Here is a 223,870-nt window from a genome sequence, read left to right on the forward strand (position 1 = left end):
CTCTGCAACAACCTTTTGGGGTACAGAGGTGAACATGACGATCCGATTGAAGGTGCTGCTGGCATAGTTTAGGAACTCCATCAGGCCGGGTCGGGGTATTTGACTGACGGCATTGGAGATAAGTGTTCCCTCAAGGTCCAGTGCAAGAATGATTGGACGCATCTATCAAGTCTCGTGATTCTTGGTTCAGCTGAGCCAGGGAAGTGGGTAATCGAGGGCCTCTGTTTTGACTAGATTTCGCCCAAGGATGGAGCTGCAAGCCAGTAGTCATCGCCTATCTTCAGTATGCTTTCCAGCGCTACATCGATCATCAGTGGTCGTCGCCAACCTGTGTCAGGAAGGAAGCAATAGTCGGTTCTTCGAAGTTCACCCGCGGCCGCCTTTACTACCAGCCAGCGCGTCCTCCTTCGCATCTCTCGGGAAAGCACTTCTAGTGCGGCGTCCTCGTTGCCACCGCTACTAAGGAACTGGCTCGCTGCTCCCCTTACAGATGACCAGAGCACGTATCGTTTCCGCCCCAGGCTCAGACGAGTCCACTCCTCATCCTGACTTCTCAGGATTTCATCTACGCGGTGCACTCCGATACGGTGACGGCGCAGCAATGATGTGAGATAGGCGCTTGCCTCTCGATCCGCTAGCTGGCGCCAGATCCAAAGTCTTGCGTGTTTATCAAGCGTCGGGCGCCAAGCATCAAGCATCCCCTTGAGCGCTGCATCAAGGTCATCAGGAAGAATCAGGTCATCGACGTAGGACCAACTGACCGGTTCGTAGAGAGAGCGCTTAACGGCTCCGTTGCCTGAACTGGAACCGGTCACAACACCTGCGCTTTTTAGGAATTGCAGGAGTTGCTGGGCGACAGCAGGGTCTGAGGAAACGGGCGCGCTAACGGAAGTGGAGCGTTCAAGCGCACACCAGGCGCAGGTGTAGAAAGGACCAAGCGATACGACAAGTGAGTCGAGCTCGGGCCACGAAGGAAGGAGGGTCTGTTGGCTACGGCCATAGATCACTCGATCCCCGGCAAATTAACCAGTCCGGATGCTACCAAGGCGGCACGATGTCGTCTACATGATTTTCATGTATGCCGTGCCCCGGTCATAGATTTCCATCCGCTCCTTGAGGCGGACCGGATGGCTACGAAGACGATCTATCAGAACCCGTACCTCCGTTTGGTCGGAAAGCTTCGGGAGCATCGGGAGATCTTGGGCATCAGTCAGACTCAGCTTGCTGCCCATCTGGGGTGGCCCCAACAGCGCATTTCTTCAATAGAGTCTGGATCACGTCGTCTAGACGTTCTCGAATTCTGCCAAATGGCATCTGCGCTGGGTGTCTCTCCAGCTGAGGTGTCTGATCTGATCTGCAAGGCTCTAAAGGCAGTGCGAGTCTCGAGGATCAATTGACAAGGCTCACATAAGTCGAAAGTCTTATTTCAAGCATAAGTAATTGATTTATATGCTTTAAATAAGTTTTCCGTTGTTATTTAGTCCTTCAGCAGCAAATAAGCCTGGGTAGTGCCGGCCGCTGGCCGGCAACCCCATGAACCGGAGGCGGCATCATGCCGCCCCCGGTGCCCTGCCTCAGTACGCGACCCAGGCATCGCGCCAGGCGAAACCGGTGCCCGGGCGATAGGCATCGGCATTGATGTTGCACCACGCGCCTTCCGGGAACGGGCGGCAGGCGTACAGCTTGCCGTCGGTGCTCTTCACCACGGTTTCGCCCGGCGTGTAGCTGCCGAGGCCAGCGGGGTACACGAAGTCGTAGTCGTCACCAGGCGGCGGATCGACCGGATCGACCGGACCCGGCACGCGGGTATCGAGCTGGAACAGGTTGCCCGGCTTCAGATAGACGCGGTTCTCGGTGGCCGAGGCGACGGGCGTGATCACGCCGTTCTTCATCACCCCCACGCGTGCCTGCTGCGCACTGCCATTGACCTTGCGGGCCAGTGCCAGCGGCCACTGGTTCGCAGCGGTCTGGCCGGCGGCAAGGGTGATCTGCGGGCTTTCCAGATCGTTGCCCTGGGCGTTGAACACGCGCAGGGTCACGGTGGTGCCCACGTCCAGCGCACCGCGGGCGGTGACCGGACCCGCGTCCTGCCACTGCGGCGGCGGGGTCACACCACCGCCCCCCTCGAAGCGCACGTCTGCACAGCTGTAGAACGCTTCACCCGAATCCGAGCGCTGCCAGGTGTTGTAGATGATGTGCTGGCCCGTGCGCTTGGGCAGTGGGCAGTCCAGCTTGTAGACCTTGCCTTCCGAAATCGGCACGTTGCCCAGCGTGCAGAACTCCTGCAGGTCGGTCCAGCGCAGCGGGCTGCCCGGTTGCCAGCCATCGCGGGTGACGTAGAACTTCCACTCGCGGGTGGCGTGCGGCGCCGGTGCCAGGAACTCGAAGATGTAACGGCCGCGGGAATCGGCGCGGATCGGAGAGGTCGGCCAGTCGCTGCGGTTCAGGTCGAGGCCGCGGAACTTGCTGTTGCCGCCGCTGCACAACTGGCCATCCGGGACGACCGCCTGGTGATTGCCATGTGCTGCGGCCTGGTTGACGCCATTCCAGTCGTAGAACGGCTGTGCGCCGCCGATCGCCTTGGCTGCGGCGCAGGCGGGGTTGGTCGGGTTCTCGGGATTGCCCTCGTGGCACTGCTTCACGCGACTGAGCGGCTTGGACATGGTGCCGTGGGCGAAAGCGCTGCCGGACAGAGCTAGGCCAGCGATGGCGGACAGTGCGAGGACGGTCCGGTGGGACAGATGCATGTAGGAACTCCTTTGGGAGGGAAGACGTCCCGTGGAGTTTTGAGTGATGTCTGCGCGACCACCATCGGATGTGTACGAAAGCCGCGGTTGTGGCACCGCATCTGCAACCGAGCGCTCAGATCGCGGCGGCTGGTGGAGGCGGTGCCGCAGCACCGCCTCCACCCTGGAACTCAGTACGGTACCCACGCATCGCGCCAGGCGGCACCCACACCCGGCCGGTACGCCTCGGCATTGACGTTGCACCACGCACCTTCCGGGAACGGGCGGCAGGCATACAACTTGCCGTCGCTGCCCTTCACCACGGTCTGGCCCGGCACATAGCTGCCGATGCCCGCCGGGTACACGTGGTCGAAATCACCGCCCGGCGACGGCGTGCCCGGGTCGGGCACCTGGGTGTCGAGCTGGAAGCGGTTGCCGTCCTTCAGGTATACGCGGTTGTCGGTGGCCGACGCCGACGGCGTGATCACGCCATTGGCAAGCACGCCCACGCGTGCGTGCTGGGCACTGGCATTGACCTTGCGGGCGAGCACCAACGGCCACTGCGCGGGCGCGGTCTGGCCGCTGGCCAGGGTGGCTTCCACGCGTTCGACGTCATTGCCGCTGGCGTTGAACACGCGCAGTGCCAGCGTCGTGCCCACCGGCAGCTCACCGCGTGCGGTGACCGGGCCGGCATCCTGCCATTGCGCTGCCGGTGCCGTCCCGCCGCTGCCCTGGAAGCGCACATCCATGCAGGTATAGAACGCCTCGGTCGAATCCGAGCGCTGCCAGGTGTTGTAGATCACATGCTGGCCGGTGCGCTGCGGCAACGTGCACTGCAGCTTGTAGGTGCCATCGGCCGACAGCGGTGTATTGCCCAGCGTGCAGAACTCCTGCAGGTCGGCCCAGCGCAGTGGGCTGCCCGGCTGCCAGCCTTCGCGGGTGACGAAGAAGCGCCAGTCGCGCGTGGCATGCGGTGCGGTCGCCTTGAACACGAAGGTGAACCTGCCATTGGCATCAGCCTGGATCGGCGTGGTCTGCCAGTCACTGCGGTTCACATCCAGCCCGCGGAACGTCGGGTTGTTGCTGCTGCACAGCTTGCCGTCGGGCACCACGGCCTGATGGTTGCCGTTGGCGTTGGCCTGGTTGATGCCGTTCCAGTCGTAGAACGCCTGCGAACCGCCAATCGCTTTTGCAGCGGCACAGGCCGGGTTGGTCGGGTTCTCGGGATTGCCCTGGAAGCAGGCATAGACGCGGCTGACCGGCGCGGTCATGGTGCCGTGGGCGAACGCGCTGCCGGCCAGGCACAGGCCCGCAGCGGCGAATGAGGTAGCCAGCAACAGCGGTGTGGATCGGAATGACATGGCGCATCCTTGTGGTCGTCGAAAGGGGACGGTGACCGCAGGAGCTGCGCTGCGCGGCGGACTTTCGGCGGCACCACGGCGAGTATCGAGTCGCGCTGCAGGCGACGGAACCCTCGCAGTACCGATCCGTGACTGCGCATGTGAAGCCCTTCCCGCAGGCTTCACGCAGGGCTGAACGGATGCGCTGGACGTCACGTGACCGGCGTGGCATCGATCACGTCATGGAGATCACGCTACGCAGTCTCGGCACCCACCCGATCCGCCTGGCACGAGAAACAGCCATGCGCCGCGTTGTGCAGCTGGACGAACGCCACCGACGGGTCGGCGAACAGTGCATCCAGGTGGTTCGCCACCTCGGTGCCCGCACAGACCTGGGCACCGCACATCAGCGCGGCGTGGTCATAGGCACGCACCGAAATCATCCGACGCTGCACATACGGGGGCACTTCGCCCGGCGGCAGGACGCAACGGGTCACGCCGCGCTGCACGAAGATCGGGCCGGCGGCGCGGTACGGCGAGTGCAGTGGCAGGTGGACGTGGGACAGCAGGAGCAGTTCACTGCCAGGTGCGGGATCGCTCAGGCTGATCCGGCAGGGATGGCCGCCATGGGCGCTGGCCCAGCGACGCTGGATGCCGAGCGCGGCCAGCGCGGTGTCGCTCTTCTCGAACAGGTGCAGGAACGGGCGGTGGTCGATGCCGCCGAGGTACCACGCATGCATGGGCGTCTCCTTGGTTTTCCGCGGATTGTGCGCATGCGCCGGTCGCCATGCTCGCCGTTTTCAGACCCCACACCGGCATCGGGCAGGAGAACGCCACGGGGATCGCGCAACAAGGCGCTAAGATGCGCGCGCCGCCCCGGCAGACGAGCGCCGCATGTCCCTGGATTTCCCCACCATCACCGTGCTTGGCTTCCTGCTCTGCATCGGCATTGCCGTGGGGTTCTCGCTGTTGCTGGTCGTACTGCGCGGGCAACCGGTGCTGCGGCAGTGGACCATCAGCCTGTGGCTGCTGACCCTGGGGGTGACCCTGCTGGCGCTGCGGCCCTACCTGCCACTGGTCCCGGCGGTGCTGGCCGGCAACGCAGCGATGGCCGGCTGCGGGCTGATGATGCTGCGCGGCGTGGCCCTGCATCTGGAGCAGCCGTTGCCGCTGTGGCGGCCGTTGCTGGTGGCGGCCGCGTTCATGGCCTGCATCTTCGCGTTCCTGGTGCTGTGGCCGAACCTGGCCCTGCGCCTGCAGGTGTTCAGCGTGTTCGCACTGATTGTCGATGGCTGGATCGCCGGGTTGCTGCTGCGGCATGCGCCGCCCCAGCAGCGCACCAGCTGCCGCCTGGCCGCCACCGTGTTCCTGGCAGAGGCCGCTCTCTATGGGGTGCGCCTGTTCCTGCCGGTGGCACCGGACGCCGGGGAGGACATCATGCGCACCGGCTCGCCGATGTTCGCCACGTACATCGCCGGGGTGATGCTGGAGCTGGCCCGTTGCTTTGCGATGGTGCTGTTGCTGGTCGAGCGCATGCTGGTTGACCTGCGCCATGCCGCCCGTACCGATGGCCTGACCGGCCTGCTCAACCGCAGTGCGGTGCTGGCCGACGGCCAGGCGCAACTGCAGAAGCTGCGCCGGCAGCGCCGCCCGCTGGTGCTGCTGCTGATCGACGTGGACCACTTCAAGAAGATCAATGATCGGTGGGGCCACCTGGCGGGCGACCAGGTGCTGCGCCATTTTTCGGCGACGCTGCAGCACTGCGTGCAGGGCCACGAGCACCTGCTGGGCCGTTACGGCGGCGAAGAATTCGTGCTGGTGCTGGCCGGAAGCACGCGCGACGACGCGGTGGAGCGGGCCGCCGCGATCCGCGCACGCCTGCAACAGCGGCCGGCACTGCTGGCCGAGGGACGGGTGCCGGTCACCGCCAGCGTCGGTCTTGCGATGGATGCAGGGCAGGGCGATCTGTCGACCTTGCTGGCCGCCGCCGATGCCGCTCTGTACCGGGCCAAGGCCGAGGGGCGGGACCGCCTGGTCTGTGCGCCGTCGGCGGCGGATTCGTCATTGCCCATCGCCGTTGGCGCGCTGCCCGTGTAAGTTGGGTCACATCTTCCGCGGCAGCCCGTCGTGGTCGACAGGAACGTCCTCCAGGGGAAACGAGCACGATGCAAAGACACCACCTCGCGTTGGCCGGGATGCTGGCCAGCCTGATGATTGCCGGGTGCAGCCAGCCGCCGCCGGCTGACGCCGGAAGTACCAGTGATGCACCCAGCCGTCGTTTCGGCACGATCGACTTCCAGCCCTGCACGCTGTCCACCGAAGGCGCCAGCGCCAACGTGGAGGCGCAGTGCGCCACCCTGCAGGTACCGGAGGACCGGGCCCAGCCCGATGGCCGCCGGATCGGCCTGCGCATTGCCTGGCTGGAATCGGGCAGCAGTGGTGCCAGCCAGCCCGACCCGGTGTTCTTCCTGGCCGGCGGTCCCGGCCAGGCGGCCAGCGAGGTGGCGGTCATCGTCGATACCGCGCTGCGCCAGGTGCGCAAGCAGCGCGATGTGTTCCTGATCGACCAGCGCGGCACCGGCGGTTCCAACCCGCTCAGCTGCCTGGGCACGGACGGCAAGCCACTGCAGATGGACGAGGATGCCGCGCCTTCCGAGGCATCGCTGCGCGACTACGCCCAGCGCTGCGCGGCGTCGCTGCAGGGGCGTGCCGACGCGCGCTTCTACACCACCACCGAGGCGATCGCCGATCTGGACGCGGTGCGTGGCGCGCTCGGCGTGGATCAGGTCAACCTGGTCGGTGGTTCCTACGGCACCCGTGTGGCCCAGCGCTATGCCGGCGCCTATCCGCAGCACACCCGCAGCATCGTCATCGATGGCGTCGTGCCGAACGAGCTGGTGGTCGGTGGTGACTTCGCGACGACCTTCGAGGATGCGATCGCCCTGCAGTCGGCGCAGTGCCGCAAGGACGCCGCGTGCAGCAAGCGGTTCCCGGCCGATACCCGCGCGCAGCTGCGCAGCGTGGTCGATACCCTGCGCCGTGCACCGGTCTCGGTCGAGTATCGCGATCCGGGTACCAACGCACCGCGGCAGGATGTCCTGACGCCGGACAGCGTGGTCGGCCTGGCCTTCGCCTTCTCCTACGTGCCGCAGTATTCCTCGCTGCTGCCACTGGTGCTGGATGAGGCCGCACACGGTCGCTACGCACCGCTGGCATCGCTGGCGCGCGGCGCGAACCGCAGCATGGATTTCCAGATCAACCGCGGCATGCAGTGGTCGGTGATCTGCAGCGAGGATGCGCCGCGCTACCACGCGCCGGCCGAGGACCCCGAGCGGCTGTTCGGCAACGAAGTCGCCAGTGCCTTCTTTGCCGCTTGCCCGGTGTGGCCGCATCGTCCGGCGCCGGCAACCGATGCCGTGCCGCTGCGCAGCGACGTGCCGGCACTGCTGCTGTCCGGTGAGCTGGACCCGGTGACGCCGCCGCGCTACGCCGCACAGGTGCTCAAGGGCCTGCCCAATGGCCGTGCGCTGGTCGCCCGTGGCCAGGGCCATGGCACGTTGACCGCCGGCTGCATGCCGCGCCTGCTCGGCCAGTTCATCGACAAGACCGATGCCAAGGCACTGGATGCCGGCTGCCTGGACACGCTGAGCTACGTGCCGGCGTTCACCTCGTTCAACGGATGGGAACCATGATCGTCGCCGACAACCTGCACAAGGCCTTCGATACCCGCACGGGCCGCATCCAGGCGGTCGCCAACGTCGGCTTCCGTGCCGGGGATGGGCGGATCACCGGCCTGCTCGGCCCCAACGGTGCCGGCAAGACCACCACCATGCGCATGCTCTACACGCTGATGACGCCCGATCAGGGCAGCATCACTGTCGACGGCATCGATGCGGCACGCAATCCGGTGGAGGTGCGTCGCCACCTCGGCGTGCTGCCTGATGCGCGTGGCGTCTACAAGCGCCTGACCGCGCGCGAGAACATCGCCTATTTCGGCGAGCTGCATGGCCTGTCGGCCGAGCGCATCCGCGAACGCATCGAGGTGCTGTCGCACGCGCTGGACATGGGCGACATCCTCGACCGGCAGACCGATGGCTTCTCGCAGGGCCAGCGCACCAAGACCGCGATTGCCCGCGCGCTGGTGCACGACCCGCGCAACGTCATCCTCGATGAACCGACCAACGGCCTGGATGTGATGACCACGCGCGCGCTGCGCCGCTTCCTGCTGGGCCTGCGCGAAGAGGGTCGCTGCGTGATCCTGTCCAGCCACATCATGCAGGAGGTGGGCGCGTTGTGTGACCACATCGTGATCATCGCCAAGGGCACGGTGATGGCCGCCGGCAGTGCCGACGAGCTGCGTGCACAGGCCGGTGAAGCCAATCTTGAGGACGCGTTCGTGAAACTGATCGGCAGCGAAGAGGGCCTGCACGCATGAGCATGATGTCGACCCTGATGACGGTGATGCGCAAGGAACTGCGCGACCTGTCGCGTGACCGCCGCACGCTGCTGCTGACCCTGCTGTTCGGGCCGCTGCTGTACCCGGTGCTGCTGCTGGGCATGGGCAAGCTGGCCGAGAGCCGGGTGCGGACTCAGATCGAAGAGCCGTTGCAGATCCCGACCATCGGCGCGGAGAACGCACCGAACCTGGTGCGCTTCCTCGCCGCACAGGGCCTCAATGCCGCACCGGCACCGAAGGACCTGGCCGAGGCCATCCGCACCCAGGACATCGATGTGGCGCTACGCATCAGCGATGACTTCGGCAAGGACTGGGCCGATGGCAAGCCGGCACTGGTGGAGGTGATCAAGGACAGCACGCGGCGCGCTGCCGAAGTACCTGGCGCACGCCTGGAAGCGGCACTGGCCACCTACAACGGCCAGGTCGGTGCATTGCGCCTGATGGCGCGCGGCATCGACGCACAGGTGGCACGTCCGCTGGACGTGGCGCGCCAGGACCTGGCCAGTGCCGAAGCCAAGCGCGGCATGATCCTGTCGATGCTGCTGCCGGTACTGCTGACGCTGACCTCGTTCATCGGTGGTGCCTACCTGGTGATGGACGCCACCGCCGGCGAGCGTGAGCGACAGTCGCTGGAACCACTGCTGGCCACGCCGGGCTCGCGCAGCGCGATCGTCAGCGGCAAGATCGCCGCCGCCTGCGTGGTCGGTTTCGTATCGCTGCTGCTGACCCTGGTCGCGTTCAAGGTGAGCGCGCAGATCGCGCCCGGCAACATCGGCCGCCAGTTCAACATGAACGTCGGATCGATGCTGCAGATGCTGCTGGTGATGCTGCCGATGCTGCTGATCGGCACCTCGCTGCTGACCTTCCTGTCGGCTGCGGCCAAGAGCATGAAGGAAGCGCAGAGCCACATGACCTGGCTGATGCTGTTGCCGATGCTGCCCGGCTACGCACTGGTGGCCTATCCGCTGAAGAGCGAGATGTGGCAGTACGCCGTGCCGTTCCTGTCGCAGAACCAGATGCTGCTCAAGGTGATCCGCCACGAGACGATCACGCCGGCGGTCTGGGCGATCTACCTGGGCGCCAGCCTCGGCCTGGCCGCGGTGCTGTGGTTCGCCGCCGTGCGCCGTTACCACAACGAACGTCTGGCAATCTCCGGCTGACCAAAAAAGGGACGGAGGGGATTAAGTCGTTTCTGCCTCTCCCGTCCCCTGCTTGCGCGGGCGCCCTCGTCTGCGCATCACCACGGGGCGTCCCAGCGTCTGTTCCACCATCCGCAGGAATGCAGCGTCCCCCATTGGGCGTTGCCTGGCACTGTGGTTGCGGATCGCAGGTACGTCGGCGGATGCATTCACGTCGCGCAGGAAATCGGCATACAACGTCGCCCTTTTCCAAGCGGTCGCTGCCAGCGCTTTGAACGCAGGATGCGGTGTCAGCATCGGATCATCGCGTCGTTGAAGGTTGCCGTGCACGCTGGACCACGGATGATCTTCGGCGCTGACCGCAATCCCGGCACGAACGGGATTGCGCTCGATGTAGCGGTATACACTGAGAAGATAAGCATCGCTGTCGATCATCGAGGAATGGAAGCGGCCCTGCCACAGCGGCCCACTGCGTCCGTGCCGCTGGTTGAAGGCCTGCACGTAGTTGTTGCCCTGCATGCGCATTGCGCCCGCCAGTCCGTGCTGTGTGGAAGGCGTGGCCAGCAGGTGGATGTGGTTGCCCATCAGTACATAGGCATGCAGTGCGACGTGGTGCTTGAGAAATGCGCTGTGCAGCAGATGCAGGAACAGTTGGCGATCGATGTCGTCGATGAAGATCGCGCCTTTGTTCACACCGCGCTGGATCACGTGATAGGCCTGGCCTGCCAGCATCAGGCGTGCTTGTCGGGGCATGGGATTCGAAGGCTGAAAGGGGCCTCAGCCTGTCATCGCGGCCGCGGAGCAGGGCATCAGGCAATGCCGCGAAGCAGTGTCGGATGAGTCAAGAACGACTTAATCCCCTCCGTCCCCTTTTGCGTACCGCGCGGGCGTCATTCCCATCTCGCGCTTGAACACGGTAATGAAGGCACTGGGCGTGTCGTAGCCCATCGACAGCGCGACGCTGATCACCGGCTCTCCCGCCAGCAGGCGGGGCAGCGACAGCAGCACGCGCAGGCGCTGCCGCCACTGGCTCAGCGTCATGTGGGTTTCGGCCTGCCAACGACGGGCGAGGCTGCGGCTGGACAGGCCGCAGGTGGCTGCCCACGCCTCGACACTGCGAAGGTCATCCGGCGAACGTGCCAGCACCGTCGCGATCCGCCGCAGGCGGCGATCCTGCGGTTGTGGCAGTGCAAGCGGCAGGGGCGTGCTGGCGGTGATCTCATCGGCGATCACGCCGGCCAGGCGTACCTGCGCGGGATCCAGTGCCTGGTGTGGCCAACCCAGTGCGCGCGTCATCGCGGCCCGCAACAGCGCGTTGGGCTGGAAAATGCGCGGCACGGCGGGCAGGTCCAGGCAGGCCTCGGCGCTGAAGTACAGACTCCAGCCGTCGAACTCTTCCGCCCCCACCAGTGCGTGGGGCAGCAAGGGCGGAATCCAGGCAACGTGCCCCGCCGGCAGCAGCCACTGCAGATCGCCGGCCTCGATCCGCAGCACGCCCTGGTGCGCGCCCAGCAGCTGGCCGCGGACGTGCTGGTGACGGGCCGTGCGTCGCGGGCGATGCAGTCGCAGCTGGGCCGCCAGCAGCACTGGCCCGTCTCTGGCGTTGGCCAGTGCCGGGTCGATCAATGCAGTGGATGTCTGATCTGCCATATCAGTTGGCAGTTATACGGCAGAATCGCTATTGCGAGGCGTCCACACTGGAGCTCCCCTCCAATCAAGTACCTCGCCATGCAGCCACAGGACATTCTTCCCGACCACCAGAACGACGTACAGGTAAACGGCCTCACCGTGCGCAAGGGCAGCGTCGGTGCCTTCCTCGCCAGCGTCCGTGACTGGCAGGACCCCGCCAGCGATGACGCCACCCGCGCCTCCGCCGAAGCCGACCTGCGTGCGCTGTTGCCGGGCCTGCATGCGCTGGGCCTGTTCCAGGTGCTGGCCGCACGCGATCCGGCACTGCAGCGCCTGATCGACAGCCTCTCCTGAAACGACACGGCCCGGACATGCCGGGCCGTGTCGTCATTGCGGGGCGGAAACGACTTGATCCCCTCCGTCCCCTTTTTCGTGGTCAGCCGCCGCCCGGGGCGAATACCAGGGTGCGGCGGGTGGTGACCGGTGCGCTGACCGGCTCGAAGCGCCAGCGCTTGACCGCGTTCATGGCTTCACGATCGAAGACGCGCGACGGGGTTGCGCGCAGCACGCGGGCGTTGATCACCGAACCGTCGGTGCCGACGGTGATTTCCACCAGCACTTCGCCGGAGGTGCCTGCACGCAGTGCCTCGGACGGATAGCGCGGTGCCGGGGTGCTGACCGGCCGCAGGTTCGGCGCCGCAGCGGGCGCCGGGGCTGCAGCCTGGCGTGCCGCGCTGGCCTGCTGGGCGGCGGCCTGCTGCTGCTTCTGCTCGGCTTCGCGGCGGGCAGCGGCCTGGCGCTCGGCTTCCTGGCGCTCGTTGTCGCGGCGGGCGGCATCCTGCTGGGCGGCGATCTGCTTGGCCGCGTCGGCTTCCTTGGCGCGCTGTTCGGCCAGGCGCTGCTGTTCGGTCTGCTGCTTGCTGCGGTCCTCGGCGTCCTTCTTCGCCTTCTCGGCTTCCGCTTCGGTGCGCTTGGCAGCGTTCTGCACGCCCTTGGCCAGGCCGTCCTTCAGGCGCGGCAGCGCCGGCGCGGAGGCATCCACCTTTTCGATCAGCGCCACCAGGCGCTGCGCTTCGGTGTAGTCCTCGCGGCCCAGGTGCTGCTCGGCGGCGATCAGGGTGTAGGGCAGCAGGTCGGTCAGCGCGCTCTTCACCGAGGCGTCGTCCGGGGTCTTGTCGCGCAGGGCGAGGTAGTACTCGATGGCGTTGTCGCCGGCCGGCGCGTACATGCGGTTCTCGCGCAGGGCCTGGCTGGCCGACTCACGCAGCTGCTCGGTACCCATCGACTGCACCTTGGCGGCGACCACCGGTGCGGCCGGTGCAGCGGCGGTGGGTGCGGCGGCCGGGGCCGGTGCTGCGGATTCTTCCTTGCCCGAGCAGGCGGCCAGCGCCAGTGCCAAAGCAACCGGCAGCCACCGGCGCGCGGCGGTGATCGTTGAGACGTGCGACATCCTGCTCCCCTCTAGAAGACGACGTGACGTAAATCATTGATATGCAAGGCCGGGACCTGCGGTCCGGGCGCGGCAGGGTGACGTTTCCCGACGCCACCGCCGGCAACGGCGAGGGTGCAATCTAGCATCCCGGCCACCGCCACGTACAAGGGCGGTGGCAGGGAAGGGCAACGGCGACCAGGCCGTTGCCGGCGCCGACCTCAGTGGTCGTGCGCCTTGTCGTGCGACTTGCTGTGGCTGTTGGACATCAGCTTGTCGGTCCAGGCGATGCCGATCGCCGACAGGATGAACACGCAGTGGATGATGGTCTGCCACAGCACGCCTTCCTGGGTCATGGTCGTGCAGGTATCGACGCCAGCGCTGTAGAAACTGGTCGAAGCCGACGACACCGCTGCTGCCCATTGTTCCGGTTTGCACAGCGGCAATCCCTTCAGCGCGCTGGTGGCGATGAAGGTCTTCAGCAGGTGGATCGAGGAGATGCCGATGATCGCCATCGCCAGCTTCACCTTCAGCACGCTGGCGTTGACGTGGCTCAGCCATTCCGGCTGGTCCGGATGGCCTTCCAGGCGCAGGCGCGAGACGAAGGTCTCGTAGCCGCCGACGATCACCATCACCAGCAGGTTGGAGATCATCACCACGTCGATCAGGCCCAGCACGATCAGCATGATCTGCTGTTCACCCATCGAGACCGAATGGGACAGCAGGTGCCAGAGCTCTTTGCCGAACAGGAATACGTAGACGCACTGGGCAAGGATCAGGCCCAGGTACAGCGGCAGCTGCAGCCAGCGCGAGGCGAAGATCAACGAGGACAACGGGGACAGGGGGCGAGGGCTGTGACTCATGCGGGACAGTGCGTTTCGGGGGAGAAGCGAGGTTACCGGCCCGCCATGACGGTGCCAACCCAACTCACGCACTAGACTTCAGGTTCCTTTCCGCACCCCGAGCCGACGCCATGATCGACCTGTATTACTGGCCCACCCCGAACGGCCACAAAGTGACCCTGCTGCTGGAAGAAGCCGGCCTGGAATACCGCATCCACCCGGTCAACATCGGCTCGGGCGACCAGTTCAAGCCGGAATTCCTCGCCATTTCGCCCAACAACAAGATGCCGGCCATCGTCGACCAGGCCCCGGCCGATGGCGGTGCCCCGCAGAGCGTGTTCGAGTCCGGCGCGATCCTGCTGTACCTGGCCGAGAAGACCGGCCAGTTCCTGCCCCGCGACCCGCGCGGCCGCGTGACCACCCTGGAGTGGCTGTTCTGGCAGATGGCTGGCCTGGGCCCGATGAGCGGCCAGATGGGGCATTTCAATGTGTATGCGCCGGAAAAGATCCCGTATGCGATCGAGCGCTATGACAACGAAGTGCGCCGCCTGCATGGGGTGATGGACAAGCGCCTGGCCCAGCACGCCTTCCTGGCCGGCGACGAGTACACCATCGCCGACATGGCCAGCTACCCGTGGATCGGCGCCTACGACAAGCTGCCGGTGGATTTCGCCGCATTCCCGAACCTCAAGCGCTGGCACGAAGCCATCGCCGCACGCCCGGCCACCCAACGTGCCTATGCCTTGCGCCAGAAGGTGAACCCCAACGCCGGCAAGCCGCTCAGCGACGAAGAGCGCAAGCACCTGTTCGGCCAGCGCTGACCCAGGACGGCGTCATCCACGCATGGCGTGGATCTACTGGTGGTGGGTGCCGACCGTTGGTCGGCACTCCTTGCCGCACTCCTTATGGGCAGAAGGTCATGCTGCCTTCCTGCACGGGCTTGGTTAGGATGGGGGACAACCGCCCGGCGCCCGCCGCAGGGCGGACCTGCCGTTTGCCGGGATCCTCCATGCGCCACCTGTTCGCTTCGCTCGCCCTCATGCTCGCCACCAGTACCGCCGCCCACGCCGAAAAGCTGACCCTGGAAGCCATCACCGGCCCGCTGCCGCTGTCCGGCCCGACCCTGATGAAGCCGAAGGTGGCGCCGGACGGTTCGCAGGTCAGTTTCCTGCGCGGCAAGGACAGCGACCGCAACCAGCTGGACCTGTGGACCTACGACATCGGCAGCGGCCAGACCCGCCTGCTGGTCGATTCCAAGGTGGTGCTGCCCGGCACCGAGACCCTCAGCGATGAGGAAAAGGCCCGCCGCGAGCGCCAGCGCATCGCCGCGATGACCGGCATCGTCGATTACCAGTGGTCGCCGGACGCGCAGCGCCTGCTGTTCCCGTTGGGCGGCGAACTCTACCTGTACGACCTCAAGCAGCAGGGGGCGGCGGCCGTGCGCCAGCTGACCCACGGTGAAGGCTTTGCCACCGACGCCAAGCTGTCGCCCAAGGGCGGCTTCGTCAGCTTCATCCGCGGCCGCAACCTGTGGGTGATCGACCTGGCCAGTGGCAAGCAGCTGCAGCTGACCCGCGACGGCAGCACCACCATCGGCAACGGCGTGGCCGAGTTCGTCGCCGATGAGGAGATGGACCGCCACACCGGCTACTGGTGGGCGCCGGACGACTCGGCCATCGCCTTCGCGCGCATCGACGAGGCACCGGTGCCGGTGCAGAAGCGCTACGAGGTCTATGCCGACCGCACCGATGTGATCGAACAGCGTTATCCGGCCGCCGGCGACGCCAACGTGCGTGTGCAGCTGGGCGTGATCGCACCGGCTGCCGAGGCGCAGCCGCGCTGGGTCGATCTGGGCAAGGAACAGGACATCTACCTGGCCCGCGTCGATTGGCGCGATGCGCAGCACCTGAGCTTCCAGCGCCAGTCGCGCGACCAGAAGCAGCTGGACCTGGTGGAAGTGGCGCTCGATTCCAACCGCCAGCGCGTGCTCGCCCACGAGACCAGCCCGACCTGGGTGCCGCTGCACAACAGCCTGCGCTTCCTCGACGACGGCAGCGTGCTGTGGTCGTCCGAGCGCACCGGCTTCCAGCACCTGTACCGCATCGACAGCAAGGGCAAGACCACCGCGCTGACCCACGGCAACTGGCCGGTGGACGAGCTGCTGGCGGTCGATGAAAAGGCCGGCAAGGCCTACTTCCGTGCCGGCATCGAGACCTCGCGCGAAAGCCAGATCTACGCGGTGTCGCTGCAGGGCGGTGAGCCGCAGCGCCTGTCCAAGGCCCCGGGCATGCACAGCGCCAGCTTCGCCCGCAACGCCAGCGTCTATGTGGACAGCTGGTCCAACAGCACCACGCCGCCGCAGATCGAACTGTTCCGCGCCAATGGCGAGAAGATCGCTACGCTGGTGGAGAACGACCTGGCCGATCCCAAGCATCCGTACGCGCGTTACCGCGATGCGCAGCGCCCGGTCGAGTTCGGCACGTTGATGGCTGCCGACGGCAAGACCCCGCTGAACTACAGCCTGATCAAGCCGGCCGGCTTCGATCCGTCCAAGCGCTACCCGGTGGCCGTGTACGTCTACGGTGGCCCGGCCAGCCAGACCGTCACCGACAGCTGGCCCGGCCGTGGTGATCACCTGTTCAACCAGTACTTGGCCCAGCAGGGCTACGTGGTGTTCTCGCTGGACAACCGCGGCACCCCGCGACGTGGCCGTGACTTCGGTGGCGCGTTGTATGGCAGGCAGGGCACGGTGGAAGTGACCGACCAGCTGCGCGGCGTGACCTGGCTGAAGCAGCAGCCGTGGGTGGACCCGGCGCGCATCGGCGTGCAGGGCTGGTCCAACGGCGGCTACATGACCCTGATGCTGCTGGCCAAGGCATCGAACCAGTACGCCTGTGGCGTGGCCGGTGCACCGGTCACCGACTGGGGCCTGTATGACAGCCACTACACCGAACGCTACATGGACCTGCCGGCGCGCAACGAAGCGGGTTACCGCGAAGCGCGCGTGCTGACCCATATCGACGGCCTGCGTTCGCCGTTGCTGCTGATCCATGGCATGGCCGATGACAACGTGCTGTTCACCAACTCGACCAGCCTGATGAGCGCGCTGCAGAAGCGTGCGCAGCCGTTCGAACTGATGACCTATCCGGGTGCCAAGCATGGCCTGTCCGGTGCCGATGCCCTGCATCGCTACCGCGTGGCCGAAGCCTTCCTGGGGCGCTGCCTGAAGCCCTGATACGCAGACGGGAAGGAGCCCGCCGATGACCCTGCCACCGCCGATTCCCACCCATGGCCCGAAGCCCGCCGGCTGGTGGTGCCGTCACTGGCGCTGGGCGATGCCGCTGACCGTGCTGCTGGTGCTGGCCGGGGCCGGCGGCGTGGTGGCCTGGAGCGTGCTGCGCTGGAGCGAGGCGGCACGCGAGAGCCCGCCGATGCGTGAAGCGATGCGTCGCGCGGGGTGCAGCATCGAACTGGTGGAAGCCTTCGGCGAGCCGCTGCGCACCGAATCGATGCCGCTGGGCAGCATGCAGACTGCGCTCAACGGCCAGCGCGATGTCGGCCTGACCGTGGCCCTGGAGGGCCCCCGTGCAAACGGCCGGCTGTTCGTGAAGGGCACCCGCAGTGACGACGTGTGGGACTACCCGGTGATGTACGTGCTGGGCGAGAACAAGCAGACCTTCGACCTGACCGCACTGGATGACGATGAAGCCGCGCAGGAATGCGAACTGCAGGCCTGCCGCGAACGCGGCGAATGCCCGCTGACCGCGGCGTTGTGACCTCCGGCCGATTGTCGCCATCGCGCTGAGCGCGTAGGGTGCGGGCAACCCTTTGCTGGAGTGTCCCATGAAGCCGATTGCATTGGCCGTTGCCCTGGCCCTGACCGCCGCCCCGTTGCTGTCCGCACCGCCGGCGCTGGCTGCACCCGCCGCCAAGGCCGCCACCCCGGCCAGCCCGGCCTGGGTCGCCCGCAGCAATGCACTGGCGCAGATCCTGCTGGATGCGCAGGGGCCGTTCCAGCCGGAAGAAACCGGCTTCTTCGGCGTGCCCGGCTACGACGACAAGGTGGCCGACCTCGGCCCGGACAACGGCAAGCGCTACCGCGCCGCGATGGCCAAGGCCCGCGACGAACTGAAGGCGAAGCTGGCCACCGAGAAGGATCCCAATGTCCGCCAGGACCTGGAGATCATGATCCACGCCGCCAACCAGAACATCGAAGGCAGCGAGCTCAACGAGACGTACCTGCTGCCGTGGAGTGACGCGCCGCAGACGGTGTTCAGCGGCCTCAACCTGCTGCTGTCCGACCAGGTGCCGGCCGAGCGCCGGGCCAAGGCGATCGACCGCCTCAAGGCCTATGCCGGCCTGCAGCCGGGCGGCACCGCGTTCACCACGCTGGCCCGCCAGCGCTACGAAGAGCGACTGAAGGACAGCAGCCTGCTGCAGCCGACGAAGATCGAAGTGCAGCAGTCGCTGGACAACGTCGAGACCTACATCAGCGGCATCGAGTCGCTGCTGAAGAAGTACCAGATCGCCGGTGCCGATGAAGCGATGAAGGCCCTGGCCGGGCAGATGAAGGACTACGCCAGCTGGACGCGCTCGACCGTGCTGCCGAAGGCGCGCAGCGACGCACGGCTGCCGGCGCCGTTGTACGCCTACCAGCTCAAGCAGGTCGGCATCGACATCGACCCGAAGCTGCTGATGCAGCGCGCGCAGCTGGAGTTCATGGAAACCCGCTCGGCGATGCAGCAGCTGGCGCCGCTGGTGGTGAAGGACAAGGGCCTGAAGGTGGCCGACCCGAGCGACCCGGTGGCGGTGATCCGCGCGCTGAAGGCCGACAAGATCGCCGACGACCATCTGGAAGGCCACTACCGCAAGGTGATCGATGCGATCGATCCGTTGATCCGCGAGCACGCCATCGTCGATGTGCCCAAGCGCGCGATGCAGATGCGCCTGGGCTCGGCTGCAGAGAGCGCGGCCAGCCCGGCACCGCATTTCCTGCCGGCGCCGCTGGTCAACAACACCGGGCAGCAGGGCACCTTCGTGCTGCCGCTGGGCAACCCGGCCGCGGGCCCGGGTGCGCAGTACGACGACTTCAACTTCGGTGCGGCGGCGTGGACGCTGAGCGCGCATGAAGGCCGCCCTGGCCACGAGCTGCAGTTCACCGCCATGGTCGAGCGCGGCGTGTCGCTGGCACGCACCATGTTCGCGTTCAATTCGGTGAACGTGGAAGGCTGGGCGCTGTATGCCGAAGCCGAGATGGTGCCGTACGAGCCGCTGGACGGGCAGATGATCGCCCTGCAGTTCCGCCTGCTGCGCGCCGCACGCGCGATGCTCGACCCGATGCTCAACCTTGGCATGACCGACCGTGCCAACGGCGAGCGCGTGCTGATGGAGCAGGTCGGCCTGTCCAAGGCGATGGCCACCCAGGAACTGGACCGCTACATGGTGCGCATGCCCGGCCAGGCCGGCAGCTACTTCTACGGCTACACCCGCATCCTGGAACTGCGCATGCAGACCGAGCTGGCACTGGGTGCGAAGTTTGATCGCCTGGCGTTCAACAACTTCCTGCTCGACCAGGGCCTGCTGCCGCCGGACCAGCTGGCCGATGCGGTGAACAAGGTGTTCGTGCCGAAGTACAAGTAACCGAAGCGCTGGGGTCGGATCCCTTTCCGTAGGGAAGGGCTCTGACCCCGTGCGTCACCGGGGATGCCCATCCACGCATGGCGTGGATCTACCGCATCACCGTCAGCGCTGCGGCTGCGGTGTGATCACCTGCGTCGGCAGCCGTGCCGGGGGGGCCGGGTTCGGTACCCAGATCGCGACGCCGGCGGCGCGTTTCTGCGTGGTCGGAATGCCGATGCCGACGCCACCGCCGACGTGCGAGCCGAACGTGCCGGCGCCGACCGACATGCCCACCGGCGAACCGCTGCTGCCCACGCCCATCAGTACCACGCCATTGGCACCCAGCGCTGCGGCCTCGCGCTTCAGGCGCGCCACCGCTGCATCGGTCTGGCCCTGCGTGCCGAAGCCCACGGCAGATGCCGATTCCAGCTGGGCGATTTCCTGGGAGCCGGCCGGCGGCGTCGAATAGATCTGCACCAGTGCCGGATCGATCGGCGCGCGGGCGCGCCCCAGCATGACCTTGGAAGTGCTGGCACAGCCGGCGGCGACCAGCAGGATGGCCGCCAACGCGGCCCAACGGATGTTCATGGCACGCCCCCTGTAGGACTGGTTGCGATCATCGGCGGGCCACTCTGAATCGGCGCCAACACCCGGGCCAGGGCACGCACGGCAGCACGCTAGCACGGTGCCGGTGACAGCCCCGCCAACGGCAGTAGGCGGCGACCGCGGGAACGACTATGGTGGACAGACAGGAACCAACTGCGGGAGAGCGGAATGGGTGTGATCAGTCTGTTGTGGGGCGTACTGGCGCTGTTGTGGATGATCCTCGCGCTGATTCCGCTGCTGGGCTGGGGCAACTGGTTCCTGATCCCATTCGCCGCCGTGGGCGCGGTGATCGCCGCGCTGGGCATCCTGTTCACGCACCCGACCAAGCGGGGCCGGGCCTGGGCCGGGCTGGTGCTGAACGGCATCGTGGTGGTGGTCGGCATCCTGCGCCTGGGCCTGGGTGGCGGCGTGATCTGAGCGTCGCCGCCGGGTGCGACAGGGCGTCGCAGGTACACGGCCGCGGGCCGGGCAGGGGCGTACAATGAACGGCTGCGCGAGCCCCCCGCGTGCCTGTGAATCCGCGCCCGGCGCGGCTGCCCCATGATCATCCGACCCCGTCCCCACGGCTGGCAACTGCTGTACATCCTGCGCGGCTCGATCGTCAAAGCGATCGCGCCGAAGGTGCTGGCCATCCTGATCCTGTCCATCGCGGTGGCCGCGGTGGTGGAACTGGCGCCGCCGACCGGCATCGAACGCGTTTCCGTCACGCCGTTCACCCTGCTCGGCCTGGTCCTGTCGATCTTCCTCAGCTTCCGCAACAGCGCCTGCTATGACCGCTGGTGGGAAGGCCGCAAGCTGTGGGGCCAGCTGGTCTACGAATCGCGCTCGCTGGCCCGCCAGGTGAACCTGCTGCTGGCCGATGACGCCGGCCGCCGTCGCCGCATCGCCTACCTCACCACCGCCTTTGCCCATGCGCTGGCCGCGCGCCTGCGGGGCCGCATCGTGGCCCTGGCGGCGTTGCCGTGGCTGGACAAGCCGCAGCGCGAGCAGCTGGGCCAGCGCGAGAACGTGCCGGACGCATTGCTGTCGATGATCGCCGCCGAGCTGGCCCAGGCCCTGCGCGCCGGTGAACTCGACCCGATCCTCTACACCCAGCTGGAAGAGCGCCTGCACGCGATGTCGTCGATCCAGGCCGGCTGCGAGCGCATCCTCACCACGCCGCTGCCGTTCGCCTACACCCTGCTGCTGCACCGCTGTGCGTGGATGTTCTGCGTGCTGCTGCCGTTCGGCCTGGCCAGTTCGCTGGGCTGGGGCACGCCGGTGCTGTCGGCGGTGCTCGCCTATGCTTTCTTCGGCCTGGACCAGCTGGGCGAAGAAATGGAAGACCCGTTCGGCCTGGAGCCGAACGACCTGCCGCTGGACGCGCTGGTGCGCACGATCGAGATCGACCAGCTCGACGCGCTCGGCGAACGCCCGTTGCCCGAACCCCTGCTGCCGCAGGGCTACCTGTTGCAATAGCCACTCCTCGGAGCCTGCCATGTCCCACCCGCTTTATCGCCCGCGCCGCATGCGCCACGACGAGTTCTCGCGCCGCCTGATGCGTGAGAACACGCTGACCACCGACGACCTGATCTACCCGGTGTTCGTGCACGAACGGGCCGGCCGCACCGCGGTGCCGTCGATGCCGGGCGTGGAGCGGCTGTCGATCGAAGAGCTGCTGAAGGTGGCCGAGGAAGCGCTGGAGCTGGGCATTCCGGTGATCGACCTGTTCCCGGTGATCGACCCGTCGTTGAAGTCGCTGGATGCGTCGGCGGCGTGGGCCGAGGACGGCCTGGCGCAGCGTGCGATCCGCGCGCTGAAGTCGCGCTTCCCCGAACTGGGGGTGATGACCGACGTGGCGCTGGACCCGTACACCACCCACGGCCAGGACGGCATCATCGACGACAAGGGTTACGTGCTCAATGACATCACCGTCGAAGCACTGGTCAAGCAGTCGGTATCGCACGCTGAAGCGGGCGTGGACATCGTCTCGCCGTCTGACATGATGGACGGCCGCATCGGCGCGATCCGCCGTGCGCTGGATGCCGGCAACCACATCAACGTGCGCATCATGGCCTACTCGGCCAAGTACGCCTCGGCGTTCTACGGCCCGTTCCGTGATGCAGTGGGCAGCGCCGCCAGCCTCGGCAAGGCCGACAAGAAGACCTACCAGATGGACCCGGCCAACGGCGACGAGGCCCTGCGCGAGATCGCGCTGGACCTGGAAGAAGGCGCCGACATGGTGATGGTCAAGCCGGGCATGCCCTACCTGGACCTGGTGCGCCGGGTGAAGGAAAAATTCGGCGTGCCGACCTTTGCCTACCAGGTCAGTGGCGAGTACGCGATGATGAAGGCCGCCTTCGCCAACGGCTGGCTGGACGAACGCGCCTGCGTGATGGAGTCGCTGCTGGGCTTCAAGCGGGCCGGCGCCGATGGTGTGCTGACCTATTTCGCGCCGCAGGTGGCGCGATGGCTGCGCGAGCGCTGACAATAGCGCCACGATAGACGGAGGAATACGCGATGGGACCCGAACTGGGATGGGTGCAATGGTTGATCTGGGGCATCGGTACGCTGGTGTTCGGCGCCATCATCGTCGGTGTGTTCATCGCGGCCTGGCGGGCCGGCAAGCGCCCGCCGGAACAGCTCTCCGCCGCCCGTCACGTGGCCCGTGAGCAGGCGCTGCCGGACAGCGTGCAGGCCGAGCTGGCCGCGCTGAACCAGCGCAAGGACAACGGCCAGCTGAGCGAGATGGAGTACGAGCAGCAGCGTGCCAAGGTGCTTTCGCGCTGACGGGGCAATGCCCGGGGTCGGATCCCTTTCCGCAGGAAAGGGCTCTGACCCCTTCGCGGGCACCATCCACGCATGGCGTGGATCTACCGCACGCACCCCGGCACCGCCGCCACCTTCGGCACGGCCAACCGGTACACATCCACGCCACCGGCACGCGGCGCCTTCGCTGCACTGCTGGCAACCATCATCTCGCCCGGCTTGGCGTTGTCGATCACCGGCGCGCCGGTCCAGCCGCCGGCCCGGTTGAACGACAGCCCCAGCGGCTGCAGCGCCACGCCGCTCCACGCACAGCCGCTGATCCAGACCTGCGCGGTACTGCCGCTGCCGCGGCTGAATACCACGGCGCCGTCATGGCCCAGCCAGTCACCGTCGGTCTCGTCGTCGGCGCTGTTCAACGCGCTCAGTGCGCTGGCCGGGCCGCGCAGGCCCTGCGCATCCAGCGTCGCCACGAACAGGTCCCAGCCGGCGCCGCGGCCCTGCTGCCGGGCAAACAACAGCCGCTGGCCATCCGCGCTCAGGGCCGGCCCGCGCTCTTCCCGGCGACCTCCGTCACCGGCCAGCGGCTGCGCTGGGCCCAGCTGGCCGTCGGCGGCCAACGCAGCGCGGTACAGCGCCAGTGCGCCCTCGCGACCGGCCGCGAACAGCAGCCAGCGGCCGTCCCGGCTGAAGTAGGGATCGCGGGCTTCACCGGCCACGCCTACCGGCAGTGCCTGTGCCTGCTGCCAGCGACCGTCCACCACGCGTGCCTCCCACAGGCCCCAGCCGGCCTCGCCGCGGCGGGCGAAGACGATGCGCTGGCCATCGGCGCTGATCGTGGCGCGGCCCTCGTCGGCGCGGGTCGAGACCACGCCCATGCCTTCGATGCCGTACTCGTTCAACGCCATCGCCACGGGGGCAGAGAGTAGACTGGCGGCGAGCACCAGCAGGGGCGGGGTGATGCGCATCATCCGGTTCCGTGCACGAAAGAGCATCAGTCTAGCCAGCTTGAGGATTCCATGACCGACCGTTACGCCGTCTTCGGACACCCCGTTGCCCACTCGAAGTCGCCGCAGATCCACGCGACGTTCGGTCGCCAGGAAGGCATCGCCATCGACTACCGCGCGATCGACCTGGCCCCGGATGCGTTCCTGGCCGGCCTGGAGGCCTTCGCCGCCGAGGGCGGTGTCGGTGCCAACGTCACCCTGCCGCACAAGGAAGCCGCGTTCTCGGTGTGCACCACGCTGACCGCACGCGCGCGCCGCGCCGGCTCGGTCAACACGCTGCTGCGCAAGGGCGACCGCTGGCACGGCGACACCACCGATGGCATCGGCCTGGTGCGTGACCTGACCGACCGCCACGGCCTGGACCTGCGCGGCCGCCGCGTGCTGATGATCGGCGCCGGTGGCTCGGCGCGCAGCGTCGCCCCGGCGCTGCTCGATGCCGGCATCACCGAACTGGTGGTGGTCAACCGCACGCCGGAGCGCGCCGATGAACTGATCGACGCGATGGGCGAGCCGGGCCGTGCGATCAGCCGCTACTGGGAGGACCTGCGCGACCTCGGCGACTTCGAACTGATCGTCAACGCCACCTCGGCTGGCCGCGACCGCGACGTCGAGTTCAAGCTGCCGCTGTCGCTGGTCAATTCGATGACCACCGCCGTCGACCTGAACTACGGCGAGGCGGCCATTGCCTTCCTGGCATGGGCCCGTGCGGCGCAGTGCCGCAATACCGTCGACGGCCTGGGCATGCTGGTCGAGCAGGCCGCCGAGAGCTTCCTGCAGTGGCACGGCGTGCGCCCGCAGACCGGCGAGGTCTACCAGGCGCTGCGCCAGGGCTCGGCCGTGCTGGCCGGCGAGGACTGACCGATGGACAGCACAACCCTGATGGTGACAGTGCTGAGCATGGTCGGCGTGCGCCTGCCGGTGCTGATCGCGCTGTGCGTCGGCCTGGTCTGGGTGGTCGGTGCGCCGCGCGATGCCACCCGTACCGGCGCGCTGGTCGGCCTGCTGTTGCTGCTGCTGTCCAGCCTGGGTGGCCTGGCGGCGGGCATGCTGCCGATGTGGCTGGTCAGCAGTGGCAACTTCAGCGCCATCTCGGGCATGAGCGCGATCTTCGGCGTGGTGCACTTCGCGCTGGCGATGGTCGAGGCCATCGGCGTGGTGCTGCTGGTGTGGGCACTGGTGCGCCTGCTGCGGCTGCGCGGCAACGCGGTGCAGTGACACCCGGGTGACGGCCCCGGGCCGTCGCCAGCAGCGTCCGGCGTGTTCATCCAGCCGCCGGGCGTCGTCGCTACCCCGTTCAGGCAGCCAGCGGCGGCGGACATGGCCGGCCATGCGACAATGACCGGCCTGATCCAGCTACGGTAGTTCCCGGCGTGACCGAAACCGTCGCCGCTCCGCGCACGCTCGATGACACCTTGAAGGACGCGATCCGCAAGGCGTACACGACGCTGCAGGCCAATACCCCCGGCTTCTCCACCCGTCGCTCGCAGAGCCAGATGATCGGCGTGGTGTCGCGCGCGCTGTCGAAAAGCGGTGGCGTCGGCGTGGTCGAGGCGCCGACCGGCGTCGGCAAGAGCCTGGGCTACCTCACCGCGGGCGTACCGATCGCACTGGCCAGCAAGAAGAAGCTGGTGATCAGCACCGGCACCGTGGCGCTGCAGTCGCAGCTGGTCGAGCGCGACATCCCGAATTTCCTCAAGGCCACCGGCCTGGAAGCGACCGTGGCGCTGGCCAAGGGCCGTACCCGCTACCTGTGCACGCGCAATGCTGCCGAGGCACAGGGCGAGGGTTCGCAGGGTGGCATGTTCGAGGATGACGCACCCTTGTTCGACCGGCCGCTGGCGCCGATCGAGATGGACATCGCCAAGCGCCTGACCGACGCCTTCACTGGCGGCAGCTGGGACGGCGACATCGACAACGCGCCGGAGACCATCAGCCCCGGCCTGCGCAGCCGCATCACCACGCCGGCTTCGGGCTGCGCCGGGCGCCGCTGTGCCTATTCGGCGCAGTGCGCGGTGCTGCGTTCGCGCAATACGGTGCGCGACGCACAGATCGTGGTCACCAACCACGCGCTGCTGCTGTCGGCGCTGTCGATCGGTGACAGCGACAATGGCCAGCCGTTGATCGCGCCGCCCTCGGACATGCTGCTGGTGCTGGACGAAGGCCATCACATCGGCAACGTGGCGATCGACCAGGGTGCGGCCAGCCTCGCGCTGGACGAGATGGCCAAGCGCACCGGCCGCCTGCAGATCCTGATCGCCGGTGCCTACCGCGCGGTCGACAAGGACCGCCTTGGCAACCTGTTGCCGAACGAAGCGATCGAGGTGGCCAGCAACGTGGCCAAACAGCTGCGTGCGTTCCGCGACCACATCGAACGGGTGTGGATGCCGGCGCCGGCCGACGAGGAACCGATGTGGCGCGCGGCCAATGGTCGCCTGCCCGAGGCCTGGCGCGAGCCGATCGAAGCGCTGGCCGACGATACCCGCAGCCTCTACAACTGGGCGCATGCCGCCACCGCGCAGGTGGCCAAGGGCAAGCCGGACGATGCCGCGCGCGAGCGCCTGCAGCGCAACCTGGGCATGGCGCTGGAGATGATCGAGCAGCAGTACAACCTGTGGCAGGCGTGGCGCCGCGAGGACAAGGACGGCGCGCCGCCGATGGCACGTTGGGTCACCGCTACCCGCGATGGCGACCTGGTGCTGCACGGCTCGCCGGTGTCGGCCGCGCACGTGCTGCGCAAGCTGCTGTGGGATGAAGTGGACTCGGTGGTGATGACCTCGGCGACGTTGACCGGCGGTGGCGACTTCCAGTCGCTGGCGATCGACAACGGCATTCCGGAAGAGGCCGAGATGGTCTCGCTGTCGTCGCCCTTCGACCTGCCCAACCAGGCCGAGCTGATCGTGCCGAAGTTCCCGGTCACGCCGGACGACCGCGAAGGCCATCCGCGCGAAGTGGCGCGTTACCTCGACACCGAACTGGACTGGGCCAAGGGCTCGATGGTGCTGTTCACCTCGCGCTGGAAGATGGAGAAGGTGGCCGGGCTGATGTCGGCCGCGCGCCGCAAGCAGGTGCTGGTGCAGGGCGAGATGTCCAAGACCCGGCTGATCGACGAGCACCTGCGCCGCGTGGCGGCAGGCGAAGGCTCGGTGCTGTTCGGGCTGAATTCGTTCGGCGAAGGCCTCGACCTGCCCGGCGAGGCCTGCACCACCGTGGTGATCACCCAGGTGCCGTTCGCGGTGCCGACCGACCCGCAGACCGCTACCCTCAGCGAATGGTTCGAGGGGCGCGGGCTCAATGCCTTCAACCTGATCGCCATTCCGCATGCGCTGCGCACGTTGACCCAGTTCGCCGGCCGCCTGATCCGCACCTCCACCGACACCGGCCGCGTGGTCATTCTCGATTCGCGGCTGCTGACCCGCCGCTACGGCAAGCGCATCATCGATGCGCTGCCGCCGTTCAAGCGCGTGATCGGCTGACCGGGGGCCGTACTACGGTTCCGGGCACGATCCGGACGCCAGCGCGTAGGGCTGGTACATGCAGCGGATGAGGGCATCGACGATCTTCAACCGTGGCGGCCATGGCGCCCTCTGCGCGCCATCCACGGCCTGCATCAGCGCCGACCCATCGTTGAGCCCGCTGCCCGCCGGCGGTGGCAGTGCAGCCAGTCGCGCGCGAATGCGGCGCAGTGCCGGCAGGTCGTCATCGAGAAACGCAATGGTGGCGTCGACGTACAGGTTCCATCCCTCCGGATCAGCGTTGCGGGGCCTGTAGGTCAGCCGCATCAAGGCGCTGGCGGGATCGCGCTGCCCTGCGTCGGCGCGTAGCTGCGCCTCATGCCAGGTCAGCTCGGTATGCCCGGCCGCCTTGGACTGTCGGCGGTAGGCGGCGAACAGGTCAGCGATCTCCAGCTGGCAGCCCGAGCGCTCGATCAGTGCGTCCCAGCCATCGCCAGGCCCGCGGTTGAACGCCTCGGGCGTCATCGCCTGCAGTCCGGCGTGATCGTCGAACCGGCAGTCGTCGGCCAGCGCCGGGGCGGAGGCGCCGGCCAGTGCCAGCAGCAGGACCACGCGGGAGAATTTCATGGGGGCTTCCTGTAGACCGCGCACACTCTAGCGCCGCAGCGGCAGCCATTGCCCTTCGCTGGCGCTGCGCCACAGCCATTCGACCGGCCCGAAGCGATGGCCACGCAGCCACCACGCGCTCGCCCACAGTTGCAGCGGGAACACCACCGCCGCCACCAGGAGCACTGGCCACAGCCCGTACTGCGGGCCGATACCCAGCCCGAAGCCGGCAAACAGCGGCACGCAGATCGCGCTTTGCAGCAGGTAGTTGCTCAGTGCCATGCGCCCGGCCGGCACGAACACGCGCAGCATGCGCTCGGCCCACGGGCGCAGATAGAGCAGGGTGAAGATCGCCGCCGCAGCAATGCCCAGCGCCAGTGGCGCAACGCGATAGGACACGCGCAGCAGGTAGCCGGGCACGCCCGCACGCAGCGCCGGCCATGCCTGTTTGAGCGCATCGGCCTGGGCATCGATCCACAGGAACACCGCCGTCAGCAGCAGGCTGCCGACGGCGATCGAGCGCAGCAGCGGCAGATGCGCCTGCGGCTGCTGCAGCAGTCCGCGGCGGCCGGCCCAGTAGCCCAGCAGGAAGCGGCCGAGCACGAAGAACAGCAGCGCCCAGTTGCTCAGCTTCAGCCATGCCGCCAGCTGCAGGTTGTGCCACCACGCCTGCGCCAGCGTGCCGTGCGCCAGAGCATCGAGCGCCATGGCGTTCATCTGCGCGCGCGGTGTGAGCAGGGCGACCCATTCGCGGATCCACGGCGACAGCAGCGGTGGCAGCAACAGGGCAATGAACACCCCGCTGGACAGCAGTGCGCGATCACCCAGGTGACGGAACAGCGGCAGCAGCAGGCCCACCAGCGCATACACCAGCAGGATGTCACCCCACCACAGCAGCACCGAATGCAGCAGGCCGATCACCAGCAGTACCGCCATCCGCCGCAGGTGCGCGGCCATGCTGCCCGGCGTATTGCTGTCCATCTGCATCGCCACGCCCATGCCGAACAGCAGCGAGAACAGGGTGATCGCCTTCATGTCCACCAGCCATTCCATGCCGGTACGGATGGCGTGGTCGAGCGCCGCGCTGGGCAGTGCCTGCTGGGCGGCCTCGGTCATCAACGCATCGAGCGAGAAGAAGCGCAGGTTGACCAGGAACACGCCGAGCAGCGCGAACCCACGCAGGGCATCGATGAGGGGTTGGCGCGGCGGGCGATGGGTCATGCCGCGCAGCGTACCGGATCGGTAGTGCCGGCCGCTGGCCGGCAACCTCATTGATGTGCAGACGCATTGTGCAGATGCCGGCCAGCGGCCGGCACTACCGCACGGGGATCAATCGCCGAGCAGCGCGGTGTTGCGTACCGCACCCTTGTCGGCACTGGTGGCCAGCAGCGCGTAAGCCTTCAGCGCACTGGTGACCTTGCGCGGGCGCGGTGCGCGCGGTTTCCAGCCGCGCGCATCGGCGTCGGCGCGGCGCTGGGCAAGGGTGGCCTCGTCCAGCAGCAGATCGATGCGGCGGGCGGGGATGTCGATGCGGATGCGGTCGCCGTTTTCCACCAGGCCGATGACACCGCCGCTGGCAGCTTCCGGTGAGACGTGGCCGATCGACAGGCCCGAGGTGCCGCCGGAAAAGCGGCCATCGGTGAGCAGCGCGCATTGCTTGCCCAGCCCCTTCGATTTCAGGTAGCTGGTCGGGTACAGCATTTCCTGCATGCCGGGGCCGCCCTTCGGGCCCTCGTAGCGGATCACCACCACGTCACCCGGCTGCACTTCGTCGGCGAGGATGCCGGCGACGGCGGCGTCCTGGCTTTCATAGACGCGCGCGGGGCCTTCGAACACATGGATCGACTCGTCCACGCCGGCGGTCTTCACCACGCAGCCATCCACGGCCAGGTTGCCGCGCAGCACGGCGAGGCCGCCTTCCAGCGAATATGCGTGCTGCAGCGAGCGGATGCAGCCTTCGGCGCGGTCCACGTCCAGGCTCGGCCAGCGCGTGGCCTGGCTGAAGGCCTCCTGGGTGGGGATGCCGGCCGGGCCGGCCTTGAAGAAGGCATGCAGGGTGTCGTTGTCACTGCGCACCACGTCCCAGCGTTCCAGCGCGTCGGCCAGGCTGGTGCTGTGCACGGTCGGCACCGTGGTATCGAGCAGGCCGGCGCGGTCCAGCTCACCCAGGATGCCGAACACGCCGCCGGCGCGGTGCACGTCTTCGATGTGGTACTTCGGCGTGTTCGGTGCCACCTTGCACAGCTGCGGGACGCGCCGCGACAGCGCATCGATGTGGGTCAGGTCGAAGTCGACCTCGGCTTCCTGCGCGGCAGCCAGCAGGTGCAGGATGGTGTTGGTGGAACCGCCCATGGCGATGTCCAGGGTCATCGCATTGGCGAAGGCGGCCTGGGTGGCGATGCCGCGCGGCAGCGCGCTCGCGTCTTCGCCGCCATACCAGCGGTGGCAGAGCTCGACGATCAGGCGGCCGGCACGACGGAACAGCGCTTCGCGGTCGGCGTGGGTGGCCAGCGTGGTGCCGTTGCCGGGCAGCGACAGGCCCAGTGCTTCGGTCAGGCAGTTCATCGAGTTGGCGGTGAACATGCCCGAGCAGGAACCGCAGGTGGGGCAGGCGCTGCGCTCGAACGCGGCGACCTTCTCGTCGGAGGCGCTGTCATCGGCGGCCACCACCATCGCGTCGACCAGGTCCAGCTTGTGCTCGGACAGCTTGGTCTTGCCTGCTTCCATCGGCCCGCCGGAGACGAACACCACCGGGATGTTGAGGCGCAGCGCGGCCATCAGCATGCCGGGGGTGATCTTGTCGCAGTTGCTGATGCACACCAGCGCGTCGGCGCAGTGCGCGTTGACCATGTACTCCACGGCATCGGCGATGATCTCGCGGCTGGGCAGCGAATACAGCATGCCGTCGTGGCCCATCGCGATGCCGTCGTCCACGGCGATGGTGTTGAATTCCTTGGCGACGCCGCCGACCTGCTCGATCTCGCGCGCGACCAGCTGGCCGAGGTCCTTCAGGTGCACGTGGCCGGGCACGAACTGGGTGAAGGAGTTGGCGATGGCGATGATCGGTTTGTGGAAGTCGCCGTCCTTCATGCCGGTGGCACGCCACAGGGCGCGGGCGCCGGCCATGTTGCGACCGGCGGTGGAGGTGCGGGAGCGGTATTCGGGCATGGCTGGCGGAACGGGCGGGCCGTACGACGTGGGAGTCGCCTGATCATGGCCAATTTTTTCGGTTGCTGCTGCAACCACCGGAGGTGGTCCGACCGGGCTGTGCCCGGCACCCGCGGTAGTGCCGGCCGCTGGCCGGCAACCTCAACAGCAACAGCTGGGCTATCCGTGGGACGGCGGGGTGGGTCCGGTGGCAGGGGACGCCGTGAACCCGTCCATGGGGGCTTGGTCGCGGCATCCATGCCGCTCACACCCCTGCCACCGGACCCACCCCGCCTTCGACAGTTGGCCGCGATCCGACCCCGATTCCTGATTGGAACGACGAAAATGAAAGTCCGTTCATCTTTCCCACTTTGCCGATTCCGGTTACTGGTCCGGATTTGGCATCATTGGGGCATTGATCCGTCGACAGGGCATGAGGCCATGAAACGTTCCCGCACCACCGCGCTGCTGCTGATGAGCGCCGCGCCGCTGCTGTTCACCGCCTGCCAGAAGGAGCCGGAGGTGAAGGTGCAGGAAGGCCTGTATACCTCGGTGGAGGCCTGCACTGAGGCCACCGGCGATCCGTCGTCGTGCCGCAATGCCTTCGCCGAAGCGCAGAAGCAGGCCGCCGATGCGGCGCCGAAGTACGCCAGCAAGGAAGCCTGCGAGAAGGACTACAAGCCGGAACAGTGCGTGCAGCAGCACACCTCGGCCGGTACTTCGTTCATCGGCCCGATGATGATGGGCTTCTTCATGTCGCAGATGCTGAGCAACCGCGGCGGCCTCGCCCCGCAGGCGCCGGCCGCTTCGCCGGCCTACCAGGACAAGAGCGCCGGTTGGGCGCGTCCGGCTCCGGGCGGCAGCGGCGGCCTGAACACCGCCAGCGGCATCGGCGCGGGCAAGGCTGGCCTGGCCCCGGTCACCAGCGAGCCGAACCGTGCGGTCACCGCCAGCCGTGGTGGTTTCGGCAACACCAGCGCACGCCGCAGCACCAGCGGCAGCTACGGCGGCTGATCGACCCATGCAGCGCATCCGGATTGCCGAGCGTGCCAAGTGGCGGGCACGCGCGGAAGAAGCGGGTTTCCGCTTCCACACCATCGACGGCCAGCCGTACTGGGATGAAAGCGCGTACTACGCCTTCACCCTGCGCCAGATCGAGCAGGACATCGAAGACCCCAGCGCCGAGCTGCACCAGATGGCGATGGACCTGGTCGGTGATGTCATCGGCAGCGAACGGTTGATGGACCAGCTGGCGATTCCGTCGCATTACCGCGACTGGATCGCCGACAGCTGGCGCCAGCGCCAGCCGCACCTCTATGGACGCCTGGATCTGGCCTACGACGGCACCGGCCCGGCCAAGCTGTACGAACTGAACTACGACACGCCGACCTCGCTGTTCGAGGCCAGCTTCTTCCAGTGGCAGTGGCTGGAAGACCAGCGCAACGCCGGTCGCCTGCCGCAGCATGCCGACCAGTTCAACGCGATCCACGAAGCGCTGGTCGAACGCTTCGGCGAACTGGCCACGCAGCTGCCGCCGCCGCTGTATTTCAGCGCCGTGGGCAGTTCGGAAGAGGACCGTGGCACCGTCGAGTACCTGCGCGACTGTGCGTCGCAGGCCGGCCTGCATGGCCAGGCCATCGCCATCGAGGATATCGGTCTGTCCGAGGACGGCCGCTTCACCGCGCTGGATGATTCGGTGATCGGCACGCTGTTCAAGCTGTATCCGCTGGAAGACCTGATGGCCGAGGAATTCGGTCGCGCGCTGCCCGGCTCGGGCGTGCAGCTGCTGGAGCCGGCGTGGAAAGCGGTGCTGAGCAACAAGGGCATCCTGCCGTTGCTGTGGCAGCGCAACGTGGGCCATCCGAACCTGCTGGAGGCGCATTTCGATGACGGCAGCACGCTGGCGTCGGGTTGGGTGCGCAAGCCGCTGTTCTCGCGCGAAGGCGCCAACATCGAGATGCACCTGGCCGATGGCAGCACCCAAAGCAGCGACGGGCCCTACGACGGCCCGGCGATCATCCAGCGCGCGCATCCGCTGACCCGCTTCGAGGGCGGCTACCCGCTGATCGGCAGCTGGGTGGTAGGCGATCACGCCTGCGGCATCGGCATCCGCGAGGACGACAGCGCGATCACCCGCGACAGTGCGCGCTTCGTGCCGCACGCGATCGTCGATGAGGCGCCGACGCGGATCTACGTCTGATGGCGGTGCGGCGCCCCCAAGGTCGACGAGGACGAATGACGCCGGTCGTAGAACGACACGGGTAGTGCCGGCCGCTGGCCGGCGCCGTTGATTCCGCGCCAACCAAGGTTGGCACCCACCAAAGCGATGCGTCGGTTGCTGCAGGGGTAGTGCCGGCCGCTGGCCGGCAACCGCCGTGGGTAGATGCCGACCTTGATCAGCGCTACGGGTTCGTGCCAACCAAGGTTGGGACTCACCAAAGCGATGCGTCGGTTGTTGCAGGGGTAGTGCCGGCCGCTGGCCGGCAACCGTTGTTGGTAGATGCCGACCTCGGTCGGCGCTGTGGGTTTTGTGCCAACCAAGGTTGGCACCTACCAGAGCAATGCGCCGGTTGTTGCAGGGGTAGTGCCGACCGCTGGCCGGCAACCGTTGTTGGCACCCACCAGGGCGATTGTTGGTATCAGAGCAGCCCTTCGCGCTTCACTGCCAGATAGCGCTCCACCAGCGCGCCGGGCAGGGCATCGGCGGTGACGTCCAGCACCATCACCTTCTCGCTGCGCAGCGCCTCATGCGCCTTCGCGCGCTGCTGCAGGTACAGCGCCGCGGCACCGGCCTGGGTGGCGTCTTCCAGCGTCTGCACCTCACCCTCCAGTGCGCCGTCCAGCTCGCGCTCGCGCAGGCTGGCCACGCACACCAGGTGGCGCCGCTGCAGCAGGCGCACCGCCGCCAGCAGGTCTTCGATGTCCTCATCGCGTACGTTGCTGACCAGCATCACCAGCGCACGCCGGCGCTGGCGCAGCGACACTTCGGTGGCCGCAGCCAGGTAGTCGGTGGCCACCGCGCGCGGCTGCAGGTCGTAGCTGGCGCGCAGCAGGTGCTCGACGGTGCCCATGCCGCGCTGCGGTGCCACCCAGCGGCGCTCGCCACCGGTGGCAAACAGGCCGGCGGCGTCGCCCTGGCGCAGCGCCAGGTAGGCCACCACCAGCGAGGCATTCAGGGCATGGTCGAAGTGCGAGAGCCCGCCTTCGCTGGCCAGCATGCGCCGGCCGCTGTCGAGCATCAACAGCAGCTGCTGGTTCTTCTCGTCCTGGTACTCGCGCGAGATCAGCTTGCGCGCGCGTGCGGTGGCCTTCCAGTCGAGCTGGCGCAGGCTGTCGCCGATGCGGTACTCGCGCATCTGGTGGAAGTCGGTGCCTTCACCGCGGCGGCGCTTCACGTGTGCGCCGACCAGCCGCGAGGCCTGGTCGGCACTGAACAGGGCGAAGCGGGTGAGCGGCACGAAGTTCGGATAGACCCGCACGTCCAGCGCCGGTGGCAGCGTGCGTTGCTGCCACCACAGGCGCCACGGCGAGCGCATGCGCAGGTGCACGCCTTCAAAGCGGAAGTGCCCACGCTGCAGCGGCTGCAGGTGGTAGTGCAACGTGGAGGCACTGCCGGCCTGCAGGCGCACGCGCTGCGGCAGCGCTTCCAGCGGCCAGCCGCCGGGGACCAGATCGAACACCTGCACCGTCATCGATTGCTCGGCCTGCAGCCGCAGCGCGGCCTCGCGGCGCACGCCCAGCGCAAGTGCTTCGGGCAGCTCGCGTTGTACATGCGGCGACGGACGCCGCGACTGGCGCCACAGATCCATCAGCGCCGGCACGGCAATCGCCAGCGCCGCCAGCGCCCAGCTCCAGCGCGGCAGCAACCCGCCCAGCACCAGGCCACCCAAGGCAGCCCAGGCCAGCAGCAGCACCAGCAGCAGCGGGGCCGGCCTCATCGGCGCGGCGCTTCCACCTTGGCCAGCAACGCGCCCAGCACATCGTCGGCGTCCTGGCCTTCGATCTGCAGTTCCGGGGCCAGTGCAATGCGGTGGCGCAGCGCGGGGCGTGCGATGTCGCGCACGTCGTCCGGAGTGACGAAGTCACGGCCGGCCAGCACCGCTTGCGCGCGCGAGGCACGCACCAGCGCGATGCTGCCGCGCGGGCCAGCGCCGACCGCGATGCCCGGCCACTGCCTCGTGGCCGCCACAATCCGCACCGCGTAGTCGATCACTTCGTCATCAACCGTGATCGCCGCGGTCGCGCGCTGCAGTTCCAGCAGCTCGCCAGCCCCCAATACACGCGGTACCTGGCTCAGGTCGAAATCGCTGGCGGCACGGCCACTGGTGATCGCGGTCACCATGCGCTTCTCGTCCTCCAGCTGCGGGTAGTCGATCAGCACCTTCAGCAGGAAACGATCCAGCTGTGCTTCCGGCAACGGGTAGGTGCCTTCCTGTTCCAGCGGGTTCTGCGTGGCCAGCGCCATGAACGGCGGCGCCAGGGTGAAGGCCTTGCCTTCGATGGTCACCTGGCCTTCCTGCATTACTTCCAGCAGCGCGGACTGGGTCTTGGCCGGTGCACGGTTGATCTCGTCGGCCAGCAGCAGGTTGGTGAACACCGGGCCGCGGCGGATCTTGAAGCTCTCGCTCTTCGGGTCGTACACCGCATGGCCACTGACGTCGCTGGGCATCAGGTCGGGCGTGAACTGCACGCGGCCGTAATCCAGCTCCAGGGCCTGTGCCAGCGCACGCACCAGCAGGGTCTTGCCCAGACCGGGGACGCCCTCGATCAGCACGTGGCCACCGGCCAGCAGTGCCACCAGGATCTGGTCCAGTACATCGGCCTGGCCAATGAAGGCGTGGCCGACGGCATCGCGGATGGCATCGACGCGTTCGATCAGGCGGGCGTTGGCGGCCGCCGGCAGCTCGGGGACTTCGGTCATAGCAGGGATCTCATCTGGAGCAGCAAGCGGATGCGCTCGCGCAGGGCGGAGGAATCGTGCGGCGGAGGGGGCGTGAGCGCGCTGGTGACGCGGCCCTGCGGCCACTTCAGCAGTTCGGCGATGGCCTGATCGCGCGGTGCGCCCTCCAGTGCGGCGGCCACCGGTGCGCGCAGGCGCAGGCGATGCAGGAACAGGGCGAGCACGGCGTCATACAGGCGCGCGCCGTGGCCGAAACGCAGCAGCAGTTCGCCGCTGGCACGCACGTGTTCCAGCAGCGAGCGACGCTCCAGCACCGGCGACGGCAGGCGGCTGCCGAAGCGTTGCGAACGGCCCCACAGCCAGCCCAGCAGGGCCAGCAGCAGCGGCGCCCACACCGGCCAGCCCAGGTAGAACACGCGCGCCCACAGCGACGGCGGGCGGCTGGCGTAGACCAGCCAGAAAGCGCCCTTGCCGTAGTTCGGATCGAGCAGGTAACGGGTCAGGTCGCGGTGCGAGAGATCGTGCAGGCCGTCGCTGGCCTTGCCCGCGGCCGACGCCAGGCGCGCCGCCGGCGAGTCCACCTCGCCGCGCATGAACTCCATGTCGGCCAGCACGCTCACCTTGCCCTGGCCATGGCGCAGTCGCGCGAACACCAGGTTGCGCTCGTTGCCCCAGCGTCGTTCGGCCTGTGCACGGGCGGCAAAGCCCAGCGTGAAGCGACGGCCGCCGCAGAATTCCACATGGCTGGGATCGTCGATGACGTGGAACGGCTGGCAGTCGCTCTGCTGGTACAGGCTGTCCACGCCCAGCTGGTCCAGCAGCGGGCCCTGCGTGCTGCTGGCGTCGTCCTCGGCCGGTGGCGGCGTACGCACCAGCAGATGGCCACCACCATCGACCCAGGCCAGCAGGGCCCTCGCCGCCGGCGCCGGCAGCTCGCTGCTGTCCTGCAGCAGCACCACCGTATCGTGCGGGCCCAGCGCCATCTGCTGCAGGTCCAGCCGCGGCCGCGCGTGCACGTCGATGCCGTCAGCGCGCAGAGCCTGGCCGAGCACGTACAGCGGGTTGTAGCCCGCTTCGCCCTGCGGCGGCAGCTGCACGGTCTCGGTCACGCGCTCGTGCGTTCGCAGGTAAAGGATCGTCAGCGGTACGCCGAACAGCACCAGCGCGCCCAGCAGCAGCGACCAGAACAGGCGTGGGCTCATGCCAGCCACCTGTACTGCTGGCGCAGGGTATCGGCCAATGCATCGAAATCGGCGCGGCTGGGCAGGCGGCCACCGTAGGCGGCGTACTGCCACATGCGCACGATGCGCGCGAACAGGTCACGGTCGGTGGCATCGGGCATGCGCCGCGACGCGCGCAGGCATTGCGCTTCGGTGGCACCGGGCGGAAGCGCGATGCCGCTGCGCTCGCCCACCGTGCGCACGCTGGCGCGGTACAGCAGGGCCAGCGCCTGCCGAGGCCGCCCCTGGTCCCACAGCAGGCCGGCCTGGGTGGCCACGTCCGGCGGCAGTACGACCGGCAGCTCCACCTGTTCTTCCACCACCTGCGGTGCAGCGTCGGCCTTGCGCCGGCCACTGCCGCGCAGCCACGGCAGCCACAGCCGCGCGGTCAGCAGCAGCACCAGCAGCAGGATGCCGAGCAGGCCCCACAGGCCCCACTCGGCCAGGCGCGCCAGCCAGGCGATGCCGGCCTTGCGGTTGCTGCGCTCGCCCTTGTTGCTGCTGTCGCCCTGTGGCGACGTATCTTCCTTCTTCTTTTCCTCGGCCTGTTCGATAGGCTTCCAGCGCGTGACCTGGCGGGTAGGGCGCTGCAGCGGATCTTCATAGGCGCGGTTCACCGCCTGGCGGAAGCCGGCGGTGTCCACTGGCGCCGCACCGAAGATCATGGCCGGTGCATTGGCCGGATCGTTCGCCGCGGTGGCTGGTTCCTCCGCGCTGTCTTCGTCCTCGTCGGCATCGTCTGCCTGCTCCGCGACCGTCTGCGCGTCCTGCGCATGCACCGGCATGGACACCAGCGGCAGGGCCAGGCACAGCAGCAGGGCCAGCGTCGACGCCGCCGGCAGCAGCCGCTCGCGCAGGCGGCGCAGGGCGATCTCCACGTCCCAGGCTTCCATCTGCGTGCGCCGGTTCAAGTACAGGCCGAAGCCGGCGCCGACGTAGAACGGCCCGATCAGCACCGACGCCAGCCAGCACGCCAGGTTGAAGCCCAGCCGCGCCCATGCAGGCGTGTCCTGGCCGATCATGTCCCATGCGGCCCGCCACGATTCGGACATCAGTTCCAGTGGCATGAACATGAACACCGCGCCGATTGCGCCGGACACCAGCACCGCTTCAAAGGCCATGCAGGCCATGGTCAGCACGACAGCGGCGCCCGCGGCACCGGCGACCACGGCGCGGCGGCGTGCGCCGCGCTGGGCCGGCGCATTGCCTTCCAGCAGGTTCACCGGCAGGCACAGGCTGCGCAGCACGCTGAAACGGCGCCAGCCCAGGTAGCCCCAGAATCCGCTGTTGCCCCAGTGACGTTGCGCGCGCAGCGCCGCCAGCGTACCGACCGGCTCGCCGAAGATGCCGCGCGACAGCACGTACAGCGGCGCTCGTTCGAACAACGGCTTGCACCACCACATCGCCAGCCAGGCCCAGCCGAACGCATCCAGCCACCAGCCCAGTGCGTTGAAGACCACGAACAACGGCGCGCTGGCCAGCAGCCAGCTGCCCCAGACCGCGTGTGCGTGGCGGCGTGACAGGGCACTGCCCAGCTCCATCGCTTCCCAGCCGCTGCGCGCGCGCAGCACCACGTCCAGGTGGTCAATGCGCATTGCCGCCTCCGCGTCCGCCGCGCCACAGCCACAGCAGCACGCCGGCCCACAGCACGCCGGCCACGCTGAACTTGCCCCACGCCGGTACTTCGGCAATCGACGACCAGAAGGCCTCGATGAAGGCGGCGACCAGCAGCATGAACGCCACGCCCAGGCACAGGCGCGCACCGATGCGGCCACCCTCGACCAGCGCATCCAGGCGGCTGCGCCGGCCGGGTGCCAGCAGTTTCATGCCCAGCTGCAGGCCGGCACCGCCGGCGATCACGATCGCGGTCAGCTCGAAGGCACCATGGCCTGCGACGAAGCGCCAGAAGGGATCACCATGGCCGATGTGCTGCAGGTGGCCGGCCACTGAACCGATGATCACGCCGTTGAACAGCAGCACCAGCAGCGTGCCCAGGCCGGCCAGCAGGCCGCTGGCGAAGGTACGCAGGGCGATGCTGATGTTGTTCAGGATGTAGTGGCCGAACATCATCCAGTCGGTGCCGCTGTCGCGCCCCAGGCGCTCGGCGGCAGGATCGTACATGCGCTCCATCTCGGCGATCTGGCGGTTGTCCATCACCATGTGGATCAGGTCCGGATAGACCTGCACCAGCACGAAGCAGGCCAGCGCCGGCAGCGCGAACATCGCCAGCGCCACCCACATGCTGCGCGCCTGGCTGCGCACCAGCAGCGGGAAGTCGGCCACCAGGAATTCCAGTGCACCGCGCCAGCGCGTCGGCGGCGTGCGGTACAGCACGCTGTGGCCCTGCTGCATCAGCTGCTGCAGGCGCTGCACCAGCTGCGGGCTGTAGCCGCGCTCGCGGGCCAGCGCCAGTTGCTGGCACAGGCGCCGGTAGCGCTGCGGGAAGGCGGTATCGTCCAGCGCCAGCGCGCTGGCCTTGCGCCGCGTGCGGCGCGAAGCACCGGCGCGCAGCAGCAGCCAGTGTTCCAGGTCCTGCCATTCCTGCTGGTAGCGGGCGACGAACTGTTCCTGCTTCATCGCCGCCCCAGCAGCCAGTTGGCCATGGCATACAGGCGCAGCACGCCGACCTGGCCGTGGGTGCCGGTCAGGGGCTCGGCAATGCCAGCCAGCTCCTGCTGGCGTGCCGCCGACAAGCGCGGCGCGCGCTCGGCGAAGGCCATCAGTGCCGCCTGTTCCTCCGGCCGCAGCGGCTGCGGCGGGGCCAGCACGCTGTCGATGGTGGGCGGAGGCGGCAGGTACAGCACCGGCGCATGCACCACCACGGTGCCGGCCACCAGGTCGCCGAGGCGGCGGCCGTGGGGATCGAACAGGCTGCTGACCAGGCCCAGTGCATAGCCGAACGGCAGCATGTCCACGGTGCGCAGCAGGTTGCGGGTGATGGCGGCCATCCAGCCCACCGGTGCACCATCGCGCGACAGCACGCGCAGGCCCAGTGCGCGCTTGCCCAGGGTACGGCCCCACAGTGCCTCGCAGACGATCGGGTAGGTCCAGTAGACCAGGAACATCAGCACCAGGTAGAGGCCGGAGCCGAACGAATCCAGCAGTACCAGGGGAATCGACATCATCACCAGGACCGCGATGCGCACGCCCAGATCCACCAGCCAGGCCATTGCCCGTGGTACCGGGCCGGCCGTCGGCAACTGCAGCGGCACACCCTCCGGCGTCACCACCTCGCGGTAGGTATCGAGCATCGGTGCGGCCATCAGTGCGATGGCCTTCGTTGTGGGCGGCGGAGTCCTCTCCGGCAGGCAGCCACAGGCATGGGGGTCTCGACAGGTCCTGGTCGGGCCCAGACTTTAGCAGAGCCGCATGGCGGCGTTGGCCGCTCAGCCCAGGTATTCGTCCTTCAGCCGCACGTAGTGGTCGGCCGAGTAGTGCAGCGACTCGATCTCCTTGTCGCTCAGCGTGCGCGCCGGGCGGGCAGGATTGCCGACCCAGAGCTCGCCTTCGCCCACCACCTTGCCCGGGCCGACCACCGCACCGGCACCGACGAAAGCGTGCCGTTCCACACGGGCGCCATCGAGGATGCAGGCGCCCATGCCGATCAGGCTGTAATCACCGATGGTGCAGGCGTGGATGATGCAGCCATGGCCGACGGTCACGCCTTCGCCGATCAGGGTCGGGTAGCCGGCCTTGTTGTACGGGCTGTGGTGGCTGACGTGGATGATCGTGCCGTCCTGCACATTGGTGCGCGCACCGATGCGCACGTAGTTGACGTCGCCGCGGATGATCGTACCCGGCCACACCGACACGTCCTCGGCCAGTTCCACGTCACCGATGACGGTGCAGGCCGGATCGATGTACACGCGCTCGCCGAGGACGGGCATCTTGTCGCGGAAGGGGCGCAGCGGGTTCATCGGTGTCTCCGGAAATCAGGGCGTTCACCGCGATGATACCCGCGTGGTCGTGCCGGCCGCTGGCCGGCAAGCTCATGGGCATGTCTGGAGTTCTGAGGTTGCCGGCCAGCGGCCGGCACTACCGGAAGCAGCTGCGGCGCTTCATGCCGGCGCGTGCTCGGCCAGCATCCGCCGGAACAGCTCATCCAGCCACGCCGCATCACCGTGTCCAGCGGGCAGCTGAGGCGCCTGCGCAGTCCGGATGGCCAGTTCACGATCGATGAAATCGCTGATCGCCGCGATGCGTGGTCCGGCACTGATCTCGGCACTGGCGCGTTTAACCGCCAGCAGGGCATCAATGGCTTCACGCACCGGGCCGTGCGTCAGCAATCGGTTCAGCAGATCCTCGAAGGCCATCGGCGGGGGGGTCTGTTCGTGCTCGATCCACTGGCAGGCCAGCAGTGGGCGCAGCACGTACAGGTACTTCTTCGTGCGTACCGTTTCGCCACGCAGGTAACCGCGATGGTTCGAGCGCGCCATGCTGAAGTAGTGCCACCACGTGCCCAGTGGTGAATAGAACGACTCAGCTGCCTTCCAAAGCTGCGACACGGCGGTGTGATCCTGCTGGTAGATGAGCGGCGAGCGCAGCCATTCAATCAGTGTCGGATTGGATTTTGAAACCAGGCGCAATGCCTTGCGCAGGTCCCAGCCGCTGACATCGAGCTCATCGTCGATCGGCAGCTCGATCACGTCCCGCTGCGCATCGCCCGGCCCGGTGTTCTCGTTGACGGTGAGATACCACGGCTGGCGATGCACGTAGATGAAGCGTGCATCGTAATCGCTGTCCGGCGAAGAGAAGCCCCAGCCACGGCTGCCGGACTCGCAGGCCAGCAGAACGCGCACGTCGTGGCGCCGTTCGATGTCGGCGAGGCTGGAAAGAATGGCGGCGCGCTTGTCCGGCGCGATCGGGTGGATGTCGTCCATGCAGTCGTGATTCGTTGATGTCGAGCGTGCTCGACTGTAACGCAGGTGCGCACCGGTAGTGCCGGCTAGGGTTCGTAGCTGTAGCCCATCCCGTATACCGAACGGATCGGCTCGCCTTCCATGCCGGCGTCAGCCAGCTTGCGGCGCAGGTTGCGCACGTGGCTGTCGACGGTACGGTCGACCACCACGCGGTGGTCCAGATAGAGGCGGTCGAGCAGTTCATCGCGTGCCCAGATCCGGCCCGGCGTGGCCAGCAGGGTGCGCAGCAGGCGGTACTCCACCGGCGTCAGGTCCAGGCCCTTGCCGTTCCAGGTGGCGCGTGCCGCCGGCTCGTCGATGTGCAGGCCGCTGTTGGCGCGTGCGGCGGGGTCCGGGCGATAGCGGCGCAGCACCGCCACCACTCGCGCGACCACCTCGCGCGGACTGAACGGCTTGCAGATGTAGTCGTCGGCACCGATGTCCAGGCCCAGCAGGCGGTCGATCTCTTCCACCCGCGCGGTGACCATGATCACCGGTACGTCGCTGGCTGCGCGCAGTTCGCGACACAGGTCCACGCCATCGCGCTGCGGCAGCATCAGGTCCAGCAGCACCAGGTCGGGCTGGTAGCGCGCGAACGCGTCGATCACCTGGCCGCCATCGTCCACCCATTCGCTGGTCATGCCGGCGGCCGCCAGGTAGTCACGCAGTACCGAGGCCAGGCGTGGCTCATCCTCGACGATCAGGATCTTCGCGGACGCAGCGGGGGACGTGCTCATGCAGACTCCGGCAGGGTGATGACCACGCGCAGCCCGCCCAGTGGCGAGGGCTCGGCGTGGATGTGGCCGTGGTGGGCGAGGATGATGTTGTGGCTGATGGCCAGGCCAAGCCCGCTGCCGCCGCTGGCACGGTTGCGCGAACTCTCCACCCGGTAGAAGCGCTCGAACAGCAGCGCGCATTTGTCGGCGGGTACGCCCGGCGCGGTGTCTTCCACGATCAGCTGCACGCCGGCAGGTACGCGCGCTGCCTGCACACGTACGCGGCCGCCGGTATGGGTATAGCGCAGCGCATTTTCCAGCAGGTTGGCCAGGACCTGCTGCAGGCGTCGCTCGTCGCCGGACACCTGTAGCGGCGTGGCGGGCAGCGCTTCTTCCAGGGCCAGCCCCGCCGTGGTGAAGCGCACGCGCATGCCATTGAGCTCGCTGCGCAGCAGTGCCACCAGGTCCAGCGGGGCGAAGCGGTAGGCCAGGCCTCCGGACTGGGTCATCGACAGGTCGTGCAGGTCGTCGATCAGTTTGCCCAGCTGGCGGATCTCGCCCTGCAGGGCACCGAGGTTGGCGCGGTCCAGCGGGCGGATGCCATCTTCGATCGCCTCCAGTTCGGCGCGCACCACCGCCAGCGGCGTGCGCAGTTCGTGCGAGATGTCGGCGATGAAGGCGCGGCGGTTGCGCTCGGTGTCGTCCAGCGCCTGTGCCATCCGGTTGAAGTCGTTGACCAGTGCATCGAGCTCGTCATCGCTGGTGCGCTCGATGCGGGTGGCGTAGTCGCCAGCGGCGAGCCTGTGGGTGGCGGCGGCCAGCTTGGCCAGGCGCTGGCGCAGCGCGCGCGACACCAGCCAGGCCAGCAATACCGTCACCAGCAGCAGCGAGATGCCGATCACCCACCATGCGCGCATCTGGGTGTTGTAGAAATTCAGGTCATTGGTGGCGATGACGGTCTGGAACGGCACCATGCCCAGCCAGCCGACGGTGTGCCCATCCAGCTGCACCGGATGCGGATCATCATCACTGGTGGCATCGGGGTTGCCGGCCACGAACCGATGCTGCGCATCGAACAGGCCCAGCCGCGAGGGAACGCCGGTCTGGTCGGACAGCGGCGGCACCGGGCCTTCGTGCCCATGGGCCAGGTCCGGGCGCAGCAGTCGCGCCCAGCGGTCACTGTCACCGCGCAGATGCTCCCAGCCGCCGTGCGCGCTGTACTCGCGCTGCAGGTGCGGCATCAGGCGCTGCATGCGCAGGTCGCCCTGGTCGTTGAGGTAGTCCAGGAAGCCGGTCTGGAACGCCACGCGGCTGGCAATGCCGTTCACTGCCAGCACCAGCAGGCAGGCGGTGAAGATCGCGAGGAAGGTCTTCGCGGTCAGGCCGAATTTGAGTCGAATCTTCGCCATCGCGGGGGCCATTAGCGGCGCATGCGGCGCCGAAAGCAAGCGCCAGCTGAGCCGGTCGCACAATCTCCATATTCTCTGCACAGTTTCACGGCAGCGTGCGAGGGTCAACGAAAGGCCCCCACGCCCCCCATGTCACTCCTGCGTCCGCTGTCCCGCTCCCCCCGTCCGCTGTTGTTGCCCCTGCTGCTGGCCCTGGCGGCCTGCTCGGCGGGCCGGACCGAGGCCCCGGCCACCCCCGAAGTGGGCGTCATCACCGCCAGCGCGCAGCCGCTGGCACTGCAGCAGACCCTGCCCGGCCGGGCGGTGCCGTTCGAGGTATCCGAGGTGCGGCCGCAGATCGGTGGGCTGATCCGCCAGCGGTTGTTCACCGAAGGCCAGCAGGTCAAGGCCGGCCAGCTGCTGTACCAGGTCGATCCGGCGCCGTACCAGGCCGCCTTCGATACCGCGCGTGGCCAGCTGGCGCAGGCCGAGGCCACCGTGCTGTCGGCGCAGCCGAAGGCCGAGCGCACCCGCACGCTGCTGGGCATGGATGCGGCCAGCAAGCAGGACGCCGACGATGCCACCTCGGCACTGAAGCAGGCACAGGCCAATGTGATCGCCGCGCGCGCCGCATTGCAGGCCGCCCGCATCAACCTCGACTACACCCGGGTGACCGCACCGATCGAGGGCCGCATCGGTACCTCCAGCGTCACCGCCGGCGCGCTGGTCGCCGCCGGCCAGGACGCGGCGCTGGCGACCATCCAGCGGTTGGACCCGGTCTATCTGGACGTCACCCAGTCCAGCACGCAGATGCTGGCGCTGCGCAAGCAGCTCGATGCCGGCCTGGTGAAGGCCATCGATGGCAAGGCGCAGGTGAAGGTGCTGCTGGAGGACGGCAGCACCTATGCCCATGAAGGCACGCTGGAGTTCGTAGGCAGCGCGGTCGATCCGGGCACCGGCAACGTGGTGCTGCGTGCGGTCATTCCGAACCCGGACGGCCTGCTGCTGCCGGGCATGTACCTGAAGGCGGTGCTGCCGATGGCCACCGATGCGCGCGCGCTGCTGGTGCCGCAGAAGGCGGTGGTGCGCAATGAACGTGGCGAGCCGCTGCTGCGCCTGCTCGACGCAAAGGATCGCGTGGTCGAGCGGCGGGTCAGCACCGGCCAGGTGGTGGGCAACCAGTGGCAGATCACGCAGGGCCTGAAGGCCGGCGAGCGGGTGATCGTCAGCAACGGCAGTGCGGTTTCGCTCGGCCAGCAGGTGAAGGCGGTGGCGGCCACCACCGCGCAGCTGGCAGCAATGCCCGCGATCGACCCGAACGGCAACACCGACGAAAAGTCGCACTGAGGCCTGCCGCGCATGGTTCGTTTCTTCATCGACCGGCCGATCTTTGCCTGGGTGATCGCCATCGCGGTCAGCCTGCTCGGCCTGCTCGCGATCCTGATCCTGCCGGTGGACCGCTACCCGCAGATCGCCCCGCCCACCATCACCATCCGCGCCACCTATACCGGTGCCTCGTCGCAGACCGTGGAAAACGCGGTCACCCAGGTCATCGAGCAGTCCCAGCAGAGCCTGGACCACCTGATGTACATGACCTCCACCAGTGCCTCCGACGGCTCGGCGCAGGTCAACCTGGTGTTCGCCACCGGCACCAACCCGGACACTGCACAGGTGCAGGTACAGAACCAGCTGCAGGCGGCCATGGCGACGCTGCCGCAGGCGGTGCAGCAGAACGGCCTGACCATCACCAAGTCCAGTGGTTCGATCTTCGAGGTGCTGTCGTTCACCAGCGAAGACGGCAGCATGGACAACTTCGATGTCGCCAACTTCATGGAAGCGCGCATCGACGACCAGATCAGCCGTGTCAGCGGCGTCGGCAACATCCAGCCGATCGGCCAGGAATACGCCATGCGTATCTGGCTGGACCCGGAAAAGATGCGCCAGTACGCACTGATGCCGTCGGACATCGAGACCGCACTGCAGGCGCAGAACACCGACGTGTCGGCCGGTGAACTCGGTGGCCAGCCGGCGCTGAAGGGCCAGCAGCTGGACGCGACCGTGACCGCGCGCAGCCGCCTGCACACCCCCGAGCAGTTCGCGCAGGTGGTGCTCAAGGCCGATGCCAATGGCAGCGTGGTGCACCTGGGCGACGTGGCGACGATCGGCCTGGGGCCGGAGAGCTACGACAGCATCAGCACCTTCAACGGCAAGCCGTCGGCCTCGCTGGGCATCGAGCTCAATGCCGGTGCGAACGCCATCGCCGTGTCCAAGGCCATCGATGCACGGCTTCAGCAGCTGCAGAAGTACTGGCCGCATGGCTACACCGCCCACGTGGCATTCACCACCACGCCGTTCGTGACCATCTCGCTGAAGGAAGTGGTGATCACCCTGATCGAGGCGATCGCGCTGGTCGTGCTGGTGATGTACCTGTTCCTGCAGAACTGGCGGGCCACGCTGATCCCGACCATCGCGGTGCCGGTGGTGCTGCTGGGCACGTTCGGCGTGCTGGCGGCCTTCGGCTATTCGATCAACACGCTGACCATGTTCGCGCTGGTGCTGGCCATCGGCCTGCTGGTGGACGATGCCATCGTGGTGGTGGAAAACGTGGAGCGGGTGATGACCTTCGAAGGGCTGGCACCGAAGCCGGCCACGCTGAAGGCGATGGGCCAGATCACCGGTGCGCTGGTCGGCATCGTGCTGGTGCTGACCGCAGTGTTCCTGCCGATGGCGTTCTTCAGCGGTGTCACCGGCGTGATCTATCGCCAGTTCTCGGTCACGATTGCCGCGGCGATGATCCTGTCGGTGCTGGTGGCGATGACCATCACTCCGGCGCTGTGCGGCAGCATCCTGCACCAGATTCCCAAGGGTGGCCATCCGCATGGTGACCACGGCGGCGAGCCGAGCCTGCTGGGCAAGTTCTTCATCTGGTTCAACCACCGCTTCGAGCGCACGTCCAACGGCCTGCGCCATCTCGTGGATGGTTTCCTTGGCCGGCGCACGCTGGGTGTACTGTTCTACCTGGTGCTGAGCGTGGCCACCGGCCTGCTGCTGTGGCACCTGCCGGGTGCATTCCTGCCCGATGAGGACCAGGGCATGCTCAACGCGCTGGTGAAGCTGCCAGCCGGGTCCACCCTGGAGCAGACCCGTGCAGTGATGGATCGCCTCAGTGCCGCCGCGGTGAAGGACGACAGCGTACTGTCGATCCAGGCCACCGCCGGTTTCAGTGTCACCGGCAGTGGCCAGAACGTCGGCCAGGCCTTCATCCGGCTCAAGGACTGGGATGACCGCAAGGACGATGCCGATACCATCGCCGCGCGCTTGACCGCTGCCATGGCCAGCGTGCCCGATGCGCAGGTGTTCATCACTTCGCCACCGGCCATCCTTGGCCTGGGCGATGCGGGCGGTTTCACCCTGGAACTGCAGGACGAAGGCGGTGCCGGCCATGCCGCCGCCGTGGCCGCGCGCAACACGCTGCTGAAGGAGGCCGCCAAGGATCCGAAGCTGGTCAACGTGCGTTATGCCAGCCTGGAAGACGCGCCGGTGTACGCGGTGAAGGTGGACGACGCGAAGGCACAGGCCATGGGCGTGAATCCGCAGGACATCAATGACACCTTGAACGCAGCGCTGGGCGGCGACTTCGTCAACAACTTCATCTACAAGGGCCGCATCAAGAAGGTGTTCATCCAGGGCACGGCCGAAGCACGCATGCAGCCGCAGGACATCGAGCGCTGGAGCGTGCGCAACCAGGCCGGCCAGATGGTGCCGCTGTCGTCGCTGGTCAGCGCCCACTGGACCAGTGCGCCGGCCGCATTGCAGCGCTACAACGGCGTGTCGGCGATGGAAATCACCGGCCAGCCAGCGCCGGGCGTCAGCTCCGGTGAGGCGATGGCCGAGATCGCGCGCCTGGCCGACACACTGCCGGAAGGCTTCAGCCACGCATGGTCGGACATGGCCTACCAGGAGCAGCTGTCAGGCAACCAGGCGCCCATGTTGTACGCCATCTCGCTGCTGTTCGTGTTCCTGTGCCTGGCCGCGCTGTATGAAAGCTGGGCGGTGCCGTTCGCGGTGATGCTGGCGGTGCCGGTGGGCGTGTTCGGTGCCGTGCTGATGATGAACCTGCGTGGCCTCAACAACGACGTGTACTTCCAGGTCGGCCTGCTGACCACGATTGGTCTGGCCGCGAAGAACGGCATCCTGATCGTCGAGTTCGCGCGCATCCTCGAGCAGCAGGGCAAGCGCACCCGCGAAGCGATCCTGCAGGCGGTCTATCTGCGGCTACGGCCGATCGTGATGACCTCGCTGGCGTTCCTGATGGGCGTGCTGCCGCTGGTGTTCGCCACCGGCGCCGGTTCGGCCGCGCGCCGTTCGTTGGGTACCGGCGTGGCCGGTGGTACGGTCGCCTCGATGGTGCTGGGCATGTTCTTCGTGCCGTTGTTCTACCTGCTGGTGCGCCGCATGTTCCCGGGCCGCGCACCGGCCGAAGCCACTGCCGCGGAGGCAAGCCCATGAAGCCGATGCTGCTGCGCGCCCTGGCGGCCGCAACGATGACCACGGTGCTGGGTGGCTGCGTGAGCATGGCACCGCACTACCAGCGCCCCGAGGCGCCGGTGCCGGCGCAGTTCGGCAATGCCGCCACCGGCGAGGCCGGGCCGGCACTGGCGATGCCGGCCTGGCGCGAGGTGTTCCTGGAACCGCGCCTGCAGCAGGTGATCGCGCTGGCGCTGCAGAACAACCGCGACCTGCGCGTGGCGGTGCTGCAGGTGGAGAAGGAACGCGTGCAGTACCGCATCCAGCGCGCGGCGCTGCTGCCGTCGGTGGATGCCAGCGGCAGTGTCACCCGCGCGCGGGTGAGTGATGCCAACAGCGAGATCGGCGTCAGCCAGGTAACCGAATCCGATGCCGTGCAGGTGGGCATCAGCAGCTGGGAGCTGGACCTGTTCGGGCGCATCCGCAGCCTGAAGAACGAGGCCCTGCAGAACTGGCTGGCCAGCGCCGAGAACCAGCGCGCCGCGCGCACCAGCCTGGTGGCCGAAGTGGCTACGGCGTGGCTGGCGCTGGCGGCGGACGAGCAGTCGCTGGCGTTCACCCGGCAGACCCTGGACAGCCAGCAGCAGACCCTGCAGCGCACCGAGGCCCGCCACGCACAGGGGTTGGCCTCGGGCCTGGACCTGTCGCAGGTGCAGACCAGCGTGGAAGCCGCGCGCGCTGCGCTGGCCAGGCTGCAGACCCAGCAGGCGCAGGATCGTGATGCGCTGCAGTTGCTGGTGGGTACGCCGCTGGACGCGGCATTGCTGCCCAGCGCGCAGGCACTGGACGGCACCGTGGCGTTGGCGCCGTTGCCGGCCAACCTGCCGTCAAGCGTGCTGCTGCAGCGCCCGGACGTGCTGTCTGCCGAACACGCGCTGCAGGCGGCCAATGCCGATATCGGTGCCGCGCGCGCCGCGTTCTTCCCGACGCTGACGCTGACTGCCAACTACGGCCACAGCTCCACCGCGTTGTCGACGCTGTTCTCGGCCGGCACCCGCGGCTGGTCGTTCGCGCCCAGCATCACGGCGCCGATCTTCCACGCCGGTGCGCTGAAGGCCTCGCTGGATGCCTCGAAGATCGGCAAGGACATCGGCATCGCCCAGTACGAGAAGGCGATCCAGCAGGCCTTCAGTGAAGTGGCCGACGCGCTCGCCACGCGCGATCACCTGGCCACGCAGATGGACGCCCAGCGTGCACTGGTCGCCGCCAGCCAGCGCAGCTACACGCTGGCCGATGCGCGTTACCGCACCGGGCTGGATGGCTATCTGCAGGCGCTGGATGCGCAGCGCAGCCTGTTTGCCGCGCAGCAGGACCTGATCGCCCTGCAGCAGCAGGAGGCGGGCAACCGGGTGACCTTGTTCAAGGTGCTGGGCGGTGGCGCCGACGCACGGTAACGCGTTCGTTCCGGTAGATGCCGACCTTGACCGGCGCTGTGTTGTTCATCCACGCATGGCGTGGATCTACTGCATTGCTGCACGCGATCCGCTCTGGTAGGTGCCGACCTTGGTCGGCACGAATGCATGCAGCATCGCGATATGAAAATGCGTGCCGACCAAGGTCGGCACCCACCAGAAGCAGGTTCGACCGCGTTACGCCACGCGGCCGCGGCGTGCACGCTCCAGGTGCACCAGCAGCAGCGAGATCGCTGCCGGGGTCATGCCCGGGATGCGCTGCGCCTGGCCGATGGTCTGCGGGCGCACGCGCTCCAGCTTCTGCAGCGCTTCGGCCGACAGCCCGCGCACCGTCGCGTAATCGAAGGCTTCAGCGATCGGCGTGGCTTCATGCCGCTGCTGGCGCTCGATCTCCTCGCGCTGGCGGTCCAGGTAGCCGGCGTACTTCACGCCGATCTCCACCTGCTCGGCCACCTTGCCGTCGGCCACGGCCGGGCCCAGCGACGGCACCTGCATCAGCTGCGCGTAATCCAGCTCGGGGCGTTTGATCAGGTCCAGCACGTTGGTTTCGCGGCTGACCGCCACGCCCAGCGTGTCCTGCACTTCGCGGCCCAGCGCGTTGGCTGGGGTTGCCCACAGTGCGCCCAGGCGCGCGCGCTCGGCGGCGACGGCGGCCTGCTTGGTCTCGAACGCGTTCCAGCGGCGGTCATCCACCAGGCCCATCTCGCGGCCGGCGGGGGTCAGGCGCTGGTCGGCATTGTCCTCGCGCAGCTGCAGGCGGTACTCGGCGCGGCTGGTGAACATGCGGTATGGCTCGTTGGTGCCGTGGGTGATCAGGTCATCCACCAGCACGCCCAGGTAGGCCTCGTCGCGACGCGGGCACCAGCCGTCCAGCCCACGCACCTGGCGTGCGGCGTTGAGGCCGGCCAGCAGGCCCTGCGCGGCGGCTTCTTCATAGCCGGTGGTGCCGTTGATCTGGCCGGCGAAGAACAGGCCGTTGACCAGCTTGGTTTCCAGCGAGGCCTTCAACCCGCGCGGATCGAAGAAGTCGTACTCGATCGCGTAGCCGGGGCGGGTGATGTGCGCGTTCTCGAAGCCGCGGATGCTGCGCACCATCTCCAGCTGCACGTCGAACGGCAGCGAGGTGGAGATGCCGTTGGGGTAGATCTCGACGATGCCCAGGCCTTCGGGTTCGACGAAGATCTGATGGCTGGCCTTCTCGGCAAACCGCACCACCTTGTCCTCGATGGACGGGCAGTAGCGCGGGCCGATGCCTTCGATCTGGCCGCTGTACAGCGGCGAGCGGTGCAGCGCGTCGCGGATGATCTGGTGGGTCTGTTCGGTGGTGTGGGTGATCCAGCAGCTGACCTGCTGCGGATGCTCGTCCACGGAGCCGAGGAAGGACATCACCGGGCGCGGCGAATCGCCGGGCTGCTCGTCCATCACGCTGTAGTCCAGCGAGCGACCGTCGATGCGCGGCGGCGTGCCGGTCTTCAGGCGGTCCACCTGGAACGGGCGCTCACGCAGGCGCGCGGCCAGCGTGGTGGCCGGCGGGTCGCCCATGCGGCCGGCGGCGTACTGGGTCGGGCCGACATGGATCTTGCCGGCCAGGAAGGTGCCGGCGGTCAGCACCACGGCCTCGGCGTCGAAGCGCAGGCCGGTCTGGGTGATCACCCCGCGCACGGCGTCGCCTTCGATGACCAGGTCGTCCACGGCAGCCTGGAATACGGTCAGGTTGGCCTGGCCTTCGACGATGGCGCGGATCGCCATGCGGTACAGGTTGCGGTCGGCCTGGCAGCGGGTGGCGCGCACGGCCGGGCCTTTGGAGGCGTTGAGCGTGCGCCACTGGATACCGGCGCGGTCGGCGGCATGCGCCATTGCACCGCCGAGGGCGTCGATTTCCTTGACCAGGTGGCCCTTGCCGATGCCGCCGATGGCCGGGTTGCAGCTCATCGCGCCCACCGTCTCGATGTTGTGGGTCAGCAGCAGGGTGCGCACGCCGGTGCGGGCCGCGGCCAGCGCGGCTTCGGTGCCGGCGTGGCCACCGCCGATGACGATGACGTCGTAACGATGGAAGGACGGGTTCATGGGGGCTGTTCAGCTGGGGGCGGGCGCGGACCGGGGGTGGCGCCGGGGTGGCGATTTTAGCGCCATTCGGGGCCGGGACGTCGGTGCCGGCCGGCCGGCGTCGAAATCAGCCCTAAAGTTGGCAGGATTTTTGCAGATAACCCAATAGCACCCACCGTGGCTGGCGCCGTAGGCGCCCGTGACCGGAATTGGAACAGGGGCCGGTACAGGCGCACGGTGGGGGAGCAGAGGGCCGGCAGTCGGGGGACTGTCCGGCCCTGTTTTTTTGGGCTGTCGGGAAGGCCCCATCCACGCATGGCGTGGATCTACTGACGCTGGGGCTCTCGCCGAAAACAAACGGCCCCGCATTGCGGGGCCGTCTGCCTTCAGAGGTGCCGACATCCGACAGGGCCGGAACAGGGGGGATCCAGATGTTCCTGTCGGATATCGACGTAGAGCTATTTGCGGCGGCCCGTGTCGTTTTTGTCACTTTGTGACGCGGGCCGTCACTGGTCCCGTAGAGTGCGGCTTGGACCGTGTGAAATGCAAGACGGTTCAGCGCTCAACTGTGCGCTGCGTCCCACGATCCATGTTGCGCCAGGGGGAACCGTTCATCCTTGGCGCACTGGGCGCCGGGGCCGGACGGGCCTGCGGCGGAGGCGCCGACGGCTGGATGTTCGACTGCGGCGGGCGACGCATCGAGTCCATGTTCCGCCACGGCGAACCGCCGTTGTACGACGGCCGCGACGGCGGCGGCGGACGGTTCTCGCCACCATTGCCGGGCGGGCGCGGCGGCGGGCGGTGGTTGTGCGGCGGGCGGTAGACCGGGCGCGAGTAGTACGGATTGCCATAGCCGCCGTAGTAGCCGCCATAGCCGCCGTAGTACGGGTAGCCGTAGTTGTAGGGATAGCCGGCCGGGTAGCGGTACTCCACCGACGGCGCACCGTGGTAGTAGCTGCCGCTGCGGCCACCGCCGACGTAGTCGTAGGTGGTGCAGCCGGTCAGGGCCAGCAACAGGCCACCGGCAAGCATCAGGCGCGTTTTCATGGTGGGTCCCCCCAGAGGACGGGTTGTGCAGTCAGCTTCGTGCGCAGGCGTTGAATCGGCCCTTAACTTCACTGGCCAGGATGAATGGAGGTGAAGGCCCTCATGCTGGCATGACCTGTGCCGGGGTCGCCAGCGTGGAGCCATACGTTAATCTTGCGTCATGAGCGATTCACTGTTGCCCCGTGCCGACGATGTCCTGGCTGCCGCTGCGCGGATCGCGCCGCACGCCAGCGTGACCCCGGTGCTGCGCTCGCGCACGCTTGATGCGCTGGCCGGCGCGCAGCTGGCGTTCAAGGCCGAACACCTGCAGCGCGGCGGCGCATTCAAGTTCCGTGGTGCCTGCAACGCGGTGTGGTCGCTGGATGCCGATCGCGCCCGTGCCGGCGTGGTCACCCATTCCTCCGGCAACCACGGCGCTGCCCTGGCCCTGGCCGCGCGCACCCGTGGCATCCCCTGTCACGTGGTGGTGCCCGAAGGTGCGGTGGCGGCCAAGCTGGCCAACATCGCCCGTCACGGTGCCACCCTCTGGCGCTGCCCGCCGACCATCGCCGACCGTGAGGCCACCTGCGCCAAGGTGCAGGCCGATACCGGCGCGACCCTGGTTCATCCGTATGCGGACCCGGCGGTGATGGCCGGACAGGGCACCGCGGCGCTGGAACTGCTGCACAGCGACGGCCCGTTCGATGTGCTGGTGGTGCCGGTGGGCGGCGGTGGCCTGGCCAGCGGTACCGCGCTGGCCCTGCAGCTCGCCAGCCCGCAGACCCGGCTGGTGCTGGCCGAACCGGCCGGTGCCGATGACACCGCACGCTCGCTGGCCGCAGGCGAGCGCCAGGGGGCGTTCACCCCGGACACGATCTGCGATGGCCTGCGTACCCTGATCGGCGCCCCCAACTTCGCGCTGCTGCGCGCGGCCGGCGCCGAGGTGATCGTGGTCGACGACGACGCCACCACGGCTGCGATGCGCCTGCTGTGGGAGGTGCTCAAGCAGGTGGTCGAGCCGTCCTCGGCCACCGTGCTGGCCGCGGTGCTGGCACAGCCGCAGCGGTTCGCCGGCCTGCGCGTGGGCCTGGTGCTGTCCGGTGGCAATGTCGACCTGCCCGCCCTGCGCTGGGGGGCGCCTTGAGCCGCGACCGGCACCGGCATCGCACCGGCCTGCTGGGCTGGCTGTGGCGGCTGTTCGTGCTGCTGGTGATCTGGCTGCTGGGGGTGACCGCCTGGATCGTCTGGGTGGGTGAGCGCGACCAGGCGGCCAAGGCCGACGCCATCATCGTGCTCGGCGCGGCGGCCTATGACGCCAAGCCGTCGCCGGTGTTCGAAGAACGCATCCGCCATGGCCTGGATCTCTATGAGGCCCAGTACGCGCCATTGCTGATCTTCACCGGCGGCTATGGCGGCACCGGCGCGCGCTTTTCCGAATCGCAGGTGGCGCGGCGTTATGCGCTCAAGCATGGCGTGCCGGACGATGCGATCCTGATCGAGTCCGCCTCGCGCAACACCGTGCAGAACCTGGTCGAAGCCAAGCGGCTGATGGACCAGCGCGACCTGCACCGGGTGATCATCGTCAGCGACCCGTTGCACATGGCGCGCGCGCTGCGCCTGAGCAAGGCGCTGGGCATCGATGCGCTGGCCTCGTCCACGCCCAGCACGCGCTTCCGCAGCTTTCACACCAGTTGGCGCTTCCTGGTGCAGGAAATCTATTTCTTCCACCGCGACCTGGTGCGCCCGCCGCTGAGTTCGCCGGCCAATACCTGATTGGTTGCAGTCGGTAGTGCCGGCCGCTGGCCGGCAACCTCATGATTCCATGGTGGACATCTGCCGGCCAGCGGCCGGCACTACCGGATGATCGGTAGAGGCCAACCAAGGTTGGCACCTACCAGAAGCAGGTGCGCGGTCGCGTGATCAGGTCTGCTTGCGCCGGATCGGAATCGCCGACACCGGCACCGAGGCCACGTCGTGCCCGCCTTCGCGGATCGGTGCGCCCGGGTCCGGTGCCCAGGCGTGGGCATAGATCACTTCCCAGCTGCTGGGCAGCTTGCCGTCGGCACGGCGCATCGGTTCATACGCCGCTGCCGCAGCGGCGAAACGACCACGCCCGGTCAGCGTGTGGCGTCGGTCCACCCGCGCGTTGGTCGCGCCCATCGCGCGCAGCTCGCGCATCAGCGAGGGCAGGTCGTCGTAGGTCAGGGTGAACAGATCGCGGTCCAGCACCGGGTCGCGGAAGCCGGCCATCATCAGCGCATCGCCGAACTGGGCGATCTGCGCGAAGCGGCTCACGTGCGGGCGGTCATCGGCGGCCGCGAAGGCTTCGTTGAGTTCGACCAGCGTGTCCGGGCCGAAAGTAGAGCACAGCAGCAGGCCACCGGGCTTGAGCACGCGGCGAAACCCGGCAAATACCGCCGGCAGGTCGTCCACCCACTGCAGGCACAAGTTGCTGAAGATCACGTCCACGCTGTTGTCGGCCAGCGGCAGCGCGGCGGCGTCGCCGCACAGGCGCTGGAACGGCTTCCACCAGCCCGCCTGGCGCTTGGCCTGGTCCAGCATCGGCAGCGCCACGTCCAGCGCGATCACCTGCGCCTTCGGCCAGCGCTTCTTCATCAGCGCGCTGGCGTGGCCGGTGCCGGCACCGATGTCCAGCACCACTTCGGGCTTGCGTGCCTCCAGGTAGTCCAGCGATTCGATCAGCCGCGCCTGCACCTCGCGCTGCAGGGCGGCGGCGGCGTCATAGCTGTTGGCGGCGCGGGCGAACGCGCGGCGGACATGGCGGGCATCGAAGTGGGACGGCATTGCGAAAGTCTCTTAGAACGTACCGGGGTAGGCGCCGCCGTCGATCAGCAGGTTCTGCCCGGTGAGGTAACCGGCCTGTGCGCTGCACAGGAAGGCGCAGGCGGCGCCGAATTCATCCGGCGTGCCGAAGCGGCCGGCGGGAATCTGCTGGCGGCGGCGCTCGGCCACTTCCGCAGCATCGCCGTCCTTGCCCGCAGAGTGGGCGAAGTTGGCGCGCAGGCGGTCGGTGTCGAACTGGCCGGGCAGCAGGTTGTTGATGGTGACGTTGTGCGCCACGGTGCGGCGCGACAGCCCGGCGACGAAGCCGGTCAGGCCACTGCGCGCGCCGTTGGACAGCGCCAGGATGTCGATCGGGGCTTTCACTGCCGAGGACGTGATGTTGACGATGCGGCCGAAGCCGCACGCGATCATCGCGTCCACGGTGGCGCGGATCAGCGCGATCGGCGCCAGCATGTTGGCGTCCAGTGCGGCGATCCAGTCGTCGCGCTCGAAGCTGCGGAAATCACCCGGCGGCGGGCCACCGGCGTTGGTGACCAGGATGTCCACCTGCGGGCACGCGGCCAGCGCTACGGAGCGACCGGCCTCGGTGGTGACATCGGCGGCGACCATGCGGACTTTGGCGGCGCCGGGCAGGGCACGCAGCTCTTCAGCGGCGGCCTGCAGGGCGGCTTCGCCCCGGGCCACGATCACCACGTTGACACCCTCGCGCACCAGTGCCCGCGCGCAACCCAGGCCCAACCCCTTGCTTGCGCCGCAGACCAGTGCCCAGCGGCCGTTGATACCCAGATCCATGCGTCAATCCCGCGGAATGAGGAAGGCGCTCATTGTCCGCCATCGGCCGGTGACAGGCCGGCAACGAAGTGTTGCAGGGCCGCGGCGACCTCGTCGGCATGGCCGAGGAAGGGCGCATGGCCGCCGTGGGCGATGGTCAGCGCCTGCCCGCCCGGGGCCAGTGCCGCAGCGGCCTGCATCGCCGTCGGCGACACCAGCCGGTCACGCTGGCCGGCGATCCACAGGCTGGGTTTGCCCAGTGTCGGCAGTGCGCCGCGCAGGTCGGTGCCTTCCAGCAGGCGCAGGCCTTCCAGCAGGGCGCGTTCGGTGGGTGCACCGCGCTCGACCAGGCGCTGGCGCAGCGTGCGCAGCTCCTCGCGGGCGTGTGCCGAGCCCATCACGTCCAGCGCCAGGAAGCGTTCCAGCGTGCCGCCGAAATCGCTGGCCAGCTCGCGCCCGAACTGTTCGAACACCGCCGGTTCCACCGCATGCGGCCAGTCTTCGCCACGCACGAAGCGCGGCGTGGCCGCGATCATTGCCAGCCCGCGCACCTTCGGCAGCGTTGCAGCGGCGTGCAGCGCAAACAGGCCGCCCAGCGACCAGCCGCACCACACCGCCGGCGGCGTGGCCGCGGCGATGGCGTTGACCACGAACGGCAGGCGCAGCGGCGTGCTGTCCTCGCGGCTGTGGCCATGGCCCGGCAGATCAACCAGATGCAGGGTGAAGCGATCGGCCAGGCGTTGCACCAACGGCGCGAACACACCGCCCTGCAGGGCCCAGCCATGGATCAGTACCAGGTCCGGCCCCTGGCCGGTGACGTCGATATGCATGGGAAAACGGCAACAGGCTCAGGCAAAGACAGGCAGCGGCGGTGGCGCGGCCTCACGCGCGGCGAGGTCGACGCGATCGCGCGCGCTGGCAATGGCCTCGACCAGGCCTCGCACCTGCTCGGGGGTGTGCAACGCGGACAGGGTGACGCGCAGGCGCGCCTTGCCTTCGGGAACCGTGGGCGGGCGGATCGCGCCGACCAGCCAACCGGCCTGTTCCAATGCCTTGGACATCGCCACGGCGCGGTGGTCGTCGCCACACAGCAGCGGCTGGATCGGTGTTTCCGAGGCCATCAGGTCCAGGCCATGGCGGCGGGCTTCGCCGCGGAACAGCGCGATCAGGTCGGTCAGTTTCGAACGCCGCCAGTTGTCACGGCGTGCCAGGCGCACCGCTTCCAGTGCTGCGGCGGCCAGCGGCGGCGGCATCGCGGTGGTGTAGATGTAGGGGCGCGCGGTTTCGGCCAGGTGCTCGACCAGGTCGTCGCGGCCCAGCACCAGCGCGCCGGAACCGCCCAGTGCCTTGCCCAGCGTGACCAGCTGCAGCGGCACATCGTCCACGCCCAGTCCGGCAGCCGCGACCGCGCCACGGCCATCGCCCACCACGCCCACGCCATGCGCATCGTCCACATAGAACAGCGCCTGCTGCAGGCGTGCCACAAGCGACAATGCACGCAGCGGTGCGATGTCGCCATCCATGCTGAAGACACCATCGGTGGCCAGCATCGCCGCGCCATCGGGCGCGTGCTTGAGCTGGCGCATCGCACCTTCGGCATCAAGGTGCGGATAACGGCGCAGGCGCGCACCGGCCAGCCGCGTCGCATCGAGCAGGCTGGCGTGGTTGAGCTTGTCCTGCACGCACACATCGTTCTCTTCGCTCAGCAGCGCCTGCTGCACGGCCAGGTTGGCGGCGAAGCCACTGCCGAACAGCAGCGCGCGCGGGTAGCCCAGCCACTCGGCCACTTCGCGCTCCAGCGCCTCATGCAGGGCGTGGTGGCCGCAGACCAGATGCGAGGCACCCGCGCCGGTGCCTTCGCGCGCGGCCGCATCCTGCAGTGCGTTGACCACGCTGAACTGCTGGGCCAGGCCCAGGTAATCGTTGCTGCAGAAGCCGGTCAGCCACTGGCCGTCCACTTCCAGGCGGACGCCGTCACGACGGGTGACCGTGCGCCGCGTGCGGCGACGGCCTTGGGCATCGCGCAGGGCGCGTTGGGCGTGGAGGCGGGCGGTCAGGTCGGGGCGGGCCATGGCGGCTGAATGCGGCGACGGGGCGGCTAGGGTAGCGCGTTGCCGCGGCGCCTGCTTGCGGCCCGTCTCAGGCTGCGTGAGCGCAGCCACAGGCCGGCGCATCGGCGCTGATATCGGCGTGCACGGTACCGCCGTGGTCGTGGCCCTCGGCATCCACCTGCACCGCCAACGGCTGCAGCCCCAGCCGAGCGAACAGGGCCAGGTCGCGCTCGCTCTCCGGGTTGCCGGTGGTCAGCAGCTTGTCGCCGTAGAAGATCGAGTTGGCACCGGCCAGGAAGCACAGCGCCTGCAGTTCGTCGCTCATCGCCTCGCGCCCGGCCGACAGCCGCACCATCGAGCGTGGCATGGCGATGCGTGCCACCGCGATCATGCGCACGAACTCGAACGGGTCCAGCTCGGCGCTGCCGTGCAGCGGCGTACCCGCCACCTGCACCAGCTTGTTGATCGGCACCGAATCGGGATGTGCCGGCAGTGTGGCCAGCGCCAGCAGCAGGCCGACGCGCTGCGCGCGCGTCTCGCCCATGCCGACGATGCCGCCGCAGCAGGTCTTCAGGCCGGCATCGCGCACGTGCTCCAGCGTGTCCAGGCGGTCCTGGTACTGGCGCGTGTGGATGATCGAATCGTAGTAGTCCGGCGCGGTGTCGAGGTTGTGGTTGTAGTAGTCCAGCCCGGCGTCCTTCAGCGCACGCGCCTGCTCGCCGCTGAGCATGCCCAGCGTGGCGCAGGTCTCCAGGCCAAGCGCCTTCACCCCGGCGATCATCGCCGCCACCTTCGGGATGTCGCGGTCCTTCGGCGAACGCCACGCGGCACCCATGCAGAAGCGCGAGGCACCGGCGGCCTTGGCCTGGCGTGCCTTGGCCAGCACTGCATCGGTCTCCATCAGCTTCTGCGCGTTCACCCCGGTGTTGTAGCGCTGCGCCTGCGGGCAGTACGCGCAGTCTTCCGGGCAGCCGCCGGTCTTCACCGACAGCAGCGTGGAGACCTGCACCTGCGATGGGTCGAAATGCTCGCGATGGACCGCTGCGGCGCGGAACAGCAGCTCGGGGAACGGCAGATCGAACAGCGCCTGCAGTTCGTCGTGTTGCCAGTCGTGGCGGATGGCAGCAGCCATGGCGGGACCTTGGGTACGAGTGGAGCGAGGGCGGCAGTGTGGGTGGGCTGGCGAGGCCTGTCAACTTAAATATTCTGGTGTAGTTTACAGAAATCGACCGCCAGAAATGCGCGCTACGGTGTAAGTTCATTGCTGCATACGGACTCGCGAGCATGAGCCATGGACAGCTACCAGCCCTACCCGATCCGCCGCGATGCGGTGCTGTGCAGCCTGGCCGAACTGCCTGACGGCGGCCTGCGCGTCGTGATGGATGATCTGCGCCAGACGGGTGAACCCGGGCACTGGCAGAACCGCATCTTCGTGACCTTCAAGGACTACGCGGCGGGGCAGCTCGATCCGTCGACGCTGCCGGACGAGGAGTTGCAGGCGTTCGGCCTGTACGTGCTGGTTCGCCTGCTGGCCATCAATGGCTGCCTGCGCGACACCGAGGAGGAGCCCGACAGCGATGCCCACCTGACCGAGCAGCAGCGACAGAACATCGCCGCGCTGACCGATAAGGACATCGCCTGGATCGATGCGCAACTGCTTTCCCACTGCGATGGGCAGTTCCGAAAAATCGCGTACATCGTGGGGAATGCGATGTCGTTGGACCCGCAACGACGCCCCGGCATTGCCGATGTCTTCTACGCCCAGCGCGTGCGCGAACTGGTCGCGCGCGGTGTACTGGAAGCGCAGGGCGACCTGACGCGCATGCGCTATTGCGAAGTGCGCATCCCGCACCAGCCCTGACCGCTGATGCGACCGATGATGGAGTAGCTGCGGCAGCAGTCCAGCATGCGCGGGGTGGGAAAGCGCCGGTGGCGGGAGCGCCTGCGCGTCCAGCGGTGTGCGCATGGGGCAGGCTGTCGGGACGGCCCGTTTCCGGGCATTTCACCGCATCCTGCAAGGCCTTCAGCCACAGTGGCCGCTGTCCACCTGCTCCCGCTGCGTCCACACTGCCCTGCATGACCGATCTCCATCGCCTCCGCGGCCGCATCACCGCGCTGGTTCTCAGCGAGGCCTGGCGTCGCCGTGCCGCGCTCTGGGGCGGCGCCGTGGCCGTGGCGCTGGTGGCCATCCTGTTCGCCAAGGCCAGTGACGCGGCCTTCCATCTGTTCCAGCGCATCACCGCGCACTCGCCGTGGTGGGCCCTGCTGCTCACGCCTGGCATCTTTGCGCTGCTGGCGTGGCTCACTTCCGGCGTGCTGAAGCCCACGCGGGGCAGCGGCATTCCGCAGGTCATCGCTGCGTTGGACAAGCCCGATGAGCCATTCCGGAAGGCCAATCTTTCGCCTGCGGTCTCAGCCGGCAAGCTGCTGCTGACGTCGTTGTCGCTGCTCGGTGGCGCGTCGGTCGGGCGCGAGGGTCCCACCGTGCATGTGGGCGCCAGTCTGATGTACCTGTTTGGCCGCTGGTTCGGTTTCAAGGATCCACGCGAGCTCTCGCATTTCCTGCTGGCCGGGGGTGCCGCCGGCATTGCCGCGGCCTTCAACACGCCGTTGGCCGGTATCGTCTTCGCCATCGAGGAGCTCAGCGGCCGTTTCGAGCATCGGTTCTCCGGCACCCTGCTGACCGCGGTGATTGTCGGCGGCGTGGTGTCGCTCGGCCTGCTCGGCAACTACACCTACTTCGGTCATGTGAGTGCGCGGCTGCCGCTGGGACAGGGCTGGCTGGCGATCCTGCTGTGCGGCGCAGTGGCCGGATTGCTGGGTGGATTGTTCGCGCGCGCGGTGCTGGCCAGTGCGGCGGGCCGCCCACGTTGGCTCGGGCAACTGCGGCAGCGGCATCCGGTTCTGTTGGCCGCAGGCTGCGGTCTGGTGGTGGTACTGCTCGCCCTGGTCTTCGGTGAAGGTGCATTCGGCACCGGCTACGAACAGGCGCGCAGCCTGGTGCAGGGACAGGCGATGGTCGGCCACGAGTTCGGGTTGATGAAGCTGCTGGCCAACCTCGCATCGTACGTGGCCGGCATTCCCGGCGGCCTGTTCTCGCCGGCGCTGGCGGTCGGCGCGGGACTGGGCCACAACCTGGCGGTGCTCATGCCGGGCGTGGACCCACGTGCGTTCGTGCTGCTGGGCATGTGTGCTTACCTGACCGGCGTTACCCAGGCCCCGCTGACGTCGGCGGTGATCTCGCTGGAGCTGACCGACAGTGGTGATCTGCTGCTGCCGATCCTGGCCACGGTGCTGATCGCGCGTGGCGTGTCCGGGCTGGTCTGCCGGGTGCCGATCTATCGTGGTCTGGCGGAGCTGCTGATGGCACCGAAGGTCGTCGACGATGCCGGTGGCTCGGAGTCTGCTGCCCGACAGTGATGCGGGCGCTGCACGCCCGGCTTTTGTTAGCCGGTTCTGCAATGGAAAGGAAGTGCCTGAAGCTCATCAGCTCAGGTGCCATTCCAAACCAGGGTGGTGGCGGTGAAGATCAAGGCGACAGTGTTCGTCCACGCTTCCCCTACCTGGAAACCTGCAGATGAGAAAGATGCTGCTGTTGTCCCTCTTTGCGTTTGCAGCCACAGGCCAGGCAGTGGCCGGCGAGTCTGCAAAGGAACAGGTTGCACGCGCACAGCTTGCCCATCAGGTCGGCGACTATCGTGCGAGCGCCGACCTCTATCACCGGGTTGCAGGTGCTCTGGACGACAACGCCGGCATCTTTGAACAAGAGGTGCTCTACGCTGGTGCCAGCGCTGCGGCGATGGCGGGAGACCGGGAGCAGGCCCTGGATTTCCTGGGGCGCGCGGTCAAGGCGGGTGTCATGCAGGCCGATCGCATCCGCCACGATCCCAGCCTCGCGTCGCTGCAGGGTGACCCGCGTCTGGACGCACTGCTGGCCGACATCGCTGCACAGCAGAAGCGCAGCGACAGGATCTGGAACAGTCCGGGCTTCGCCGCAGCCTACAGCGATTCCCTCAGTGAAGACCAACGCGTTGCCGGACTGTCGCGGCTGTGGTCCGAAGCAAAGTTCAGCTTCGCCAATTTCGATCGGGTGCCAGACCTGGATTGGGATGCGTTGTATCTGGAGACGTTGCCGCGGGTACGCGCTGCACCTGACACCTATGCCTACTATCGGGAACTGCAGGCATTCCTCGCGCGGCTGCAGGACGGGCACAGCACGCTGGTGCTGAGGTCGGCCTCCATCCGGGATCGTTTCCAGGCACGTCCCGGGCTGAGCACCGCCTATGTGGAAGGGCGGGTGTTCGTCCGCGATGTCTTCGATCCGGCGCTGCGTGCCGCAGGTATCAGCCGCGGATGGGAGCTGCTGACGATCGATGGTGAACCTGTGTCCGTCTACGCGGAGCGCGAACTCCGGCCGTATACGTCTGCATCCACCCCGCAGGATCTGCATTCCCAGATGTATGAGCGCTCCCTGTTGCAGGGACCTCTCGACCGGCCCTTGAGCATTGGTTTCAGCGACCCCCGCGGGAAAGCGCATGTCGTGAAGGTCGGGCGCATGCCGGCCAAGGAGTACAAGGCGGCCAGGCAGGAACCGCCGGCCTTCGAGTGGAAGCTGCTGCCCGGCAACGTGGCCCTGGTGACGTTGCGCTCGTTCTCCGACAACACCGCAGCCGACCAGTTCGAAGCGGCCTTCGCCCGGATTTCGCGCGCGGAGGCGATCGTCTTCGACCTGCGCGACAACGGCGGCGGCAACAGCAACGTAGGCTATCGCATCCTGTCGCTGCTTACCGATCGACCGTTCCAGACGTCCGCGTGGCGAACGCCTGATTACCGGCCGGCGCTGCGTGCCTGGAGCATCAGCACGCCTGATTTCAACGCCGGGGCGGGCGAGTGGCCCCACGATGGCAAGCGTCATTACGCCAAGCCTGTGCTGGTACTGACCAGTGCACGCACCTATTCGGCTGCAGAAGACTTTGTCGTCGCCTTCGATGCGATGCGCAGGGGGCGAATCGTAGGAGAGCTGACGGGCGGCAGCACGGGGTCCCCGATGATGTTCGATCTGCCGGGCGGCATGGTTGCTCTCATCTGCACCAAGCGCGACACCTATCCTGATGGAAAGGCATTCGTCGGGGTGGGAATCGCGCCGCAGGCGGAGGTGCATCCGACCGTCGCTGACTATCGCAATGGCCGCGATACCGTGCTTGATGCCGCGGTGCGCCTGGCCAGAGCGGATGCGCAATGACCGTTCCGCGCCGGCAGGCACTGCCCTGACCACAAGCTGCCCCTCTGGTCCGGATGGGGCAGGGCGATGCGCGGACGCCGATCTGCGTGGCAACCCTGCGTTCTGGGGATGTCGATAGACGGCAGGCATTAGCGCGATCAATGAGATCAATCAGTGCTCCATCTTCACTGCCGAAGTGAAGCTGATTTCCGCCTGCGCCGTCTACCCGACGCCGGGCGTGCCGCTGAAGATGCGTCGACACCGGGGCTGCACCCGGACCCGCATCGAGAGCAACATGATCAACTGCCGTATCCGCAGCCTGGCGGCTGCCGTCCTGGCCCTGGCCAGTTCTCCCGCGCTGGCGATAGCCGGTACGCCGCTGCTGCCCAGCGAGCGCAGCATCGGCGTCATCGAGCCGGTGGCGCGTTTCGATGGCGCCATGCCCACCAGCGTGGCGGTGTCCGAGACCGGGCGGATCTTCGTCAACTTCCCACGCTGGGGCGATGAGCTGGCCTACAGCGTGGCCGAGTGGCGCGATGGCCATGCCGTGCCCTATCCGGACGTACGCATCAACCGCAAGGACGGCGCTGACCCGTCGGCCCACTTCATCAGCGTGCAGAGCGTGGTGGCCGATGGCCAGGGCCGGCTGTGGGTGCTGGACACCGCAGCCCCCGGATTCTCCGCGCCGCAGGCTGGTGGCGCCAAGCTGGTGGCGATCGATCTGGCCACCAATACCGTGGCCAGGACGCTGGTGTTTCCGGCCAACGTCATCGACGCGCGTACCTATGTCAACGATGTGCGCTTCGACTTCCGGGTCGGCCGCGAGGGCGTCGCCTACGTGACCGACTCGTCGCTGAGCGGCATCGGCGGCATCATCGTGATCGATCTCGCTACCGGTAGCGCCTCCAAGCGCCTGATCGGGCATGTGTCCACGTCGGCCGATCCGACCTTCGTACCGATCGTGGAAGGACAGCAGATGCGGCTGCGCAATGCGGATGGTTCGACACAGCCATTCACCGTGGCTGCCGATGGCATTGCGTTGTCGCCCGATGGCAGCACGCTGTTCTACACCCCGCTGTCCAGCCGTCATCTGTACAGCGTGCCGACCGCCTTGCTGCGCGACCCCAAGGTGAGTGAAGCGGCACTGGCGGCAGCCGTGGTCGACCTCGGCGACAAGGGCGCCTCCGATGGCATGGAAATGGACGCCAACGGCCGGCTGTACGCCAGCGACTACGAGCACAACGCCATCCATGCCCGCGATGCGGAGGGACGCTGGACGACCGTGGTGCATGACCCTCGCATCCTGTGGCCGGATACGTTGTCGATGGGGCCGGACGGCTATCTGTACTTCACCGCCAACCAGCTGCACCGGCAGGCCGGATTCAATGGCGGCGTTGATCGCCGGCAGGCGCCCTACATGGTGTATCGCACCCGGGTGGATGCCGCGCCGGCCCCGACGCGGTGATGTGATCCGGCAGGGCGATGGATGTCCCTACGGGTCACTGCGAATACCGCCGATGGCATCACGCCATCGGGGTGCTCACGCTGCAACGCATGCCTGCCTTCCCGCGCGCCGCCCACACCCTGCAGGCCATGCTTCGCCTGCTGCTGCCACTGCGTTGCCTGGTCTGTGGCGACCCGGGCCATGACGGCCTTGACCTGTGCCGTGCCTGCCTGGCCGGATTGCCCTGGTCCGGACGCGCCTGCCTGCGCTGTGCACTGCCGTTGCCGGATGCGGCCCTGATCGTCTGCGGCAGCTGCCGCGAGGAAGCACCACCGCAGACGGCTACCCATGCCAGCCTGCTGTACCTGCCGCCGGTCGACCAGCTGCTGGTGCGCTACAAGTTCCATCAGGACCTGGCGGCCGGTCGCCTGCTGGCGCAGCTGATGCAGCGGGCACCACCGCCCTGGCCCTGCCCGCTGCTGGTGCCGGTGCCGCTGCATCGCCGCCGCCTGCGCCAGCGCGGCTACAACCAGGCTGCCGAGCTGTGCCGGCTGCTGCCGTTGCCGGTCTGGCACGGGCTGTACCGGCGCCGGCATACCGCACCGCAGTCCGAACGCACGGCCGAGCAGCGCAGGGAGAACCTGTTCGATGCGTTCGATGTCGATGGGCCGGTGCCCACGCGTCTGACCGTGGTCGACGACGTGATGACCACCGGCAGCACGGTGGTGGAAATCGCCGAAACACTGCGCTGCGCAGGTGCAGAAGAAGTGCGCGTGTGGGTCTGTGCGCGCGTGCCGTGATCGCTCTCTTCATCACCGGGAGCTAGGATGAGGCCGGTACTGGACTGAAGGAGTGGCCATGAATTCCCCCTTGTCTCCCCTGTTGTCGGCAGTTGGCCGTAGTTGGTGGATTCTTCTGCTGTATGGCCTGGTCGCTCTCGGCTTCGGCATCATCGCCATCGGCTGGCCCTTGTCGGCGGCCATGGCATTGGCCTGGACGCTGGGCGTGATGGCCATTGTTGAAGGTGTCATCAGCCTGTTCGCACTGGTCAGCGGGGGCAGTGGTGCCTCGCGCGGCTGGCTGGCGCTGTATGCCATCGCTTCGTTGGGCTTCGGCATCCTGGCGGTGATCAATCCGCTGGCCACCGCCAGCGTGCTGGTGTTGTTCCTGGCGGCGTGGCTGCTGGTGGCCGGCATCTATCGCATCGTGTTCGCGATCCGCGTGCGCAAGCAGATCCAGGGCGAGTGGCTGCTGATCCTCAGTGGCGTGCTGGCGGTGGTGCTGGGCCTGCTGTTCGCGGCCAACCCATATGCGGGCGTGGCGGTGACCACGCTGTGGATCGGCATCGGCAGCCTGCTGTATGGGCTGCTGCAGGTGCTGGTGGCGTTCAAGCTGCGGAAGCTGAAGTGAAGGGCGCGCTTCCGCTCCTGCTGGGTGCAGCGCTGGTGCTGGCCGGATGCATGCCGGGTGCCGCGCCCGGTGTGCTGGCAGGCAAGGAGCATGCGCCGCGCGCTGGCGTGGATGTGCGCCTGAGCGCGGTCGATGCGGACGGCAAGGGCACATCGGTGCAGTGGCAGGGCGAAACGCTGGCCCTGCGCGAGCCGCCGATTGCCGGCAGTGCGGACATTGCCGATGTGCGCTATGTACTGGACGAGGCCAAGCAGCCCGGCCTGCAGATCCGCTATCGGCCGGAAGCGCACCAGCGCATCCACGATGGCACGGCAGCGCTGGTCGGCCAGCGTGCGGCGATCAGCGTGGATGGCCGCGTGCTGATGGTGGCGACGGTGCAGGGACCGTTCGGCGAATCGATGATGCTGAGCGGGCTGTCCAGCGTTGCCGAGGCGCAGGCATTGGCGAAGCACATCACTGGCGAATGACGGGCGCGCCATGAACCCGCGCTACGCGCGGAGGTCGACCGAGGTCGACCGCTACCGGGCGAACCGGGCTTCGATCTCTTCCAGCGACTTGCCCTTGGTCTCCGGCAGCCAGAATGCGGCCACCAGGAAGAACACGAACGTGCACGCCGCCCAGAACACGAACATGCTGGCGTAGCCGTAGTGGCCCACCGTGGGCAGGAAGATCGCGGCGATGGTGGTCGACACGAACTGGTTGATCAGCAGCGCGATGCTCATGCCGTTGGAGCGGATGCGGTTCGGCATCAGTTCCGATAGTGCCAGCCACACGCACACACCGGGGCCGACCGCGAAGAACGCGACGAACACCAGGATGCAGGCGGCCACGGCCCAGCCGTGTGCCGGTGGCGGCACCGGCCCGATGCGGGCCTGTTCGATGCGCAATGGCGCCTGGCCGGCACTGGCCGGGTCGGCGAACGGGTTCAGATGAAGTTTGCGGAAGAACGCACCAATCACGCTGTCGGGCTGCACGGTGCCAGCGCGCTCGATGCGCAGTTCGCGATCAATCAGGTTGTCGCTGCGCAGGGCGCGCACATTGGTGAAGTCACCGTAGGCATACGACACGGTCAGCTGCATCGGCCGGCCTTCGCTGTCGATGCCACCGCCCAGGCGCTGCCACTGCGCGTCGTCTAGTGCCAACTGCAGGCTGTCGCCGCTTACTGCGGCCTGCAGCTGCGGCTGCACGTCGGCGCGGCCACGCTCGGCCTGGAAGAACAGCGTGGCGGCGGCCAGCAGGGCCACGCAGATGCCGCCGCTGCCGAGCATCAGCAGGAACTTGCGACCCTTGCGGTCGACCAGCAGCAGCGCGACCACGGTCATCACCGCATTGAGCAGCTTGATCGCCACGTCAGCGCCATTGGCCACCGCGCCGGACAGGCCCGCCTGGTTGAGGATGTTCACTGCGTAGGCCAGCACCGAGTTGATGCCAGTGGCCTGGGTGCAGGCCAGCACCACGCAGGCGAGCAGGAACGGCACCACGTAGCGGCGGCTGAGCAGCGGGTCGCGCTTGCCGCTGCTGCTGCGCGATTCCGGTGCCTGGATCTGTGCAAGCGTGGGTTCCACCTCCGCAGCCGGCAGCACGCGCTGCAGGCTGCGGCGCGCGTCATCGATGCGGCCGCGCCGCACCAGCCAGCGCGGTGACTCGGACAGCCAGAAGATGCCGGCGCAGAACAGCAGGCCCGGCGCCAGGCACGTCCAGAAGATGGTGCGCCAGGCGTGGTCCTTCACCGCAAACAGCTCCTGCGCCTGCTGCGCGACCGGCAGTGAGCGCACGGCTTCGGCGGCGGCATCCACTGCATGGGCCTGGTACAGGCCGATCAGCGCCGCCAGCACCAGGCCGACGGTCAGCAGCAGCTGGAACATCGCTGCGCCGCGCCCGCGTCGCTCCGGGCTGAGCACTTCGGCCAGGTACAGCGGAATCACCACGCCGATCAGGCCGCCACTGATGCCCTGCAGCAGCCGGCCGAGCAGCAGCGGCGTGTAGCCCGAGGCCAGCGCCATGATCGGAATCGACGCGGTGAACAGCAGGCCGGCCAGCAGCATCGCGCCGCGGCGGCCGATCAGGTCGGCGACCATGCCGGCGAACAGCGAGGACAACACACTGCCCAGCAGCACTGCCGCGACGACGAAGCCGAGCTGCTGGCTGCTGAGCTGCCAGGCGTGGCTGGCCGTTGCCTCCAGGTAGGGCAGGGCGCCGGCGATGATGCCGATGTCGATGCCGTACAGCAGGCCACCGAGGCCGCCGATGAAGAGCAGGTAGCGTACGGGCCAGCGCGGGGCGGTGGAAGCGGGTACGGCAGGTGCGGCGGCTGCGGTCATCGGCGTATTCCTGGAATAACGGGGATGGTGCGTGGCTGAGGCATTGCGCTTGCGTGCTTCCTGTAGAGCCGAGCCATGCTCGGCTTGCCGTGCGAAGCGCGGCACGGACGTCATTGATGTCGGTACGAGGAGCAGCCGAGCATGGCTATGCCGATCGTCCTGATCGGCACCCTCCGGGCCGTCGCAAGCGACGTTGGCAATGGCTCCTGCCATTGCCTTCGGCTCTACGGAAATGCGTGGCTCAGTTCAGATCGACTACCCGCCCGCCGACCACCACCTGCTGCAGGCGCAGTTCGGCGTCCAGCACCACCAGGTCGGCGCGGGCGTCGGGCGCGATGCGACCGCGATCGCCCAGGCCCAGGTAGTCGGCCGGGAAAGTGGAAACGCGCTGCGAGGCGTCGGCCAGCTCCAGGCCGACGCGCACCAGGTTGCGCAGCGCCTGGTCCATGGTCAGTGCGCTGCCGGCCAGCGAACCCGTGGCCAGTCGCACGCAGCCGCCGCACTTGTGCACGCGCTGCTCGCCCAGCGCGTACTCGCCGTCGGGCATGCCGGTGGCGGCGGTGGCATCGGTTACTGCGTACAGGCGCGGAATCGCACGCGCGGCCAGGCGGATCACGCCGGGATGGATGTGCTGCAGGTCGGGAATGATCTCGGCGTACTGCGCATGCGCCAGTGCTGCCGCCGCGATGCCCGGGCGATAGTGATCGACGCCGGTCATGCCATTGAACAGATGGGTGAAGCCAGATGCACCCGCCTGCAGCGCGGCCACGCCTTCCTCGTAGGTGCCAGCGCTGTGGCCAAGCTGCACGCGGATGCCCATCGCCGAAAGCGCAGGTATCAGCGCGGTGTGCTCGCCGATTTCCGGGGCCAGCGTCATCACCCGGATCGGTGCCAGCGCATGCAGCTGTTGCACCAGCGCCAGCGTCGCCTCGATGGTGCGGTTGGGCTGCGCGCCCAGGCGCTGCGGGCTGATGAACGGGCCTTCCAGATGCACGCCGGCAATGCAGGCGGCGTCGGCATCGGGCGCCGCCATGGTGGCGGCCACACCCTGCAGCGCGTGCTCGATCTCGTCCAGCCCGGCGGTCATGGTGGTCGCCAGCAGCGTGGTGGTACCGAAGCGCAGATGGGTGCGGGCGATGGTGCGTGCCACGTCGCCGCCCTGCATCAGGTCCACGCCGGCCGCGCCGTGCACATGCAGGTCGATGAAGCCGGGCAGGATCACCGGCAGCTGCAGGTCGTCAGCGCCGCTGTGGTCATCCACCTGCAGCTGGCGCACCTGCGAATCGAAGTGGACGTGACCACGCCGCCAACCCAGCGGGGTGAGGATGCGGCCATGCAGGGTGCGGGTGTCGGTCATGCGGTGGGCTCGGCGATGATCACTTCGATGCCCAGCCGCTGCAGCCCTTCGCGGGTTGCATCGTCGATGCCGGCGTCGGTGATGATGGCGTGGATCTGATCCAGCAGGGCGATGCGGTGCAGGCTGACGCGGCCGAACTTGGAGGCATCGGTCAGCACCACGATGCGGCGCGCGCGCTCGACCATGCGGTGGTTGAGGCGGGCTTCGGCCTCGTCGTGGGTGGTCAGGCCGAACTGCAGGTCCAGGCCGTCCACGCCCAGGAACAGGGTGTCGAAGCTGTACGAATTGAGGCTGGCCTCGGCCTGGCTGCCCTGCAGCGACAGCGACTGCTGGCGCAGCAGGCCACCGGTCAGCAGCACGGTGATGCCCGCGGCATTGGCCAGTTCCCAGGCGATGTTCAGGCCGTTGGTCATCACCGTCACGTCGCGATGCGCGCGCAGGTGGCGGGCCAGGGTCATCGTGGTCGAGCCGGAGTCGATGATGATGTTGTCGCCGGGCTGCACCAGGCGCGCGGCGCGCGCACCGATCGATTCCTTCAGCGGCAGGTTCAGCGCGTCCTTTTCGTGGATGTCCTGTTCCTGCGGCGGCGTACGAACGAGCGTGGCACCACCGTGGGTACGGGTGGCCAGGCCCTGCGACTCGAAGTGGGTCAGATCGGCACGGATGGTCACCGCCGACACGCCGAAGCGCTCGACCAGATCGGCCACCTGCACCGAGCCGTGCTCGATCAGCAGCTGCAGGATCTGTTGCCGGCGGGAGCGGGTGTTGCGCATGGCCATTCTCGGTTTCGCGGGAAAAGGTAGAGATTAGCCGTTCACAGCAACGCCGGCAGCCGAACCTGCGCTCTGCACGCGGGCTCCGGCCTGGTTGGCGCTGCAGGCGCGGGCGTACTCGCCCAGGCACAGGCCGATGCGGTGCTGCACCAGTGCGGTGGGGGTGTTGGCCAGGCGGCCTTCGCGCACGGCGCGGTACTGCTCCGGCAGGTATTGGCTGAGCAGTACCAGCGGCGGCGCGTGCTGCTCCAGGTTGTCGAACAGGGTCTGCACCGCCTGCACCAGCGCCGGCTCGCCCCAGTAGTAGCGGCAGCGGTCGCTGAAGGAATAACTGCGCAGCAGGCGCAGCGCGGCCTCATCGCCCTGGTAGTAGGGCTGCCAGTACTTCGGCTGCGCCACCATCACCTCGTCCAGCACCTGCGGCAGGCGCGAGCACTGCGCGGCTGGCAGCAGCTCGGACTCGATCGCGGCCAGCGCGAACAGCGCCTCGCGATAGGCGAAGGTGGCGGCCGGGCCGACCTTCAGGATGGCGAAGTGGTCGCGTACCAGCGCGTGCAGGCCACTTTCGCGCTGGTAGTCGGTGGAATGCGCTTCGAACACGATGCGCGGCTGCTGTTCGAGGAAGCCGGCCAGCGTGCTGGCGGCGGCCGGGTCGTATTCGTGCACGCTGCTGTGGTCGAAGTCCACGCCCGGCTGCACCACCATCGCGATCACGCGCTGCCACGCATCGCGCAGCTGCGGCGTGTCGAACGCCTGCTGGTGGATGGCCAGAGTCTGCGCGGCGGCGACCGGCGTGGTCACCTGCAGGCCTTCGGCCAGCGAGGCTTCGCCACCGGGAATCGGCACTTCGGTACCGATCACGTAGACCGGCGGCGGCAGGCCGTGTTCGGCGGCGGTGCGCTCGGCAATCTCGGCCAGCTCGGCCGAACGCGCGGCGACGATGGCGTCGGGCAGCGGCACCGGGTCATCGGCGCAGGACATGCTGCAATCCAGGTGGATCTTGTGGAAACCGGCGGCGACGTAGGCTTCGATAAGCACGCGCGCGTGGGTCATCGCTTCGGCCGCCGGGCGCTTCTGCCAGGCATTCGGGCCGAGGTGGTCGCCACCCAGGATCAGCCGTTCGCGCGGGAAGCCTTCTTCGTCGGCCAGGGTGCCGACGTAGTCGCGGTACTGCGGCGGGGTCATGCCGGTGTAGCCGCCGAACTGGTCGACCTGGTTGGAGGTGGCCTCGACCAGCAGCACGGTGCCATGCGCCAGCGCCACGTGCATGGCCGCGCGCAGCACCTGCTCGTTGCTGCAGCAGACGCTGTACAGGCCGACGTTGGCACCAGCGCGGTGGGAGGCAAGCAGGGTCTGCAACGGGGACATGGTCAGGCTCCGGACATCAGGAAAACGAGGGTTGGCAGGCGAGCAGGGCAGCACCACGTGCGCCGCCGGCATCGCCGAAGCGTGGCGGCACGATCGGTGGCACCTGCACGCCCTTGAACAGATGGGCGGCGATGGCGGCGGGCAGGTGCTCGTACAGCGGTGCGTACTGCGAAAGACCGCCGCCGAGCACGATCACGTGCGGGTCCAGCGCCAGCACCAGCGCGGCCAGGCTGTGGCCGAGCAGGTCGCGATGGATGTCCAGCGCCTTGCGCGCGCGCGCATCACCGGCTTCGACCAGGGCGATCACCGCGCTGGCGTCGGCGGCGCTGCCACCGAGGTGGCGTTCGATCATCGCCACGCCACTGCCGGACACATAGCGCTCCACGCAGCCCTGCAGGCCGCAGGCGCAGTCGATCAGCGGCAGGCCGTGGCGTTGCAGCAGGTGGCCGGGCACGCTCCAGTGGCCCCATTCGCCGGCCAGGCCGTTGAAGCCGGACAGCAGGCGGCCGTGCAGGCAGAAGCCACCACCCGCACCCGTGCCGAGGATGGCGCCGAACATGCTGGGGTAGCCATCGGCGGCGCCGCCGTGCGCTTCGGAAAGGGCAAAGCACTGCAGGTCGTTGCCGAAATGCAGTGGGCGCTGCAGGCGCGCCTGCAGGTCGGCCGCCACGCTGTGGCCGGTCAACGCCGGCACATTCGCGCTCAGCTGGCGGCCACTGCGGCGGTCGCGCACACCGGGCAGGGCGATGCCGATGGCCGCATCACTGCGGCCAAGTGCAGCGTCTGCCTCGGCCACCAGCGCTACCACCGCCTGCAGGAAACCGTCGTAGTCGCCCTGCGGCGTGGCCACCCGGCGGCGCCAGGTGACCTGCATCGCCGCATCGCACGCCACCAGCTCGATCTTGGTGCCGCCGATGTCGATGCCGTAGCAGGCGTGGGCGATCAGCTCAGCCATGGTGGATGGTGACGCCCTTGACGACGCGGTTGACGGTGCCGTCCGGGAACGGGTTGTCCGGGGTCAGGCCGAGCGCGGCCGAGCGCTGCAGCGCGAACAGCTGCGCAAAGCCCAGCCACACCGGTGCCAGCCACGGATCGTCCAGTGCCGGCACGATGAGGGTGTATTCGTCGTCGGCACCGATGTCCGAATGCGGGCCGATCGCCAGCACCTGGCCGGCCACGCCGTCGCGGCGCAGTTCTTCCAGCAGGTCCTGTTCGTAGCGGCGCGCCAGCGGCTGCACGCTGCGCAGCACCACCACCAGGGTGTTGCCGTCCAGCGTCGATTTCGGGCCATGGCGGAAGCCCAGCGGGGTGTTGGCCAGCGCCAGCACGCGGCCGGCGGTCAGCTCCAGCACCTTCAGCGCGCACTCGCGTGCCAGCGCTTCCAGCGGGCCGCTGCCGAGGTAGATCACGCGATTGAACGGGCGTTGCGCCAGCGCCGCCACCGGTGCATCCCACTGCGCCTGGCCTTCGCGGGCCAGCGCGGCGATCTGCTTCAGGCGCGCCACGCGCGCATCCCACGGCGAACGATCGAACACGGTCAGCGCGGCCAGCAGCATGCAGGTCAGGCTGCTGGTCATGGCGAAGGCGCGGTCGCAGCTGGCCGACGGCATCAGCAGGGTGCAGGTATCGGCACGGCCTGCGCCACGACGGGCCAGTTCGCCATCGGCATTGCAGGTGATGTCGAGGAAGCGCGCGTCATCCACGTCGCTGCGCACGCGGTCGACTGCCGCCACGCTCTCCGGGCTGGAGCCGCTGCGGCCAAACGAGACCAGCAGGGTCGGGCGGTCGCGCTGCAGGTACAGCGCCGGGTGGGTCAGCAGGCTGGTGGTGTGCACCACGCGTACATCAGCTGGCCACTGCGCGTTGATCGCGTCGGCCACCATTTCGGCGATGAAGCCGGAGCTGCCGGCGCCGGTGAACAGCACGCGCTGGTTGGGATCATTGAGGCTGTCGCCGAGGAAGGCCTGCAGGCGGTCGCGGGCACGCGACAGGTCCTGTGCGAGGGCTTCCCACAGCGCAGGCTGCTGGGCGATTTCGGTAGCGGTATCGGCTCCGCCAAGGCGCTGCCAGGCGGACACATCGGAAAGCAGGGTGACGTCCATTCGGAGGTTCCAGTTGGGCCAGCGCACCATCAGTGTTTTCTTTCGAAATGTCAAACATCGAAAGTAAAAAGAAAGAAAATGGGTGAGTGACTTTCCGCGTCGCGGGGTGCCCGGGAAAACGAAAGGACCGACGAAATGCCGTATCGCACAACGCTTAACAGGCACCTGCAAGCGCTTACACAAAGTATTGCGGCGCAACAACTTTCGTTTCAATGGAATATATCTTCCTTTTTCCTTTCAATTTGTTGACATCTTTCGAATCGCTGCCCTAGAGTCGGCCCAACCGCTTTCGAAACGCCCGGTGAACGGGTTGGGAGTCCGCGTGGAAAACTGCGTTCGTCGCTCGCCGCTGATGCTGGCCCTGTTGCCGGCGTTGATGCTGGCGTCCATGCCGGCCCGGGCCGAGCCGGTCGGCAATCTGCGTTCGGTGGCCGCCAGCGACAGCCGCGACGGCGTGCAGGGTTGGGACCTGCAGACCGATAAGGGCGCGCGCATCCGCATTGAGCTGCCGGCCACCGACATCATCCGCGTGCAGGCCGGCCGCAACGGCAAGTTGACCGGTTCCGGCGACAAGGCTGCACCGATCGTGCTGCCGCAGCCCAAGGCGAACGTGCACGCGCAGCTGGAAGAAGACGCGCAGGAGATCCGCGTGCGCACCGATGCACTGGTGCTGCATGTACAACGGCAGCCGCTGCGCCTGCGCCTGGATCGGCTGGACAACGGCCAGCCCACCGCCCTCTGGCAGGAGCTGCAACCACTGGACCTGGATGCCACGCAGAGCGTGCAGGTGCTGTCCTCGCAGGCCGACGAAGGCTATTACGGCGGTGGCCAGCAGAACGGCCGCTACCAGTTCAAGGGCCGCGAGCTGGAAGTGTCCTACTCCGGCGGCTGGGAAGAGGGCGACCGCCCCAGCCCGGCACCGATGCTGCTGAGCAGCCGCGGCTGGGGCATGTTGCGCAATACCTGGAGCGATGGCAGCTACGATCTGCGCGAGGCCGACCAGGCCACGCTGCTGCATCGCGAAGACCGCTTCGATGCCTATTACTTCGTAGGCGCCGATCTGCCGAAGCTGATCGAACGCTACACCCAGCTGACCGGTCGCCCCAACATGGTGGCGCGCTGGGCGCTGTCCTACGGCGATGCCGATTGCTACAACGACGGCGACAACCGCAAGAAGCCCGGCACCGTGCCTGAAGGCTGGAGCGACGGCCCGACCGGCACCACGCCGGATGTGATCGACAGCGTAGCCAAGCAGTACCGCGCCCACGACATGCCCGGTGGCTGGATCCTGCCCAACGATGGGTACGGCTGCGGTTACAAGCAGTTGCCGGAAACGGTGAAGGGCCTGGCCTCGTACGGCTTCCGCACCGGTCTGTGGACCGAGAACGGCGTCGACAAGATCGCCTGGGAAGTGGGCAAGGCAGGCAGCCGCGTGCAGAAGCTGGACGTGGCCTGGACCGGCAAGGGCTACCAGTTCGCGATGGATGCCAACCGCCAGGCGTTCAACGGCATCCTCGACAATTCCGATTCGCGCCCGTTCCTGTGGACGGTGATGGGCTGGGCCGGCATCCAGCGTTACGCGGTGGCATGGACCGGCGACCAGAGCAGCAGCTGGGACTACATCCGCTGGCACGTACCGACCCTGGTCGGTTCGGGTCTGTCCGGCATGGCCTACGCCAGCGGCGACGTCGATGCGATCTTCGGCGGCAGCGCCGAGACCTTCACCCGCGATCTGCAGTGGAAGGCATTCACCCCGGTGCTGATGGGCATGAGCGGCTGGTCGTCGAATGCGCGCAAGCACCCTTGGTGGTACGACGAGCCCTACCGCAGCATCAACCGCGATTACCTGAAGTTGAAGATGCGCCTGACCCCGTACATGTACGGGCTGGTGCACGAGGCCGCGCAGACCGGTGCACCGCCGGTGCGTGGCCTGATGTGGGACAACCCGCGCGACCCGCACGCGCAGGATGAAACCTACAAGTACCAGTTCCTGCTCGGCCGCGACCTGCTGGTGGCGCCGGTGTACCGCAGCCAGGCGGCCAGCCGTGGCTGGCGCCGCGACATCCACCTGCCGGCCGGCGGCTGGATCGACTACTGGGACGGCCGCCGCGTGCAGGCCACCGCCGATGGCCGCCAGCTCGACCGCCAGGTGGACCTGGCCACGCTGCCGGTGTTCGTGCGTGCCGGCGCGATCCTGCCGATGTACCCGTCGATGCTGTTCGATGGCGAAAAGCCACTCGATGAGGTGACGTTCGACCTGTACCCGCAGGGCGATTCGCAGTACACGCTGTACGAAGACGACGGCAACACCCGCCGCTACCAGCAGGGCGAATCGAGCACGCAGCAGATCCGCGTGCAGGCGCCGGCGCAGGGCAGTGGTCCGGTGCAGGTGCAGATCGACGCCGTGCAAGGCCAGTACAACGGCCAGCTGGCGCAGCGCCGCTACGGCCTGCGCGTGCTCAGCCGCCAGGCGCCGCGCGCGGTGCAGTCCGGTGGTCGCGCGCTGCCTGCGCTGGCCGATGCCGCCGCCTTCAACAGCGCCAACGAAGGCTGGTACTTCGACGCGCAGGAGCGCCGCGGCACGCTGCATGTGCGCACGGCCACACAGGACATCCGCCAGCCGCTGCAGCTGCAGCTGGACTTCGCAGTCGCTGCCGCAGCCGCCGATGACGCCTATCCGGCGGCGCCGGTGCTGGGCCGCGAACTGCCGGCCGACAGCCTGCTGGTGGTCAACCGCCCGGCCGAAGAGCCCGGCCATGCGCTGGAAAATGCCTTCGATGATGATCCGGGCACCTGGTTCCGCAGCGTGCGCAACCAGGCCGTGCGCACCGGCGCGCATGAGTGGGTGATCGGCTTCGGCGAGCGGAAGATGATCGATGGCATCGACATCGCGCCGCGCAACGACAAGAACTGGAAGCACGGCCAGGTCCGCGACTACGAGGTGTACCTGGGTGACAGCAATGGCGAGTGGGGCGAGCCGATCGCCCGCGGCCGCCTGCAGCTGAAGGAAGGCGTGCAGCGCATCGACTTCCCGGCCCACGCCGGTCGCCTGCTGCGCTTCCGCGTGCTGAGCGTGCAGAACCCCGAAGGCGACGGCGCCAGCAGCACCGACCCGATGGTGACCGCCGCACAGGGCAGCGCCCGCGCGTTCGATGCATTGCAGCCGCGCGATGTCGGCCCGATCGCACTGTCCACCTTCCACATTCTTGAACACCAGGAACCGGAGCGACCGGCCCGGCAGCGCTATCTCTCCGAGCTGCCGGTGCCGGCCGCGCTGGCCAGCCAGGTGCGCACCGACCAGTCCTTCCGTGGCGACGCCGGCATGCGCATGAACGGGCTGCAGTTCCGCCGTGGCCTGGGCGTCGGCGCCAACAGCCGCATCGACCTGCGCCTGCAGGGCGGCTGGCACCTGCTGCGCGCCGACCTCGGCATCGACGACGCCTGCCGCAACGCCGGTGGCCTGCAGTTCCAGGTCTGGGGTGACAACCGCCTGCTGTACGACAGCGGCCTGGTGAAGGCGCCCGGCGTGGTCAAGCCGGAGCTGGACATCCGAGGCCTTTCCACCCTGAGCCTGCGCACGCTGGGTGCGCAGGGCAGCCAACCCGCCCAGGTCTGCGCCAACTGGGCCAACGCCGTACTGATCGGCCAGGAGGGCGACTCCGCCAGCATCGTCGCCCCATGACTCCCTCGTAACACCGCTCCTCCCCCGCCCATTCCGACTACGGCCCTCAAGGCCGTGGCCCGGGAGCGTTTTGCCCGCCGAACGCCCACGCGCTCACTTTTGCGCCGCACCCCTGCCAGGAGAGAACCCCGATGTTGCCCGCCCGCCACCACCGCCCCCCCTGTCGCTCGATCGCTCCGCTGACGCTGGCCATTGCCGGCGCGCTGTTCTCGCTTGCTGCTCCTGCCTTTGCCCAGGAGAGCAAGGACAAGGCCACCGACCTGGCCCGCATCGAGGTCACCGGCTCCAACATCCGCCGCACCGACGTTGAAACCGCATCGCCGGTGCAGGTGATCAGCAAGCAGGACATCCAGAACATGGGTGCGCGCACGCTGCTGCAGGTGCTGGACAACCTGCCGGCCGCACGCCCGGCGCAGCAGGACGCGCGTTCGCTGTTCACCGGCTCCGATGGTGCCTCGCAGGCCAACCTGCGTGGCCTCGGCGCACAGGGCACGCTGGTGCTGCTGAACGGTCGTCGCCTGTCGTACTACGGTGCGCCGGCCGGCTTCCAGACCCAGTTCGTCAACATCGATGCGATCCCGGCCGCGGCCATCGAGCGCATGGAAGTGCTGACCGACGGCGCCTCGGCGGTGTACGGCACCGATGCGGTGGCCGGTGTGATCAACGTGATCACCAAGCGCAACTTCCAGGGTGCCGAGGTCAGCTTCACCAACGACACCTCGTCGCGCATCGATTCCTACGGCGAGCGCCAGGCCAGCATCACCGCCGGTTTCGGTGACCTGACCGAGAACCGCTTCAACATCTACGGCGCGGTCAACATGTACCGCCGCGACGCGATTCCGCTCAGCGATTTCTACGACAAGCGGCCCGACCAGTACTACGTCAACAACCCGAACTACCTCAACAACCTGCGCCTGGGCGTAGGCAGCAAGCCGGGCGAGTTCAACCCGGGCAGCTACTTCGCCTTCGATCCGGTCACCGGCCGCCGCGTGCAGGAAGCCGCGCCGGGCTGCAAGAACGTGCTGACCAGTGAAGCGGCCGGCCCGCGTTGCGTCTGGGAAACCTGGATGAACAACGAGATCGATGCCGGCGCCAAGTCCGAGCGCAACACCGCCTACCTCAACGGCACCTTCCTGGTCGGTGACAGCACCGAGATCTTCGCCGAGGCGACCTACACCGATATCGACCTGCGCGCCAATGGCGGCACGCCGCGCACCTACGGCACCACCACCGGCAACCCGACCAGCTGGTTCTCGCGCAACACCGGCAACAACGTCAACCAGTTCCTGTACCCGTTCCTGGGCCCGAACAACGAGTACAACCACGCCAGCCCGCAGATGAAGGCGATGATGGGCGGCGTGGTCGGCCTGAACTACCTGCTGCAGGATGCCGGCCCGAACTACTTCGGCCAGCGCAACACCGACAAGAGCTACCGCGTGCTGGCCGGCGCGCGTGGCGACGTGGGTGACTGGAACTGGGAGACCGCGTTCGCCAGCGCCGGTACGCACTCCACCACCTACCAGACGATCAACGTCAACATCAAGGGCTTCGAGAAGGCCTTCGGCCCGTACTCGATCGATCCGACCACGGGCCGCGTGATCATCTCCGACCACCCGGCGTACAAGTTCGGCGAGATCAGCGAAGCCAACGCTGCGCTGATCCGGGAAGCGTTCCCGACCTTCGACATCCAGTCGTGGACGCGCCTGCACACCCTGGACGGCAAGATCGAAGGCCCGCTGTTCCAGCTGCCGGCCGGTGAGATGCGCGCCGCGTTCGGCTTCAACGCCAGCCGCGAAACCTTCTACACCCCGGGCAACGCCGATGCAGCCAATGGCCTGATTTCCCAGCAGGGCGGCTCGTGGTTCGACGGCAAGCGCAACACTTACGCGCTGTTCGCCGAGACCGTGGCACCGATCACCGACAAGCTGGAACTGGATGCCGCGGTGCGCGTGGACAAGTACCCGAACTTCAGCGCCAACATCGCGCCGAAGATCGGCTTCAAGTACCAGGCATTCGACCAGCTGATGCTGCGCGGTACGTACTCCACTGGATTCCGTGCACCGAGCCTGGCCGAGTCCGGCAATGGCGGCGTGTTCGCTCAGCTCGGCGGCTTCCGCGACGAGCTGCGCTGCAACGAGACCAATGCCATCGCCAACCTGCTGCTGAAATCGCAGCGGCCGGGCGATGTCGATCTCGGCAAGACCCTGCTGAACGTCGACTGCAGCCGCACCGTGGCGCGCATGACCCAGCCGAACAAGGACCTGAAGCCGGAGAAGGCGAAGATCGCCACCCTCGGCTTCGTCTACGAGCCGGCGAGCTGGCTGTCGGTGTCGGCCGATTACTGGTTCATCTACCGCAACAATGAAATCGTCGCGCCGGACTATCGCCGCATGGAAGACATCATCTCGATGTCGCGCTCGCCGATCACCGACAGCGACCGTGCCAACCTGGCCCAGCTGGCGGCGATGTGCGCCGACCCGGCCAGCGGCGTGAGCTGCCCGGCGAACCTGCCGGGGTACTCCGCCGGCAACGTGGCCAGCGTGGTGGGCCAGTACAAGAACCGCGGCAAGACCCTGATCGACGGCTTCGACATCGATGCGCGCAGCCGCTTCTCGCTGGGCGACTGGGGCAACCTGAACATCGGCCTGGCCGCCACCATCGCCAACCGCAACCGCTTCTACATGGACGCCGAGAACGGCTGGTACTACGGCGACGTGGTGGGCTACTACAACAACCCGCGCCTGCGTGCCACGCTCAATGCCGACTGGACCTACAAGCAGGTGACCACCAGCATGTTCGTCAACTACGTGGGCGGCACCAAGTGGGCCACCGACCAGGTCGATGAAGTGAGCAACAACAAGGAAACCTGCACCGGTGGCTACCTGGCCCTGCAGAAGAGCAAGTGTGACGGTGCACCGTCGTGGTGGACCGCCAACATGAGCGTCACCTGGCGCCCGGATGATGCGTGGAACCTGAGCTTCACCGTCAAGAACCTGTTCAACCGCCTGCCGTTCTACGACCCGAACAGCTTCCTGGGTGACTCCAGTGACTACGCAACCATCTTCGGCCGTGGTTACAGTGTGACCATCGGCTACCGGTTCAAGTAATTCCGTTTGCGTGACCTGGCGTGCCGGCTGCGGCCGGCACGCTGCCAAGAGGAGAGATGTTTGCCATGAAGCGTAGGGAATTCATCGCGGCCAGTGCCGCTGTCGCCGCCAGCAGCCTGCTGCCGCAGACCCCGGCCTGGGCACGCGGGCGCAAGGTGCGCCTGGCCATGATCGGCACCGGCATGCGCGGCCTGGTGCTGCTGAAGGAGCTGGTGCGGCGCGACGATGTTGAGGTGGTCGCCCTGTGCGACATCGAGCCGATCATGCTTGGCCGTGCCGTGGACATGGTGGCCAAGGCCGGCAAGTCGGCGCCGAAGACCTACGGCCAGGACCGCGACACCAATGCCTGGAAGCGCCTGCTGGAGCAGAAGGGCATCGATGGCGTGATCATCGCCACGCCGTGGGAATACCACGCACCGATGGCGATTGCCGCGATGCAGGCCGGCGTGGCCGTGGGCTGCGAAGTGGTGGCCGGCATCACCCTGCAGGACCACTGGGAGGTGCTGAAGACCCAGCTGAGTACCGGCACCCCGTACATGCTGCTGGAGAACGTCTGCTACCGCCGCGACGTGATGGCCGCGTTGCAGATGGTGCGCCAGGGCCTGTTTGGCGAGCTGGTGCACCTGCAGGCCGGCTACCAGCACGACCTGCGCGGCGTGAAGTTCAATTCCGGCGACCCGAACCAGCCCTACGACAGCGGCGTGGAATTCGGTCCCAAGGGCTGGAGCGAAGCACGCTGGCGCACCGAGCATTCGGTGGAGCGCAACGGCGAGCTGTATCCCAGCCACGGCATCGGCCCCTGCGCGATGTACACCGGCATCAACCGCGGCAACCGCTTCACCCACATCAACGCCTTCGCGACCAAGGCGCGCGGCCTGCACGAATACACCGTGGCCAAGAGTGGCGGCACCACCCATCCCAGCACCAAGGTGAAGTTCAAGCTGGGCGACATCGTCACCACCACGCTGGCCTGCGAGAACGGCGAGACCATCCTGCTGCAGCACGATACCTCGCTGCCGCGCCCATATTCGATGGGCTTCCGCGTGCAGGGCACCAAGGGCCTGTGGATGGACGTGAACCATTCGATCCACATCGAAGGCCGCAGCCCGCCGCACCAGTGGGAAGAGTTCAAGAAGTACCAGGACGAGTACGAGCACCCGCTGTGGAAGCAGAATGCCGACACCGCCGCCAGCGCCGGCCACGGCGGCATGGACTGGTTCGTCATCCATGCCTTCGTTGAAGCACTGAAGGCCAAGGCACCGATGCCGATCGACATCTACGACGCGGTGACCTGGAGTGCGATCACCCCGCTGAGCGAGCAGTCGATCGCCAACAGTTTCCAGACGCTGGAGTTCCCGGACTTCACCGCAGGTGCGTGGAAGCAGCGCAAGCCGATCTTCGCGTTCGACGGGAAGTACTGACCTGCTCTGTGTAGAGTCGAGCCATGCTCGACTGCTTTGAATGCAACGCCGGGCCGTGCCCGGCGTTGCTGTTTGTGGCACCACCCTGCCAAGCCCATGCTAGGCTCGGATACGTACCTGGCAGATGACGCCAATCGGTGGAGAGGAGCTTCCGGATGCGCGTGCTGACCTTCACCTGTCCACTTTGCGGCGCTGCTGGGCAGCGATTTCCGCTGCTTTCCGCATCGAGACGGCAGGCGAAGACGGTATGCAGGGGATGTGGCGTGGTGCTGCGCTCGGATCCCCGTTTGGGCCTGCATACGCTCTACCTGCTGTATACGCAGATCGTCGTGCTGCTGGCTGCATTGCCCATGATCTGGGCGTATGCCTCGGGCCGATGGTTCTGGTTGGCTGCGATCTGGGCCGCGGTGTCGGTGTTGTCCTGGTTCCCCGGCGTGATCAGACACGCACGAAGTCCGGTCGTGCGCGCCTCCCGGGATCCCGATTACAGCTACGCGCGCAGACCGGGCGGACCATCCACCGGCAGCACCGCAGAACCGGCGCGGCGCAGCCGCATTCCATGATGGCTATCGATGGATGGCCTACTGTGTTCGCATCGGTCCCGGCTCAATCGGCAGGCCAACGCTCATTCACCCGATCCCCCAGCACCAGCTCGGTATCCACCTGCCGGCCATCGCGCAGATAACGGATGCCCACGCGCGTCCCAACCGGACGCTCACGCAACAGCGCACGCCAGTCCGCCAGCTTCCGCGTGGCAATCGGCTCGCCTGAAATCATGACGATGCGATCATCCCTTCGCAGCCCCGCGCGCGCACCAGCGCTGGTCGGCGCCACATCGGCCACACGCAGTGCAGCGTCCTCGGCCTGAAGCCACAACCCGCTGCGATCGAAGGCATCGGGCTGCGTGCTTTCGGCGTTGGGCACCAGGTACAGACGCTTGGCATCGTAGTCGATGCCCATGGAGAACCGCCGCAACACCCCGCCACCGAGAATCGCGCCATAGTCGGCCAGCGCCAGCGCACCCTTGTCGATGCTGGACAGATCACCGACCAGGCCGGTGACCTCGATGCTGCCCATGCGCAGCACACCGAGCCGGGCCGGTCGCGCGCGGCCCGGGCCACCGAGGCCCCATCCAAGCACCGCCTCCTCACTGGCGTGGTATTTCTCCAACAGACCATGGGTACGCACGAACGGGCTGCTCAGGCTCAGCGAGTTGCGTGAGCCGGTGTCCAGCCACAACCGCAGCGGGATGCCGTCCAGTTCGCCATTCAGTACCGGTGCGCGGTCGTCCTGTTCGAACGGCAGCACCACCGCGCTGGCGGGCGGCTGGTAGTGGCCCGGTCGGGTGAAGCTGAGCACGCGCGCGCCATAGTCGAAGGTGGTGACGAAGCGCAGGAAGGTCTCGTAGCCGATGAAGCCATCGTGTGGCACGCCCATCGAGTTGATCTGCTGGCCGAGGTCGATGATGTGGAACACCGGGTTTGCAAGGTGCGCGCCACCGATGCGCAGGTGGCGGGCCTGCGCCAGGCCCAGGTCGCTGGCGTTGTCGCCGGCACCATGCACGCTCAGGCGGCCCGCTGTGGTCAGCCCCAGGCGCTTGGCGGCGATCGGTGTCAGCAGGTTGATGGCGCCGGTATCCACCAGGAAGCGCGCTGGTTGGCCGTCCACTTCGGCCTCGATGTAGACATGGTTGTTGATCAGGTCGAACGGGACGCGGGTGGTGCCGCTGGCATCCTCGATGTAGCTGTCGTCGGCCATCGCTGGTGGTGCATACAGCCCATCCGGCACAGGGAGATCCACCCGGTAGCGCTGCACCTGCACGTCGCTGCGCAGCCGCGGATCGGCACGGCCCTGGGCATCGAGGGTGTCGGTGATGATGCGATGGGGCAGCAGCAGGCCATCGACCGCCCGGTAGTCTTCCAGCGTGGTGGCGGTGGGTGTGCGCGCGGATGCAATGACCACGCGGCCAAGCAGGCCACTGCGGGTGTCGAACCAGAGTTCGATCGGGTCCGCGCCCTCCGGCGTCGTCGCCAGCACGTCATAGCGCTTCCCGTCGTGGCCCTCGGTGCGTGGGCCCGCAAAGCGCGAGGCCGGATAGGCGCTGGACCAGTAGGCGCGGGTGGCCAGCCACGCCTGCGTGCGCGCGGTGCGGCGTGGCACGCTACCGTCCAGCAGGCCGACCTCGCCGCCGTAGTCACGCCGCCAGGACAGCTGGCCGTCGAACCCCTGGGCGACGGCGAAGGCTCCCAGCTGCGCCTGTTCGGCATAGCGACCGGCGCGCAGGTCCTGGTTGAGCTGCCAGCGCCCGTGCAAGCCGCCGAGCGACTGCTCTCCCTCAGCCTGCAGGCGCTGCACCGACAGCCACGGCTCGCCGCCACTGGCTGCACGGGCCCGGGCCAGCACACTCGCCGCATCCCCCACCGCAGCCTGCACGGGAACCGCCAGCATCCACAGCAGGCCGAACATCATCCGTTGCCATCGCATCGCATCACCTTGTTCATCGGGTCGAGCGCTGATGGCAACGCAGCGGCGGGCGCCGTTCGACCGGGCGTGAAGGATTGGACGTTCAGCCGGAGGTGGCGCGGCTGCGGCGGAACTCGCTCGGTGTCTGCCCGGTGGCGCGCTTGAACGCGCTGTTGAAGGTGGACTTGCTGCCGAAGCCGGCGGCCAGGCCGATGTCCAGCACGCTGCGTGGGTCGGCGGGGTCGGAGAGGAAGGACTTCGCGGCCGTGATGCGGAAACCGGTCACGAACTCGGAGAAGCTCTGGCCCAAACCCTGGTTGAGCGCCTGCGAGACCTGGTTGGGTGACCAGCCGCTGCGCTGGCTGAGGGACTGAAGATCCAGCCCGGGCGCTTCATACAGGCGTTCGTCCTGCATCAATGCGGTCAGCGCGCTGGCGATGGCCGCGCACTGCGCGGCGTCGATGCCCGAGCGCTCGTAGCGTGCGACGGCGACGTCCTCGATGGGCGCGGGGATGAGATTCCCCACGCCCGGTGCGGCGGCACTCACAGGCGCGCGCAGCTGCTGCCGCACCACGCGGCAGGCCAGCAGATACATGCCCACGGTGGTCAGCAGGCTGAGCCCGATGCTGGCCAGCAGCGGAGCAGCGTCCGGCGGCCACCGGTTCATCGCGCTGGCAAGCCAGCAGCCGGCCATCACGATCGCCAGCCCGCGCAGCCCGCTGCGTTGGATGGGGGTTCCGCGCGGGGCCGAAGACGTGCGCAGCGACAGCCACAGCGTGGCCAGCAGGTAGGGCGCACCCTGCAGCAGCCAGCCATGGAAGCTGAGCTGGAACAGCGCCTTGCCCAGCGGCGAGACGTCGAAAGGCGCAACAGCGTTCAACAGGGAAACGACGAACGCGAGCATGGCCGGCAGCAGATGCGCGAGCGGCAGCAACGAAGTGTGGCCCGGTGCGGGCAACAGCAGCGCACGCGCATGGCCATACAGCAGCGGACCGAGCAGATAGACCAGCGGCACTTCGATGACCCGCAGCCAGCGCACCGCGTCGGCCGAGAGCCAGGCCTGGCCACCCAACAGCACCAGTCCGAACAGATTGGCGGCGGCGAAACAGGCGAAGAAGATGGTGAGCAGATGACTGCCACGCCGAGCGCGGCCGAAGCTCACTCCGGTGGACAAGGCGGCCAGGCCCAGAATCGCAGCGCCTGCCGCCAGCTGCAGCAGATCCGGTGGCGTCATGCGCGCAGTGTTGATGAAGCGCGCGGCAACGTCCAGCGCGGGCTGGCGGCATGCAGGCAACACTGGGGGAGATGGCGCGCCCGGAGGGATTCGAACCCCCGACCAATGGCTTCGGAAGCCACTACTCTATCCGGCTGAGCTACGGGCGCGTTGTAGAACCGCCGCGCCGTCGGCCAGTGCCGGGGCGGGCATCGCAGCGCCATGAAGCGGTGCGGGACCGGCATTCTATCCAGTTTCGCCGAACAAATCTCCCCCCACGGGCAAAGCCCTGCCGGAGGGGCAGGAGTATCCTATCGCCATGGCTGATACCCCCCTTACTTCGCCGCAGTCGCCGGCGACGCCGCGTTGGCGGCATTACTGGAGCCTGATGCGCGCTGATCGCCCGATCGGCACGTTGCTGCTGCTGTGGCCCACCTGGTGGGCGTTGTGGCTGGCTGCTGGCGGCCTGCCGCCGCTGTGGACGCTGTTCGTGTTCACCGCCGGCGTGTGGCTGACCCGCTCGGCCGGTTGCGTCATCAACGACTACGCCGACCGCTGGCTCGACCCGCATGTGGAACGCACCAAGGCGCGTCCGCTGGCCACCGGCGCAATCAGCGGCCGCGCCGCGCTGGCGCTGTTCGCCGTGCTGATGCTGGTGGCATTCGGCCTGGTGCTGACCCTGAACGGGCTGACCATCGGCCTGAGCTTCATCGGCGTGTTCCTGGCCGCCAGCTATCCGTACCTGAAGCGCTACACCCATCTGCCGCAGGTCTACCTGGGCATGTCGTTCGGCTGGGGCATCCCGATGGCGTTCGCCGCCGTGCAGGGCGAAGTGCCGATGCTGGGCTGGCTGCTGTATGCCGGCAACATCCTGTGGTCCACCGCCTACGACACCTGGTACGCCATGGTCGACCGCGAGGACGACCTGAAGATGGGCTCGCATTCCACCGCGATCCTGTTCGGTGATCTCGACCTGGTCATCCAGGGCGTGCTGTACGCGCTGTTCCTGGCCACGATGGCGCTGGTCGGCGTGCGTGGCGGGCTGGGCGGGTACTACCTGGCCGGCGTGGCCGTGGCCACCGCGCTGGTGGTCTACGAATTCTGGATCTGCCGCAACCGCGAGCGCGGCCCGTGCTTCAAGGCGTTCCTGCACAACAACTGGGTGGGTGCCGCGCTGTTCGCCGGCATCGCCGTGGACCTGGCGCTGCGTTGAGCCCAGGGTCTGGTAGAGCCGGCCGCTGGCCGGCTGCACATGTGTGCAGTCCCGAGGTTGCCGGCCAGCGGCCGGCACTACCATTCTCCCACCTACGACCAATAGGTGGCTGACAGCCCGCACCCCACCGCCCAGAATCGGTCCATCGAACCTGGGAGGGTAGGCGATGGCCTCGACGGCAGCAGTACAGGACGGCTGGATGGCGCGCGCAGCATTGCGCTCGGCCGCCTGGGCGGAAAAGTGGTTCCCCGACGCGTACGTGTTCGCGGTGCTGGGCGTGGTCATCGTCGCGTTGGCGGCGATGGGCTTCGGCTCGACTCCGCAGGCCACCGCCAGCGCCTTCGGTGACGGCTTCTGGAGCCTGATCCCCTTCACCATGCAGATGGCCTTCGTGGTCATCGGTGGCTACGCCGTGGCGACCGCGCCGGTGGTCGCACGCTTCATCGACTTCCTGGCCCGGGTGCCGCGCACCGGTCGTGGCGCGGTGGTGTACGTGGGTCTGGTCAGCATGTTGGCCTCGCTGCTCAGCTGGGGTTTCTCGCTGGTGTTCGGCGGCCTGCTGGTGCGCGCGCTGGCCCGCCGTACCGAACTGCGCATGGACTACCGCGCGGCCGGTGCGTCGGCGTATCTCGGCCTGGGTGCGGTGTGGGCGATGGGGCTGAGTTCGTCGGCCGCACAGCTGCAGGCCAACCCGGCCAGCATGCCGCCGGGGCTGGTGGAGATCACCGGCGTATTGCCGTTCACCGAAACCATCTTCCTGTGGCAGTCGATCGCGCTGACCTCGGTACTGATCCTGGTCTCGCTGCTGATCGCCTGGCTGACCGCACCCGCCGCCGGCAGCGCCCGCACCGCCGAGGAGTTCCCTGGCGCTGCGCAGGCCGAGCCGGAGCCGCTGCAGCGACGCACGCGCCCGGGCGAGTGGCTGGAATACAGCCCGCTGCTGACCGTGCTGCTCTCGCTGCTGGCGTTCGGCTGGCTGTTCAACGAGTTCGCCAACAAGCCGGTGATCACGGCGATCGCCAACCTCAATACCTACAACTTCCTGTTCATTTCGCTGGGCCTGCTGTTGCACTGGCGCCCGCGCAGCTTCCTCAACGCGGTGGCCAAGGCGGTGCCGAGCACCACCGGCGTACTGATCCAGTTCCCGCTGTACGGCGGCATCGCGATGATCCTCACCCACGCCGCTGGCGGTGACGGTCAGACCCTGGCGCACCGGCTGTCGAGCCTGTTCGTGCACGTGGCCAGCACCGATTCGTTCGCGCTGGTGATGGGCGTCTACTCGGCGGTGCTGGGCTTCTTCGTTCCGTCCGGTGGCGGCAAGTGGATCATCGAGGCGCCGTACGTGATGCAGGCCGCCAACGAACTGAAGGCGCACCTGGGCTGGGCGGTGCAGGTCTACAACGCGGCCGAAGCGCTGCCGAACCTGATCAACCCGTTCTGGATGCTGCCGCTGCTGGGCGTGCTGGGCCTGAAGGCGCGCGACATCGTGGGGTTCACCTTCATCCAGCTGCTGGTGCATATCCCGCTGGTGCTGGGCCTGCTGTGGCTGCTGGGCATGACCCTGGCGTATGTGCCGCCGGTGATGCCCTGAATGCAGGGCTGGCGTCCGTGCTCGACCAGGACGCCAGCCTCGTTCAGCGCGTGTTTCCGGCGGAGCACGCCATGAATGGGCATTGCGCCAAGGCCGGCATGAGCACATGCCGAACCCGCATGAATCCTTCATCTGCCTGTGCCGCAAGGGGCTCTGCGCGTTCATTCACGCGCGTACACACGAATGTAGCCGGCCCCCCACGCGTGATTAACCAATCGCTGCAGACGATGGCCACGTCCACCGCATTCCGCGCGTGGCTTTCGGAGAACGGACATGGCACAGCAGAACCATAACCCGAACCAGAAGCAACCGGGTCAGCAGAATCAGCAGGATCAGCAGAATCAGCAGGATCAGCAGCAGGGACGCCGTGACCAGCAGCAGCAACAGCAGCAGGATCAGCAGCGCAAAGAGCGCAGCCAGCAGCAGGGCGGCCACGACGAAGAAGAATGACCGCGCCGCGCATGCGCAGTGACCGGTGAAGCCCCGCCTTGCGCGGGGCTTCGCTTATTGCAGCACGCCGATGCGCTGCAGCGCCGGTGCTGCCGACATGTCGTTGGGATTGGTGCCGGGCTGGTCCTGTGGCACCTCCATGCCCATGCCGCGGTAGAGATCGACCCAGTGCTGTGCGATCTGCCCGGTCTGCGGGTTGCGGAAGTTCATCGGCTGCAGTGCGAACACGTGGTGCGCACGGAACGCGCGTTCGATGAAGTCCGAGCAGTAGTAGCTGTCTTCATTCAACACATACGACGTGTTGTAGGGCTTGCCGAGCATCGTGCGCGCGGTGGCGACCGCATCCTTGATCGCCGCCTGCTGCGGTGCGCGCAGGCGATAGACCACGATCTGCCGCTGCTTGGCCCGCGCATCCTGGCGGAACTCCACCAGCGATTGCCGGCGCGATCCCTTCTCGTCGGCGTGCAGCACGTCATAGCCCTTCGGCGCCGCGGCGACCAGGGCCACATGATCGAAGCTGGGTGCGCCCTGCTTGCCGGTGGCATCGTCGATGGCGGCGCTGAGCCCGCTGCGGCCGGCGGTTACGAACAGCAGATCGCCCTCGTGGACATCGACGGCCATCGCCACCGCTGGCCACAGGGCGGGCAGCAGCAGGCCGATCAGGAGCAGGAGGCGACGCATGGGGTGTCTCGGACAGGCGGAATGCCGGAATTGTAGGGCGCGCGGTAGCATGGGGCGACCGAACCGGATTCAGGATGAGCCCATGCGTCGAAACCGTTCCGCTGCCGTGCTGATGCTTGCCTGTGGCGTGGCGCTGGTTGCCTGCACGCCCGAACCGCAGGCGACGCCCACGGAAGCCGCACCCGCGCATCCCGCGCCGTCGTCCACGGCGGCAGCGGTCCAGCCTGCATCGGCGCCTGCCGGCAGTGAATGCCCCTACCCACAGTTCGATGCGTTCCTGAAGCACTTCGGCAACGAGATCACGCTGCAGGAAAAGGCCACTGCCGATCCGCTGCTGGACAGCTACATCGATGCCGAGGCCGAGCCGGAACCGCGCAAGGTGGAAAGCCGCCTGGCGCTGGCCGATGTCGAGTGGCCGGTGATGCCCGATCCCGCCGCGTTGGCCGGGCAGGGCCGTGAGATGCAGGTCAGCACGCTGGCCGATGGGCAACGACAGGTCCAGATCCGCACGCCGGACAGCAGCGACCAGCAGACCTACACCTTCGCGCAGTCGCCCTGCTGGACGCTGGTCAAGCGCGAGGATGAGTCGATCTGATGCCTGTTCCGGCACAGGCGCGGCCGGGCGGCGGCTGCTAGGCTCGGAGCCTGATCCAGGCAGGGAGATGCCGATGCAGGCTCGCAGGATGTGCACCATCACCGCCACCATGACCGTCATGCTGGCGATGGCACCCTTCACCGGCGTCCAGGCGCAGTCGCTGCGGGCCGACGATCGCGCCTACTTCGCCAGTGCGGCAGCCGAACAGGCTGCGCGTGACGAACTGGGCAAGCGTGTCGAGGCCCTGCAGCAGGCGTCCGCGCTTGCACCTGCGCAACGCTTCCAGCAGGCCGAGGCACTGCAGGCGCAGTGTCTGCGCCATCACAGCTATCTGCATCTGCAGGCCGCCCGCAACGCGCGTGATCTTCGCCCGGCACAGGCGCTGGATCAGGTGATGGGGCTGTGCAGCCGCATCGCCCGCACTGGTCGCGCTGCGCTGCGCGAGACGCCTGCCGACGCGGCGTGGGCAGCACCGTATGCCTTCCTGCGCGCGCGTGCGCTGAAGGAAGCTGCAGCCCCGGCCAATACCGCGCTGGATGAGGCCGTGGAGGCGCTGGCCGATCCGGCGCTGGACAGTTTCGCGCGGCTGCGTGGGCAGATTCTGCGCAGTGCCGAGTACCCGCAGATCGAGCGTGATGGTCGGCACTGGGACACCGGGCACGACAAGCAGGCACTGGCCCAGCAGCAGGACCGCGCGTTGCGGGAAGCGGGCTGGAAGGGTTACTGGCAGGGCCTGCACTCGCGCCGTGAGCCGATGGCCTCGGTGCTGCTGGGCCTGGTGCAGGTGAACGATGCCGCCGCGCGCCTGCAGGGCGATGGCTCCGCACCGGCGCGGGGCTACCAGCGGATGGGCCTGGATGCATCGGCGGTGGATGCGACGCTGCAGGCAATCGAACGTCATGCAGGGGACCGTCGTGACTACCAGGACATGCTGCTGCACCACGCCGCGCGCTCCGGCATCGATGCGCCGCAGCTTTGGGATACCACGTTGCCCGATGCCGGCTACATGCCGCCGGTACTGACGCTGGCGCAGCTGCGCGACAATGCCGCCGACGCCATGCAGCACCTGGGACCGGCATACGTCAGTGAGTTGCGCGCGCTGCTCGATCCGGTCAACCAGCGCATGGACCTGGCCACCGGGCAAGGCAATCGCAGCCAGGATGCGTTCGCAGTGAATGCTCCTGGCGCGCCGGCGATGCTGTACGTCGGGGTGCGCAGGGGGGATCTGGAAAGCGATGTTGAAATCGCCCACGAAGCCGGTCATGCCATGCACGGTGAGTGGATGCAGCGCGGCCATGCGTCGCCGCTGCAGCGCAATGGCAGCCAGTGGCTGACCGAGGCGTTCGCGATCTACAACGAGCTGCGCTTCCGCGACCAGCTGTACCAGCAGGCACAGGATCCGCGCGCCAAGGCCTACTACCTGAAATCGTTGCTGGACGACATGGTGCTGCAGCTGTTCACCTCCTCCGAGGAAGCGCAGCTGGAGCAGTCGATCTATCGGGGCGTGGCCGCGGGCACCCTGGGTACCGCCGATGATCTGGATGCGCTGACCGGCCACGTGCTGGCGCGCTTCGGCCAGCAGCCGGAGCGCTATCCGCAGCTGCGCAACAGCTGGATCGGCAAGCGCCTGATGTATGACGACCCCAACTATCTGGTGAACTACCTGTACGCGGGATTGCTGGCCGTCCAGCTGTACGTGCAGGACCAGCGCGACCCCGAAGGGTTCCGTGAGCGCTATCTTGCCGTGCTGGGCGAAGGCTTCGACCGCGCGCCGACCGAGCAGGTGGCGCAGCTGTTGGGGCACGCACCCGACTGGCCGGCACTGGTCGATGCCGATCTGCAGGTGTTCAACCAGACGGCGGCGCGGCTGCAGGCGCTGCATGCGCAGGTTGAAGCGGGGCACGGTGTGCGCACGCAGTAGCGCGCATCAGGTCTGGAACGGCAGGTCAGGTCGAGAAAACCCGCCAGCCCCAGGGCATCGTCGCGGAGTTCGCCGGTGCCGGCGACGTCACCCACCTGCAGCAACAGCCCCCGCGCATTGGGCAGATCCTTCTGCTCGGGGAACCAGCGGCGATCGGCGGCGACCACGATCAGCAGGCCTTCGTCGTCGCCCATCGGCGCGAACTGCGGCGAAGCCGGGCTGATCGGTTGCAGGCCGAAACGTTGGTTGGACTGCGCGCGCACGGCATCGACATCGTGGCTGGGCAGGCCGACTTCGCTCAGGCAGGTCAGCTCGCTGTCGTGGAACGCGCCTTCGCGTGCGCTGGCCGGCAAACGGCGGCGGCCGATCAGTTCCAGGATCAGGCCATCCGGGCCGGTGAAGTACACCGACTGCGAGTGCCAGCTGCTCTCCAGCGCGAAGTAGTCCAGCCCCGCCGGATTGCGCTGCAGCGGCGTGCGCTCACGCAGCCAGGTCATCTCCTCGCTGAAGCGGTTGTCCGGTACGTTGAAGGCCAGGTGCACGCCGCCGACCGGGTGGTCACCCGCCGGCTGCAGTTCGATCGTGCTCCAGCCGATGTGCACATGGTTGCCGACCACGCGCTGCTGCAGCACATCGTGGAAATACGTCGCGACGGTGGCGACGTCGGACACCGGCAGGGTGAGGTGAAGCAGGCGCATGACCGAACCTCCATGGACGCGCCCACTGTAGCGCCGGGGCCTGCCCGGCGGCCACTATCGCAATGCGTCGGCGAAGAATCGCACCGCGGCATCCGCTGCCTGCTGGTGGGTGTTCGTCCTGGGAACAGACGCGGTGCACAGCTCGGGAAGCCTCTGCGCGCCGGCCGCCGTACAGGTCGCCAGGAAGTCGTAGTGGCCCACATCCGGCAGACGCTGCAGCGCAGCGCCCGGAATCAGTGCCTGAGCAGCCTCGCCATTGCTCTGCGGTGGCGCAACCGTGTCAGCCTCGCCCAGTACGATCGACACCGGCTGCCTCAGCGAGGACAGCTGTTTCGGCGCAAATGCCTGCACGATTGCTGGCGCCAGCAGGAATACCGCGCGCACGCCGGGGATCGCGCGCGATTCATTGGCGTGGGAGATCCATGGCGACAGTTCCGGCGAGCTTGCAGCGGCAATACGGGCCTCCATCGTGTGCGTGACGGCTTCCTGCTGGGGCCGGCAGACGCCGTCATCCGGATGCGCTTGGCAGAAGGCGAGCCGCCGCTGCAGGTCGGGGCGTGCACCGGCGGCCAGCAGCGTGGTGTAGCCACCCGCGGAGAACCCGGCCACACCCAGCCGTTCGTGATCGACATGCGGACCCAGCAGCGGATCGGCCTGCACCGCCGCCAGCGCGGCGCGCAGATCATCCGCACGCAGCCAGCTCAGCATGCTGCCAGGCAGGGTCATCTCGTCCACGCCGTTGTTGCCGGGATGATCGACTGCGATCACCAGGTACCCGGCGCGTGCCAACGCCGTACCCAGCCAACCCATCATGCGCGCGCTGCCGCCGTTGCCGTGGGAGAGCAACAGGGTTGGCAGGCGTGCACCCGCAACCGGCGCATCCAGTGCCACGCGGCCGACGTCGAACAGCGGTGCATCGGGGGGACCGATGGTCAGGGCGGTTTCCCTGCTGCCAGCGGGCGCCGGATACCAGACCGTGTAGCGCAGGGCGTCGCGGTGTTGCGCATCGCGCACCGCGGCGCTGGCCACCGTGGTGGTGCCGTGGCGTTCGCCTGCCATCCCGGTCCCGCCGGCGTTGGCGGCCCCCGCGAACGCCATCAGCATCATTCCCATCACAGTGGCTGTCATGCGCATCCTCAACTCCTTGTCAGCGTGGGCGTTCGTCCACCGGCAACCAGATCTCCACGCCGCCGTTGCCGGTGTGCTCGTCGAAGCGCGTGTCGTAGCGTTCCAGGTCCGGTGCATCGGCCAGGCTGAGGCCGGAGCCGGGCAGGTAGTGGTCCAGCAGCCAGAACCAGGTCGAGCGGATGGTCGAGATATGCCCGCCGTGCCAGGCCACCAGATAGCGACGCGCCGGTACGTCGATCCGCTGCCAATGCGCGGGCACGGTGGACAGCGCGCTGGCGGGCAGCGCAGCGACGTAGTCGAAGCCACCATCGTCATCGCTGTTGCAGCACACGCCGAAACTGATCGGTGCCGGCGTCGGCCATTCGCGGTTGAGCTGCGCCCACTGGCCGGGAATCGCCCCACTACTGTCGCGGGTATGCCGCATGCCGATGCCCACCACCTGGAAAGCGGGGGTGTCGAGCAGTCGCGGCGCCTCACCGCAGGCAGCCGGCGCATCCTCCACGCGGATCGCCTGTACCAGCGCCAGTCCATCGGTGCCCTGTTCGCGTACACGCTCCGGCGTCTGCCCGAACTGTTCGCTGAAGGCGCGGGTGAATGCCGCATGGGTGGTATAGCCGGCCTCCAGCGCGACCTGCAGGATGTCGCCGGCCCCGTTGGCCAACCGCTGCGCGGCAGCGGTCAGGCGCCGTCCCCGCAGGTAGCGCACCACCGAGGTGCCGGTGCGGGCCTGGAACAGGCGTGACAGATGGAACGGCGACAGCCCTGCTGCGGCGGCGATATCGGCCAGCGCCAATGGCTGGTCCGCATGGGTTTCGATGTACCACAACGCCTTGCCTGCCGCGCTCATCCTGCCGTTCCCCGATTCCGATGCCGGGCACAGTAGCGGATCCTCAGGCAGGGCGTTTAGCAGTTCTTGCGCTGCCGGGGCCTTGCGTCTGCCGGCGTACCGGCAACAATGCGCGCTTCATGGACGTTATGGGGGGCAGGGAGATGCGATCGACGACGTGGGATGCCAGGCCGGTGAAGCCGATCCGATGATGGACATGGTGGTTACCCAGTGGCTGTTGCCCTGGTTGTTGACCCTCGCATTGCTGCTGCTGATGTGGCGCTGCGCGCCGTACTGGAAGGGCAATGCCTGGGTGTACCGCGCCGGCTTCGCGCTCGTGGCCGGGCTGCTGACACCGACGTTGCTGCTGGCCGGTCACGGCGTTCTGCCGGTTCCGACCGTCGGGGGAGTGGTTACGGTGTTGTGGCGGTTGGAGTGGATCGGCGATCTGGACTTCAACATCCTGGCGATCGGCACCGACAACATCTGGTTCCTGTTCACACCGTTCCAGATGGTGTCCATTGGCATGCTGTTCTTTCCACTGCGCACGGCACGGCCGGCCCGTCTTGGCTTCGGCGGTAGGAACACGGACTAGCCCCACACCGCGAGGCGCCAATGCTCATCCAGGCATGGCGTGGATCTACCAAGCCGACGTGGGCCGGCACAGGGGGGCCTGCCAGTAGATCCACGCCATGCGTGGATGCCTTTCGCACTGATGCGCGACCCTGCATCAAGCTGTCGCACTGACGTCATGGCTCCTTCACAGATCGCGCCGAGACTGCGCGCCTTGTCCAGCCCTGTTGTTTCCGAACAGGTACTGGCCCTGTCGCGTCCTCCCGGAGCCTTGCCGTGCATCGTTCGAAGCTTTCGCGTTCCATCCTCCTTGCCCTTTCCATGGCCAGCGCAGGAGGCGCGACTGCAGCGGAGGCCGATGCGGTCGATGCTACGGCGGGCAGCCGTGCGGCACCCACCCAGCTTGACGCGATGCTGGTCACCGGCACCCGCGCGTCCAACCGCACCCAGTTCGAAACGCTGGCGCCGGTGGACGTGTTCACCAAGGAGGACATCAAGTCGGTGGAATCCACCGACCTGAAGGACGTGCTGGCGCAGCTGGTGCCGTCGTTCGTGGTGCAGCGCCTGCCGATGGCGGACGGCCAGGTATTCGTGCGCCCGGCCACGCTGCGCGGCCTGTCGCCGGACCAGACCCTGGTGCTGGTCAACGGTCGTCGCTTCCATCGCAGCGCGCTGCTCGGCAACCGCGGGGCGCAGGCGGCCGATCTGGCACAGATTCCAACCAGTGCGATCAAGCGCATCGAAGTGCTGCGCGATGGTGCCTCGGCGCAGTACGGCTCGGACGCCATCGCCGGTGTCATCAACATCATTCTCGAGGATGGCCCCGGTACCGAGATCACCGCCGGCTATTCGCAGTACGCACAGGGCGATGGCGCGTCGCGCGATTTCAGTGCGCGCACCGGCTGGTCGCTGGGTGACTACGGCAGCCTGGTGCTGTTCGCCGAATCGTCCAACTCCGACGCCACCTCGCGCACCCGCCAGCGCCCGGATGCGATCGCCTTCCAGGCCGCGCATCCGGATCTGGACGTGCCCAACCCGGTACAGCGCTGGGGCCAGCCGGAACTGGAAAGCCGCCGCGTCGGCTTCAACGTAAAGGCCAATGCCAGCGACACGCTGGAGCTGTATGCGTTCGGCCTGTACAGCCACAGCGATGGCGTCAGCGATTTCAACTGGCGCAACCCGGACACCACCACCGGTGCCTACCGCACCACGGCGATCTTCCCCGGCTGGAACCTGCGTTCGATCTATCCGGTGGGCTTCAGCCCGCAGTACGGCAACGTCCAGAACGACCTGCAACTGGTCGGTGGCCTGCGTGGCGAGATCACCCCGAAGCTTCGCTGGGATGTCAGCGCGTCGTATGGCCGCAACGCCATCGACTACAGCCTGAAGAACTCGATCAACGCCTCGCTCGGTCCGGCCAGTCCGACCGCGTTCGATCTCGGCCGCCTGACCCAGACCGAGAAGAACGCCAACGCCGACTTCAACTACGAGTGGGACGTGGCCGCGCTGGCCAAGCCGATCAACGTCGCCTTCGGTGGTGAGTTCCGCCAGGAGACCTACCAGGTGCGCGCCGGTGATCCGGCCTCGTACGCGGTAGGCCCGGGCGCGGCCGCGGGCCTGGAAGCCAACTCCAATGGCGCACCGGGCTTCTCGGCCAGCCAGGCCGGGCAGTGGAGCCAGCGCAGCAAGGCGGCCTACGTGGATATGGAAGTGCCGCTGGGCGAGCGCTGGAGCATCGGTGCGGCCAGCCGCTATGAGGACTTCTCCAGCTTCGGCAGTACGCTGGACGGCAAGCTGTCGGCCCGTTTCGCGATCACCCCGGACGTAGCCCTGCGCGGTACGGTGTCCACCGGCTTCCGCGCACCGACCCCGGCGCAGCTCAACACCACCAGCACCACCCAGGGCCTGGATACGCGCACCCTGCAGATCTTCACCAGTGGCCGCCTGTCGCCGAACGACCCGCTGGCGCAGATGCTCGGTGCCAGGCCACTGAAGCCGGAAGAATCGCGTACCGCGTCGCTGGGCCTGACCTGGCGCACTGACCTCGGCCTGTCCGGCTCGGTGGATGTCTACCAGATCAAGCTCACCGACCGCTTCAGCCAGTCGGCCAGCTTTGCCATTCCGGCAGGCACGCCGAATCCGCTGGGCTATACCTCGGTGAACTACTTCACCAACGATTTCGATACCACCACCACCGGCGTGGACGTGGTCGGCAACTACCTGCGCGATCTCGGCGCCGGCCGCATGACGCTGACCCTGGCCTACAACTACAACCGTACGCGGGTGGACAACGGCAGCACCTCGGTGGCCACCAACGAAACCCAGCGCGTGCTGTTCGAAGACCGCCTGCCCGAGCACAAGGGCAGCCTCACCGGCAGCTGGGACATCGGTGCCTGGTCGCTGATGGCGCGCATGCGCTACTACGGTGCCTGGACCGACTCCAGCGGCAATGCAGTGGGCGATATCTACCAGCGTTTCGGTGCGATGAGCTTCCTCGACCTGGCCGTCGGCTATCGCATCAACGAACACCACAGCCTGCGCGTGGGCGCGGACAACGTGTTCGACCGCTATCCGGACGAAGCGACCTTCCAGGCCAGCCGCGGCCTGGTCTACTCGCGCAACGCGCCGTACGACACCGACGGTGCCAACCTGTACGCACAGTACCGGCTGAGCTTCTGATGGACAGCCGCCGCCGTAACCTGTTGCGTGCCGGCACCTTGCTGCCGGCCGCAGCTGCACTGTCTTCACTGCCCGTCATGGCCGCCGCGGGTTACGCTGCGCCCATGCAGATTCCCGCAACGACCGTGGCGCCGGACGTGCTGGCCCGCGATGAAGGCTACTGGGCCGCCGTGGCCAGCCACTTCGACATCACCGATGAAGTGAACCACTTGGAGAACGGTTACTGGGGCGCGATGGGCCGCGAGACGCTGGCCAGCTACCAGCGGCATACCGCCGAGGTGAACCGTGGCAACGCGTGGTATGGCCGTCGCGAGTTTCCGGCGCAGTACATGGCGGTGCAGCGGCAGGTGGCCGAGTTGCTGGGCGTGGGCGCCGACGAGATCGCACTGACCCGTGGCGCCACCGAGGCGATGCTGGCGCTGATCGGTGGCTACAACCGCCTGCAGCCCGGCGACCAGGTGCTCTACGCCGACATCGACTACGACAGCATGATCGGCGCGATGCGCTGGCTGCAGCAGCGCCGCAGCGTGCAGGTCGAGCGCATCGCGCTGCCGGCGGTGCCCGACCACGCGCAGATCCTGCAGGCCTACGAGGCCGCATTCGCCCGGCTGCCACGCCTGAAACTGGTGCTGCTGACCCAGGTCAGCCATCGCCATGGGCTGGTGCTGCCGGTGGCGGAGATCGCCGAGCGTGCGCGTGCGCGCGGCATCGATGTGATCGTTGATGCGGCCCATGGGTTTGGCCAGATCGACTACGCGGTGCCGCAGCTGAAGGCCGATTTCGTCGGGATCAATCTGCACAAGTGGATCGGTGCGCCGGTCGGTGTCGGCGCGATGTACGTGCGCAAGGCGCGCGTGACCGACCTGGACCCCTACATGGGCGAGACCGACGATGGCCGGGTGGGCAGCCGCGTGCATACCGGTACGGTCAACTTCGCCGCCTACCTGGCACTCCCGGACGCCATTGCCCTGCATCAGCGCATCGGCGTGGCCAACAAGCAGGCGCGCCTGCGCTTCCTGCGTGAGCGCTGGACCGTGCCGGCGCGGCAGATGGCACATATCGAAGTGCTGTCCTCGCCGGACCCGGCGCTGGCGAGTGCGCTGGCGAGCTTCCGTCTTCGCGGGCGCACCAGCGTGGCAGACAACATCGCGCTGCAGAAGCGCCTGCTGGACGAGCATCGCGTGTTCACCACGCATCGCGACGGGTTGGACTCCGGCGCCTGCGTGCGGGTGACGCCGTCGGTGTTCACCCGGCCGGAGCAGATGGATGCGCTGGTGCAGGCGCTGGTGGCATTGGGGTAGTGCCGGCCGCTGGCCGGCACATTCCATCCACGCATGGCGTGGATGTTCCCCGCCTACCGCTCGATCGACGGCAACGCATCCGACAACAGCAACCGATCAATCCGCCGCAACGCACTTTCCAGCTGCCGGCGGTCCGCCGCCAGCCCCAACGACAACCGCACGCCGTTCTGATGCTGCACCCCCGGCGGGCAGAACGCCGATGAAGGAGCGATCGCCAGCCCCTGCAGCTGTGCGGTACGCACCAGCGTGGCATCGGTCCACGGCGCCGGCACCCGGCACCAGGCATGCAGGCCCTCGGCGCGCTGCAGCAACGACGGTGCCAGCAGATACCGCGCCATGCGCATGCGCTCGCGTGCCTCGGTGCGCACCTGCGCCAGCAGTGACTGTGCCGAACCATCCAGCAGCAGCTGGCTTGCCAGCGCCGCCACCAGCGGATGCCCCATCAACCGGGTGGCGCGCAGGGCCGACGCCATCGCCTCGGCGTGCGCGGCACTCGGGCAGCGCACGAAGGCGGTGCGCAGGCCGGGGCTGATCACCTTCGACAGCGTCGCCACGTGGAACACATGACGCGGTGCCAGCGTTGCCAGCGGTATCGGCGTCTCTTCGGCAAGGTGCCAGTACGGATCGTCCTCGATCGCCAGCAGGCCTTCGCATTCCAGCACACGCGCCAGCGCTTCGCGGCGCTGCAACGACAGCGTCAGCGCGGTCGGGTTCTGGCAGGTGGGATTGAGATAGACCAACCGCGCGCCACTCCCGCGTGCCTGCCGCACCAGTGCCTCGGGGCACATGCCGTGCTCATCGCATTCCACCGGTACAAGCCGCCGGCCGAGGGCCCCCGCGGCCTGCAGCAGCCCCGGGTAGACCAGCGTGTCGCACAGGATCGCGTCGCCATCGCGACCCTGGCTGACCAGGACGGCGGCCAACGCCACCTGCGCGCCTTCGGTCAGCAACAAGCTGGCATCGTCCACCGCGCCCAGCATCGGCTGCAGCCAGCGTGCTGCCGCGTGGCGGTCGGTCGGGTTGCCGCCGCCCAGGTGGTAGGTCATCAGGTTCGGCGCGTTGCTGCGCGCAAGCACGGCGGCGGCACCGCGGCGCAGGGTCTCGGCCAGCGCATCAGCATCGGGCACCGGCGGCACGTTCATGCTCAGGTCCACCACCTGGTCGAAGCCAGCCTTGGGCGGTGCGATGAAACTGCCCTGCGGACCGCGTGCCTCGATCAGGCCGCGCTTGCGTGCTTCATCGAAGGCCCGCGTTACCGTGGTCAGGTCGACGCCGAGCTGCTGTGCCAACGCGCGCTGCGAGGGCAGGCGTTGCCCTGGCGCAAGACCACCGCGGCGCACCGTGCGTTCCAGCGAATTGACGATGCGCAGGTAGATCGGCCCGTTGTGCGCGAGCACGTCCTGCACCCATTCGCGGGCTGCGACATCCGGTCGCGGCATGTACGGAGCATGTCGGGGCGTATCGTTGCTTCCAACGGCGGGAGCCTGTCCATAACCATCGGTCGGTTCGGACAGGTGACCGCCGTTGTTGTTTGCGGCGGCCGCACCGGCCAGCGTCAGTGATGTCATTGCGCGTCCTCAGCGCTTGGCCTGCCAGGGGCAGTAGCAGCCCACGGCAAGCAGTCCTTTCGGGCGCACGGTTTCGCCGCGCACCAGTTTGTCCAGCAGTGGTTCGACGAAGCTGTTGGCCGAGTTGCAGACCATGCCGATGCTGTACGGGCCGGCATAGGCGAGGTGGCCTTGCCGGTCCCAGATCGCCACGGCAGGGCTGGCTGGAATGTGCTCGATGCCGTCGATGGTCGGCAGGTTGATCACCTTGTTGCGCAGCGGCTCGGGCAGCTCGCCCTGGGTGCCGGGGCGGCGGATCGCATAGAAGTCGATGCCGGCGCGGCGGTACATGCTGATCAGGTAGCTCAGGTGCGCGCCGGTCTCGCGGTTGCAGACCGCACACGCCGGGTCCCAGAAGTGCACCACGCGGATGCGGCCGGTATCACCGGCCAGATCGGCCGGCAGGCGCAGCTGCGAGTCGTCGAAGACGATGGCCTGTTCGGTGAACGTGGACTGCGCGCTATAGCCGAAGTACTGCCACAGCGCAGCCGCGACGCCGGCCATGAACAGGCAGGCGAGGGCGATCATCGTCGGCAGCAGCCAGCGGCGACGCGGCGCGGCTGCGCCCATCAGGAATCTTCCCGGCCGAACTTGTGCACGTACTGCTTGCGCATCTCGCGGCAGGAATCGGCCTGCGCGCGGCGCTGGATCTCACTGCGGGACGGATCCTCGCTGCGCTGCACGCACTGTTCGATGGCGTGGCGCTCGGCGGCCTGCACATCCACGGTCTGCGGCTGCAGGCAGACCCAGGCCAGCGCCGCCAGCATCAGCACCACAAAGCCGCCACAGCCGGCCATCACCAGGTGGAACTTCAGTTTCTCGGCGCGCATCGGGGCACGTCCCTTTATCCATACATTGCATACAAAATATCATCTTGTATGGATAAAGCGCCATGCGCCCCGTTCAGACGATGGCGTTGTGGCGTGCCTCGGGGGCTTCGGACAGGATCTCGTTCAGCTTGGCCAGCGCCCCGGCCAGCGCGCCCTGGTCGACTGCGCCGCCCAGCGACAGGCGGATGGCGTTGCCCGGTGGCGGTTCTTCCACGCTGAAGGCGTCCGAGCTGGCGATGCCCAGCCCCTGTTCCTGCGCGGCCTGGATCAGCCGGTACTGGTCCAGCCGTGGCGGCAGCGGCAGCCACACGTGCAGGCCGGCCGGGTGCGCCCGCGCGCGGGACGGCAGGTACTGCGCGGCAATCGCCTGGCGCTCGCGCAGCTCCTGCTGGAAGCGCTGCACCATGTCCTGGGCCTGGCCACTGCGGATCCACTGCGAGGCCACCGCCACCATCGACTGGGTCGGCATCAGCGCGATCGCGCGCAGCGCGTCCAGCACCGGTTCCATCGGCTCGCCGGCCGGCACCACCAGGTAGGCGGTGCGCAGGCCCGGCGCCAGGCACTTGGACAGGGTGGAGATGTAATAGACCGGGCAGCCCGCATCGCGGTGTGCGGCCAGCGGCGGCGCGGCGTCCCCGGCCAGCAACCAGTAGGGATCGTCTTCGATCACGGTCAGATCGTGGCGCTTCGCGACCGCCAGCAGCGCCTGCCGGCGCTGTGCCGACATCGTCGCCGTGGTCGGGTTCTGGATGGTCGGCACCAGGTACAGCAGGCGCGGGCGACGCAGCTGGCAGGCCTCTTCCAGCGCTTCAGGCAGCATGCCTTCGGCGTCCATCGCCACCGGCACCACGCCCCGCTGCAGCACGCGCGCGGCGGCCAGCAGGCCCGGGTAGGTCAGCTGCTCGGCGGCGATCAGCTCGCCCGGCTGGGTGCGGGCCAGGATCAGCGCGCACAGCGCGGTCTGCGCGCCGGGGCAGATCACCACCTGGTCGGCGCCGACCGTGCCCAGCATCGGCGCCAGCCACTGCACGGCGGCGGCGCGGTCCTCGCGGGTGCCGGCACCGACGTGGTAGCTCATCAGTTCGCCCTGGCCCAGCTGCTGGCCGACGTGCTGGAAACCGGCCTCCATGCCCTGCGCGAACGGCGCGCTGCCCAGCAGCGGCGGGATGTTCATGCTCAGGTCGACCGAGGTGCTGCGGTTGCCGGCCGACAGCGCGATGAAGGTGCCGCCGGCGCCCTGCGCGTCGAGGAGGCCGGCCTGGCGCAGCTCGGCGAAGGCGCGGGTGACCGTGGTCAGGTCCACGCCCACCTGCTGGGCCAGGTCGCGCTGCGGCGGCAGGCGGTCGCCCGGGCGCAGCACCCCATCGTCCACCGCCTCGCGCACCTGCTGGGCAATCTGCAGGTACAGCGGGCCGGCGCCCTCGCGGAAGGGGCGGACCCAGGTGCGATTGGGGTGTTTCAGGCGGCGGCCGGCGGCAGGTGGTGTCATCGGTCAGTTTTTTCCATACGTGCATATGCACAAGTCCATACAATGATGTATCTTGTATGGGCTTGATTGGAGTGGTTCGCCTTTTTGTAGGCGACCTCGTACCCACAGTGTAGCCGCTCCACGCCCGGGCGCTGCGCGCAGGCGAGCCGGTCAAGCGCGCTTCTTCAACAGGGTTGACCTCCAATGAATATCTGCTGGAACCGCATCCGCCTGGCGCTGGTCGCCCTGGCCTGCGTCGGCCTGTCGGGCTGTGACTGGGTGCTGCTGGATTCGAAGGGCATGGTCGGGCTCGCCCAGCGCGACCTGATCCTGATCTGCATCGGCGTGATGCTGATCGTGGTGATACCGGCCATCGTGCTGACCTTCGTATTCGCCTGGCGCTTCCGTGCCGGCAACACCAAAGCGAAATACACGCCGGACTGGTCGCACTCCACCAAGGTGGAGATCGTGGTCTGGGGCGTGCCGCTGCTGATCATTGCCGGCCTGGCGGTGATCGTGTGGAAGTCGACCCACGAGCTGGACCCGTACAAGCCGCTGGACGTGGCCGGTGAACCGCTGCACGTGGACGTGATCGCCACCGACTGGAAGTGGGTGTTCGTATACCCGGACCTGGGCATCGCCACGGTCAACCAGCTCAACTTCCCGGCCAACCGCCCGCTGGCGTTCAACATCACCTCCAACTCGACGATGAATACCTTCTTCATCCCGCAGCTGGGTGGGCAGATCTACGCGATGGCCGGCATGCGCACGCAGCTGCACCTGATCGCCAACGAGCCCGGCCAGTTCCGTGGCATGTCCGGCAACTACAGCGGGCATGGCTTCTCGAACATGAAGTTCATCGCCACCGCCAGCAGCAACGAAGAGTTCGAGCGCTGGGTGGCCGAGGTGCGCAGCGCACCGCAGGCACTGGATTTCAACCAGTTCAAGGCGCTGGCCGCACCGTCGAAGAACGCACCGGTGCAGCACTTCTCCAGCGTCGAACCGCTGCTGTTCAAGAAGGTCATCGACCAGTTCATCGGCGTCGGTGAGAACACCGCTGCTGCTACCCCGGCGGGTGCTGCCGGCGGTGCCCAGGTTTCCCAGGAGTAACGAACATGTTGGGTAAATTGACGTGGGAGGCCGTGCCGCTGCACGAGCCGATCGTCGTGGTCACATTGGCGGCCATGGTGCTGGGTGGCCTCGCGCTGCTCGGCGCGGTGACGTACTTCAAGCTGTGGGGCCCGCTGTGGCGTGACTGGTTCACCACCGTGGACCACAAGAAGATCGGCATCATGTACGTGGTGGTGGCGCTGGTCATGCTGGTGCGTGGCTTCGCCGATGCGCTGATGATGCGCGCGCAGCTGGCGGCGGCTGGCCCGGGCAGTGATGGCTTCCTGCCACCGGAGCACTACGACCAGATCTTCACCGCGCACGGCGTGATCATGATCTTCTTCGTGGCCACCCCGTTCGTGGTCGGCCTGATGAACATCATCGTGCCGCTGCAGATCGGCGCACGCGACATGGCGTTCCCGTTCCTCAACGCCTTCAGCTTCTGGATCTTCGTGGTCGGCGCCGCGCTGATGATGATCTCGCTGGGTGTTGGCGAATTCGCCATGACCGGCTGGGTGGCCTATCCGCCGCTGTCGGGCATCGAGTTCAGTCCAGGGGTCGGTGTCGATTACTACATCTGGGCATTGCAGGCTTCGGGCATCGGCACATTGCTGACCGGCGTCAACCTGTTCATCACCATCCTGCGCATGCGTGCGCCGGGCATGACCCTGATGAAGATGCCGGTGTTCACCTGGACCGTGCTGGTCACCAGCGTGATCATCATCGCAGCCTTCCCGATCCTGACCGTGGCGCTGGGTGCGCTCACCCTGGACCGTTACCTGGACTTCAACTTCTACACCAACACGTTGGGTGGCAACCCGATGATGTACGTGAACCTGGTGTGGGCCTGGGGCCATCCGGAGGTGTACATCCTGGTGCTGCCGGCGTTCGGCATCTTCTCCGAAGTGACCGCCACGTTCGCGCGCAAGAAGCTGTTCGGCTACAAGTCGATGGTGGGCGCCACGCTGGCGATCGGCATCCTGTCGTTCATCGTCTGGCTGCACCACTTCTTCACCATGGGCTCCGGTGCCAGCGTCAATGCCTTCTTCGGCATCATGACGATGATCATCGCCATTCCCACCGGCGTGAAGATCTTCACCTGGCTGTTCACCATGTACGGTGGCCGCGTCGAGTTCAGCGTGCCGATGCTGTGGACCATCGCCTTCCTGGTCACCTTCACCATCGGTGGCATGACCGGCGTGCTGCTGGCCATCCCGGGCGCGGACTTCCTGCTGCACAACAGCCTGTTCCTGGTCGCCCACTTCCACAACACCATCATCGGCGGCGCACTGTTCGGCTACCTGGCCGGCTTCGCCTACTGGTTCCCGAAGGTGTTCGGCTTCACCCTCAACGAGCGCCTTGGCAAGTGGTCGTTCGCCTGCTGGGTGATCGGCTTCTACCTGGCCTTCATGCCGCTGTACATGCTCGGCTTCATGGGCATGACCCGCCGCATGAACCAATACGACAACCCGGCGTGGACGCCGTACCTGATCGCCGCCTTCATCGGTGCGCTGTTCGTGTTCGCGGGCATCATCCTGATGCTGGTGCAGATCTACGTGAGCGTGCGCGACCGCAAGCGCAACCTGGACCTGACCGGCGACCCGTGGAATGCACGCACGCTGGAATGGGCCACGCCGTCGCCGCCGCCGTTCTACAACTTCGCCGTGGTGCCCAAGGCCGATGAGCTGGATGCCTTCCACGAAGCGAAGAAGCGCGGCCTGCCGCCGCCGCCGAAGAAGTACGCACCGATCCACATGCCGAAGAACACCGGCGTGCCGCTGATCCTCAACATCTGGATCCTGGTGCTGTGCTTCGCCCTGGTCTGGCACATCTGGTGGATGGCCGCGGCCAGCTTCATCGCGATGATCGTCACCCTGATCGTGCGGTCCTACGACGAGGACGTGGACTACTACGTCAGTTCCGAAGAGGTGGCGCGCACCGAAGCGGCCAGCCTGGCCAAGTTGAAGGAGGTACGCGCATGAACCTGTTGACCCGCCCGGAGCTGGCCAGCGATACGCAGGCGCACGAGGACCACCACGAACACGACCATGGCCACGAACAGGGCGGCATGAAGGTGTTCGGCATGTGGGTCTACCTCATGTCCGACCTGGTGCTGTTCGGCTCGCTGTTCGCCTCGTACGCGGTGCTCAGCACCGCCTACGCCGGCGGCCCCACCGGCAAGGAGCTGTTCTCGCTGCCGTTCGTGATGGCCGAAACCTTCCTGCTGCTGGTCTCCAGCATTACCTACGGCCAGGCCGTGCTGGCGATGCATCGCCACGACACCTCGGCAGTGCTGCGCTGGCTGGGCGTGACCTTCGTGCTCGGTGCTTCGTTCATCGGCATGGAGATCTACGAGTTCTCGCACCTGATCCACGAAGGCGCCGGCCCGAGCACCAGTGCCTACCTGTCGGCGTTCTTCGCCCTGGTCGCCACTCACGGCCTGCACGTCGCCAGTGGCCTGATCTGGATGGCGGTGGTGATGCACCAGGTCTACCGCCGTGGTCTGACCCCGACCAACATCACCCGCGTGTCGTGCCTGAGCCTGTTCTGGCACTTCCTGGACCTGGTGTGGATCTGCGTCTTCACCTTCGTCTACCTGATCGGAGCCTTCTGACATGGCCCACGTCGAAACCTCGCGCGCCGGCAATGCGCACGGCTCCACCAAGTCCTACCTGATCGGCTTCGTGCTGTGCGCGCTGCTGACCGTGGTGCCGTTCGCACTGGTGATGAACCCGGTGCTGTCGCGGCCGCTCACGCTGTTCCTGCTGGTCGGCTTCGCGGTGGCGCAGATCCTGGTGCAGCTGGTCTATTTCCTGCACATGGACCGCAAGTCCGAAGGCGGCTGGAACCTGGCCAGCTTCGTGTTCACCCTGGTGATCCTGTTCATCGTCGTCGCGCTGTCGGTCTGGATCATCTGGAGCATGCACTACCACATGATGATCAACTGAGCCTGCGAACCGTGAAAGGCATTGCGTTCCCCCATCGTGGCCTGCGGCTGGCCGCAGGCCTGCTGCTCGGCCTGCTGGTCGGCTGCAGCGCGCAGTCGCGCATGGACTTCTATTCCAAGGACATCGCCTGCGAAGAACTCGGCCAGCACTGGTCGATGCCTGACAGCCACGGCACCGTGCGTGGCCCGAACGACCTGCAGGGGCAGGTGACCTATCTGTTCTTCGGCTTCACCAGCTGCCCGGACGTGTGCCCGACCACGATGGTCGAGCTGAGCCAGGTGAAGCACCTGATGGGCAAGGATGCCGATCAGCTGCAGGTGGTGTTCGTCAGCGTCGATCCGGCCCGCGACACGCCGGAGGTCGCGCGCACCTATGTCGAAGCGTTCGACCCCAAGGCGATCGCGCTGGTCGGCAACGAAGCGCAGCTGGCAGCGATGGCCAGCGACTTCAAGGCGTTCTACGAGAAAGAGCCCGGCCAGGTGCCGGATACCTACACCATGAGCCACATCGCCGGCGGCTACGTGTTCGACCGCCAGGGCCGCCTGCGCCTGTTCGCGCCGTACGGCATGCCGGTGGACAAGCTGTTCTCCGACGTGCAGCGCCTGCTGCTCGAGCCCGGCCATCCGGCCACCGGCAATGGTCCGCTGGCCAGCTGCAGCCCAAGGCACAGCGACACACTCGCCGCCCGCTGACGCCACCTCTGCCCCGTTGGGGGCCGACATAGGAAAACTGGTGGGTGCCGACCGTTGGTCGGCACACCCCCACACACCAATCCCCCGGCCGGCCAGGAGAGCCAACCGGCCAGGGGCACCACTCAACGCCTTACTTGGTCTCTTCCCACTGCACCACGTCTGGCTCGGTGGCGCGGATACCGGCGGTGGACAGCAGCTTGGTGCTCGCATCCAGCGCCGCGTTCACCGACGGGTACTCCACGATGGCCTGGCCCGAAGCCTTGGAAACCTTCACCACGGTGCCACCGGTGGCGGTTGCCGCGCGCTGGGCCGAGGCTGCATCGGTGAAGAACACCTTGACCCGCGACGTCGCCACCACCGGCGCTCCGTCACGGGAGACCGCTGCCGCGAACTTGCCGGCACCGGCATCAGCAGGCGCAGCCGCTGCACTATCCAGCGAACGCTTGGTACGCGAGCTGGTGGTCGCCGCCGCCTGCGGGGTGATCGTGAACTGGCCGCCGCTGGCCTGCTTCACCGTGGTCGAGGGAGACAGCTGGAAGCGCGTGCCGCCCACATCGAACGAGCGGCCGGTAGCGGACGCCTTCAGTTCCTGCGCATCCACGGTCGACAGGGTCCTGGCCGGAGGAGTCTGCCCCGAGCTCTGTGCCCAGGCAGGGGAGGTCATCGCCGCGAAGGCGAGCGTGCTCAACAGAATGGTCGTCTTCATCATCAGTGCCCCAGAACGCGGATCTTGAAGAATTCGAGGTTGCCGCGCGATGCAGCGGTCGCGGCCTGCCCCATGTCGGTCACTTCCAGCGTCCAGGTGCCGCTGGCATTCTCATCCAGGAAGGCATTGCTGGACAGCAGGTCCCAACTGGTGAAGTTGCTCTGCGCGCCACCCGTGCCCGAACCGATCGCGGTGAACGCCGGCTGCACCACGCTGCGGGTGCCGCTGGGCGACACCAGCACGAACTGCAGCTGGCGCGTGTTGCGGTGGTTGACCCGGAAGCCCAGCTGCACGCTTTCGATGTTGCGCGCGCCGTTGGCCAACTGGAAGGTCAGGCGTGCGGCGGCAGCCGAGGTGTTGCCGATGGCCACGGTACGGGTCGTGTTGCGCCAGCCACTGTCGACCAGCGGTCCCAGCGACTGGAAGTTCTCGGCGACCTGCACTGCACGCGCAGCGTTGACCACGCCGAAGCCATACCAGTTGCTGTAGGCACGGTTGGCTGCATTCACCGTCCAGCCCGGCACCAGCGTGCGCCCGTCGGCCAGCGTCACCGCCGGCTGGTTCGGGTGGTTGCGGGTGGCGGTGGTGGCCAGGATGTACTTCACATCGCGATAGGACAGGTTCGGATTGGCTTCCAGCACCAGTGCCGCCACGCCCGAGACCATCGGCGCCGACGCCGAGGTGCCGTTCATCTTGGCGGTGTAGTTGCAGGTGCTGTCGATGGCCGACAGGTTGCTGTCCAGCGTGTTCTGGCGGTTGGTGTTCTTGTTGCTGCCCTGCGCGCACCCGATCACGTCGGTGGTGACGATGGCCGGGTCGTAGGCGCGTGTCACCAGGCCGGGGGCGTACTGCGCCTGCAGGCCGTACTCGCCGCCAAAGGCCGACACCCACAGGGCCGAGCCGGTGGAGGAGTACGACGAGCGCACGCCATCGGCGCGCACCGCGCCTACGGTGATCACGTTGAACAGGTTGTTGCGCGGATCGCGGCCGGCCGGCACGCAGCCGGTGTTGCGGTTCTTGGTGTCGGTGGTGCAGACATCCTGGGTCTGGCTGATCGAGGCATTGTTGAAGTTGTTGCCGGCCGACTTCACGTAGATGCCGCCGCGGCCACCACGCGTGCCCGACAGTGCCTGCTCGTACGAACGAATCGTGTTTTCGCTGTACGCCAGCGGCAGGTTCGGATTGCCCGGGCCGGCGCCCCAGCTGTTGTTGAACACCTGCACGTCGGCCGATTCCGCGCCATCCCACCAGGCGTACTCGATGTTGCTCTGCTGGTTGCCCAGGGCTGAGCGCGAAATCGGATTGAAGCCCTTCAGCGTCGCTGCCGGGGCCACACCGCGCACGCCCAGGTTGTTGGCGCCCACCGCACCGGCGATGCCGCCGACCATGGTGCCGTGGTTGTCGACATCCGGGTTGGTGGGGGTGGGGTCGTTCGAACCGTTGGTGAAGTTCTTGCCGGCCACCGCCGCCACGTTGGCGGCCAGGTCAGGATGCGCGATCTGCAGGCCGTCATCGACGATGGCGATGGTGACGCCCTGGCCGCGGATGCCGTTGCGGAACAGGCCATCCACGTTCAGATCGTTGCCGGCCACCGGCAGCGTGTCGGCCGGTACCGTCTGCCCGGTGTTGAGCAGGTGCCACTGGATGCCCGCCAGTGGATCGGCCTGTTGGGCCTGGGCGGTGGCGGCCAGGCTGCCCAGCACCAGGGCAGTGGCAAGGGCCAGGCGCGCGGAGCGCGGTGGCGCGGAGCGTTGCGTGTGTCGCTTCATACACGAATCCTTCTGTTGTGAATCGGCATGGCAGGACGGCGGGGCGGGACTGCCCCATCGCAACGAGCCAAACGCGACACAACGAACAACCCCCTACCTCTTCACACAGGCAATCTGCAGATGTGCCAATTGCGTCACAAACACTTAGTACGTCTGGTTATGACAGTGCACACAAACATCTTCACGCCATCTTCGCGCGGTTGAATTTGTTTCGTGGGAAACAGGGAGAACCACTTGCAGATGACCACACACATGAAGAACGAACGGCTGCGCGGCCGTGCGCGCGCAGACCAGACCCCGCTCTCGGTTGCCGCCATCCGCAAGGTGGTGCTGGCCGTGCATACGCGCAGCCACGACTATGGCGACGATGCCGATATCGCCGAGTTGCTGCCCGAGCTGGCAGCATTCGGCATCACCACGGTGAAACCGCTGCGCCTGTTGATGAAGAAGCACCGTCGCGCGCTGCTGCAGGAGGAGCGGATCGTCATGCGACGCGCAGAGACGCTGCATCTGCGCACCGAGTGGCTGCCCGGTGGCATAGACGTGCATGCCAACACCAGCCGCTACGCCATTGGCGGCCTGGTCCGCACCAGCATGGAACACGAATTCGGCTTCGAGACGATGCTGCCCTTCCACGAGGTGCGCGAGGACGAATCCGCGTAGCGCGGTGCCCGTCCGGCGGGCGTGGCAATCCCATCCCGGCGTCATCGCGCGCCCTCACATCCTGCTGTGCTACTACAGCCCGTGCACCCTTCCGCACGGAGCACGATGATGGTCAATCCGCTCGCCCAGGCCCATCGCGGCCTCGGCACCACGCTGTTCAGCCTGTTGAACCCGATACCCTTCGGCTTCTTCGTCGGCGCGCTGATCTTCGACGCGATCTATCTCAACAGCGCCGAGGTGATGTGGGGCAAGGCCGCCGCCTGGCTGATCACCTTCGGCCTGCTGATCGCCATCATTCCGCGCCTGATCAACCTGTTCGCGGTCTGGCGCCGCAACGGCACCGCCACCCGCATCGACCGCATTGACTTCTTCCTCAACCTGGTCGCGGTCGTGCTGGCCATCTGGAATGCCTTCGTGCACAGCCGCGATGCCTATGCCGTCGCGGTGCCGGGCACGATCCTGTCGGCGCTGACCGTGGCCCTGATCGCCCTGGGCCTGATCCTGCTGTCGATGCAGCCGCCGGTGCTGCAGGGAGGTCGTCATGGCTAAGCACATCCTGCCCACCGTGGGCGCCCTGGCGCTGGCCGTGATGCTGTCGGCCTGTGCCGGCAAGGCCGAATACCATCCCGCTGACCAGTCCGGTGCACAACCGCCGTTGCCGGCACCGAAGAACTTCCTGATGCCGCCGATGCAGGTGCCCACGGGCGTCGGCTGGGCCGAGGGGCAGTCGCCCACCGTGGCCGACGGCCTGAAGATCGAACGCATCGCCGCCAACCTGCTGCATCCACGGCGGCTGCTGACCCTGCCGAATGGCGATGTGCTGGTGGTGGAAGGCAACGGCCCCGGTGAAGAACCGGTCACCACGCCCAAGCAGTGGATCGCCGGCAAGGTGAAGGCGCGCTCGGGCAAGGCCGGCAAGGGCGGAAACCGGGTCACCCTGCTGCGCCGCACGCCGGGCACGAACACCTGGACCCAGCATGTCTACATCGAAGGCCTGCATTCGCCGTTCGGCATCCAGCTGATCGGCGACACGCTGTACGTGGCCAACACCGGCAACATCGTGCAGTACCACTACGTGCCCGGTGAAACCCGCATGTCCGACAAGGGCCGCGAGTTCACCGACCTGCCCAGCACCATCAACCACCACTGGACCAAGGAACTGCTGGCCAGCCGTGATGGCAGCAAGCTGTATGTGGGCGTGGGTTCCAACAGCAACATCACCGAGAACGGCCTGGCCGTCGAGTACCGCCGTGCGGTGGTGCTGGAAGTGGACGTGGCCACCCGTGGCAGCCGCATCTTTGCGTCGGGCATCCGCAACCCGACCGGACTGGACTGGGAGCCGAGCACCGGGAAGCTGTGGGCGGTGGCAAACGAGCGCGACGAGATCGGTGCCGACCTGGTGCCGGACTACCTCACCTCGGTGAAGGAGGATGGCTTCTACGGCTGGCCCTACAGCTACTACGGCCAGCACGTGGACGAGCGCGTGCAGCCGCAGCGGCCGGACCTGGTGGCCAAGGCGATCGTGCCCGACTACGCCATCGGCTCGCACGTGGCACCGCTGGGCCTGCTGTTCTACACCGGCCAGGCGTTGCCGGCGCAGTACCACGGCGGCGCTTTCATCGGCGAACACGGCAGCTGGGACCGTTCACCACTGAGTGGCTACGAAGTGGTCTACGTACCGTTCAAGGACGGCAAGCCGACCGGGCGGCCGCAGACGGTGGTCAGTGGTTTCGCCTCGAAGGACGAGAAGACCCTGATGGGCGCGCCGGTGGGCATGGCCATCGATGCCGAGGGCGCATTGCTGGTGGCCGACGACGTGGGTGATGTGGTGTGGCGGGTGTCCGCCAAGTAACTCTGTAGCGTCGAGCCACGCTCGACTGCTGTGGATCCGGCCTTTGTAGAGTCGAGCCATGCTCGACTGCTTCTGCCAGCAGCAGTCGAGCATGGCTCGACTCTACAAAAGGCCGAAAGCAGCCGAGCATAGGCCCGGCGCTACACTTCCGACGGCGCCGCGCGCAGCCCGCTGAACACCGACTCGGCAGCAAACCCCACGCCACCCAGCAGCACGCCGAAATACACCACCGTGGCTACCACGAAGCCATAACCAGCCGCTACCGCCGCACCATCGCGCTGGATGAAGCCAATCGCAAACGACATCAGCGCCAATGCCGGCAGCGTGTTGCTGAACGGAATCGGCCCGGCCGGCGCCATCAGCAGCAGGGTCGCGAACACCAGCATCAGGTTGTTCAGGCGCATCATCTTCTTCGAGCGCACCATCACTGCCAGCCGCATCGGCCGCGACAACCGCTCCATGCGGTGCACCCACTTCAGCGCACGACCCAGGTTGGCCTTCAGCTTGTCGGTGGCGATCTCGCGGCGCGCCAGCTTCTGCGGCACCCACAGCGGGCGGTTGCGCACCCGGCTCAGGCCGATCAGCAGGATAGAGGCACCAAACACCGTACTCAGCCCGGGAATCGACACCGGGATGATGAAGATGGCCGAGAGCAGGATCACGATCAGCAGCAGGCCCTCATCGCCCAGCGCGCTGAGCAGGGTGCCGACGCTCACCTGGTCGCCGGGCAGCTCGTCGATCATCTGCTCGATCTGCTTGGCCAGGGGCGCGCTGTCGTTGGTTTCGGGGGCACGGTAGGTCATGCGTCGCAAGGTTCTCCAGGGAAGGGCGGTCAATGGGCCGTCCTGCGGTGGGGGACGCACAGGCTCCCGCAGTATCCCGGCCAACGCGGGCAAAGAGGTGAACCGGGCATGAGGGGGTAAACTGGCGTGCCCCGCACGAGTTGAACGCAATGGACATGGGCCGCAGGCAATCGACCATCGAACTGGTCGCCATCGACATGGATGGCACCCTGCTGGACCCCACCCACACGCTCACCGCCCGGGCCAAGCAGGCCATCGCGCAGGCGCGCGCACTGGGCGTGCACATCGTGCTGACCAGTGGCCGCCCGGTTCCCGGCCTGGCGCCGTTCCTGCACGAGCTGGGCATCACCGGCGACGACGACTACTGCATCGCCTGCAATGGTGGCCTGGTGCAGCGCATCGGCACGCGCGAAACCGTGGTCGAGTATCCGCTCAGCTTCGACGACTTCCTGTTCTGCGAGCAGGTGGCCCGCGACCTGGGCGTGCACTTCCAGGCGCTGGACAGCCAGCGCATGTACACGCCCAACCAGGACATCAGCTACTACACCGTGGCCGACTCGCATCTTTCTCGGATGCCGCTGTCCTACCGCCGCGTGGCCGACATGGACCCGTCCATGTCCTTCATCAAGCTGATGATGATCGACGCACCCGACGTGCTGGATGCCGCCATCGCGCGCCTGCCCGCCGAACTGACCGAGCGCTTCGCAGTGCTGAAGAGCGCACCGTTCTTCCTGGAAGTGTTCGATCATCGCGCCGGCAAGGGGCCAAGCCTGCAGAAGCTGGCCGAGCACCTCGGCATCGACCGCACCAACGTGATGGCCATCGGTGACCAGGAGAACGACCTGACCATGCTGCAGTACGCCGGTACCAGTGTGGCGATGGGCAATGCCATCGACGCGGTGAAGGCGGTGGCGCGGTTTGAAACCACCAGCAACGCCGACGAAGGCGTGGCGCGCGCCATTGAGCGTTTCGTCTTGCAGTAACCGCGCGCCCAGCCGCACCGGTAGGTGCCAACCTTGGTTGGCACACGCAAACGGCGAGCGCCGACCAAGGTCAGCCTCCACCACGCCGGGGCTATACCCGCGTATAGCCCACCCATCCCCATCGCCATCGGCGCTGTACCACGGCGCAATGGCGAATGCGGCAGTGCGATGCAAGAATTTCGCTCGTCGAAATCACCCCACCGAATCCCACGGCAGATGATCGCCTTCGTCTGCTGACCGGCGCGCACCGCGCCGTCACTCCTTCAACGCAATCGCATCGCCAGCCAGGGCGCCGATACCGGTGCTGCAACGCGCTGGGCGTGTGCCTGCGCCGCTCTCTCCCTGCACCTGGATCTGCCGATGAACACCCCACCCACGACGCGCCTCGCCCTGGCCATCATCACGGCCATCACCGCACCTGTGTACGCCGCCGAGACTCACGACGCAGCACATGACACCCCCACCACCTTGAACGCCCTGCAGGTCATCGCTACCCCGCGCGGCGCCGCCGTCGCCCCCACCCAGGTGGTCGGCCCGAACCGCTACATCATCAAGGCCGAAGACCTCGACGCAATGGTCACCGGCAACAACGGCCTGGCCATGCTGAAGCAGGTGCCGGGCGCGAGCTATACCGCCACCGATGGCCTTGGCCTGGATATTTCCGCCACCAGTCTGTTCGTGCGCGGCTTCCGCATGAATGAAATGGGCATCACCTTCGAAGGCGTGCCGCTGAACGACAACGGCTTCCTCTCGCTCACCGGCACCAGCGTGGTGAACGTGGGCGTGCCCGATGGCATCGGCGCGATCACGGTCAGCCCCGGTGGCGCACCGGTCAGCGTGTTCTCCAGCAGCGTCAACGGCGGCAGCCTGGAATATCGTCTGCGCGACCTGCAGGACACGCCCAGCCTGCGCGTGAAGCAGGGCGTGGGCAGCAACAGTACGTTGGTCACCACCGTATCCGGGCAGAGCGGCCAGCTCGGTGAGCACGGCCCGAAAGTGCTGGTCGACCTGCAGCGCGTGTCCGCCGACAAGTACCAGGGCGAGGGCACCCAGAACTTCCTGCGCGGCGACCTGAAGCTGCAGCAGGACGTTGCCTGGGGCGACTTCACCGTGTTCCTGTCCGACAGCAAGGCCAAGGTCTGGGGTTACAACAACATTTCCTTCGACATGATCCGCAAGCTGGGCTGGAAGGCCGACATCTTCTATCCGGATTATGCGTGGGCGTGGTACGTGGCCTCGCCGGAGAATGCGGATAAGTCCTGCGGCGCCTACACCTGCGGTGAGCTGTCCGAACTGATCCCGTACGACACCGGCCAGATCACCCGCGATCGCGTGTCCTCGATCAACCATCGCTTCCAGATCAGCCCGGCGCTGAGCGGCAACGTGCAGCTGTACAACGCCAACAGCCACACCCAGGCCACGCTGACCGACCCGACCGTGCCGTCGCCCAACGGCGCACCGTTCTCCGAACAGGTGCAGACGCCACGTGTGAATCGGCTGGGTGGCATGCTCAACCTGCAGTTCGAGATCGGCGCGCACATCTTCACTGCTGGCTTCTGGCAGGAGAAGAGCAAGGCCGCAGCCAAGACCGAGTGGTACCAGCAGCCGCTGCTGGGCGAGGGCCCGCCGCTGAAGGCCACCGGTCCGTTCGATGTGTACGGTCCCGCGTTCAAGACCGACAACGCATCGAGCTGGGTGACCCACTCGCGCCAGTTCTACCTGCAGGACGACATCGTGCTGAACGACACGCTGAAGCTGGGTGTTGGCTTCAAGGCCGTGGACTTCCGCACCAGCGGTGGCGGCCTGGGGGATGCCAAGGACCGGCCGGTGAACGGCACGCTGCGCGCGAAGAGCAACTTCCTGCCGCATGTCTCGCTGTTCTGGAGCCCGACCGAATCCACCGATGCCTTCATCGACCTGGCCAATACCATGAACGGCTATCGCGTCGCCCAGCGCGGCAACATCGGCTACACCGCCTCGGCATGGACCATCACCGACCAGGAAGAGTTCGACCGCGTGGCGGGCACCCTGCGCCCGGAAAAGAACTGGAACCTGACCGTGGGTGCATCGCATCGCTTCGACCGGCTGACGATCACCGGCGACGTGTTCTACAACGACATCCGCAACCGCCTGCTGTCGGCCGCCATCGGCACCCAGTTCGCGCAGATCAACACCGTGCGGTTGATGCCGAAGATGCACGTGATCGGCGCCGACCTCGGCATCACCGCCGACCTGACCGACCACCTGCAGTTCTACCAGGGCGTGGCCGTGGCTCGTTCGTACTACGACAGCGATTTCGTGGTGGGCGACACGGTGTACCCGATCAAGGGCAACGCCCAGCCGGGCTATCCGCAGATCTCGCTGGTCAGCGACCTGTCGGCGCATTTCGGTGACTGGCGCTTCGGTGCCACCAGCACCTCCTACCTGCGCCAGCCCTTCACCTACGAGAACGACATCCGCGTGCCGACCTTCTGGCAGGTCAACACCTACGCCGCCTACCGCTTCGGTGCCGACAGCGCAGTGCCCGGCCTGGAGCTGCGGCTGGACGTGAGCAACCTGTTCAACCGTCACAACATCGGCACCGCCACCATCGCCGGCTCGTCGTTCTCGGGGGACTACCAGACCCTGCAGCGCAGCGCTCCACGGCAGCTGATGTTCAGTACCTCGATGACCTTTTAAGTAGATCCACGCCACGCGTGGATGCACTTGGCGGTCCCCAGGCAGGTGCTCAGATCCGCCTACAAACCCGCCTTGCGCAAACAACAGGGATTTTCTGGCGGCGACGCAAGGTTCCCACAATGTTGCTGGGTCATGCTGTCGGCATGGCACAGCACAACCCGCGAACCCCGTTGTTCGGCATCCGGGGCCCAGGACGGCCCCGGCAGGCGCTGTCCGTGGCGCCTGCAATCGACCTGCGCGCCGAATACCAGTTCTGGCAGGTCTACGAACGCGTGGTCCGCCCGCTACCCGGCGGTGGGCTGCCGCAGGCGTGGCTGGTCTGCCAGAAGGTCTATCGCGACCGTTGGCAGCACCCGGAGGACAGCGACGCGGCGGGACTGTCACGGGTGCTGTTCGGCGACAACATGACGGCTGGCCGGGCGTCGGAGCTGGCGGAGCTCCATGCGCTGGTCAGCCGTCGGGTGGCGTTGCTGGCGAAGCGTGGAAGGTTGCATTCGGCAGCCTGATGCCTGCCCTTGGTAGGGTCGACTGTTAGTCGACCGCTCTTCGCATCTACCTCTCAGAAGGCCGCGCTTCGCGCGAGAGTCGACCAACGGTCGACTCTACCAATAGCCAACCCGACCGGCATTTCTAAGGCTTTCCCCGATCCAACTGCCGATAGCCAATCGCCTCAGACAGATGCGCCGTCTGGATCACATCGCAACCTGCCAGATCCGCAATCGTGCGCGCCACGCGCAGAATCCGGTGCATCGCCCGTGCGGAAAGCTGCAGACGCTCGATGGCCTGCTCCAACAGATCCTGGTCGGCCTCGCTCAGCTTCGTGCACGCTCGCAGCGCCGCCGGCGGCAGATGCGCATTGAGCCCACCACGCGCCTGCTGCCGGGCATGGGCGGCTTCCACCCGTGCACGTACCGCGGCACTGGGCTCCCCCAGTGGCGTGCTTTCCCTCAGCTCCACCGCATCCATGCGCGCAACGCTGATATGCAGGTCGATGCGGTCCAGCAGCGGTCCGGAGACGCGCGCACGGTAGCGGTTGATTCGCTCATCACTGCACAGGCAGCGGTTGCTGCGGTCGCCAGCCCAGCCACAGGGGCAGGGATTCATCGCCGCCACCAGCTGAAAGCGCGCGGGATACTGCACGCTGCGTGCCGCGCGGGCGATGCGGATGTGGCCGGATTCCAGCGGCTCTCGCAGAGTCTCCAACGCACTGCGGTTCCACTCCGGAAGCTCGTCCAGGAACAGCACGCCGTGATGGGCCAGCGAGATTTCGCCGGGGCAGGGCGGGTTGCCGCTGTCATTTCCTACGATTACCGCGACTTAGCTCTTTACAGTGCAAGGGCTTTGGATCATGCTCGCCCTAAATTAGCACGACTAGATATCACAATAGACGCGACTACGAACCAGATCACCACCAATGACGCGACTGAACTCCAACATTCCCGCTCGACCTTTGAAAAACAGCCGCCGCGCCCTTACCGGAAGGCTGAATCTGGCCAATGGAGGCATGGCGGGCTTCGAGTCATCGCTTGAGCGAGACTGGCTGCGCGTACTGGATTTCAACCCACTGGTGCAGGCAATTCGCGAGCAACCGTTCACGATCTACTACGACTCCCAGGACGGAAGGCGGCGTTACACGCCCGATGTCCTGGTAGAGCTGCGGGAGGAAAAGCGGGTCCGAACCTGCGTCTACGAGATCAAGCCGCTCGAGCAGCTTCGAGCGGAATGGCAGGAGCTTCGCCCGAGATTCAAGGCGGCGGTGGCGCACTGCAAGCGCCAGGGCTGGCAGTTCAAGATCGTCACAGAGACCCACATCCGGACTCCGACGCTGGCCAACATCAACTTCCTTCGTCGCTACCGCTCGATGGAACCGCTGCTGGTCCGGCAGGCGCAACTGAAGTACACCGCCTCTGTCCTTGGGCCAACGACGCCTCAGGCCCTGCTTGCGGCTGCTTACTGGTCAGCCGAAGAGCAGGCCATGGCTATCCCGGCCCTCTGGCAGTTGATCGAGCGCGGCGAGCTCATCGCTGATCTGAACAAGCCGCTGACGATGTCTACTCCCATTCGACTGGGCGCCTGAGTATGTCCCTCTCCAACTTCTTCAAAGTGGAACCCGGCGCTGAAGTCTTCGTGGGGCCTCGCAGGTATCGGGTCACCCACATGCTTTCCATCGACAGTGTCCTGGCAGAGGATCTGGACACAGGCGTGAGTGCAAAGCTGCGGATTGAGACACTCTCGACCATCGTTGCCGCCGAGTCGGCTGCTGACGCCGGCGGCTTTCCTATCCATCAGTACTCAAAGGAAGAGTGGTCTGTCGCGCAGAAGCGGTTTGAAGCGCTGCGCCCAATGATTGACCACCCGGTTAGAACGCGTATTGAGGTAGCAAAGCTCGCCGCTGCAGCGGGCGTCCACGTAGCCACCTATTACAAGTGGCTTGCCGCTTACCACGATGCAGGTCATGTAGCGGCCTTGGTGCCGCGCAAGCGTGGAGCTGTGAAGGGCCAGAAGCACCTTGCTGCTGATCAGGAGCTGGTGATCAGCAGCGCTGTGGAGGACATTTATCTAAAGAAGCAGCGCCACTCGCCAAAGGAAGTGGTCGAGGAGGTCTTGCGTCGTTGCAAGGTGGCAAAGATCAGTCCGCCGGCACCGAGCACTATCAGGCGCAGACTTAAGGAGATCTCACCCGCCATGGCTCTGCGTCGCCGCGGCCACCGCGACAAGGCGCGTGACAACTACGAGCCAATCCGCGGTTCTTTTCCGGGCGCAGACTTCCCCTGGGCCGTTGTACAGATCGATCACACGCCGCTAGATGTTATGGTGGTGGATAGTGTCTACCGTCAACCCTTGGGTAGGCCCTGGCTGACTCTGGCCATTGACGTATACAGCCGTATGGTCGTCGGTCTCTACGTGACCATGGACAAGCCGTCCGCTACCTCGGTGGCCATGTGCATTTCTCATGCGATGACGCCCAAGACGGACTACCTGGCTTCCTTGGAGGTTCAGGGCGATTGGCCTGTCTGGGGCCAGATCGGAACGCTGCATGCCGACAACGCCAAGGAGTTCAAGTGTAAGGCGGTGACCCGCGGCTGTCAGGCAAACAGCATAGACATGCAGTGGCGCCCGGTTAAGAAGCCGCACTACGGGGGGCACATCGAGCGCTACATGGGTGTAGTTGCCACAGAGCTCAAGAAGGTACCTGGTGCTACGTTCTCGAACACCCAGCAGCGGAAAGGCTACGACTCCGAAGCCGAGGCGACGCTGACCATGAGGGAGGTCGAGCAGTACCTTGTGGAGTTCATCGTCAACAACTACCACCAGCGACCCCATAGCCAGCTCAACGATGCTTCACCCTCCAAGGTCTGGCGAGAGGGTGTGCTTGGAAGTGCGGGAAAACCTGGCATCGGCTACCCGCCTATGATTCAGGATGTTGATCGACTGCGCATGGATTTTCTGCCGTACTACAACATCACGGTCCAACGATCGGGCGTACGGCTTGAGAACGTCTTCTACTACGACCCGGTACTGGATCCCTACATCGGGGCGACCATGCCCGACAATCCTGGTCAGAAGCGCAAGTTCCTGTTCGCCCGAGATCCGCGCGACATCAGCCAGATCTACTTCCTGGACCCTGCTGCAGAGCGATACACGCCGATTCCTTATAGGACGCTTTCCCATCCAGCGATCAGTGCATCCGAGCTTCGAGAGGCAACCCGGCTGATCAAGGAGCAGAACAAGGGGGAGGTCGACGAGGAGCGGATCTTCAGCAGCATTCAACGCAACCGAGAACGCATTGATGCTTCGGCAGCTAGCACGAAAGCAGCTCGGCGTCAGGTGGCTAAGCGGCCCAGTAAGAAGCCCGGTAAGGCCGATGATGCAGGTCAATCTCCAGCTAATCTTCCAGCTGCGGCGCCTATTGCGATGGCACCAGATGCAAACCTTTTTGATCCCGAGGTGGACGTGTTTGAAGTGGGAGAACTGAGCTGATGAGCGCGTATCCGCATCTGCTTGAGAAGGTGGCCGGATACATGGAGGCCTCGATACCAGAGCGCGTGGAGTTCACCCGTAGTGATCGATGGATCGCTTACCCGGTCGCAAAAGATGTTCTGGACGATCTGGATCAGATCATCACCTACCCAACGATCCAGCGGCCGCCGTGCAGGCTGATCGTGGGTCGCGGCGACAACGGGAAGACGGCAGTCCTCCGGCAGTTTCATTCTCGGCATCCCATCTTGCTGAGGGAGGATGGCACGACCAATGCGCCGGTGGTGATCATTGGTATGCCAGCCACCCCGGACCTGTCTCAGCTGTGGTCGGAGATTCTGGAGTCCTGTGCTGTGACTCATCGGCGCAGCGACACGGCGTCGTCAAAGTACGCTCAGGTGCTGGCTATCCTTCGATACCTTAAGGCCAGGGTGCTGGCCATTGACGAGTTCAACAATGTGGTCAATGCCCGAAAGGGTGCCGCAGACGTGTTGGCCGGGATTCGAAAGCTCAGCAACGACTTGAACTTGAGCATTGTTGCCGCTGGAACAGAGGCTGCAATCAACGCACTGTCCTTTGATGCCCAGATGCGATCGCGATTCAAGCCGCTTGCGCTTGCCAGGTGGCAGTACGACCGGTCCTACCGTGGCTTTCTCAATACTTACGAAAAATTGCTGCCTCTGGCCAAGCCTTCGGAGCTTGCCAGCGAGCAGTTGGCACCGCTGATCTTCAAGGCAGGCGGTGTTGCCATCGGCGGGACGGTGTACTTGATCAAGGAGGCTGCGGTAATGGCCATTCGCTCCGGCGAAGAGAGGATTACCGCTGAGATCGTGCTGAAGGCGGAAGAGCGCCTGAAGCAGAATTATCAGGGTGTGGTCGCGGCCACATGACATGCGAGCCGGATGGCCACCTCTGGAGCCTGATGAGCTACTCAGTTCCTACTTGGCGCGTTCGGCACAGATTCGCGGCTTAAGCGCGCAGAGTCTTGTCGCGCTGAATTTTCCTGGTTCGGACGTATGGAACCGAGACATAGATGCCAACCCACCCGAGTCTCTTCTGCTGCGACTTGCGCAAGCAACGGACTGTGAGCTGACCGCTGTCAGAGAAATGACGCTGATGGGTATGGGCGGACCAACTGAGACATTGGGAGGAAGTGGTGTGTGCAGGTGGGTCAATGCGATCGGTATCTACCATCGGTCGAGGACGCGCTACGGCCTGTGTTACTGCCCTGTTTGCCTGGATCAGACGCGATACTTCGACAGGCACTGGCGACTGTCCTATTGGACTGTTTGCCCTGTTCACGGCCTTCTGCTTCGTGATGCCTGTCCGCACTGCAATGCGCCTTTGGCACCCCACCGGCAACAGCTGGATATCTGCAGGTGTGTCAATTGCCATCAGCTGCTGACCAGCAGTCCATTCCGTGCTGCGATTCCAACAGACTCTCAGGGCGCAATCACCGCGGCGATGCAACTGCCTGCTCTCCACCGCTATCAACCTTGCCTATCGGCAACCGGCCAGGAGTACGGGGCGGGTATGCACCTCCTGCTTTCAGCCTTCTTGGATGCAAGAGTGCGGTGTTGGGACGCAGTTGGACACGCGAGAGACCGAATCGAGCTTCGGCGGATTCATCAGCGACACCTGGACCTCCAACTTCTGGATGAGATTGTCTGCCGATGGCCGTACTCGATGCTGTCCATGGCTCAACGGTTTCACCTCACCCAGCGTAGCTTTCGCCAGCCTTGCCCTGACTGGGTGGCTCAACAGGTTCGGCAGCTTCCCCTTGGCCGGATGAACGGTCTGGGCTCTCCCAGTCTGACCCGACTGCGACAGGCGAGGGTTGCCCAACTGGCGAGAAGTTTGGGTTGGCGTACCATTCGCGCTCAGATTCTCATTGATATTGCAGGAAAGCGGGATGGTTACTGATAGTCAGGGCAGAAGGACATGCGATTGCTGTGAGCGGGTCATTGCCAAAGCGCATCGCATCTACAAGGGCACTGAATACTGCCAATCCTGCTATGAGAAGCACTTTGTGCCTGGTCGCTGCCCAACCTGTGGTTCCGGCACGCGTTATCACCGTGCCGAACGTGAGCAGCCAGAATGCGAGGAATGCCTGCGCGACAAGCGCCAATGCGGTCGTTGTCACCGTCCTACTCCGCGGGCGGCCTTGATCGTTCAGGTCCAGGTTCCCGTGGGCACCGACGGCAGGCTTAGCCCCGCCCAGTCCATAGCGGTCTGCCCAAGCTGCGTGCCTTACTTCCGTGAGCCTGAGCCCTGCGGGATCTGCGAGGTGCTGAGTACTCGCCTTAGTAGAGCAGCTCATCTCCCGGCGGATGTTCGAGCGTGTCCGGTCTGTGTAAGGAAGCAGAGGCATGCCACCTGCTCAAGATGCCGAAAGCACCGAAAAATTGAGTCGGAGGATGGCGGCCGTCCGCTGTGTAAGGCCTGTTCGGGGGCATCGCCTGTCTCGCACTCCTGTCCAGAGTGCGGGGCTGCCGTTCCTGGTGCGGGTGGACACATGTGCGATTCCTGCAGCATCGCAACGCGATTGACCAGAGAGGTTGAGCTGCGCCTTCCGCACTTCCAACAACAGTGGGTCGCCGACCTCTTCACCGGCTTCGCTCAGTGGAGTCGGATGCGCCGCCCCCGCGATCCTCGCCTTCCTGCCAATGTTGTGCGCTCCCTGGATTTTTTCCTGCAGTTGGATAGGGACATGACTGCACAGCCGCCGTTGCAGGCAGATGATCTCCTACGAGTATTCGACTCAAAGGCTCTGCGCGCAAACCTGAACGCATCAACGTTCCTGCAGCAGCAGTACGGATTCCTGGTGAGTGCCGAGGCGAGGGTTGCGGAGCGGAAAAGATCACTTACTGCATCAAAGCTGGTCGACGCGCAGGGGGAGCCTTGGGAGCTTTACCTTCAGGGCTATGCTCAGAGCCTGTCGGGCCGCGCACCACGTACTGTTGCCCAGTACGTGACCACCGCAGAGGCGTTCTGCCGGCGATTCCAGATCTCTGGCTCATTTGGCCAAGCTGAGTTGGTCGCATTCCTCAGTGACAAGCCCGGGGCTCGGACGAACATCGGGCCGTGGGTTTCTTACGTGCAGAAGGAACTAGGCTGGCCAGTGACGTTGCCTCCAAAGGCACCGGGACCAGTTGCCTTGAAGCAGGATTCCAGGCGATTGGATCGGTTACTCAAGCAGCTTGAAAGACAGGGCGAACCGGACCGGACGCTCTTGACCCAAGCGGTTGCACTCGCTTTTGGCTTCAGCGAACCTGAATTGGCCCGAGAAGTCATCGGTCTTTCAGAGTCAGGTGACTTGGTCACGACAAACGGACCGGTGGAGGTGCCACCTGCACTACGCTTGGTTGTCAGCCACTGGGCCAGGGCGTGCGGTCTACTAGACTAGATATAGGGCCATTGTGCAGGTCCAAGTCCAGGCTTGGCCTTGTCCGAGCGAGTGCCTGATTTCCGATCGCTCGCAGAAGGGTTGTCGCTGCGAGCAGTCCATGTTTAGTAAGCAAGGCGCGTTCTACCTGGGTGGTCTGATGTCCGTAAAGAACTTCTTCAGCCAGCTGAGGTCCCAAGGTCCTTCTCCATTTGCTACGTATCGATGAGTGAAGAAGTGCGCGGCACCTGGCCGGTCGAATTCTCTCTCCAGATTTGCACCACGAGCACCAGCAATGATGTTCAATGCGGTACCCACTTGTTCCTGAGGGTGGGAGCCATCGTCGATCAGTAACGGTGACATCGCGCCTTGGCGGGTCTGAATCTCAATCCAAAAGGCCTTCCTGCCATCGAGCAATGTGATTACGAGGACCAAGGCTGCTCGTTCGAGGCCGCCAGACTTCTTACCTGGTGGGTGAAGGAACTGCCATCCTCTTCGCAGACGTTTTGCCGGCGCTGTGTCACGCTGTAGCTTGTCAAGGAAGTTCCAGCAAGACCGGGCACCGATGGAGGCGACCCTGGTTGAGTCGTCCGGGTAGAGCTCCTTGTAATTCCGTAGGACGCCTTGGCTAATCATCGCCTCCATCGCACGAACCAACTCATTGAAGTGCTCTTCATCCCGGCGGCTTGCCACGTGGCCATTGACAGGCGTGTCCGATCCCTCAGATCCGTCACGGTCGCCTTGCGATCCGTTCTCCGTGTCCGGAGGACTGTTCCTGTTCCGATCGCCCTGGTACTTCTTGCTGTGCCGCTTCTCAAGGTCTATCGCTTCAGGGGCTTGGATCCATTCAAACGAGTCACCGGGAGCCTCGTAGGATTCGTGGTTGGTCGAGCCATTATTGGTATCGGCAATAGGCATGTCATCTGGGCGGCGACCACCATTGCCAGGACTGCCACCGTATGGGCGTGGTCCGCCGGTGACTTGCACGTCTCCTTTCAGTGTTCCGTCATTGACCAAGATGCGTCCAGGCTGCCGGAAGTCATTGGGCAGTGACGTCCCGACCAGTGATGTCACCAGGAACGTGCGCAGTGTCCGGCGATGGTCGGTATGAGGCTTGAGGAAGTAGCCAGCGACCTTGCCGTTGTAAGGTCCAAGTGCAGGATCTAGTGGCAGTCTGGCGTTGGCGAACCAGCTGGTTTCCTTGCCGGGCCGGGTATCCTGGAAGGCCTTGATCATGGGATTGAACAGCGCGTTGGCCTGCGCTTGAGCGTAGTCATAGAAGTGCAGCAACGCCATCTGGTGAGCATCTTCCAGGCGCATGCCGCGTTGCATAACGACGTTGAAGGTATTGAGCTCATCGTTCCGCTCTGTCCTATGGCCGGCAAACTCCTTGTCCAGAAGAAGCGCCCGGTGCTTGGCAGTGTTCCAGTTCGACGAGGTGAAGACGGAAGCCAGGAACGTGGAGCGAGCGTAGAAGCTACGAAAGATCAGGGCACGCGGGATGATGAACTCAATACCCTTGTCCTCCACGACCAGGACCTGGCTGCCGGCGCGGGTACGGTGCCCCAGATGGAGCTGACGGGTGGGAACGGCTTTGATAGGAAAGCCGGATGACCTCATGATCACCGAGTCCAGTGTCAGGTCCGCGCCGTACTTGGCAGACATCTCCCCCTGCGCGATTGCTTCACCCAGATCCAGGTCTACCGCGGGCAGTACGCCGATGCGCCTGCCCTGACGGAAGACCTGTCCCACCCGGAAGTTCGGCATCGCGCCTACTTGGATATGCGCCTCAAACAGCTCGGTGTCTTGCGCGAAAAGACCGGCCACCTCATCTGGGCTCAACGCGGCCGGGTCCACCGTCTGTTCAGGAAGCGGTGCCAGGAAGCAGCAGATTGCGGTGGACGTTGAGGCCTTGTGCGGCTTGTTGAACCGATCCATCCACCGAATAAACCAGAGGCGCGAATCGCTGGGGTGGTGCGTGAGGTCGGTCATGCTTGGCGCGGGGTGTGGTTACGCCCTGATAGCGGCATGCAGTCGCGAAAATTGAGGAGCTTCCCTCGGTGGGGGCCGATAGGGCCAGCTGCAAACAGGTCGACCAACGGCGTCTAGTAGGGCCCAGTCAGAACAAGATGTCGCCATGGCAGCATTGGCCAAGGCAACGGCTAAGTTGATCCGCTCGCACGGCTACGAGTTCGCTTCGCTTTCAGCATGGCCATCGGGCTGACCCGTGGGGTGGGGGCTAGCTGGTTGAGTTGGTGATCCAAGCCCAATGCCTTAAACACGCTAACGAGCGTATGCAAGGTGGATCCTTGACCACTTTCGAGCTGCACCAAGGCCCGGCGAGAGATGCCCGCTTTGTCCGCCAAAGCGGCTTGGGAGACATTTGCCGCGAGCCGGCGTGCTTTGACGCGTTGGCCCAGCGCCTCAACAATCTCGCCAGCGGACTGGATTGGCATCGACTCCATTTGCGCGTAAATCTGCTCGTTACGGACAATTATGCTAGTTGTGCGCGCAAATGCGCGCATTGATGCAGAAGGGCAAATGGACGCTACGCCGCTTGCCTTGGGCCAAGTGTATTACGCATTTCAATGCGCGGTCGGTGGCCACGAATCCCCAGTCCCGGATGAACCCGCAAATGCGGCAATGGCACTGCACTTGATCTGTCCGAAGGAAGGGTCCGGCCCGGCGGTACACAAGCCCTGAAACCAGCCGGCGGGTTTGAACTGTGGGATACCACTGGATCGCACCAGGAGCCTTACCCAAGTTCAGCAGGCCCATCGCCTCGATAAGGCGAGCAACGAGTCGCGCATGCTTATAGCCGCCTTGGCATCATCCTCTGCCGCCACCAGGGAAGGGGCTTGTTACGCCGTACCAGTAGGCTCACGCTCCATGCGTACCAGTAGGCTCACGTGATAGACAGCGCTCAGCCAGCGGAGCAAGGTAGGAGTACGCACCAACGTACGAGGCAGCTTATGAAGCCCACCATCTTGGCTCTGGACCTTGAGGGGACGCTCATCTCCAATGCCATCAGCCAGATTCCTAGGCCTGGGCTCTACCAGTTCCTGGAGGCTGTCCAAGCGAACTTCGACCAGTTGATGATGTTCACGACAGTTCCCGAAAATCGCTTTCGCAGTATCGCTACGCTGCTGGTAGGCGAAGGAAATGCACCTGCCTGGTTCGCCGAACTGCACTACATCAAGTGGGAGGGAAAAACCAAAGACCTGCTCCAGGCATCGCCGCGTCTGGGAGAGGCGCTATTGCTTGATGATCACGATCCCTACGTTCACCCTGGGCAGGAACATCTCTGGGTTCCGATTCCTCTGTTTGGGTCCCCCTATCCGCCAGATGATGACGGACTCAGCGTCGCCTTGGAACGCCTGCTCGAACGTGTGGGTGGTGCGCATCAGCACAAGCAGACGACGCGCAAGATTAGAAGTATCTAGCTATGCGCACCCGATAGCACCGGTAAGCGTGACAAGAACGACCTTGTTACGTTGTCGTCTCTTGCCTTACTCCGTTTGAGCCCTGCTTGGCCAGCCGGATGTGCTGGGCGTTGGAAGAGTGGCGACACGGGTTGATGATCCTCCATCGACCTTTATGAGCCACGTGCCAACCGGTTCTGAAGGAGGAACCAGCACATGTTGAGGGCAAAGGATCGACCCAGACGGGCCATTTGATTCTCCGGGACCCCCATCGGGCGGTGCGCGCCTGCGCTCAGGAATCCGAAAACCCCCGCCAAGCCCTTCTCCTCCTCCGTGGTGATCTCACCACTTCTGCGCAGAAAAGAGATGACCTGGCCCCAGCTGGACGCGTCGTAAGGACCCCAATGGGGTTGCTCGCCAGCAACAGCAGATGCCACATCACCGGCCAGCGTTTCAATCGCCACGCGTGCGTTGGTCAGGGCAGCATTGTAGTCAGGCGTGCTGCGGCGAAACGCCTCAGCCGAGTCATTGATCCTGGACACGATGGCATCGCGACGCGGAAGCGCTGCGCTCTTCAGGGCAGTGATCAGGTCGTCCTCCATGGGGGAGGCATCGGCGATGGATGGATCTGCTTGTGTCATGTTCCTGCCTTCGACGATGTAGCCGTCGATCAGCAGGCACTGCGTGAAGTCATGCCAGCGCTCGTCAAAGCGGTGCTTCGGCGAGATCGGAGCGCGAAGATCCCCGGCTGTGGCCACGACTTCCTTGATCACCGACATCAGCAGGGCGTCATCGGCCTGGTTGATGAGCGCTGTCAGCCCAACCAACGGTTGCGCCGGAAGTACCATGACGTGGTCGGCCCCGTACTTGGTAAACAGCACGGCCGAAACATGAGGGGCCTGCAGCGCCAGGAGCTGCGCTAGAGAGTAGCGGGTGCGTAGGCTGCTCATTGGTACTCCTTAGGGGCTATAAGCCAAGGCCGGCGCATCCACTTGGGAGACAGCCCGGCATCCTCGCTCGGTTCTCGCTTGCCACCTCGAACTTGCAGCAGAGAGGGACTGGCACTGGGAACGTACGAACGGAACTCCGTCCAGAGAAACGTGCCCCGGCTGCTAGGCGACTTTACACTCAACGAGTGCATTCGATTCAATGCAGGTTGTTGCTAAGTGATCTAGCGCCCCGGTGCCCGGCGTTTTCTCGATTCCAGCTGGGAAGAAGCCGAATTTGTGTGTGTGAGGTTCCGCCCTGGCGCAGGATCTGGCCCAAGCAGCATGGACAATGATGTGGCGGTGCGAATCTTCAAGCCACCATCAACGTACACGGCAGCGAGCCACGTCGATCGCTTGCCACCTCCCCCTTTCTTGCGGATCGAGGCGAGCTTGCGAAGATAGCGCTCCAGGCTGTCTGGGGGCAGTCCCATGCCCTTGCTCGGGTCTGGCGAGTCGGCAAGCGCTAACAGTCCCTCAATGATCTCTGCAGCCGGAAGCTCTTCGGCGCGCTTGGTGAGGCCAAGCGCGTGGACATAGAGCATTGCTGAAATATCAGTGCCGCCGAACGCTGGTTGGCCATAGCACAGCAGATGTGCCCTTTCAGAGGCTGCAATCATGTCTGGGTCGTTTGCAAACCGTTCAAGGCTGCCCTCGGCCCACTTGGCCTTCTCTGATTCAACGGTTCCCTTCTCTCGCTTGAACTCCAAGGCAAGGCAGCGCTCCGAGCCTGCCACCAGGTCTCCGAATGTGCCATCCAGAGGGGTCTGCTGGAACAGGTTCACCGGGACGGTCGTTGACCTCTGTCCGCTTACGTAGCCAAGCGCATACACGAATGCTCCAAGGAGCTGGTTCTCGTAAGGCACCCCAACTTTGCCGTCATCCTCATCATCCTCGGCACCGTCGGGATCCTGAGTGGCATCAATCAGGTTCATGAGGTGACGCAATGCCCAAAGCCGCTCTTCGATATCCGTATGACGCGCAGGATGCTTCTCCGCCGTCACTGCAGCTTCAAGGAGATAGAGCGCAATGGACAAAGTAGCGATCTGCCAACGCGCCAGTGCAACGTTCCCGGGCAGGTTCACAAGGATGGTACGGGCCCAGTCGTGGGCGAAAGTGGAGCTTGCAGGTTGGCCAGCCTGATTGCGGGCAACCCTTAACATCTCGATCAAATCGATCAGAACCTTGAGCTCGGCTCGCAATTGGACGGTGCGACGTGGATCGCGCAAACGTGTCGGCGCGGCCCGAGCGAGGGCGGGAAGTACATTCCCCAACCGTCCTGAAAGCGCGTCTGCCGCTTCCTCATATGCGATCCCTTCAGCGGCATACTTGGCCTCGGCGATGGCCTCGTCTTCCACACGTTCAAGGAGCTCCTCAAGCAACTGGCAATGTGCCTTCGTCGAACCTTTGGTGCGAGCAGCTTTGAACGAGACGACCACCGCCCGTGCGACACGCGATGAAGTGTGGTTGTCTAGACGCTCTAGAACTTCTTTCACTGACATTCCTTGTCCAATCCAAGAGTAATCCGCTGCGCTGAGGGTAGACCCCGTTGGTCACTTGAGACCTGGAGGCTCGGGCTGATCCACGCCAAGGGCGTTCAAAATGCTTTCAATATTGGTCAGGTGATCAGTGATATGGACTGTTGATGCGGCATCGGTGGCACTGTCCATGGCAATCCACAGCTCATCAAGCGCGGCAAGGAGCTTATCGAGAATTTCATTTGCATGGACAGCTGAGATGTTGCCGGAATCAATCGCTGCGACTAGCACTGTCAGCGCCTCGAACAAAGCCTTGAGCCGACCGTTAAGTGGATCACTAAACTTGTGTGTGATCCCCTTCAACTTGAAGGCAATGTCGCTAATCCTTCTCCGGATGTCAGCCATGTGCTGGTTCCTTGAGTTTTTGGGTGGAAGCGCTGCGACGTATCCCGTGCATCGCACGACGTAGCGTTACATACGGTATCAGTTCTCCGCCGGGCGCAACATCGCCCGACCCCAAGTGTGGGTTTATCGTAAGAGTCTGGTAAGTATCAGCCTCTTGGGCGGGGATACACTTGGCACTGTTGTGACCTCGGCCGGTTGTGCTTTTGAGTTTTCCCGTTGCCAGGATCCACTCGGGCGGGTGAGCGGTGCAGGACGAAGGGGTCGGGCTGTCGGGTAAAACCTGACAGCATCACCAGGCGGTTGCCTATATCCTGTTACTGCTTGGATGGACCGGCGTGAGCAGGCTCTTGCTATACGGCTGAAATCTGGTGCTTGAACGGCGATACTCCGGGTCTCGGTACCAAAAATACGAACTGCGCAATGGATTGGAACCTAGGCATATGGATGGCCTGAACTACCAGAGCAATGAAAGCGTCTGGCCTCAGCTGCGATGGAATGATCTGCCTTCCAGTCGCCCGCGCCCTCCTGCCCAGTCTGCCTCACATAGCGCAGGTGACCCTCGATGGGCGCTAATGGATAGCCAGAGCAGCCTGGTTTCATCTGCGGAATCCCCTGAGTGCATATCCCAGACCCGAATGCGGTCCGGCGAGAGCGAGTCCTTGAGCGGAAGGACCGGTCGGCTCTGTCCGCGGCTGCCTCCGAACGCGTTACAAGCCACGTTTAACTTAGTTACGGCTCTACATCCCCCTCTTGAAAGGAATGCGACATGTCATTGGACCAGGCAGACGAAGCTGTACGTGCAACGCAGAAGCTCTACGAAGACCTGTCTCCCTCAGTTTTTCCGGGAAAGCGCTATGCCGCTGGATTCTGGGCAAAGCTGATCGGAAACAGCAAAGTCGTGGTCATCCTGGCAACTGCCGGATACGCGTCCCAGGCGGCAGCTGTCCATCGCATCTCCATCGAGCATTTCGCTTACATGTACTCGCTGCTGAAGGGCGGTCTGACCGAGGCCCAGGTGGAGCAGCAGATGGACTACGACGTTGCTCAGGTAGCAAAGGCGCTTCAAAAATCAGGTGAGCAGGACGCTCGCATGGGCAGGGAGGTGGTGACGCCAGACACGAAGGCGTCGCTGGATCAGTATCTGGCCAATCCAGAGGTCACCAACAGGACGTCGCCGGGAATCAGTATCTACAACCTTCTGGACGGTCAGGACCTCAAGTTCCTTCATGACCAGTACCGTCTGCTGTCCCTTCATGCGGCCCATGCAAACCTGCTTTCCTCCGTATGGGAGCCTTCTGTCTCAGAGCTCGAGCAGATCACGCTGGACGTCTGCGCCCTGATGGACATTTCTCGTGCCGCCTGGTTGGAAGATGGAGTCCAGTCCCTGACGTCCGCCTGATCTGCCTGGGGCCCTCGCGCAGAGACAGTCGTTTGCGTCACTTTGTCGCAGGGCAGTCGCCGGGAAGCCGAGCCGAGGCCCGCGATATGAATGGGATCGGGCCCTGGCCCACGGCGGGCTAGCCAGGGATCCTCAGTAAATCGGCACAGGTGTCCCCGGGAGGTTCCCGGGTGGCACATCCGCTCGACCAACTCGCCGAGGGCGATGGAAAGGGCAGGGCGACAGGGATATTCTTGCCTCCGGGGGAGGCCGGCCCTGACTTCCATCGGCAACGCACGGTCACAGACAGACCATTTAATCGCATCAGGGGGATGCATGCGCTCACCGATTCATCTGCCGGTAGTGGACCGGCTTCAGGTATCGAACTACCCGTTGTACCCCGGCATCTCCAAGCAGGGACTCAACCTGGTATTCAGTCCTGGCGTGACCGTCATCGCCGGCGTCAATGGGATTGGTAAGACGACCCTGCTCAATCTGATCCTGAGGATGCTGCTAGGCGCGAGCAATCCCAGCAAGGCGGCCACCCGGGATATCGGCAAGGCCAGCCGACGAAGCCTGGTAAACACCAAGAAGTTCAAGTTCTTCGTCGATCGTGTGCCGGACCTGCCCGCGACGGCCTCGGCGACGCTCACCTTCATGATCGGCACCTCCAAGGTCGTCATAAAGCGGAGCCTGGTTGACCTCAGCATTCTGAAGCTGACCATTGGCAAGGAGTCCATCAAGGACATCGACAACGCCAAGTTCCTGTCGAGGATGTCGGAGCTGGCGGGTCTGAGCTCTGCCTACGACTACCACATGGTCGTTCGATACGTTCAGTTCTTCACTGAAGAGCGACTTCCCTTGTTGTGGTCCGCTACCGCCCAGGTTGAGCTGTTCAAAATGCTCTTCGCCGAGTCTCAGACGATGGACAATCTGAACGCGCTCTACAAAGACATCCAGAAGATCGACAGTGACTACCGAAACAGGAAGTACCAGCTCAACGATCGCCTAAAGGCCCACAAGCAGGTTGTTGCGGCCATTGGATTGGATACTACTGGTGTTGAAGATGTACGACGAAAGCTCGAGCAATCCAAGGCCGAGTTGGAGAACGTCCAGAAGGCTTTGCTGACGGCTAACGAGGAGGTGAACTCCATCGTCGTCGGACAGGACAAGGCTCGAAAAGAGATTGAAGATCTTCAGAACAAGCTGGATATCGAGATCCACGCGTTCCACCAGCTGGACGCTGCCTACATCGCGCAGATCCTACCTGGCCAGAACGACAAGCGCGATCTGTTGATGCAAGGGCTTGGCTCGAATCTTGGATGCTTCGTCTGCGGAAAAGCCGGCAGGAAGGAAATGGCTGAGATCAACCGGCGGCTCAAAGGCCATCATTGCTTCGTATGCAATGGCAGGCTTCCAGATAGCAAGGGAAGCGAGGCGCCGGCTTCTGCTGACAGCCTTGCCCTTGCCGAATCCCGGATTGACGAGCTCGTCAGCCAGATCGATGCACGAAAATCCTCCCAGAATGAGGGCGATAGGCTCTATTCCGCTGCTCTGGCTGCGGTCCGTCCATTAGCCGTTCGCAGGAACGAGCTGGTCCACGAGCTTGAGGCGATGGCCGTTCAGTGGCCAAATGAGGTCATGGCTACCAATGGCAGCGTGCCTGGAGAGCTGGCTAGCGAAGAGTTGGCCCTCCAGCTGCTCAGCGAGGAGCGCTCCAAGAAGAACCAGCAGTACAAGGCGCAGATCGCCGATCTGAGCTCGCAGATGGCCAAGTACGAGAATGATCTGGGCCAGCGTCTGACAAAGTATGCCGAAGAATTCCTCCACGAGACTGTGCAGGTGGAGTTCTCCCGCAACGCGTCCGTCAAGATTGTCACCGGTGCGGTACCGATCAAGGTCCCAACGTTCCGCATTTCGATGACCTCCAGCACTCACTTGGCTACGCACGAGCGGGCCACGCCCACCAGCGTCTCTGAGTCCCAGAAGGAATTTCTCGATCTAGCATTCCGAATGACATTGCTGGACATGATCGCCGCAGATGCCGGAACGATGCTGGTCATGGAGACGCCCGAAGCCAGCCTGGACTCGTGGTTCATGGCTCGCGCGGCACAGATGATTCGGCGATTCGCTCCGGAAGACGGCAAGAGCAAGCTCATTGCAACCTCCAACGTCAACGGAACTACCATGATTCCGGATCTGCTGGGAATCAAGCAGGGAGCGAAGCTGGCCCAGAGCGATCGCCATCGCCTGATCAACCTGATGGAACTTGCTGCAGAACCAGGTGTGCTCAAGCAGAAGAAGGCCAAGGCCGAGCTGACCGCCGAGCTGAGAGGTTACGCCGGTGGCTAAGTCTAAGATCGTTGCAGCAGCCGACCACGATCGGCTCTTCTTCATTCGATGGATGCTCTTGCTGATCGTGGCTAATGATGCGGCCGGCCTGCCCGCCGCTTCACGTCAGCGATTGCATTCGTTGCTTTTCGTCTCCTTCGCCTCGTCACGCTTCTACGGCATTGAACCGCTGCGCCAACGTGCGCGAAGGACCGAGCAGGGGCCTTACTACCGGATGGCCCACGTGGCATTGGGCCATCTGGTCATGGGTGGGCACCTTGAGGTCAGCGACTTCCATGCCCATCCGGCTCCGCGGGATCTGCAGTTTGAGGGTATTTTCCGACCGACGTTGGCGGGACTGAGCGCGGCCGATTTCCTTCGCAAGACCGCTACCGGCGATCAGCTCTATCGATTCCTTCTGGATATTTGCTTGGCCTCGGCAGAGGCGATCGGGCCCGTGGCTGGCGACCTGGAGGCGATCAGCCTGGAGAGGACGCTGGACGAGGATCTCACCTATCAGCGGGCCGTTCGAAAGCATGGAGAAATCCTGGAGCTCCAAGACCCCGCCGAAGTCGATACGCCGACGGTGCGTGGTCTCAATAGCATTGATGAACGTCTGAGGGCGCGGGGCTTCTTCAACCGGCGAGATGTGGTCGCCGCCTATCAGTCGCTGATGGTTCGGCGATCGGCCAGGGCCAGCGTATGAGCGCGGACATGGATCAACAGGCCATTTCTGGTGCTGAGCTGGATGAGCTCAAGACCGTAGATCCATCCACCTCAGGTACCGAAGAGCAGCGCTTCTTGCAGGAGTGCTCAGGGTGGTACCAGGAGTGGTTGCATGCCAATGAGCCACAGTTGCAGGCCAACGCCATCCCTGACACGCAGGTCCTGGTTATCGTCTTCAGTGAATCGCCTGACGTCGAAAGAACTCGTCTGAAGGCGATGGGCGAGGGTGAGAACCGGGTCTTCCGCGGCGCCCTGGATGCCGGGCTGCAAGGCACTCTGCTGGCAACGCAGAACCTGCGCCGCATCCTTCAGATTCGGGAGACGTTCTCGTCTTTGAATGATGCCATGGCCGTTTGCTGCGATACCCTCGAAGACTCCGATACCTTTGTCATCATTCCTCTGACGCAGCGTCGTGTGCTGATCCATCCACGAGATGTGTCGATTGAGGACTGGGTGCACAACCCCACGTCGATTCCGGTCAGGTCACAGACCCTCCAGATTTCGGCCAAGCAGATTGACAAGGATATCTACGAGTTCTATGACGAAGGACTCCGTCTTGCCAAGAGCTCGCTCTCTCAAATGATCTGGAAGGGGAAGCAGCACCCCTATCCGCACGGTTTGGCTGATCCGGATACCTTCGATGACCTCTCGCTCAATGCATCAGAGCTTTCGTTGGAGCACATCAAGAAGATGCTGGATGGGGCGCACAGCAGGCTGCTGATCACCCCGACAGCGTCAGACCTGGCTCGTGATCTCTGGGAGGATAAAGGTAAGAGCATCCCGATTGGTTTGGCAGAGAAGGGCGTTCAAAAGATTCTCCACGCGGTCCTTTCCTCGAGCCTGGGGTTCGGGTCTATCGTTGTAAGGCAGGAGGGAACCTCCGAGATGGGGAGGTACGACTTCTTCCTTGAGGAACAGGATCCTGTCCATCCCTCCGTGTGGACTCACCACGCGGTTCTTGAGTTGAAGGTCCTCAAGAGCTTTACCGAGAGCGGCAATCCGGTACCTGCCGCAAGCAACGTCGATGCAGTGACCGATGGTCTCGATCAGGCAGACAAGTACCGTAAAGACCATTCTTGCCGAATGGCAGCGCTGTGTTGCTATGACATGCGCAAAGCGCCTGATGTCTCAGGCGCTATTGCGCACGAGCTGGATCGGGCCAAAGCACTGGACGTGGCAATTTGGGCCTGGCCGCTTTACTCAACGGCACAGCAAGCTCGCCGTGCCTGAGGCATGTCAGCGAGAGTTCTTGCGAAGCACAAGCAGTGTTTCGTCGAGCTCTCGCTGGCCACCCTGCTGCGCCGATGCCCGCATTGATCGGAATGGCTCGACCTTGACGACATCAAACCCCAAGGGCGCAGCGAGGTCTGCCAGGATGTTGGCCACCTGGATGCGGACGCCGGCATAGCGGCTGTCGCCCACCACGGCCCAGATCTCGCCGTGCTCATTGAGGCGTCCGTGCAAGCCGGCCATGACCTGATTCATGTCGTGGAAGTAGCCGCCCACCATCTCCGGAATCCACGGTGACCACAGTTCTCCCTTCACCCTCCGCAGCTGGCCCATGACCAGGTTCAAGCGGTGAGAGCCCTTGGGGGCGGGGGCAAACTGACGCTTGATCTGGACGTGGGAGCAGAGCGTGGACATCCGCAGATCGCGGTTGGCATCCCATCCACCCAGGTGACCTAGCATCCAGAGCTCGACGTTGTACACGTCGGTGTAATCGAAGGAGTTCGGGTAGGGCGGCGAGAAGACCGAGAGGTCCACTTTCGAGCTGTTGGCGAGCTGATCGATGCAATTGCCGCGCAGAACGTTGAAGCCGCGATGGCGGCGCATGCGATGGGCGTGAATCTCGTCGATAGCTTGACGTGACCGCTCCTCGAAGAGCTGATCGACCGAGCGGGGATAGACTTCCCTGTCCTGCCAGTTGCTGCGGTAGCGCCGTCCCTTGCCATTGATCAGGACATTGCTCACGGAGATCAGCATGCCGCCCAGCATGGCCTTGAAGAGCCGCCTGTGGGCAGGGCGTGCCAGCTCATCGATGGCGTCCATATGGCAGGCGATGCGTTCAGCCACGTTACGGTTGAAGACCCAGCGTTCCTGGTCGGCCGACTCGATGAACGTAGGTGGCAGGTGTTTAAAGCGGGAAAGGGAGCCCCGGCGACGTGCATTGGTCGTCCGAACCACTCGTGAGAGATCCAGCGCCAGATCGTCAGCATCGTAACTGGAGAGCTTGGCCTCAATGAGGTCGGCCAGGTAGGGGTTGACCTCAATGGTGGTCGGTTCCACGCCCAGGAACTGGCACGCCAGAGCGGTGGTGCCCGATCCGCCGAACGGGTCCAGGCACGAGCGCACTTCACGCTGACTTTCATTGACGGCCCGGGCAATCACTTCGGGCGCGAAGGCCTCTTTGAAGTGGTGCCACCCCTGAAAGGGAAGCCGCTCGGCCCCGGCGTTGGATCCAATGGACTGGATCTTCCTTCCGCGGGTCCATTCATCGAAGGAGACGCACAGGTCGGGGTGACTCTGGGCGGACTGAGGAGCCAACTCCATCGGAACTCCATGCATATTGGGTGGGGCCTTTTCTGTTTGCATAAGTGCATGCAGATTTGCATACTCAAAGCATGGACAAAGTTACCGGTATCGGCGTGCTCAAGCAAGCTCTGGCGCTGCCGGGAGTCAGTAGATCCAGCATAGGCAAAGCATTAGGGATCCACGCCTCGCAGGTGTCGCGAATCGCCGCCGGCAGGTTCGTCAAGCTGGAGGGTCATGCGCTAAGGGTGTGCAAATATGCACATGGTCTGGTGACGGCTCCCTCCGCGCGAGAAATAAACGCGGTGCCCGCCTTGGAGTCCAAAATGGCTCGTTTGGTGGCCGCCAATCCGGGCGCTGCAAGAGCCCTTTCTGACCTGATTGAGGCCCTGTTGGGAGAGGCTCTAACGCCTCCAACCGTTGGATAGCCGCTGTCGCTTCTGACCCGTTAGAGTCGACAGCATTGCTGGGTACGGCGAGCCGCTGTCAGGCGGGATGAACGTATTCAGGACTTTGGCGGTCCATCAGGTAGCGGCGTCGGCGGAATTCAAGGAAAGCCGATCAGGATCGCCTCGCGATTGCCCCGCCCGGCGTTAAATAGACAGAGGACGTAGACATGATCGTGTACGCCTCAAGTTCATCCGGCGGCAGGCCAATCTTCTTCTTGCCTTCTGGAGATTGGTCGCCGACCAGCCGCACGAGACCCTGGATCAGCCAATGGCAGTCAATCTCAGTCGTGGACGTGCCCAGTGCCAACGCCGATGCGTAGGTCATAGCGAACAGACCGATTCCATCGGAGGTGGGCCGGCTGAAACACAGCATGTGGGCCCTGCGGGAGGCGACTTTCAGCAGCGTGTCGCTCTCAAAGGCCTGGAGCGCTTCCTTGCTCCATTTCTCTTTCTCCGAGTCGATGGTCCCTTCCTCTCGCTTGAACTCCAAGGCCAGACACCAGTCCGCGCCGACCACTAGGTCACCGAACGTCCCGTCCAACGGGGTTTGCTGGAATAGATTGGCCGGCATGAACACTCCTGCCTTCCCGCATTCAACACCAAGGGCGAAGACGAACGCACCCAGGATCTGGTTCTCATACGGTGTACCCATGCAGTCGCACTTCCCTGTTCCAGAGTGAGTCTGTGATGGTAGAGATTTGGGCCTTCAGAGACTGTAGGGCGGTTCCCCACAGGCGTAGCCCACCAGCCGACCACCACCAAGAGTTGATGCCTCGGATGGAGGTCGACCTTTTGCGGGCGTGGCCTCGAGGAAGCTCTGTGCGCCTTGCGCCGTCCGCCGGAGGATGGTCAACCTGGGCTGACGATCCTGATGCCGGTCCAATCTCACGCTGTGCGACGCCTGATACTGATGATCGCTCCGTCAACCACGAGATAGGCGGGGATCATGGAACGAGGAAACTGGGTGGTGGTGCGAGCGTACGGTCCAGCTGCGTCGCTGTTGGTCCTGGCGGCGCTATGTGTAGCCATGCTGTCAGCCTGGCCCCAGAACCCTCTGCTGGCTGGTCTGAAGTCCATGGCCAGCTTGGTGCCTGCAGGCCTTGTGGCCGCAAGCCTGGGGCTGATGGGGACGGCTACCTACCGGCTGCACAGGTGGCAGCGTGGTGCGGGCCATGACTGCTCTCATTGCGGTGGGCCGCTTGGCCCCGAGCGTGCCGGCCGTGCCCGGATGGGAGGTGCCTATCGGCGCTGCTATGCCTGTGGCTCCAACGTCAACCATCAACACTACCAGTAGACGGCAATGACCGGGCCGGTCGGGTGCTGTCCAGGTTCAGTCACTTGAGCGCAGTCGCTTGAGTCGCGAGGATGGCCTACTCCAGCATGGTGCCGCCTGCGGCAACCTTGGCGCGATGGAAGCCGATCAATCGAGATCGTTGCCAGAAAGTCTAAGCCCGCAGGAAGAAGGCCATGGCCAAACAGGGCTGGTGGATCCCTCCCAAGCGGTGGGTTGGAACGCATTTTCGTTCCGACGGCAGGCCAGTTGACCACCTCGTCGAGATACTGGCGGTGTTACGCGACTTCGGGCCATCTCAGCGAGAGCCAGATGGACTGCGACGCACGACCGGCTTGGGGGGAGTGGTTCCTCTCGCCCCATGTTCTTCTCGATGGCGCCACGCCTGCTGCTGCGCTGAGCGACAATCCGGCCCGCGTTCTTCATGCAGCACTGGTGGAGTTCTCCGACAATTTGCGATAAGGGCGTTGCCGAGCAAAGCCAACCATCCCGGCGCAAAGTCAGATAGGCGCCTTTCGAGATACGTAACGTTTACAGGCCATGCTTTCAGGCGGCTTCGGCATGGTTCTGCAGGTCATTCGAATAGCATCTCGCTCGTGGTCAATCAGCGCGGCGTGTTGTGGCCGCGGTCCAGTAAGAAATTTCCGCCCCCTGATGGGGGCGGACGTCGCAAGAGAGCTTGACACTGATCGGTAGTAAGGGGATCTAGCTCGTGGGGGTGTCAAGCGGTACGAGCCATCATCTGGTCGGTGCGCCTAGCCGTAGGGGCCCACTACTTGCTAACTGTAAAGCCCGCCCGCACTCTGAGCGAACCTGCTTCGTCTGCTTCCGGCGGCGAATAGGTCAATTTCAGTTGAGAGGGCGGGAGCTTCATTTGGGCAGACAACGTTTTTTCAAACTGGCTGACAGAAGTTCGTACGTAAATTGGGTTCCCCTCGTCGTCCGACGCTTCTGCTTCATCCTCCAGCCTGAGTATGTTCACGCCATCGACGTAGACTCCTTCAATACGGAAGCCGTTTGCGATAGCTTTTGCAGTGATCGTTACAGAAACATCAAGCGGACCGCCTGGGATCGCGTAGAGTTTAGCGTTGGAGGCAGCCAGTGCTGATCCGATGAAATCAAAACTCGATTGCAAGTTCTTGTGCTTTTTCAAGGCAAAAACTTCGCTGAAATGGTTGGCCTTGATCGCAGTCCGAGGTTGACCATCGGGGTCGAAGAACACCTCGAACAACATGCCGTCCAAGATGGCCTTGCGCTTCTCTGCAGGGAAATGGGCTGTTCTATCAATGAAGTTGCTAATGAAGGCCTCGGCTGCGCGAGAGCCGCCGCATGCTGCTTGATAGATGTTTCGTCCCATTACAAACAGGTTGTCGTTCGACGCCTTGGTCAAAGATCCTGCAGTTATCAGCGCCAATGCGTCGTTCTGCGAGTACCAGTTGTGGCTCTTAAGGCCGGCGATAACCTTGTGAGACTTCTTGGCAGGATCGATCACGAAAAGTGCATCGGCCAACGCTTCGGGACCGTAATCGGTGATGAGCTTGCTCAGGCTCTGGTTGAAGGCGAAATTGCCTGACAGCGAGGTGTGCTCCCAAGTAATCTGTTTTCCCTTACTCTCCGCCGACACCGTATTGCGGACTTGCTTGAACATGGTCTCGATCAAGCAGTCAGCCTCATCGATGTGCTGGAGGATGGCTCCGGTGTAGGTTCCATTGCGACCCTTGCCATCTAGCGCATACTGGCCGGGGGACGTTGCGAACCCGATGATGGTTCCTCTTGGCGCATACACGGGGGCCAAGCCAAGAGTGGAGGCGGACCGCTGCCACTCGCGTTTCCAAGGATTGTTGCGGCACGCGTCCAGCATGATGATCTTGGTGGCGACTTTGGACCTCTCCAGCGTCTCGATCACTTTGTCTAGAGACAGAGATCCGTGTTTGGCATCGGTCTCGTCGTCCATCGGCGTATCGATGGCCAGCAGGTAATTCACTCCATCGATCTGCATGCCATGGCCGGCGAAGAAGAACAGGCCGACTTCGCTGGTGGCGAGAGCTGCCCTAAATCTCGTCAGGGCTTTGTCCATGTCCTTATAGTTGGCGTCGGTGACCGTTTCAACGTCGAAGCCGTAATCGCCGAGCTTCTTGGCGATGTCGGTGGCGTCGTTCACCGGGTTGGCAAGCTTTCCGTCGCCGTCGTAGGCAGCGTTGCCGATAACTAATGCGGTCATCTTCTTTTTCAAGGATTACTCTCTGTCTAGTTGGATCTTGGTTAGGGGGAGCTGCAATATAGTCGGACGAACAACCAATGGCGATGACCTTAGTGCTAGACCCTGCCATTAAGTTGCAAGCGGGGCTGCTTGGGCTTGCGCAGAGCGAACGTGTGCTGCGGTGCTCTACTTGGGCTCTTCCGTCCCGACAGCGCGCAGCAGAACTCGCTTGATCGCACCCAGGTTAATTTTGCGACCCCGAGCATCCTCGCAATTGATTTCGGCCCGAGATGCGCTCATGAATGCATCCGGGTGGGAGAAACGGATTCGACATCATCTTCTTTGTATCACCGTTCGTGCTCGTCATCTTCTCGACTTCCAAGCGTCGGTCCACGCCAGGCACTGTGATCTTGCTGCTCAGCAGGAGATCGGGCACGTTCTTGAAGATCTTCCTGAAGTTGCTCAAGCGAAGAGCTCGTCAGGATCTTGAGGCTGTCACCGCTTTCGGCCACGGCCAGTCACGTTGCATCCTTTCCGCCCCCCCGCCCTGCTTTCGGTAAGAAGCCAGCTTGTGCAGGTACGCCTCAAGTTCATTCGGCGGCAAGCCAATCTTCTTCTTGCCTTCTGGAGATTGGTCGCCGACCAGATGCACGAGACCCTGAATCAGGCGATGGCACTCAATCTCACCCTGATCCTCGTGCTCCTCTCTGGCTTTCGCGTGGGCGCAGCAGAGTAGGGAGAGAGGCGTATTCGTCAAAGCCAGTCGCGTTCTTCATGACTTAGTCGCGCCAATCGTGACTAATGACAGCCGCCGCCCACCAGCGCCGCCGCGCTCGCACTGTGGTGGGGTGAGCGGAACGGCCGTTGCCGCCAGCGTCGCGGATCCAGCCCCTCACCGCTCACTGAGGCAATCGCGGCCAGCTGCAACGCCTCGGCTTCCTCGGTGTCCGGCAACAGGCTGGGCAGGCGCGAGGCCAACAGCGTCTTGCCGCAGCCAGGGCTGCCGATCAGCAGAAGGTGGTGACCACCCGCTGCGGCAACCTCCAACGCACGCCGCGCATGTGCCTGCCCGCGCACGTCGGCCAGATCGGGCAGCGGTAACGGTGACGTGTCCACGCGCTCCACGGGTGGCAACAAGCGGGGATTGCCCAACCCGGCGCAGCATTCCAGTAGCGTGCGCGCCACGCGCACGTCCGCGTGCTCGGCCAGCGCCGCCTCGGCGGCATTGCCCGGCGGCACCACCAGGATGCGCCCGGCGTCAGCCGCCGCAATCGCGGCGGGCAGCGCACCCGCCACCGGCCGCAGCTCGCCGGTCAGGCCAAGCTCACCCAGGAACTCGTACTGCAGCAGCGACTGCGGGTCGACCTGGCCACTGGCCGCCAGAATTCCCAAGGCAATCGCCAGATCGTATCGCCCACCTTCCTTGGGCAGATCGGCGGGCGCGAGGTTCAACGTGATGCGCCGCTGCGGAAAGTCAAAGCGCGCACAGAGCAGGGCGGCACGCACGCGCTCGCGTGATTCGCGCACGCTGGTCTCGGCAAGGCCGACAATCTGGGTGGCAGGCAGGCCGCCAGAGAGATGCACCTCCACCCGCACCAGCGGGGCGTCGACCCCGGCGCGGGCACGGCTGTGGACCAGCGCCAGGCTCATGTGTGGATTCCTGCAGAAAGACGCTTGATGGTGCGGCAGGTAATCTGCGTGGGACTATCGGTAATTGCCGGCAATGCGTCTCGGGGTATTTCCGCCTGCAAAGGGTGCAGCGTGCGCACCGAGGGCAAATGATCTGTGCAGCGCGGCTCTGCGATGGCGGTCTCGGAGGTCTTGCGTCAGGCAAGGCGTACAACAGGGCGGTAACGGAAAGGAGCGAGCTGAAATGCAGTGCATTCGCGTGCTGATGGCCCTCTCGCTCGCCATGGGCCTGCCGGGCTGCCGGGCTGCCGGGATGGGGTGGAGAGTTCAACGTATCCCATTGGCCAGACGGGAGAGGCGTGCACAGCCTACAAGGGCTTCGACCGCCAGCCTCCTGAAGTAGTTGTGGCCGAGCTTGCCAAGCGAGGATTGGATGGTCGCCGATTGGTTCATAGGACAGTTTGCGGCCCGATTACCAGTTGGGACATTCTCCCCGCAGGAGCGTCGATCGACCGGATACCTCCGCCAGACGCATATGTAAACGTCCGCCTGCGGGAGGACGGCTCGGTTTCCGTCAGTACAGACCGCCCATGACGTTGGTGCCGCCCTTGATGATCGAGCATCGGGCGAACAGAAAAAATGCGGATGGGCTCGCGGGCGGGACGAGTGGCACCCAGTCAACGCCATGGACTCGCCCCAATACCGTGGCAGAATCGGCGCTGGCCGGCCCCGTGCCCATCTGCGGCGCCAGGCAGACCCACAACGCGACGCAGTGCCCTCCGCCGTCAGTGCCCAGGAGATCCCGTGCGATATTCGATACGACTCGTTGCTGCGTGCGTCATGTCCGTGGTGGCCTCTGGCTACGCAGGCATTCTCGATGCAGCCGCACAGGAACCCTACTGGCCGACGCAGGAATGGCGCCATTCCTCCCCGGAAGCGCAAGGGATGGATTCGGAGGTACTGGCCAACGCCTTCGACTACGTGCGCGAGCATCAGACGCCCATCCACAGCCTGACCATCATCCGAAACGGCTATGTGGTGGTGGATGCCTATTTCTGGCCGTTCCAGAAAGGGCAGTACCACGATGTTGCGTCGGTGACGAAGAGTGTCACCACCACGCTGGCGGGCATCGCGATCGGCAAGCACGCGCTGGAGCTGCACCAGCCGCTGACGTCGGTCTTCGGCGCCCAGGGCATCGCGAATCTGGACGAGCGGAAGAAGCGCGTGACCCTCGAGCATCTGATGACGATGTCCTCTGGGTTGGACTGCGATGCCAGCCAGGGCGAAATCACGCTGTCGCGGATGAGGCAGAGCAGCGACTGGAGCCGGTTCATGCTGGACCTGCCGATGCGCGACGAGCCCGGGAACCATTTCGAATACTGCTCCGGCGGCATGCATCTGCTCTCTGCGGCAATCACCAGGGCGACGGGCCAGAGTGCGTTCGACTTCGCCCGTCGCGAGTTGTTTGGACCACTCGGCATCAACCATGCGGCCTGGCCAGCCGATGGCCACGGGGTTTCGTATGGATGGGGCGATCTTCACCTTGAGCCCCTGGACATGGCGAAGCTGGGCTACCTCTGGTTGAACGATGGCCGTTGGGAGGGCCGGCAACTCGTCCCGGCAGCATGGATGCGTGCTGCGGTCCGGCCGCAGGCGCAGCTGGAAGGTAGCGACGAGCAGTACGGGTACGGTCTTTGGCTGCAGCCGAACAGGAAGCCGTCGCTGTTCGAGGCCAATGGCCGCGGTGGCCAACGGATCAGCGTAAGTCCAGAGAAGAATATCGTCGTCGTGTTCACCGGCGGGACGTTCGAACCCGGCGATATCGGCGCTTTTATTCTTGCGTCGCTCACGTCTGACCAGCCCTTGCCGGAGAATCCGGCGGCGGTGGCGCGGTTGGCGGCCGCGGTGAGCGACGCGGCAAGACCGCCCCCGCCGGTATCGTTCATGCCGCCACTGGCACGCACGGTGTCAGGCAAGCGGTACGTACTGTCGGAGAACCCGCTTGGCGCGAAGTCGCTGATGCTCACGTTCTCGGGTGCAGAGGTGGCGCAGCTCCAACTTGAATTGAACAGCCGCCACGAACCATCCCGGCCGGTTGGGTTGGATGGGACTCCGCGCGTGTCGGGCAACGGCAATTTTGGTTTGCCCGTAGCAGTAGGTGGCAGGTGGGAGAGCAGCAACACCTTTGTCTTCGACTACAACGAGGTCGGAAACATCAACGCGTACCGGTTCCGGCTGACGTTCTCGGGCGACGACATCGTTGTGGACCTGAGCGAGCGATCGCAGGTGATTCAACCTACGCGATTCCGCGGCACGTCAGGTAACCGGGCGGCGCCTGCGCAGGTTCACTGATGGCGGGCTGGCATGGAGAATGGGAGATAAGAGGAGTGGTAATGATTCCTGTATCTTTCTCGAGTGCTACCCGGTACGGGGCCGATTCTCGGACGCGGAGCGGTTCCATACGTGCTGCTGTATGCGTCGCCCTCGCTGTTTGGCTTGGTCTGGTAGGCCCGGCCAGTGCGAGTAGCGACGACGGTGATGGTCACAGGATCGAGGCTGGTTCTGCTTCGACCTCGGCCATTCGCCAAGTGAGGGGATGCGATCTTGATGTTGGTCACGTGGATGTGGACCGGCGTGTCGTCCAGCAGGTTCGCGAGCTGAAAGCACAGCCGAATGCGGATCAAAGGGCCCTGGCCATGAGAGCCTTGCTTGAATGTCTGTCGAGTCTCGGGAAACGACAGTTTGATGAAGCCAGTCCTTCCAGCGTGCGAGAGATCGCCTCTCTGTTGGAGATGGATGGAGATGTGGGCCGGTTCTACGCCTCCAGGATGCTGGCGATTCTGGGGTGTCGAGCTCGTCCAGTGCTGCCTCTTCTGCATGATGCGCTGGACAAGACGGCGCCCATTGAATCCAATCTCGGCCCAATGGTCCTGTCGCCAGCAGTAAGTCCCCGCGAAGAAGTCGCAAGGGCGATCAGAGCGATTGAAACTGCGCATCCGTGTAGAACGCAGTGGGAATGATGTGCTGGCGTCGTCTGCTGGGCCGCTGCTTCCTTCGAGAGATCAACGCATGAGCGAACGCATCACCGCCTCACAGCTGATGGACAGGCTGATGTCCGATCCGGAGTTCGTACGGCGTGAGCAGGAAAGAGAGTCGCAACCAATGAGAGCCACCGGAGGGCTCGCGGAAGCGGAGGCCGGACTGGTCCGAAGTAGTTTCTATAAGGGAACGGAAGAGGGATGAAGCTGAAGTTCACGGCGGACAGCGACTGGGAGTCGCATGTTGGCAGGATCAAGAGTCATTACGTAGAGCGCTCCGCCACATTCGAGTCCAGGAGCTACGGGAACGAAGTGGCTTCTGTGGCATTGCTTTTCGTGTGTCGAGATCCCGAGCTGGATTTCAAGCGAAGAGTGCAGTTTCGACGAAAGAAGGCGGAGTTCTATACCGATGTAATGCTTGACCTGCCGACCATCGTTCCGCTCTCGATGAAAGAGAAGATGCGGTATGTATCCCGCGAATTGCTTGAGCAGTTGGCGGAGCAACTGGGCAGGGTGAAGTTCAAGGACTTCGACCATGCAAGGTTTCTGCTGGATCTGAAGGTATGGCTGGAGGACATCGATAGCCGTTATGACGGCCAATCGTCGGGTGCATGGCACTATGCCTCGGGCGAGGCATCCTAGTCGCTCCGGAAGTCACCAATGCTCACTTGCTGGTCAATTTTCTCAACGGAATGGGGGTTCCATTGCAGCGCTATCTTTGTGATCTGGATGTAACAGGCAATCTTTCGGCGGGCCGCGATGTCGAGCAGCTGCTCCCCGATCGATATGAGTTGGATCAGCGTGTGATTCGCTTTGTCTCCATTGAGCAGGCCAATCTGAACGCCTGGAGGGTTCGTCTTTGCGAAGTGTTTGACAATGGAGCGCCTGGCTTCATCGATGTGTACGAGTTCGAGGCGCTGGATCCGGATCATCCCTTTGGTACCGAGTGGACGTTTGATTCGGTTGATGGTGCCTTGAGGTTCGCGCGGGACGTGCTGAGGACCAGTCAGGGGCGCTATGTGAACCAAGGACTGATTCAAGACGAGTACAAGGACCGCTATCACCCGGAATGGTGATACGCCTCTGGAACGAGTGGGCTATCCGCACATGAGTCACGAATGTCCTGTGATCATTCCTTCAGATGGATGGACGAAGTTGTCATGAAGACACGCAGATTCATCTTGATTGCGGTGGGTATGTTGCCTGCAGTCGCCGGCTTTCCCGCAGGGAATCCACGGGTGGATTTTGTATCGAATGCCTTCCGCGATGGAAGTTTCATCCCGCATGTCTACAGCGAGCGGGATGTCCTGCGCCGCTATGGTGATGGCGAGATGGTCGTGGACGCGGCAGGACTGATACGGCGTAGATACCTGGATCCCACTACCCGCTTGGAGGTGCTGATCACCTCCAACCCTGACGTCGCTCCTGAGTTCCGAACCATCGATGAAATCCGCGTTTCATCGATCAGCACGGGGCAACCCGCTGCAGGCAGAACCGAGAGCTTGCGCGGCGTGAAGCTGAAAGGCGTTGCCATGGGTGACCCGGCGTCCAAGGCCGCCAGCGCAGCAGGCGCGTATGGCCAGAGGGACACAGAGCAGGCAACGCTGGGCGGCTTCAAGGTCGAGCGCACCTGCGGGTTCTCGGAAGGCGGATCGAACATATGCTTCTACGTCCGGGATGGAAAAGTGGTTGCAATGGCACTGGGGTTCGGCCCCTGACCGGTTGCTCTGCCCCTTGCGGTGCAGGCGCAACCCCACTGCAAGCGTCGGCCTACGATGGCACTCCAGCGCGGACATGGTTGCTGGGAACGGCCTGGCGGTGGCCTGGGCCCCCAAGCAGACATCGCTGCTCATCAGGCACCAAACCAGTGAAGCGCCCAAACCGCGCCTCAACCCACGAAGGCCCCGCGTTTTCCACCAGCAACCGCCCCTGGCTCTGGTGCAGATCCATCCAACGCTCGAAGCTGATGCGCAGGCGCTCAATATCCGGTGCCCGCCACCGTGCATCGGCAGGCATCCGGATCAGCACGCGCGAGGGTGCGTTCTCCACGTCCATGACCAGCACGCCCTTGCATCGGATCTCGAAGGACGTCGCCCCGGCATGGCGCGCGTACAGTTCAAAGCCCTGGTAGGCCTTCGCGGTAACGAAGCCGAGCGCATCACTGTGCAGCAGGCGGTAATCGGCCGGCCGTAGCTTCTGGTAGGCCCAGACCTGATCGCCCGCTGGCTCGGGCCACTCCACCCACATCGCGCCGATCACCGCGATGGACACCGCTGCAGCGGCAAGGCCGTGCATCTTCATTTGTCACCCCGCACACAGGCAGAAAGCTCCGCGCCATAAGCGCGCTCAGTCCTTGGGTCGCATCCGCTCGTGGATGAAGGCAGTCAGCGCGAGATCGGCCATCACCAGCCCCTCCATCACCCGGTCGCCCACGTACTGCTCCGGCTCGCCGTTCTGGCGCGTGCGCTCGGCTGCCAGCAGGATCTCCTGGACGATGCGCTGGCCGGTGAGCGCGCAGTCGGCGTCGGACAATGCCATTTGCCGGCTGCGCAGATGATGCCGCTCGGGCCAGGGCTGGCCGTCGGCCGCAGCGCCCGCGCCGATGGCGTGCAGGATGGCGATCAGGCTGTTGGGGTCCAGCGCGGGCGCGGGTGACGGCGCTTTCTGGATGGGGCGCGGGGGCGGGGAGTGCGGCGTGGTCATGTCGGGCTCCGTGCATGCAGGCAGAAGCCGCCACCGATAAAGGTGGCGGGCAGAGCGTGGCTCGAAAACCGGATGTTGGGAACCGGCGGGTACAAGACCCCCACGCCCCGCCCGCCATAGCCGGCAGACGGATTGCCAGCCGGCACCACGCGCGATGGTGCCGGCTGGCAAGCGCAAACTACTTCCCAACAAAACGGGCTTTCGAGTCCCGACCACCGATGCACGGTGGCGCAGTAACGATTACCTGCAGTTGTTCGGAATGCCAACGGGTAGGGGTCAATGCCGCCAAAACCCGAGACGTTTTTGGCATTGTCGCATAGCACCGGAAGCGGCGAGAGCCTTGGCGTGCTAGGTGAAACGGCGCTTCTGGAACGGAGTCGTCAGAACCTTCCGTTGGAGATGCAAGGGGCGGCAAATGCGACAGCACTCGCCCATCGGGCATGTGTGATCGCTCATGAAACCGAACCGCTGCGACACCCGCTAGATGGTTTAAATGACTTCTTGCCTATTGAACCTACCGAGTGCCGCGCGCAATCTGACTACTACTGTAGTCACTCGGGATCGTCCTGCCCGCAGTAGGAAGGTTCTGCAGCGTTCGACTGGATTCCACCCACTGGCGCAGGCCAAACAAGGACCACTGTACATGTCACGCCGCAGCCGACTGCTTCTCTGCGCGGGTCTGGTCCCGCTTCCGTGGTTCCTGTTCTGGACCAGCGTTGCCGCCCTGTTCGCGCCGGGCTACAACCCGCTTGCGCAGCACGCCAGCGAGTTGCTGCAGGCGCCAACGCTTGCAAGCATCTGCGGCAGGATCGCGGCTATCGGCTCCGGTATGGGCTTCGTGGCGTTCTCCATCGGGGTATGGCGGGAGTCCGGCCGTCGGATTGCCGTAGGTGCAATCTGCTGGTTGGTCTTTGGCATTTCCATGCTGACCAACGGGCTCTGGCCCATGGGCCATCCGATGCACGGCTTCTACACCATCGGTATCGCAAACATCATTGCACCGGCGATGTCGCACATCGAATTGAGCGCGTGGTCTGCCAACCGAAGGGCGTATGCCGTGACTGCTATGGTGAGCATCGGGGGCATCGTCTATCTCTGGTTGAACGTGGTGGGAGCGGATCCGGAAGGGTTCAGGGGGCTGACACAGCGCGCGTTCTCGTCGATCAACTCGCTGTGGCCATTCCTGGTTGCGCTGTACCTGCTGCGAAGGGGTTCAAGCGTGCTGAAGGTGCAGCCTGCGCATTGATGGGGGCGCGCGACAGGAACATGGAGGAACGATCAAGGACTTCTCGATTCTCCGGCCCCAGCTCAAGGTGATCTTCTCGGGATTCATGCCAGGGTGCTCACCGTTCAAACCGTGGGCGCTCTTCAACCATTTGTTCCTTGATGCAGGCACCTCGGGTGGCAAGAGGGGAAAGGTCGTGCGCGCCGTCTGCTATAAGTAGCGCAACCACGCCCAGAGGGCCTTTTGGAAGATTGTGGACTCATGGAGTTGTACTGGCGCTTGTTCACCAATTGCACAACGCAGCAGGCGACTCTCAAGGTCGCGGCACGGATGTTTGAGCAAGCAGGTCTTGAAGTCAGCAATCTCCACGCCGAGCCCTATCACAAGGGCGGCTTCATGGTGAGTGCCTGCTCCCATCATGCTGCGCAATCGTGGCCTGAATTTGTGGTTCTCGCCTTGGCTTCGGCTCAGTGCACCGGCCGCGGATGGCTTCTGAGTGGCTCAATTGCAGAGGAGCTGGATGCTTGGTCCAGTCAATCCTTGGTTTCCGGTGTTTCGTCTATCCATATTCAGGCGGAAAGGCGGGAGTGACGAATCGCTGGAGTAGACCAAGGCCGCTAGCCGGTAATCATCTTGCGGTAGCGCGGCAAGAGTCGAACTTGAGAATCGCGCGTCGCGTATCCAGCCGGCCTGATGGAGCTCAGACTCTCGCGCCGGTGTTCCGCGATAAGGAAGACTCTTGCGATTGATGTCCGCTCCTGGCCGGGAGCGGATATTGGCCCGCGGAGGGCAATTCCTGTAGATAAGTGGCTGGCCAGCGATCCGTGACGGACATGCCCGTGGTGTCTTGAACGTGGATTTGGCGGGGCTTCTGATCCTATGCCTGGGTCTGGCCATGCGCCGGCTTAATGGCCAAACCCAGCCGCCCTAGGATCGCGCTGTATCAGGGGAAAGCACGCCACATGGTGCTTTGTGGGCAGGACGTATGACCGGACCCAAGGGTCCATCCATCAGGGAGTCAGGTTCCATGAGAAGCATGACAATGCTCCTACTCGTGCTTGCGCTTGCCAGTCCAGCTGCAGTCGCGGCGGATCGCCCTTCGGCACAGGCCGTGCTCAATCGCGTTGCCAACGAAGGGGGGCGCAAGGTGCTTTGGGACCTGTGGCAGCACGAGCGGGAGTTTGGGCAGGTCACCTCTGGCATCGAGTCAGGTGATCCTGCATGGCTCGAGGTTGCGGCTGCGCTAAAGCCGTTTTCAGATGCGGGCGCCTCGCTATCCATCAACTATGCGGTAGCCCGTGCATTGCCCAAAGCGCCCGAGCGGGTCTTGGCATTGACCACGCAGGGATTCAAGGTCGAGGACATCTGCACATCGCCGTTCATCGAGCCAGATCCGGGAGTCGCGGAGGCGTATGAACGACGTACGCTTGCGGCACTTTCACGACTGAAGGGCACATCGGTTGCGCCCGTTGCGGCAGAATGCGCGGCGCAGGTCCGGCTTCCGGATGGGGCTTGATGATTTGTACGGCTGGGCTTTTTAGGGGCGATGCGGGGAATGAAGATGTTTCGCCGGCAATTGTTCTACGTTCAAGTGCACCAGGATCACTTCATCGCTCGCTCGGTAGGTGGTGACAGAACCATTCGTCGCCAGTGCCACGCCCTTGGCAATCGTGCGGGGCCGGTCAGGGACTTCTCCACCATCCGACCTAAGCTGAAGGAAATCTTCTCGGAACTCGCGTCCGGGTTCTCACTCCTCAAGCCGTGGGCGCTCCTGCATTTTGATCCGGTCGAGTATCCGATCACGAAGGAAGAGCTCGCGGGGTTCCAAACGGTTGCCATGCGCAGTGGGGTGAGCTTCTGCTTTCTCTCCACGTGGGAGCAGCGGCATGAAGACAAGGACTTATTGGACATGTTCAAGTAGAGACCGGCCAGCTCTCCGTTTGAGACCAAGCCGACTCCCCCGGTTCGGCCTATTCTCAAACTGCTGTCGTCCGGTTCCGGCTGGAATCTGACATCAACGAGGCCTACGCACTGGAATACATTCCGAAAAGGACAACTGGATTCCCATGGCCGCATTCGATCATTCCCTGGTAGCCCTCCGATTCTTCGGGGAGGACCTCCTGCCCGAAGAAGTCAGTGGCTTGCTCGGGGCGACCCCGACCGCATCGCATCACAAGGGCCAGGAACTCAGAGGCAACCCATCAGGCACCGTGCGTATCGCCAGGACTGGCAGCTGGCAACTTGATGCGGAGCGTCGTGAGCCTGAAGATCTGGACGCTCAGATCTTCGAGATCCTCGATCAGCTCACCGGCGATCTCGCCGTATGGCAGTCTCTGGCACGCTTCCGGCCTGATCTGTTCTGCGGTCTTTTCATGGGCAGCAGCAACGGTGGTGTCTCGCTTTCGCCTCGCGCGCTGCTCGCCTTGGGTGAGCGCGGCATTGAGCTCGGGCTGGACATCTATGAAGCCGATGAAGAAGTGCGCAACGCCCAGCGCCAATAGGCCATCAATTGATGATCTCCCCACTCCCCGAAGCAACAAACGCCTTCAACTGCCGAACGAATTCCGCGTCGTAGGCTTCCCATTCCGCAATCTCCCCAACCACCCGCAACGGCTGCGCACTCCGGTACGACCGCGTCGGGTTCCCGGGAAACTTCTTGTTGGTCACGTTCGGATCGTCTTCAAACGGCCCGGTCGGCTCCACCACATACACGCGCGGTCGCCCTTCACCCTTGGCCATCTCCGCAGCCAACCCAGCGCCCTTGGCAATCGTGGTGAAGTAGATGTGGTTCATCACCACGCTGTCGCGATAGTTGGAGCGGAAGCCCGCGCTCAGCAGCTCGCCCACCGCGAGGTCAGCGCGGGTGCCGTGATAGAACGGCCCGGCGACCTGGTCGCAGGTGTCATGCGAAACGGGTGTCCATTCGGTGTCCTGCGCCATCGGCACTGCCCCTGCGTGTCCTGCCGGATCGACAGGCCGGCGAGTCTAGGGCGCCCGGTGGGCCTTGCTGCGAGGCCCCATCCGGGAAATACTCTGTAGTGGGAGGCGCAGTGCGCCTCCTTTTTTCATTCTGCGGCGCCGCGCCCTTCCAGCTCGCGCACGGCGGTTTCCAGCGCATCCAGCTTCTGGCGGGTCTTCAGCAGCACGGCGCGCTGCACTTCGAACTCCTCGCGGGTGACCAGGTCGAGCTTGGCCAGGCCGGCCTGCAGCGCGCTCTTGAAGGTGGCCTGCAGTTCCTCGCGCGATTCGCGCAGGCCCGGCGGCACCAGGTCGCTGAGGCGACGGGCGAGGTCATCGATTTGATTCAGGTCGATCATGGGGTGCTCCGTGGGGGTGGGCCCGTGCATCCGGCGCGGGCAGGCCATTCGGGCACAAGGATACTGCTGGCACCCACTGCCCGGACAGGCCGCAGCGGCTTCGCACGGGCCGCGTTCAGGCGCTATCCTCCACGCCGGAAGACAGGAGATAGACGATGAAGATGGTCATGGCGGTGATCAAGCCGTTCAAGCTCGACGACGTGCGCGAAGCGCTGGCCGAGCGTGGGGTTACCGGGATCACGGTGACGGAAGTGAAGGGCTTTGGTCGCCAGAAGGGCCACACCGAGCTGTACCGTGGCGCGGAGTATGTGGTCGATTTCCTGCCGAAGGTGAAGCTGGAAGTGGCGGTGACCGATGACCAGGTGGAGGCGGTGGTTGAGGCCATCGTGAAGGCCGCCGGCACCGGCAAGATTGGCGACGGCAAGGTGTTCGTGTACGACCTGGGCAGCGTGGTGCGTATTCGTACCGGTGAGCTGGACGCGGACGCGTTGTAACCGGTTTTTGTAGAGTCGAGCCATGCTCGACTGCATTTCGCGCGATGCAGGAAGAGCAGTCGAGCATGGCTCGACTCTACAAGGAGCGGTAAAGCGGGGCGGCGCTTACCGGCGCTTCGCCCACTTATAGAACCGCTTCCAGCCCTGCCGCACGGCGGCGACCCAGCCAGGGTCGGCCACCAGCGCGGCCTGCGCGGCACTCGGCGCCTGGCCGGTCACGCGCTGGCGGATCTTCAGCAGGTTCTTCATGTCGCTGCGGCGCATCTGCCGGCTCAGCGGGCCGCGCCGCAGCCAGCGGGGTATGCGCCAGGCGGAGGTGAAGTCCAGCAGCACCGGCACGCCACCGCTGACCACCACGTTGGTGCCGTGCAGGTCGTTGTGGGTGATGCCGGCGGCGTGCAGGCGGCTGAGCGCGTGCTGCAGCTGCTCGAACACGTCGTTGCCGACGGCCTGCGCGGTGCTCAGGGTCTGGCCGGGGATGAATTCCATGCCCAGCGCCAGGCCGCCCAGGGTGCCGAGCAGTGCGGGGGCATGCTTCCAGCCGCCGAGGCGCTGCAGCATGCGGGCTTCACGGCGCACCATCAGCCGCGCGATCAGCGAAACGGGGGTGCCGCGGTAGCGGGAGTAGTCCTTGATGACCGCCTCGCGCCCATCCAGGCAGGTGCGGTAGACGTCGGGGGCCAGGAAACGCTCGCCGCGCTTGAGCAGCAGCGGGGAGGCGGCGTCATTGCCGCAGGAGGAGGGGGGGAGAGCAGGAAGATACATGTCGGGGTCTCGGACGACCCGGTGGGTGGCGCAAAGCGTCAAGCGAACCGGTGTTACAGGGAGTTACTAAGTTTTCGTTAATTTTAGTACTCGCCAGTTCGCTATTCCACGATTTGTCGGAGAAATGTCGGGGCCGTGGCTGGAACAGTTCGTCACGCAGAATCGGACAATTATGTCTCACTTATAGGGCTTGCTGTGTTGAATCAAGGGGTTGGGCGCGCTTTCGGCCCATTCATCGGCGCCGCGCTGAACGCCACGCACGTCCGGCTTGACCCCGGCGCACGCCCTGCCGACCATAAGCTGTTAACCCGCGACATCGGCGGCCGCCCCCCTCCGGCACGTCCCCGTCCCCTGCCGCGTTCCCAACCGGTGCTGGCCGCCTGGCCGTGCATCGCCCCGTTTCCCGTTCCGGCTGCGGCTGGAGGAAAGTGCTTTGATCATCAAAATCGTCATTGCAGCGCTGTTCGTGGCCTGCGTGCTGTACATCCACTTCCGTGGCAAGGTGCGCGCGCGCTGGTCGCGCCAGCTGCTGGACCACTCCAGTTTCATGGCCCCGATCAACGTGGTCATGTACATGTTCTCGAAGGTGCCGACCACGCCGTTCCTGGACCCGGCCAAGGAGTTCCCGCAGCTGGAGCCGCTGCGCCAGAACTGGCAGATGATCCGCGACGAGGCGCTGGCGCTGCGCGATGCACAGAAGATCGCCGCCTCCAGCACGTTCAACGATGCCGGCTTCAATTCGTTCTTCCGCCGTGGCTGGAAGCGCTTCTACCTGAAGTGGTACGGCCCGTCGCACCCGTCGGCGAAGGCGATGTGCCCCAAGACCACCGCGCTGCTGGAGTCGCTGCCGGACGTGCGCGCGGCGATGTTCGCGCAGCTGCCTTCGGGCAGCGAGTTGCGCCCGCACCGCGACCCGTTCGCCGGTTCGCTGCGCCTGCACCTGGGCCTGGCCACGCCCAACAACGACGGCTGCTACATCGAAGTGGACGGCATCAAGAAGAGCTGGCGCGACGGCGAGTGGATGATGTTCGACGAGACCTACATCCACCACGCGCACAACGAGACGCCGGATGATCGCGTGATCCTGTTCTGCGACATCGCCCGCCCGCTGCGCTTCGGCCTGCCGGGCCTGTTCAACCGCGCGGTGGCGGCCACGCTGCTGGCCGGTGGTGCCTCGCCGAACCTGCCGGGTGACCCGACCGGTGGCGTCAACAAGGCGTTCGGCAGCGTCTACAAGGTGCGCCTGAAGGCCAAGGCACTGCGCGAGCGCAGCGTGGTGGCCTACCAGCTGATCAAGTGGGGCCTGGTGGTGGCGGTGATCGCCGGTATCTGGGCGCTTTGATCGTTGCATGAGGTTGCCGGCCAGCGGCCGGCACTACCGGAACATGAAAAAACCCGCGCTGTTGCCAGCGCGGGTTTTTCTTTTGCATTGATGGGGGCCGACCGTTGGTCGGCACGCCTTACTTCAGTGCCGCCTGTACGAACGGCGGAGTCACCAGCACGCCGGTGTGCAGTGCGGCGGTGTAGTACAGGGTGTTGAAGGTCTTGGCGGCCGAGTCGGCCTGGCGGAAGTCGAAGCTGCTGTCGCCCTTGCGCGCCATGGTCACGCTCCACCAGCCGGTGGGGTAGCACGGCTGCGGGAACGGCAGGGTCTTGAACGAACCGAAGCCGGCCTTGCCCATCTCGGTGCGCATTTCGTTGATCAGGTCCAGCTGCATCAGCGGCGACTCGGACTGCTGCACCAGGATGCCGTCGTCCTTCAGGGCCTTGAAGCAGCTCTCGTAGAAGGCCTTGTTGAACAGGCCTTCGCCCGGGCCGACCGGGTCGGTCGAGTCGACGATCACCACGTCCACGCTGCCGGCCGGGCAGTTGGCCATGTAGGCCACGCCGTCGTCGAACAGCAGCTCGGCGCGGGCGTCATCGTTGGAATCGCACAGTTCCGGGAAGTGCTTGCGCGCCATCACCGTGACCTGCTCGTCGATATCGCACTGGGTCACGCTCTCCACGCCCTTGTGCTTGAGCACTTCGCGCAGGGTGCCGCAGTCGCCGCCACCGATGATCACCACGCGCTTGGGCGCGGCGTGGGTGAACAGCACCGGGTGGCTGATCATCTCGTGGTAGAAGAAGTTGTCCTTGCTGGTCAGCATGATGGCCCCGTCGATGGTCATCAGGTTGCCCCAGTCGGTGGTCTGGAAGATCTCGATCTTCTGGAACGGCGACTGCACCTCGTCCAGCTTGCCGGTGATGCGGTAGCCGATGGCCGAGCCGGTGCGCTCGAAGTGTTCGATGTACCAGTTGTTGCTGTCAGTCATTGGAAAACAGTCCTGTTCGGAGGGGTGGAGCCGGGCTGGCGGGCGGGGCCGCGTGGCACAGATGCCACATCCGGACGGATCGGCCCGTTCAGGTTGAAACCTGTCACGGGCGCGGGCGCGCATGATAACGAACCTGTGGGCATATAGGCGTTATCATGCCCCCCCTTTTATTGCCAACAAGGCCGACTGAAATGACCGATTGGTCCCTCGACCAAGCCCGCAAGACCTACTCGATCCCGCATTGGGCGGACGGTTACTTCGACGTGGATCAGGCCGGGCACATGGTGGTGAGACCGACCGGGGCGGACGGCCCGGTGGTGTCGCTGCCCAAGGTGGTGGACGCGGCCCGTGCGGCCGGCGCCAAGCTGCCGCTGCTGGTGCGCTTCCCGGACATCCTCGGCCAGCGCCTGGGCAAGCTGCAGGCGGCCTTCGGCCAGGCCCAGCAGGACTGGGAGTACAGCGGCGGCTACACCGCCGTGTACCCGATCAAGGTCAACCAGACCCGCGGCGTGGCCGGTACCCTGGCCAGTCACCACGGCGAGGGCTTCGGCCTGGAAGCGGGCAGCAAGCCCGAGCTGATGGCGGTGCTGGCGCTGTCGCGCCCGGGTGGGCTGATCGTCTGCAACGGCTACAAGGACCGCGAGTACATCCGCCTGGCCCTGATCGGCCGCAAGCTGGGCCTGCAGACCTTCATCGTCATCGAGAAGCCGTCCGAGCTGAAGCTGGTGCTGGAAGAGTCCAAGGCGCTGGACGTGAAGCCGGGCCTGGGCGTGCGCATGCGCCTGGCCTCGCTGGGCGCCGGCAAGTGGCAGAACAGCGGTGGCGACAAGGCCAAGTTCGGCCTGTCCCCGCGCCAGCTGCTGGACCTGTGGAAGTCGCTGCGTGACACCGAGTACGCAGACTGCCTGAACCTGCTGCACTTCCACATGGGTTCGCAGATCTCCAACGTGCGCGACATCGCCAACGGCATGCGCGAAGCCACCCGCTACTTCGTGGAGCTGTCGCGCCTGGGCGCGAAGATCACCCACGTCGATGTGGGCGGCGGCCTGGGCGTGGACTATGAAGGCACCCGTTCGCGCAGCTTCTGCTCGATCAACTACGGCCTGCATTCCTACGCCAGCAACATCGTGCAGCCGCTGGCCAATGCCTGCGAAGAGTTCGGCCTGACCCCGCCGCGCATCGTCACCGAGTGCGGCCGCGCGATGACCGCGCACCACGCGGTGCTGATCGCCAATGTGTCGGAAGTGGAAGAAGCGCAGGAAGGCCGCGTGCCGGACCAGCACGACGACGAGCCGGCGGCGATCCGCCACCTGCGCGAGATCCACGACGAGCTGGACGTGCGCCCGGCGGTGGAGCTGTTCCAGGAAGCGCAGCATTTCCATGCCGAAGGCCTGGCCAGCTACGCGCTGGGCCAGATCGATCTGCCGCAGCGTGCGCGCATCGACGATCTGTTCTACGCCATCGCCCACGGCGTGCGTGCGCGCCTGAGCTATGACGAGAAGAGCCATCGCCCTGTGCTGGATGAGTTGAACGAGCGCCTGGTCGACAAGTACTTCGTCAACTTCAGCGTGTTCGAATCGATCCCGGACGTGTGGGCGATCGACCAGGTGTTCCCGATCGTGCCGATCGAGCGCCTGGACGAAACCCCGGACCGCCGCGGCATCATCGCCGACATGACCTGCGACTCGGACGGCATGGTGGAAACCTATGTCGAGAACGAAAGCCTGGACAGCTCGCTGCCGCTGCACAAGATGAAGCCGGGCGAAAGCTACCGCATCGGTTTCTTCATGGTCGGCGCCTACCAGGAAATTCTGGGCGACATCCACAACCTGTTCGGCGATACCGACGCCGTGGAAGTGCTGGCCGATGCCGATGGCTACGCCATCACCCAGCAGCGCCGTGGCGACACCACCGATGTGATGTTGGATTACGTGGGTTACCGCCTGGACGAACTGCGCGCGACCTATGCGCAGCGCGTGGCCGAGGCGCAGCTGTCGCCGGAACGCGCGCAGGAGCTGTCGGAGGCGCTGGAAGCCGGCCTGACCGGTTACACCTACCTGTCCGACGAACCGCTGGTCTGATGGACGGTGCCGGGCCTGCCCGGCGCCACCGTTGCCGATGAGCGCGCGCGCGATCTTCCACCTGTTCCTGCATGCCGCCGTGCCAGCTTTGCTGGCCTGGCTGTTCTGGCGCAAGCGCTTCGCCTCGGCGTGGCTGCTGATGCTGCTGGGCTGGATCATCGACCTGGACCATCTGCTGGCCGACCCGATCTACGCACCGAACCGCTGCAGCATCGGGTTCCACCCGCTGCACACCGCACCGGCCATCGCGGTCTATGCCGGGCTGTGCGTGCCGAAGAAGACGCGGTTGGTAGGCATCGGTTTGATGATCCACATCGTGCTGGACGCGATTGACTGCTGGTGGATGCATCACCGTTGATGCTGGGTGCGTGTCGACCAAGGTCGACACCTACCGGGAGCACGGCGACCGGTCGAATTGGCGCTCGGTAGAGCCGGCCGCTGGCCGGCTTCCGCAGGGCGTTCCCGGTGAGCACGTGGTTGCCGGCCAGCGGCCGGCACTACCCACCGTTCGACACCTACCGGGAGCATGGCGACCGGCCGGATTGACGCTTGGTAGAGCCGGCCGCTGGCCGGCTTTCAGAGGGCGTTTCCGGTGAGCACGTGGTTGCCGGCCAGCGGCCGGCACTACCCACCGTTGGGTTGACCAAGGTCGACACCTACCGGGTGCATGGCGACCGGCCGGATTGACGCTCGGTAGAGCCGGCCGCTGGCCGGCTTTCAGAGGGCGTTCCCGGTGAGCACGTGGTTGCCGGCCAGCGGCCGGCACTACCCAATCGTCAGGTTGGCCGCTTCACGCCACCGGCAACCACAACGTCGCGCGCAGGCCCGGCTGCGCATTTTCCAACGCCACGCGCCCGCCATAACTGGCGGTGATATCGCCGACAATCGCCAGCCCCAATCCACTGCTGCCCTCGCGCTCATCCAGCCGCACGCCGCGCTGGGTGACCCGTTCCAGGGCGTCTGCAGCCAGGCCAGGGCCGTCGTCGTGTACTTCGATGCGCAACTGGCCTTCGTCGGCATCCGCGCTGACGTGGACCTGCTGCCGTGCCCAGCGCCCGGCGTTGTCCAGCAGGTTGCCCAGCATTTCTTCCAGATCCGCACTGGCACCGGCGAACTGCAACGCCGGATCGATATCTGCGGCCGTGAATGCAATGCCACGTTCGCCATGCACGCGTGCCATCAGCCGGCACATTGCCTGTGCGACTGCCGCCACGCCGGTGCGCTGGCGATGGTCGGCGGCCAGCCCTGCGGCCAGGTAACGGTCGACACTGGCCTGCATGCGCGCACTCTGTTCGCGCACAGTGGTACGCCAGTGCGTGCCGTCGCCGTCCGCTTCGGTGGCCAATACGCTTAGCGGGGTCTTCAATGCATGCGCCAGATCCTGTGCACTGGTACGTGCGCGCGCGACCATGCGTTGCTGGTGGTCCAGCAGCGCGTTGAGTTCTTCCCCCAGCGGTGCGACTTCCGCGCCCAGCTCCCGCGTGTCGATGCGCTGCGCGTCGCCGCGCCGCACCCGTTCCAGCTGTGCACCGAGGCGATGCAATGGGCGCAGGCCGAAGTGCACCTGGCTGGCCAGCACCGCCAGCCACGCCGCAACCAGTACGCCCAGGGCGATGGCGGTGCGCTTGCGGAACGCGGCGACATCCGCATCCAGCGCGCTGCGATCGGTGGCGACCACCGCCACGAACGGTTCGCTGGCGCGTGGCAGGCGCACCTGCTGCACGCGTGCACGCAGGGATTGCTGCAGCGGTCCGGACAGATTGCGCGTGGCCGGCCCGGTAGCCGGCGCAGGCAGGTTTTCATCCCACAGCGAGCGCGACTGCAGCAGCACGCGGCCATCGGCACCGGCAATCTGCCAATAGGCACCGGAAAACACGCGCTGGAAGCGTGCGTCATTGGGTTCCTGGCGCAGGCGCAGCTGTCCGTCCGCATCCACTTCGGCCTGCGCCAGCAGGGTCAGCATGTCCTGCTGCAGTTCATGGTCGAAGCGATCGCGCGCGCTGCGCTTGAACAGCTCGCCCAGCAGTGCACTGGCCAGCAGCGAGACCAGCAGCAGGCCGACACCGCCGGCCAGCAGCAGGCGCCGCCGCAGCGACGGTTGCCGGTTCATGGCGCGGCCAGCCGCCAGCCCTGGCCGCGCACGGTCTGGATCAGGTCGGTGCCGAGCTTGCGGCGCACCCGCCCGAGCAGCACGTCCAGTGCGTTGGAGTCCGGGTCATGGCCGCCGTCGAACACCTGCTCGCCCAGCCGGTCGCGGCCGATCACCTGCCCGCTGTGGTGGATGAAATAGCTGAGCAGGCGAAACTCCTGCGGACTGAGGGGCAGCGCCTGCCCGTCCAGTTCGAAGCGGCCGGCGTTGACGTCCAGCTGCAGCGGGCCGCAGTGCAGGCGCGGGCTGGCGTGGCCATGGCTGCGGCGGATCAGGGCGCGCAGGCGCAGCACCAGTTCGTCGGCTTGGAACGGTTTGGTGAGGTAATCGTCGGCACCGGCATCGAAGCCGGCCAGCTTGTCGTGCCAGCGCCCGCGCGCGGTCAGCACCAGCACCGGAAAACTCCGGCCATTGCTGCGCCAGCGCTCGATCACGCTCAGTCCATCCAGCCCGGGCAGGCCGAGGTCGACGATGGCGGCCTGCAGGTCTTCGATCTGGCCGATTTCTTCGGCCTCGCGGCCGTCGGCGACCACGTGCAGCACATAGCCGGCCTGTTCCAGCAGGGGCACCAGGCGCTGTGCCAGTGCGGCATCGTCTTCGGCCAACAGGATGCGCATCAGTCGTCGGGCTCCGTCTTCAGCAGCTTTCCGCTGCGCGCATCATAGTCCAGCTCCACCACCACGCCGTCTCCGCGCAGGATCTCCACTTCGTAGACGCCATCGTCCAGCTCCACTTCCAGCAGCTGGCCCGGGTAGCGCTTGAGTGCATCGCGCACCACGCTTTCCAGCGGCACGTAGCGGCCCTGCTGCACGGCGCGGCGCGCGACCTGCTGCGCCGGGTCCTGCACAGGCGCGGCGGCGATCGGGGCGTTGGCCAGGGCCAGCAGCAGGGGCAGGGTGGTGAGCATGCGGGTGCGGAAAGAGAGAGGGGAGCAGGCGCGAGTGTGGCGGGGGCGACTAACAGTCGGCTAACAGCCACGGCTAAGGCGCTGTTAACCGGGGCACGCATCGTGGCGTTGCCGGGATGGTCCGGCTACCAACACGAACAGGAGAACCACCATGTTGAAGTCGCTCACCCTCGCCACCGTTGCCCTGCTGGCCATTGCACCGGCCGCACAGGCTGCACCGCTGGGCATGGCCCAGGTTGAACAGACCCTGCGCAAGGCCGGTTACACCCAGATCCACGAGATCGAACGCGATGACGGCCTGTGGGAAGCCGACGTGAGCCGCGCCGATGGCCGCTTCAGCGAGGTCTACGTGGACCCGAAGACCGGCGAGATCTTCGATGAGCACAGCGGCCGCGCGCAGTTGACCACCGAGCAGGTGCTGGCACGGGCGCAGTCGCACGGCCTGCGCGAAATCCATTCGCTGGAACGCGATGGTGCGACCTGGTCGCTGGAAGCCCGCAACGCCCGCAACCAGAAGGTGGACGTGCGCCTGAGCGGCTACGACGGCCGCATCCTGCACAGCGAGCGTGATGGTTGGCTGGATTGACCTGCTGGTAGTGCCGGCCGCTGGCCGGCAACCCATGATCGCTTCCAGCCCCGCGAGTCGCCGGCCAGCGGCCGGCGCTACCGCGCGGTTACCAACCGGGCATGGACTCGGCTCTACGGGAGCGGCGTTACCAGCCGTACGGCGGCGGGTAATCCCAGCCCGGGCCGCGGCCGTAGTAGCCGCCATACGGGCCGAAGAAGCCCGGGCCCTTGCCTTCACTCACGTGGATGTTGAGGTTGACCCCGTGGGTCTTGCCTTCATCGGTGGTGTAGTTCTTGCTCAGGTTCAGCGTGGCCGCGTTGTAGTGGCTGTTGCCGCCGTTCTTCGAATAGCCGATGCCGGTGGTGAAGCTGCCGGACACCTTGACCTTGTCGTCGGTCACGTCGGCGATCTTGGCGTCGTCGTGCACGCGCGGGCCGCTCTTGTCACCGTAATAGGTGCCGGGCGGGTCCTGCTGCAGGGCCGGGTCGTTGAGGTAGCGCATCGGCGCCTGCGGCAGCGTCAGGTCCAGGCCGGCAGCCTGCGGCGCGGTGGCGCCAGCGGCGGACTGGGCCAGCACGGTTCCCGGCAGGGCCAGGCACAGCAGCAGGGTCAGGGGGCGGATCATGACGGCGCTCCAGCGGACAGGTGGCCACGCAACACGCGGCGGTACAGGCCGACGCTAGCAGGGGTTGCTTGAATGATGCCTGTCGGCGCCCGCTTGCGGTAGAGCCAGGCCATGCCTGGCTGCACGCTACAACCGTCCGAAGCCGAACAGCCCTTCCAGCGCATGCTTGCGCCGTTCGATCCGGGCCCGCAGCAGCTGGGCGCCGATCATCGAATAGGTGATGCCGTTGCCACCGTAGGCCATGGCGAAATGCACCCGCGGGCCCCACTGCGCGTGCGGGCCGAAGAACGGCAGGCCGTCGGCGGTTTCAGCGAAGGTCCCGGCCCAGGAGAAGGCCGGCACCGGGTCCAGCCGTGGGAACCAGTGCAGCAGCTGTTTCATCAGCTTGTCGGCCTTGCGCTGTACGCGCCGGTCGCGGCGGGCGGGGATGTCGATGGTGTCGTCCAACCCACCCACCAGCAGGCGACGGTCGCCGGTCGCGCGCAGGTACAGGTACGGGCGTGCGCTCTCCCACACCATCGTGTTGCGCAGCCGGCCGAGCACGTTCGCATCGATGGGATCGGTGATGAAGGCATAACTGCTGCGGTTGCGTGCGACCCGCTGTTCGAGCCAGTGCTGGTTGGCATAGCCCATCGCCAGCACCACGTGGCGGGCGTGGATGCTGGCGCCGCCCTCGGTGACGGCGCTCACGCCGCGCGCGGTGGGTGTCAGCGTGTGCAGCACCGTGCGATCGTGCACGGGGCTGCCGCGCCGGTGCACGCGTTGCAGCAACCCATAGGTCAGGCGGTAGGGATCGACCCGCGCGGCCTGGCGGGTCAGCAGGGCGCCACCAGCGTCCACGTCGAAGCGTTCCTGCAGTGCCTCCGGGCCCAGCCAACGGGCATCCAGGCCGATGCTGCGCCGCGCTTCACCATCGGCCATCAGGCGTGGCACGTCGCGGTGGCGGCTGGCCAGGTACAGGCTGTCCATGCGCTGGAAATCCACGTCCTTCACCCCGCGTGCCACCTCGGCCAGGGCCGGGATTGCCTCCGCACAGGCCCGGTAAGCCAGTGCAGCGGCGTCCTCGCCGTAGCGCTGGGCCAGTTCCAGCAGATGGGTATCGATCTCGTACTGCAGCAGCGCGGTGCTGGCGGCGGTGCTACCCCAGCCGATGTCACGCTGCTCGATCACTGCAACGTCGTGGCCATGCCGGGACAGTTCGTCGGCGATCAGCGCACCGGTGATGCCGCCGCCGACCACCAGCACGTCGCAGCGCAGATCCTGCTGCAGCGGCGGGAACGCGTGGATCAGGCCGTTGCGTACCGCCCACCACGGGTAACCGCTCTTCAGGTCCATGGCTGCGCGTGGCTCAGGCCGTGGGCTGGCCGGTATGCGGGGTCTGGATCAGTTCGGACAGATCGAAGCCCTGCAGGCGGGCGGCCGCCAGATAATGGTCCTGCACGGTCGCGTCCAGGCGTGGCTCGCGCGCCAGCAGCCACAGGTATTTGCGATCCGGGCTGCCGACCAGCGAGACGCTGTAGTCCGGGGCAACCTGGATCACCCAGTAGTCGCCCTTGGCGAACGGCAACCAGCGCAGGCCCTTGGGCAGGAAACTCACCTCCAGGCGCGCGCTGTCGTTGTCGACGGCGCAGGCCTCGCCGGTGGCTTCCTCGATCTCGCCGTCCATGCGGCAGCGGTTGGTGACGCCGACGTTGCCGTTGTCGAGCAGGGTGTAGTGCGCCGACACGTCGGTGCAGCCCTCCGGCTCGTGGCGCATCGGCAGGCGCGCGATCTCGTACCAGGTGCCCAGGTAGCGGGGCAGCTTGAGGTCGGCGACGGTCTTCAGCGGCGGGTGCTCGGTCATCGGTCATCGTGGCAGGGGTGGGCCTCCACGATGCCGATGGCCTTGCCATGGGCGGGTGAAGCCGGGGCGATGGCCGTGTCCAGAACGTTCCGTCGCCCCGGCGGAGCGCCCGTTGTCACCGGCGTGGCGGTATCCTGCCGCCAGCGCCGTGTTTTCCTGATCCAACCGAGGTGGAGGTGCCGATGTACCAGGTGATCCTGTTGAAGAGTGAATCCGCGTTCGCGCGCGAACAGTGGCCGCAGGTCGACGACCTGGTCGACTACGAGGGCGTGGCCTACAGCCTGCGTGCCGGCCCGCGCCAACCGCTGCCGACCGACCACGACTGGCACCCGGTGGCGGTGTACGCGCCCGATGAGATCACCGAGGAAGAGTTCCAGGACTGGTACGCGCTGCAGCAGCCGGCCGTGGAAGAGCTGCGCCTGAAGTACTGAGTACCGCGGACGGGCAGTGTCGAGCCTGCTCGACGCTGCTGGAACCGCGCATCCGCCCTTTACCGCCTCTGCCGTATAGTCGCGCGCAGGCGCGGTGGTCCGCGCGAACCGGTGTGGCTGCGTGTCTTCTTTCCTGCGATCGATCCGTGCACGGGGGCCCTGGTGGGTCCTGCTGCTGTGCACCGCCTTCCTGCTGTCCGCGCCGGTGCTGGCGCAGGATGAGGAGCCCACGCCGAAGCAGCAGCTGGCGGACATCGATTCCAGCCTGAAGGATGTGGAGCGCAAGCGTGGCGATGCAGAAGCCACCGAGACGCTGGCGATGCTGTCCGAGAATGCCTCGCAGGCACGGCGTGACGCCGAGGCGCTGGAAAAGGCGCTGCAGCCACAGTTGGATCGACTCAACGAACAGCTGGCGCAGCTGGGAACACCGGCAGAAGGCGCCACTGAGCCGCCGGAGCTGGCGGCGCAACGGCGCACCCTCACCAAGCAGCGCGACGGCCTGGCCGCCTCGGTGGTGCAGGCCAAGGCCAGTGCCGTGCGTGCGCAGCAGCTGGCGGCGGACATCGAGCAGCAGCGCACCGCACAACGCACGGAGGAACTGGGCCAGAAGGTCGCCTCGCCGCTGTCGCCTGCGTTGTGGAGCCAGGTGGCCGAGCGCCTGCCGATCGATATCGCGCGCGTTGCGCCGTTGGCCGAGCAGGGGCGCGACGCGCTGGTCGCCGGCATCCGCACCCATGGCTGGGGCACGCCGTTGCTGGGCCTGCTGGCCGCGCTGGTGATGATGTTCCCGCTGCGGCTGTGGCTGCGCGCGCTGGGACGCAGGTTCGCCGCGTCCGAGCGCGCGCCTGATGGTCGACTGCGCCGGTCTGGCCTGGCCATGTGGCTGCTGTTGGTGGGTACGCTGCTGCCCGGTTATGCCGTGGTGGTACTGATGGCGGCGCTGGATGCCATCGATGCGATCGCACCGCGCCTGCAGGTGGTGGCCGACGGCCTGGAGACCGCCACCTTCCGTGCGGCCTTCATTGCAGCGCTCAGCGCCTGCCTGCTGGTGCCCAAGCGCCCGTCATGGCGGCTGTTGAACCTGGACGACACCGCCGCGCTGAAGCTGCGCAAGTACGCGTGGGGCGCGGCGGCGCTGGCCTGGCTGAGCACGGTGCTGGTGGCCCTCGACCAGGCCACGCGCACCAGCGATGTCACCACGGTGGCGTTGGACGGCCTGATTGCCCTGACCTACCTCGGCCTGATCATGGCCATGCTGGTGACCCTGGCGCGCCTGCATCGGCGGCAGACCGCCGAGGCCGAGGCCAAGCTGGAAGCGCAGGCCGATGGCATGAGTGCAGCCACGCCAGTGCGCCGCAGCAGCTGGCTGGTACTGGCCCGGGTAGCGGGCAACATCGCGGTGGTGGCCGCCATCATTGCCACGCTGCTGGGCTACCTGAATTTCGCCAAGTTCGTGAACCAGCAATTGATCGGCGGCAGCATCGTAGTGCTGGCCGCAACCCTGCTGTTCAAGTTCGTCGACGACCTGAGCACCTGGATGCTCAACGCCGACAGCAAGGTTGGCCAGACCATCCTGCTCAGCACCGGCCTGAGCGTGTCGCGGCTGGAACAGGCGGGCGTGCTGCTGTCGGCGGCATTGCGCACGATTGTCGTGCTGCTTGCGCTGCTGGCGTTGGTGGCGCCGTTCGGCAACATCGGCGCGGTGGTGGAGCGCTTTTCTTCGCTGTTCACCTCTGGATTCGATATTGGCGGAACCAAGCTGGAGCCGGTGCGGATCGTGCTGGCGGTGCTGGTGCTGCTGGCTGGCCTGGCCGTTACCCAGCTGGTACAGCGCTGGCTGACCGACACCTACCTGCCCAAGACCGAGCTGGACCTGGGTGCACGCAATTCGGTCAGCACCGTCGCCCGTTACGTGGGCATCATCATCGCGGTGATCTGGGCGCTGAGCGCGATGGGCCTGCAGCTGAGCAAGCTGGCATTGCTGGTCAGCGCGCTGTCGGTGGGTATTGGTTTCGGCCTGCAGGTGATCACCCAGAACTTCGTGTCCGGCCTGATCCTGCTGGCCGAGCGTCCGGTGAAGATCGGCGACTGGGTGAAGCTGGGCGACCAGGAAGGCGACATCCGCCGCATCAGCCTGCGCTCGACCGAGATCCAGGTGGGCGACAAGTCGACGCTGATCGTGCCCAACTCCGAGCTGGTCACCAAGACCGTGCGCAACATGACGATGGGCAACAACCAGGGCCGCATCCAGATCCAGTTCGCGGTGCCGCCCAGCACCGATGTCGGCAACCTGCGGCAGGCGCTGCTGGATGCGTACACCGCGCACACCAACGTGCTGAAGCAGCCGGCACCGACGGTCTACATCGACAGCATTGCCGGTGGCCAGATCACCATCAACAGTTTTGCGTACGTGGCCAGCCCGCGGCAGGTGTATGCCACCCGCAGCGATCTGTACTTCAGCCTGCTGCACATCCTGGCCGAGCGGAACATCCCGTTGTCGACCCCGACCGACATCCACATCACCCGCGATCCGCAGGAGTAGGGGGTTCTTTGCAGGGCTGCGCCCTGCACCCGCTACAAGCCGGAGCAACGGCAACGGCAACAGCAACAGCAACAGCAACAGCAACAGCAACAGCAACAGCAACAGCGTGCATTCCGTGGTTTGGCGGGGTGGGTCCGGTTGCGGGAGACGCCGTAAACCCGTCCATGGGGGCTTGGCCGCGGCATCCATGCCGCGGACACTCCCGCAACCGGACCCACCCCGCCTTCGACAGTTTGCTGCGGTCTGTCGGAAATGCTCTTGGGGTCAGATCCGTTTCCCGGAGGAAAACGGATCTGACCCCATCTTGGTTTTCGATATCTGACAGATTGTGTCGACCAAGGTTGACACCTACCGACAGCCGCAGAAATCTGTCAGAGGTGGGGCGGTGTCGGAGTGCGGGGTGTCAGCCGCATGGATGCGGCTGCCAAGCCTACAGGGACGTACTTGCGGCGTCCCCGCACTCCGACACCGCCCCGCCAAACCACGGATTGCACGCTGTTGCTCTGGCTGTTGCTTCGGCGGGTGCAGGGCGCAGCCCTGCAAAGAACCCTATCCTCGTGGTCGGCTGCGCGAGGGCACCAGTGCGAACGTGTCCACCGCCAGCTTCTCGGCGTGGTTCAGCCACGCGCGGATCTCCAGATCATCCACTTCGTGGTCCAGCCCGAACGACACGTTGATCTTGCCGTTGGCATCGGGCTGCACCCACTGCTGGGCCAGCACCACCTTGCGCTGCGAGGATACCGCCTCGATCCAGAATCCACGATCCGGGCGCGTGCTCGCCACCAGCTGCAGCATGTACTGGCCGGCACGGGTGCGGCGGCCCTTCTGGGTGATCATGTGCGCCTGGCGCACGCTCGGACGCGGGCCTTGGAACGCATCCAGCGGCGCATCCACCGCGATGCCGCCGCGCAGGTCGTTGTCGCGGTACAGCTTGATGCCGTTGTCGCGGTTGACGAGCAGGGCGCACCAGTCGCCGTCGGCCGAGCCATCCTCGAACGCGGTGCAGCGATCGACGTAGGCCAGGGTGTTGTCCGGGTTGGCATCATCGAACTGGCGCGAGGTGTTCTCCAGGTACACCGACTTCAACCCCCAGTCCTTGTCGTACTCCAGCAGTACCGGAGGCTGCACGTGCTGCAGGCCGACCACCACCTGGTCATCGCCATCGATCTTCAGCTCGCGGGTCGGTTCGCCCAGCCACAGCGAACGGGCGAAGGCGAGGTATTGCGGGTAATCGCGGCCGCCATCGCGCTGGGTGGCCACGCTGGCGCTGGGCGCGCGCTGGGTATCGATCAGTGAACGGCCGAAGCCCATCGTCTTCAGGTTCGGGTCCAGCAGGCTGAGCAGGGTCGCACCCGAATCCAGGGTGGTACCGGCGTCGGCGCTGAGCTGCTGCGGGGCAATGCCATCGCCCAGGAACAGCAGCAGGTTCTCGCGCTTCTGCCGGGTCAGGATGTGGGTGAGATCGTTGGGCATCGCCAGGTGGTCGGAGGCGATCACGATCAGCGTGTCCTTGCCGTACGGGCTGGCCTGGATGCGCTGCACCAGCTGCGAGATCAGCCGGTCGCTGCACTTGAGCGCGTTGAGCATGTTGATGTTGCCGTACTGGCTCTGGTAGCGCTCGCCCTTGCACGACACCGGCAGGTGGCCGGCCGGATGGTGGGTGTCCATGGTCAGCGTGGTCAGCATGAACGGTGAACCCGCACGCGAGAGCTGTTCGAAGCGCTGGTAGGCGGTGTCCAGCAGCACGTCGTCGTGCACGCCCCAGGCCGAGTAGTGGATGCGGCCGATCTTCTTCTGCTGCTTGAACCACGCCAGGTCGTGCACTTCATCGAAACCGTGGCTGGCCAGGAACTGGCCCTTGCCGGCGAACTGGCCGTTGGCGCCACCCAGATAGTGGTTGGTATAGCCCTGCTGCTTCAGGTAGTCGCCCAGGCACACCGCCTTGGGCAGGAAGCTGCCCATGCGGTCCATGCTGTTCTCATCGCCCTGCGAAGTGGTCAGCGGCACGCCGCACATCGACGAGACCAGGCCGGCGATGGTCCAGCCACTGCCTTCGGCCGAGGCCAGCCCGCGCACGTCCAGCGACTGGCTGGCGAGGCGATTGAGGTTGGGCATCAGGCCCGGGAACACGTTGTCGTCCAGGTAAGTGCGTTCCAGGCTTTCGCCGTAGATCCAGACGATGTTGCGCGGACGCTGCAGCGGCTGCGTCGGTACCTGGTACTCGGGGGCGATACGGGCGAAGTCGACCGGGCGCAGCTGCTGGTACAGGCGCTGGCCGTCGCGGGCCAGCGGGCTGATCAGGATCGTGGCCACCCAGACTGCAGCGAAGCCGGCGAACCAGGCACCGCCGTGGCCGGACTGGCGCCAGCGCTTCACCCGTGTGGCGAACAGCGGCAGCAGCGAGACCAGCGCCAGTACGATGAAGCCGGCGATATAGCCCTTGAAATCGGAGACACCGGCGCCTTCCATGTCGGCGCCCAGGTGGTACAGGGTGGCGGCATTGAGCCCATCACCGGAGAGCTTGTCGATCAGCCACCACGCGCTGAGCATCAGCAGCAGCAGCGAGAACGCACCGGCCTTCCACCACACCCACTTGTCGGACGCGAGGAACAACCAGCACAACAGCAACAACGACAGCAGCAGTATCCAGAGCATAGGCAGCTTCGGCAGTGACGAGGTGGTGGTGATGGACGTCGTACCGACGCGTGTCCATCCGACCGGCGCTGCCACAAGCACATGTACATGACAGGCCGATGACCCGATAGTGCATGCACGAACCTGACTGAAATGTTTGTTGAAATAACGCGCGCGCAATCGCGCTCAGAAGGTAAAACGAGCGTGAAAGGCTTCGTTGTATTGCATTAAAAACCGCATGAATACGGGTGTTTTCGTCGATGCGCTAGCGATGTCCGCGTTCTTCGCGTGCCCGCGCACGACGGTCGAACAGCAATGCGCTGGTCACGATGCCCAGGCCGAGCACCACGCCGATGAACAACAGGATCAGGGCGATGAGCGGGTAGCCGAACAGGTGCCAGCCGGTGTCGATCTTCATCATCATCGCGGCGGCCATGATCAATGCGGCGCTGATGATGCCGGCCGCCACGCGGTTGGCGATCTTCTGCAGGTTTTCCATCAACCGCGACTCTTCCAGGCCGGTGACCTTCATCTGCAGGCGGTTCTCGGCCAACAGCGCCATGATGTCCGACAGCTTGCGCGGCCCATCGCGCAGCAGTTGCTGCAGTTCCATCGCCTCGCTGGCGATGTTGGCGGCCGACAGCGATTTCTTCAGGCGCGCACGCATCACGTGTTGCAGCTGGCGCTCGACGATGCGGCGGGTTTCCAGCTCGGGTGCAAGCAGCCGGCACACGGTTTCCAGGTTGAGCAGGGCTTTGCCCAGCAAGCTCAGTTCCGGCGGCGTGCGCAGGCCGCAGGCGGTGGCGATGCGCACCATGTCCAGCACCACGCGGCCTTCGGAGAAACTGCCGCTGGCGGCGTAGCGCGCGATCAGCTGGCCGGTCTCGCGCAGGTAGCGCTCTTCATCGAACGCCTCCAGCCGCGTGCTGATGCTGATCAGGTCGTCGGCCACTTCTTCGCCGCGGCCATCGACGGCAGCGAACAGGATCTTCAGCAGGCGCTCGCGCAGGCGCGGCGGCATGTGCGCGACCATGCCCAGGTCGAAGATCGCCAGCCGTCCATCGGGCATCACCCGCAGGTTGCCGGGGTGCGGGTCGGCATGGATCTCGCCATGCACGAAGATCTGGTCCAGGTAGCCCCGGATCAGCGCCGCCGCCAGCGGGTCCATCGATTGCTCGGTGCGGCGCACATCGGGAATCGCATCCACGCGCACGCCGGTGGCCAGTTCCATGGTCAGCACGCGCTGGCTGCTGTAATCCCACAGCGGCTGCGGAATCCACAGGCGCCGGAATGGCTTCAGGTGCCGGCCGAAACGGGCCAGGTTCTCGGCCTCGGCGTGATAGTCCAGCTCCTGCATCAGGGTCTTGGCGAACTCGTTGAGCCAGTCACGCAGACGCACGCGTCGGCCGACCTGGGTCAGGTGGTCGGCGGCCAGCGCGAAGCTGCGCAGCGCCTCCAGGTCCGAACGCAGCTGTGCGGCGACCTCGGGCTTCTGCACTTTCACCGCCACCTGGCGGCCGTCGTGCAGCACCGCGCGATGCACCTGCGCGATCGAGGCGCAGCCCAGCGGCTCGGGATCGAACGCGGCGAACAGCTTGTTCACCGGCGCGCCCAGTTCCTGCTCGACGATGGCGTGGATGCGCTCGACCGGGATCTCGGCCACCTTTTCCTGCATGCGCTCCAGCGCGGTGGCGAACTCCACCGGCACCATGTCCGGGCGGGTGGACAGCATCTGGCCCAGTTTGACGAAGGTCGGCCCCAGCGCTTCCAGGTCGCTGACAAACTGTTCCGGGTTGCCATCGGCGGGCACGTCGGCCTGGTTGCTGGCCGCGTCCAGGTTCATGCCCGAGAACACGCCCGAATGGCGGTAGCGCATCAGCAGGCGCAGGATCTGGCTGCGCCGGTTCATGCCTTTGACCAGCGGAGGGTTGCCATTGGCGGTGGGCGGATTGCTCAAGCGACACTCCCATGCGACGAATACAGGTAGTGCCGGCCGCTGGCCGGCAATGTCCGGATTCCGCAGTGTCGCCGGGGGGCGGTAGGCACGCGGTGAATCCGACCGCTTCCGCAGCTGCCCCGGTATCGGTCAGAATCCGCTCATTCCCTTTCTTGGACGCCCCATGGCCGGTGCCAGCCTGTTTGCCCTGCTCGACGATATCGCCTCCCTGCTCGACGATGTCTCGGTGCTGACCAAGGTCGCGGCGAAGAAGACCGCAGGCGTGCTGGGCGACGATCTGGCGCTGAACGCGCAGCAGGTGACCGGGGTCAACGCCAACCGCGAACTGCCGGTGGTGTGGGCGGTGGCCAAGGGCTCGCTGGTGAACAAGGTGATCCTGGTGCCGGCGGCCCTGGCGATCAGTGCGCTGGAAGCCTGGCTGCACAGCCGCGGCTGGAACGTGCCGCTGATCGTGCCGCTGATGATGATCGGTGGTGCCTTCCTCTGCTTCGAGGGCGTGGAGAAGCTGGCGCACCGCTTCCTGCATTCAGCTGACGACGATGCCGAGCGCCAGACCGAACGCCGCAAGACGCTGGCCGATGCGCAGGTGGACATGGTTGCGTGGGAGAAGGACAAGGTGAAGGGTGCGATCCGCACCGACTTCATCCTTTCGGCCGAGATCATCGTGTTGACGCTGGGCGTGGTCGCCACCGCGCCGTTCACCAACCAGGTGATCACCCTGGCGGTGGTGGCGCTGGCGATGACGATCTTCGTCTACGGACTGGTGGCGGGCATCGTCAAGCTCGATGACGTGGGCCTGTACCTGTCGCGCAAGGGTGGGGCCATCGCCGCCTTCGGTCGCGGCCTGGTCGCCTCGGCACCGTGGCTGATGAAGTTCCTGTCGGTGGCCGGCACCATCGCCATGTTCCTGGTTGGTGGCGGCATCCTGGTGCACAACGTACCGGCGCTGCACCACGCGGTGCAGGCGCTGGGCGGCGAGGGCCAGTGGGGCTGGCTGGTCGGTGCGGTGGGCAACATGGTGGTGGGCATCATCGCCGGCGCCATCGTGCTGGCGGCGGTGACAGGGTTCCAGAAGCTGCGCGGTAAGTAATCACCGGCGGGTCGCAAGGTAGAGGCCGACCTTGGTCGGCGCTTTGTTTCCCGCGCGTGCCAACCAAGGTTGGCACCTACCGAAGCGGTTTGCGGCGGGCCGGACGATCACCCCGCCTGCACCCGGTTCTTGCCCTGTCGCTTGGCCGCATACAGCGCATCATCCGCGCGGCGCAGCAGGGTCTCGGTATCGTCGCCGGGTTGCCATTGCGCCAGCCCGGCGCTGAAATGCACGGGCACGCGGCGGTCCTGTACGGTCAGCACGCGATGCGCCAGTGAACGCTGCAGGCGCTGCACGGTGGCCATGCTGTCGGCGCCCTGGGTCTCCGGCAGCACCAGCACGAACTCGTCGCCACCCAGCCGCGCGATGCCGTCGGTGGCGCGCAGCAGCAGCTTGCAGACGGCCACCAGGTGCTGCAGCAGTGCATCACCACCGGCATGGCCGTGTGCATCGTTGGTCTGGTGGAAATCATCCAGATCGATCACTGCCACGCCCAGCGGCGAGTTGTTGCGTGCGGCGCGGGCCAGCTCGCGCTGCAGCAGTTCGTCCAGGCCACGGCGGTTCAGCGCCTGGGTCAGCGGATCGATGCGTGCCAGGTCACCGGCCGCACGCAGTTCCTGCTCCAGCTCGGCAATGCGCTGCTCTGCACGTTCCACTTCCTGCCGCGCGTTGGCCAGGTGGTCGCGGGCCTGTGCGGCCTGCTGCTGCACCTTGCCGGTGTCGCGCATCACGTCCTGCAGCAGCTGGTTGAGGTCGGCGATGCTGCGCGCCTCACGCAGCTGCAGCGCGTAGCTGCCGATACGGTCGTGGTACTCACCGGTGCTGGTGGCCATACCATCCATGCGCTCGATGAACTCGCCCATCAATCCGCGCATCGCCGCCTTCGAGTCGTCGATGCCCTGGCGCAGCAGGCCCTGCTTGTAGATCACTTCGCGCAGTTCGGCGCGGGTGCGCTCGACCGCCTCGGCTTCCAGCGGCCCGTCCAGCAGCTGACGTACCGCCGCGATCTGGCCCTGCAGCCAGCTGCGGTCATCCAGCAGCTCGCTCACGTTCTCCAGCAGCAACGCGAACAGCTCCAGCAGCAAGGCCTGCTGCTCCTGCCAGCTCTCGGCGCGCACGCCGACCTGGTGGCCAAGTTCGCGCACGCCCTGTTCGATCGGTTCCAGCGCCGTACCTGGCTGCCACTGGCGCAGGTGCATGGCCAGTGCCTGCGCTTGTTCGCGCAGATCCGGGTCGTGCTGCAGCAGAGCCACCACGGCGCCGCCCAGCAGCAGCCGCAGCTGCTCGGACAAGCGCAGGCTTTCCGGCTGCCCATCCGGAGAATGCTGTTCGATGGTGCGGATGTACTTGTCGATCAACTGCCGCATCGCGCGCCCGTAGCGCGGCCAGTCGGCGCTGGCCTGCGCCGACTGCAGGCGGTCGCCCATGTCGCCCAGTTCGCCGGGCAGGGTGGCCATGCCATTGGCGAACGCGGCCAGCAGCGGCTCCGGTGCGTCGGCCCCGGCGAACAGCTGCTGCAGGGCCACACCACCGCCACCCTGCAGCACCACGCGGTCGCCCAGCCCATCGTCCACCACCGCGCGCACGCGTGCCGGCGGCCCAAGGGCGGTACCGGGGGCAGGGCGGTGGTCGGGCTGGTCCGTCATCGAGCAAATCCTGGGGCTGGCAGGGACTGGTTCCAGCATATCGGCGCGGCCGCCGACGGCTTGAACGGCTAGGATGGGCGACAGGATGCCGCAGTGGAGGTGGTGATGCGCGTGATGTTGCTGGGGGCGACCGGCCTGGTCGGCGGGCTGACCCTGTCCCGGCTGCTGGACGACCCGCGCTGCAGCGCCGTGATCGCCCCGACCCGCCGCCCGTTGGGCGCAGCCCACGGGAAGCTGGAGAACCCGGTACTGGCCTTCGATGCGCTGCCCGCCGCAGCCGGGTGGGCGCGCGTGGACGCGGTCATCTGCGCGCTGGGCAGCACCATCGCCCAGGCCGGCAGCCGCGAAGCCTTCCATCGTATCGACCATGATTACCCGCTGGCATTCGCCCGCCTGGCACAGGCACAGGGTGCACAGACTTATGTGCTGAATTCCGCAGCCGGCGCCAACCCGCAGTCGTCGATCTTCTACAGCCGGGTGAAGGGCGAGCTGGAACGTGACCTGCGCGCGTTGGGCTTCGCCTCCTTGACGCTGGTTCGCCCGGGGCTGATCGGGGGCGAGCGCAACGAGGTGCGACGTGGCGAGCGCCTGGCCCTGACGGTGCTTGGTGCGCTGGGGCCGGTGTTGCCACGCGCGTGGCGGATCAATCCGGCCAGCGAGATCGCCACGGCACTGGTCGAAGCCGCGCTGGCCCCGCAACCGGGCGAGCACGTGGTGACTTCCAGCGCACTGGTCGGCTGATGTCTCGTGCGCTGCGCCTGACCCAGCTTCAACAGTTGCTGCGCCGCCATCGGCGGCCGGTGGCCGGGCAGGTGCTGGCCGAAGCGCTGGGCATCAGCCTGCGCACGCTGTACCGCGATATCGAGACCCTGCGCGAGCAGGGCGCTGACCTGCGCGGCGAGGCCGGCGTCGGCTACCAGCTGGCGCCAAGCGATACCCTGCCACCCATGACGCTGCCACCGGCAGAGATCGATGCGCTGGTGCTCGGCCTGCGCTGGGTCGCCGCGCGCACAGAACCGGCGCTGGCCGAGGCGGCGCGTGATGCACTGGCGCGTATCGCGCATGTGCTGCCGGCAGCGCGCCGCGAGGCCTTGCGTGACAGCGGCCTGCGCGTTGGCCCTTCGCGCGCGGGGAGCAAGGTTCCCCCCGCGCGTCTGCAGGCCGTGCGTGAGGCTGTGGGGTCACAGCAGCGCCTGAAGTTCGGCTACGAGGATGCGCAAGGCCGGCGCAGCGAGCGCATTGTCTGGCCGTTCGCACTGGGCTACTTCGATGAGGTGCCGATGCTGGCGGCGTGGTGCGAGAGCCGCGAGGATTTCCGCCATTTCCGGCTGGATCGCATCCGCCAGGTGCGCGCGCTGGAGGATCACTACCTCGTGCCGCGCGCCACCCTGCTGCGGCGCTGGCAGAAGACGCAGGGCATCGCGCCGGACTGGCTGGATCGTTCGTAGCGTCGGGCTTGCTCGACTGCCATTGCGCTTCGCTTTCTGCTGCTGGTGCGATGGGTTGGCGGCTTTTGCTCTTTGCTCTTTGCTCTTTGCTCCTGGTAGGGGTCGAGCTTGCTCGACCGCCTTTGATCTTCGCGAACAGCAGTCGAGCAAGCTCGACCTCTACCAGGGCAGTGGCAACAGCAGTCGAGCAAGCTCGACCTCTACCAAGACAAGGCAACAGCAGTCGGGCATGCTCGCCGCTACTGACAGAATCTGTCAGCAGGCTCGTTCCACCATGAGCGCTCCCAACAACGGAGCTTCCCCATGTTCACGCCCAGCACCCTGCTGCAGTACGTGCGCGACGTCGCCACCAGCGCCACCTTCTACAGCGGCATCCTCGGCAAACCGCCGGTCGAGCAGTCGCCTGGCTTCGCCCTGTTCCTGCTCGGCGATGGCGCAGCGCTCGGCCTGTGGCAGCGCGACGGCGTGCAACCGCCGGTGTCCGCACAGGCCGGTGCCGCTGAACTGGCGATGGTGGTCGCCAACCCCGACGCCGTGCAGCAGATGCACGAAGCGTGGCGCGCTCTTGGTGTGGAGATCCTGCAGGCGCCGGTGACCCTGGAATTCGGCCACACCTTCGTCGGTGCCGACCCTGATGGTCACCGCCTGCGCGTGTACAGCCGCGCCGAGGGCATGGTCGCGCGCGATTGATCGCCCGCATTGTGTAGATCCACGCGATGCGTGGATGCGGGAAAAAAAACGCCGGGCAATGCCCGGCGTTTTTTCCACGTCATGTGCCAACCAACGGTTGGCACCCACCGATCAGGTGGCCGATCAGCTGGCCAGTGCCAGGTCGTCCATCATCGCGCGCAGGAAGCGGGCGGCTTCGCCACCGGTGGCCGCGCGGTGGTCGAAGGTGACCGACAGCGGGATCACCTTGTGCGCTTCCACGCCGCCCATCACCGGGGTCATCTGGTGGCGGGCACGGCCGGCACCGACGATGGCCACGCACGGCGGCACCACGACGGGGGTCGCGTAGCGGCCGGCGAACATGCCGAAGTTGGACAGCGAGATGGTGTAGCCACTCAGTTCCGAGGCGGCGATGGAACGCGATTCCACCTGCTCGCGCAGGCGGTTGACGCCCTCGCGGATGCCACGCGCGTCGAGCATGTCGGCATTGCGCAACGCCGGCACGAACAGGCCGTCGTCGGTGTCCACGGCGATGCCGATGTCCACCTGCGCGTGCAGGGTACGGGTCAGCGCTTCACCGTCGAACCAGGCGTTCATCGCCGGTACCTTCTGTGCGGCGACCACGATCGAACGCACCAGGCGGGCGGTGACGTCGTTGCCCGGCAGCCAGGCATGGATGTCGGCGTCGTCGTTCAGCGTGGTCGGCACGACCTTGCTGTGCGCATCGGCCATCACGCGGGCCATGTTGCGGCGCACGCCCTTCAGCGGTTCCGGCTGGCCCTTGGCGATCACGCCCGGCGGCTGGGTGCGCATCGGCTTGCCGGCGGCAGACAGCGGGGTGCGCGCTTCGCTCTGCACCGGGGCCGACACCTGTGCCGGGGCCGGCGCGGCATAAGCGGCGGCAGCGACCGGCGCCGGAGCAGCGCCGAGCTTGGCGGTGCCGTTGGCAGCGGCCTGCTTGACGTCGGCCATGGTCACCGCGCCATCGGTGCCGGTAGCGGCCACGCGGCTCAGGTCCACGCCCAGCTTGCGCGCCATCGCACGCACGGCCGGCACGGCCTTGACGCCACCGACGGCCAGCGCCTGTTCGGCGTGCACGGCATTGGAGCTCTGCATCGCGCCGACCACGGTACCGGCGTCATCACGCTCGGCAGCGGCCGGCTTGGCGGCTTCGGCGGCCACCGGTGCAGTGGCGGCCGGCAGCGGCGGCGGGGTCGGCGCGGCAGCCGGTGCGGCATGACCATGGCTGTGGCCGGTGTCCTGGCCATCGGCGCGCTGCGGCAGATTCGGGTCCAGCTCGAAGCTGGCCAGCACCGAGCCGGTCGGGATGATGTCGCCTGCGGCGCCGGACAGCTTCAGCACCTTGCCGGAGAACGGCGAGGGCACTTCGACGACGGCCTTGGCGGTCTCCATCGAGACCAGCGGCTCGTCCAGCTTGATCACATCGCCTTCCTTGACGAACCACTCGACGATGGTCGCGTCCGGCAGGCCTTCGCCCAGGTCGGGCAGGTTGAAGTTCTTGGTCTGGCTCATTTGCAGTTCTCTTCCAGCAGTTCCAGTTCGCGGGCCGGCAGCCAACCCGTCGCGCCATTGGCGCGCTCGGACCACCACCACCCGCCGTGTTCGTGATGAAGCTTCACCATCTCGCCGCTTTCCACATCCAGCTCGCGGGCGTCGTAGTCGCACAGGGCTTCGGCGCGACCCTCGTCCAGCAGCTGCAACCAGGCGATGGGCGCCCATCCAGCGCGCCCATCGTTGGTGCGTACCCAGGCAAACGCCGGCCATTCCTCGTCACGGACACCTACTTCGACGATCTGGCCGGTGTGGAACCGGAGCGGGTTGGGATACTGGCTGCGGTAAGCCCCCAGAAGGCGGGCCCGCATGTCAGCCGGCCGCCACCGCGCGCTTGGCCGCAGCCACGATCCGCTCAACGCTCGGCAGGTACTTCATTTCCAGGCGGAACAGCGGAATGTGGGTGTCGTAGCCAGTGACGCGCTCGACCGGGGCCAGCAGGTCGTAGATCGATTCCTCGGCCAGGCGCGCAGCGATTTCGGCGCCGAAGCCCGCGGTCTTCGGGGCCTCCTGCACGATCACGCAGCGGCCGGTCTTGGCCACCGATTCGGCGATGGTGGCGAAGTCCAGCGGACGCAGCGTGGCCACGTCGATGACTTCGGCACTGATGCCTTCACCGGCCAGCTTGTCGGCCGCTTCCAGCGCTTCCTTCACCTGCGCGCCCCAGGTCACCAGGGTCACGTCGGTGCCATCGCGCAGCACGAAGCAGACGTCCAGCGGCAAGGCTTCGCCGTCGTTGACGACCACTTCCTTGTACTGGCGGTAGATGCGCTTGGGCTCCATGTAGATCACCGGATCCGGCTCGCGGATCGCGGCCAGCAGCAGGCCATAGGCACGCTGCGGCGACGACGGCAGCACCACGCGCAGGCCCGGCACGTTGGTGAAGATCGCCTCGTTGGCTTCGCTGTGGTGTTCCGGCGCGCGGATGCCACCGCCCCACGGCACGCGCAGCACCATCGGGCAGTGCAGGCGGCCACGCGTGCGGTAACGCAGGCGTGCGGCGTGGCAGACGATATGGTCGACCATCGGGTACATGAAGCCATCGAACTGGGCTTCGGCCACCGGCTTCATGCCCTGTGCGGCCAGGCCGATGGTCAGGCCGGCGATGGTGGTTTCGTCCAGCGGGGTGTCGAGGATGCGGTCCGAGCCGAAGCGCTGCTGCAGACCGGCAGTGGCGCGGAACACGCCGCCGTTGACGCCCACGTCTTCGCCCAGCACCAGCACCGACGGGTCGTGTTCCAGCTCCCAGGCCAGCGCCTGGGTGATGGCTTCGATGAGGGTGATCGGGGTGGTGGTCATGCTGTCATCTCCGCGCGCGACAGCAGCGCTGTCGGCGGCGTTGGTGTGCGCGCCGGGCGCGCCGTTCTTGATCTCATCCATGGCGCTTCTCCAGGGCGATCGCCTGGGCACGCTGGGCCAGCAGGTCCGGCGGCGGATCGGCATACAGGAAGTCGAACATCGCCTCGACCGGCTGCACCGGCGTGTTGAGGTACAGGTTCACTTCCTCGTCCACGCGCGTGCCGCACTCGGCGGTCCAGGCGGCCTCTTCTTCCTCGCTCCACACGCCGGCGTTGATCAGGTACTTGCGCAGGCGCAGCATCGGCTCGCGCTGCCAGGCATCCTTCACTTCGGCGTCGTCGCGGTAGCGGCGCGCGTCATCGGCGGTGGTGTGGTCGGACAAGCGATAGGTCATCAGTTCCAGCACGGTGCCGCCGTCGCCGGCCAGCGCACGTTCGCGCGCCTGCTCCATGGCGGCCAGCACCGCGATCAGGTCGTTGCCGTCCACCTGCAGGCAATGCAGGCCGCCGGCCAGGCCCTTCTGCGCCAGCGTCTCGGCGCCGGTCTGGGCCGAACGCGGGACCGAGATGGCCCAGCCGTTGTTGACGATGCACAGGATCAGCGGCAGCTTGTAGGCGCCGGCCGAATTCAGTGCCGCGTAGAAGTCGGTCTTGGAGCTGCCGCCGTCGCCGCACACCGCCACGGCGATCTGCGGTTCCTTGTTGAGCTTGAACTTCAGCGCGGCGCCTGCGGCATGCAGGCACTGGGTGGAGATCGGCACGCAGAACGGGAAGTCCTTGGCCGCGTTGCCACCGTAGTCGTTGCCGCGCTCGTCGCCGCCCCAGTACATCAGCACGTCGTGCGGGCGCACGCCACGCATGAACATCGCGCCATACTCGCGGTACGAAGGCGCGAACACGTCGTCCTTCTGCATCGCAGCGCCGATACCCACGTGCGCGGCTTCATGGCCCAGGCAGGCGGCATAGGTGCCCAGCTTGCCGGTGCGCTGCAGCGCAATGGATTTGCTGTCGAACGTACGTACGAACAGCATCTGCTTGAACAGCGGTACCAGGACCTTGGGGTCGCGCAGCGACGCGGGCAGGTCATCGCGGACGAGCTTGCCGTCCGCGTCCAGGTACTGCAGGTATTCGATCTTGAATTCAGCGGCAACCGTCATTGCGTACTGCACCTTCGACAGAGAAGTTACAAATGATATGAATCGCCATGTTAAGGAACGCGTACGGAATAGCCTTCCTGCGCCGCAACACGGCGATTCCCCGTTTTACCCCTGCCGGCGGGTGGGGGGCCAATAACAACAACGTATTCAGTCGTTGCTGCAAAGCATCAGAATACGCCTCTGGCTGACCGCCAGTACAACGGCCTGGACGGTTCCACGCGCAGGCCCGCCATCGGCCGATGCTCCACGACCAACCGCACGCCCCGGTATGGACCCGGCGGCTGCCAGCGCGGCGGCAACGCGCTACCCTTGCCGCCCCCGATCTGGTCCCGCCCATGTCCGTCGACAACAACCAACGCGATCTCGAAGCCGGCATCCACACCGACCTGCAGGGACGCCTGACCTACGGCGGCTACCTGCGGCTGGACCAGCTGCTCAGCGCGCAGCAGCCGCTGTCCAGCCCGCCGCACCACGACGAGATGCTCTTCATCATCCAGCACCAGACCTCGGAGCTGTGGCTGAAGCTGCTCGGCCACGAACTGCGTGCGGCGATCGGCTTCCTGCAGCGCGATGAAGTCTGGCAGTGCCGCAAGGTGCTGGCGCGCAGCAAGCAGGTGCTGCGCCAGCTCACCGAGCAGTGGTCGGTGCTGGAAACGCTGACCCCGTCCGAATACATGGGTTTCCGCGACGTGCTGGGCCCGTCCTCGGGCTTCCAGTCGCTGCAGTACCGCTACATCGAGTTCCTGCTGGGCAACAAGAACGCACAGATGCTGCAGGTGTTCGAGCATGACCCGGCCGGGCAGGCGCAGCTGCGCATCGTGCTGGAAGCGCCCAGCCTGTACGAGGAATTCCTGAAGTACCTGGCCCGCTTCGGCCATGCCGTGCCGGCGGTGTACGAATCCCACGACTGGACCCAGCCGCATGTGGCCGACGACGCACTGCAGCCGGTCTTCGAGCGCATCTACCAGGACACCGACCGCTACTGGCGCGAGTACTCGCTGTGCGAGGACCTGGTGGACCTGGAGACCGCCTTCCAGCTGTGGCGATTCCGACACATGCGCACGGTGATGCGCGTGATCGGCTTCAAGCGCGGCACCGGCGGCTCGTCCGGCGTGGGCTTCCTGGCCAAGGCGCTGGAGCTGACCTTCTTCCCCGAACTGTTCCAGGTGCGCACCAGCCTGCAGGCGGCGCCCCCGGCAGAACGGGGCTGACCCCCATTCAGCTTGGACCCCGGCCATTGGCTGGATCGTTTCAGATGCAAGTTCAGCGAGCAGGCCGTGACCTGCCTCAAACGGCGTGTATTTGACGTGAACGCCAGAAGTCGGTGATCCTCGCGCGTTGCTCCAACTGCACAGCGGACGTGCTCGTCATCCACCGAACCAGGAAATCCGCATGAGCGTAAACGCCACTGCGAACACCCCAGAGCCGGCGCTGCCGGACTTCAAGACCACGCTGGGCCACCCGCGCCCGTTGTGGATGCTGTTCATGACCGAGTTCTGGGAGCGCTTTGCGTTCTACGGCATCCGCTGGGCCTTGGTGCTGTACATCGTCGCCCAGTTCTACAACGGCAGCGCTGCCGGTGAAGGCGACGCCAGCCGCATCTATGGCGCGTACCTGGCCCTGGTGTACGCCGCGGCGATCTTCGGTGGCTACGTGGCCGACCGGGTACTGGGTTACCAGCGCTCGATCCTGACCGGCGCGATCATCATGGCCGCCGGCCTGTTCATGATCTCGCTGCCGCAGGAGCACATCTTCAAGCTCGGCCTGGCCACGATCATCGTCGGCAACGGCCTGTTCAAGCCCAACATCTCGACCATGGTCGGCAAGCTGTACGGGCTGAAGGATGAGCGCCGCGACTCGGGCTTCACCATCTTCTACATGGGCATCAACATCGGCGCGATGATCGCCCCGGTGCTGACCGAGTACCTGGCCCGCAAGGTGTTCGGTACCGACGCGATGCCGTCCTACAAGGTCGTGTTCATCGCTTCGGGCGTGGGCATGCTGATCTCGCTGGTGTGGTTCTACATCGGTCGTGCCGGCCTGAAGGGCATCGGTGCACCGCCGGCCGGCGCTGAAGGCTTCGGCCGCATCATCATGGTGCTGGCCGGTGCCGTGGTCGCCATCCCGGTTGCGTACTTCCTGCTGGCTACCGGCGCCACCGCGCTGGCCTGGATCCTGGGTGCGATGTTCACCGCCCTGGCCATCCTGCTGCTGGTCGAGGGCGTCCGCGAGGGCAAGGTACAGCGCGACCGCGTGATCGCCATGCTGATCATCTTCGCCTTCAACGTGATGTTCTGGATGTTCTTCGAACAGGCCGGCAGCTCGTTCACCTTCCTGGCCGAGAACATCGTCAACCGCCAGTTCGGTGACTGGACCTTCCCGACCGCGTGGTTCCAGTCGGTCAACTCGGTGGCCATCATCACCCTGGCGCCGATCATCGCCTGGATCTGGGTGGCCATGGGCCGCGTCAATCCGTCCATTCCGCGCAAGTTCGGCCTGGGCCTGCTGTTCAACGGCGCTGCCTTCGCGCTGCTGATGTTCGCCCTGTCGCAGATGGTCGTGGACGGCAAGATCCCGTTCTGGACCCTGTTCATGGTCTACGTCATCCAGTCCGTGGGTGAGCTGTGCCTGTCGCCGATCGGCCTGTCGATGGTGACCAAGCTGGCCCCGGTGCGCCTGGTCGGCTTCGGCATGGGTGGCTGGTTCCTGTCCACCGGCATCGGCAACAACCTGTCGGGCATCTTCGCTGGCGTGGTCAGTGGTGAAGGCGGCATGACGGTCGAGTCGGCCCTGAAGGGGTATACCTTCGGGTTCTGGGCCCTGATCGGCTCCGGCGTGGTGCTGTTCCTGGTCGCCCCGCTGATCAACAAGCTGATGCACGGCGTCAAATGATGATGAGAGGGTAGAAGGCATGCGTAGCAAGCTCGGTAGTGCAGTGGTGGTGGTCTGTGCGGCGCTGATCGGCGCCTGTTCCCAACCGCAACCGCCTGCCGCTGCCGAGCCTACGCAGCCCCTGGATACCCGACCCACCGAGCCACCGGTCGCTGACCCCAGCGAACCGGTGGCCTCGGGCAACACCCCGGTGGCGGCGGACATCGCCGCCATCGCCGGGCTCGGCGCGCAGTTCGACCCGGCCCGCGACCCCGCCGACGATCTGGCCACCGCCAAGGTGGAAGCCCAGCGCGGCAAGAAGCGCATCCTGCTCGAGGTCGGCAACGCCGCCTGCGATCGCTGCCAGGCGCTGGACGAGATGGTGGAAGGCAACGGCGACCTGCGCCGCTTCCGCGATGCCCACTACGTGTGGGTGAAGGTCAACGCCAGCGACGAACAGCCCAACGCCGCCTTCTTCGCCCAGTACCCGGTGATGGAACGCGACTATCCGTACCTGCTGGTGCTCGACGCCGATGGTGGCCTGCTGGTGTCGCAGGCGACCGGTGAGCTGCGCAAGGGCGAAGCTTTCCAGCCCACACGCGTGACCGCGTTCCTGAAGCAGTGGGCACCTGACCGGTAGTGCCGGCCGCTGGCCGGCAACCTCGATGGGTGCCGCCTGCTGGTCAGCATGCTCTGGTGGGTGCCGACCGTTGGTCGGAATGCTCTGGTGGGTGCCGACCGTTGGTCGGCACTGAGGCACATCCGCGCATGGCGTGGCTCTACTGCGCGCGCCGTCACACTCTCTGAATCGGCGTCTCAACTTCACCGTGAGCACGCCGTTACCGGCAAGGACCTCAGTCGACGCCCCGTCGACGCAACCTACCGGAACGCCCATGCACAGCGACCACGCCGAACGATTGCCCGAACCTGCCAGCGACCTGGCCGAGGGTGGGGCAGGCGAGGGCGTGACCCTGCCGCCGCAGGAGGCGCTGCTGGATGACGCCGGTACCGGCGAGGACACCGTCGAACTGGCGCCGCCGCGTCACCGCCTGCCGCAGATCGCGCTGCCCGACAACGTGGTGCTGAAGGGCGCGGTGCAGAAGCTGGTCGAGCAGAAATCGAGGCTCGATGCATTGGCTGCCGAAGGCCAGCTGGCCGGGTTGCTGCCGCCGGAATGGCAGGGTCATGGCGTACGCGCGATCGAACTGTCCACCTTCATCCAGGGCGTGTTGCCGTTCCTGCAGCCGGGCGAGCGTGGTGAGACCGCACCGGCGCGGCTGCCGGTACGCCACGTGCTCGGTGACGACAGCCGCTGGGGCCTGGAGGATGTCGCCGAACCGAAATCGCTGGCGTGGTACCTGGCCAGTGACGAACGCGCCACTGCCGGCAGCAAGGACGTCGCAGAAGCCTACCTGGTGGGTGCACTCGGCCTGGCGTGGATGCAGGAAGGGCGCAGCCGCCCCGGCTTCCTGCGTGAGATGGGCCAGGACAGCCTGGCCGCGCGGGTGACCATGCTCGGCTACCCGCCGGCCAACGAACTGGCGCTGTACAGCGTCACTGCGCACGGCCAGCCGCAGATCTGGTGCGTGCACGGTCGCCGCCGCATGCGCCCGCTGGTGGCGCCGTGGTTGAGTGTGCCGCTGCTGACCGCCTACGGCGTGCCGGCGCCGGTTGCGTGGCCGTCCAGCTTCCCGCCGGTGGAAGCAGTAGCCGAACTGCTGGCGACCGCCCGCCTGGGGCGCGCGCTGCCGGAAGTGGATCTGGGCAAGGTGGTGGCGAAGATCGCCGAGGATGCAGCGTCCGACGCCTGGCAACCGGTCAGCCTGCTGCAGCTCAACACCTGGTCACCCCGCTGGCACTTCTTCCTGGGCACCTTCGTCGGCCTGCCGTCGCTGCTGCTGGTGGCCGCGGCGCTGGCGCTGCCGGGGGCGGTCGAAGCGGCCACCGTCGCGGCCTCGCTCGGTTTCGCCGGCGGTGCCATCGCCGCGCTGGCCGTGCCGTGGATCCATGCACGGCGCAAGCACCTGAGCTGAGGTGTGGGCGCCATCCAGGCGTGGCGTGAATCTACAGGGGGCTGGGTGCCGCAGTCTGCAGCTGTTGCCGGGCCCGTTCCATGGCGGCCTGCAATCGTTGCTCGAGAACCTCGCGAGAGGGCAGGGAGGTCAGATACTCCGCAACATGGATGCCTGAGCGATCCAGCTCCAGCAACTCGATCTGGCCGGTCTTTTTCCCTGTGCAGAGAATGATGCCCAGCGGCGCTTGTTCGCCGTCCTCACGTTCGTAACGGTCCAGCCAGCGCAGATAGAGTTCCATCTGCCCTTTATGGGCGGGCTTGAACTCGCCGATCTTCAGCTCGATGGCGATCAGCCTGCGCAGACGCCGGTTGTAGAACAGCAGGTCCAGATGGAAGTCATCGCCGTCGATCTGGATGCGCTTCTGGCGTGCGACGAAACTGAAGCCCGTGCCAAGTTCGAGCAGGAAGCCCTGCATCTCGCGAAGGATCGCGCTTTCCAGGTCCTGCTCGTCCCAGCTGTCCTTCAGCCCAAGAAAATCCAACACATAGGGATCACGCAGCACCAGTCCCGGTGACAGTGGTTGGTTGCCGCGCAGTGCCGCCAACTCATCGGCGATGGTCTGTTCGGGCTGACTGGAAAGCGCCGTGCGCTCGTACAGCATCGAATCGATGCGCTGGCGCAAGGTGCGCACACTCCAGCCTTCTGTGGCGGCCATCTGCGCGTAGAAGTCGCGCTTGAGCGGATCTGCCAGGGGGATCAGTGCAATGAAGTGGGTCCAGCTCAATTGTCGTATCAGCGATACGACAATCCGCTCGTCCGCAAATGCGATGGAGAACTGCACCATCCGGCGCAGGCTCTTCTCACCGAAGGAGGTGCCGAACTCGGCAGACAGCGCCTTGGCGATCCGGGTGAAGAGAACCTCTCCGTAACGAGCCCGTTGTCCAGCCATCTGATCCACATGGATACGGCGCCCGATTCGCCAGTACAGCAGGGTCAGCTCGGCGTTGATGGACCTGTGCATCCTGCCGCGCGCCTTGCAGATCAGGTCTCTGAGATCGACCAACAATTCCTGGCCATGCGGCAGCGCCGAACGCGTGTCATCCATGAGGAGCCCGTCTGGTGTGGACCCGAGGCCGGGCGATTACCCGTGGGGCATTTACCGTCAGGCCCAGGAGGCTGACGGTCCAATAGAAAGTTCCACTGGATCAGCCGGTTTCGATACACAAGCCTCGCGGAAACGGGCCGTATCGGGCCAATGCGGAAATGCCGGCGGGCGAGGGCGACACTTCAGGACAGAATCTGCGTGAAGTGAATGCGTTCGATGACCTCGTTTGCAGTCGGCCCACAGCCCGCTGGAGAGCGGGTCCCATCAGGTCAAAGGGGGCGGACGACACTCGCCCAGCCACTGTTCCGCTACCGGCCAGGGTGGGCACCCGCGACTTGGGGCCCAAAGCGACTTAATCCCCTCCGTCCCCTTTTCCTTTCAGACCCCTTCGCCCATCCGCTCCAGGCCTTCGCCGGCCAGGCGCAGGATCAGCTTTTCCAGCACCTGCTCTTCCTCGTCGCTCAGCACCGACATCAGCTTGCGGGTGATCTCGATCACCATCGGCGCGATGGTCTCGTACACCTCGAAACCGGCCGCCGACAGCGCCAGCACCGAGCGGCGGCGATCGTCGCCGTGGGTCTCGCGCTTGATGAAACCGCGTTCCAGCAGGCGGGCCACGGCGCGGCTGACCGCCACCTTGTCCATCGCCGTGCGGTCGGAGACCTCGCTGGCCGAGGAGCCCGGGTACAGCGCCAGGATGGTGATCACCCGCCACTCGGGGATCGCCAGACCGTAACGATCGCCGTATAGCTTGGCGATGTTGCCGCTGACCCGGTTGGACAGCACGCTCAGCCGGTACGGCAGGAACTGTTCCAGGTCGAGCAGGACGTGCGAGGCACGCAGGCGGGTCGAAACGGGATCGGCGGGGCTCATGTTGCGGTGCACCTTGCTGGTGGTTTCAAGTGTAACTATAAGGGGTGGGTCCAGACCCTGCATTCTCGCCGGGTCCCTACCTGCCCGCACCTGGTTTGTACCGATGCGGTACCGATTCGGAGCCACGCCATGAATACCGCAGTCCCGACCGCCTCGCACCCCAACCCCGGCATGCAGGTCACCACCTTCGAGAACCCGATGGGCATCGACGGCTTCGAGTTCGTCGAATTCGCCGCCCCGGCCGGCCGTGGCCAGGAGCTGCACGAGTACTTCCGGAAGATGGGCTTCAGCGCGGTGCTCAAGCACAAGCAGCGTCCGATTACCGTCTATCGCCAGGGCGACGTCAACTTCCTGGTCAATGAAGACCCGGATTCGTTTGCCTCGGACTTCGCCGAAAAGCATGGCCCGTGCGCCTGCGGCTTTGCCATCCGCTTCAAGAAGCCAGGCGCGGAGGTCTACCAGACCGCGCTGGGCAACGGCGCCGAAGCCATCGCCTTCAAGCCGGACAGCAAGGCGGTCAGCGCGCCGGTCATCAAGGGCATCGGCGACTGCATGCTGTACCTGGTCGATCGCTATGGCAGCGCCGGCAGCATCTTCGACGGCGACTACGAGCCGATCGCCGGCGCCGACCTGCACCCGGTGGGCTTCGGCCTGACCTTCATCGACCACCTGACCCACAACCTGTACTTCGGCAACATGCAGCAGTGGTCGGATTACTACGAGCGTCTGTTCAACTTCCGCGAGATCCGCTACTTCGACATCAAGGGCCTGAAGACCGGCCTGGTGTCCAAGGCGATGACCGCACCGGACGGCATCGTGCGCATTCCGCTGAACGAATCGTCTGACCCGAAGAGCCAGATCAACGAGTACCTGGACGCATACAAGGGCGAGGGCATCCAGCACATCGCCTGCTTCACCGAGAACATCTACGAGACCGTCGAAGCGATGCGCGCGCAGGGCGTGGACTTCCTCGACACGCCGGAGACCTACTTCGACGTGATCGACCAGCGCGTGCCGAACCACGGTGAAGACGTGGCGCGCCTGGCGAAGAACAAGATCCTGATCGATGCCGATCCGGAAACCCACCAGCGCAAGCTGCTGCAGATCTTCACCCAGAACTGCATCGGCCCGATCTTCTTCGAGATCATCCAGCGCAAGGGCAACGAAGGCTTCGGCGAAGGCAACTTCACCGCGCTGTTCGAAAGCATCGAGCGCGACCAGATCCGCCGCGGCGTGCTGTAAGGTCTGCAGGCAATGTCGGCCTCCCGCCGGCATTGCCTGTCCGAATGGTAGTGCCGGCCGCTGGCCGGCAATCTCTGGAGTTTCCATGTCCCCCGCTATCACCGCCCGCGGCTACCAGTCCGGCTTCGGCAACGAATTCGCCACCGAGGCCGTCGCCGGCGCGCTGCCGGTCGGGCAGAACTCACCGCAGAAGGTGGCCCACGGCCTGTACGCCGAACAGTTGACCGGCACCGCCTTCACCGCGCCGCGTGGCAGCAATCGCCGCAGCTGGCTGTACCGGATCCGTCCGGCGGTGACCCACGGTGAGTTCACCCCGTTCGCGCAGTCGCAGCTGCAGTGTGATTTCGGCGCACAACCGGCCTCGCCGAACCAGCTGCGCTGGAGCCCGCTGCCGCTGCCGCAGCTTCCGACCGACTTCGTCGAAGGCCTGTACACGATGGGCGGCAACGGCTCGCCCGACGCGTATGCCGGCGTGGGCATCCACCTCTATGCCGCCAACCGCGACATGGTCGGCCGCTACTTCTACAACGCCGACGGTGAACTGCTGATCGTGCCGCAGCTGGGCGCGCTGCGCCTGCTGACCGAGCTGGGGGTGATCGAGATCGAGCCGCAACAGATCGCGGTGATCCCGCGCGGCGTGCGCTTCCGCGTCGAGCTGCCCGATGGCCCGAGCCGCGGCTACATCTGCGAGAACTACGGCGCGCTGCTGAAGCTGCCCGACCTCGGCCCGATCGGTTCCAACGGCCTGGCCAATCCGCGCGATTTCGAAACCCCGCACGCAGCGTTCGAGGATGTGGATGGCGATTTCGAGCTGATCGCCAAGTTCGAGGGCCGCTTGTGGCGTGCGCCGATCGACCATTCGCCGCTGGACGTGGTGGCCTGGCACGGTAACTACGCGCCGTACCGCTACGACCTGCGCCGCTTCAACACCATTGGCTCGATCAGCTACGATCACCCGGATCCGTCGATTTTCCTGGTGCTGCATTCGCCCAGCGACACGCCGGGGACCAGCAACATGGACTTCGCGATCTTCCCGCCGCGCTGGCTGGTGGCGCAGAACACGTTCCGCCCGCCGTGGTTCCATCGCAACATCGCCAGCGAGTTCATGGGCCTGGTGCATGGCGCCTACGATGCCAAGGCCGAAGGCTTCGTGCCGGGTGGCGCATCGCTGCACAACTGCATGAGCGGTCACGGCCCGGACGCGCCGACCTTCGACAAGGCGTCCAATGCCGATCTGTCCAAGGCCGATGTCATCAAGGACACGATGGCCTTCATGTTCGAGACCCGCGCGGTGATCCGCCCGACCGCGCAGGCGCTGGCCGCCGGCCATCGCCAGGGCGATTACCAGCAGTGCTGGAACGGCCTGCGCAACAACTACCGCTGACCCTAAAAAGGGGACGGAGGGGATTAAGTCGCAATCAGCGCGAGTGTGCTGATTGCGACTTAATCCCCTCCGTCCCCTTTTTCTTCAGGCGGCCTCGGCGAACGCGTCGCAGTGCTCCAACGGCAGCGCTTCCAGCAGGCGTTGGCGTACACGCTGGCAATAGCCTTCCGAGGTCAGCCCGGGCAGCATCCTCATCGCCGATTGCAGCACCTGCAGTACTTCGTTCTCCGCGCGGGCCTGCTGCAGGTCGCGGAACAGCGCCGCCGCCTGAGGGTGGCGCTGCATTTCCAGAATGCCCAGCACATAGATGCGTGCGGCCACCAGCGAGCGGCGGCGTTCGACCGCTGTGGCCGCGGCTGCAACAGGTGCCGCGGCCGGTGCTGCGGGCTGTGGCGCTACTGCGGCTGCCGACGGCGGTGGTGGGGCTGTGGCGCCGGTACCGGTGCTCAGGTAGCCGGCCTGCACCAGCTGGATGACCATGGCCGGCGCGTCCTGGCCGAGCAGGCCGGTCAGGTCGGCAATGCTGCGCTGGCCGTCGCACAGGATCAGCAACCGGCGCTGGCGCATGTCCAGCGGCGCGCGGTGGGCCTGCAGCGCGGTTCGGGCGAGATCGGTCTTGCGCGGTTGCATGGAAGGGACAGCCAAGTCGGTGCACGCCGAGCCTGAACGAGGGCGATGAAACGGCGATGACAATGCAGCATCTGCACGTGTGCTGCGCTAGCGTGCAGCTACTTTCGTGCCAGGGAACCGCACCGATGAAGCACCTTCCGATTGCCGGTCTTTTGCTGCTGTCGCTCACCGCCTGCAACCGCAGTGCCGAGGCCCCGTCGCCGACCACTACTGCCCCCAGTACCGTCGCCGAAGCCACGCCTGCACCGATGGCCCCGGCCGCCGAGCAGGGCCCGGCACGCCTGGACGGATTCGCCGGCGCAACGCTGGGCGCCGGCATCGCCGAGGTCCGCAGTGGTTTTGGCACGCCGCTGCAGGGCCTGGGCACCGACGCCAGTGGCAAGCCGTTGCCGGCCGACGACGGTAACGACGGCTGTTACTTCCTGCGCCCGCAGGATGCCGAAGACCCGCGCCTGATGATCGAAGGCCGCAAGCTGGTGCGCTACGACGTGCGCAGCGCGGCCATTGCCGCACCGGGCGGCGGCAAGGTCGGCATGACCCTGGGCGAGCTGCAGGTGCTGTACCCCGAGCGCGGTGACGTCGGCCCTGACAAGTACGACGAGAAGGCCCAGCACCTGCGCGTGCGTCCGGCGCAGGAGGGGAAAGCGGTGATCGACTTCGCGCTCGGTGCCGATGGCCGGGTCAATGCCTGGCGCGTCGGGCAGACCCCGCAGGTCGATTATGTGGAAGGCTGTGGCTGATCCTTGATCCACGGCCCAGCCATGCGCGCGGGGCCAGCGTAGAATCGCGCCACGACCGCTGGGGGAGTGCTCGATGATCGCCATTGCCATTGCCTGGTTCCTGCTCGGCCTGCTGTTGCTGGCGCTGGGCGGGGACTCCATCGTCAAGGCCGTGTCCGGCCTGGCCCAGCGCTTCGGGGCCAGCCCGTTCACGGCCGGACTGCTGCTGCTCGGGGTGACCACCTCGTTGCCGGAACTGGCGGTCAACGCGCGCGCGCTGGCGGTCGGCCAACCGGAGCTGGCACTGGGCAATGCCGTCGGCAGCAGCATCGCCAACCTGGGCTTGACCCTGGCGGTGGCGGCGATTGCCGCGCCCCTGCTGCTGCGCGCGCGCCTGCAGACGGTGCTGTGGTGGTCGCTGCTGGCGGCCGGCGTCCTGCTGATCCTGTTCGGGCTGGATGGTCGCCTGGCGCGCTGGGAAGGTGGCGTACTGGTGGCGGGCTTCATCGTCGTGCAGGTACTGCTGCTGCGCCGCGGCCGTGTCGAGAGCGCCGAGGTGCAGGCGGCCATCGCCGAATCCGCGCTCAGCCGCACCAGCCTGCCGTTGAACGTGCTGCGGGTGCTGATTGCGGCGCTGACGCTGTATTGGGGCGCGCGCCTGGTGGTGGGTGCCGCAGCGGACTTCGGTGCGGCGTTGGGCTGGACGCCGCTGCTGGTCGGCCTGCTGCCGGTGGCGATCGGCACCGCATTGCCGGAGGTCGCCACCGCCATCGCCGCCGCGCGTCGCGGTCACGGCGACATGGTGCTGGGCCACGTGCTTGGCTCCAGCGTAGTCAACCTGCTGCTGGTGATCGGTGCGATGGCGATGCTGCAGCCGTTGGCGTTGCCGGCCTCGTTCGTGCGCCTGGAACTGCCGGCGCTGCTTGCCTTCGCATTGGTGCTGTACCCGATGCTGCGTGGCGACCTGAAGATCAGCCGCAGCGAAGGCGGAATCCTGCTGGTCGCCTTCGTCGGCTGGTTCGTGCTGGAACTGCTGCTGGTGGGCGCACCGGCGTTGTAGATCCACGCCATGCGTGGATGCGGTTGATTTCGTGCCGACCAACGGTCGGCACCCACCGGGCGTCACCCTGCCGGCCAACGGCCGGCACTACCGATTCTGCGCGTGCTCTTCTTCCCGCACCGGTTCCGGCGGCGGCAGCTGCTCTTCGGCGGCCGGTTCGTTGCCCGGCAGGCTGGGGCGGGTTTCCATCAGCAACGACAGCGCCGCCTTGGCCATCATGTGGGCGCTGATCGGCGCGGTGATGAACAGGAACACGGTGATCAGCAGCTCGCGCGGCTGCGGGTCCTGGCCGAGGAAGATGTGGTAGCACACCGAACACACCAGCACGCAGCCCACGCCCAGCGTGCTCGCCTTGGTCGGTGCATGCAGGCGCTTGAAGAAGGTGGACAGTTTCACCAGCCCCAGTGCGCCGACCAGGATGAAGAAGCAGCCGAACAGCAGCAGGATCGACAGGCCGATCTGGATCGCGGTGATCATTCGACGATATCCCGGCGCAGCACGAACTTGCTCAGCACCACGGTGCTGCCGAAGCCGAGCATGGCGATGACCAGTGCGGCTTCGAAGTAGATCGCGGAGTTGAGGTACATGCCGAACAGCATCAGCTCGGCGATCGCGGTCACCGACAGTGTGTCCAGTGCGAGGATGCGGTCGGGCACGGTCGGCCCGCGCAGCAGGCGCCAGGTGGCCAGCAGCATGGCCAGGCCGACCACGTGCATGCACACCACCAGCGTGGTCTGGATGATCTGGAATCCAGTCATGGGAAGATCTCCATCAACGGCGCCTCGTAGCGGCGCTTGATCGTATCGATCAGGTCCTGTGGGTCCTCCAGGTGCAGCACGTGCACGAGCAGGAACTTGCGGTCGTCGCTGAGCGCGGCCGAGACCGTGCCCGGGGTCAGGGTGATCATGCTGGTCAGCGCGGCGATGCCGTGGATGTTGGCGATGTCCAGCGGCAGCCAGATGAAACCCGGGTGGATGTTCTTCTCAGGGCCCAGTACCTGGATCGCCACGCGGATGTTGGACATCAGGATGTCCCACAGGGTCACGCACAGCAGTTTCGGCAACGGGCGCAGGGTGCCGATGCGGGCGAACTCGCGGTCCAGGCGTGCGGCGAACAGCGGCACCACCACGCCCAGCAGCAGGCCCAGCATGATCTGGCCGAGGGTGAAGCTGTCGGACATCAGCAGCCAGAACGCCACCACCATGATGCTGAGCATCGGCGAGGGAATCAGGCGACGGAACAGGGAGCGCTGGGCGGTCATGGCTGGCGGATCTCCGGTGCGGTCGCGCGCAACTGCTGCACGTACTCGCTGGGGTGCAGCAGCTGTGCAGCGGTGGCGTCGGTGTAGCGCATCAGCGGCGCGGCGGCCAGGGTCATGCCGATGCCGTAGGCCAGCAGGATGCAGGCGGCGTACAGCTCGACCCGGCGCAGGCGTGCCTTGCGCGGCTTCGGTGCATCGGCCTCGACCGGCGGTACGCGCCAGAACAGGCGGATGCCGCCACGGGTCAGGCCCATGATCACCAGCAGGCTGCTGACCAGCACCGCGGTCCACACCGGCCCGGTGTACTGCGCCGGCATGCCGGCCAGCAGCGCGGCCTTGGCCAGGAAGCCGGACAGCGGCGGCAGGCCAGCCACAGACACCGCGCCGATCAGGAACAGCACCGCCGGTGTTTCCTTGCCCGGCATCGGTGCCACCACTTCCTTGCGGTCGCTGGCGCCACCGCGGCGGCGGCGGATCAGGTCGGCAATCAGGAACAGCGCGGCGGCGACGAAGCTGCTGTGCGGCAGGTAGTACAGGCCGGCCGAGAGCACCTTTGGCGTACCCACCGAGAAGGCGATGAACAGCGTGGCCGCCGACACGATCACCAGGTACGAGATCAGCACGCGCAGGCGGGTCGCGGCCAGGGCGCCGAGGCCACCCAGCACCAGCGTCGCCACGCCGGCCCACAGCAGCCAGTCGCGGCCGTAGCCGGCCATCGCGCCGGCGTCGTCGCCGAACCACAGCATCTGGATGCGCAGCACCGAATACAGGCCGACCTTGGTCATGATCGCGAACAGCGCGGCCACGGCCGCCGGTGCACGCGAATAGGCTTCCGGCAGCCAAAGGTACAGCGGCATCAGTGCGGCCTTGGCGCAGAACACCAGCAGCAACAGGCCCATCGTCGCCTTCACCAGGGTCAGCTGCGCCGGCGGCACTTCGGCGATGCGCTGCGACAGCTCGGCCATGTTCAGCGAGCCCAGCGAGGCGTACAGCAGGCCCAGCGCGATCAGGAACAGGGTCGAGGCGGTGACGTTGAACACCACGTAGTGCAGGCCGATGCGCATGCGCAGGCCGCGGCCACCACTGAGCAGCAGGCCGTAGGAGGCGATCAGCATCACCTCGAAGAACACGAACAGGTTGAAGATGTCGCCGGTCAGGAACGCACCGTTGAGGCCGACCAGCTGGAACTGGAACAGTGCATGGAAGTGCGGCGCGCGGCGGTCCCAGCCAGAGCAGGCATGCAGCAGGCAGGGAATGGCCAGCAGCAGGGTGGTCAGCAGCATCCATGCCGACAGCCGGTCGGCCACCAGCGCGATGCCCAGCCGCGACGGCCAGTCGCCCAGCAGGTAGACGTTGATGTCACCGCTGGCGGTGGTGGCGAACAGCAGGCCCACCGCCAGCGCCAGCGCCGACAGCGAGGTCCAGGCCACCGCGCGCTGCACCCTGGGGCCATAGCGGCGGTGTTCGACGAACAGCGACAGCGCAGCACCCAGCAGCGGAATCAGGATCGGCAGGATCACCAGGTGGTTCATGCGCGGTCCTCGCCCTGGCGCGGCGGCACACCCTCATCCTGCAGGTCGTCATCCGGCTCGTGGGCGTCCACGTGGTCGCTGTGGTTGTCGCTGCGGCTGCGCATGGCCAGCACGATGCTCACGGCGGTCATCGCGAAGGCGATCACGATCGCGGTCAGCACCAGCGCCTGCGGCAGCGGATCGGTGTAGTTGCCCAGGTGGCTGTCCACGCCCTCCTGCAGCACGGGGGCCTTGCCCAGCACCACGCGGCCACCGGCGAAGATCAGCAGGTTGGTCGCATAGGACAGGAAGGTCATGCCGAGGATCACGTCGAAGCTGCGCGCACGCAGCAGCAGGTAAACGCCGATGGCGGTCAGCACGCCGATCGCGGAGGCCAGGGCCAGTTCCATCAGTGCATCTCCCCGGTGCGTGCCGAGCGGCGTTGCAGGTCGATCTCGCCCTTGCGCGCGGTGCGGGTACGAGAGGGTTTCACGGTGGCCATCATCGACAGCATCAGCATCGCGCCACCGAACACCACCAGATACACGCCGATATCGAAGCCGATCGCGCTGGCCAGCGGCACGTCGCCGATCAGCGGCAGGTGCAGGTCGAGGTGGCCGCTGGTCAGGAACGGCACGCCGAACAGCATCGAAGCGCTGCCGCTGAGGATGGCGATCAGCAGGCCCATGCCGATGCAGCGGATGTAGTCGAAGCCGAAGCGCGATTCCACCGATGCGGTGCCCTGGATCACGTACTGGATCAGCAGCGGCACCGCCAGCACCAGGCCGGCGATGAAGCCACCGCCCGGCGCGTTGTGGCCGCGCAGGAACAGGAAGATCGACACGGTCAGGGTCAGCGGGAACATGATCTGCGCCAGGTCGGCCGGCACCGGCAGCTTGATCGGCGGGCCGGGCATGATCTGCTCCGGTGCCATCCGCGTGCGTCGCAGCAGTGCGTGCACCACCAGTGCGGCGATGCCGAACACGGTGATCTCGCCGAAGGTATCGAAGCCGCGGAAGTCGACCAGGATCACGTTGACCACGTTCTGGCCGTAGGCCTCGGGCAGCGCCCGGCCCAGCAGCTCGCCGGCCATCGTGTTCGGCGGCAGGGTCATCGCAGAATAGGCCAGCGCGCCAAGGCCGGCACCGGCGATGATCGCGATCACCGCGTCACGGCGCTTGCGCCAGCGCGGCCGCTCCGGCCCGGACTGCGCAGGCAGGTAGTTCATGCCCAGCAGCATCAGCACCAGGGTCACCATCTCCACCAGCAGCTGGGTCAGGGCCAGGTCGGGCGCGGACAGGAACACGAAGGTCAGCGCCACCATCAGGCCGACGCCACCGACCAGCAGCACCGCCAGCAGGCGCTGCTTGTAGACGCGCAGCGTGGCGACCGCGCAGGCCATCATCACCAGCCACAGCGCCCAGCCCAGCAGCGGAATCGGCTGCGGTGCGGTCCAGTTCGGCGAGGCCGGGTTGGCCACGAACGGCGCGGCGGCGACCACGATCGCCACCAGCACCAGGCCCAGCAGCATGCGCTGCAGGCTGCCGTTGGCGATGCCGTTGGTCAGGCGCATGGCCAGCGCGGAGATCGCATCCAGCTGCGCATGGAACACGTTGCGGCCGGTAGTGCGGGTTTCCACGCCGTGCAGGTTGATCAGCTTGCGCAGGCCGAAGTACAGCGCCACGCCGCCCACCACGCCGATCGCGCTCATCGCCAGCGGCAGGTTGAAGCCGTGCCACACCGCCAGGCTGTACTCGGGCATGGCATTGCCGAGGATCGAGGCCGCGGCGGCATGCAGTACCGGCGCCACGGTCAGCGCCGGGGCCACGCCCACCGCAATGCAGATCACCACCAGCAGTTCCACCGGCACCTTCATCCAGCGCGGCGGCTCATGCGGCACGCGGTCGAGGTCGTGCGGGCCGGGGCCGAAGAAGGTGTCGTGCACGAAGCGCAGGCTGTAGGCCACGCCGAACACACCGGCCAGCAGCGCCGCGATCGATACGGCCGTGCGCATCGCGCCCGGGCCGCCGCCGGCGGTCAGCGCTTCGGCGAACAGCATTTCCTTGGACAGGAAACCGTTGAGCAACGGGATGCCGGCCATCGCCAGCGAGGCGATGATCGCCAGCGCGCTGGTGAACGGCATCAGCCTGCGCAGGCCCCCCAGCTTGCGCATGTCACGGGTGCCGGTCTCGTGGTCGATGATGCCGGCGGCCATGAACAGCGAGGCCTTGAAGGTGGCGTGGTTGAGGATGTGGAACACGCCGGCGACGACTGCCATCGGCGTGGACAGGCCGAACAGCAGGGTGATCAGGCCCAGATGGGAAATGGTCGAGTACGCCAGCAGGCCTTTCAGGTCGTGCTGGAAGATCGCGTTCCAGGCACCGATCAGCAGGGTCAGCGCGCCGATGCCGCTGACCGTGTAGAAGAACAGGTCGCTGCCCGCCAGTGCCGGATGCAGGCGCGCCAGCAGGAACACGCCGGCCTTCACCATGGTGGCCGAGTGCAGGTAGGCCGAGACCGGGGTCGGCGCCGCCATCGCGTGCGGCAGCCAGAAGTGGAACGGGAACTGCGCGCTCTTGGTGAAGATGCCGGCCAGCACCAGGAACAGGGCGTAGGGGTACAGCGCGCTGGCGCGGATCTGCTCGCCGGCGGCCAGCACCACGTCCAGGTCGAAGCTGCCGACGATGCGGCCGATCAGCAGCACGCCACCGAGCAGGGCCAGGCCGCCGCCACCGGTGATCACCAGCGCCATGCGCGCGCCTTCGCGGGCGTCCTGGCGGTGCGACCAGAAGCCGATCAGCAGGAACGAGCTGATGCTGGTCATTTCCCAGAAGATCATCAGCAACAGCAGGTTGCCCGACAGCACCATGCCCAGCATGGCGCCCATGAACAGCAGCAGGTAGCAGTAGAAGCGGTGCGCGTTGTCCTGCTGGCTCAGGTAGTAGCGCGCATACAGCACCACCAGCGCGCCGATGCCGAGCACGAGCCCGGCGAACATCCAGGCCAGTCCGTCCAGGCGCAGGGTGAAGTCCAGGCCGATCTGCGGCAGCCAGGGCACCAGGGTGCGGACCACCTGGCCATCGAGCACCGACGGGGTCAGCCAGCCGAGGATGGCCAGCCCGCCCAACGGCGCCAGCGCCGCCAGCCAGGCAGCAGTCGAGCGCGAACTACGGGGGAAGGCCGCAACAGCCGCTGCCATCAGGAACGGCAGGGCCAGCAGCAGGGGCAGGCTGGGGAGCATGCAGGGAATCCATGATTCACGAGCAGGTCAGGGAGGATAACAGGCTGCGAAATGTCGCCGAAACCCATCGAACAGCGATCAATTGCATGTAACGTTCGCTGATTCATTTTTTCTGCGGCGCAACATTGCGTTCCTGCATCACTTCCCTGGTTGCCCTCGGGGGACACCCTACGCCCACGCAGGGAGACCGCAGGCCCTGTCGCACAGGGGCTGCCGTCGACGGGCGGGCGATGGGGAGCGGATCACCGGCGCAGGCTGGCAGGGCTCCCGTGGACTACGGGTGACGGAATCCGCCCGTTCAGGAAACGACGGCCGCTGTCGGCCGCCGCCAGGTCAGTAGCGCCAGTCGAGCTTGCGGTAGAACTTGGCCATCACCCAGGCCGGTCCGATCAGCAGATAGGTCAGGTCGGTCAGGAAGCTGGGCTTGCGGCCATCGAACTTGTGGCCGATGAACTGCGCGATCCAGGCCACCACGAACACGCCCACTGCCAGCCAGCGCAGGGCTTGGATGCCGATCTCGGCCTCCAGCAGCCGGCACAGGCAGCCGAACACGAAGAACTGGATGAGCATGCCGATGCCCAGCGGGCGCGACAGTTTGTTGTAGAAGCACCAGGCGCTGAACATCGCGAACGCCGACCAGATGCCGTACTGGAACCAGGTGATCAGCGGCGGCAGGCACCACAGCAGAGCCACCACCGACCACAGGATCGCCGGGACCGCCACCACGTGGATGCGCTGGTTGATCACATTGCGGTGGTCGTCGGAGTAGCTGGCGAAATAGCGGTCGATCGGCCGCGCAAGCTCGGTGGATGTCTGCATGCGGCCAGCATACTCCCGCCGGAGCCCGTCAGTAGAGCCAGGCCATGCCTGGCTGCAGGCTTGCGGGGTTGCCGGCCAGCGGCCGGCACTACCGCATTCAGAACGCCCCCCCGCCTTTCCGGCCGGGGGGCGCAGGCGGATCAGTCGACGCTGATCCCGGCCAGGCGCTGCAGCGCCTCGGCGTACTTGGCGCGGGTGCGCTCGATGATCTCGGCCGGGATGCTCGGGCCCGGGGCGGTCTTGCCCCAGTCCAGCGTCTCCAGGTAATCACGCACGAACTGCTTGTCGTAGCTCGGCGGGCTGGTGCCCACTTCGTACTCGTCGGCCGGCCAGTAACGCGAGGAATCCGGCGTCAGCATCTCGTCCATGATGTACAGGCGGCCATCGGCATCGGTACCGAATTCGAACTTGGTATCGGCCAGGATGATGCCGCGCTCGCGGGCGTAATCGGCGGCGAACTTGTAGATGCGCAGGGTGGCGTCGCGCACGCGCTCGGCCAGGTCCGCACCGACCTGCTTCACCATCGCATCGAAATCGATGTTCTCGTCATGGTCGCCGACGGCGGCCTTGGTCGAGGGGGTGAAGATCGGCTCCGGCAGCTGCTCGGCCTGGCGCAGGCCATCGGGCAGGTCGATGCCGCTGACCTTGCCGGTGCGCTGGTAGTCCTTCCAGCCGCTGCCGATCAGGTAGCCGCGGGCGATCGCTTCCACCGGCACCGGCTTCAGCTTGCGGGTGACCACCGCGCGCTTGGCGTACAGGGCCGGGTCCACGCCTGCGGGCAGCACGCTGGCCACGTCGATGCCGGTCAGGTGGTTGGGCATCAGGTGCGCGGTCTTGGCGAACCAGAAGTTGGAGACCTGGCAGAGCATCTCGCCCTTGCCCGGAATCGGGTCGGGCAGCACCACGTCGAACGCCGACAGGCGATCGGTGGCCACCATCAACAGGTACTCGCCCGGCGGGGTTCCGGCTGGCAGCCGCTCGCGCGGGATATCGAACACATCACGCACCTTGCCGCGATGGCGCAAGGGCAGGCCGGGGAGATCGGATTGCAACAGCGTGGTTGGCACGGGCACTCCTGGGGCGTTGTCGATACGGCTGCTGCCCAACGGACCCGGCGGGCCCGCTGACCAGCGGGCGGCCTAGTGTAAAGCGGTCCGGGCCCGCTGTGACGTAAAATGAGCGTCCATTTCGTCGGTCGACCCCGGAGCGCCATGCGCTGGTACGGAAAACTGCTCGGATTCATCGCCGGCGCCCTGCTGTTCCGGCCCAATCCGCTGTTCGGCGCGGTGGTCGGCCTGTTGATCGGCCACGCCTTCGATTCGGACTGGTTCCGCCTGAACAAGGAGAACCCGTACCGGGAGCTGGGGCTGACCTCCGAGGCCACCGATGCCGAGGTCGAGCGCGCCTACCGCAGGCTGATCTCGCAGTACCACCCCGACAAGCTTGGCGGCGCCGCCCCCGAGCTTCAGCAGCAGGCCGAGCAGAAGTCGCGGCGGGTCAATGCCGCCTACGACCGCATCAAGACCCTGCGCAAGCGCTGATTCCAGAGTCCCGCCTGCGGGCGGGAGAACCTTTTCCCCGTTCCGAAGGCCCCGGCCATGTCCAACTGCCTCATCGCCCCGTCCATCCTGTCCGCCAACTTCGCCCGCCTCGGCGAGGAAGTCGACAACGTCCTCGCCGCCGGCGCGGACTGGGTCCACTTCGACGTGATGGACAACCACTACGTGCCGAACCTGACCATCGGCCCGATGGTCTGCCAGGCGCTGCGCAAGCACGGCGTCACCGCACCGATCGACGTGCACCTGATGGTCGAGCCGGTGGACCGCATCATCCCGGACTTCGCCGAAGCCGGTGCCACCTACATCAGCTTCCACCCGGAAGCGAGCCGCCACGTGCACCGCACCATCCAGCTGATCCGCTCGCTGGGCTGCAAGCCGGGCATCGTGCTCAATCCGGCCACGCCGGTGGACATCCTCGACTGGGTGCTGGACGACCTTGACCTGGTGCTGCTGATGTCGGTCAACCCGGGCTTCGGCGGACAGGCCTTCATTCCCTCGGCGCTGGACAAGCTGAAAGTGGTGCGCAAGATGATCGATGCCAGCGGCAAGGACATCCGCCTGGAGATCGACGGCGGCGTGAAGGCCGACAACATCGGCGAGATCGCCGCTGCCGGCGCCGACACCTTCGTCGCTGGTTCGGCCATCTTCAACGCCAAGACCAGCTACCAGGACGTCATCGCGCAGATGCGCGCCAACGTCGCCGCGGCACGCTGACAAAAAGGGGACGGAGGGGATTAAGCTCGCTTGGTCCCCTCTGTCCCCTTTCTCGCCCATGGCTCTGTTGAATATCCGCCCGGCCACCGTCGCCGATGCGGGCCTGATCCTGCATTTCATCCGCGAGCTGGCCATCTACGAGAGGGCCGAGCATTCGGTGCAGACCGACGAGATCGGCATCGCCGAAAGCCTGTTCGGTGCCGATGCCACGGCGCGCGCGCTGATCTGCGAAGCCGACGGCGAGCCCATTGGTTACGCCGTGTATTTCTACAACTACTCGACCTGGCTGGGCCGCAAGGGCATCTACCTGGAAGACCTGTATGTCAGCCAGGAAAAGCGTGGTGTGGGCGCCGGCAAGGCACTGCTGAAGTACATCGCACGCCAGGCCGTGGCCGAAGGCTGCGGTCGCTTCGAATGGTCGGTGCTGGACTGGAACACCCCGGCCATCGAGTTCTACACCGCCGCTGGCGCCACGCCGCAGGACGAGTGGACCGTGTACCGGTTGCAGGGCCAGGCGCTGCACGATTTCGCCAATGGTTGAAGCGAAGTGCATCCACGCATGGCGTGGATCTACCAACCGGGTGGGTGCGAACCGCAACCCGGTGGGTGCGAATCTTGGTTCGCACTCCCAGCCCACCCCAAAAAAAAGCCACGCCAATCACTGGCGTGGCCTCGCTGCATGCGTGGGAGGCTGATCCTGCCTCCATCCGTCGTCCCTGCTATGGCCTTCCATTCTCCAGCAGCTGAATGACACTTGCGTGACATTCACTGCGGACAAACAGCGCATTGCTAGCCTGTGCCGCCCCCTCCTGGAAGCTCCGCATGACCGCACCGCGCTGGCGCCTGATCCTCAATGGCAAATCCGCAGGCAACGAGGAACTGCGCGAGGCTGTCGGCCATTGGCGCGGGCAGGGCGTGCAGCTGGAGGTGCGGGTGACCTGGGAGGACGGTGACGCCGAGCGCTACGTCGCTGAGGCCATCGATCACGGCGTGGACGTGATCGTTGCCGCCGGTGGTGACGGCACGCTCAGCGCGGTGGCCGAAACCCTGGCGCATCGTGAGGAAGCGGCGGATGCGCTGCCCTCGCTGGCGCTGATCCCGATGGGGACCGCCAACGATTTCGCCACGGCTGCGGGTATTCCGACCGAGCCGAAGGCGGCCTTTGCGTTGATCGGACAGGCCACGCCGCATGCCATCGATCTGCTGCGCGTGGACGCTGATGGCACGCCCTGGTGGTGCGCCAATCTCGCCAGCGGTGGCTTCGGCACGCAGGTGACGGTGGAGACCGATGCCGGCCTGAAGAAGATGCTGGGCGGGCTGGCCTACGTGATTACCGGCATCGCCAAGCTGGGGCGGATCGAGCCGATCCATGCACGCCTGTCGGGTCCGGATTTCGCATGGGAAGGCGACTTCATCGCGCTCGGCATCGGCAATGGCCGGCAGGCCGGCGGTGGCCAGCAGCTGTGCCCGCAGGCACTGATCGACGATGGGCTGCTGGATGTAACCGTGCTCCCGGAGCTGGAAGGTGAGGTCACCGCTACCCTCGGCCAGATGCTGAAGTCCGGCACCCAGGCGGCGCTCGAACAGCTGGCCACGCGCGCGCGGTTGCCGTGGCTGCAGGTGGAATCCGAGCGCCCGTTGACGCTCAACCTGGACGGCGAACCGGTACAGGCCCGCCAGTTCCGCATCGCGTGCGTGCCGGGCAGGGTGCGGATGCATCTGCCGGCCAGCTGTCCGCTGCTGGGTGGGGTCTCCGCTGCGAACGCCCCGGCGTAGCGCCGGTCTCTGCGGCCGCCCGGGCGTGCCGTGGTTCAGTTTGGCGGGGTTCCCCTCCCGCCCCGGCTGCGATACAGTCAAGGGGTGTCCAGCCTGACGACCCCGCATACCCTTTCTTCCGCACGCCGTTGGTGGCGATGGTGGCCCGTTGCCGTCGTCCGCCCCCATAACGCTGTGTCCCGGAAGGAAAGTCGTCTTGAACTCGCACGCTCAGTTTCAGCTGCAGGCCGCTGAAGGCCACACCCATATTCCCGTCGTCCGTGAAGTGCTGTCCGACCTGGACACGCCGCTTTCGGTCTATCTGAAGCTCGCCGACGGCCCCAATACCTACCTGTTTGAATCCGTCGAAGGCGGCGAGCGCTTTGGTCGTTACTCGATCATCGGCCTGCCGGCGCGCCGCGTGTACGCCTTCCATGGCCACACGCTGACCGTGCGCGAAGACGGCCAGGTGGTGGACACCCGCGAGGTGGCCGACCCGTTCGCCGAAGTCGAGGCGCTGCGCAGCGCCCACTCGGTGCCCAAGCTGGAAGGCCTGCCGGGCTTCACCGGCGGCCTGGTCGGCTGGTTCGGTTTCGAGTGCATCGGCTACATCGAACCGCGCCTGGCACCGCCGGCCGGCCGCGATGAACTGGGCACGCCGGACATCCTGCTGCTGGACTCCAACGAACTGGCGGTGTTCGACAACCTCAAGGGCCGGCTGTACCTGATCGTGCATGCCGACCCGCGTGTCGAGGGGGCGTTCGAGCAGGCCCAGGCACGCCTGGATGCGTTGACCGCCAAGCTGCGCGCACCGGGGGCCGGCTATCCGGCACCGCTCAACAGCGACGTGCTGGACGAGTCCGATTTCGTCTCCGGGTTCACCCGCGAAGGCTTCGTCGATGCGGTCCAGCGCAGCAAGGAATACATCCGTGCCGGCGACATCTTCCAGGTGGTGCTCAGCCAGCGCCTGAGCGTGCCGTTCAAGGCGCGCCCGGTGGATGTGTACCGCGCGCTGCGCGCGTTGAATCCCTCGCCGTACATGTATTTCCTCGATGTCGGCGACCTGCAGGTGGTCGGTTCCTCGCCGGAAATCCTGGTGCGCCTGCAGGATGGCGAAGTCACCGTGCGTCCGATCGCCGGCACCCGCCCGCGCGGCGCCACCGTCGAGCAGGACCTGGCGCTGGAAGCAGAGCTGCTGGCCGATCCGAAGGAGCGCGCCGAGCACCTGATGCTGATCGACCTCGGCCGCAACGACGCCGGTCGCGTATCGAAGGCCGGCACCGTGGAAGTGGGCGAGCAGTTCGTGATCGAACGCTACAGCCACGTCATGCACATCGTCAGCGAAGTGACCGGGCAGCTGCAGCCCGGCCTGAGCTACGCCGACGTGCTGCGTGCCACCTTCCCGGCGGGTACGGTCAGCGGCGCGCCGAAGATCCGCGCGCTGGAAGTGATCCGCGAGCTGGAACCGATCAAGCGCAATGTCTACGCCGGCAGCATCGGCTACATCGGCTGGCACGGCGATGCCGATACCGCGATCGCGATCCGCACCGCGGTGATCAAGGACGGCCGCCTGTACGTGCAGGCCGGCGCCGGCATCGTCTACGACTCGGACCCGGACAAGGAATGGGACGAGACGATGAACAAGGGCCGCGCGCTGTTCCGCGCCGTCGCCCAGGCCGCCAAGGGCCTGTGAAGTTCCCCGTGCCGTGGCCTGCGCCGCGGCACCCTCCGCTGTTCCCATTCAAGACAAGGAGTACCGCATGAAGCTGCTGAGCGCATTGCTGTGGTCGTCACTGCTGGCCACGATGGCCCCGTCTGCGTGGGCGCAGGCCAACACCATTCCTTCGCAGCCGCATCTGCTGGTGAAGGGCGAGGCGCGCCGCGAGGTGATGCCTGACCGGTTCGGCCTGCAGTTGAACATCGAAGAGACCGACATGGACGCAGATGCGGCGCGGCGCCGCGTGCAGGACAACGTTGCCCGCGCGCTGGCGCTGTTCAAGCAGAACAAGGCGGTGGAGGGCAGCGTGCGTGCGGACAACCTGCGGATCGGCCCGGCGACGCGCTATGAGCAGAACCGGCAGGTCTTCATCGGCACCCGCGTGTCGCGCCAGCTGCGTGCCAGCTTCGCCAGCGTAAAGGCGATGCAGGACGTGCTGGGCGCGCTGAAGGCCAACGAGAACGTGCAGGTCAGCAGCGTGGCCCCGACCTACTCGGGCGAAGTGGCGCTGCGACGTGAACTCAAGGGCGAGGCCGCGGCCAAGACCCGCGAGTCCGCGCAGGGGCTGGCCAAGGCCTACGGCACCCAGCTGCGTGGTCTGTACAGCATTTCCGATGTGGCGCCGAACTTCGCCTATGGCATTCAGGCAGGCAGTTGGCCCAGCAGTGGGGACCTGGTGACGCCGCCATCGCCGCCGTCACCTGCGGCGCAGATGGACATGATCGAGACCACCGGCTCACGCCTGCGCGAATCCATCGAAGCCGGCCCCATCACCTACACCGAAAACGTATACGCCATTTTCCTGATAAGCGACGGAACCTGACCATGTTGTGGATGATCGACAACTACGACAGCTTCACCTACAACCTCGTGCAGTACCTGCAGACGCTGGGCGCCGAGGTGAAGGTGGTGCGCAACGATGCGATGAGCGTGGACGAGATCGCCGCGCAGAAGCCCGAGCGCATCGTCATTTCGCCCGGCCCGTGCACGCCCAACGAAGCTGGCGTGTCGCTGGAGCTGATCCAGCGCCTGGGCCCGACCACGCCGATCCTCGGCGTGTGCCTGGGCCACCAGGGCATCGGCCAGGTCTACGGCGGCACCGTGATCCGTGCCGGCAACATCATGCACGGCAAGACCTCGCCCATCCGCCATGAAGGCAAGGGCGTGTTCGCTGGCCTGCCGGACCGTTACCAGGCCACCCGCTACCACTCGCTGGTGGTGGACAAGAACAGCCTGCCCGATGTGCTGGAAGTGACCGCCTGGACCGAGAACGACGACGGCTCGATCGAAGAGATCATGGGCCTGCGCCACCGCCAGTTCCCGGTGGAAGGCGTGCAGTTCCATCCCGAATCCATCCTCACCGAACACGGCCACGCCTTGCTGCGCAATTTCCTGCAGCGCCCGGCGGCCTGATCCAAGGAGCATTCCCATGAGCTTCTCCCCCCAGGAAGCCCTGCAACGCACCATCGAGCACCGCGAGATCTTCTTCGACGAAATGGTCGACCTGATGCGGCAGATCATGCGCGGCGATGTCTCGCCGATGATGACCGCCGCTATCCTCACCGGCCTGCGCGTGAAGAAAGAAACCATCGACGAGATCGCTGCGGCGGCCACGGTCATGCGCGAGTTCGCGCTGGCGGTGCCGGTGGCCGACAGCACCCACCTGGTCGACATCGTCGGCACCGGTGGCGATGGTTCGCACACCTTCAACATCTCCACCTGCGCGATGTTCGTCGCCGCCGCGGCCGGTGCGCGCGTGGCCAAGCATGGCAACCGCAGCGTGTCGTCCAAGTCCGGCAGCGCCGATGCGGTGGAAGCACTGGGCGCGGCCATCGAGCTGCAGCCGGCCCAGGTGGCCGCGGCGATCGAGCAGACCGGTATCGGCTTCATGTTCGCGCCGATCCATCATCCGTCGATGAAGGTCGTCGCGCCGGTACGCCGCGAGATGGGCGTGCGCACCATCTTCAACATCCTCGGCCCGCTGACCAACCCGGCCAGCGCGCCGTCGGTGCTGATGGGCGTGTTCCATCCCGATCTGGTGGGCATCCAGGCGCGCGTGCTGCGCGAACTGGGCACCGAGCGCGCCATGGTGGTCTGGGGCCGCGACAACATGGACGAGATCTCGCTGGGTGCCGGCACGCTGGTCGGCGAGCTGCGCGACGGCAAGGTGCGCGAGTACGAGATCCACCCGGAGGACTTCGGCATCGCCATGTCGGCCAGCCGCAACCTGCGCGTGGACAGCCCGGAACAGTCCATTGCGATGCTGCGCGCGGTGCTGGACAACGAGCCCGGCCCGGCGCTGGACATCGTGGCCCTGAACGCCGGTGCCGCGCTGTACGTGGCCGGCGTGGCCAGCGACATCGGCGACGGCCTGGCCCGCGCTCGTGCCGCCATCGCCAACGGCAGCGCCCGCCAGCGCCTGCAGCAGTATGTGGAGACCACCCGCGCGCTGGTTGCCTGAGCGCGCGGTTCAGCCTGACCCCCTTGATGGCCGATAATGGCCGTCCTCACCGCCCCCGCACCGAACCGAAGACGATGAGCGACATCCTGCAGACGATCCTGGCCCGCAAGGCCGAAGAAGTAGCCCAGCGCCGCGCCCAGCGCCCGCTCGAGGAGCTGCAGGCCGCCCTGGCCAGTGCCCCGCCGGTACGTGGCTTCGTGCGTGCCTTGCAGGCGGCGGTGGCCAACGGCGACCCGGCGGTGATCGCCGAGGTGAAGAAGGCCAGCCCGTCCAAGGGCGTCATCCGCCCCGACTTCCGCCCGGCCGACATCGCGGTCAGCTACGAGTTCGGTGGCGCCAGCTGCCTGTCGGTGCTGACCGACGTGGACTTCTTCCAGGGCGCCGACGCCTACCTGCAGCAGGCGCGCGAGGCGTGCACGCTGCCGGTGCTGCGCAAGGACTTCGTCATCGACGCCTACCAGGTGTACGAGGCACGCGTGCTGGGCGCCGACTGCATCCTGCTGATCGTCGCTGCGCTGGACGACACCCAGCTGGCCACGCTGTCCGAACTGGCGCTGTCGCTGGGCATGGACGTGCTGGTGGAAGTGCACGACATCGATGAACTGGAGCGCGCGCTGCAGGTGCCGGCGCCGATGATCGGCATCAACAACCGCAACCTGCGCACGTTCGAGGTGTCGCTGCAGACCACGTTGGACATGCAGAACGCCGTGCCGCGTGACCGCCTGCTGGTCACCGAGAGCGGCATCCTCGGCCCGCAGGACGTGGCGCTGATGCGTGACGCCGGCATCCATGCGTTCCTGGTGGGCGAGGCCTTCATGCGCGTGGAAGAGCCGGGCGAGGGCCTGCGTCAGCTATTCTTCGCGGCATGACAACGCACTATCCAACGCCGCGCGAGGATGCGCCGCTGGTGGTCTTCGACTTCGACCACACCCTCTACGACGGCGATTCAGGCACCCACCTGTTCGCCTCGCTGATCAAGCGCAACCCGCTGCGCATGCTGGCGGCGCTGCTGGTCACGCCGATCGCCGGGCCGATGGTGGCGATGCTGCCGACCCGTCGCGCGGGCATCTCGGTCTATGTGTGGATCGGCAGCTTCGGCCTGCACCGTGCGCGTGACTTCAACAAGGTGATCGACGCCTACGTGCTGCGCAACCAGGCGCAGATGCGCGCCAAGCTGCTGCCGCAGGCGCTGGAAGTGTTCGCCGCGCACCGCGCCAAGGGCGACCGCGTGGTGGTTGCCACGGGTGCGCCGCCGGAGCTGGCGCGCGCGATCCTGGCTTTCGTCGCCCACCAGGACGTGCCGGTGATCGGCACCGAGGTCGGCCCGCGGCTGGGCGGCGTCGGCCCGACCCGGCACTGCCACAACGAAGAGAAGATGCGCATGCTGCGCGAGCGCGGCTACGGCGATATCGATATCGCGTATTCCGACAGTACTGCCGACCTGCCGCTGCTGCTGGCCGCCAAGGCGCCGGTGGTGGTTAACCCGAAGCCGGGGCGCGTGGACTTCTTCCGCCGCGTGCTGCCGGCCGGCACCCGCATCCTCAACTGGGGCTGCGTGGACCGCGGCGGCGACAAGGCGTAACGCGCGGAATCCGCCGGGCATGGGATGACGGAGTGCCCGGCTGCGACCCGGTAGTGCCGGCCGCTGGCCGGCAACTTCATGATCTGCGGAAGGGCATGTGGGATTGCCGGCCAGCGGCCGGCACTACCGAGCGTAGCGAAGGGCCATGCCCCGCAAACGCTCAGCGCGCCAGATACCCGGTCAGTGCGTGGCCGATCTGGAACAGGCTGATGCCCAGTACCAGCACGCCGACGGCCACCAGTACCCAACGCTCCTTCAGACGCTTCACCAGCAGGGCGGCCACCGGTGCGGCCATCATGCCGCCGATCAGCAGGCCGGCCACGATCTGCAGGTGATGCAGCCCCATCGACAGCAGGAACGTTGCTGAAACCGTCAGGGTGACCACGAACTCGGCCGCGTTCACCGTGCCGATGGTGGTGCGCGCCTGGCCGCCGCGGGCGAGCAGGGTGGAGGTGGCCACCGGCCCCCAGCCGCCCCCGCCGCTGGCATCGAGGAAGCCGGCCACGAAGCCCAGCACGGGCACCCGCTTGACCTCGCCCTTGGGCATCAGGCGCCCGGCCGCACGTGCCAGGATGATGATGGCCAGCACCAGCAGGTAGAGATAGATGAGCGGGCGGATCACCTCGCCGGGCAGCTGGGTCAGGCCGTAGGCACCTACGGCGCCGCCCACAGCGCCGGGCAGCGCCAGGCGCAGGAACAAGCGCTTATCGACATTGCCGGCGACCAGATGCGACACGCCGGAGGCGCCGGTGGTGAACACCTCGGCGGTGTGGATGGCGGCGCTGGCCTGCGCGGGCGGAATGCCCATGGCCAGCATCACCGACGACGACACCAGGCCGAACGCCATGCCCAGCGCGCCGTCGACCAGCTGGGCGCCGAGGCCGATGAGGATGAACCACCAGAATGCGCTGCTCAGTTCCATGTACCGAGCCTAGCGCGCGAAGGAGTGCGGACCAAGGTCCGCACCCACCGGGTGCTCAACGGTCAACGGGTGCCGTACAGCACCACGGTCTTGCCGCGGGCATGCAGCAGGCCGTCGGTCTGCAGCTTCTTCAGCACACGGCCGGCCATTTCACGCGAGCAGCCGACCAGGCGTGCCAGCTCCTGGCGGGAGACGCGCAACTGGCTGCCCTGCGGATGGCTCATCGCCTCCGGTTCCTGCGCCAGGTCGTGCAGGGTGCGCACGATCCGGTCGGTAACGTCCAGGAATGCCAGGCGGCTGGCCTTGCGGCTGGTGTCGAGCAGGCGCTTGGAGATCTGCTGGCCCAGCGCGTACAGCAGGCGCGGGGCATCGGCCGACAGCGGGCCGAGGAACAGCTGATGCAGGCGCTCGTAGCTGATTTCAGCCAGCTCGCAGGCGGTACGGGTCCGCAGGATCACCTCGCGGCGGTCCGATTCGACGAACAGGCCCATCTCGCCGACGAACTCGCCAGCACCGAAGTAGCCCAGCACAAGCTCGCGATCGTCATCTTCCTCGGCCATGATCGAAACCGAGCCGCTGATGACGTAATACAGGGTTCCCGCCGGGTCACCGGGTCGGAAGACGTCGGTACGGGTGGGATATCGCCGCCTGTGGCTGTGCGCCAGGAAACGATCGATTGTGGCGATATCCAGGGCCAGTGGACTGCTAGCTAGGCGCACGGTTGACACGATAGGGGCGCTCCCTCTGCGCATGAACGGATTCACGGGGTCGATAGCGGAGCTTAACCAGCGCAATTGTTAAGGGCAAACAGTGTGCCAGAACTCTTGCGTCTTCACGTTCCCCCCGAGGGCAGTTTGCCCCATAATTCCTCCTTTCCCTTCTTACACAGGAATCGACCGCCGTGGTCAAGCCGTTGCCTCGCCTGAGGCTGCAGGGTTTCAACAACCTCACCAAGGCGCTGAGCTTCAACATCTATGACGTGTGTTACGCGCGCACCGAAGAGGAGCGTCAGCGTTACATTGAATACATCGATGAAGAGTACAACGCCGACAGGCTGACTCAAATCTTGACCGATGTCGCCGAGATCATCGGCGCCAACATCCTGAACGTGGCCCGCCAGGACTACGACCCGCAGGGTGCCTCGGTGACCATCCTGATCTCCGAAGAACCGGTGATCGACAAGAAGCAGGCCGGCAAGGAGCTGATCTCCGACGCCGTGGTCGCGCACATGGACAAGAGCCACATCACCGTCCATACCTACCCGGAAACCCATCCGCAGGAAGGTATCGCGACGTTCCGCGCGGACATCGACGTGGCCACCTGTGGTGTCATTTCGCCGCTGAAGGCCCTGAACTACCTGATCGAAAGCCTGGAATCGGACATCGTGATCATGGACTACCGTGTCCGTGGCTTCACCCGCGATGTGAAGGGCAAGAAGCACTATATCGATCACAAGATCAACTCGATCCAGAACTTCCTGGCCAAGAACATCAAGTCGCGTTACGAGATGTTCGACGTCAACGTCTACCAGGAGAACATCTTCCACACGAAGATGCACCTGAAGGACTTCGACCTGGACCAGTACCTGTTCGAGGAAAAGGCCAAGAACCTGTCGTTCAAGGAACGCATGAAGATCGAAGCGCTGCTCAAGCGCGAGATCGAAGAGCTGTTCCACGGCCGGAACCTGTCCGAGTAAGCCCCATGCGCGATGCCTGCAGGCATCGCCGCCCAGGCGGGACGACCCGCCCCGTGGAACCAGTGCCCCGCACGCGTTACAGTTCCACGGTGATGTACCGACCCACGGCCCGGTGTGAAAACACCGGGCCGTTTCGTTTTCCTCAAAAAAGGTAAGGAGCCCCCACCCATGCCCTGGATCTACCTGCTGCTGGCCGGCCTGTTCGAGATCGGTTTTGCCCTCGGTATGAAGTACTCCGAAGGCTTCAGCAAACCCCTGCCCACCGTTGCCACGGTGGTGTCCGCCCTGATCAGCCTGTACCTGATGAGCCAGGCGATGAAGAGCATCCCGGTCGGCACCGCCTATGCGATCTGGACCGGTATCGGCGCCATGGGCGTGGCGGTGCTGGGCATCTACCTGTTCAACGACAGTGCGTCGCCGGCCCGCCTGGCCTGCGTGGGCCTGATCGTGGCCGGCGTGATCGGCCTGAAGCTGGTCTCGCCGAACTGATTGATGGCCCGACCAACGGTCGGGCCCCACCGCATCTCCTGGTAGGCCCGCACCGTTGGTGCGGGCGACCCTTCAAATGCGGTAGGCGATGGCCTTCATGACCTTGGAGGCCAGCGCCATCGCGCCCGGGATCGGGAACGGCAGGCGGCGTGCGCCGGCCTGCTCGGCGTGCTCCGCGTGGCGGGCCTCGTCTTCCTTCATCACCTGGATGACCGCGCGGCTGCGCAGGTCGCCGGCCGGCAGGTCGACCAGGTGCTCGTCCAGGTGGGCTTCCACCTGGCGCTCGGTTTCGACCACGAAGCCCAGGTTCCAGCCGTCGCCGCGCAGCCCGGCCAGGGTGCCGATGGTGTAACTGCCGGCATACCACAGCGGGTTGAACAGGCTGGGGCGGCTGTCCAGTTCACCCAGCCGGGTGGCGCACCAGGCCAGGTGGTCGGTCTCCTCCTGGGCCGCTTCCAGCAGGTGTTCACGGGTGGCCGGGTCACGGGCCACGGCCGCCTGGCCGAAGTACAGGCCCTGCGCGCAGACTTCGCCGACGTGGTTGATCCGCATGAGGCCCGCCGCATGGCGGCGCTCGGCGTTGTCCATGCCCGGCTCGCCGGTGTCCGCAGCCGGGTAGGGGCGGGCCGCCGGTGGGTTGCCGAACACCGTGTCCAGGGCGCGCTGCGCTTCGGTCAGCAGGTGGTCCAGCGGGGTGGTCTGGCGGAGCACGGTCATGGCGGTACGCGGTGGGGCGGAAGACCCGCCGATTCTCGCCCGCCCCCGTCCCCCTGCCAACCCGGGGCAGGGCCAGCTTGCACCGGGGGCTTGACCTGCGTACAATCCCGCCTCTTACGCTTCACCTTTCACAACGCGTGGCAGAGTTCCGGCGAGTCGTTCGCCGCAATGAGCCCGACCTAACCTAGAGTTCTTCATGAGCACTTTCACTGCCAAGAACGAGACCGTCCAGCGCGACTGGTACCTCGTCGACGCCGAGGGCAAGACCCTGGGCCGTCTCGCCACCGAGCTGGCCCGCCGTCTGCGCGGCAAGCACAAGCCGGTCTACACCCCCCACGTTGATACCGGCGACTACCTGGTCGTCATCAATGCAGAAAAGATTGCCGTCACCGGCAAGAAGCTGCAGGACAAGATGTATCACCGTTTCACCGGCTACATCGGCAACCTGAAGACCGAGTCCCTGGCCCAGGCGCTGGAGCGCCACCCGGAGCGCGTGATCGAGATCGCCGTCAAGGGCATGCTGCCGAAGGGCCCGCTGGGTCGCCAGATGTACCGCAAGCTCAAGGTCTACGCCGGCACTGAGCATCCGCACGCCGCACAGCAGCCGCAGGTTCTGGATATCTAATCATGGCTATCACTCAAAACTACGGCACTGGCCGCCGCAAGTCCTCCACCGCTCGCGTGTTCCTGCGCAAGGGTTCGGGCAACATCACCGTCAATGGTCGTCCGCTGGACGAGTTCTTCGGTCGTGAGACCGCGCGCATGATCGTGCGCCAGCCGCTCGAGCTGACCAAGAACACCGAGAGCTTCGACATCCTGGTCACCGCCGCTGGCGGCGGCACCACCGGCCAGGCCGGTGCGATCCGTCTGGGCATCGCCCGTGCTCTGGTCGAGTACGACGAAACCCTGAAGTCCGAGCTGCGCAAGGCTGGCTTCATGACCCGTGACGCCCGTGAAGTCGAGCGTAAGAAGGTCGGTCTGCACAAGGCCCGCCGCGCCACCCAGTTCTCCAAGCGCTGATTCACCGCGCCTGGTTGGGCTCCTTCGGGAGCCCGCTGGATGGAAAAGCAAAAGCCCGGCTTCGGCCGGGCTTTTGTCGTTCTGGGGCTGTGGATTTCCTGGTTGCCGGCCAGTGGCCGGCACTACCCGTGGTTTCGCGTCTCGGAAGGGGTGGGGTCAGAGCCTTTTCCTTTGGAAAAGGATCCGACCCCGGACCTCTCTCTGGAGGAGAGCCCCCTTGATGTTCAAGGGGGCGCGCCGACAGGCGCGGGGATCAGGTGGAATGCGTGAGCAAATTAAAAGCAAAAGGCCAGATCTTTCGATCTGGCCTTTTGCTTTTAATTTGGCTGCCCCGGATGGATTCGAACCACCGAATGCCTGAGTCAGAGTCAGGTGCCTTACCGCTTGGCGACGGGGCAAAACGTGCAACTATTTTCTCACTTTTCACACTGAAAAACAACTTGATTTTCAGTGTGGTGGCTATGGGTGGACTCGAACCACCGACCCCAGCATTATGAGTGCTGTGCTCTAACCGGCTGAGCTACATAGCCTTGGTGAGCCCGCTATTCTGCGGATGTGTATCGCCCCTGTCAACACTTTTGTGTCGTGCTTGTGGGCCGACAGAGGGCATGGGATAGTCCCGACCAGTAGATTTTTTAGGAGTCCGCATCGTGATCGATCCGGACGGCTATCGACCGAACGTCGGCATCGTGCTGATGCGGCAGGATGGTCAGGTGTTCTGGGCACGACGCGTGCGCCGGGACGGCTGGCAGTTCCCGCAGGGTGGCATGAACACCGACGAGACGCCTGTCGAGGCCATGTATCGTGAACTGCAGGAAGAGACCGGCCTGCTGCCTGAGCATGTGGAAGTGCTCGGGGCGACACCCGGCTGGCTGCGCTACAAGCTGCCGGCGCGGGCCATCCGCCGCAACGAGCGGCAGGTCTGCATCGGCCAGAAGCAGGTCTGGTTCCTGCTGCGCCTGACCGGCGACGAATCCCACGTGAAGCTGGACCACACCGACTCGCCCGAGTTCGACCACTGGCGCTGGGTGGACTTCTGGTACCCGGTAGAGCACGTGGTGATGTTCAAACGCGGCGTCTATGCGCGTGCCCTGCGACATCTGGCGCCACTGGCGCGCGGCGTGGCCGGGCAGGGCGTCACCGCCATGCCCAAGAGCGCCGCCGAGGCCTGGATGCCGGGCCACACGGCCGGGCACGACCGCCCGCGCAAGCGCCCGCGGACCCGGGGCTACTGGCCGAAGAAGGCCACGGGCGACGGCCCGGCCAGCTGACCGGCTGAACGGTATCGAGAATGGTTCAGGTCTCTGATTGACAACCATTCTCGTTTCCATTGGAATAGCCAACAGGCCACTTCTGGCCTGTCAGCCCGGTTCCCGCCTGTGTACGTCTGCATCTGCAACGGAGTCACCGACCACCAGATCCGCGAAGCCGCCAGCCATGGCGTCAGCACGGTGGCCGAACTGACCATGCGTACCGGTTGTGGTGCCACCTGCGGTTCCTGCCTGGACATGGCCGGCGACCTGCTGGCCAAGGCACGTGCGACCCACGATCTGCCGCTGCCGGTATTGGGCCTGGCCCAGGTCGCCTGATCGTCTTTTCGCGGCGCGTTGACGCCGCGCTTTCGCATTCTTCACGTGCGGCCGCGCAGGCCAATGCGCACGATTCGCGTTCCTTCACGACCGCACGCAAGGCGCTAAAGTGCCTGCGTTTTCAGCGTGCAGGAGCACCCCCATGAAGGGCGACACCAAGGTCATCGAATTCCTCAACAAGGTCCTCTACAACGAGCTGACCGCGATCAACCAGTACTTCCTGCACGCCAAGATGCTGAAGAACTGGGGCATCAAGGAACTGGCCGAACACGAGTACAAGGAATCGATCGACGAGATGAAGCATGCCGACATGCTCGCCGACCGCATCCTGTTCCTTGAAGGCCTGCCGAACTTCCAGGCGCTGGGCAAGCTGCGCATCGGCGAGAACCCGACCGAGATCCTGCAGTGCGACCTGTCGCTGGAACGCGATGGCGTGGTCACCCTGCGCGAGGCCGTGGCCTATTCCGACTCGGTTGGCGACTACGTCAGCCGCCAGCTGTTCGTGAAGATCCTCGACTCGGAAGAAGAGCACATCGACTGGCTGGAAACCCAGCTGGACCTGATCGAGCGCATCGGCGAGCCGAAGTACCTGCTGAGCAAGCTGGAAGAGTGAGTCAGCCGGCCTGGTCGGCGCGATGCTGTGCCAGGTAGCCCGTCAGCGCCACGCGCGCGCGGGCGAATTCCGCAACCAGCAGCGCCACTGCCACGGCGGGGCGCTGCAGGCTGCCGCTGCGGGCTTCATGCTCGATCCGCTGCGCGATCGCCGACAGCGACAACGCGCCCACGTTCGCACTCGATGACTTCAGGCTGTGCGCAGTGGCCTGCAAGCGTGGCTCATCGCCGTTCTGCGCTGCCAGCTGCAACTGCTGCACCATCACCGGCGCATCTTCAAGAAAGACCATGACGATCTGGGTGGCAGCGTCGCCGATCACGGCGTGCAGTTCATCCAGCACGTCGCGGTCGAGCACCGGTTTCGGCATCGCGCCGACCCGGCTGTCATCGCCTGGTAGAGCCGAGCCATGCTCGGCTGGCAGGACCCGACGGGCCACGGGTGTGTCGCCATCGAGCAAGCGTGATGCTGCGACATCGCGCGATCGCTGCACCCAACGCTGCAACAGCGCATGCAACGCGGCGCGCGCGATCGGCTTGGACAGGTAATCGTCCATGCCCGCCTGCAGGCAGCGCTCGCGGTCACCGGCCATGGCGTTGGCGGTCATTGCGATGATCGGCAGCCGCGCGCGCCCGTTCTCTGCTTCTTCGGCGCGCCAGCGGCGCGTGGCGGCATAGCCGTCCAGCACCGGCATCTGGCAATCCATCAGCACGATGTCCACGTCGCCTTCGCGGAGCGCGGCCAGTGCCTGCTCGCCATCGGCGGCGTTGCGCACTTCGCACTGGAACACGCGCAGCAGCTGTTCGGCCACCATCCGGTTGACCGTATTGTCCTCCACCAGCAGCACACGCAGATGCAACGGCGGCAGCGTGGCAGCCGGTTGCTCGTTGTCCGCGCTGGCCAGCAGCGCAGCGGGGCGGGCGGGGACAACCGGTGCAGCCAGCAGTGCATGCAGGGCCGCATCGTCGAAGTGCGGGGGCAGCTGGCGCTGGCGCGGGCGTTGCGGAAGTGCGCCCTCCTGCAGCCACAGCACCTGCAGTGCATCGTCGTCACCGCGATCATTCAGCGCCAGCTGCAGCGTGGCTTCACCGTTGCGGCGTGCGCGGGCATCGACCAGCAACCATGCCGGTGCCGGTTGCCCGGGCCGCGCGGGAGCGCGCAGGCGCTCGACCACGGCATCCAGCTGCGCCAGCACCTGCACCTGCAGCCCATGGTGGGCGGCGATGCGCTCGATACGTGCCTGCAGCGTTGCGTCGGCACTGAACAGCAGCAGTGGTGCCGGCGCGCGCGCCATCGCCGGCAGGTCGCCAGGGACCTTCAGCAGCGGGATCTCGAACCAGAAGGTCGCGCCCTGGCCCGGCGTGGACTGCACGCCGATGTGCCCGTGCATCAGGTCGATGATGCGCTTGCAGATGGCCAGGCCCAGGCCGGTGCCGCCATAGAGGCGGGTGGTGGATGCGTCGGCCTGGCTGAAGGACTGGAACAGGCGTGCCTGCAGCGCGTCGTCGATGCCGATGCCGGTATCGATGATCTCGAAGCGCAGCTGGTGCTGCGCGGCACCTTCGCCCAGGCGCAGCACGCGCAGCTGCACCTGGCCGCGGGCGGTGAACTTGATGGCGTTGGCCAGCAGGTTGCTCAGCACCTGGCGCAGGCGCACCGGGTCGCCGCGCACCGGCAGGCGCACCGATGGATCCAGTTGCAGGCCCAGGGCCAGGCCCTTGGCGTCGGCGGCCCGCTGCATCAGCTGCACCACGCCGTCGAGCAGGTCGCGCAGGTTGAAGCTGGTGATCTCCAGCTCAAGTGCCTGCGCTTCCAGCCGGGAGTAGTCGAGGATGTCGTCGACGATGCGCAACAGCTGCTGCGAACTGGCCGAGGCGGTGGCCAGCATCTGCCGCTGGTCTTCGCCCAGCGGTCCGCGCGCGATCAGCTCCAGCATCGGCAGGATGCCGTTGAGCGGGGTGCGGATCTCGTGGCTCATCGTGGCCAGGAACTCGCCCTTGGCCAGCACGGCCGCCTCGGCGGCCTGCTTGGCCTGCAGCAGCTGTTGTTCCAGCTGGCCCTGGCGTTCGGTGGTATGGCGAAGCTGGTCGCGTTCGGCGGCCAGCGCATTGTGCGTGCGCTGCAGCTGGGCCAGCGCATGGTTGCGCGCGCGCAGGCGCAGGCCCAACAGCAGCGCGATGGCGGCCGCAGCAAGGGCAACCAGCAGCACGCCCCACAGCGGCACGTCAGAGCACCGCGTTGTGGAAGTCGAAGTTCAGGTCGCTGCCGGCCGACTGCACCATGTTGCCCTGGATGTAGTCGACGCCGCCGACCCACATCGCGGCTGCAGCCTGCGGATCCTCGATCTGCTGGCCGATGATCTGCAGCCCGGCGGCATGGGCCTGTTCGATCGCCTTGCGCAGTTCCTCGCGCGTGGCCGGATTGGAATGGCTGCTGGAGAAGCGCGCCGCCATGCGCACGAACGACAGCGGCAGCTGGGTCAGCAGTGCATCGGCCTCGCCGCTGGGTTCGAACTGGCTCAGGCAGAAGCGCACCCCGGCACTGGCCATGCGCTGGCAGAACTGCTGCAGCGGCACGGTGTGGATCAGTGCGTCGGGCAGGCGCACGTCGATCACCAGCGCACTGCCGGGCAAGTCACGCTGCTGCAGTGATTCCAGCAGCCAGTCGGCGAAGGCATCGCGCTGCAGGGTACGCAGCGACTGCGAGACGAACAGGTTCAGCGGCTGCGTCGCGTGCCGGTACAGATCCAGCAGGCCCAGTGCGTGGTCCATCACCTGCTGGTCGAGGTCGGCAATGCGGCCCGCTGCTTCCGCGGCAGGGATCACCTGGCCGGCTGCCAGCACCGTGCCATCGGCCTGGCGCAGGCGCAGCAGCAGCTGGTATTGCGCGGTGTTGCCACCTGCCACGGCGACGATCGGCTGGTAGGCCAGTTCCAGCTGGCCTTCCAGCAGCGCCAGGTGTTCCTGTTCGGTGACCGCCTGGCGATGCACGTGGCCCGCCACGCCGGCGCTGAGCAGGCGTGCCTGCAGGGTGGTGCGCTCAACCGCTTCCAGCGCACTGTTGGCATCCTCGAAACCCGGCGACAGCGGCGCATAGCCGACTACGCCGCGCAGGTGCACGGATTCGTCGTCGCGGATCACGAAGGCGCGTGCCGACAGCTGCTCGCGCAGGGTGGCGGCGATGCCTTCGAGGGCGTCCTCGTCGGCGTTGCGGGCCAGCAGCAGGAAGCTGTTGTCGTTCAGGCGAGCCAGCAGGTGCGGATGGCCGGCTTCGGCCAGACGCTGCCCGGCCTGCACCATCAGCCGTTCAAATGCGGCGTAGCCATAGCGTTCGCGCAGGCCCAGCGCACTGGCCACTTCGATGAAGAACACGCCGCCCTGATCGCGGTGGGCGAGTGCGGTGTTGAGCTGCTGCAGCACGTGATGGCGCGTCGGCAGGCCGGTTTCCGGATTGCTGGTGGCCGGTGCGCCGGTGGCGCCCGGCAGGGTCGCGGCCTGGGCACGTGCGCGGCGGATGCGGTTGGCCACCGCTGCGATCAGGTGGCGGGGCCGGATCGGCTTGCTCAGGTAGTCGTCGGCGCCGCTGTCGAGCACCTCGAACTGCCGTTCCGGATCTGGATCGCCGCTGAGGAACACGATCGGCAGCAGCTGCAGGCCAGGCTGCTGGCGGATCAGCGCGGTCAGGCGCATGCCGTCCAGCCCGGGCAGGTGCAGGTCCATCAGGATCAGGTCGGGGCGGTGCTCCTTGATCGCCTGCAGCGCGGCATCGGCATCGCTGTGCACGATCGCCTGCATGCCGGCGCCGTGCAGCACGCTCTGCGCGAACAGCGCCTGCGCGCGATCGTCTTCAACGATCAGCACGCGGTAGGGCGAGTCCGATGGCGGTGGGGCCAGATCGTTGTTGCCGGCTTCGGCCAGTGCGATCGGGCCGGGCAGCGGCGGCGGTGCGCTGTTGACCGGCGCCGGGGCATCGGTCGCGATGGGCCGCGGGGTTGCAACCGTCGGTGCGGCCACAGCGGGGTTTGCCGCCTCGGGCGCCCAGCGCTGCCAATGATCGGCCGGAGGGGTTTCAGCGCGTCCCGGGCGGGCGCCCGCGGGGGATTCGTTTGCGGCCATCGGTGCTCCTGGTGTTCGCGTCCATTATGCGACAAGCCCGGCGCTCAACCGGTACCGGCGTGCCCCGGCGGTGGTGCCGATGCACCGCGTGCCAGCCAGCGCACGCCCTTCCACAGTGCGCGCCAGACCAGCCACACCAGCAGTGCGCCCGCCAGGCTGCAGGCCAGCACCACCGCCAGCGCTATCCACGGATGCGCCAGGGCCAGCGCCAGTCCGCCGATCACCACGGTGTCTTCGGCGGCGGAGGCGACCCAGTTGCTGGCCGGTTCCGGCGAGGTGTTGAGCAGGGCGCGGGTACCGGCCTTCAGGCCATGGCTGGCGAGGGCGACGCCGGCACCGGCGGCGAGCGCACCGGTGCCCAGCTGGCCATCCGGCGACAGCGTGGCCGCCGCGAGGAATGCGCCGGCGGGTACGCGCGCGAGGGTCTGCACCAGGTCCCAGACCGAGTCCACGCCGGGGATCTTGTCGGCGAAGAACTCGGCGACGGCCAGCGCCGCCGATGTGCCCAGCACCCACCATGATTCAGTGGCCTGCAGGGCGGGCGGCAGGTCGACCCAGCCGAGCAGGCCGGCCAGGCCGACGCCGAACACGGTGAGGTAGACGCGGATGCCGGCCAGCCAGGCCAGCAGGATGCCGATCACGAACAGGTGGGCTTCGGTCATGGCGGTGCTCCGGCGACGGAACTGTGCAGGGGGCCACACTATCGACGATGGCGTGCCTGAACGCCACAGACCGTGGCCGGCGACTGCGCAGGAAACCCACCCGTCCTGTCATACACTAGCCCGTCGTTTGCCACAGGGGCCGTAACGGTGTCGCCCTCGCGATACCCCGGAAACCACCCATGACCAACCGTCCTCCCATGCGCGTGCAGGTCCGCCTGCCCGGCGCGCCGCGACCGCCTGCCGACCGCCGCCGCCTGCTGGTGATCGGCGGCATCTGGCTGCTCAGCCTGGTGCTGGCGGTGCTCGGCGGCTGCTGGATGGCCACGCCGCGTGATGCCCAGGGCCAGCGCCTGCAGGCCGCCGAGAAGCGTGCCGGGACGCTGCAGGCGCAGCTGACCGAACTGCGCCAGAAGCAGGCCACGCTGGAAGCCTCCGACCGCATCAGCCGCGCCGCCAACACCGAGGTGCAATCCTCGCTGGCCGAGCGCGATGAGGAAATCGCCGGCCTGCGCGCCGACGTCGCCTTCTATGAGCGCCTGGTCGGTTCGACCAGCCAGCGCAAGGGCCTGAACACCCACTCGATCGAGTTCAGCCCGGAAGCGGCCGGCACCTGGCAGTACACCGCCGTGCTGACCCAGAACCTCAACCGCGGTGCCATCAGCCAGGGGCAGATGCGCTTCACCGTGGAAGGCGTGAAGAACGGCAAGCTGGCCACGATCAGC

Annotated in this window: 206 protein-coding genes, 3 tRNA genes and 4 pseudogenes (2 of these 213 only partly in view); 113 read left to right on the forward strand and 100 right to left on the reverse strand. The window is 66.1% G+C overall.

Annotated features, from left to right (window positions below):
• Both BKE09_RS12140 and BKE09_RS23300 read right to left on the reverse strand, forming a co-directional pair.
• Positions 1-162 carry the 5' portion of an NIF family HAD-type phosphatase gene (locus tag BKE09_RS12140; RefSeq protein WP_032961321.1) on the reverse strand. It extends 294 nt beyond the left edge of the window, so the window shows 162 of its 456 coding nt (coding positions 1-162); its start codon is at positions 160-162; the stop codon falls past the left edge of the window.
• 68 nt (positions 163-230) lie between these two features.
• A complete protein-coding gene (locus BKE09_RS23300) occupies positions 231-1,007 on the reverse strand; it encodes a hypothetical protein (RefSeq protein WP_125899104.1) in 777 nt (258 codons plus the stop codon).
• A gap of 120 nt (positions 1,008-1,127) precedes the next feature.
• On the opposite strand from BKE09_RS23300, the gene BKE09_RS12145 reads away from it, so the two are divergent.
• Entirely contained in the window at positions 1,128-1,397 is a 270-nt protein-coding gene (locus tag BKE09_RS12145) for a helix-turn-helix transcriptional regulator (protein WP_075075810.1), read from the forward strand.
• Positions 1,398-1,574: 177 nt separating this feature from the next.
• On the opposite strand, the gene BKE09_RS12150 is transcribed toward BKE09_RS12145, so the two are convergent.
• The 3 genes from BKE09_RS12150 to BKE09_RS12160 form a co-directional block, all read right to left on the reverse strand.
• Positions 1,575-2,747, reverse strand: coding sequence for a lytic polysaccharide monooxygenase (locus BKE09_RS12150; protein WP_075675882.1), 1,173 nt, complete (start codon positions 2,745-2,747; stop codon positions 1,575-1,577).
• A gap of 170 nt (positions 2,748-2,917) precedes the next feature.
• Positions 2,918-4,087, reverse strand: coding sequence for a lytic polysaccharide monooxygenase (locus BKE09_RS12155; protein WP_075675883.1), 1,170 nt, complete (start codon positions 4,085-4,087; stop codon positions 2,918-2,920).
• A gap of 233 nt (positions 4,088-4,320) precedes the next feature.
• Positions 4,321-4,806 (reverse strand): DUF1203 domain-containing protein, encoded by a 486-nt coding sequence (locus BKE09_RS12160; protein WP_075675884.1) that lies wholly within the window; start codon positions 4,804-4,806, stop codon positions 4,321-4,323.
• A gap of 154 nt (positions 4,807-4,960) precedes the next feature.
• On the opposite strand from BKE09_RS12160, the gene BKE09_RS12165 reads away from it, so the two are divergent.
• From BKE09_RS12165 to BKE09_RS12180, 4 genes are all read left to right on the forward strand, one after another.
• Positions 4,961-6,163 carry a GGDEF domain-containing protein gene (locus tag BKE09_RS12165; protein WP_075675885.1) on the forward strand — a complete coding sequence of 401 codons (1,203 nt, stop codon included), beginning with the start codon at positions 4,961-4,963 and terminating at the stop codon, positions 6,161-6,163.
• A 68-nt stretch (positions 6,164-6,231) separates the two neighbouring features.
• Positions 6,232-7,758, forward strand: a complete 1,527-nt coding sequence (locus BKE09_RS12170; protein ID WP_075675886.1) for an alpha/beta fold hydrolase — start codon at positions 6,232-6,234, stop codon at positions 7,756-7,758.
• Entirely contained in the window at positions 7,755-8,501 is a 747-nt protein-coding gene (locus tag BKE09_RS12175; protein WP_014038890.1) for an ATP-binding cassette domain-containing protein, read from the forward strand. Before BKE09_RS12170 ends, BKE09_RS12175 begins: the two co-directional genes overlap by 4 nt.
• The gene (locus BKE09_RS12180) at positions 8,498-9,682 is read left to right on the forward strand and encodes an ABC transporter permease (RefSeq protein ID WP_014038889.1); all 1,185 of its coding nucleotides are present in this window, start codon (positions 8,498-8,500) and stop codon (positions 9,680-9,682) included. Before BKE09_RS12175 ends, BKE09_RS12180 begins: the two co-directional genes overlap by 4 nt.
• 21 nt (positions 9,683-9,703) lie before the next feature.
• Here BKE09_RS12180 and BKE09_RS12185 read toward each other — a convergent pair whose 3' ends face one another.
• Positions 9,704-10,414 carry a transposase gene (locus BKE09_RS12185; RefSeq protein ID WP_075675887.1) on the reverse strand — a complete coding sequence of 237 codons (711 nt, stop codon included), beginning with the start codon at positions 10,412-10,414 and terminating at the stop codon, positions 9,704-9,706.
• Between the two features lie 99 nt (positions 10,415-10,513).
• Entirely contained in the window at positions 10,514-11,311 is a 798-nt protein-coding gene (locus tag BKE09_RS12190) for a helix-turn-helix transcriptional regulator (RefSeq protein WP_075675888.1), read from the reverse strand.
• A 78-nt stretch (positions 11,312-11,389) separates the two neighbouring features.
• On the opposite strand from BKE09_RS12190, the gene BKE09_RS12195 reads away from it, so the two are divergent.
• Complete coding sequence (locus BKE09_RS12195; protein ID WP_075675889.1) at positions 11,390-11,644, forward strand: hypothetical protein; 255 nt, start codon at positions 11,390-11,392, stop codon at positions 11,642-11,644.
• 82 nt (positions 11,645-11,726) lie between these two features.
• Here the strand turns inward: BKE09_RS12195 and BKE09_RS12200 are convergent, their stop codons facing one another.
• Together BKE09_RS12200 and BKE09_RS12205 are read right to left on the reverse strand one after the other, a co-directional pair.
• Positions 11,727-12,740 (reverse strand): energy transducer TonB, encoded by a 1,014-nt coding sequence (locus BKE09_RS12200; RefSeq protein WP_075675890.1) that lies wholly within the window; start codon positions 12,738-12,740, stop codon positions 11,727-11,729.
• A 200-nt stretch (positions 12,741-12,940) separates the two neighbouring features.
• Positions 12,941-13,582, reverse strand: a complete 642-nt coding sequence (locus BKE09_RS12205; RefSeq protein WP_075675891.1) for a TIGR00645 family protein — start codon at positions 13,580-13,582, stop codon at positions 12,941-12,943.
• 110 nt (positions 13,583-13,692) lie between these two features.
• Between BKE09_RS12205 and BKE09_RS12210 the strand changes: the two genes are divergently transcribed.
• From BKE09_RS12210 to BKE09_RS12225, 4 genes are all read left to right on the forward strand, one after another.
• Positions 13,693-14,382 (forward strand): glutathione binding-like protein, encoded by a 690-nt coding sequence (locus tag BKE09_RS12210; protein ID WP_075675892.1) that lies wholly within the window; start codon positions 13,693-13,695, stop codon positions 14,380-14,382.
• A gap of 188 nt (positions 14,383-14,570) precedes the next feature.
• Entirely contained in the window at positions 14,571-16,796 is a 2,226-nt protein-coding gene (locus BKE09_RS12215) for a S9 family peptidase (RefSeq protein WP_075675893.1), read from the forward strand.
• Positions 16,797-16,821: 25 nt separating this feature from the next.
• Positions 16,822-17,337 carry a cytochrome c oxidase assembly factor Coa1 family protein gene (locus BKE09_RS12220; protein WP_075675894.1) on the forward strand — a complete coding sequence of 172 codons (516 nt, stop codon included), beginning with the start codon at positions 16,822-16,824 and terminating at the stop codon, positions 17,335-17,337.
• 67 nt (positions 17,338-17,404) lie between these two features.
• The gene (locus BKE09_RS12225; RefSeq protein ID WP_075675895.1) at positions 17,405-19,201 is read left to right on the forward strand and encodes a DUF885 domain-containing protein; all 1,797 of its coding nucleotides are present in this window, start codon (positions 17,405-17,407) and stop codon (positions 19,199-19,201) included.
• A 102-nt stretch (positions 19,202-19,303) separates the two neighbouring features.
• Here the strand turns inward: BKE09_RS12225 and BKE09_RS12230 are convergent, their stop codons facing one another.
• Entirely contained in the window at positions 19,304-19,768 is a 465-nt protein-coding gene (locus BKE09_RS12230; RefSeq protein ID WP_014038879.1) for a hypothetical protein, read from the reverse strand.
• Between the two features lie 186 nt (positions 19,769-19,954).
• Between BKE09_RS12230 and BKE09_RS12235 the strand changes: the two genes are divergently transcribed.
• The 4 genes from BKE09_RS12235 to BKE09_RS12250 all read left to right on the forward strand — a co-directional run bounded on the left by BKE09_RS12235 (position 19,955) and on the right by BKE09_RS12250 (position 22,555).
• Positions 19,955-20,203, forward strand: coding sequence for a hypothetical protein (locus BKE09_RS12235; protein WP_005420185.1), 249 nt, complete (start codon positions 19,955-19,957; stop codon positions 20,201-20,203).
• 123 nt (positions 20,204-20,326) lie between these two features.
• A complete protein-coding gene (locus BKE09_RS12240) occupies positions 20,327-21,244 on the forward strand; it encodes a bestrophin family ion channel (protein ID WP_014038878.1) in 918 nt (305 codons plus the stop codon).
• A 19-nt stretch (positions 21,245-21,263) separates the two neighbouring features.
• Positions 21,264-22,253, forward strand: coding sequence for a porphobilinogen synthase (hemB, locus tag BKE09_RS12245; RefSeq protein WP_075675896.1), 990 nt, complete (start codon positions 21,264-21,266; stop codon positions 22,251-22,253).
• Between the two features lie 32 nt (positions 22,254-22,285).
• Entirely contained in the window at positions 22,286-22,555 is a 270-nt protein-coding gene (locus BKE09_RS12250; RefSeq protein ID WP_075675897.1) for a hypothetical protein, read from the forward strand.
• 83 nt (positions 22,556-22,638) lie between these two features.
• Here the strand turns inward: BKE09_RS12250 and BKE09_RS12255 are convergent, their stop codons facing one another.
• Positions 22,639-23,502: a PD40 domain-containing protein gene (locus BKE09_RS12255; RefSeq protein ID WP_075675898.1), complete on the reverse strand. Its 864-nt coding sequence runs from the start codon at positions 23,500-23,502 to the stop codon at positions 22,639-22,641.
• 48 nt (positions 23,503-23,550) lie between these two features.
• Between BKE09_RS12255 and aroE the strand changes: the two genes are divergently transcribed.
• The 3 genes from aroE to dinG all read left to right on the forward strand — a co-directional run bounded on the left by aroE (position 23,551) and on the right by dinG (position 27,011).
• The gene (gene aroE / locus BKE09_RS12260) at positions 23,551-24,396 is read left to right on the forward strand and encodes a shikimate dehydrogenase (RefSeq protein ID WP_075675899.1); all 846 of its coding nucleotides are present in this window, start codon (positions 23,551-23,553) and stop codon (positions 24,394-24,396) included.
• 3 nt (positions 24,397-24,399) lie between these two features.
• Positions 24,400-24,753: a hypothetical protein gene (locus BKE09_RS12265; RefSeq protein ID WP_049444215.1), complete on the forward strand. Its 354-nt coding sequence runs from the start codon at positions 24,400-24,402 to the stop codon at positions 24,751-24,753.
• 155 nt (positions 24,754-24,908) lie between these two features.
• Positions 24,909-27,011 carry an ATP-dependent DNA helicase DinG gene (dinG, locus tag BKE09_RS12270; protein ID WP_014038872.1) on the forward strand — a complete coding sequence of 701 codons (2,103 nt, stop codon included), beginning with the start codon at positions 24,909-24,911 and terminating at the stop codon, positions 27,009-27,011.
• 12 nt (positions 27,012-27,023) lie between these two features.
• Here the strand turns inward: dinG and BKE09_RS12275 are convergent, their stop codons facing one another.
• The 3 genes from BKE09_RS12275 to ilvD form a co-directional block, all read right to left on the reverse strand.
• The gene (locus tag BKE09_RS12275) at positions 27,024-27,617 is read right to left on the reverse strand and encodes a hypothetical protein (RefSeq protein ID WP_075675900.1); all 594 of its coding nucleotides are present in this window, start codon (positions 27,615-27,617) and stop codon (positions 27,024-27,026) included.
• A gap of 27 nt (positions 27,618-27,644) precedes the next feature.
• A complete protein-coding gene (locus BKE09_RS12280) occupies positions 27,645-28,817 on the reverse strand; it encodes a DUF418 domain-containing protein (RefSeq protein ID WP_170871744.1) in 1,173 nt (390 codons plus the stop codon).
• Between the two features lie 108 nt (positions 28,818-28,925).
• Positions 28,926-30,764: a dihydroxy-acid dehydratase gene (gene ilvD, locus BKE09_RS12285; protein WP_075675902.1), complete on the reverse strand. Its 1,839-nt coding sequence runs from the start codon at positions 30,762-30,764 to the stop codon at positions 28,926-28,928.
• A gap of 420 nt (positions 30,765-31,184) precedes the next feature.
• Between ilvD and BKE09_RS12295 the strand changes: the two genes are divergently transcribed.
• Complete coding sequence (locus BKE09_RS12295) at positions 31,185-31,757, forward strand: DUF1190 domain-containing protein (RefSeq protein WP_014038869.1); 573 nt, start codon at positions 31,185-31,187, stop codon at positions 31,755-31,757.
• Between the two features lie 7 nt (positions 31,758-31,764).
• A complete protein-coding gene (locus BKE09_RS12300) occupies positions 31,765-32,943 on the forward strand; it encodes a glutathionylspermidine synthase family protein (RefSeq protein WP_075675903.1) in 1,179 nt (392 codons plus the stop codon).
• A 439-nt stretch (positions 32,944-33,382) separates the two neighbouring features.
• Here BKE09_RS12300 and BKE09_RS12305 read toward each other — a convergent pair whose 3' ends face one another.
• From BKE09_RS12305 to baeS, 10 genes are all read right to left on the reverse strand, one after another.
• On the reverse strand, positions 33,383-34,681 hold the full coding sequence (locus BKE09_RS12305) for a DUF58 domain-containing protein (protein ID WP_075675904.1): 1,299 nt from the start codon (positions 34,679-34,681) through the stop codon (positions 33,383-33,385).
• The gene (locus BKE09_RS12310; protein WP_005411535.1) at positions 34,678-35,664 is read right to left on the reverse strand and encodes a MoxR family ATPase; all 987 of its coding nucleotides are present in this window, start codon (positions 35,662-35,664) and stop codon (positions 34,678-34,680) included. Before BKE09_RS12310 ends, BKE09_RS12305 begins: the two co-directional genes overlap by 4 nt.
• On the reverse strand, positions 35,661-36,845 hold the full coding sequence (locus BKE09_RS12315) for a DUF4350 domain-containing protein (RefSeq protein WP_075675905.1): 1,185 nt from the start codon (positions 36,843-36,845) through the stop codon (positions 35,661-35,663). Before BKE09_RS12315 ends, BKE09_RS12310 begins: the two co-directional genes overlap by 4 nt.
• Positions 36,842-38,458: a DUF4129 domain-containing protein gene (locus BKE09_RS12320; RefSeq protein ID WP_075675906.1), complete on the reverse strand. Its 1,617-nt coding sequence runs from the start codon at positions 38,456-38,458 to the stop codon at positions 36,842-36,844. The genes BKE09_RS12315 and BKE09_RS12320 overlap by 4 nt, the downstream gene beginning before the upstream one ends.
• A complete protein-coding gene (locus tag BKE09_RS12325; protein WP_049444197.1) occupies positions 38,448-39,440 on the reverse strand; it encodes a stage II sporulation protein M in 993 nt (330 codons plus the stop codon). Before BKE09_RS12325 ends, BKE09_RS12320 begins: the two co-directional genes overlap by 11 nt.
• Positions 39,437-40,126, reverse strand: a complete 690-nt coding sequence (locus BKE09_RS12330; RefSeq protein ID WP_075675907.1) for an RDD family protein — start codon at positions 40,124-40,126, stop codon at positions 39,437-39,439. The genes BKE09_RS12325 and BKE09_RS12330 overlap by 4 nt, the downstream gene beginning before the upstream one ends.
• 123 nt (positions 40,127-40,249) lie before the next feature.
• Positions 40,250-40,780, reverse strand: coding sequence for a gamma carbonic anhydrase family protein (locus BKE09_RS12335; protein WP_075675908.1), 531 nt, complete (start codon positions 40,778-40,780; stop codon positions 40,250-40,252).
• Positions 40,781-40,921: 141 nt separating this feature from the next.
• Entirely contained in the window at positions 40,922-41,743 is an 822-nt protein-coding gene (locus BKE09_RS12340) for a nucleotidyltransferase domain-containing protein (protein ID WP_075675909.1), read from the reverse strand.
• Between the two features lie 65 nt (positions 41,744-41,808).
• A complete protein-coding gene (locus BKE09_RS12345) occupies positions 41,809-42,498 on the reverse strand; it encodes a response regulator (RefSeq protein ID WP_075675910.1) in 690 nt (229 codons plus the stop codon).
• The gene (gene baeS, locus BKE09_RS12350) at positions 42,495-43,898 is read right to left on the reverse strand and encodes a sensor histidine kinase efflux regulator BaeS (protein WP_075675911.1); all 1,404 of its coding nucleotides are present in this window, start codon (positions 43,896-43,898) and stop codon (positions 42,495-42,497) included. The genes BKE09_RS12345 and baeS overlap by 4 nt, the downstream gene beginning before the upstream one ends.
• 117 nt (positions 43,899-44,015) lie before the next feature.
• Between baeS and smeA the strand changes: the two genes are divergently transcribed.
• From smeA to smeC, 3 genes are read left to right on the forward strand one after another with little or no spacing between them, the layout of a single operon-like run.
• The gene (smeA, locus tag BKE09_RS12355; protein WP_014038856.1) at positions 44,016-45,212 is read left to right on the forward strand and encodes a multidrug efflux RND transporter periplasmic adaptor subunit SmeA; all 1,197 of its coding nucleotides are present in this window, start codon (positions 44,016-44,018) and stop codon (positions 45,210-45,212) included.
• A gap of 12 nt (positions 45,213-45,224) precedes the next feature.
• On the forward strand, positions 45,225-48,374 hold the full coding sequence (smeB, locus tag BKE09_RS12360) for a multidrug efflux RND transporter permease subunit SmeB (RefSeq protein WP_075675912.1): 3,150 nt from the start codon (positions 45,225-45,227) through the stop codon (positions 48,372-48,374).
• Entirely contained in the window at positions 48,371-49,786 is a 1,416-nt protein-coding gene (gene smeC / locus BKE09_RS12365; RefSeq protein WP_075675913.1) for a multidrug efflux transporter outer membrane subunit SmeC, read from the forward strand. Before smeB ends, smeC begins: the two co-directional genes overlap by 4 nt.
• 195 nt (positions 49,787-49,981) lie before the next feature.
• On the opposite strand, the gene mnmG is transcribed toward smeC, so the two are convergent.
• Positions 49,982-51,871: a tRNA uridine-5-carboxymethylaminomethyl(34) synthesis enzyme MnmG gene (gene mnmG / locus BKE09_RS12370; RefSeq protein ID WP_075675914.1), complete on the reverse strand. Its 1,890-nt coding sequence runs from the start codon at positions 51,869-51,871 to the stop codon at positions 49,982-49,984.
• 534 nt (positions 51,872-52,405) lie between these two features.
• Positions 52,406-52,897 carry a hypothetical protein gene (locus tag BKE09_RS12380; protein WP_049444178.1) on the reverse strand — a complete coding sequence of 164 codons (492 nt, stop codon included), beginning with the start codon at positions 52,895-52,897 and terminating at the stop codon, positions 52,406-52,408.
• A 160-nt stretch (positions 52,898-53,057) separates the two neighbouring features.
• On the opposite strand from BKE09_RS12380, the gene BKE09_RS12385 reads away from it, so the two are divergent.
• Together BKE09_RS12385 and BKE09_RS12390 are read left to right on the forward strand one after the other, a co-directional pair.
• Entirely contained in the window at positions 53,058-54,020 is a 963-nt protein-coding gene (locus BKE09_RS12385; RefSeq protein ID WP_075675915.1) for a pyridoxal-phosphate dependent enzyme, read from the forward strand.
• Positions 54,017-54,649, forward strand: a complete 633-nt coding sequence (locus BKE09_RS12390; RefSeq protein WP_075675916.1) for a YdcF family protein — start codon at positions 54,017-54,019, stop codon at positions 54,647-54,649. The genes BKE09_RS12385 and BKE09_RS12390 overlap by 4 nt, the downstream gene beginning before the upstream one ends.
• 147 nt (positions 54,650-54,796) lie before the next feature.
• Here the strand turns inward: BKE09_RS12390 and bioC are convergent, their stop codons facing one another.
• From bioC to bioB, 5 genes are all read right to left on the reverse strand, one after another.
• Positions 54,797-55,681, reverse strand: coding sequence for a malonyl-ACP O-methyltransferase BioC (bioC, locus tag BKE09_RS12395; RefSeq protein ID WP_049444172.1), 885 nt, complete (start codon positions 55,679-55,681; stop codon positions 54,797-54,799).
• Positions 55,682-55,693: 12 nt separating this feature from the next.
• The gene (locus tag BKE09_RS12400; protein ID WP_075675917.1) at positions 55,694-56,473 is read right to left on the reverse strand and encodes an SDR family oxidoreductase; all 780 of its coding nucleotides are present in this window, start codon (positions 56,471-56,473) and stop codon (positions 55,694-55,696) included.
• Between the two features lie 29 nt (positions 56,474-56,502).
• The gene (gene bioH, locus BKE09_RS12405) at positions 56,503-57,282 is read right to left on the reverse strand and encodes a pimeloyl-ACP methyl ester esterase BioH (protein WP_075675918.1); all 780 of its coding nucleotides are present in this window, start codon (positions 57,280-57,282) and stop codon (positions 56,503-56,505) included.
• Positions 57,283-57,300: 18 nt separating this feature from the next.
• The gene (gene bioF, locus BKE09_RS12410; protein WP_075675919.1) at positions 57,301-58,524 is read right to left on the reverse strand and encodes an 8-amino-7-oxononanoate synthase; all 1,224 of its coding nucleotides are present in this window, start codon (positions 58,522-58,524) and stop codon (positions 57,301-57,303) included.
• A gap of 67 nt (positions 58,525-58,591) precedes the next feature.
• The gene (gene bioB / locus BKE09_RS12415; protein ID WP_075675920.1) at positions 58,592-59,635 is read right to left on the reverse strand and encodes a biotin synthase BioB; all 1,044 of its coding nucleotides are present in this window, start codon (positions 59,633-59,635) and stop codon (positions 58,592-58,594) included.
• 159 nt (positions 59,636-59,794) lie between these two features.
• Between bioB and BKE09_RS12420 the strand changes: the two genes are divergently transcribed.
• From BKE09_RS12420 to BKE09_RS12450, 7 genes are all read left to right on the forward strand, one after another.
• Positions 59,795-60,364, forward strand: coding sequence for a DUF3658 domain-containing protein (locus tag BKE09_RS12420; RefSeq protein ID WP_075675921.1), 570 nt, complete (start codon positions 59,795-59,797; stop codon positions 60,362-60,364).
• A gap of 215 nt (positions 60,365-60,579) precedes the next feature.
• Positions 60,580-61,923: a chloride channel protein gene (locus tag BKE09_RS12425; protein WP_075675922.1), complete on the forward strand. Its 1,344-nt coding sequence runs from the start codon at positions 60,580-60,582 to the stop codon at positions 61,921-61,923.
• Between the two features lie 157 nt (positions 61,924-62,080).
• The gene (locus BKE09_RS12430) at positions 62,081-63,745 is read left to right on the forward strand and encodes a S41 family peptidase (protein ID WP_139319644.1); all 1,665 of its coding nucleotides are present in this window, start codon (positions 62,081-62,083) and stop codon (positions 63,743-63,745) included.
• 175 nt (positions 63,746-63,920) lie between these two features.
• Positions 63,921-65,189 carry a major royal jelly family protein gene (locus BKE09_RS12435; protein ID WP_240502904.1) on the forward strand — a complete coding sequence of 423 codons (1,269 nt, stop codon included), beginning with the start codon at positions 63,921-63,923 and terminating at the stop codon, positions 65,187-65,189.
• 89 nt (positions 65,190-65,278) lie between these two features.
• Positions 65,279-65,968: a ComF family protein gene (locus BKE09_RS12440; protein WP_075675923.1), complete on the forward strand. Its 690-nt coding sequence runs from the start codon at positions 65,279-65,281 to the stop codon at positions 65,966-65,968.
• 58 nt (positions 65,969-66,026) lie between these two features.
• Positions 66,027-66,578: an HdeD family acid-resistance protein gene (locus BKE09_RS12445; protein ID WP_049400854.1), complete on the forward strand. Its 552-nt coding sequence runs from the start codon at positions 66,027-66,029 to the stop codon at positions 66,576-66,578.
• Positions 66,575-67,045, forward strand: coding sequence for a hypothetical protein (locus BKE09_RS12450; protein WP_075675924.1), 471 nt, complete (start codon positions 66,575-66,577; stop codon positions 67,043-67,045). Before BKE09_RS12445 ends, BKE09_RS12450 begins: the two co-directional genes overlap by 4 nt.
• 51 nt (positions 67,046-67,096) lie before the next feature.
• On the opposite strand, the gene BKE09_RS12455 is transcribed toward BKE09_RS12450, so the two are convergent.
• The 6 genes from BKE09_RS12455 to BKE09_RS12480 all read right to left on the reverse strand — a co-directional run bounded on the left by BKE09_RS12455 (position 67,097) and on the right by BKE09_RS12480 (position 74,499).
• Positions 67,097-68,899: an MFS transporter gene (locus BKE09_RS12455; protein ID WP_075675925.1), complete on the reverse strand. Its 1,803-nt coding sequence runs from the start codon at positions 68,897-68,899 to the stop codon at positions 67,097-67,099.
• A 241-nt stretch (positions 68,900-69,140) separates the two neighbouring features.
• Entirely contained in the window at positions 69,141-70,256 is a 1,116-nt protein-coding gene (nagA, locus tag BKE09_RS12460; RefSeq protein ID WP_075675926.1) for an N-acetylglucosamine-6-phosphate deacetylase, read from the reverse strand.
• Complete coding sequence (locus BKE09_RS12465; protein WP_071227660.1) at positions 70,253-71,029, reverse strand: DeoR family transcriptional regulator; 777 nt, start codon at positions 71,027-71,029, stop codon at positions 70,253-70,255. Before BKE09_RS12465 ends, nagA begins: the two co-directional genes overlap by 4 nt.
• 33 nt (positions 71,030-71,062) lie before the next feature.
• Positions 71,063-72,397, reverse strand: a complete 1,335-nt coding sequence (locus BKE09_RS12470; RefSeq protein WP_075675927.1) for a D-tagatose-bisphosphate aldolase, class II, non-catalytic subunit — start codon at positions 72,395-72,397, stop codon at positions 71,063-71,065.
• Between the two features lie 16 nt (positions 72,398-72,413).
• Positions 72,414-73,352, reverse strand: coding sequence for an ROK family protein (locus BKE09_RS12475; RefSeq protein WP_075675928.1), 939 nt, complete (start codon positions 73,350-73,352; stop codon positions 72,414-72,416).
• Positions 73,345-74,499 carry an SIS domain-containing protein gene (locus BKE09_RS12480; protein WP_075675929.1) on the reverse strand — a complete coding sequence of 385 codons (1,155 nt, stop codon included), beginning with the start codon at positions 74,497-74,499 and terminating at the stop codon, positions 73,345-73,347. The genes BKE09_RS12475 and BKE09_RS12480 overlap by 8 nt, the downstream gene beginning before the upstream one ends.
• Before the next feature lie 322 nt (positions 74,500-74,821).
• On the opposite strand from BKE09_RS12480, the gene BKE09_RS12485 reads away from it, so the two are divergent.
• From BKE09_RS12485 to BKE09_RS12500, 4 genes are all read left to right on the forward strand, one after another.
• Positions 74,822-78,181 (forward strand): TIM-barrel domain-containing protein, encoded by a 3,360-nt coding sequence (locus BKE09_RS12485; RefSeq protein ID WP_075675930.1) that lies wholly within the window; start codon positions 74,822-74,824, stop codon positions 78,179-78,181.
• Positions 78,182-78,312: 131 nt separating this feature from the next.
• On the forward strand, positions 78,313-81,288 hold the full coding sequence (locus BKE09_RS12490; RefSeq protein WP_075675931.1) for a TonB-dependent receptor: 2,976 nt from the start codon (positions 78,313-78,315) through the stop codon (positions 81,286-81,288).
• A gap of 65 nt (positions 81,289-81,353) precedes the next feature.
• Positions 81,354-82,709, forward strand: coding sequence for a Gfo/Idh/MocA family oxidoreductase (locus BKE09_RS12495; protein WP_075676719.1), 1,356 nt, complete (start codon positions 81,354-81,356; stop codon positions 82,707-82,709).
• A 155-nt stretch (positions 82,710-82,864) separates the two neighbouring features.
• A complete protein-coding gene (locus BKE09_RS12500) occupies positions 82,865-83,272 on the forward strand; it encodes a hypothetical protein (RefSeq protein WP_075675932.1) in 408 nt (135 codons plus the stop codon).
• Positions 83,273-83,315: 43 nt separating this feature from the next.
• Here BKE09_RS12500 and BKE09_RS12505 read toward each other — a convergent pair whose 3' ends face one another.
• From BKE09_RS12505 to BKE09_RS12515, 3 genes are all read right to left on the reverse strand, one after another.
• Entirely contained in the window at positions 83,316-85,193 is a 1,878-nt protein-coding gene (locus BKE09_RS12505; protein WP_075675933.1) for an aspartyl protease family protein, read from the reverse strand.
• A gap of 82 nt (positions 85,194-85,275) precedes the next feature.
• Positions 85,276-86,469: a helix-turn-helix transcriptional regulator gene (locus BKE09_RS12510; protein WP_240502905.1), complete on the reverse strand. Its 1,194-nt coding sequence runs from the start codon at positions 86,467-86,469 to the stop codon at positions 85,276-85,278.
• A 9-nt stretch (positions 86,470-86,478) separates the two neighbouring features.
• Positions 86,479-86,555: transfer RNA gene (locus BKE09_RS12515), tRNA-Arg, on the reverse strand.
• A 149-nt stretch (positions 86,556-86,704) separates the two neighbouring features.
• Here BKE09_RS12515 and ubiA point away from each other — a divergent pair.
• From ubiA to BKE09_RS23505, 3 genes are all read left to right on the forward strand, one after another.
• Entirely contained in the window at positions 86,705-87,598 is an 894-nt protein-coding gene (gene ubiA, locus BKE09_RS12520; RefSeq protein ID WP_005411493.1) for a 4-hydroxybenzoate octaprenyltransferase, read from the forward strand.
• A 166-nt stretch (positions 87,599-87,764) separates the two neighbouring features.
• Positions 87,765-89,189: a TIGR00366 family protein gene (locus tag BKE09_RS12525; RefSeq protein WP_014038818.1), complete on the forward strand. Its 1,425-nt coding sequence runs from the start codon at positions 87,765-87,767 to the stop codon at positions 89,187-89,189.
• Between the two features lie 273 nt (positions 89,190-89,462).
• Complete coding sequence (locus BKE09_RS23505; RefSeq protein WP_170871745.1) at positions 89,463-89,639, forward strand: hypothetical protein; 177 nt, start codon at positions 89,463-89,465, stop codon at positions 89,637-89,639.
• 54 nt (positions 89,640-89,693) lie between these two features.
• Here the strand turns inward: BKE09_RS23505 and BKE09_RS12530 are convergent, their stop codons facing one another.
• Positions 89,694-90,320 carry a YiiX/YebB-like N1pC/P60 family cysteine hydrolase gene (locus BKE09_RS12530; protein WP_075675935.1) on the reverse strand — a complete coding sequence of 209 codons (627 nt, stop codon included), beginning with the start codon at positions 90,318-90,320 and terminating at the stop codon, positions 89,694-89,696.
• Positions 90,321-90,402: 82 nt separating this feature from the next.
• Here BKE09_RS12530 and BKE09_RS12535 point away from each other — a divergent pair, with 82 nt between their 5' ends.
• Together BKE09_RS12535 and BKE09_RS12540 are read left to right on the forward strand one after the other, a co-directional pair.
• Positions 90,403-90,915, forward strand: coding sequence for a hypothetical protein (locus BKE09_RS12535; protein WP_075675936.1), 513 nt, complete (start codon positions 90,403-90,405; stop codon positions 90,913-90,915).
• A 73-nt stretch (positions 90,916-90,988) separates the two neighbouring features.
• The gene (locus BKE09_RS12540) at positions 90,989-92,836 is read left to right on the forward strand and encodes a M3 family metallopeptidase (protein ID WP_075676721.1); all 1,848 of its coding nucleotides are present in this window, start codon (positions 90,989-90,991) and stop codon (positions 92,834-92,836) included.
• Between the two features lie 25 nt (positions 92,837-92,861).
• Here BKE09_RS12540 and BKE09_RS12545 read toward each other — a convergent pair.
• From BKE09_RS12545 to BKE09_RS12555, 3 genes and pseudogenes are all read right to left on the reverse strand, one after another.
• A pseudogene (locus tag BKE09_RS12545) lies at positions 92,862-93,534 on the reverse strand (VOC family protein).
• Between the two features lie 54 nt (positions 93,535-93,588).
• Positions 93,589-94,668, reverse strand: a complete 1,080-nt coding sequence (locus BKE09_RS12550) for an alpha/beta fold hydrolase (RefSeq protein ID WP_075675937.1) — start codon at positions 94,666-94,668, stop codon at positions 93,589-93,591.
• Positions 94,669-94,681: 13 nt separating this feature from the next.
• Positions 94,682-95,509 (reverse strand): AraC family transcriptional regulator, encoded by an 828-nt coding sequence (locus BKE09_RS12555; protein WP_075675938.1) that lies wholly within the window; start codon positions 95,507-95,509, stop codon positions 94,682-94,684.
• Here BKE09_RS12555 and BKE09_RS23740 point away from each other — a divergent pair.
• From BKE09_RS23740 to BKE09_RS12570, 3 genes are all read left to right on the forward strand, one after another.
• Positions 95,478-96,083, forward strand: coding sequence for a hypothetical protein (locus BKE09_RS23740; protein WP_240502906.1), 606 nt, complete (start codon positions 95,478-95,480; stop codon positions 96,081-96,083). The genes BKE09_RS12555 and BKE09_RS23740 overlap by 32 nt on opposite strands.
• 254 nt (positions 96,084-96,337) lie before the next feature.
• Positions 96,338-98,740 (forward strand): TonB-dependent receptor, encoded by a 2,403-nt coding sequence (locus BKE09_RS12565; protein WP_083663087.1) that lies wholly within the window; start codon positions 96,338-96,340, stop codon positions 98,738-98,740.
• Complete coding sequence (locus tag BKE09_RS12570; RefSeq protein WP_075675940.1) at positions 98,740-100,041, forward strand: aminotransferase class V-fold PLP-dependent enzyme; 1,302 nt, start codon at positions 98,740-98,742, stop codon at positions 100,039-100,041. The genes BKE09_RS12565 and BKE09_RS12570 overlap by 1 nt, the downstream gene beginning before the upstream one ends.
• 53 nt (positions 100,042-100,094) lie before the next feature.
• On the opposite strand, the gene BKE09_RS12575 is transcribed toward BKE09_RS12570, so the two are convergent.
• The 4 genes from BKE09_RS12575 to BKE09_RS12590 form a co-directional block, all read right to left on the reverse strand.
• Entirely contained in the window at positions 100,095-101,609 is a 1,515-nt protein-coding gene (locus tag BKE09_RS12575; protein WP_075675941.1) for a PLP-dependent aminotransferase family protein, read from the reverse strand.
• A 9-nt stretch (positions 101,610-101,618) separates the two neighbouring features.
• Positions 101,619-102,218 carry a DUF6436 domain-containing protein gene (locus BKE09_RS12580; protein WP_075675942.1) on the reverse strand — a complete coding sequence of 200 codons (600 nt, stop codon included), beginning with the start codon at positions 102,216-102,218 and terminating at the stop codon, positions 101,619-101,621.
• Positions 102,218-102,478 (reverse strand): hypothetical protein, encoded by a 261-nt coding sequence (locus BKE09_RS12585; RefSeq protein ID WP_005411478.1) that lies wholly within the window; start codon positions 102,476-102,478, stop codon positions 102,218-102,220. The genes BKE09_RS12580 and BKE09_RS12585 overlap by 1 nt, the downstream gene beginning before the upstream one ends.
• 73 nt (positions 102,479-102,551) lie before the next feature.
• Positions 102,552-103,967: a PLP-dependent aminotransferase family protein gene (locus BKE09_RS12590; protein WP_014038804.1), complete on the reverse strand. Its 1,416-nt coding sequence runs from the start codon at positions 103,965-103,967 to the stop codon at positions 102,552-102,554.
• Positions 103,968-104,150: 183 nt separating this feature from the next.
• Here BKE09_RS12590 and cyoA point away from each other — a divergent pair, with 183 nt between their 5' ends.
• The 5 genes from cyoA to BKE09_RS12615 are packed head-to-tail and all read left to right on the forward strand — an operon-like array spanning position 104,151 to position 108,696.
• A complete protein-coding gene (gene cyoA, locus BKE09_RS12595) occupies positions 104,151-105,056 on the forward strand; it encodes a ubiquinol oxidase subunit II (protein ID WP_049444111.1) in 906 nt (301 codons plus the stop codon).
• A gap of 5 nt (positions 105,057-105,061) precedes the next feature.
• Positions 105,062-107,038, forward strand: coding sequence for a cytochrome o ubiquinol oxidase subunit I (cyoB, locus tag BKE09_RS12600; protein WP_014038802.1), 1,977 nt, complete (start codon positions 105,062-105,064; stop codon positions 107,036-107,038).
• Positions 107,035-107,670, forward strand: a complete 636-nt coding sequence (cyoC, locus tag BKE09_RS12605; RefSeq protein WP_005414759.1) for a cytochrome o ubiquinol oxidase subunit III — start codon at positions 107,035-107,037, stop codon at positions 107,668-107,670. Before cyoB ends, cyoC begins: the two co-directional genes overlap by 4 nt.
• 1 nt (position 107,671) lies before the next feature.
• The gene (gene cyoD / locus BKE09_RS12610) at positions 107,672-108,004 is read left to right on the forward strand and encodes a cytochrome o ubiquinol oxidase subunit IV (RefSeq protein ID WP_006399830.1); all 333 of its coding nucleotides are present in this window, start codon (positions 107,672-107,674) and stop codon (positions 108,002-108,004) included.
• An 11-nt stretch (positions 108,005-108,015) separates the two neighbouring features.
• Complete coding sequence (locus BKE09_RS12615; RefSeq protein ID WP_075675943.1) at positions 108,016-108,696, forward strand: SCO family protein; 681 nt, start codon at positions 108,016-108,018, stop codon at positions 108,694-108,696.
• Between the two features lie 130 nt (positions 108,697-108,826).
• Here the strand turns inward: BKE09_RS12615 and BKE09_RS12620 are convergent, their stop codons facing one another.
• Positions 108,827-109,405: a hypothetical protein gene (locus tag BKE09_RS12620; protein ID WP_014038800.1), complete on the reverse strand. Its 579-nt coding sequence runs from the start codon at positions 109,403-109,405 to the stop codon at positions 108,827-108,829.
• Positions 109,405-111,171, reverse strand: coding sequence for a S8 family serine peptidase (locus BKE09_RS12625; protein WP_075675944.1), 1,767 nt, complete (start codon positions 111,169-111,171; stop codon positions 109,405-109,407). The genes BKE09_RS12620 and BKE09_RS12625 overlap by 1 nt, the downstream gene beginning before the upstream one ends.
• Positions 111,172-111,423: 252 nt before the next feature.
• Between BKE09_RS12625 and BKE09_RS12630 the strand changes: the two genes are divergently transcribed.
• The 3 genes from BKE09_RS12630 to BKE09_RS12640 all read left to right on the forward strand — a co-directional run bounded on the left by BKE09_RS12630 (position 111,424) and on the right by BKE09_RS12640 (position 113,686).
• Positions 111,424-111,834 carry a hypothetical protein gene (locus tag BKE09_RS12630; protein ID WP_240502907.1) on the forward strand — a complete coding sequence of 137 codons (411 nt, stop codon included), beginning with the start codon at positions 111,424-111,426 and terminating at the stop codon, positions 111,832-111,834.
• A gap of 108 nt (positions 111,835-111,942) precedes the next feature.
• Positions 111,943-112,383: a DUF2231 domain-containing protein gene (locus BKE09_RS12635; RefSeq protein ID WP_014038797.1), complete on the forward strand. Its 441-nt coding sequence runs from the start codon at positions 111,943-111,945 to the stop codon at positions 112,381-112,383.
• The gene (locus tag BKE09_RS12640; RefSeq protein WP_075675946.1) at positions 112,376-113,686 is read left to right on the forward strand and encodes a sorbosone dehydrogenase family protein; all 1,311 of its coding nucleotides are present in this window, start codon (positions 112,376-112,378) and stop codon (positions 113,684-113,686) included. Before BKE09_RS12635 ends, BKE09_RS12640 begins: the two co-directional genes overlap by 8 nt.
• 140 nt (positions 113,687-113,826) lie before the next feature.
• On the opposite strand, the gene BKE09_RS12645 is transcribed toward BKE09_RS12640, so the two are convergent.
• The gene (locus BKE09_RS12645; protein WP_075675947.1) at positions 113,827-114,489 is read right to left on the reverse strand and encodes an exopolysaccharide biosynthesis protein; all 663 of its coding nucleotides are present in this window, start codon (positions 114,487-114,489) and stop codon (positions 113,827-113,829) included.
• 149 nt (positions 114,490-114,638) lie between these two features.
• On the opposite strand from BKE09_RS12645, the gene yidA reads away from it, so the two are divergent.
• The 3 genes from yidA to BKE09_RS12660 all read left to right on the forward strand — a co-directional run bounded on the left by yidA (position 114,639) and on the right by BKE09_RS12660 (position 118,657).
• A complete protein-coding gene (yidA, locus tag BKE09_RS12650; RefSeq protein WP_075675948.1) occupies positions 114,639-115,472 on the forward strand; it encodes a sugar-phosphatase in 834 nt (277 codons plus the stop codon).
• A 360-nt stretch (positions 115,473-115,832) separates the two neighbouring features.
• Positions 115,833-118,151, forward strand: a complete 2,319-nt coding sequence (locus tag BKE09_RS12655; RefSeq protein ID WP_075675949.1) for a TonB-dependent receptor — start codon at positions 115,833-115,835, stop codon at positions 118,149-118,151.
• A gap of 119 nt (positions 118,152-118,270) precedes the next feature.
• A complete protein-coding gene (locus tag BKE09_RS12660; RefSeq protein WP_075675950.1) occupies positions 118,271-118,657 on the forward strand; it encodes a hypothetical protein in 387 nt (128 codons plus the stop codon).
• 124 nt (positions 118,658-118,781) lie between these two features.
• On the opposite strand, the pseudogene BKE09_RS12665 reads toward BKE09_RS12660, so the two are convergent.
• A pseudogene (locus tag BKE09_RS12665) lies at positions 118,782-119,465 on the reverse strand (ATP-binding protein); the annotation flags it as partial.
• 169 nt (positions 119,466-119,634) lie between these two features.
• Here BKE09_RS12665 and BKE09_RS12670 point away from each other — a divergent pair.
• From BKE09_RS12670 to BKE09_RS12680, 3 genes are read left to right on the forward strand one after another with little or no spacing between them, the layout of a single operon-like run.
• Positions 119,635-120,228: a heteromeric transposase endonuclease subunit TnsA gene (locus BKE09_RS12670; RefSeq protein ID WP_049462574.1), complete on the forward strand. Its 594-nt coding sequence runs from the start codon at positions 119,635-119,637 to the stop codon at positions 120,226-120,228.
• A 2-nt stretch (positions 120,229-120,230) separates the two neighbouring features.
• Positions 120,231-122,132: a Mu transposase C-terminal domain-containing protein gene (locus BKE09_RS12675; RefSeq protein WP_049462566.1), complete on the forward strand. Its 1,902-nt coding sequence runs from the start codon at positions 120,231-120,233 to the stop codon at positions 122,130-122,132.
• Positions 122,132-123,019 carry a TniB family NTP-binding protein gene (locus BKE09_RS12680; RefSeq protein ID WP_049462565.1) on the forward strand — a complete coding sequence of 296 codons (888 nt, stop codon included), beginning with the start codon at positions 122,132-122,134 and terminating at the stop codon, positions 123,017-123,019. The genes BKE09_RS12675 and BKE09_RS12680 overlap by 1 nt, the downstream gene beginning before the upstream one ends.
• 998 nt (positions 123,020-124,017) lie before the next feature.
• On the opposite strand, the gene BKE09_RS23510 is transcribed toward BKE09_RS12680, so the two are convergent.
• Positions 124,018-124,272 (reverse strand): hypothetical protein, encoded by a 255-nt coding sequence (locus tag BKE09_RS23510; protein WP_162292260.1) that lies wholly within the window; start codon positions 124,270-124,272, stop codon positions 124,018-124,020.
• Between the two features lie 372 nt (positions 124,273-124,644).
• Here BKE09_RS23510 and BKE09_RS12690 point away from each other — a divergent pair, with 372 nt between their 5' ends.
• Entirely contained in the window at positions 124,645-125,535 is an 891-nt protein-coding gene (locus BKE09_RS12690) for a hypothetical protein (protein ID WP_049462564.1), read from the forward strand.
• Between the two features lie 123 nt (positions 125,536-125,658).
• Here BKE09_RS12690 and BKE09_RS12695 read toward each other — a convergent pair whose 3' ends face one another.
• Entirely contained in the window at positions 125,659-127,506 is a 1,848-nt protein-coding gene (locus BKE09_RS12695) for a hypothetical protein (RefSeq protein ID WP_049462563.1), read from the reverse strand.
• A 170-nt stretch (positions 127,507-127,676) separates the two neighbouring features.
• Positions 127,677-128,039, reverse strand: coding sequence for a helix-turn-helix transcriptional regulator (locus BKE09_RS12700; protein ID WP_342667146.1), 363 nt, complete (start codon positions 128,037-128,039; stop codon positions 127,677-127,679).
• Between the two features lie 447 nt (positions 128,040-128,486).
• Here BKE09_RS12700 and BKE09_RS12705 point away from each other — a divergent pair, with 447 nt between their 5' ends.
• Positions 128,487-128,957: an NIF family HAD-type phosphatase gene (locus BKE09_RS12705; protein WP_049462562.1), complete on the forward strand. Its 471-nt coding sequence runs from the start codon at positions 128,487-128,489 to the stop codon at positions 128,955-128,957.
• 152 nt (positions 128,958-129,109) lie between these two features.
• On the opposite strand, the gene BKE09_RS12710 is transcribed toward BKE09_RS12705, so the two are convergent.
• The 3 genes from BKE09_RS12710 to BKE09_RS12720 all read right to left on the reverse strand — a co-directional run bounded on the left by BKE09_RS12710 (position 129,110) and on the right by BKE09_RS12720 (position 131,805).
• Positions 129,110-129,886 carry a hypothetical protein gene (locus BKE09_RS12710; protein ID WP_075675954.1) on the reverse strand — a complete coding sequence of 259 codons (777 nt, stop codon included), beginning with the start codon at positions 129,884-129,886 and terminating at the stop codon, positions 129,110-129,112.
• 221 nt (positions 129,887-130,107) lie between these two features.
• Positions 130,108-131,418 (reverse strand): hypothetical protein, encoded by a 1,311-nt coding sequence (locus BKE09_RS12715; protein ID WP_139319645.1) that lies wholly within the window; start codon positions 131,416-131,418, stop codon positions 130,108-130,110.
• A 57-nt stretch (positions 131,419-131,475) separates the two neighbouring features.
• The gene (locus BKE09_RS12720) at positions 131,476-131,805 is read right to left on the reverse strand and encodes a hypothetical protein (RefSeq protein ID WP_049462559.1); all 330 of its coding nucleotides are present in this window, start codon (positions 131,803-131,805) and stop codon (positions 131,476-131,478) included.
• Positions 131,806-132,571: 766 nt separating this feature from the next.
• On the opposite strand from BKE09_RS12720, the gene BKE09_RS12725 reads away from it, so the two are divergent.
• From BKE09_RS12725 to BKE09_RS12740, 4 genes are all read left to right on the forward strand, one after another.
• Complete coding sequence (locus BKE09_RS12725; protein ID WP_049462558.1) at positions 132,572-133,204, forward strand: DUF5677 domain-containing protein; 633 nt, start codon at positions 132,572-132,574, stop codon at positions 133,202-133,204.
• 315 nt (positions 133,205-133,519) lie between these two features.
• The gene (locus BKE09_RS12730) at positions 133,520-135,535 is read left to right on the forward strand and encodes an AAA family ATPase (protein WP_075675955.1); all 2,016 of its coding nucleotides are present in this window, start codon (positions 133,520-133,522) and stop codon (positions 135,533-135,535) included.
• A gap of 52 nt (positions 135,536-135,587) precedes the next feature.
• Positions 135,588-136,220 (forward strand): hypothetical protein, encoded by a 633-nt coding sequence (locus BKE09_RS12735; RefSeq protein ID WP_049462556.1) that lies wholly within the window; start codon positions 135,588-135,590, stop codon positions 136,218-136,220.
• 8 nt (positions 136,221-136,228) lie between these two features.
• Entirely contained in the window at positions 136,229-137,470 is a 1,242-nt protein-coding gene (locus tag BKE09_RS12740) for a hypothetical protein (protein ID WP_139319646.1), read from the forward strand.
• A gap of 6 nt (positions 137,471-137,476) precedes the next feature.
• Here BKE09_RS12740 and BKE09_RS12745 read toward each other — a convergent pair whose 3' ends face one another.
• Positions 137,477-138,790: a DNA methyltransferase gene (locus BKE09_RS12745; protein ID WP_049462552.1), complete on the reverse strand. Its 1,314-nt coding sequence runs from the start codon at positions 138,788-138,790 to the stop codon at positions 137,477-137,479.
• Between the two features lie 71 nt (positions 138,791-138,861).
• On the opposite strand from BKE09_RS12745, the gene BKE09_RS23310 reads away from it, so the two are divergent.
• The gene (locus tag BKE09_RS23310) at positions 138,862-139,197 is read left to right on the forward strand and encodes a hypothetical protein (protein WP_139319647.1); all 336 of its coding nucleotides are present in this window, start codon (positions 138,862-138,864) and stop codon (positions 139,195-139,197) included.
• Positions 139,198-139,330: 133 nt separating this feature from the next.
• Here the strand turns inward: BKE09_RS23310 and BKE09_RS12750 are convergent, their stop codons facing one another.
• Together BKE09_RS12750 and BKE09_RS12755 are read right to left on the reverse strand one after the other, a co-directional pair.
• On the reverse strand, positions 139,331-139,870 hold the full coding sequence (locus BKE09_RS12750) for a hypothetical protein (protein WP_075675958.1): 540 nt from the start codon (positions 139,868-139,870) through the stop codon (positions 139,331-139,333).
• 1,411 nt (positions 139,871-141,281) lie between these two features.
• On the reverse strand, positions 141,282-142,730 hold the full coding sequence (locus tag BKE09_RS12755) for a caspase family protein (RefSeq protein WP_053093345.1): 1,449 nt from the start codon (positions 142,728-142,730) through the stop codon (positions 141,282-141,284).
• A 550-nt stretch (positions 142,731-143,280) separates the two neighbouring features.
• Here BKE09_RS12755 and BKE09_RS23515 point away from each other — a divergent pair.
• Positions 143,281-143,445: a hypothetical protein gene (locus BKE09_RS23515; RefSeq protein ID WP_157805914.1), complete on the forward strand. Its 165-nt coding sequence runs from the start codon at positions 143,281-143,283 to the stop codon at positions 143,443-143,445.
• Between the two features lie 71 nt (positions 143,446-143,516).
• Here BKE09_RS23515 and BKE09_RS12765 read toward each other — a convergent pair.
• A pseudogene (locus BKE09_RS12765) lies at positions 143,517-144,359 on the reverse strand (magnesium chelatase domain-containing protein); the annotation flags it as partial.
• 819 nt (positions 144,360-145,178) lie between these two features.
• On the opposite strand from BKE09_RS12765, the gene BKE09_RS12775 reads away from it, so the two are divergent.
• The 5 genes from BKE09_RS12775 (at position 145,179) to BKE09_RS12790 (ending at position 149,094) form a co-directional block, all read left to right on the forward strand.
• The gene (locus BKE09_RS12775) at positions 145,179-146,690 is read left to right on the forward strand and encodes a serine hydrolase (RefSeq protein WP_170871746.1); all 1,512 of its coding nucleotides are present in this window, start codon (positions 145,179-145,181) and stop codon (positions 146,688-146,690) included.
• Between the two features lie 717 nt (positions 146,691-147,407).
• Positions 147,408-147,581, forward strand: a complete 174-nt coding sequence (locus tag BKE09_RS23520) for a hypothetical protein (RefSeq protein WP_170871747.1) — start codon at positions 147,408-147,410, stop codon at positions 147,579-147,581.
• Positions 147,578-148,018 (forward strand): hypothetical protein, encoded by a 441-nt coding sequence (locus tag BKE09_RS12780; RefSeq protein ID WP_075675962.1) that lies wholly within the window; start codon positions 147,578-147,580, stop codon positions 148,016-148,018. The genes BKE09_RS23520 and BKE09_RS12780 overlap by 4 nt, the downstream gene beginning before the upstream one ends.
• Positions 148,019-148,044: 26 nt before the next feature.
• A complete protein-coding gene (locus BKE09_RS23315; RefSeq protein WP_139319648.1) occupies positions 148,045-148,452 on the forward strand; it encodes a hypothetical protein in 408 nt (135 codons plus the stop codon).
• An 84-nt stretch (positions 148,453-148,536) separates the two neighbouring features.
• Positions 148,537-149,094, forward strand: coding sequence for a hypothetical protein (locus BKE09_RS12790; RefSeq protein WP_139319649.1), 558 nt, complete (start codon positions 148,537-148,539; stop codon positions 149,092-149,094).
• Between the two features lie 52 nt (positions 149,095-149,146).
• Here BKE09_RS12790 and BKE09_RS12795 read toward each other — a convergent pair whose 3' ends face one another.
• Positions 149,147-149,677, reverse strand: coding sequence for a cold-shock protein (locus BKE09_RS12795; RefSeq protein WP_075675965.1), 531 nt, complete (start codon positions 149,675-149,677; stop codon positions 149,147-149,149).
• Positions 149,678-149,722: 45 nt separating this feature from the next.
• Entirely contained in the window at positions 149,723-150,079 is a 357-nt protein-coding gene (locus BKE09_RS12800; protein ID WP_075675966.1) for a hypothetical protein, read from the reverse strand.
• A gap of 643 nt (positions 150,080-150,722) precedes the next feature.
• Here BKE09_RS12800 and BKE09_RS12805 point away from each other — a divergent pair.
• The 5 genes from BKE09_RS12805 (at position 150,723) to BKE09_RS12825 (ending at position 153,805) form a co-directional block, all read left to right on the forward strand.
• A complete protein-coding gene (locus tag BKE09_RS12805; protein ID WP_075675967.1) occupies positions 150,723-151,325 on the forward strand; it encodes a DUF998 domain-containing protein in 603 nt (200 codons plus the stop codon).
• 240 nt (positions 151,326-151,565) lie between these two features.
• Complete coding sequence (locus tag BKE09_RS12810; RefSeq protein ID WP_075675968.1) at positions 151,566-151,895, forward strand: hypothetical protein; 330 nt, start codon at positions 151,566-151,568, stop codon at positions 151,893-151,895.
• Between the two features lie 436 nt (positions 151,896-152,331).
• On the forward strand, positions 152,332-152,820 hold the full coding sequence (locus BKE09_RS12815) for a hypothetical protein (protein ID WP_075675969.1): 489 nt from the start codon (positions 152,332-152,334) through the stop codon (positions 152,818-152,820).
• A gap of 39 nt (positions 152,821-152,859) precedes the next feature.
• The gene (locus BKE09_RS12820; RefSeq protein WP_075676725.1) at positions 152,860-153,225 is read left to right on the forward strand and encodes a hypothetical protein; all 366 of its coding nucleotides are present in this window, start codon (positions 152,860-152,862) and stop codon (positions 153,223-153,225) included.
• 145 nt (positions 153,226-153,370) lie between these two features.
• Entirely contained in the window at positions 153,371-153,805 is a 435-nt protein-coding gene (locus BKE09_RS12825) for a DUF4279 domain-containing protein (RefSeq protein WP_075675970.1), read from the forward strand.
• 4 nt (positions 153,806-153,809) lie between these two features.
• Here BKE09_RS12825 and arr read toward each other — a convergent pair whose 3' ends face one another.
• Together arr and BKE09_RS12835 are read right to left on the reverse strand one after the other, a co-directional pair.
• Positions 153,810-154,244 (reverse strand): NAD(+)--rifampin ADP-ribosyltransferase, encoded by a 435-nt coding sequence (gene arr, locus BKE09_RS12830; protein ID WP_075675971.1) that lies wholly within the window; start codon positions 154,242-154,244, stop codon positions 153,810-153,812.
• A gap of 125 nt (positions 154,245-154,369) precedes the next feature.
• The gene (locus BKE09_RS12835; RefSeq protein ID WP_005419983.1) at positions 154,370-154,621 is read right to left on the reverse strand and encodes an accessory factor UbiK family protein; all 252 of its coding nucleotides are present in this window, start codon (positions 154,619-154,621) and stop codon (positions 154,370-154,372) included.
• A 155-nt stretch (positions 154,622-154,776) separates the two neighbouring features.
• Here BKE09_RS12835 and BKE09_RS12840 point away from each other — a divergent pair, with 155 nt between their 5' ends.
• Entirely contained in the window at positions 154,777-155,115 is a 339-nt protein-coding gene (locus tag BKE09_RS12840) for a P-II family nitrogen regulator (protein ID WP_005411374.1), read from the forward strand.
• A gap of 105 nt (positions 155,116-155,220) precedes the next feature.
• On the opposite strand, the gene BKE09_RS12845 is transcribed toward BKE09_RS12840, so the two are convergent.
• On the reverse strand, positions 155,221-155,880 hold the full coding sequence (locus BKE09_RS12845) for an RIO1 family regulatory kinase/ATPase (RefSeq protein WP_075675972.1): 660 nt from the start codon (positions 155,878-155,880) through the stop codon (positions 155,221-155,223).
• Positions 155,881-156,316: 436 nt separating this feature from the next.
• Between BKE09_RS12845 and BKE09_RS12850 the strand changes: the two genes are divergently transcribed.
• The gene (locus tag BKE09_RS12850) at positions 156,317-157,222 is read left to right on the forward strand and encodes an aspartyl/asparaginyl beta-hydroxylase domain-containing protein (protein ID WP_024957655.1); all 906 of its coding nucleotides are present in this window, start codon (positions 156,317-156,319) and stop codon (positions 157,220-157,222) included.
• Positions 157,223-157,340: 118 nt separating this feature from the next.
• Here BKE09_RS12850 and speE read toward each other — a convergent pair whose 3' ends face one another.
• On the reverse strand, positions 157,341-158,192 hold the full coding sequence (gene speE / locus BKE09_RS12855) for a polyamine aminopropyltransferase (RefSeq protein ID WP_049403786.1): 852 nt from the start codon (positions 158,190-158,192) through the stop codon (positions 157,341-157,343).
• Positions 158,193-158,383: 191 nt separating this feature from the next.
• On the opposite strand from speE, the gene speA reads away from it, so the two are divergent.
• Positions 158,384-160,273 (forward strand): arginine decarboxylase, encoded by a 1,890-nt coding sequence (speA, locus tag BKE09_RS12860; RefSeq protein ID WP_012512349.1) that lies wholly within the window; start codon positions 158,384-158,386, stop codon positions 160,271-160,273.
• A gap of 37 nt (positions 160,274-160,310) precedes the next feature.
• Positions 160,311-160,631, forward strand: a complete 321-nt coding sequence (locus tag BKE09_RS12865) for a DUF6122 family protein (RefSeq protein ID WP_012512348.1) — start codon at positions 160,311-160,313, stop codon at positions 160,629-160,631.
• A gap of 432 nt (positions 160,632-161,063) precedes the next feature.
• Here the strand turns inward: BKE09_RS12865 and BKE09_RS12870 are convergent, their stop codons facing one another.
• From BKE09_RS12870 to BKE09_RS12880, 3 genes are read right to left on the reverse strand one after another with little or no spacing between them, the layout of a single operon-like run.
• Positions 161,064-162,383: a sensor histidine kinase gene (locus tag BKE09_RS12870; protein ID WP_075675973.1), complete on the reverse strand. Its 1,320-nt coding sequence runs from the start codon at positions 162,381-162,383 to the stop codon at positions 161,064-161,066.
• On the reverse strand, positions 162,380-163,039 hold the full coding sequence (locus BKE09_RS12875; protein ID WP_075675974.1) for a response regulator transcription factor: 660 nt from the start codon (positions 163,037-163,039) through the stop codon (positions 162,380-162,382). The genes BKE09_RS12870 and BKE09_RS12875 overlap by 4 nt, the downstream gene beginning before the upstream one ends.
• Positions 163,039-163,329 (reverse strand): PepSY domain-containing protein, encoded by a 291-nt coding sequence (locus tag BKE09_RS12880; protein ID WP_075675975.1) that lies wholly within the window; start codon positions 163,327-163,329, stop codon positions 163,039-163,041. The genes BKE09_RS12875 and BKE09_RS12880 overlap by 1 nt, the downstream gene beginning before the upstream one ends.
• Before the next feature lie 151 nt (positions 163,330-163,480).
• Between BKE09_RS12880 and BKE09_RS12885 the strand changes: the two genes are divergently transcribed.
• Positions 163,481-163,915 carry a PepSY domain-containing protein gene (locus BKE09_RS12885; protein WP_075675976.1) on the forward strand — a complete coding sequence of 145 codons (435 nt, stop codon included), beginning with the start codon at positions 163,481-163,483 and terminating at the stop codon, positions 163,913-163,915.
• A 127-nt stretch (positions 163,916-164,042) separates the two neighbouring features.
• Here BKE09_RS12885 and BKE09_RS12890 read toward each other — a convergent pair whose 3' ends face one another.
• From BKE09_RS12890 to BKE09_RS12900, 3 genes are all read right to left on the reverse strand, one after another.
• Positions 164,043-164,522: a hypothetical protein gene (locus BKE09_RS12890; RefSeq protein ID WP_014038776.1), complete on the reverse strand. Its 480-nt coding sequence runs from the start codon at positions 164,520-164,522 to the stop codon at positions 164,043-164,045.
• Between the two features lie 126 nt (positions 164,523-164,648).
• A complete protein-coding gene (locus tag BKE09_RS12895; RefSeq protein WP_075675977.1) occupies positions 164,649-165,857 on the reverse strand; it encodes an FAD-dependent oxidoreductase in 1,209 nt (402 codons plus the stop codon).
• A gap of 13 nt (positions 165,858-165,870) precedes the next feature.
• The gene (locus BKE09_RS12900) at positions 165,871-166,365 is read right to left on the reverse strand and encodes a lipocalin family protein (RefSeq protein WP_053497449.1); all 495 of its coding nucleotides are present in this window, start codon (positions 166,363-166,365) and stop codon (positions 165,871-165,873) included.
• A 182-nt stretch (positions 166,366-166,547) separates the two neighbouring features.
• On the opposite strand from BKE09_RS12900, the gene BKE09_RS12905 reads away from it, so the two are divergent.
• Together BKE09_RS12905 and BKE09_RS12910 are read left to right on the forward strand one after the other, a co-directional pair.
• Positions 166,548-166,796: a hypothetical protein gene (locus tag BKE09_RS12905; RefSeq protein WP_049422925.1), complete on the forward strand. Its 249-nt coding sequence runs from the start codon at positions 166,548-166,550 to the stop codon at positions 166,794-166,796.
• A 121-nt stretch (positions 166,797-166,917) separates the two neighbouring features.
• The gene (locus tag BKE09_RS12910; RefSeq protein ID WP_075675978.1) at positions 166,918-169,338 is read left to right on the forward strand and encodes a DUF3772 domain-containing protein; all 2,421 of its coding nucleotides are present in this window, start codon (positions 166,918-166,920) and stop codon (positions 169,336-169,338) included.
• Positions 169,339-169,887: 549 nt separating this feature from the next.
• On the opposite strand, the gene BKE09_RS12915 is transcribed toward BKE09_RS12910, so the two are convergent.
• Both BKE09_RS12915 and BKE09_RS12920 read right to left on the reverse strand, forming a co-directional pair.
• Entirely contained in the window at positions 169,888-171,993 is a 2,106-nt protein-coding gene (locus BKE09_RS12915; protein ID WP_075675979.1) for a phosphoglycerol transferase I, read from the reverse strand.
• Between the two features lie 244 nt (positions 171,994-172,237).
• Positions 172,238-173,893 (reverse strand): annotated as a pseudogene (locus BKE09_RS12920) (AarF/UbiB family protein); the annotation flags it as partial.
• 199 nt (positions 173,894-174,092) lie between these two features.
• Between BKE09_RS12920 and BKE09_RS12925 the strand changes: the two are divergent.
• Positions 174,093-175,019 (forward strand): DUF808 domain-containing protein, encoded by a 927-nt coding sequence (locus BKE09_RS12925; protein ID WP_075675980.1) that lies wholly within the window; start codon positions 174,093-174,095, stop codon positions 175,017-175,019.
• Between the two features lie 107 nt (positions 175,020-175,126).
• Here BKE09_RS12925 and BKE09_RS12930 read toward each other — a convergent pair whose 3' ends face one another.
• On the reverse strand, positions 175,127-176,665 hold the full coding sequence (locus BKE09_RS12930; RefSeq protein ID WP_014648695.1) for a GGDEF domain-containing protein: 1,539 nt from the start codon (positions 176,663-176,665) through the stop codon (positions 175,127-175,129).
• A gap of 105 nt (positions 176,666-176,770) precedes the next feature.
• Between BKE09_RS12930 and BKE09_RS12935 the strand changes: the two genes are divergently transcribed.
• From BKE09_RS12935 to BKE09_RS12945, 3 genes are all read left to right on the forward strand, one after another.
• On the forward strand, positions 176,771-177,406 hold the full coding sequence (locus BKE09_RS12935) for an NAD-dependent dehydratase (RefSeq protein WP_170871748.1): 636 nt from the start codon (positions 176,771-176,773) through the stop codon (positions 177,404-177,406).
• Positions 177,406-178,113: a YafY family protein gene (locus BKE09_RS12940; protein ID WP_075675982.1), complete on the forward strand. Its 708-nt coding sequence runs from the start codon at positions 177,406-177,408 to the stop codon at positions 178,111-178,113. The genes BKE09_RS12935 and BKE09_RS12940 overlap by 1 nt, the downstream gene beginning before the upstream one ends.
• A gap of 303 nt (positions 178,114-178,416) precedes the next feature.
• Positions 178,417-178,803, forward strand: a complete 387-nt coding sequence (locus tag BKE09_RS12945) for a VOC family protein (protein ID WP_075675983.1) — start codon at positions 178,417-178,419, stop codon at positions 178,801-178,803.
• A 123-nt stretch (positions 178,804-178,926) separates the two neighbouring features.
• On the opposite strand, the gene BKE09_RS12950 is transcribed toward BKE09_RS12945, so the two are convergent.
• The 4 genes from BKE09_RS12950 to pdhA are packed head-to-tail and all read right to left on the reverse strand — an operon-like array spanning position 178,927 to position 182,809.
• Positions 178,927-180,315, reverse strand: coding sequence for a dihydrolipoamide acetyltransferase family protein (locus tag BKE09_RS12950; protein WP_075675984.1), 1,389 nt, complete (start codon positions 180,313-180,315; stop codon positions 178,927-178,929).
• The gene (locus BKE09_RS12955; RefSeq protein WP_005411349.1) at positions 180,312-180,665 is read right to left on the reverse strand and encodes an SH3 domain-containing protein; all 354 of its coding nucleotides are present in this window, start codon (positions 180,663-180,665) and stop codon (positions 180,312-180,314) included. The genes BKE09_RS12950 and BKE09_RS12955 overlap by 4 nt, the downstream gene beginning before the upstream one ends.
• 1 nt (position 180,666) lies before the next feature.
• A complete protein-coding gene (locus tag BKE09_RS12960) occupies positions 180,667-181,734 on the reverse strand; it encodes an alpha-ketoacid dehydrogenase subunit beta (protein WP_005419896.1) in 1,068 nt (355 codons plus the stop codon).
• Positions 181,727-182,809: a pyruvate dehydrogenase (acetyl-transferring) E1 component subunit alpha gene (gene pdhA / locus BKE09_RS12965; protein ID WP_049443946.1), complete on the reverse strand. Its 1,083-nt coding sequence runs from the start codon at positions 182,807-182,809 to the stop codon at positions 181,727-181,729. The genes BKE09_RS12960 and pdhA overlap by 8 nt, the downstream gene beginning before the upstream one ends.
• A 335-nt stretch (positions 182,810-183,144) precedes the next feature.
• Here pdhA and BKE09_RS12970 point away from each other — a divergent pair, with 335 nt between their 5' ends.
• The 4 genes from BKE09_RS12970 (at position 183,145) to BKE09_RS12985 (ending at position 187,713) form a co-directional block, all read left to right on the forward strand.
• A complete protein-coding gene (locus tag BKE09_RS12970; RefSeq protein WP_014038762.1) occupies positions 183,145-184,020 on the forward strand; it encodes a tryptophan 2,3-dioxygenase family protein in 876 nt (291 codons plus the stop codon).
• Between the two features lie 181 nt (positions 184,021-184,201).
• Positions 184,202-185,701 (forward strand): oligopeptide:H+ symporter, encoded by a 1,500-nt coding sequence (locus BKE09_RS12975; protein WP_075675985.1) that lies wholly within the window; start codon positions 184,202-184,204, stop codon positions 185,699-185,701.
• 19 nt (positions 185,702-185,720) lie between these two features.
• The gene (locus tag BKE09_RS12980) at positions 185,721-186,320 is read left to right on the forward strand and encodes a thioredoxin family protein (protein WP_075675986.1); all 600 of its coding nucleotides are present in this window, start codon (positions 185,721-185,723) and stop codon (positions 186,318-186,320) included.
• A gap of 253 nt (positions 186,321-186,573) precedes the next feature.
• Positions 186,574-187,713, forward strand: coding sequence for a hypothetical protein (locus BKE09_RS12985; RefSeq protein WP_075675987.1), 1,140 nt, complete (start codon positions 186,574-186,576; stop codon positions 187,711-187,713).
• Between the two features lie 31 nt (positions 187,714-187,744).
• On the opposite strand, the gene BKE09_RS12990 is transcribed toward BKE09_RS12985, so the two are convergent.
• On the reverse strand, positions 187,745-188,800 hold the full coding sequence (locus BKE09_RS12990) for a PDDEXK nuclease domain-containing protein (RefSeq protein ID WP_075675988.1): 1,056 nt from the start codon (positions 188,798-188,800) through the stop codon (positions 187,745-187,747).
• A 378-nt stretch (positions 188,801-189,178) separates the two neighbouring features.
• Positions 189,179-189,673 (reverse strand): MarR family winged helix-turn-helix transcriptional regulator, encoded by a 495-nt coding sequence (locus BKE09_RS12995; RefSeq protein ID WP_042359011.1) that lies wholly within the window; start codon positions 189,671-189,673, stop codon positions 189,179-189,181.
• A gap of 129 nt (positions 189,674-189,802) precedes the next feature.
• Between BKE09_RS12995 and hppD the strand changes: the two genes are divergently transcribed.
• Both hppD and hmgA read left to right on the forward strand, forming a co-directional pair.
• On the forward strand, positions 189,803-190,915 hold the full coding sequence (hppD, locus tag BKE09_RS13000) for a 4-hydroxyphenylpyruvate dioxygenase (protein ID WP_014038757.1): 1,113 nt from the start codon (positions 189,803-189,805) through the stop codon (positions 190,913-190,915).
• A gap of 85 nt (positions 190,916-191,000) precedes the next feature.
• Entirely contained in the window at positions 191,001-192,299 is a 1,299-nt protein-coding gene (gene hmgA, locus BKE09_RS13005) for a homogentisate 1,2-dioxygenase (RefSeq protein ID WP_075675989.1), read from the forward strand.
• Between the two features lie 84 nt (positions 192,300-192,383).
• Here the strand turns inward: hmgA and BKE09_RS13010 are convergent, their stop codons facing one another.
• Positions 192,384-192,929: a hypothetical protein gene (locus tag BKE09_RS13010; protein ID WP_075675990.1), complete on the reverse strand. Its 546-nt coding sequence runs from the start codon at positions 192,927-192,929 to the stop codon at positions 192,384-192,386.
• A gap of 125 nt (positions 192,930-193,054) precedes the next feature.
• Here BKE09_RS13010 and BKE09_RS13015 point away from each other — a divergent pair, with 125 nt between their 5' ends.
• Positions 193,055-193,669: a hypothetical protein gene (locus tag BKE09_RS13015; protein WP_075675991.1), complete on the forward strand. Its 615-nt coding sequence runs from the start codon at positions 193,055-193,057 to the stop codon at positions 193,667-193,669.
• Positions 193,670-193,742: 73 nt separating this feature from the next.
• Positions 193,743-194,708: a sodium:calcium antiporter gene (locus BKE09_RS13020; RefSeq protein ID WP_075675992.1), complete on the forward strand. Its 966-nt coding sequence runs from the start codon at positions 193,743-193,745 to the stop codon at positions 194,706-194,708.
• An 87-nt stretch (positions 194,709-194,795) separates the two neighbouring features.
• On the opposite strand, the gene BKE09_RS13025 is transcribed toward BKE09_RS13020, so the two are convergent.
• From BKE09_RS13025 to BKE09_RS13060, 8 genes are all read right to left on the reverse strand, one after another.
• A complete protein-coding gene (locus BKE09_RS13025; protein ID WP_049443927.1) occupies positions 194,796-195,185 on the reverse strand; it encodes a Na+/H+ antiporter subunit G in 390 nt (129 codons plus the stop codon).
• Positions 195,182-195,466 carry a K+/H+ antiporter subunit F gene (locus BKE09_RS13030; protein ID WP_006399171.1) on the reverse strand — a complete coding sequence of 95 codons (285 nt, stop codon included), beginning with the start codon at positions 195,464-195,466 and terminating at the stop codon, positions 195,182-195,184. The genes BKE09_RS13025 and BKE09_RS13030 overlap by 4 nt, the downstream gene beginning before the upstream one ends.
• Complete coding sequence (locus BKE09_RS13035; RefSeq protein WP_075675993.1) at positions 195,463-195,969, reverse strand: Na+/H+ antiporter subunit E; 507 nt, start codon at positions 195,967-195,969, stop codon at positions 195,463-195,465. Before BKE09_RS13035 ends, BKE09_RS13030 begins: the two co-directional genes overlap by 4 nt.
• Entirely contained in the window at positions 195,966-197,501 is a 1,536-nt protein-coding gene (locus BKE09_RS13040) for a monovalent cation/H+ antiporter subunit D (protein WP_075675994.1), read from the reverse strand. Before BKE09_RS13040 ends, BKE09_RS13035 begins: the two co-directional genes overlap by 4 nt.
• Positions 197,498-197,890 (reverse strand): Na+/H+ antiporter subunit C, encoded by a 393-nt coding sequence (locus BKE09_RS13045; protein ID WP_014038749.1) that lies wholly within the window; start codon positions 197,888-197,890, stop codon positions 197,498-197,500. The genes BKE09_RS13040 and BKE09_RS13045 overlap by 4 nt, the downstream gene beginning before the upstream one ends.
• On the reverse strand, positions 197,890-200,721 hold the full coding sequence (locus BKE09_RS13050) for a monovalent cation/H+ antiporter subunit A (RefSeq protein WP_049443920.1): 2,832 nt from the start codon (positions 200,719-200,721) through the stop codon (positions 197,890-197,892). Before BKE09_RS13050 ends, BKE09_RS13045 begins: the two co-directional genes overlap by 1 nt.
• Before the next feature lie 333 nt (positions 200,722-201,054).
• Positions 201,055-201,540 carry an Mpo1-like protein gene (locus BKE09_RS13055; RefSeq protein WP_075675995.1) on the reverse strand — a complete coding sequence of 162 codons (486 nt, stop codon included), beginning with the start codon at positions 201,538-201,540 and terminating at the stop codon, positions 201,055-201,057.
• 140 nt (positions 201,541-201,680) lie between these two features.
• Positions 201,681-202,607, reverse strand: a complete 927-nt coding sequence (locus tag BKE09_RS13060) for a phosphoribosylaminoimidazolesuccinocarboxamide synthase (RefSeq protein WP_075675996.1) — start codon at positions 202,605-202,607, stop codon at positions 201,681-201,683.
• A gap of 144 nt (positions 202,608-202,751) precedes the next feature.
• On the opposite strand from BKE09_RS13060, the gene BKE09_RS13065 reads away from it, so the two are divergent.
• The 10 genes from BKE09_RS13065 (at position 202,752) to BKE09_RS13110 (ending at position 211,328) form a co-directional block, all read left to right on the forward strand.
• The gene (locus BKE09_RS13065; RefSeq protein WP_075675997.1) at positions 202,752-203,081 is read left to right on the forward strand and encodes a DnaJ domain-containing protein; all 330 of its coding nucleotides are present in this window, start codon (positions 202,752-202,754) and stop codon (positions 203,079-203,081) included.
• A 57-nt stretch (positions 203,082-203,138) separates the two neighbouring features.
• Entirely contained in the window at positions 203,139-203,813 is a 675-nt protein-coding gene (gene rpe, locus BKE09_RS13070; protein ID WP_014038744.1) for a ribulose-phosphate 3-epimerase, read from the forward strand.
• 58 nt (positions 203,814-203,871) lie between these two features.
• Positions 203,872-204,354 carry a GNAT family N-acetyltransferase gene (locus tag BKE09_RS13075; protein ID WP_075675998.1) on the forward strand — a complete coding sequence of 161 codons (483 nt, stop codon included), beginning with the start codon at positions 203,872-203,874 and terminating at the stop codon, positions 204,352-204,354.
• A gap of 281 nt (positions 204,355-204,635) precedes the next feature.
• Entirely contained in the window at positions 204,636-205,589 is a 954-nt protein-coding gene (gene yegS / locus BKE09_RS13080; RefSeq protein ID WP_075675999.1) for a lipid kinase YegS, read from the forward strand.
• Between the two features lie 196 nt (positions 205,590-205,785).
• Positions 205,786-207,261, forward strand: coding sequence for an anthranilate synthase component I (trpE, locus tag BKE09_RS13085; RefSeq protein ID WP_049424043.1), 1,476 nt, complete (start codon positions 205,786-205,788; stop codon positions 207,259-207,261).
• Between the two features lie 67 nt (positions 207,262-207,328).
• Positions 207,329-208,108 carry an SIMPL domain-containing protein gene (locus BKE09_RS13090; RefSeq protein ID WP_075676000.1) on the forward strand — a complete coding sequence of 260 codons (780 nt, stop codon included), beginning with the start codon at positions 207,329-207,331 and terminating at the stop codon, positions 208,106-208,108.
• Positions 208,109-208,110: 2 nt separating this feature from the next.
• A complete protein-coding gene (locus tag BKE09_RS13095) occupies positions 208,111-208,698 on the forward strand; it encodes an aminodeoxychorismate/anthranilate synthase component II (protein WP_014038739.1) in 588 nt (195 codons plus the stop codon).
• Between the two features lie 16 nt (positions 208,699-208,714).
• Positions 208,715-209,746 carry an anthranilate phosphoribosyltransferase gene (gene trpD / locus BKE09_RS13100; RefSeq protein ID WP_014038738.1) on the forward strand — a complete coding sequence of 344 codons (1,032 nt, stop codon included), beginning with the start codon at positions 208,715-208,717 and terminating at the stop codon, positions 209,744-209,746.
• Positions 209,747-209,820: 74 nt separating this feature from the next.
• Positions 209,821-210,615, forward strand: coding sequence for an indole-3-glycerol phosphate synthase TrpC (gene trpC / locus BKE09_RS13105; protein ID WP_014038737.1), 795 nt, complete (start codon positions 209,821-209,823; stop codon positions 210,613-210,615).
• Complete coding sequence (locus BKE09_RS13110; protein ID WP_075676001.1) at positions 210,612-211,328, forward strand: haloacid dehalogenase-like hydrolase; 717 nt, start codon at positions 210,612-210,614, stop codon at positions 211,326-211,328. Before trpC ends, BKE09_RS13110 begins: the two co-directional genes overlap by 4 nt.
• 160 nt (positions 211,329-211,488) lie before the next feature.
• Here BKE09_RS13110 and BKE09_RS13115 read toward each other — a convergent pair whose 3' ends face one another.
• Positions 211,489-212,250, reverse strand: coding sequence for a sulfite exporter TauE/SafE family protein (locus BKE09_RS13115; RefSeq protein WP_014038735.1), 762 nt, complete (start codon positions 212,248-212,250; stop codon positions 211,489-211,491).
• Between the two features lie 62 nt (positions 212,251-212,312).
• The gene (crp, locus tag BKE09_RS13120) at positions 212,313-213,002 is read right to left on the reverse strand and encodes a cAMP-activated global transcriptional regulator CRP (protein WP_010482649.1); all 690 of its coding nucleotides are present in this window, start codon (positions 213,000-213,002) and stop codon (positions 212,313-212,315) included.
• 149 nt (positions 213,003-213,151) lie between these two features.
• On the opposite strand from crp, the gene speD reads away from it, so the two are divergent.
• Together speD and sugE are read left to right on the forward strand one after the other, a co-directional pair.
• Complete coding sequence (gene speD, locus BKE09_RS13125; protein ID WP_006473908.1) at positions 213,152-213,946, forward strand: adenosylmethionine decarboxylase; 795 nt, start codon at positions 213,152-213,154, stop codon at positions 213,944-213,946.
• 168 nt (positions 213,947-214,114) lie between these two features.
• Positions 214,115-214,435, forward strand: a complete 321-nt coding sequence (gene sugE, locus BKE09_RS13130; RefSeq protein WP_005419816.1) for a quaternary ammonium compound efflux SMR transporter SugE — start codon at positions 214,115-214,117, stop codon at positions 214,433-214,435.
• Between the two features lie 72 nt (positions 214,436-214,507).
• Here sugE and coq7 read toward each other — a convergent pair whose 3' ends face one another.
• The gene (coq7, locus tag BKE09_RS13135; RefSeq protein ID WP_014038733.1) at positions 214,508-215,152 is read right to left on the reverse strand and encodes a 2-polyprenyl-3-methyl-6-methoxy-1,4-benzoquinone monooxygenase; all 645 of its coding nucleotides are present in this window, start codon (positions 215,150-215,152) and stop codon (positions 214,508-214,510) included.
• Between the two features lie 196 nt (positions 215,153-215,348).
• Here coq7 and rplM point away from each other — a divergent pair, with 196 nt between their 5' ends.
• From rplM to BKE09_RS23335, 3 genes are read left to right on the forward strand one after another with little or no spacing between them, the layout of a single operon-like run.
• The gene (gene rplM, locus BKE09_RS13140; RefSeq protein ID WP_005414692.1) at positions 215,349-215,777 is read left to right on the forward strand and encodes a 50S ribosomal protein L13; all 429 of its coding nucleotides are present in this window, start codon (positions 215,349-215,351) and stop codon (positions 215,775-215,777) included.
• 2 nt (positions 215,778-215,779) lie between these two features.
• Positions 215,780-216,172, forward strand: coding sequence for a 30S ribosomal protein S9 (gene rpsI, locus BKE09_RS13145; RefSeq protein WP_005411311.1), 393 nt, complete (start codon positions 215,780-215,782; stop codon positions 216,170-216,172).
• Between the two features lie 39 nt (positions 216,173-216,211).
• Positions 216,212-216,442 (forward strand): hypothetical protein, encoded by a 231-nt coding sequence (locus tag BKE09_RS23335; protein WP_139319653.1) that lies wholly within the window; start codon positions 216,212-216,214, stop codon positions 216,440-216,442.
• A gap of 53 nt (positions 216,443-216,495) precedes the next feature.
• Here BKE09_RS23335 and BKE09_RS13150 read toward each other — a convergent pair.
• Positions 216,496-216,570, reverse strand: a tRNA-Gln gene (locus tag BKE09_RS13150).
• Positions 216,571-216,625: 55 nt separating this feature from the next.
• Positions 216,626-216,702 (reverse strand) — tRNA-Met (locus BKE09_RS13155).
• 120 nt (positions 216,703-216,822) lie between these two features.
• Between BKE09_RS13155 and BKE09_RS13160 the strand changes: the two genes are divergently transcribed.
• The 3 genes from BKE09_RS13160 (at position 216,823) to bfr (ending at position 218,374) form a co-directional block, all read left to right on the forward strand.
• Positions 216,823-217,443 (forward strand): RNA pyrophosphohydrolase, encoded by a 621-nt coding sequence (locus BKE09_RS13160; RefSeq protein WP_005411310.1) that lies wholly within the window; start codon positions 216,823-216,825, stop codon positions 217,441-217,443.
• Between the two features lie 108 nt (positions 217,444-217,551).
• Positions 217,552-217,761, forward strand: coding sequence for a bacterioferritin-associated ferredoxin (locus tag BKE09_RS13165; RefSeq protein ID WP_005411309.1), 210 nt, complete (start codon positions 217,552-217,554; stop codon positions 217,759-217,761).
• Between the two features lie 142 nt (positions 217,762-217,903).
• A complete protein-coding gene (gene bfr / locus BKE09_RS13170) occupies positions 217,904-218,374 on the forward strand; it encodes a bacterioferritin (RefSeq protein ID WP_005419804.1) in 471 nt (156 codons plus the stop codon).
• A 1-nt stretch (position 218,375) separates the two neighbouring features.
• On the opposite strand, the gene BKE09_RS13175 is transcribed toward bfr, so the two are convergent.
• From BKE09_RS13175 to BKE09_RS13185, 3 genes are read right to left on the reverse strand one after another with little or no spacing between them, the layout of a single operon-like run.
• Positions 218,376-220,595 (reverse strand): ATP-binding protein, encoded by a 2,220-nt coding sequence (locus BKE09_RS13175; protein ID WP_075676002.1) that lies wholly within the window; start codon positions 220,593-220,595, stop codon positions 218,376-218,378.
• Between the two features lies 1 nt (position 220,596).
• Positions 220,597-222,486 carry an EAL domain-containing protein gene (locus tag BKE09_RS13180; protein ID WP_075676003.1) on the reverse strand — a complete coding sequence of 630 codons (1,890 nt, stop codon included), beginning with the start codon at positions 222,484-222,486 and terminating at the stop codon, positions 220,597-220,599.
• A gap of 44 nt (positions 222,487-222,530) precedes the next feature.
• Positions 222,531-223,148 (reverse strand): DUF4126 domain-containing protein, encoded by a 618-nt coding sequence (locus tag BKE09_RS13185; RefSeq protein ID WP_075676004.1) that lies wholly within the window; start codon positions 223,146-223,148, stop codon positions 222,531-222,533.
• A 179-nt stretch (positions 223,149-223,327) separates the two neighbouring features.
• Between BKE09_RS13185 and BKE09_RS13190 the strand changes: the two genes are divergently transcribed.
• Positions 223,328-223,870 carry the 5' portion of a DUF6776 family protein gene (locus tag BKE09_RS13190; protein ID WP_075676005.1) on the forward strand. The gene runs 201 nt beyond the window's last position, so the window shows 543 of its 744 coding nt (coding positions 1-543); the start codon lies at positions 223,328-223,330; the stop codon falls past the right edge of the window.

Source organism: Stenotrophomonas sp. TD3, from assembly GCF_001939825.1.
GTDB lineage: Bacteria > Pseudomonadota > Gammaproteobacteria > Xanthomonadales > Xanthomonadaceae > Stenotrophomonas.

Bases quoted from the DNA above. Each gene is read 5' to 3' on its own strand.
- ubiA (WP_005411493.1), top strand. From the start codon at position 86,705: ATGGCTGATACCCCCCTTACTTCGCCGCAGTCGCCGGCGACGCCGCGT.
- BKE09_RS12265 (WP_049444215.1), top strand. From the start codon at position 24,400: ATGGACAGCACAACCCTGATGGTGACAGTGCTGAGCATGGTCGGCGTG.
- BKE09_RS12695 (WP_049462563.1), bottom strand. From the start codon at position 127,506: ATGACCGACCTCACGCACCACCCCAGCGATTCGCGCCTCTGGTTTATT.
- BKE09_RS12995 (WP_042359011.1), bottom strand. From the start codon at position 189,673: ATGAGCCCCGCCGATCCCGTTTCGACCCGCCTGCGTGCCTCGCACGTC.
- BKE09_RS12200 (WP_075675890.1), bottom strand. From the start codon at position 12,740: ATGTCGCACGTCTCAACGATCACCGCCGCGCGCCGGTGGCTGCCGGTT.
- BKE09_RS12280 (WP_170871744.1), bottom strand. From the start codon at position 28,817: ATGACCCATCGCCCGCCGCGCCAACCCCTCATCGATGCCCTGCGTGGG.
- BKE09_RS12750 (WP_075675958.1), bottom strand. From the start codon at position 139,870: ATGGGTACACCGTATGAGAACCAGATCCTGGGTGCGTTCGTCTTCGCC.
- BKE09_RS12945 (WP_075675983.1), top strand. From the start codon at position 178,417: ATGTTCACGCCCAGCACCCTGCTGCAGTACGTGCGCGACGTCGCCACC.
- BKE09_RS12205 (WP_075675891.1), bottom strand. From the start codon at position 13,582: ATGAGTCACAGCCCTCGCCCCCTGTCCCCGTTGTCCTCGTTGATCTTC.
- crp (WP_010482649.1), bottom strand. From the start codon at position 213,002: ATGCGCAGAGGGAGCGCCCCTATCGTGTCAACCGTGCGCCTAGCTAGC.
- BKE09_RS12465 (WP_071227660.1), bottom strand. From the start codon at position 71,029: ATGCGCAACACCCGCTCCCGCCGGCAACAGATCCTGCAGCTGCTGATC.
- BKE09_RS12585 (WP_005411478.1), bottom strand. From the start codon at position 102,478: ATGCGCGCCGAGAAACTGAAGTTCCACCTGGTGATGGCCGGCTGTGGC.
- BKE09_RS12570 (WP_075675940.1), top strand. From the start codon at position 98,740: ATGGACAGCCGCCGCCGTAACCTGTTGCGTGCCGGCACCTTGCTGCCG.
- BKE09_RS12815 (WP_075675969.1), top strand. From the start codon at position 152,332: ATGAGAAGCATGACAATGCTCCTACTCGTGCTTGCGCTTGCCAGTCCA.
- BKE09_RS12575 (WP_075675941.1), bottom strand. From the start codon at position 101,609: ATGACATCACTGACGCTGGCCGGTGCGGCCGCCGCAAACAACAACGGC.
- BKE09_RS12230 (WP_014038879.1), bottom strand. From the start codon at position 19,768: ATGAACATCCGTTGGGCCGCGTTGGCGGCCATCCTGCTGGTCGCCGCC.
- BKE09_RS12975 (WP_075675985.1), top strand. From the start codon at position 184,202: ATGAGCGTAAACGCCACTGCGAACACCCCAGAGCCGGCGCTGCCGGAC.
- BKE09_RS12315 (WP_075675905.1), bottom strand. From the start codon at position 36,845: ATGAGCCCACGCCTGTTCTGGTCGCTGCTGCTGGGCGCGCTGGTGCTG.
- BKE09_RS13045 (WP_014038749.1), bottom strand. From the start codon at position 197,890: ATGGAACTGGCCCTGGCCTCCGCGATCGGCGTGCTGACCGCCATCGGC.
- BKE09_RS13010 (WP_075675990.1), bottom strand. From the start codon at position 192,929: ATGCAACCGCGCAAGACCGATCTCGCCCGAACCGCGCTGCAGGCCCAC.
- BKE09_RS12470 (WP_075675927.1), bottom strand. From the start codon at position 72,397: ATGTCCCCGTTGCAGACCCTGCTTGCCTCCCACCGCGCTGGTGCCAAC.
- BKE09_RS23740 (WP_240502906.1), top strand. From the start codon at position 95,478: ATGTACCACAACGCCTTGCCTGCCGCGCTCATCCTGCCGTTCCCCGAT.
- bfr (WP_005419804.1), top strand. From the start codon at position 217,904: ATGAAGGGCGACACCAAGGTCATCGAATTCCTCAACAAGGTCCTCTAC.
- BKE09_RS12990 (WP_075675988.1), bottom strand. From the start codon at position 188,800: ATGGATGACACGCGTTCGGCGCTGCCGCATGGCCAGGAATTGTTGGTC.
- BKE09_RS12345 (WP_075675910.1), bottom strand. From the start codon at position 42,498: ATGAGCACGTCCCCCGCTGCGTCCGCGAAGATCCTGATCGTCGAGGAT.
- BKE09_RS13090 (WP_075676000.1), top strand. From the start codon at position 207,329: ATGAAGCTGCTGAGCGCATTGCTGTGGTCGTCACTGCTGGCCACGATG.
- cyoB (WP_014038802.1), top strand. From the start codon at position 105,062: ATGTTGGGTAAATTGACGTGGGAGGCCGTGCCGCTGCACGAGCCGATC.
- trpD (WP_014038738.1), top strand. From the start codon at position 208,715: ATGAGCTTCTCCCCCCAGGAAGCCCTGCAACGCACCATCGAGCACCGC.
- BKE09_RS12865 (WP_012512348.1), top strand. From the start codon at position 160,311: ATGAGCGCGCGCGCGATCTTCCACCTGTTCCTGCATGCCGCCGTGCCA.
- BKE09_RS12320 (WP_075675906.1), bottom strand. From the start codon at position 38,458: ATGCGCATTGACCACCTGGACGTGGTGCTGCGCGCGCGCAGCGGCTGG.
- BKE09_RS12835 (WP_005419983.1), bottom strand. From the start codon at position 154,621: ATGATCGACCTGAATCAAATCGATGACCTCGCCCGTCGCCTCAGCGAC.
- BKE09_RS12495 (WP_075676719.1), top strand. From the start codon at position 81,354: ATGAAGCGTAGGGAATTCATCGCGGCCAGTGCCGCTGTCGCCGCCAGC.
- BKE09_RS12980 (WP_075675986.1), top strand. From the start codon at position 185,721: ATGCGTAGCAAGCTCGGTAGTGCAGTGGTGGTGGTCTGTGCGGCGCTG.
- BKE09_RS13015 (WP_075675991.1), top strand. From the start codon at position 193,055: ATGAAGCACCTTCCGATTGCCGGTCTTTTGCTGCTGTCGCTCACCGCC.
- cyoA (WP_049444111.1), top strand. From the start codon at position 104,151: ATGAATATCTGCTGGAACCGCATCCGCCTGGCGCTGGTCGCCCTGGCC.
- BKE09_RS12385 (WP_075675915.1), top strand. From the start codon at position 53,058: ATGAGCGATTCACTGTTGCCCCGTGCCGACGATGTCCTGGCTGCCGCT.
- mnmG (WP_075675914.1), bottom strand. From the start codon at position 51,871: ATGAACCCGTCCTTCCATCGTTACGACGTCATCGTCATCGGCGGTGGC.
- BKE09_RS12725 (WP_049462558.1), top strand. From the start codon at position 132,572: ATGTCATTGGACCAGGCAGACGAAGCTGTACGTGCAACGCAGAAGCTC.
- BKE09_RS12820 (WP_075676725.1), top strand. From the start codon at position 152,860: ATGAAGATGTTTCGCCGGCAATTGTTCTACGTTCAAGTGCACCAGGAT.
- BKE09_RS12335 (WP_075675908.1), bottom strand. From the start codon at position 40,780: ATGAACCCGCTGCGCCCCTTCCGCGACAAGATGCCCGTCCTCGGCGAG.
- BKE09_RS12705 (WP_049462562.1), top strand. From the start codon at position 128,487: ATGAAGCCCACCATCTTGGCTCTGGACCTTGAGGGGACGCTCATCTCC.
- BKE09_RS13040 (WP_075675994.1), bottom strand. From the start codon at position 197,501: ATGAACCACCTGGTGATCCTGCCGATCCTGATTCCGCTGCTGGGTGCT.
- BKE09_RS12890 (WP_014038776.1), bottom strand. From the start codon at position 164,522: ATGATCCGCCCCCTGACCCTGCTGCTGTGCCTGGCCCTGCCGGGAACC.
- BKE09_RS12160 (WP_075675884.1), bottom strand. From the start codon at position 4,806: ATGCATGCGTGGTACCTCGGCGGCATCGACCACCGCCCGTTCCTGCAC.
- BKE09_RS13020 (WP_075675992.1), top strand. From the start codon at position 193,743: ATGATCGCCATTGCCATTGCCTGGTTCCTGCTCGGCCTGCTGTTGCTG.
- BKE09_RS12190 (WP_075675888.1), bottom strand. From the start codon at position 11,311: ATGGCAGATCAGACATCCACTGCATTGATCGACCCGGCACTGGCCAAC.
- BKE09_RS12720 (WP_049462559.1), bottom strand. From the start codon at position 131,805: ATGGCTGACATCCGGAGAAGGATTAGCGACATTGCCTTCAAGTTGAAG.
- BKE09_RS13075 (WP_075675998.1), top strand. From the start codon at position 203,872: ATGGCTCTGTTGAATATCCGCCCGGCCACCGTCGCCGATGCGGGCCTG.
- BKE09_RS23520 (WP_170871747.1), top strand. From the start codon at position 147,408: ATGAGCGAACGCATCACCGCCTCACAGCTGATGGACAGGCTGATGTCC.
- arr (WP_075675971.1), bottom strand. From the start codon at position 154,244: ATGGCGCAGGACACCGAATGGACACCCGTTTCGCATGACACCTGCGAC.
- BKE09_RS12655 (WP_075675949.1), top strand. From the start codon at position 115,833: ATGAACACCCCACCCACGACGCGCCTCGCCCTGGCCATCATCACGGCC.
- BKE09_RS12735 (WP_049462556.1), top strand. From the start codon at position 135,588: ATGCTCTTGCTGATCGTGGCTAATGATGCGGCCGGCCTGCCCGCCGCT.
- trpC (WP_014038737.1), top strand. From the start codon at position 209,821: ATGAGCGACATCCTGCAGACGATCCTGGCCCGCAAGGCCGAAGAAGTA.
- BKE09_RS12640 (WP_075675946.1), top strand. From the start codon at position 112,376: ATGGCTAAGCACATCCTGCCCACCGTGGGCGCCCTGGCGCTGGCCGTG.
- BKE09_RS12795 (WP_075675965.1), bottom strand. From the start codon at position 149,677: ATGAAGATGCACGGCCTTGCCGCTGCAGCGGTGTCCATCGCGGTGATC.
- bioB (WP_075675920.1), bottom strand. From the start codon at position 59,635: ATGGCTGCTGCCATCCGCCACGACTGGCAACACGACGAACTGCAGGCG.
- BKE09_RS12810 (WP_075675968.1), top strand. From the start codon at position 151,566: ATGGAGTTGTACTGGCGCTTGTTCACCAATTGCACAACGCAGCAGGCG.
- BKE09_RS12400 (WP_075675917.1), bottom strand. From the start codon at position 56,473: ATGGATCTGGGTATCAACGGCCGCTGGGCACTGGTCTGCGGCGCAAGC.
- speE (WP_049403786.1), bottom strand. From the start codon at position 158,192: ATGACTGACAGCAACAACTGGTACATCGAACACTTCGAGCGCACCGGC.
- coq7 (WP_014038733.1), bottom strand. From the start codon at position 215,152: ATGACCGTGCTCCGCCAGACCACCCCGCTGGACCACCTGCTGACCGAA.
- sugE (WP_005419816.1), top strand. From the start codon at position 214,115: ATGCCCTGGATCTACCTGCTGCTGGCCGGCCTGTTCGAGATCGGTTTT.
- BKE09_RS12295 (WP_014038869.1), top strand. From the start codon at position 31,185: ATGAAACGTTCCCGCACCACCGCGCTGCTGCTGATGAGCGCCGCGCCG.
- BKE09_RS12960 (WP_005419896.1), bottom strand. From the start codon at position 181,734: ATGGATGAGATCAAGAACGGCGCGCCCGGCGCGCACACCAACGCCGCC.
- BKE09_RS12630 (WP_240502907.1), top strand. From the start codon at position 111,424: ATGAAGAACGAACGGCTGCGCGGCCGTGCGCGCGCAGACCAGACCCCG.
- BKE09_RS12800 (WP_075675966.1), bottom strand. From the start codon at position 150,079: ATGACCACGCCGCACTCCCCGCCCCCGCGCCCCATCCAGAAAGCGCCG.
- speA (WP_012512349.1), top strand. From the start codon at position 158,384: ATGACCGATTGGTCCCTCGACCAAGCCCGCAAGACCTACTCGATCCCG.
- BKE09_RS12195 (WP_075675889.1), top strand. From the start codon at position 11,390: ATGCAGCCACAGGACATTCTTCCCGACCACCAGAACGACGTACAGGTA.
- BKE09_RS12875 (WP_075675974.1), bottom strand. From the start codon at position 163,039: ATGCGCATCCTGTTGGCCGAAGACGATGCCGCACTGGCACAGCGCCTG.
- BKE09_RS12305 (WP_075675904.1), bottom strand. From the start codon at position 34,681: ATGAGGCCGGCCCCGCTGCTGCTGGTGCTGCTGCTGGCCTGGGCTGCC.
- BKE09_RS12235 (WP_005420185.1), top strand. From the start codon at position 19,955: ATGGGTGTGATCAGTCTGTTGTGGGGCGTACTGGCGCTGTTGTGGATG.
- BKE09_RS12420 (WP_075675921.1), top strand. From the start codon at position 59,795: ATGGACAGCTACCAGCCCTACCCGATCCGCCGCGATGCGGTGCTGTGC.
- hppD (WP_014038757.1), top strand. From the start codon at position 189,803: ATGAATACCGCAGTCCCGACCGCCTCGCACCCCAACCCCGGCATGCAG.
- BKE09_RS12885 (WP_075675976.1), top strand. From the start codon at position 163,481: ATGTTGAAGTCGCTCACCCTCGCCACCGTTGCCCTGCTGGCCATTGCA.
- BKE09_RS12425 (WP_075675922.1), top strand. From the start codon at position 60,580: ATGACCGATCTCCATCGCCTCCGCGGCCGCATCACCGCGCTGGTTCTC.
- BKE09_RS12660 (WP_075675950.1), top strand. From the start codon at position 118,271: ATGTTGCTGGGTCATGCTGTCGGCATGGCACAGCACAACCCGCGAACC.
- BKE09_RS12970 (WP_014038762.1), top strand. From the start codon at position 183,145: ATGTCCGTCGACAACAACCAACGCGATCTCGAAGCCGGCATCCACACC.
- BKE09_RS12950 (WP_075675984.1), bottom strand. From the start codon at position 180,315: ATGAGCCAGACCAAGAACTTCAACCTGCCCGACCTGGGCGAAGGCCTG.
- rpsI (WP_005411311.1), top strand. From the start codon at position 215,780: ATGGCTATCACTCAAAACTACGGCACTGGCCGCCGCAAGTCCTCCACC.
- baeS (WP_075675911.1), bottom strand. From the start codon at position 43,898: ATGGCCCCCGCGATGGCGAAGATTCGACTCAAATTCGGCCTGACCGCG.
- BKE09_RS12500 (WP_075675932.1), top strand. From the start codon at position 82,865: ATGCGCGTGCTGACCTTCACCTGTCCACTTTGCGGCGCTGCTGGGCAG.
- BKE09_RS12580 (WP_075675942.1), bottom strand. From the start codon at position 102,218: ATGGGCGCAGCCGCGCCGCGTCGCCGCTGGCTGCTGCCGACGATGATC.
- nagA (WP_075675926.1), bottom strand. From the start codon at position 70,256: ATGACCGACACCCGCACCCTGCATGGCCGCATCCTCACCCCGCTGGGT.
- BKE09_RS12145 (WP_075075810.1), top strand. From the start codon at position 1,128: ATGGCTACGAAGACGATCTATCAGAACCCGTACCTCCGTTTGGTCGGA.
- pdhA (WP_049443946.1), bottom strand. From the start codon at position 182,809: ATGACGGTTGCCGCTGAATTCAAGATCGAATACCTGCAGTACCTGGAC.
- BKE09_RS12150 (WP_075675882.1), bottom strand. From the start codon at position 2,747: ATGCATCTGTCCCACCGGACCGTCCTCGCACTGTCCGCCATCGCTGGC.
- BKE09_RS12440 (WP_075675923.1), top strand. From the start codon at position 65,279: ATGCCTGCCTTCCCGCGCGCCGCCCACACCCTGCAGGCCATGCTTCGC.
- BKE09_RS12590 (WP_014038804.1), bottom strand. From the start codon at position 103,967: ATGACACCACCTGCCGCCGGCCGCCGCCTGAAACACCCCAATCGCACC.
- BKE09_RS12680 (WP_049462565.1), top strand. From the start codon at position 122,132: ATGAGCGCGTATCCGCATCTGCTTGAGAAGGTGGCCGGATACATGGAG.
- bioH (WP_075675918.1), bottom strand. From the start codon at position 57,282: ATGCATATCGACGTCACCGGCCAGGGGCCGGACCTGGTACTGATCCAT.
- BKE09_RS13050 (WP_049443920.1), bottom strand. From the start codon at position 200,721: ATGCTCCCCAGCCTGCCCCTGCTGCTGGCCCTGCCGTTCCTGATGGCA.
- BKE09_RS12330 (WP_075675907.1), bottom strand. From the start codon at position 40,126: ATGGCCGCACCGATGCTCGATACCTACCGCGAGGTGGTGACGCCGGAG.
- hemB (WP_075675896.1), top strand. From the start codon at position 21,264: ATGTCCCACCCGCTTTATCGCCCGCGCCGCATGCGCCACGACGAGTTC.
- BKE09_RS12730 (WP_075675955.1), top strand. From the start codon at position 133,520: ATGCGCTCACCGATTCATCTGCCGGTAGTGGACCGGCTTCAGGTATCG.
- BKE09_RS12155 (WP_075675883.1), bottom strand. From the start codon at position 4,087: ATGTCATTCCGATCCACACCGCTGTTGCTGGCTACCTCATTCGCCGCT.
- smeA (WP_014038856.1), top strand. From the start codon at position 44,016: ATGTCACTCCTGCGTCCGCTGTCCCGCTCCCCCCGTCCGCTGTTGTTG.
- BKE09_RS12165 (WP_075675885.1), top strand. From the start codon at position 4,961: ATGTCCCTGGATTTCCCCACCATCACCGTGCTTGGCTTCCTGCTCTGC.
- BKE09_RS13180 (WP_075676003.1), bottom strand. From the start codon at position 222,486: ATGGCCGCAAACGAATCCCCCGCGGGCGCCCGCCCGGGACGCGCTGAA.
- BKE09_RS12940 (WP_075675982.1), top strand. From the start codon at position 177,406: ATGTCTCGTGCGCTGCGCCTGACCCAGCTTCAACAGTTGCTGCGCCGC.
- BKE09_RS12255 (WP_075675898.1), bottom strand. From the start codon at position 23,502: ATGATGCGCATCACCCCGCCCCTGCTGGTGCTCGCCGCCAGTCTACTC.
- BKE09_RS12675 (WP_049462566.1), top strand. From the start codon at position 120,231: ATGTCCCTCTCCAACTTCTTCAAAGTGGAACCCGGCGCTGAAGTCTTC.
- BKE09_RS12175 (WP_014038890.1), top strand. From the start codon at position 7,755: ATGATCGTCGCCGACAACCTGCACAAGGCCTTCGATACCCGCACGGGC.
- BKE09_RS12625 (WP_075675944.1), bottom strand. From the start codon at position 111,171: ATGAAGCGACACACGCAACGCTCCGCGCCACCGCGCTCCGCGCGCCTG.
- BKE09_RS12775 (WP_170871746.1), top strand. From the start codon at position 145,179: ATGTCCGTGGTGGCCTCTGGCTACGCAGGCATTCTCGATGCAGCCGCA.
- BKE09_RS12445 (WP_049400854.1), top strand. From the start codon at position 66,027: ATGAATTCCCCCTTGTCTCCCCTGTTGTCGGCAGTTGGCCGTAGTTGG.
- BKE09_RS12930 (WP_014648695.1), bottom strand. From the start codon at position 176,665: ATGACGGACCAGCCCGACCACCGCCCTGCCCCCGGTACCGCCCTTGGG.
- BKE09_RS23505 (WP_170871745.1), top strand. From the start codon at position 89,463: ATGGCACAGCAGAACCATAACCCGAACCAGAAGCAACCGGGTCAGCAG.
- bioF (WP_075675919.1), bottom strand. From the start codon at position 58,524: ATGGCCCGCCCCGACCTGACCGCCCGCCTCCACGCCCAACGCGCCCTG.
- BKE09_RS12635 (WP_014038797.1), top strand. From the start codon at position 111,943: ATGGTCAATCCGCTCGCCCAGGCCCATCGCGGCCTCGGCACCACGCTG.
- BKE09_RS13030 (WP_006399171.1), bottom strand. From the start codon at position 195,466: ATGACTGGATTCCAGATCATCCAGACCACGCTGGTGGTGTGCATGCAC.
- BKE09_RS12790 (WP_139319649.1), top strand. From the start codon at position 148,537: ATGAAGACACGCAGATTCATCTTGATTGCGGTGGGTATGTTGCCTGCA.
- BKE09_RS12780 (WP_075675962.1), top strand. From the start codon at position 147,578: ATGAAGCTGAAGTTCACGGCGGACAGCGACTGGGAGTCGCATGTTGGC.
- BKE09_RS12955 (WP_005411349.1), bottom strand. From the start codon at position 180,665: ATGCGGGCCCGCCTTCTGGGGGCTTACCGCAGCCAGTATCCCAACCCG.
- BKE09_RS12755 (WP_053093345.1), bottom strand. From the start codon at position 142,730: ATGACCGCATTAGTTATCGGCAACGCTGCCTACGACGGCGACGGAAAG.
- BKE09_RS12480 (WP_075675929.1), bottom strand. From the start codon at position 74,499: ATGGACGTCACCCTGCTTTCCGATGTGTCCGCCTGGCAGCGCCTTGGC.
- bioC (WP_049444172.1), bottom strand. From the start codon at position 55,681: ATGCCGTCCCACTTCGATGCCCGCCATGTCCGCCGCGCGTTCGCCCGC.
- BKE09_RS12935 (WP_170871748.1), top strand. From the start codon at position 176,771: ATGCGCGTGATGTTGCTGGGGGCGACCGGCCTGGTCGGCGGGCTGACC.
- BKE09_RS13115 (WP_014038735.1), bottom strand. From the start codon at position 212,250: ATGGAACTGAGCAGCGCATTCTGGTGGTTCATCCTCATCGGCCTCGGC.
- BKE09_RS12710 (WP_075675954.1), bottom strand. From the start codon at position 129,886: ATGAGCAGCCTACGCACCCGCTACTCTCTAGCGCAGCTCCTGGCGCTG.
- BKE09_RS12535 (WP_075675936.1), top strand. From the start codon at position 90,403: ATGCGTCGAAACCGTTCCGCTGCCGTGCTGATGCTTGCCTGTGGCGTG.
- BKE09_RS12620 (WP_014038800.1), bottom strand. From the start codon at position 109,405: ATGATGAAGACGACCATTCTGTTGAGCACGCTCGCCTTCGCGGCGATG.
- ilvD (WP_075675902.1), bottom strand. From the start codon at position 30,764: ATGCCCGAATACCGCTCCCGCACCTCCACCGCCGGTCGCAACATGGCC.
- BKE09_RS12880 (WP_075675975.1), bottom strand. From the start codon at position 163,329: ATGCTCACCACCCTGCCCCTGCTGCTGGCCCTGGCCAACGCCCCGATC.
- BKE09_RS12840 (WP_005411374.1), top strand. From the start codon at position 154,777: ATGAAGATGGTCATGGCGGTGATCAAGCCGTTCAAGCTCGACGACGTG.
- BKE09_RS12310 (WP_005411535.1), bottom strand. From the start codon at position 35,664: ATGACCGAAGTCCCCGAGCTGCCGGCGGCCGCCAACGCCCGCCTGATC.
- BKE09_RS12220 (WP_075675894.1), top strand. From the start codon at position 16,822: ATGACCCTGCCACCGCCGATTCCCACCCATGGCCCGAAGCCCGCCGGC.
- BKE09_RS23310 (WP_139319647.1), top strand. From the start codon at position 138,862: ATGGACAAAGTTACCGGTATCGGCGTGCTCAAGCAAGCTCTGGCGCTG.
- cyoC (WP_005414759.1), top strand. From the start codon at position 107,035: ATGAACCTGTTGACCCGCCCGGAGCTGGCCAGCGATACGCAGGCGCAC.
- BKE09_RS12555 (WP_075675938.1), bottom strand. From the start codon at position 95,509: ATGAGCGCGGCAGGCAAGGCGTTGTGGTACATCGAAACCCATGCGGAC.
- smeC (WP_075675913.1), top strand. From the start codon at position 48,371: ATGAAGCCGATGCTGCTGCGCGCCCTGGCGGCCGCAACGATGACCACG.
- BKE09_RS12300 (WP_075675903.1), top strand. From the start codon at position 31,765: ATGCAGCGCATCCGGATTGCCGAGCGTGCCAAGTGGCGGGCACGCGCG.
- BKE09_RS12240 (WP_014038878.1), top strand. From the start codon at position 20,327: ATGATCATCCGACCCCGTCCCCACGGCTGGCAACTGCTGTACATCCTG.
- BKE09_RS12475 (WP_075675928.1), bottom strand. From the start codon at position 73,352: ATGGCTGAGCTGATCGCCCACGCCTGCTACGGCATCGACATCGGCGGC.
- BKE09_RS12925 (WP_075675980.1), top strand. From the start codon at position 174,093: ATGGCCGGTGCCAGCCTGTTTGCCCTGCTCGACGATATCGCCTCCCTG.
- BKE09_RS12845 (WP_075675972.1), bottom strand. From the start codon at position 155,880: ATGTATCTTCCTGCTCTCCCCCCCTCCTCCTGCGGCAATGACGCCGCC.
- BKE09_RS12430 (WP_139319644.1), top strand. From the start codon at position 62,081: ATGAGAAAGATGCTGCTGTTGTCCCTCTTTGCGTTTGCAGCCACAGGC.
- BKE09_RS12870 (WP_075675973.1), bottom strand. From the start codon at position 162,383: ATGAACCGGCAACCGTCGCTGCGGCGGCGCCTGCTGCTGGCCGGCGGT.
- BKE09_RS12215 (WP_075675893.1), top strand. From the start codon at position 14,571: ATGCGCCACCTGTTCGCTTCGCTCGCCCTCATGCTCGCCACCAGTACC.
- BKE09_RS12380 (WP_049444178.1), bottom strand. From the start codon at position 52,897: ATGAAAACGCGCCTGATGCTTGCCGGTGGCCTGTTGCTGGCCCTGACC.
- BKE09_RS13065 (WP_075675997.1), top strand. From the start codon at position 202,752: ATGCGCTGGTACGGAAAACTGCTCGGATTCATCGCCGGCGCCCTGCTG.
- BKE09_RS12525 (WP_014038818.1), top strand. From the start codon at position 87,765: ATGGCCTCGACGGCAGCAGTACAGGACGGCTGGATGGCGCGCGCAGCA.
- BKE09_RS13035 (WP_075675993.1), bottom strand. From the start codon at position 195,969: ATGACCGCCCAGCGCTCCCTGTTCCGTCGCCTGATTCCCTCGCCGATG.
- BKE09_RS13110 (WP_075676001.1), top strand. From the start codon at position 210,612: ATGACAACGCACTATCCAACGCCGCGCGAGGATGCGCCGCTGGTGGTC.
- BKE09_RS12905 (WP_049422925.1), top strand. From the start codon at position 166,548: ATGTACCAGGTGATCCTGTTGAAGAGTGAATCCGCGTTCGCGCGCGAA.
- BKE09_RS12745 (WP_049462552.1), bottom strand. From the start codon at position 138,790: ATGGAGTTGGCTCCTCAGTCCGCCCAGAGTCACCCCGACCTGTGCGTC.
- BKE09_RS12540 (WP_075676721.1), top strand. From the start codon at position 90,989: ATGCAGGCTCGCAGGATGTGCACCATCACCGCCACCATGACCGTCATG.
- BKE09_RS12490 (WP_075675931.1), top strand. From the start codon at position 78,313: ATGTTGCCCGCCCGCCACCACCGCCCCCCCTGTCGCTCGATCGCTCCG.
- BKE09_RS12900 (WP_053497449.1), bottom strand. From the start codon at position 166,365: ATGACCGAGCACCCGCCGCTGAAGACCGTCGCCGACCTCAAGCTGCCC.
- yegS (WP_075675999.1), top strand. From the start codon at position 204,636: ATGACCGCACCGCGCTGGCGCCTGATCCTCAATGGCAAATCCGCAGGC.
- BKE09_RS12170 (WP_075675886.1), top strand. From the start codon at position 6,232: ATGCAAAGACACCACCTCGCGTTGGCCGGGATGCTGGCCAGCCTGATG.
- BKE09_RS12690 (WP_049462564.1), top strand. From the start codon at position 124,645: ATGTGCGATTCCTGCAGCATCGCAACGCGATTGACCAGAGAGGTTGAG.
- BKE09_RS12915 (WP_075675979.1), bottom strand. From the start codon at position 171,993: ATGCTCTGGATACTGCTGCTGTCGTTGTTGCTGTTGTGCTGGTTGTTC.
- BKE09_RS12505 (WP_075675933.1), bottom strand. From the start codon at position 85,193: ATGCGATGGCAACGGATGATGTTCGGCCTGCTGTGGATGCTGGCGGTT.
- BKE09_RS12985 (WP_075675987.1), top strand. From the start codon at position 186,574: ATGCACAGCGACCACGCCGAACGATTGCCCGAACCTGCCAGCGACCTG.
- BKE09_RS12700 (WP_342667146.1), bottom strand. From the start codon at position 128,039: ATGCGCGCATTTGCGCGCACAACTAGCATAATTGTCCGTAACGAGCAG.
- BKE09_RS13185 (WP_075676004.1), bottom strand. From the start codon at position 223,148: ATGACCGAAGCCCACCTGTTCGTGATCGGCATCCTGCTGGCCTGGCTG.
- BKE09_RS12210 (WP_075675892.1), top strand. From the start codon at position 13,693: ATGATCGACCTGTATTACTGGCCCACCCCGAACGGCCACAAAGTGACC.
- BKE09_RS12645 (WP_075675947.1), bottom strand. From the start codon at position 114,489: ATGACCTACCGTGCCCCCGAAACCAACGACAGCGCGCCCCTGGCCAAG.
- BKE09_RS12185 (WP_075675887.1), bottom strand. From the start codon at position 10,414: ATGCCCCGACAAGCACGCCTGATGCTGGCAGGCCAGGCCTATCACGTG.
- rplM (WP_005414692.1), top strand. From the start codon at position 215,349: ATGAGCACTTTCACTGCCAAGAACGAGACCGTCCAGCGCGACTGGTAC.
- BKE09_RS12805 (WP_075675967.1), top strand. From the start codon at position 150,723: ATGTCACGCCGCAGCCGACTGCTTCTCTGCGCGGGTCTGGTCCCGCTT.
- BKE09_RS12825 (WP_075675970.1), top strand. From the start codon at position 153,371: ATGGCCGCATTCGATCATTCCCTGGTAGCCCTCCGATTCTTCGGGGAG.
- BKE09_RS12550 (WP_075675937.1), bottom strand. From the start codon at position 94,668: ATGCGCATGACAGCCACTGTGATGGGAATGATGCTGATGGCGTTCGCG.
- BKE09_RS12455 (WP_075675925.1), bottom strand. From the start codon at position 68,899: ATGACCGCAGCCGCCGCACCTGCCGTACCCGCTTCCACCGCCCCGCGC.
- rpe (WP_014038744.1), top strand. From the start codon at position 203,139: ATGTCCAACTGCCTCATCGCCCCGTCCATCCTGTCCGCCAACTTCGCC.
- BKE09_RS12325 (WP_049444197.1), bottom strand. From the start codon at position 39,440: ATGAAGCAGGAACAGTTCGTCGCCCGCTACCAGCAGGAATGGCAGGAC.
- BKE09_RS12895 (WP_075675977.1), bottom strand. From the start codon at position 165,857: ATGGACCTGAAGAGCGGTTACCCGTGGTGGGCGGTACGCAACGGCCTG.
- aroE (WP_075675899.1), top strand. From the start codon at position 23,551: ATGACCGACCGTTACGCCGTCTTCGGACACCCCGTTGCCCACTCGAAG.
- BKE09_RS13055 (WP_075675995.1), bottom strand. From the start codon at position 201,540: ATGCAGACATCCACCGAGCTTGCGCGGCCGATCGACCGCTATTTCGCC.
- BKE09_RS13095 (WP_014038739.1), top strand. From the start codon at position 208,111: ATGTTGTGGATGATCGACAACTACGACAGCTTCACCTACAACCTCGTG.
- BKE09_RS23335 (WP_139319653.1), top strand. From the start codon at position 216,212: ATGGAAAAGCAAAAGCCCGGCTTCGGCCGGGCTTTTGTCGTTCTGGGG.
- yidA (WP_075675948.1), top strand. From the start codon at position 114,639: ATGGACATGGGCCGCAGGCAATCGACCATCGAACTGGTCGCCATCGAC.
- BKE09_RS12275 (WP_075675900.1), bottom strand. From the start codon at position 27,617: ATGAAATTCTCCCGCGTGGTCCTGCTGCTGGCACTGGCCGGCGCCTCC.
- BKE09_RS12340 (WP_075675909.1), bottom strand. From the start codon at position 41,743: ATGGACGACATCCACCCGATCGCGCCGGACAAGCGCGCCGCCATTCTT.
- BKE09_RS12180 (WP_014038889.1), top strand. From the start codon at position 8,498: ATGAGCATGATGTCGACCCTGATGACGGTGATGCGCAAGGAACTGCGC.
- smeB (WP_075675912.1), top strand. From the start codon at position 45,225: ATGGTTCGTTTCTTCATCGACCGGCCGATCTTTGCCTGGGTGATCGCC.
- cyoD (WP_006399830.1), top strand. From the start codon at position 107,672: ATGGCCCACGTCGAAACCTCGCGCGCCGGCAATGCGCACGGCTCCACC.
- BKE09_RS12530 (WP_075675935.1), bottom strand. From the start codon at position 90,320: ATGCGTCGCCTCCTGCTCCTGATCGGCCTGCTGCTGCCCGCCCTGTGG.
- hmgA (WP_075675989.1), top strand. From the start codon at position 191,001: ATGTCCCCCGCTATCACCGCCCGCGGCTACCAGTCCGGCTTCGGCAAC.
- BKE09_RS13025 (WP_049443927.1), bottom strand. From the start codon at position 195,185: ATGATCACCGCGATCCAGATCGGCCTGTCGATCCTGCTGCTGTTCGGC.
- BKE09_RS12250 (WP_075675897.1), top strand. From the start codon at position 22,286: ATGGGACCCGAACTGGGATGGGTGCAATGGTTGATCTGGGGCATCGGT.
- BKE09_RS12225 (WP_075675895.1), top strand. From the start codon at position 17,405: ATGAAGCCGATTGCATTGGCCGTTGCCCTGGCCCTGACCGCCGCCCCG.
- BKE09_RS12740 (WP_139319646.1), top strand. From the start codon at position 136,229: ATGGATCAACAGGCCATTTCTGGTGCTGAGCTGGATGAGCTCAAGACC.